The organism is Idiomarina abyssalis (assembly GCF_900116625.1).
GTDB classification, from domain to species: domain Bacteria; phylum Pseudomonadota; class Gammaproteobacteria; order Enterobacterales; family Alteromonadaceae; genus Idiomarina; species Idiomarina abyssalis.
Genome location: NZ_FPBE01000003.1, coordinates 115,343 through 281,318, shown reverse-complemented (window position 1 = coordinate 281,318; position 165,976 = coordinate 115,343). Strand labels below are relative to the sequence as shown.

158 protein-coding genes, 1 tRNA gene, 1 pseudogene and 1 riboswitch (1 of these 161 only partly in view) are annotated in these 165,976 nt (G+C 47.3%); of the genes and pseudogenes, 63 read left to right on the top strand and 97 right to left on the bottom strand.

Translation table 11 applies throughout. The annotated features are described in order from the left end of the window. Window positions 1-64: 64 nt before the first annotated feature. Both BM359_RS08430 and BM359_RS08425 read left to right on the top strand, forming a co-directional pair. A protein-coding gene (locus BM359_RS08430; protein WP_143441137.1) for an IS3 family transposase occupies window positions 65-1,212 on the top strand; the annotation gives its coding sequence in 2 pieces (ribosomal slippage) (window positions 65-302 and window positions 302-1,212; 1,149 coding nt in all). A gap of 6 nt (window positions 1,213-1,218) precedes the next feature. Continuing rightward, entirely contained in the window at window positions 1,219-2,178 is a 960-nt protein-coding gene (locus BM359_RS08425; RefSeq protein WP_082332148.1) for a S8 family peptidase, read from the top strand. Window positions 2,179-2,598: 420 nt separating this feature from the next. On the opposite strand, the gene BM359_RS08420 is transcribed toward BM359_RS08425, so the two are convergent. The 4 genes from BM359_RS08420 to BM359_RS08400 all read right to left on the bottom strand — a co-directional run bounded on the left by BM359_RS08420 (window position 2,599) and on the right by BM359_RS08400 (window position 6,659). Further along, on the bottom strand, window positions 2,599-3,615 hold the full coding sequence (locus BM359_RS08420; protein WP_054488566.1) for a competence protein CoiA family protein: 1,017 nt from the start codon (window positions 3,613-3,615) through the stop codon (window positions 2,599-2,601). 71 nt (window positions 3,616-3,686) lie between these two features. Further along, on the bottom strand, window positions 3,687-4,097 hold the full coding sequence (locus BM359_RS08415) for a hypothetical protein (RefSeq protein ID WP_054488568.1): 411 nt from the start codon (window positions 4,095-4,097) through the stop codon (window positions 3,687-3,689). A gap of 1,017 nt (window positions 4,098-5,114) precedes the next feature. Continuing rightward, window positions 5,115-5,492, bottom strand: coding sequence for a hypothetical protein (locus BM359_RS08405; protein ID WP_054488572.1), 378 nt, complete (start codon window positions 5,490-5,492; stop codon window positions 5,115-5,117). 756 nt (window positions 5,493-6,248) lie between these two features. Further along, complete coding sequence (locus BM359_RS08400; RefSeq protein ID WP_054488574.1) at window positions 6,249-6,659, bottom strand: hypothetical protein; 411 nt, start codon at window positions 6,657-6,659, stop codon at window positions 6,249-6,251. A gap of 337 nt (window positions 6,660-6,996) precedes the next feature. Between BM359_RS08400 and BM359_RS08395 the strand changes: the two genes are divergently transcribed. Continuing rightward, window positions 6,997-7,812, top strand: a complete 816-nt coding sequence (locus BM359_RS08395; protein ID WP_200795877.1) for an abortive infection family protein — start codon at window positions 6,997-6,999, stop codon at window positions 7,810-7,812. A gap of 425 nt (window positions 7,813-8,237) precedes the next feature. Then, entirely contained in the window at window positions 8,238-9,230 is a 993-nt protein-coding gene (locus tag BM359_RS08390; protein WP_234972481.1) for a hypothetical protein, read from the top strand. Between the two features lie 341 nt (window positions 9,231-9,571). Here BM359_RS08390 and BM359_RS08385 read toward each other — a convergent pair whose 3' ends face one another. Beyond that, window positions 9,572-10,453 (bottom strand): YifB family Mg chelatase-like AAA ATPase, encoded by an 882-nt coding sequence (locus BM359_RS08385; protein ID WP_074930825.1) that lies wholly within the window; start codon window positions 10,451-10,453, stop codon window positions 9,572-9,574. Window positions 10,454-10,633: 180 nt separating this feature from the next. Between BM359_RS08385 and BM359_RS08380 the strand changes: the two genes are divergently transcribed. The 6 genes from BM359_RS08380 to BM359_RS08355 all read left to right on the top strand — a co-directional run bounded on the left by BM359_RS08380 (window position 10,634) and on the right by BM359_RS08355 (window position 15,079). Continuing rightward, window positions 10,634-11,014, top strand: coding sequence for a hypothetical protein (locus BM359_RS08380; protein WP_054488578.1), 381 nt, complete (start codon window positions 10,634-10,636; stop codon window positions 11,012-11,014). 49 nt (window positions 11,015-11,063) lie between these two features. After that, window positions 11,064-13,148, top strand: a complete 2,085-nt coding sequence (locus BM359_RS08375; RefSeq protein WP_054488580.1) for a protein-disulfide reductase DsbD family protein — start codon at window positions 11,064-11,066, stop codon at window positions 13,146-13,148. Next, the gene (locus BM359_RS08370; protein WP_054488582.1) at window positions 13,138-13,662 is read left to right on the top strand and encodes a protein disulfide oxidoreductase; all 525 of its coding nucleotides are present in this window, start codon (window positions 13,138-13,140) and stop codon (window positions 13,660-13,662) included. Before BM359_RS08375 ends, BM359_RS08370 begins: the two co-directional genes overlap by 11 nt. Window positions 13,663-13,676: 14 nt before the next feature. Then, window positions 13,677-14,408 carry a DsbA family protein gene (locus BM359_RS08365; RefSeq protein ID WP_054488584.1) on the top strand — a complete coding sequence of 244 codons (732 nt, stop codon included), beginning with the start codon at window positions 13,677-13,679 and terminating at the stop codon, window positions 14,406-14,408. Window positions 14,409-14,518: 110 nt separating this feature from the next. Continuing rightward, window positions 14,519-14,791 (top strand): type II toxin-antitoxin system RelB/DinJ family antitoxin, encoded by a 273-nt coding sequence (locus BM359_RS08360; protein WP_054488587.1) that lies wholly within the window; start codon window positions 14,519-14,521, stop codon window positions 14,789-14,791. 9 nt (window positions 14,792-14,800) lie between these two features. After that, window positions 14,801-15,079, top strand: coding sequence for a type II toxin-antitoxin system RelE/ParE family toxin (locus tag BM359_RS08355; protein ID WP_054488589.1), 279 nt, complete (start codon window positions 14,801-14,803; stop codon window positions 15,077-15,079). A gap of 5 nt (window positions 15,080-15,084) precedes the next feature. Here BM359_RS08355 and BM359_RS08350 read toward each other — a convergent pair whose 3' ends face one another. Further along, window positions 15,085-15,825 (bottom strand): ferredoxin--NADP reductase, encoded by a 741-nt coding sequence (locus BM359_RS08350; protein WP_054488590.1) that lies wholly within the window; start codon window positions 15,823-15,825, stop codon window positions 15,085-15,087. 9 nt (window positions 15,826-15,834) lie between these two features. Then, window positions 15,835-16,080 carry an accessory factor UbiK family protein gene (locus BM359_RS08345; RefSeq protein ID WP_011233471.1) on the bottom strand — a complete coding sequence of 82 codons (246 nt, stop codon included), beginning with the start codon at window positions 16,078-16,080 and terminating at the stop codon, window positions 15,835-15,837. 110 nt (window positions 16,081-16,190) lie between these two features. Here BM359_RS08345 and rep point away from each other — a divergent pair, with 110 nt between their 5' ends. Further along, a complete protein-coding gene (rep, locus tag BM359_RS08340; RefSeq protein ID WP_054488592.1) occupies window positions 16,191-18,197 on the top strand; it encodes a DNA helicase Rep in 2,007 nt (668 codons plus the stop codon). Window positions 18,198-18,212: 15 nt separating this feature from the next. On the opposite strand, the gene BM359_RS08335 is transcribed toward rep, so the two are convergent. Both BM359_RS08335 and BM359_RS08330 read right to left on the bottom strand, forming a co-directional pair. Next, a complete protein-coding gene (locus tag BM359_RS08335) occupies window positions 18,213-20,813 on the bottom strand; it encodes a sensor domain-containing phosphodiesterase (RefSeq protein ID WP_054488594.1) in 2,601 nt (866 codons plus the stop codon). 226 nt (window positions 20,814-21,039) lie between these two features. Continuing rightward, entirely contained in the window at window positions 21,040-21,465 is a 426-nt protein-coding gene (locus BM359_RS08330) for a c-type cytochrome (RefSeq protein WP_054488595.1), read from the bottom strand. 84 nt (window positions 21,466-21,549) lie between these two features. Between BM359_RS08330 and dinB the strand changes: the two genes are divergently transcribed. After that, on the top strand, window positions 21,550-22,620 hold the full coding sequence (gene dinB / locus BM359_RS08325) for a DNA polymerase IV (RefSeq protein WP_054488597.1): 1,071 nt from the start codon (window positions 21,550-21,552) through the stop codon (window positions 22,618-22,620). On the opposite strand, the gene BM359_RS08320 is transcribed toward dinB, so the two are convergent. The 5 genes from BM359_RS08320 to BM359_RS08300 all read right to left on the bottom strand — a co-directional run bounded on the left by BM359_RS08320 (window position 22,617) and on the right by BM359_RS08300 (window position 29,740). Continuing rightward, window positions 22,617-23,054 carry a DUF4399 domain-containing protein gene (locus BM359_RS08320; RefSeq protein ID WP_054488599.1) on the bottom strand — a complete coding sequence of 146 codons (438 nt, stop codon included), beginning with the start codon at window positions 23,052-23,054 and terminating at the stop codon, window positions 22,617-22,619. The two genes, dinB and BM359_RS08320, sit on opposite strands and share 4 nt — an antisense overlap. A 25-nt stretch (window positions 23,055-23,079) precedes the next feature. Beyond that, entirely contained in the window at window positions 23,080-24,972 is a 1,893-nt protein-coding gene (locus BM359_RS08315; RefSeq protein ID WP_054488601.1) for a methyl-accepting chemotaxis protein, read from the bottom strand. Window positions 24,973-25,037: 65 nt separating this feature from the next. After that, window positions 25,038-26,408, bottom strand: a complete 1,371-nt coding sequence (locus BM359_RS08310; RefSeq protein ID WP_054488603.1) for a TrkH family potassium uptake protein — start codon at window positions 26,406-26,408, stop codon at window positions 25,038-25,040. Then, window positions 26,405-27,067 (bottom strand): potassium channel family protein, encoded by a 663-nt coding sequence (locus tag BM359_RS08305; RefSeq protein WP_054488606.1) that lies wholly within the window; start codon window positions 27,065-27,067, stop codon window positions 26,405-26,407. The genes BM359_RS08310 and BM359_RS08305 overlap by 4 nt, the downstream gene beginning before the upstream one ends. 9 nt (window positions 27,068-27,076) lie before the next feature. Continuing rightward, window positions 27,077-29,740: a M14 family zinc carboxypeptidase gene (locus BM359_RS08300; RefSeq protein ID WP_054488608.1), complete on the bottom strand. Its 2,664-nt coding sequence runs from the start codon at window positions 29,738-29,740 to the stop codon at window positions 27,077-27,079. A gap of 87 nt (window positions 29,741-29,827) precedes the next feature. Between BM359_RS08300 and BM359_RS08295 the strand changes: the two genes are divergently transcribed. After that, on the top strand, window positions 29,828-31,039 hold the full coding sequence (locus BM359_RS08295) for a murein transglycosylase domain-containing protein (RefSeq protein WP_234972480.1): 1,212 nt from the start codon (window positions 29,828-29,830) through the stop codon (window positions 31,037-31,039). Here the strand turns inward: BM359_RS08295 and BM359_RS08290 are convergent. Continuing rightward, the gene (locus tag BM359_RS08290; RefSeq protein WP_054488612.1) at window positions 31,033-31,572 is read right to left on the bottom strand and encodes a hemerythrin domain-containing protein; all 540 of its coding nucleotides are present in this window, start codon (window positions 31,570-31,572) and stop codon (window positions 31,033-31,035) included. The genes BM359_RS08295 and BM359_RS08290 overlap by 7 nt on opposite strands. Before the next feature lie 187 nt (window positions 31,573-31,759). Here BM359_RS08290 and norR point away from each other — a divergent pair, with 187 nt between their 5' ends. From norR to BM359_RS08275, 3 genes are read left to right on the top strand one after another with little or no spacing between them, the layout of a single operon-like run. Continuing rightward, the gene (norR, locus tag BM359_RS08285) at window positions 31,760-33,304 is read left to right on the top strand and encodes a nitric oxide reductase transcriptional regulator NorR (protein ID WP_054488614.1); all 1,545 of its coding nucleotides are present in this window, start codon (window positions 31,760-31,762) and stop codon (window positions 33,302-33,304) included. Beyond that, on the top strand, window positions 33,301-33,705 hold the full coding sequence (locus BM359_RS08280) for a YbaN family protein (protein WP_054488616.1): 405 nt from the start codon (window positions 33,301-33,303) through the stop codon (window positions 33,703-33,705). Before norR ends, BM359_RS08280 begins: the two co-directional genes overlap by 4 nt. After that, window positions 33,702-34,457 (top strand): HesA/MoeB/ThiF family protein, encoded by a 756-nt coding sequence (locus BM359_RS08275; RefSeq protein WP_054488618.1) that lies wholly within the window; start codon window positions 33,702-33,704, stop codon window positions 34,455-34,457. Before BM359_RS08280 ends, BM359_RS08275 begins: the two co-directional genes overlap by 4 nt. On the opposite strand, the gene BM359_RS08270 is transcribed toward BM359_RS08275, so the two are convergent. After that, on the bottom strand, window positions 34,454-35,656 hold the full coding sequence (locus tag BM359_RS08270; RefSeq protein WP_054489063.1) for an NnrS family protein: 1,203 nt from the start codon (window positions 35,654-35,656) through the stop codon (window positions 34,454-34,456). The genes BM359_RS08275 and BM359_RS08270 overlap by 4 nt on opposite strands. Window positions 35,657-35,967: 311 nt before the next feature. Between BM359_RS08270 and BM359_RS08265 the strand changes: the two genes are divergently transcribed. Both BM359_RS08265 and BM359_RS08260 read left to right on the top strand, forming a co-directional pair. Further along, on the top strand, window positions 35,968-38,637 hold the full coding sequence (locus BM359_RS08265) for a nitrate/nitrite transporter (RefSeq protein ID WP_054488619.1): 2,670 nt from the start codon (window positions 35,968-35,970) through the stop codon (window positions 38,635-38,637). A 35-nt stretch (window positions 38,638-38,672) separates the two neighbouring features. Next, window positions 38,673-38,855 carry an SLAC1 family transporter gene (locus BM359_RS08260; protein ID WP_159430341.1) on the top strand — a complete coding sequence of 61 codons (183 nt, stop codon included), beginning with the start codon at window positions 38,673-38,675 and terminating at the stop codon, window positions 38,853-38,855. Here BM359_RS08260 and mog read toward each other — a convergent pair whose 3' ends face one another. From mog to ubiU, 3 genes are read right to left on the bottom strand one after another with little or no spacing between them, the layout of a single operon-like run. After that, window positions 38,856-39,395: a molybdopterin adenylyltransferase gene (gene mog, locus BM359_RS08255; protein ID WP_054488623.1), complete on the bottom strand. Its 540-nt coding sequence runs from the start codon at window positions 39,393-39,395 to the stop codon at window positions 38,856-38,858. 33 nt (window positions 39,396-39,428) lie between these two features. Beyond that, window positions 39,429-40,301 (bottom strand): U32 family peptidase, encoded by an 873-nt coding sequence (locus BM359_RS08250; RefSeq protein ID WP_054489065.1) that lies wholly within the window; start codon window positions 40,299-40,301, stop codon window positions 39,429-39,431. A gap of 5 nt (window positions 40,302-40,306) precedes the next feature. After that, window positions 40,307-41,299, bottom strand: coding sequence for a ubiquinone anaerobic biosynthesis protein UbiU (ubiU, locus tag BM359_RS08245; RefSeq protein ID WP_054488625.1), 993 nt, complete (start codon window positions 41,297-41,299; stop codon window positions 40,307-40,309). 94 nt (window positions 41,300-41,393) lie between these two features. On the opposite strand from ubiU, the gene ubiT reads away from it, so the two are divergent. After that, a complete protein-coding gene (ubiT, locus tag BM359_RS08240; RefSeq protein WP_054488627.1) occupies window positions 41,394-41,891 on the top strand; it encodes a ubiquinone anaerobic biosynthesis accessory factor UbiT in 498 nt (165 codons plus the stop codon). A gap of 34 nt (window positions 41,892-41,925) precedes the next feature. Further along, a complete protein-coding gene (gene hemN / locus BM359_RS08235; protein ID WP_054488629.1) occupies window positions 41,926-43,287 on the top strand; it encodes an oxygen-independent coproporphyrinogen III oxidase in 1,362 nt (453 codons plus the stop codon). Between the two features lie 187 nt (window positions 43,288-43,474). On the opposite strand, the gene nhaD is transcribed toward hemN, so the two are convergent. The 4 genes from nhaD to nrdG form a co-directional block, all read right to left on the bottom strand. After that, window positions 43,475-44,908, bottom strand: a complete 1,434-nt coding sequence (gene nhaD / locus BM359_RS08230; protein ID WP_054488631.1) for a sodium:proton antiporter NhaD — start codon at window positions 44,906-44,908, stop codon at window positions 43,475-43,477. A gap of 24 nt (window positions 44,909-44,932) precedes the next feature. Continuing rightward, the gene (locus tag BM359_RS08225; protein WP_054488633.1) at window positions 44,933-45,337 is read right to left on the bottom strand and encodes a hypothetical protein; all 405 of its coding nucleotides are present in this window, start codon (window positions 45,335-45,337) and stop codon (window positions 44,933-44,935) included. Between the two features lie 110 nt (window positions 45,338-45,447). Further along, window positions 45,448-47,286 carry an anaerobic ribonucleoside-triphosphate reductase gene (gene nrdD, locus BM359_RS08220; RefSeq protein WP_054488636.1) on the bottom strand — a complete coding sequence of 613 codons (1,839 nt, stop codon included), beginning with the start codon at window positions 47,284-47,286 and terminating at the stop codon, window positions 45,448-45,450. A 2-nt stretch (window positions 47,287-47,288) separates the two neighbouring features. Then, window positions 47,289-47,762 carry an anaerobic ribonucleoside-triphosphate reductase activating protein gene (gene nrdG / locus BM359_RS08215; RefSeq protein WP_054488638.1) on the bottom strand — a complete coding sequence of 158 codons (474 nt, stop codon included), beginning with the start codon at window positions 47,760-47,762 and terminating at the stop codon, window positions 47,289-47,291. Between the two features lie 374 nt (window positions 47,763-48,136). Here nrdG and BM359_RS08210 point away from each other — a divergent pair, with 374 nt between their 5' ends. Both BM359_RS08210 and BM359_RS08205 read left to right on the top strand, forming a co-directional pair. Further along, entirely contained in the window at window positions 48,137-50,377 is a 2,241-nt protein-coding gene (locus BM359_RS08210) for a nitric-oxide reductase large subunit (RefSeq protein WP_054488640.1), read from the top strand. 74 nt (window positions 50,378-50,451) lie between these two features. Beyond that, the gene (locus BM359_RS08205) at window positions 50,452-50,727 is read left to right on the top strand and encodes a hypothetical protein (RefSeq protein WP_054488643.1); all 276 of its coding nucleotides are present in this window, start codon (window positions 50,452-50,454) and stop codon (window positions 50,725-50,727) included. Here the strand turns inward: BM359_RS08205 and tmpT are convergent. From tmpT to BM359_RS08175, 6 genes are all read right to left on the bottom strand, one after another. Next, window positions 50,724-51,362 carry a thiopurine S-methyltransferase gene (gene tmpT, locus BM359_RS08200; RefSeq protein ID WP_054488644.1) on the bottom strand — a complete coding sequence of 213 codons (639 nt, stop codon included), beginning with the start codon at window positions 51,360-51,362 and terminating at the stop codon, window positions 50,724-50,726. The two genes, BM359_RS08205 and tmpT, sit on opposite strands and share 4 nt — an antisense overlap. Window positions 51,363-51,425: 63 nt before the next feature. Beyond that, on the bottom strand, window positions 51,426-52,193 hold the full coding sequence (locus BM359_RS08195) for a peptidylprolyl isomerase (protein WP_054488647.1): 768 nt from the start codon (window positions 52,191-52,193) through the stop codon (window positions 51,426-51,428). A gap of 44 nt (window positions 52,194-52,237) precedes the next feature. After that, window positions 52,238-52,954, bottom strand: a complete 717-nt coding sequence (gene narI, locus BM359_RS08190; RefSeq protein ID WP_054488650.1) for a respiratory nitrate reductase subunit gamma — start codon at window positions 52,952-52,954, stop codon at window positions 52,238-52,240. 10 nt (window positions 52,955-52,964) lie between these two features. Beyond that, window positions 52,965-53,693: a nitrate reductase molybdenum cofactor assembly chaperone gene (narJ, locus tag BM359_RS08185; protein ID WP_054488652.1), complete on the bottom strand. Its 729-nt coding sequence runs from the start codon at window positions 53,691-53,693 to the stop codon at window positions 52,965-52,967. Window positions 53,694-53,698: 5 nt separating this feature from the next. Beyond that, window positions 53,699-55,234, bottom strand: coding sequence for a nitrate reductase subunit beta (gene narH / locus BM359_RS08180; protein WP_054488654.1), 1,536 nt, complete (start codon window positions 55,232-55,234; stop codon window positions 53,699-53,701). Window positions 55,235-55,254: 20 nt separating this feature from the next. Next, window positions 55,255-58,974 carry a nitrate reductase subunit alpha gene (locus BM359_RS08175; protein WP_054488656.1) on the bottom strand — a complete coding sequence of 1,240 codons (3,720 nt, stop codon included), beginning with the start codon at window positions 58,972-58,974 and terminating at the stop codon, window positions 55,255-55,257. A gap of 313 nt (window positions 58,975-59,287) precedes the next feature. Here BM359_RS08175 and BM359_RS08170 point away from each other — a divergent pair, with 313 nt between their 5' ends. Next, window positions 59,288-61,084, top strand: coding sequence for an ATP-binding protein (locus tag BM359_RS08170; RefSeq protein ID WP_054488658.1), 1,797 nt, complete (start codon window positions 59,288-59,290; stop codon window positions 61,082-61,084). Between the two features lie 9 nt (window positions 61,085-61,093). Here BM359_RS08170 and BM359_RS08165 read toward each other — a convergent pair whose 3' ends face one another. Then, window positions 61,094-62,425 (bottom strand): MFS transporter, encoded by a 1,332-nt coding sequence (locus tag BM359_RS08165; RefSeq protein WP_054488660.1) that lies wholly within the window; start codon window positions 62,423-62,425, stop codon window positions 61,094-61,096. A 222-nt stretch (window positions 62,426-62,647) separates the two neighbouring features. Here BM359_RS08165 and narL point away from each other — a divergent pair, with 222 nt between their 5' ends. The 3 genes from narL (at window position 62,648) to BM359_RS08150 (ending at window position 66,191) form a co-directional block, all read left to right on the top strand. Continuing rightward, window positions 62,648-63,295: a two-component system response regulator NarL gene (gene narL, locus BM359_RS08160; RefSeq protein WP_054488662.1), complete on the top strand. Its 648-nt coding sequence runs from the start codon at window positions 62,648-62,650 to the stop codon at window positions 63,293-63,295. A 2-nt stretch (window positions 63,296-63,297) separates the two neighbouring features. After that, window positions 63,298-64,527 carry a molybdopterin molybdotransferase MoeA gene (moeA, locus tag BM359_RS08155; RefSeq protein ID WP_054488664.1) on the top strand — a complete coding sequence of 410 codons (1,230 nt, stop codon included), beginning with the start codon at window positions 63,298-63,300 and terminating at the stop codon, window positions 64,525-64,527. A gap of 65 nt (window positions 64,528-64,592) precedes the next feature. Continuing rightward, window positions 64,593-66,191, top strand: coding sequence for a thiamine pyrophosphate-dependent enzyme (locus tag BM359_RS08150; RefSeq protein WP_054488666.1), 1,599 nt, complete (start codon window positions 64,593-64,595; stop codon window positions 66,189-66,191). On the opposite strand, the gene modC is transcribed toward BM359_RS08150, so the two are convergent. The 9 genes from modC to moaA all read right to left on the bottom strand — a co-directional run bounded on the left by modC (window position 66,181) and on the right by moaA (window position 71,973). Continuing rightward, window positions 66,181-67,281 (bottom strand): molybdenum ABC transporter ATP-binding protein, encoded by a 1,101-nt coding sequence (modC, locus tag BM359_RS08145; RefSeq protein WP_054488668.1) that lies wholly within the window; start codon window positions 67,279-67,281, stop codon window positions 66,181-66,183. The two genes, BM359_RS08150 and modC, sit on opposite strands and share 11 nt — an antisense overlap. After that, entirely contained in the window at window positions 67,275-67,958 is a 684-nt protein-coding gene (modB, locus tag BM359_RS08140; protein ID WP_054488670.1) for a molybdate ABC transporter permease subunit, read from the bottom strand. Before modB ends, modC begins: the two co-directional genes overlap by 7 nt. Beyond that, window positions 67,951-68,709 carry a molybdate ABC transporter substrate-binding protein gene (gene modA / locus BM359_RS08135; protein ID WP_159430340.1) on the bottom strand — a complete coding sequence of 253 codons (759 nt, stop codon included), beginning with the start codon at window positions 68,707-68,709 and terminating at the stop codon, window positions 67,951-67,953. Before modA ends, modB begins: the two co-directional genes overlap by 8 nt. Continuing rightward, a complete protein-coding gene (moaE, locus tag BM359_RS08130) occupies window positions 68,706-69,164 on the bottom strand; it encodes a molybdopterin synthase catalytic subunit MoaE (protein WP_054488674.1) in 459 nt (152 codons plus the stop codon). The genes modA and moaE overlap by 4 nt, the downstream gene beginning before the upstream one ends. Before the next feature lie 9 nt (window positions 69,165-69,173). Then, window positions 69,174-69,419, bottom strand: coding sequence for a molybdopterin converting factor subunit 1 (gene moaD / locus BM359_RS08125; protein ID WP_054488676.1), 246 nt, complete (start codon window positions 69,417-69,419; stop codon window positions 69,174-69,176). Beyond that, a complete protein-coding gene (gene moaC, locus BM359_RS08120) occupies window positions 69,416-69,904 on the bottom strand; it encodes a cyclic pyranopterin monophosphate synthase MoaC (protein WP_054488678.1) in 489 nt (162 codons plus the stop codon). Before moaC ends, moaD begins: the two co-directional genes overlap by 4 nt. 9 nt (window positions 69,905-69,913) lie before the next feature. Beyond that, entirely contained in the window at window positions 69,914-70,420 is a 507-nt protein-coding gene (locus tag BM359_RS08115; protein WP_054488680.1) for a molybdenum cofactor synthesis domain-containing protein, read from the bottom strand. Beyond that, window positions 70,410-70,994 (bottom strand): molybdenum cofactor guanylyltransferase, encoded by a 585-nt coding sequence (gene mobA / locus BM359_RS08110; protein ID WP_054488682.1) that lies wholly within the window; start codon window positions 70,992-70,994, stop codon window positions 70,410-70,412. Before mobA ends, BM359_RS08115 begins: the two co-directional genes overlap by 11 nt. Window position 70,995: 1 nt before the next feature. Beyond that, the gene (moaA, locus tag BM359_RS08105) at window positions 70,996-71,973 is read right to left on the bottom strand and encodes a GTP 3',8-cyclase MoaA (protein ID WP_054488684.1); all 978 of its coding nucleotides are present in this window, start codon (window positions 71,971-71,973) and stop codon (window positions 70,996-70,998) included. After that, a riboswitch (molybdenum cofactor riboswitch) is annotated at window positions 71,962-72,101 on the bottom strand. It overlaps the preceding gene by 12 nt. 156 nt (window positions 72,102-72,257) lie before the next feature. Between moaA and BM359_RS08100 the strand changes: the two genes are divergently transcribed. From BM359_RS08100 to BM359_RS08075, 6 genes are all read left to right on the top strand, one after another. Next, a complete protein-coding gene (locus BM359_RS08100; protein WP_054488685.1) occupies window positions 72,258-73,556 on the top strand; it encodes a peptidase U32 family protein in 1,299 nt (432 codons plus the stop codon). Then, entirely contained in the window at window positions 73,553-73,750 is a 198-nt protein-coding gene (locus BM359_RS08095; RefSeq protein WP_054488687.1) for a 4Fe-4S binding protein, read from the top strand. Before BM359_RS08100 ends, BM359_RS08095 begins: the two co-directional genes overlap by 4 nt. Window positions 73,751-73,870: 120 nt before the next feature. Then, on the top strand, window positions 73,871-74,527 hold the full coding sequence (locus tag BM359_RS08090) for a helix-turn-helix domain-containing protein (protein ID WP_234972479.1): 657 nt from the start codon (window positions 73,871-73,873) through the stop codon (window positions 74,525-74,527). Between the two features lie 19 nt (window positions 74,528-74,546). Beyond that, window positions 74,547-75,719 carry an acyl-CoA dehydrogenase gene (locus BM359_RS08085; protein WP_054488692.1) on the top strand — a complete coding sequence of 391 codons (1,173 nt, stop codon included), beginning with the start codon at window positions 74,547-74,549 and terminating at the stop codon, window positions 75,717-75,719. A 14-nt stretch (window positions 75,720-75,733) separates the two neighbouring features. Then, complete coding sequence (locus BM359_RS08080) at window positions 75,734-77,920, top strand: thiamine pyrophosphate-dependent enzyme (RefSeq protein ID WP_054488694.1); 2,187 nt, start codon at window positions 75,734-75,736, stop codon at window positions 77,918-77,920. Beyond that, entirely contained in the window at window positions 77,917-78,918 is a 1,002-nt protein-coding gene (locus BM359_RS08075; RefSeq protein ID WP_054488695.1) for a malonyl CoA-ACP transacylase, read from the top strand. Before BM359_RS08080 ends, BM359_RS08075 begins: the two co-directional genes overlap by 4 nt. Window positions 78,919-78,921: 3 nt before the next feature. On the opposite strand, the gene BM359_RS08070 is transcribed toward BM359_RS08075, so the two are convergent. Together BM359_RS08070 and deoD are read right to left on the bottom strand one after the other, a co-directional pair. Further along, window positions 78,922-81,348 carry a bacteriohemerythrin gene (locus BM359_RS08070; RefSeq protein WP_234972478.1) on the bottom strand — a complete coding sequence of 809 codons (2,427 nt, stop codon included), beginning with the start codon at window positions 81,346-81,348 and terminating at the stop codon, window positions 78,922-78,924. A gap of 118 nt (window positions 81,349-81,466) precedes the next feature. After that, the gene (gene deoD / locus BM359_RS08065) at window positions 81,467-82,177 is read right to left on the bottom strand and encodes a purine-nucleoside phosphorylase (protein ID WP_054488698.1); all 711 of its coding nucleotides are present in this window, start codon (window positions 82,175-82,177) and stop codon (window positions 81,467-81,469) included. Window positions 82,178-82,274: 97 nt separating this feature from the next. On the opposite strand from deoD, the gene BM359_RS08060 reads away from it, so the two are divergent. The 5 genes from BM359_RS08060 to BM359_RS08040 are packed head-to-tail and all read left to right on the top strand — an operon-like array spanning window position 82,275 to window position 87,356. Next, entirely contained in the window at window positions 82,275-84,791 is a 2,517-nt protein-coding gene (locus tag BM359_RS08060) for an efflux RND transporter permease subunit (RefSeq protein WP_054488700.1), read from the top strand. Next, window positions 84,788-85,588, top strand: a complete 801-nt coding sequence (locus tag BM359_RS08055; protein WP_054488703.1) for an outer membrane lipoprotein-sorting protein — start codon at window positions 84,788-84,790, stop codon at window positions 85,586-85,588. The genes BM359_RS08060 and BM359_RS08055 overlap by 4 nt, the downstream gene beginning before the upstream one ends. 2 nt (window positions 85,589-85,590) lie before the next feature. Beyond that, window positions 85,591-86,796 (top strand): hypothetical protein, encoded by a 1,206-nt coding sequence (locus BM359_RS08050; protein ID WP_054488705.1) that lies wholly within the window; start codon window positions 85,591-85,593, stop codon window positions 86,794-86,796. Window positions 86,797-86,818: 22 nt separating this feature from the next. Beyond that, window positions 86,819-87,037, top strand: coding sequence for a YgaP family membrane protein (locus BM359_RS08045; protein ID WP_054488707.1), 219 nt, complete (start codon window positions 86,819-86,821; stop codon window positions 87,035-87,037). Between the two features lie 7 nt (window positions 87,038-87,044). After that, a complete protein-coding gene (locus tag BM359_RS08040; protein WP_054488709.1) occupies window positions 87,045-87,356 on the top strand; it encodes an ArsR/SmtB family transcription factor in 312 nt (103 codons plus the stop codon). A gap of 37 nt (window positions 87,357-87,393) precedes the next feature. Here the strand turns inward: BM359_RS08040 and BM359_RS08035 are convergent, their stop codons facing one another. After that, complete coding sequence (locus tag BM359_RS08035) at window positions 87,394-88,092, bottom strand: OmpW/AlkL family protein (protein WP_054488711.1); 699 nt, start codon at window positions 88,090-88,092, stop codon at window positions 87,394-87,396. A gap of 73 nt (window positions 88,093-88,165) precedes the next feature. Beyond that, window positions 88,166-88,882, bottom strand: a complete 717-nt coding sequence (locus tag BM359_RS08030; protein WP_054488713.1) for a YebC/PmpR family DNA-binding transcriptional regulator — start codon at window positions 88,880-88,882, stop codon at window positions 88,166-88,168. Between the two features lie 202 nt (window positions 88,883-89,084). On the opposite strand from BM359_RS08030, the gene BM359_RS08025 reads away from it, so the two are divergent. Beyond that, window positions 89,085-90,095: an isopenicillin N synthase family dioxygenase gene (locus BM359_RS08025; protein WP_054488714.1), complete on the top strand. Its 1,011-nt coding sequence runs from the start codon at window positions 89,085-89,087 to the stop codon at window positions 90,093-90,095. Between the two features lie 23 nt (window positions 90,096-90,118). Here BM359_RS08025 and BM359_RS13180 read toward each other — a convergent pair whose 3' ends face one another. Both BM359_RS13180 and BM359_RS08015 read right to left on the bottom strand, forming a co-directional pair. After that, the gene (locus tag BM359_RS13180; protein ID WP_054488717.1) at window positions 90,119-90,592 is read right to left on the bottom strand and encodes a prepilin-type N-terminal cleavage/methylation domain-containing protein; all 474 of its coding nucleotides are present in this window, start codon (window positions 90,590-90,592) and stop codon (window positions 90,119-90,121) included. Window positions 90,593-90,668: 76 nt separating this feature from the next. Continuing rightward, window positions 90,669-93,200, bottom strand: coding sequence for a S8 family serine peptidase (locus BM359_RS08015; RefSeq protein WP_054488719.1), 2,532 nt, complete (start codon window positions 93,198-93,200; stop codon window positions 90,669-90,671). Window positions 93,201-93,511: 311 nt separating this feature from the next. Here BM359_RS08015 and BM359_RS08010 point away from each other — a divergent pair, with 311 nt between their 5' ends. The 5 genes from BM359_RS08010 to BM359_RS07990 are packed head-to-tail and all read left to right on the top strand — an operon-like array spanning window position 93,512 to window position 97,045. Next, window positions 93,512-93,922: a curlin subunit CsgB gene (locus tag BM359_RS08010; RefSeq protein WP_054488721.1), complete on the top strand. Its 411-nt coding sequence runs from the start codon at window positions 93,512-93,514 to the stop codon at window positions 93,920-93,922. A gap of 23 nt (window positions 93,923-93,945) precedes the next feature. Then, entirely contained in the window at window positions 93,946-95,433 is a 1,488-nt protein-coding gene (locus BM359_RS08005; protein WP_054488723.1) for a hypothetical protein, read from the top strand. A 59-nt stretch (window positions 95,434-95,492) separates the two neighbouring features. Continuing rightward, entirely contained in the window at window positions 95,493-95,870 is a 378-nt protein-coding gene (locus tag BM359_RS08000; protein WP_054488725.1) for a curli production assembly/transport protein CsgE, read from the top strand. 13 nt (window positions 95,871-95,883) lie between these two features. Continuing rightward, window positions 95,884-96,273, top strand: coding sequence for a curli assembly protein CsgF (locus BM359_RS07995; RefSeq protein WP_054488727.1), 390 nt, complete (start codon window positions 95,884-95,886; stop codon window positions 96,271-96,273). 10 nt (window positions 96,274-96,283) lie between these two features. Continuing rightward, window positions 96,284-97,045, top strand: a complete 762-nt coding sequence (locus BM359_RS07990; RefSeq protein WP_054488729.1) for a CsgG/HfaB family protein — start codon at window positions 96,284-96,286, stop codon at window positions 97,043-97,045. 20 nt (window positions 97,046-97,065) lie between these two features. On the opposite strand, the gene BM359_RS07985 is transcribed toward BM359_RS07990, so the two are convergent. Further along, window positions 97,066-97,713 carry a response regulator transcription factor gene (locus tag BM359_RS07985; protein ID WP_054488731.1) on the bottom strand — a complete coding sequence of 216 codons (648 nt, stop codon included), beginning with the start codon at window positions 97,711-97,713 and terminating at the stop codon, window positions 97,066-97,068. A gap of 350 nt (window positions 97,714-98,063) precedes the next feature. Here BM359_RS07985 and sufB point away from each other — a divergent pair, with 350 nt between their 5' ends. The 7 genes from sufB to BM359_RS07945 are packed head-to-tail and all read left to right on the top strand — an operon-like array spanning window position 98,064 to window position 104,108. Then, complete coding sequence (gene sufB / locus BM359_RS07975) at window positions 98,064-99,500, top strand: Fe-S cluster assembly protein SufB (protein WP_054488734.1); 1,437 nt, start codon at window positions 98,064-98,066, stop codon at window positions 99,498-99,500. Between the two features lie 3 nt (window positions 99,501-99,503). Next, window positions 99,504-100,268: a Fe-S cluster assembly ATPase SufC gene (gene sufC / locus BM359_RS07970; protein ID WP_054488736.1), complete on the top strand. Its 765-nt coding sequence runs from the start codon at window positions 99,504-99,506 to the stop codon at window positions 100,266-100,268. Next, window positions 100,265-101,515 carry a Fe-S cluster assembly protein SufD gene (gene sufD, locus BM359_RS07965; protein ID WP_054488737.1) on the top strand — a complete coding sequence of 417 codons (1,251 nt, stop codon included), beginning with the start codon at window positions 100,265-100,267 and terminating at the stop codon, window positions 101,513-101,515. Before sufC ends, sufD begins: the two co-directional genes overlap by 4 nt. Next, a complete protein-coding gene (locus tag BM359_RS07960) occupies window positions 101,512-102,729 on the top strand; it encodes an aminotransferase class V-fold PLP-dependent enzyme (RefSeq protein ID WP_054488739.1) in 1,218 nt (405 codons plus the stop codon). The genes sufD and BM359_RS07960 overlap by 4 nt, the downstream gene beginning before the upstream one ends. 16 nt (window positions 102,730-102,745) lie before the next feature. Then, window positions 102,746-103,102, top strand: coding sequence for a HesB/IscA family protein (locus BM359_RS07955; RefSeq protein WP_054488741.1), 357 nt, complete (start codon window positions 102,746-102,748; stop codon window positions 103,100-103,102). A 14-nt stretch (window positions 103,103-103,116) separates the two neighbouring features. Further along, window positions 103,117-103,650: a putative Fe-S cluster assembly protein SufT gene (sufT, locus tag BM359_RS07950; RefSeq protein ID WP_054488743.1), complete on the top strand. Its 534-nt coding sequence runs from the start codon at window positions 103,117-103,119 to the stop codon at window positions 103,648-103,650. Between the two features lie 44 nt (window positions 103,651-103,694). Next, window positions 103,695-104,108, top strand: a complete 414-nt coding sequence (locus BM359_RS07945) for a SufE family protein (protein ID WP_054488745.1) — start codon at window positions 103,695-103,697, stop codon at window positions 104,106-104,108. Here BM359_RS07945 and BM359_RS07940 read toward each other — a convergent pair. The 23 genes from BM359_RS07940 to BM359_RS07830 all read right to left on the bottom strand — a co-directional run bounded on the left by BM359_RS07940 (window position 104,105) and on the right by BM359_RS07830 (window position 124,989). Then, window positions 104,105-105,307, bottom strand: coding sequence for an EAL and HDOD domain-containing protein (locus BM359_RS07940; protein WP_054488747.1), 1,203 nt, complete (start codon window positions 105,305-105,307; stop codon window positions 104,105-104,107). The two genes, BM359_RS07945 and BM359_RS07940, sit on opposite strands and share 4 nt — an antisense overlap. After that, window positions 105,300-106,214, bottom strand: a complete 915-nt coding sequence (locus BM359_RS07935; RefSeq protein ID WP_054488749.1) for an SPFH domain-containing protein — start codon at window positions 106,212-106,214, stop codon at window positions 105,300-105,302. The genes BM359_RS07940 and BM359_RS07935 overlap by 8 nt, the downstream gene beginning before the upstream one ends. A 118-nt stretch (window positions 106,215-106,332) precedes the next feature. Continuing rightward, window positions 106,333-108,471, bottom strand: a complete 2,139-nt coding sequence (locus tag BM359_RS07930) for a prolyl oligopeptidase family serine peptidase (protein ID WP_054488752.1) — start codon at window positions 108,469-108,471, stop codon at window positions 106,333-106,335. A gap of 11 nt (window positions 108,472-108,482) precedes the next feature. Further along, entirely contained in the window at window positions 108,483-108,920 is a 438-nt protein-coding gene (locus tag BM359_RS07925; RefSeq protein ID WP_054488754.1) for a hypothetical protein, read from the bottom strand. Between the two features lie 16 nt (window positions 108,921-108,936). Next, window positions 108,937-110,175, bottom strand: a complete 1,239-nt coding sequence (locus tag BM359_RS07920; RefSeq protein ID WP_054488756.1) for a beta-ketoacyl-ACP synthase — start codon at window positions 110,173-110,175, stop codon at window positions 108,937-108,939. After that, on the bottom strand, window positions 110,175-110,903 hold the full coding sequence (fabG, locus tag BM359_RS07915) for a 3-oxoacyl-ACP reductase FabG (RefSeq protein ID WP_054489067.1): 729 nt from the start codon (window positions 110,901-110,903) through the stop codon (window positions 110,175-110,177). The genes BM359_RS07920 and fabG overlap by 1 nt, the downstream gene beginning before the upstream one ends. Before the next feature lie 4 nt (window positions 110,904-110,907). Continuing rightward, the gene (locus BM359_RS07910) at window positions 110,908-111,363 is read right to left on the bottom strand and encodes a hotdog family protein (RefSeq protein ID WP_054488757.1); all 456 of its coding nucleotides are present in this window, start codon (window positions 111,361-111,363) and stop codon (window positions 110,908-110,910) included. Further along, window positions 111,353-112,558 carry a beta-ketoacyl-[acyl-carrier-protein] synthase family protein gene (locus BM359_RS07905; RefSeq protein WP_054488759.1) on the bottom strand — a complete coding sequence of 402 codons (1,206 nt, stop codon included), beginning with the start codon at window positions 112,556-112,558 and terminating at the stop codon, window positions 111,353-111,355. Before BM359_RS07905 ends, BM359_RS07910 begins: the two co-directional genes overlap by 11 nt. Then, entirely contained in the window at window positions 112,539-113,132 is a 594-nt protein-coding gene (locus BM359_RS07900; RefSeq protein ID WP_234972477.1) for a DUF3261 domain-containing protein, read from the bottom strand. The genes BM359_RS07905 and BM359_RS07900 overlap by 20 nt, the downstream gene beginning before the upstream one ends. After that, window positions 113,123-114,358 (bottom strand): NAD(P)/FAD-dependent oxidoreductase, encoded by a 1,236-nt coding sequence (locus BM359_RS07895; RefSeq protein WP_054488761.1) that lies wholly within the window; start codon window positions 114,356-114,358, stop codon window positions 113,123-113,125. Before BM359_RS07895 ends, BM359_RS07900 begins: the two co-directional genes overlap by 10 nt. Before the next feature lie 10 nt (window positions 114,359-114,368). Continuing rightward, window positions 114,369-116,597 carry an MMPL family transporter gene (locus BM359_RS07890; RefSeq protein ID WP_054488763.1) on the bottom strand — a complete coding sequence of 743 codons (2,229 nt, stop codon included), beginning with the start codon at window positions 116,595-116,597 and terminating at the stop codon, window positions 114,369-114,371. A 6-nt stretch (window positions 116,598-116,603) separates the two neighbouring features. Beyond that, on the bottom strand, window positions 116,604-117,134 hold the full coding sequence (locus BM359_RS07885; RefSeq protein WP_054488765.1) for a LolA family protein: 531 nt from the start codon (window positions 117,132-117,134) through the stop codon (window positions 116,604-116,606). Further along, window positions 117,131-117,541: an acyl-CoA thioesterase gene (locus tag BM359_RS07880; RefSeq protein WP_054488767.1), complete on the bottom strand. Its 411-nt coding sequence runs from the start codon at window positions 117,539-117,541 to the stop codon at window positions 117,131-117,133. Before BM359_RS07880 ends, BM359_RS07885 begins: the two co-directional genes overlap by 4 nt. After that, a complete protein-coding gene (locus BM359_RS07875; protein WP_054488769.1) occupies window positions 117,538-119,085 on the bottom strand; it encodes an HAL/PAL/TAL family ammonia-lyase in 1,548 nt (515 codons plus the stop codon). Before BM359_RS07875 ends, BM359_RS07880 begins: the two co-directional genes overlap by 4 nt. A 1-nt stretch (window position 119,086) precedes the next feature. Next, on the bottom strand, window positions 119,087-120,031 hold the full coding sequence (locus BM359_RS07870; RefSeq protein ID WP_054488771.1) for an LpxL/LpxP family acyltransferase: 945 nt from the start codon (window positions 120,029-120,031) through the stop codon (window positions 119,087-119,089). A gap of 2 nt (window positions 120,032-120,033) precedes the next feature. Beyond that, complete coding sequence (locus BM359_RS07865) at window positions 120,034-120,774, bottom strand: glycosyltransferase family 2 protein (RefSeq protein ID WP_054488773.1); 741 nt, start codon at window positions 120,772-120,774, stop codon at window positions 120,034-120,036. A 1-nt stretch (window position 120,775) separates the two neighbouring features. Next, the gene (locus BM359_RS07860) at window positions 120,776-121,132 is read right to left on the bottom strand and encodes an ApeI family dehydratase (RefSeq protein WP_054488775.1); all 357 of its coding nucleotides are present in this window, start codon (window positions 121,130-121,132) and stop codon (window positions 120,776-120,778) included. 7 nt (window positions 121,133-121,139) lie between these two features. Continuing rightward, window positions 121,140-122,492, bottom strand: a complete 1,353-nt coding sequence (locus BM359_RS07855; protein ID WP_054488776.1) for an AMP-binding protein — start codon at window positions 122,490-122,492, stop codon at window positions 121,140-121,142. Then, window positions 122,470-123,018 carry a COG4648 family protein gene (locus tag BM359_RS07850; RefSeq protein WP_054488778.1) on the bottom strand — a complete coding sequence of 183 codons (549 nt, stop codon included), beginning with the start codon at window positions 123,016-123,018 and terminating at the stop codon, window positions 122,470-122,472. The genes BM359_RS07855 and BM359_RS07850 overlap by 23 nt, the downstream gene beginning before the upstream one ends. Further along, window positions 123,018-123,269, bottom strand: coding sequence for an acyl carrier protein (locus tag BM359_RS07845; RefSeq protein WP_054488780.1), 252 nt, complete (start codon window positions 123,267-123,269; stop codon window positions 123,018-123,020). Before BM359_RS07845 ends, BM359_RS07850 begins: the two co-directional genes overlap by 1 nt. Before the next feature lie 11 nt (window positions 123,270-123,280). Beyond that, window positions 123,281-123,553 (bottom strand): phosphopantetheine-binding protein, encoded by a 273-nt coding sequence (locus BM359_RS07840; protein WP_054488782.1) that lies wholly within the window; start codon window positions 123,551-123,553, stop codon window positions 123,281-123,283. Beyond that, complete coding sequence (locus BM359_RS07835; protein ID WP_054488785.1) at window positions 123,495-124,331, bottom strand: lysophospholipid acyltransferase family protein; 837 nt, start codon at window positions 124,329-124,331, stop codon at window positions 123,495-123,497. Before BM359_RS07835 ends, BM359_RS07840 begins: the two co-directional genes overlap by 59 nt. Beyond that, a complete protein-coding gene (locus tag BM359_RS07830) occupies window positions 124,321-124,989 on the bottom strand; it encodes a beta-ketoacyl synthase chain length factor (RefSeq protein ID WP_054488787.1) in 669 nt (222 codons plus the stop codon). Before BM359_RS07830 ends, BM359_RS07835 begins: the two co-directional genes overlap by 11 nt. 78 nt (window positions 124,990-125,067) lie before the next feature. Here BM359_RS07830 and BM359_RS07825 point away from each other — a divergent pair, with 78 nt between their 5' ends. Continuing rightward, entirely contained in the window at window positions 125,068-125,625 is a 558-nt protein-coding gene (locus BM359_RS07825) for a 4'-phosphopantetheinyl transferase family protein (protein ID WP_054488789.1), read from the top strand. On the opposite strand, the gene galE is transcribed toward BM359_RS07825, so the two are convergent. Then, window positions 125,595-126,602, bottom strand: a complete 1,008-nt coding sequence (gene galE / locus BM359_RS07820) for a UDP-glucose 4-epimerase GalE (protein WP_054488791.1) — start codon at window positions 126,600-126,602, stop codon at window positions 125,595-125,597. The two genes, BM359_RS07825 and galE, sit on opposite strands and share 31 nt — an antisense overlap. 239 nt (window positions 126,603-126,841) lie before the next feature. On the opposite strand from galE, the gene BM359_RS07815 reads away from it, so the two are divergent. After that, entirely contained in the window at window positions 126,842-127,297 is a 456-nt protein-coding gene (locus BM359_RS07815; RefSeq protein WP_054488792.1) for a DUF3429 domain-containing protein, read from the top strand. Window positions 127,298-127,299: 2 nt separating this feature from the next. Here the strand turns inward: BM359_RS07815 and BM359_RS07810 are convergent, their stop codons facing one another. The 5 genes from BM359_RS07810 to BM359_RS07790 form a co-directional block, all read right to left on the bottom strand. After that, on the bottom strand, window positions 127,300-129,519 hold the full coding sequence (locus BM359_RS07810) for a glycosyltransferase (protein WP_054488794.1): 2,220 nt from the start codon (window positions 129,517-129,519) through the stop codon (window positions 127,300-127,302). Next, a complete protein-coding gene (locus BM359_RS07805) occupies window positions 129,516-130,580 on the bottom strand; it encodes a lysylphosphatidylglycerol synthase transmembrane domain-containing protein (protein WP_054488796.1) in 1,065 nt (354 codons plus the stop codon). Before BM359_RS07805 ends, BM359_RS07810 begins: the two co-directional genes overlap by 4 nt. A 225-nt stretch (window positions 130,581-130,805) precedes the next feature. Further along, window positions 130,806-131,480: an SDR family oxidoreductase gene (locus BM359_RS07800; protein WP_054488798.1), complete on the bottom strand. Its 675-nt coding sequence runs from the start codon at window positions 131,478-131,480 to the stop codon at window positions 130,806-130,808. Window positions 131,481-131,489: 9 nt separating this feature from the next. Next, the gene (gene katG / locus BM359_RS07795) at window positions 131,490-133,670 is read right to left on the bottom strand and encodes a catalase/peroxidase HPI (protein WP_054488800.1); all 2,181 of its coding nucleotides are present in this window, start codon (window positions 133,668-133,670) and stop codon (window positions 131,490-131,492) included. A gap of 181 nt (window positions 133,671-133,851) precedes the next feature. Beyond that, window positions 133,852-135,093, bottom strand: a complete 1,242-nt coding sequence (locus BM359_RS07790) for a DUF418 domain-containing protein (RefSeq protein WP_054488802.1) — start codon at window positions 135,091-135,093, stop codon at window positions 133,852-133,854. A 125-nt stretch (window positions 135,094-135,218) separates the two neighbouring features. Here BM359_RS07790 and BM359_RS07785 point away from each other — a divergent pair, with 125 nt between their 5' ends. After that, a complete protein-coding gene (locus BM359_RS07785) occupies window positions 135,219-135,770 on the top strand; it encodes a class I SAM-dependent methyltransferase (RefSeq protein ID WP_234972476.1) in 552 nt (183 codons plus the stop codon). 15 nt (window positions 135,771-135,785) lie between these two features. Beyond that, a complete protein-coding gene (locus BM359_RS07780; protein ID WP_054488806.1) occupies window positions 135,786-136,289 on the top strand; it encodes a macro domain-containing protein in 504 nt (167 codons plus the stop codon). Between the two features lie 144 nt (window positions 136,290-136,433). Here BM359_RS07780 and BM359_RS07775 read toward each other — a convergent pair whose 3' ends face one another. After that, the gene (locus BM359_RS07775) at window positions 136,434-136,682 is read right to left on the bottom strand and encodes a hypothetical protein (protein ID WP_074930821.1); all 249 of its coding nucleotides are present in this window, start codon (window positions 136,680-136,682) and stop codon (window positions 136,434-136,436) included. A gap of 153 nt (window positions 136,683-136,835) precedes the next feature. Between BM359_RS07775 and BM359_RS07770 the strand changes: the two genes are divergently transcribed. After that, a complete protein-coding gene (locus BM359_RS07770; protein ID WP_054488810.1) occupies window positions 136,836-137,363 on the top strand; it encodes an RNA polymerase sigma factor in 528 nt (175 codons plus the stop codon). Next, the gene (locus tag BM359_RS07765) at window positions 137,360-137,731 is read left to right on the top strand and encodes a DUF6768 family protein (protein WP_054488812.1); all 372 of its coding nucleotides are present in this window, start codon (window positions 137,360-137,362) and stop codon (window positions 137,729-137,731) included. Before BM359_RS07770 ends, BM359_RS07765 begins: the two co-directional genes overlap by 4 nt. A gap of 41 nt (window positions 137,732-137,772) precedes the next feature. Here the strand turns inward: BM359_RS07765 and BM359_RS07760 are convergent, their stop codons facing one another. From BM359_RS07760 to BM359_RS13095, 6 genes and pseudogenes are all read right to left on the bottom strand, one after another. Further along, window positions 137,773-138,063, bottom strand: coding sequence for a sll1863 family stress response protein (locus tag BM359_RS07760; protein ID WP_054488814.1), 291 nt, complete (start codon window positions 138,061-138,063; stop codon window positions 137,773-137,775). 129 nt (window positions 138,064-138,192) lie between these two features. After that, complete coding sequence (locus BM359_RS07755; RefSeq protein ID WP_054488816.1) at window positions 138,193-138,549, bottom strand: zinc ribbon domain-containing protein; 357 nt, start codon at window positions 138,547-138,549, stop codon at window positions 138,193-138,195. A gap of 31 nt (window positions 138,550-138,580) precedes the next feature. Beyond that, window positions 138,581-139,387 carry a PhzF family phenazine biosynthesis protein gene (locus BM359_RS07750; protein WP_054488818.1) on the bottom strand — a complete coding sequence of 269 codons (807 nt, stop codon included), beginning with the start codon at window positions 139,385-139,387 and terminating at the stop codon, window positions 138,581-138,583. Between the two features lie 12 nt (window positions 139,388-139,399). Continuing rightward, a complete protein-coding gene (egtD, locus tag BM359_RS07745; protein WP_054488821.1) occupies window positions 139,400-140,344 on the bottom strand; it encodes an L-histidine N(alpha)-methyltransferase in 945 nt (314 codons plus the stop codon). Between the two features lie 21 nt (window positions 140,345-140,365). Continuing rightward, window positions 140,366-140,995, bottom strand: a pseudogene (locus BM359_RS13100) (SUMF1/EgtB/PvdO family nonheme iron enzyme); the annotation flags it as partial. Between the two features lie 15 nt (window positions 140,996-141,010). Next, window positions 141,011-141,646, bottom strand: coding sequence for a DinB family protein (locus tag BM359_RS13095; protein WP_200795868.1), 636 nt, complete (start codon window positions 141,644-141,646; stop codon window positions 141,011-141,013). 250 nt (window positions 141,647-141,896) lie between these two features. On the opposite strand from BM359_RS13095, the gene BM359_RS07735 reads away from it, so the two are divergent. Beyond that, complete coding sequence (locus tag BM359_RS07735) at window positions 141,897-142,994, top strand: DUF2891 domain-containing protein (protein ID WP_054488825.1); 1,098 nt, start codon at window positions 141,897-141,899, stop codon at window positions 142,992-142,994. A 73-nt stretch (window positions 142,995-143,067) separates the two neighbouring features. Here the strand turns inward: BM359_RS07735 and BM359_RS07730 are convergent, their stop codons facing one another. Further along, window positions 143,068-144,009 carry an HAAS signaling domain-containing protein gene (locus tag BM359_RS07730; protein ID WP_054488827.1) on the bottom strand — a complete coding sequence of 314 codons (942 nt, stop codon included), beginning with the start codon at window positions 144,007-144,009 and terminating at the stop codon, window positions 143,068-143,070. Continuing rightward, window positions 144,009-144,359: a PadR family transcriptional regulator gene (locus BM359_RS07725; RefSeq protein WP_054488828.1), complete on the bottom strand. Its 351-nt coding sequence runs from the start codon at window positions 144,357-144,359 to the stop codon at window positions 144,009-144,011. The genes BM359_RS07730 and BM359_RS07725 overlap by 1 nt, the downstream gene beginning before the upstream one ends. 237 nt (window positions 144,360-144,596) lie before the next feature. On the opposite strand from BM359_RS07725, the gene BM359_RS07720 reads away from it, so the two are divergent. After that, on the top strand, window positions 144,597-145,439 hold the full coding sequence (locus BM359_RS07720; protein WP_054488829.1) for a bifunctional transcriptional activator/DNA repair enzyme AdaA: 843 nt from the start codon (window positions 144,597-144,599) through the stop codon (window positions 145,437-145,439). 77 nt (window positions 145,440-145,516) lie between these two features. On the opposite strand, the gene BM359_RS13170 is transcribed toward BM359_RS07720, so the two are convergent. Next, entirely contained in the window at window positions 145,517-145,639 is a 123-nt protein-coding gene (locus BM359_RS13170) for a hypothetical protein (protein WP_268766555.1), read from the bottom strand. A 125-nt stretch (window positions 145,640-145,764) separates the two neighbouring features. Here BM359_RS13170 and BM359_RS07715 point away from each other — a divergent pair, with 125 nt between their 5' ends. Together BM359_RS07715 and BM359_RS07710 are read left to right on the top strand one after the other, a co-directional pair. Continuing rightward, entirely contained in the window at window positions 145,765-146,181 is a 417-nt protein-coding gene (locus BM359_RS07715) for a YqaA family protein (protein ID WP_054488831.1), read from the top strand. A 111-nt stretch (window positions 146,182-146,292) separates the two neighbouring features. After that, window positions 146,293-147,120, top strand: coding sequence for a MipA/OmpV family protein (locus BM359_RS07710; protein ID WP_054489072.1), 828 nt, complete (start codon window positions 146,293-146,295; stop codon window positions 147,118-147,120). Window positions 147,121-147,180: 60 nt separating this feature from the next. On the opposite strand, the gene BM359_RS07705 is transcribed toward BM359_RS07710, so the two are convergent. From BM359_RS07705 to BM359_RS07695, 3 genes are all read right to left on the bottom strand, one after another. After that, window positions 147,181-147,918 carry an endonuclease/exonuclease/phosphatase family protein gene (locus tag BM359_RS07705; RefSeq protein ID WP_054488832.1) on the bottom strand — a complete coding sequence of 246 codons (738 nt, stop codon included), beginning with the start codon at window positions 147,916-147,918 and terminating at the stop codon, window positions 147,181-147,183. A gap of 126 nt (window positions 147,919-148,044) precedes the next feature. Beyond that, a complete protein-coding gene (locus BM359_RS07700; RefSeq protein WP_143441141.1) occupies window positions 148,045-148,539 on the bottom strand; it encodes a nucleotidyl transferase AbiEii/AbiGii toxin family protein in 495 nt (164 codons plus the stop codon). An 80-nt stretch (window positions 148,540-148,619) separates the two neighbouring features. Further along, complete coding sequence (locus BM359_RS07695) at window positions 148,620-149,393, bottom strand: type IV toxin-antitoxin system AbiEi family antitoxin domain-containing protein (RefSeq protein WP_054488836.1); 774 nt, start codon at window positions 149,391-149,393, stop codon at window positions 148,620-148,622. A 186-nt stretch (window positions 149,394-149,579) separates the two neighbouring features. On the opposite strand from BM359_RS07695, the gene BM359_RS07690 reads away from it, so the two are divergent. After that, window positions 149,580-150,179, top strand: a complete 600-nt coding sequence (locus BM359_RS07690; RefSeq protein ID WP_054488838.1) for an HD domain-containing protein — start codon at window positions 149,580-149,582, stop codon at window positions 150,177-150,179. A 253-nt stretch (window positions 150,180-150,432) separates the two neighbouring features. On the opposite strand, the gene BM359_RS07685 is transcribed toward BM359_RS07690, so the two are convergent. The 4 genes from BM359_RS07685 to BM359_RS07665 all read right to left on the bottom strand — a co-directional run bounded on the left by BM359_RS07685 (window position 150,433) and on the right by BM359_RS07665 (window position 155,180). Continuing rightward, complete coding sequence (locus BM359_RS07685) at window positions 150,433-152,325, bottom strand: S8 family peptidase (RefSeq protein WP_054488840.1); 1,893 nt, start codon at window positions 152,323-152,325, stop codon at window positions 150,433-150,435. A 38-nt stretch (window positions 152,326-152,363) separates the two neighbouring features. After that, window positions 152,364-153,407: a hypothetical protein gene (locus BM359_RS07680; protein WP_054488842.1), complete on the bottom strand. Its 1,044-nt coding sequence runs from the start codon at window positions 153,405-153,407 to the stop codon at window positions 152,364-152,366. Window positions 153,408-154,191: 784 nt separating this feature from the next. After that, window positions 154,192-154,878: a hypothetical protein gene (locus BM359_RS07670; protein WP_054488848.1), complete on the bottom strand. Its 687-nt coding sequence runs from the start codon at window positions 154,876-154,878 to the stop codon at window positions 154,192-154,194. A gap of 50 nt (window positions 154,879-154,928) precedes the next feature. Then, window positions 154,929-155,180, bottom strand: a complete 252-nt coding sequence (locus BM359_RS07665; RefSeq protein ID WP_143441140.1) for a hypothetical protein — start codon at window positions 155,178-155,180, stop codon at window positions 154,929-154,931. Window positions 155,181-155,314: 134 nt separating this feature from the next. Between BM359_RS07665 and BM359_RS07660 the strand changes: the two genes are divergently transcribed. Next, window positions 155,315-156,547 (top strand): helix-turn-helix domain-containing protein, encoded by a 1,233-nt coding sequence (locus tag BM359_RS07660; protein WP_054488852.1) that lies wholly within the window; start codon window positions 155,315-155,317, stop codon window positions 156,545-156,547. Between the two features lie 83 nt (window positions 156,548-156,630). On the opposite strand, the gene BM359_RS07655 is transcribed toward BM359_RS07660, so the two are convergent. Together BM359_RS07655 and BM359_RS07650 are read right to left on the bottom strand one after the other, a co-directional pair. Further along, on the bottom strand, window positions 156,631-160,257 hold the full coding sequence (locus BM359_RS07655; RefSeq protein WP_159430339.1) for an AAA family ATPase: 3,627 nt from the start codon (window positions 160,255-160,257) through the stop codon (window positions 156,631-156,633). 648 nt (window positions 160,258-160,905) lie between these two features. Further along, window positions 160,906-162,066 carry a DNA adenine methylase gene (locus BM359_RS07650; protein WP_054488856.1) on the bottom strand — a complete coding sequence of 387 codons (1,161 nt, stop codon included), beginning with the start codon at window positions 162,064-162,066 and terminating at the stop codon, window positions 160,906-160,908. Between the two features lie 94 nt (window positions 162,067-162,160). Here BM359_RS07650 and BM359_RS07645 point away from each other — a divergent pair, with 94 nt between their 5' ends. Then, window positions 162,161-164,125, top strand: a complete 1,965-nt coding sequence (locus tag BM359_RS07645; protein ID WP_054488858.1) for an AlwI family type II restriction endonuclease — start codon at window positions 162,161-162,163, stop codon at window positions 164,123-164,125. Here the strand turns inward: BM359_RS07645 and BM359_RS07640 are convergent. The 3 genes from BM359_RS07640 to BM359_RS07630 all read right to left on the bottom strand — a co-directional run. Then, window positions 164,119-165,015 carry a DNA adenine methylase gene (locus BM359_RS07640; protein ID WP_054488860.1) on the bottom strand — a complete coding sequence of 299 codons (897 nt, stop codon included), beginning with the start codon at window positions 165,013-165,015 and terminating at the stop codon, window positions 164,119-164,121. The two genes, BM359_RS07645 and BM359_RS07640, sit on opposite strands and share 7 nt — an antisense overlap. 720 nt (window positions 165,016-165,735) lie before the next feature. Then, window positions 165,736-165,812, bottom strand: a tRNA-Arg gene (locus BM359_RS07635). Window positions 165,813-165,875: 63 nt separating this feature from the next. Then, on the bottom strand, window positions 165,876-165,976 hold the final stretch of the coding sequence (locus BM359_RS07630) for a serine hydrolase (protein WP_054488862.1). 1,462 nt of this gene lie beyond the right edge of the window; the window shows 101 of its 1,563 coding nt (coding positions 1,463-1,563); the start codon falls outside the window, past its right edge; its stop codon occupies window positions 165,876-165,878.

The following is a 165,976-nucleotide window of genomic DNA, read 5'->3' as shown; positions in this document are numbered from 1 at the left end:
TGGACTTCCCAGACTTTGCTAGACACTTTTAACAGTTACAATGTAACTTAAACTAGAGGTGTTTATGAGCAAAGGCAAACGGTATACCGAAGAATTCAAGATTGAAGCCGTCAAGCAGGTCACCGAGCGCGGTCACTCTGTTTATGACGTCGCTGATCGTCTGGGCATTTCCGTCAAGTCACTTTACGACTGGCGTGCTAAATACGGTCAGGACAATAAAATCAATAAATCCTCCGATGAACAACTGCGCATAGCAAAGCTTGAGGCCGAGCTAAAACGCGTTAAGGAGGAACGGGATATATTAAAAAAGGCCGCAAAGTACTTTGCAGGCGAGTCCGAGTAAAGTACGCCTTTATCCGTGATCATCAAAATCAGTTCTCTGTTTCAGCCATGTGCCGGGTGTTGAAACTGAACCGCAGTGGTTTCTATGCCTGGCTAAAGAAGCCTTTAAGCAATCGAGCCATAGAAGACGCGAGACTTTTAAAACGCATCAAAGCGTTCTTCATTGCCAGTGGCGGCACTTACGGCAGCCCCTGGATCCACAAAGACTTACGTGAAGCTGGTGAAAAATGCAGTGTCCATCGTGTTGCTAAGATCATGCGTCTCAATAAACTCAGAGCTCAAATCGGCTATAAGCGCCGGCATATCAAAGGCGGTAAGCCTGGCCGGGTGGCAGACAATGTCTTAGAACGGCAGTTTAACCCGAAAGCGCCGAATACTTCGTGGGTAAGCGACATTACCTACGTGCGCACTTACGAGGGCTTCCTTTACGTGGCAACGGTTATCGACTTGTTCTCCAGACGCGTTGTCGGCTGGTCAATGGACAAAAATATGGATAAACACCTGGTTATCAAAGCATTACTGATGGCGGTTTATCAGCGACGCCCGAAAGAGAAAGTTCTGGTACACAGCGATCAGGGCAGCCAATATGGCAGCTCTGATTACCTGACATTCATGAAAGAGCACAACCTAATACCATCGATGAGCCGACGTGGGAACTGCCACGACAACGCTGTTGCTGAAAGCTTTTTTGCCACATTTAAAAAGCGGGTCATCCGGAAGAAGATTTACCCGAGCAGGAACGAAGCGAAGACTGAGATATTTAATTTTATCGAGATGTTTTACAATCCCAAAAAGCGTCATTCTCATACAGGCGGGGTATCACCTGCTAACTTTGAAAAGGCGTACTTTGAGAATCTACAGACTGTCTAGTAAAAGCTGGGAAGTCCAGTAAACTATTCAGGAGATGCTAGCGCCTGTAGTGACCATGGAACGCATGTAGCTGGAACTTTGGGAGGCTCTAGTTACGGAGTTGCTCCTAACGTAACTCTACATGATATTCAAACTTTAGGCTGTGACGGAGGATTAAAATCTGATTCAATAGCTGGTCTTGACTGGATTAAAGCTAACCACGTGAAGCCGGCTGTTGTTAATATGTCACTTGGAGGAGATTTTAGCTCTGCACAAAACGCTGCCATTCAGGATGTAGTAAATTCTGGTATTACAGTTGTCGTTAGTGCGGGGAACGACAACACTGATGCTTGTAATCAAAGTCCGGCTAGTGCACCAGATGCGCTCACAGTGGGCGCTACCGAAAAGGATGACGACAGAGCTTCCTATAGTAACTACGGCACCTGCTTAGATTTATTTGCTCCGGGCAGTAATATCCTTTCAGCCACCAATTCAAGCAACACTGCGTCTGCGAGAAAATACGGCACCTCTATGGCAGCCCCTCATGTTGCTGGTGCTGTGGCAAACTATTTAGAAAAAAACCCAACCGCTACGCCAGCTGACGTCCGTAAGGGAATAGTCGATAACGCTAGCCTTAATAAAGTAAATGGTCCTGGCTCAGGTTCCCCAAATCGCTTATTGTACTCTAGAGTGCATAATGCAAATGCGCCTTCAGTACCTCAAAACTTTAATTTACAAGATATGTACTGTTATGGGAAAAAGAATGCATCTTGGTCGGCGTCTTCAGGTAACGTTAGTCACTATGAAATATGGGCTTCGCCTGATAGCGATTGGAACTACCCATCAAAACGTTATGAAACCACAGGTATAAGCCGCCTTGTGAATTTCAACCAGGATAGGTATGTTAGAGTTAGAGCATGTAACGGCGAGGAATGTAGTATGTTGACTCCAGCTGAATACTCTAAATACCATTCTGCATGCTATTAGTTTCTAGCTTAGTCGTAGTAATTAGCCAAATATTTTGGCCGCAGTAAAAGATTGTTTGATAAAAGACCCGATAAATTTCGGGTCTTTTATTTAGTTGCTCTACTAAGGCTTTGAAAACTGAGTACTTCACTATCAAAGCAAGGACCAGGATACTTAAAGTATAAGAACACGGTTCAGATCACTGGAACACCTCTGCATCATCGACACTTGGCTGCAGACTAATACCTCCAGATTTTCTTGAGAATCAGTGGGCTTCCCATACTTTTCTAGATCATTAAAGGGCAGGAAGGCTAATATACATGTAATTTATTACAGTCTGTAATCGTCACTGATCTGCCAGGCAAAAGCTTCAAACTTTCTGACTATCTGGTGAAAGCTTAAAAGTCCAGAGAACTAAAATATCTGATGGATACCGATTAGTCACCAATCGTAAGCTTGATATTCACGGCTTTCGTACCTTAATTTTTTTACCCACTTCATTGTGTTCTTAAACTGAATCAAATAATAGTTGTCTCGCCAAGCCCTCTGTTCATCCACTATTGCGTAAACCCCTTTAACACCTGACTCATTAAATAGACTTTTTTGTTTACAGTAAAAGAAACGGTATTCGCAGGTCGAGCCGCCCTTCTCGTTTCTGATAGAAACAGCCCCCTCCCAACCGAACTGAGTAGTTTTTAGCTTTTTTAAACTCGTCACATTTGGCTCGAATGACATTTTCATGTTAGGAAACCTGGCCGAAAAAGTTTCTATCGGCAAGACAGCTACTTGGTACGGTTTTTCCTCAAACAACCTTTCAAAATCCGGTAATATATCTTTTTTACTAAAGAGCTCCTGTCGCTCTTGCTTCTTATTAGTCTCGTGGGTGGAGGGCTTTCCAATAACAGTGCCAACACTTTCAGAGAAATTAATTCTTCTATTTAGCCAGTATCGCTTTGCATTAGACAGAACCCAATCTCTTAAAGCAGACATTGAAACTGGCAACTGATCCGTCGATAAATCTAATTCCATTACCGAAATGTTATGCTGTTTAAACTTTCTTATATCGTCTTCTGATTTTTTATTACGTACCTTTATCTCGACTGCTACCCTTTCTTTTTCTGTTTCAAGAACGACATCAGAAATTATGCTGGGACATGGTGATGATTCTAACTCAGCTTTCACTATTCTATGGTGTACGCTTGAGTTTGGCATAACGATACCTTGAGCATTGTAAATAATGTTTTTTGCCAGCTGGTGAAGCATAGACTCAAAAGAGCAGCCCGAACCTCCCTTATGAGAAAAGTGATGGCCACGAATAGGCCCTTTTCTGACTATAAGATTTTCACTGCAAGTTATGCAGAAATACTTACCTGCTCTTTCTGCTTCAGAAATCCCAATAAACTTTCCATCCTCATCTACCGCGAACGTAAGCTTTATGGTGGAGGGGGAGGTTTGCACGTTGTTCTCCTTAACACTAAATGAATAAAATCACAGGCATCAGTACTCAACATGCTGTATTTGTTTTTCCTCTAAATACATGATTTTAGAAAAATCCTAAGCGATTCGATGCTTTTCACCTGTCCACTTGCTATTAGAGCTTTGGGAGGCTCGCCATCAAGATGCTTGCGTGGCGTGTTCAGCCATTCGAGATGATGCAGATCCTGTAGAATTAACTTACGCAGATCCGCGTAGATACCAAGTACAAGCGATGTAACGAAAACAAATTCGTCAGAAAACTCATATTCGGAATCCTGCTCATACTTAAACAGCTCAGCTTCGAAAAGGGAGTATATGGGACTGCCCTTAAGCTCCCAGAACTCAAGAATATTTGTTGCTACTTTAGATGCCTTAGCTGTTTTGTCACGAGTTAACTGCAAACTCTCGCGGTTCAATTCGAAAGTCTGGTAAAGCTCGCTTGTGCTATTTAAGTCAGTACTCATTACTCTCCCCTATAAGAAGGTATCTAGCCAACCACTATACAGATCAAAATAGTATGAGTTGAATAGACTCTTCATAAATTCCATCGATGTAATGCTTGTAACTAAGTAATTTAGTATCGCCAAACTGTATCAACTTCACCAGAGTAAGGAGTTTCAGTTAGCAAATAAAATCCGCTAGTTTTTATCTGCGCTCATAAAGGGGTTCCTAACGTCGTTTATTGGAGGGTCATCGTGACAAACGTCACTGGTATTCAATCGATGACGACGATAGTATGCCAAGTGCCATTTATGAGGATGGATTTGGTGACGAGTATATCCGTGACTAGAAAGTTGAACTGGAAGGCTAGGACGACACTCCACCTCACTGAGGACGGTGACTCATTCCATTTTGACTTGTGTGAAAGGTGCTTCAAAGAGTTAGTAAATAAGGTAAAGAGCATGCAAGCACCTAACGCTCAAGGCGCTTAAGACACTTTTAATAAATCCACTCGGTGCGAGGAACGCCCAGGAACAGTCTATGGCTCTCTGTACACTTACAAAAGGTTGCGCAGCCGATGGCTTTCGTTACTGAGGTAATAGACTTGTGAATTTACGTCAGATGCAAAAACCGACATTGTGTTGGCTTTACGCGAAACTGATAGAGCATTATTTCAATGAGGCACGAGTTTTTGTGCGGATTCTGCCTTCTTGCTTAGCTTTAACAATAGCGGTGTGAAGCATGTGCAAACCAGCAGCTTTCCTTTCAGAGATTTTACGAGTTTGGTTTGAATACATAAACACCTCCAGAATTACCATCGTAGGAGTTACCTACTAACCAGCAAGTCAATCTTACTTCAGCACTCATACAGCTTGCAAGCCCCTTATAAATAGCATCCAATTTGAGGTATTGAGCTTCGCGACACACATTGAAGACTTCATTTCACTACAAGCATCGTGATCGATGAAATATAAGGTTCAGATAAACTTAGCGAGAAGCAAGCATAAACCAAGCTCTTTTATCCAGCCTCAAGCGCCTAGTCAACTAATCTTTTTAGCCGTAATAATTAAACTACTAGTATAACTGTACCCATACCCATATCCGTATCCATACGAACTTTCACCCACACCTCCTGCATGAAAATCCCAATCATAATTTCCACAAGTTACAGGGGTAACACTTACAACCTCAAATCCATCTTGGTTTAGTTTTTCAACTGCGATACTCAGATCGTCACTTAGTCTTTCACTATCAACGACGCAATTGGAGAAGCCAGTTTGAACCCATTGCTTTTCTTTTCTGACTACATCTTTTTCTCCTCCCCAAAAGCCCACCGTTTTTTCTCCAGTAGGAATTCTTACGGTTTTTTCTTTACCTGTTGGAACAAAAAACGCGGGGACAAGTATTACTTTATTCACTATCAAATTCCTTAAGCCGAAAGCTCCAAATTTTACTAAATACTAGAAGACTTAGATGAAGTAACCTTTTCTTTTAAGTTGTTATTGCGTGACTCAGCCATTTTAAGCTTCCCAACTTTGCTAGACGCTTTTAACAGCTGCAATATACCAAAAACGATTTCAGACAGACAATAAATGGTCATCCGAAGATACTGAGAGAACAGAAGAACAGTGCGCGTAAGTCATAGCATTCAGACATTGAGTGAGTTGCGCGATGACGCATTTGACCAAGCAAATACACTATCTAGTAAAACCGATGAACTTAATGAGTTGGATGACTGATTTTTTGAAAGCGAATGGGGTCTAGCGTTCAGTACCCATTCCTTATTCACTCACTGCTGTCTCAATCCGTTCCAAATAGCTAAGCTTTAGGCAGCTTCTTAATAAGCACAAGTTCGCTTTAGATGCTAAGTTCATCATCATTTGCCAAATATCAGTAGCAACTATTTTGCGAATTATAAATTTATTATTCGAATTGGCACAAATTTTCAGAGTTACCATCGTAGAGGTTACTTACTAGCCGTCAAATTAGCCTTACTTCAACACCCTTATGGCTTGCTTACAGGCCTCTTATAGATACCACCCTATTTGGGATATTTGGCCTCCGCCAAGCACATTGAAAACTTCATGCCACTACAAGCAGGCGTGAGGTCAAATGCTAAACACCTCTAACAGTCTATGCGGGTGAGAGACTCCATATCTAAATAAGGCCTTAGCTCACAAGGAGGACCTTATAAAATTTCTAACTTTTTCGATATGTTTCACGTTTCCGCTAGCTATTAGTTTACTTGGTTGGTCATCTTCAAGATGCTTATGTGCCGAATTCATCCACTCAAGATGATGCGTATTCTGCAAGAATAACTTACGCAAGTCAGCATAGATACCAAGTATAAGCGATGCGGCAAAAACAAATTCATCGGAAAATTCATATTCGGAATTCAGCTCATATTTAGACAACTCTCCTTTGAAAAGAGAGTACACAGGACTGTTTTTCAGCTCCCAGAACTCAAGGATATTTATTACTATTTTTGCAGCTTTAGCCGTCTTTTCCTGAGTTAATTGAAGACGCCCACGGTTCAATTCAAAAGCACTATACAGTTCGCTTGCTTGATTTATGTCAGTATCCATACAAAGCCCTCTAAATCTGAGGAAAATACTTTTCAACTAATTGCTTGCCACCTAAAAGTAGCATGGGCAGAAGAAATATTTGCTTTTTATACGCTACCTTTAATTTATACCCTTGGTAAGGTCTATCATTAGTAGCCCCCATTTTCGGCCAAAAAATGTGTGTCCGCGTTTCGTATATCACTGTCAGTCCGCTGCGAGCGAGAACCGGACATTCAGCTTAACGCTGTAGCAACCTACACTATTAATAATGCTAATCAGGAACAGTACTCTAATCCGTACAATGTTGTGCGCTTTATTATTGTGCTATGTATTTAAGTTGTTTAATGTTAGTTAAATATTGCAAGAAAAATCCACTGGTCGAAAAGCCAAGATTTTTATTTTCATAGGAATTTTGAAATTGCAGGGACTTGAACATCTTGACAGTCAATTCGAAAGAGCCGAGTACTTCCAAAGCCTATTGATAGCCAGGGCTACAGGCGGTGAAGCTGACGACGGACATTATCAACTTATTCGTCACGAGTTGCTTAATTCAACTGTAATATCAGAAATGCTACCAAGATGGATAAAAACAAAAAGAAATCTTGATCAGTTCTGGCAATTTATAAAGTCCAAATTTTCTACTTATGAAGAGCGTAGACGCTTCATTTGGACTGAGACTAACCCTATTTTAGAGTTTTTAGAAAGTGGACTATCACATCCTGCCCAGAAAACTATCGATGAAGTGTTAAGTGATTTCGATTCAGATAGTATCCATTTTGCTTGGTCTAAAGCACTTGAGCGAAAGCTTTCAGATCCGGAAGGTGCAATAACAATATCAAGGACAATCCTTGAAAGTGTATGTAAACACATACTTGATGATAAAGGCACTCAGTACAATTTCAACAATATTGAATTATCAGAACTTTATAAACTAACCGCAAAAGAGCTCAACCTTTCACCAGACCAACATAATGAGCAGATTTTTAAACAAATTCTTGGTGGCTGCTCAGGTATTGTAAACGGGTTGGGAACTTTGAGAAATAAACTAGGAGATGCGCATGGGAAAGGAAAGCTACCTGTTAAACCTCAGGCCAGACATGCGGAGCTAGCTGTTAACCTTGCAGGCTCAATGGCACTTTTCCTAATCTCAACTCATGCCAATACCAAAGTATGAGAAACAAAAGGTTCTCCCCCGTTATTCAGGGAAAGGTCAAGGGTCTTTGAATCGCCACCGATAACGTTCACAAGTCTGCCAGACTTGCACGGGACAGTAGACGTTATGAAATTTAGGAGTGTGTAATAATGAATACCTGTATGGCGATTAAATGCGAGACTTGTGAACAGGAAATTGACTGTCGCATCGGGTACTCGAACAGGCGTATACAGCCTTTGATTCTTTCGTGCCCGCATTGCGATTCTCAGCTTGGAATTACTCTCGATATCTCACATGCGCCACGTTCCGAATTTCAATTTGATGGTTGTAGGCCCTCCGAGACCCAACCCTCTGGGCCGTTCGAGAGAGTTAATCCGTTTTTGGACTTACATCTCGATTTTCCAGTACGTTCAGGCAAGTACGAGATGGGGAAAACGCCGTTTTTCATGGCAATGGATGACTTGAAAGTAGCTACAGGTGGAGATCAAGAAAAAGCACATGAAATGCTGCAATTTCATAGTTTTCACCTCAATGCGCTCAACGAAATGACTGAGAAAGCAGGTGAAATAAAAAGGTTAATCAATCTTTACCATGGAAAGAATAAGCAGCTGTTTCAAAAACGAGCGGCCGCCTTTCTAGAAAGGCCAGTAGAAAAATCCCTGCTTCCTCAAGACGTCAATGCAACGCTCTATTGTGTTATTGCAAAGGCATTTTTCCCATTTACTGTATTTGCTCACAACGAAGAGATATCAGAGGGGATGCCAAAGCTGATACAGGCCATTAATCGAGAAAAATTGAGAGAATTCATAAACGATCTCGACTCATCAAAATTTCTGAGCGCGCTCCAGCGTGACTGTCTAAAAATTTACCCTAGGATTTTTGACGCTGAACTGCCAATAAGGCCCGCACTATTTCTTGACCTTATTGGCAACACCGAAGCTGAAAAGGCAGCAACCCGTGTATCTGCGCAGGACTTTTTGAGTATTAAAGACTTGTACAAAGATGTGGTTGAAATACTAAGCCGACAACTTTTGCTTGTAGCCGGCATAAACAATCTCCTGCATAGAGGCGATGCAAATAGCTTTAAAGCAATTGATGGAGGCACGCTACGCGGACTGAAGAAATACTCCGAAAAGGCTCTATCAGAAAAGTTTAAGTATCTTGACGACTGCTGGTTTAAAATAGATATGGACGCCTACAACCTAGATATGCGAAATGCGATTGCCCACAATAACGTGAACTACAGCGGAGTGGATCAGGTTATCACCTATACCCCAGGCGGCGGACGCCTTGAGCTAGGCACGGATAAAGCCATGACATTCCTCGAGTTCATGCGCCTGCTGCTTGTCGCTTTTCGTGAGATGCATGGTCTCCATCATGTGATAAAAAGTCTCTTTTATTACAAATACTTGATACATGATAGAGAAGCAGCAAAATAATATCTGCCAAATCGCTGCAGATTAACAGGTTGCTGAGCTGATAATTCACTGGTAGTCAAGCTGTTAACGTCTGCAATTGGCACACTCCGGAAGTCAAAATCTGGCCTCCAAGAGGCCATTTAGTAAGAACTTTATTAATCAACAGAAAAACGCAGGCCCGCAACCAAGCTTCTTCAAACAAATACAAAATTTTCTAGTAAATAGCTCTGATGCCCCGCCAAACGTTAAGATCGGAATAGAAGATAAGCTAACAGCTCTTTTTAAACAACCTATAGCGCCATAACGCTAGGCTCTCAGTTAGTCGTCGTTCGTAAATTATCAGTAGCGCCTATTGTGCGAATTTAGAATTTATTATGCGAATTGACAGTTCCCCCACCGACCAATGCCGCCGAAGTGCAGGTATGGTGTGGGCTCCGCAGCTCTCGTCGGGTCAAAGATTCCGCATGATGATAGTCAAAAGACACTGACTTAACCGCTGCAATTTCCATAGCTTCCTGCTCGGTCAGTGGCGGTAATATGCCATTAAGCCTCTGCGCCAACATAGTTTTGCCCGTTCCCGGTGGCCCGACGAACAACAAGTGATGTTTACCCGCCGCTGACAACAGCAAAGCTCGTTTTGCCTGCTCCTGCCCCACGACGTCAGCTAAGTCACCTTCATCAATCGCACTCTGCTGAGTCCAGTCTATTGGTTTGGATTCTCTGAGCGGTTCATGCTCATGTAGGTGCTCATACACACTGACCAAGTCCGCCGCTAACCAGCTTTTTTGTTCGCGTACTAACCCCGCCTCCTGCTCGTTAGCTATAGGCACAAAGGCCTGTCGTTTTTTCTTACGGCAAGCTAACAGTGCGGGAATGAGTCCATTCACAGCTCGCAGTTCCCCCGTCAAGGCTAACTCCCCGTAAAACTCCGCCTGCTCCAGAAGAGTATCCGGTATTTGTCCTGACGCAGCCAATATACCCACGGCTATAGCTAAGTCATACCGGGCACCGGTTTTGGGGATATCGGCCGGAGCCAAATTCACCGTAATACGTGTGGCCGGAGGGTACTCAAACCCTGCGTTCATTAAGGCGGTTTTGACCCGGTCGCGAGCCTCCTTAACCGTAGTTGCCGGCATGCCGACCATAGTGAATCCTGGCATTCCCCTCGCCAGATCCACTTCAACCCGAATTTCCGGCGCATGAATACCTATCAGTGCCCGGGTGTACACTCGCGCTAACGCCATCTGTCTCTCCATGACTGAACAACGACCTAACTATAAGCAGCGGGTAAGTCCTTGTCTGTAAGCTAAACACTTCAAGCAATGACCGATATCATTCCTTCTCTCACTTGCTTTTATACCCACTTCTGTCATCATCTTGCCCTAATTAAGAACAAACCGAATAACCAAAGGTCAGTAAAAAGCATGTTCCACCAACTGAACCAACAGTGTCGAAAAGGTCGGTATATAGCACCATTGCTATTACTGGTTTTTATGCTGTGTTGGGGGCAAAACTTTGGTTGGCTGGAAGGCTGTCCTAAGCATCAGGGCGCGCCAGCGGCTGAGCAGCTCGCAGGAAGCCATGCGGACCTGGGAGCAAAACACGAAAGCGCCAAAGCCGACTGCGACAAAACGGCGCATTTATTACAACAATTTCAGTCCGACATAACCTACGCGGCGCTGTCTTTCTTTATTCTTTTAACTTTGGCGTTGAAAGCTACAGCTCAAGAGCACGTAGCCCCAACACTTTTTCTTTTTTCCTGTAAAAGGCGACCCCACGCCGTATTTTGTTGCTTTCTGGAGTAGCGCTTCCAACGGATTCTCATCGTTGGAATACTAACTTCAGGAGTAATGTATGAATAAAATTTTACCGTTATGGCTCGTATCGCTTATTGCTACGCTGCTGCTTTATAGCGCACAAAGCTTAGCGGAAACACCGTCTACTGGCTGGCTCAGTCATGAAGACCACCCGCCGGTGTCGGTAAAGCTGGAACTTACCGGTCATTATGAGGCTGAGCGGAATCTACTACCTGCTCTGTTGCATGTTGAGCTGGATGAAGGCTGGAAAACCTACTGGCGTTCACCCGGCGAAGGCGGCATACCGCCAACCTTTGACTGGTCCGAGTCATCCAATATTAACGATATTGAATGGCACTGGCCCGTCCCCTCACGCTACAGCATTCAGGGCATTGATACCGTGGGGTATCAGGGGTCGTTGACCTTTCCGTTAATGATACAGCTAAGCCCAAATGCCCGGCAGGCACGCATTAGCGGTACGCTGACTATGTCGTCCTGTACCACCGTTTGTGTGTTAACAGAGTACCCAATTAACTTGCACGTTGACCTGGACACCCTGACCGTCGACAGTGATCGTGCCTTTGCCTTTAATCAGGCCATGGGCAAGGTGCCTCGTGAATACGACAGCAATAACGTGAAGCAGGCTATTTGGTCCGACGCCAACCAGCGCGTTCAACTGACCATAGAGCGTGACAACGGCTGGCAAGATCCTCAACTGTTTATACACAGCAACGACGAAGCTCTGGCCGATTCAGAGTTTTCATCACCGAATATTCAGGTGGAAGGAAATACGCTCACGGCGAATATTGAGGTTAGCCACTGGCTGGAGCTGCCGGACCTTAGTGGCGCTGAACTCATCACTACGGTCAGTGATGAAAAGTTTGCCGCTGAATATAAGACCGAGCTAACCGCAGGCACTATTGCTAATAACACACCTCCGCTCTGGGCCATTTTATTGATGGCGTTAGCTGGCGGGCTTATTTTGAACATTATGCCCTGCGTGTTGCCGGTATTAGGCCTGAAAGTTCAAAGCCTTATGTTGTCTGGTGCACAACAGCCGAAGGTGGTGCGTAAGCAGTTTTTTGCGTCATCACTGGGTATTATCAGCTCGTTTCTGATCATTGCCCTGGGGCTGATGGTTCTTCGCTGGTCAGGCGGTTCTGTCGGCTGGGGAATTCAGTTTCAAAACCCTTATTTCATTGCCGTACTGGTTGCTATTACCTGGCTATTCGCATTGAACTTAATGGGCGCCTTTGAGTTTAAATTGCCGTCTTCTTTGAGTACCAGTGCCGCAACCGCCGGCGATGACAGCTACAAAGGGCACTTCCTGCAAGGCATGCTGGCCACGGTTTTGGCAACACCTTGTACTGCACCCTTTTTAGGTACTGCGGTAGCCTTTGCATTAGCTGCTGAATCATCGGTTATTCTGCTGATTTTTGCCGCGCTTGGCGTTGGCATGGCGCTGCCCTGGTTACTCATAGCCGTGTTTCCGAAAGCTGCCAAGTTACTGCCAAAACCCGGCCGCTGGACGCAATGGGTGAAACCCGTTTTCGCCATTATGATGCTGGCAACCTCTGTCTGGCTGACAACCTTGCTGAAAAACTTTATCAGCAACGAGTTATTCCTGGCGCTAACGGTCGGTTTGTCGATTCTGACATTCATTATTATCGGTAAAGTGCATGGCCGCAAGACGCTGTCTTTATCTATTGGCGGCTTTTTAGTATTCGCTGCCGTTGTCGGTACAACGTTAATTCTTACCGCTGACCGTTGGGTCAACAAACTGCCGCAGGACCACCAGTGGCAACCGTTAACACAAGAGCGTATTGATGAAGCCGTGGCCAATGGCCAAACCGTGTTTGTGGATGTGACCGCAGACTGGTGTATCACCTGCCAGGCCAACAAAGTAGGCGTGTTACTGCAAGACCCGGTATTTGCAGCCTTAGGTAAGGAGCACGTCACCCGCCTGCGTGGCGACTGGACCAAAGCCAACGAGAGCATTACCCAATACCTGAAAGCCAACAACACCTTTGGTGTGCCCTTTAACAAAGTTTATGGGCCCGGCGCTCCGGACGGCATAACCCTGCCCGTAGTGCTCAGTAAAGACAAAGTCATGGCCGCGCTGGAGGATGCTCGTGAGCAATAGCAAAGCAAAAACGTCCTGGGCAAAACGGCTACGAACCGCAGCGCTTTATATTGTGCTGTTCTCGGTAGTGGCGTTCGTGGTCGACGCCTTTCGTAATAGTGACGTGCCGGAGTCTGTGCCGGCCGAGCTGTCGTCATTAACAGACATAAACGGCGAGCAATATAACTTACGCGAAATGAGCAAGGACAGCCCCGTTGTACTGTATTTTTGGGCAACCTGGTGTCCTGTTTGCCCGGCGGTCTCGCCTACGGTTGATTACGTTGGTAGCCACTACCCGACCATTAGCGTGGCATTGCGCTCTGGCGACAACGACAAACTGACGCGCTACGCGCAGGCGAAAGGGTATGAGTTTCCTATTGTTAACGACAACCTCAACCGCGTATCAAACGGCTGGCAGGTATCTGCCACGCCAACCATCATCATTATTGAAAACGGTGACATTGTTTCAGCGACAACGGGGGTCACAACGCCTCCGGGTTTGTTTATTCGCCTTTGGTTTCACCAGTTTTTTTGAAGTAGGAAAGTAGTATGAATTTTATCTATAAAACGTTTTTCATCGTTGCTTTTATCTTTAGTAGCAACGTATTTGCGCAAGATTTAAACCCGCAACAAGAAGAAGACTTGGAAAAAGTCGAACAGCTATTGCGTGAAAACCCGCAGCTAATTTCAAACATTCACCGAGGCTTGCAACGCTTTTTAGAACAGCAAAGTGAGCAAAAAAACGCCTTCGCTAACCATCAGGGGTGGCTGTATCAGTCGGCGGCACATCCAATTTTAGGTGACAAAGATGCGCCGCATAAAATCGTTGTATTTACCGACTACAACTGCCCGTTTTGCAAGAAGTTAGAGCCTGGCCTTCATAAACTGATTGAGGAATACCCGTCTATTCAGGTCGTGAACATTTTCGTGCCTTTACGCCAACAGCAGGTTGATGGGCTCAAAACCAATTCCGCACTTTATGGACTGAACCTGTGGCGCAATGACCCTAAGGCGTTCTTTGAATCTCATAACCTAATGATGAAAAAGTCGGGCATGCATACCGCTGACTCACTGCAAAGCGTTGCGCAAGTCACGGGTACCGAGGCCTTTTTGTCACCGTCCAGCGAAAGCGAAGCGGTTATTCGCAAAAATATGTCAGCATTTCGCGAACTAGGCTTTCGCGGCACACCGACCATCATCATTGGTCAGCAGGTAACGCCTGGTTATATTCCTTATGACAAGCTGGAAACCATAGCTACCGAGCAGTTTGAACTAGATTAACTGAGAAATAGATAGGGAGCTTGCTACAAGCTCCCTTCTTTAAAGGATTACTTGATAAAGGCTTCGGCTCGTACTAACATTTGTGAGTACACATTTAAAAGAGAACCATCATGGAAACAAGAATTCAGTTTCGTATCGATGAACAAACAAAACACTTAGCGCAGCAGCAGGCTGAGAGTGAAGGTCGGACTTTGAGTGACGCGTGTCGGCAACTTGCCGAGCAGCTAGCATCGGAGCGTCGAAAACAGCTATCGCAGGACAGCTGGCTTACAGAACAAGTGAACCAGGCATTCCAGAAGTTGGAGTCTGGCCAGTCTGAGTTCATGGATAACGAACAAGCAAAAAACCGCATGGAAAAATTTAAGGCTCAAATTCGTAAATAAGGCGTGCAAATGATTTATTGGGAAGAGGATGCCCTGAAAGACAGAGAAAGGATTTTCGAGTTTCTTTACAATTTTAACCCCATAGTGGCCGAACAAACCGATTCACTGATACAAAACAAAGTCGAAACATTGCTTGAGCAGCCCTATATTGGCGTTAAACGCGAGAATATAAAGGGAAGGCTTTTAATCCTCCCCGATGTTTCAATGCTTGTCCCTTACTATATTGACGGAACCAACATACGAGTTTTGCGCGTACTGCATGAGAAGCAGCAGTTTCCATTTACGTAGGCGTCTTACCAATAGTTCTCAGAAGTTACATTACCGGGCTTACGGCGGGTGTTTTTAGCAAGCCCTAACTCAGCCAGCGCGGCGCGTGACTCTTTTATCATGTCGGGGTTACCACAGAGCATGACTTGTGCGCGGCTATCTAGCGGTGTGCCGAGTGCATCGCTTAATTGACCTGAACCAATCAGTTCAGGAATGCGAGCAGAAAAAGCCCCCGGAATGTTTTCACGGGTTATAACAGGTTGATAACCCAACTGCCCGGGATACTCTTGTTGCCACTGCTCTATTTGCCCCTGATAAACCAGGTCTTCTGCCACACGAACACCATGCACCAGGTTAATGCGTTTGAATCTTTCCCACGGCTTTTCGGTTCTTAGCATAGAAATGAACGGGCCAATGCCGGTTCCGGTAGAAAGCATCCACAAGCTATCGCCGTCCGGCACTTCGTCCAGTGTAAAAAAGCCACCGGCGGGCTGGGTGATGTCGACACTGTCGCCAGGCTGCAACTTAGCGAGCTTAGTACTAACCTCGCCGTCTTCCACTTCGGCTATGACAAAATCCAGTATGGCTTCGCCCGGCGCACTGGCCAGCGAGTAGGCACGCAATAGCTGCTCGCCACCCACATTCAGGCCTAAACGGACAAACTGCCCTGCCTTAAAATCAAACGGCTCGGCCACAACTCTTAAACTGAAAACGCCAGAACTCCAACGGTAATTCTCGACAACTTTCCCACTAATCCATTGGATCATACGTCTGACTTAGTCCTTGTTTTGGTTCTTGGTCGCTTCCAGTTCTTTTTCTAACAGCTCAACTCGCTCGCGCAGGCGCAGTAACATTTGCTGCTGTACGTCCAGCTCTTCGCGGGTCACTAAGTCGAGTTTAGACAGCTGTGACTGCAGCGTTTGTTTAACACGCTGCTCCATATTGCCCGCCAGCTCTTTTACGCCGGCTGGCATGCTGTCGTTAATTTGGCGAGCAATATTCTCTATTGTTTTGTTGTCCATAAGTCTCTCTTTGTGTAAATCGTTGCTTATTCATTTAGCTTAGCAGGAGATTCAGGTAAAATCCGAGCTTCTTATCGGCTTTTTCACGAATCAGGAACTCCGCGGCGCCCATGCTGAACGATCGCCAGAACCAGGCTGTACATTATATTCAGGGTCCTTTATTGGTGCTGGCCGGTGCCGGTAGCGGTAAAACGCGGGTTATTACCGAGAAAATTGCCTACCTTATTCGTCAGCAAATTTACACGGCACGCCAAATTGGCGCGGTGACTTTCACCAACAAAGCCGCCAAAGAGATGAAAGAGCGTATTGCGCAAACCTTGCCGAAAGCGCAGCTGCGCGGTTTAACCGTGTGTACCTTTCATACTCTGGGGCTGAATATTATCCGGCGCGAACTCAGCACTCTGGGGTTTAAGCCCGGTTTTTCATTGTTTGACGACCAGGACACCTACGCCCTTCTAAACGCTCTTACTGAAGATGTATTTGAGGGCGATAAAGCGCTGATTCAAGCCTGTCAGCACCAGATAGGCCACTGGAAGAACGCCATGCTTTCCCCTGAGCAAGCCTTAGAAAAAGCCGGAAACGATCAGGAAAATGCTTTCGCGCAGGTTTATCAGCAGTACCAAAATAACCTGAGTGCCTGCAATGCGGTTGACTTTGACGACCTGATTCGTCTGCCAACCTTACTGCTGGCAACCAATGAAAACGCCCGCGCGCGCTGGCAAAAGAAGTTTCAATACCTATTGGTGGACGAGTATCAGGACACCAACACCAGTCAGTACCAGTTGGTTAAATTACTGGTGGGCGAGCGTGCCCGTTTTACCGTGGTGGGCGACGATGACCAGTCCATTTACTCCTGGCGCGGTGCGCAACCGAAGAACCTCGCACTGTTAAAGCAGGACTTCCCGCAACTGGAAGTGGTGAAACTGGAGCAGAATTACCGGTCGCACGGCCGTATTCTGAAAGCGGCGAACATACTCATTGAAAATAATCCGCACGTCTTTGAGAAAAAGTTGTTTTCTGAGATGGAATACGGCGAGCCGCTGAGTGTTATCTTTGGCCGGAATGAAGAACATGAAGCCGAAAGGGTCATAGCTGAAATTGTGAAGCAGCGGTTCCTGCGTAAAACGCCGTATCACCATTTTGCCATTTTATACCGGGGTAACCATCAGTCGCGCTTGTTTGAGAAGGCGCTAATGAACAACCGTATTCCGTACAAAATTACCGGTGGTCAGTCATTCTTTGCCCGTGCGGAAGTCAAAGACATTATGGCTTACCTGCGGTTATTGGTGAACCCAACCGACGACACCGCCTTTCTGCGTATTATTAACACGCCGCGCCGTGGCATTGGTCCGCAAACCGTGGAGCGCATTGGTCGTTTGTCGCAGGAGTTAGGCTGCAGCTTATTTGAAGCCTGCCAGTCACCCCACTTAAAAACGCAGCTCAGCACCGGTGTTTTTCAGCATGTGGACGTGTTCCGTAATATGATAGATACCCTCGCTCGTCAGGCTGATCATCAGGAAGATGCCAGCGATGCGGTGCGACAGTTGCTCAGCGAAATTGGTTACGAGGACTGGTTGTTTGAACAAAGCCCCAGTGCAAAAGCGGCCGAAATGCGGATTAAAAACGTGTACGAGCTGCATCGCTGGGTGTCCGATATGCTAAAAGGCGATGCCGAGCATGAGCCTATGGAACTGAATCAGGTCGTCAGCCGTTTATCTCTGCGCGATATGATGTCCCGCAACGAAGATGACGAGCAGTTTGAGCAGGTGCAGTTAATGACTCTGCATGCGTCCAAAGGTCTGGAATTTCCTTACGTGTTTTTGGTGGGAATGGAAGAAGGCTTACTGCCGCACCAAAGCAGTATTGATGAAAACAACATTGAAGAAGAGCGTCGGCTGGCTTATGTGGGCATAACCCGGGCACAGCATAAGTTAGTCTTCACTATGGCGAAAGAGCGCCGCCAGTTTGGGGAAAAGCTTGAGCCGCAGCCCAGTCGTTTCCTGCTAGAGCTCCCTCAGGATGACTTAGAATGGGAACACCGCAAGCAGAAATCAGATGAAGAGCGGGAAGAACAAAGAAGTCAGGGGCTGGAAATGTTGAAGAATGCGCTTAAATAGCGCCGGTGATAACGATTACGCGCACACGAAGCTGGAGTCGTCGTCTTTAACGATACGGCTTTCATAGTTTTGGTCAATAAAACTCCCCTGACCAATAGTGACGCCCTGTTTTTCAACGTCGTCCTTTTGTGTTTCAGTCTCTAAACCGTCTGCATAAACCTCAATATTCAGTTCATGACACAGCGTAACTATGTGCTTAAGCATGGCCTGAGCACGGTTATTGCTGCTTAGCCGGGCAATATAATGATGATCCAGCTTTAATACCGTAAACGGGAAGTTATACAAGAACTGCAACGGCCCGGAGCCACTACCAAAATTATCGATAACCAGTGTAAAGCCGAATTCCGACAGCCGCCTGAGACTTGCGAGCACCCGTCGGCCATCTTTCACCAAATCAGTTTCATCAAACTCTAACGCAATATTTTCCGGCTTGGCGCCGCTGTCCATAACGATATTAACCAGCTCATTCAGGTGGCTGGTTTTTAGCAGGTGCCTAACCGATAAATTAAGATGCAACGACGTTTCATTGCTGACCTTATTTTCAACCAGCCAGCGACTGGCGGTACGTAAAACAAACCTGTCGAGCTTAACAATAAGCCCCGTCCGCTCAGCAAGAGGCAGAAACTCCTCGCTGTCGAAACTGTAACGGGGATCATCCCACACTAACTTTGCTTCTACCGCTTTCACATCGCCTGTTTTTAAATCAACGATTGGTTGATAGCTAACAGCAAAGTCCTTGTCGACTTTCGCGTGTCTCAACGCCGTTTCTTTGCGTACACTGTCGACAAGCGTTTCATGCATACTGTCGTCGAATAATACGTAACGGCCCCGCCCCATGCCTTTAGCCTGATACATAGCAGCGTCTGCGTCACGCAGGAGACGTTCCGCCGAGTCCGTCTCTTCAAGACACTCGGCAATACCAATACTGGCACCGGAGTAATGTTCCTGCCCATTCAGCTGAAACGGCTCACTCATTTGTTGGATCATTCGCTTGGCAACGTCTTTCGCGTCATCAATGCTGGTAATGGTATCCAGTAAGATAACGAACTCATCACCGCCCAAACGCGCAACCATGTCGTTGTCACGCACACAGTCGCCAATACGCTTACTCACTTCCAGCAAAAATTCGTCACCAGCAGAGTGACCAAGGGTATCGTTAATGTTTTTAAAACGGTCAAGGTCGACAAACAATACCGCAAAATGATGTTCAGGATGGCGGCGCTTATGCGCTACAGCCTGCTGCAGGCGCTCATTAAACAAAATCCGGTTGGGTAACCCGGTCAGGTTATCGTGATGTGCAGCGTGGAATAAGTTGGACTCTGTTTTCTTTCGACGCTCAATTTCTGATACAAGCTCTTCGGTGCGCTCTGCCACTTTCTTCTCAAGAAACTGGTTCACTCGTTGAATTTCTTCAGCGGAACGCTTTCTGTCGATAGCAACAGCAACGTGCTGCGAAACAAAGTTCAGCAGCTCCAGGTCATCATTTTGATAAAGGAAGTCACCGTCATAAGTCTGCACCGCAATAACACCAAACACCTGACCGTTCATCATTAGCGGACTGCCCAGCCACTGCTTCGCCAGCTTCATGCCGCCATAACCTAATTCAATTTCATTCTTTTTCAGTAACTTCTGCCTGACAGCCGCATTCACAAAAGCCGGCTCCTGCTTTTTAATGACGTACTCAGTCAAACCTTTACCTACGCGACGACGTTCTGCTTTTGCGCCCGTCTCGTCTACGTGATAAGGAAAATGCAGAAACTTTTTATCATCCGACAGCAACGCCACATAAAAGTTATCGGCATGAATGAGTTTGCCAATTTGCCGGTGCAATTGTCGGTAAAACGCATTCATGTCATCAGAGGTATTGGTCAACTCTGAAATTGCGAACAGCACCGAAGTCTGCTGCTCAGCCCTTTCCCGAATGGTGATTTCGCTCATCAGGCTTTCATTGGCATGTCGAAGTTCGGCAGTCTGGTGCTCTATTTCGCTTTGCATTAAATCGCGTTGTTTTAAGCGTTCAAGTGCATTCACTACGTGTTGCGAAACAAAGGTCAACAGGTCTTCGTCAGAGGTATCGTAGCGGACATCGGCACTGTAGCTCTGCACAACCATAACGCCAATAGTAATATCACCACGTTTAAGAGGGACACCCAGCCAGTCCTGGTGTTCGGCTCCCAAACCTTCAATTTCATTGTTATCAATAAGCCGTTGGTAGACTTCAGGTGGGCATAAAAGCGACTGGCCCTTTCTTAAAACGTAGCCAGTTAAACCTTTACTGAGTTGCTCAATTGGAATGCGTTCGAATATCGTGTCTTGATCAATTTCATCAACAAAGTAGACAAAATCGACAAGCTCTTCCTGAGGTTCATAAAGGCAGATGTAAAAGTTGCGGGCATACATCAGTTCGCCGATGATTTCATGCAGTGACTGGTAAAAGTTATCCATTTCGCGTGCAGAAGCCGCCAGCTCCGAAATTCGAAACAGCGCCTTTTGTACGACTTCAGCCGATCGGTATTTTTGAGTCAACCCTTTTAAACGGGTAATGACCTTTTGCAAGCGTTCATTTTCAGTTTGTAACTCCTGAAGCTGCTCCTTGCTTACCTTACGGTCTGTCATCCAGGTTCACCTTTAAACACTGACACTCCTTGCCGCAAATACACTTTTTTAACACTTGTTAGGTTTAATAACAGTCGTACAGTATAGACCTCTGTCAAAAAATAAAAAAGATTTGTAAAGAAATAATTGGAACGAGGAAATTTCGGGGAAGAAGTTAACGTCAATTGACACGAAAAAAGGCTGCCAATCTGGCAGCCTTTTCAGAACATCTTAAAACTCATGTGTTTTAGATATCTTCAATCATATAGTCGATAGCGGCCTGAATTTCGTCTTCAGAACAGTCGCTACACGTTCCCATGGGCGGCATAGCGTTGTAGCCTTCAACCGCGTGTTTTAATACAGTTTCCATACCTTGGTCTAAACGTGCTTCCCAGTCAGATGCATTGTTCATTTTAGGCGCACCCATAACACCGCTGGTGTGGCAGGCTGTGCAAAACTTATCGTAAACTTGCTGGCCTGACCGTGGACCGCTGCTTTCTTCAGCAGCACTGCTCTCACCAGCCACATAGTGCTTACCTGCTGGCTTAATACGCTCTGCTATCGCTTCGCGTGACATATCATCCTGTACAGATGACGCACTGATGCTTAGCGCAAACAGCATAGAAATAGTGCCCAAAACGCTCTTAACGAAAAATGAATTCATAACTTTCACTGGTTTCTCCTACAAATGGCTGGTGTTCTTGCACGCCCAGTTAGTGGATGCGATTATAACCACAAATGCGCAAAGGATAAACACTTGGCTGAAATTGCTCGCAAAATAGCTTTGCTGGATCTGGATGCTTTCTTTGCTTCGGCCGAAGAATTGCGTGATCCCAGCCTGAAAACGCGTCCATTTGCTGTTGGCGGCGGCGGTGAGCGAGGCGTGGTGGCAACTTCAAATTACCTGGCTCGTCAGTACGGCGTAAAAAGCGCCATGCCGGGCAGCCATGCGCGACGTCTGTGCCCACAATTAACGTTTATACGGCCTGATGGAAATTATTATCGGGAACTCTCCAACAAGGTTCTGGATGTTCTGCAGGAACTGACGCCACGTATTGAACCTGCTTCTATCGATGAGTTCTATTTAGACTTAACCCACCTTGAAGGCTTTAAAGGCAGTGCCACCCTGGCTATGAACCATGTTCGCGAGCGGATAAAAACGCTTGGAATAACAGGCTCTGCCGGCATTTCCAATCAAAAAATGGTTGCGAAAATAGCCAGCGAAGAGCGTAAGCCCGACGGCCAGTTTGTTGTTCATCCTTCCGAGGTACTGGATTACATATCGGCTTTAAATCTGAAGCAGATCCCCGGCGTAGGCCCGAAAAGCCAGCAGGTACTGACAAATCATGGTTTGACCACGGGTAAAGACATACAACAAATTGAGCTAAAACAACTGCAGGCTATTCTTGGGGAAAAGGCCGGGTATGTTTTATTTGAGCGTTGTCATGGTCGTGACCGCCGGGAGGTGGTGACTGAACGTATTCGAAAAAGCGTGGGCGTTGAGCAAACGTTAACAACCGATATGCGGCTGGAGTCGACGGCACAGGCTTATGTTCAGGACAACTTATTACCCAAGCTGCGGCAACGGATGAAGATATCACATTGGCGGGAACAGCCCATTCGCAGTCAAACCCTTAAACTGAAGTTCTCAGACTTTACTCAAACAACGGTCTCGCGCAGTTCTCAGTTTATTTCGCCCAGCTTGTTTTATCAGCTCTTAGATGAAGCCTGGCAGCGCGGTAAAGGGAAAGGTGTGAGGCTGTTGGGGATCAGCGCAACACTGCCTGACCCCAACGAGCAATTACAACTCGAACTTGAGCTGGATTAATCGTCTTTGACGATAACGGTGATTTTTTCTGAAACAACAGCAGGGTTATGCGGCACGTGGTTTTTATCACCCAGAATGAGCTGCAACGTATGTTCACCCGGCTCTAAAGTCACCGTGGTTTCCGTCTGACCACCACCAAAGTGAATAACATCGCCACCCATTGGCTTATCCATAGCCGGCAATTCATTTTTATCTATTAGCAAGTGGTGATGCCCGGTATGTTTTACGTCAACACCCGCTGGTGCCACACCCATACCGCTTAAACCAAACTTAACTTTAAAGGTTTTACCCACGGTCTCACCGTTTTGCGGAGAGATAATGTAAGCCTGGGCTTCTTGCGATGCTTCCGTACGTTCTGTTTCTGCTGCCTGTGCGGTTGCAAGTACAGGGCCGCCTAACATGGCTAAAGCGCCAATCATCCATGCTTTATTCATAAGTTTCTCCAGTTATTGATATCAATCAATTCAGTTTAAACTGTGTCACCAATTGTTCCAAGCGTTCAAATGCCGTATTCAGTTCACGACATGCCTGCTTGGTATTATTTAGATTGCTGACACTCTGATCGTTCATACTACTAATATCCATAATGTCACGATCCAGTGTTTGGATCACTGAAGTCTGTTGTTCCGTTGCTGAAGCCACCGAATGATTCACATCATCGATATTGACGATAATGCCGTTAATCTCTGACATGTGTTCAGCAGATTCCTCTGCGCTTAGCACACAGGCACTGCTTATTTCCTGACTTTCTTTGATAACTTCAACGACACTGCGCGTACCAGCCCTGACCCGTTCAATCATTGACTCGACTTCGGTAGCCGATGACGATGTCCGCTGCGCCAGGTTACGCACTTCGTCGGCAACGACCGCAAAACCACGACCAGCTTCACCAGCCCTTGCCGCTTCAATCGCCGCGTTAAGTGCCAGCAAGTTGGTTTGCTCGGTAATGCCTTTAATCACTTCAATAATATTTCCAATATTCTGCGTATCTTCATCCAGGGTATGAATGGCCTGGCTGGAGGCATCCATGCGCTCGGACAAGTGCTGAATTTGCTGTCGGTTGTGTTGCAGCGAATCTCTTGCCGATGATGCTTTTGCAGTACCTGAACTGGCCTGCTCAGAGGCTTTTGCAGCATTTTCCGCAATCTCGTGCGCACTGGCGCCAAGCTCATTAATTGCGGTTGCGACAGAGCTGGCTTTACCCGCCTGCTCGCTACCAATATCCATAGAGTCATCATTCGCTTTGACCATACTGCGAATGTTACTTTCCACCTGTTGGGCCGCCGCATTCACCTCAAGTAAGGCTTGCTGAATTTTTTCAATAAATTCATTCATGCGCCGTGAAACCAAACCAAACTCGTCATCTGATTCAACCGGCAGCCGCTGAGTTAGGTCACCCTCACCACGAGCCATGTCAGTAACAGCTTCATTGAGTCTGCGCAGCGGCTTCAGCAGTAAACGCAGTAGCCAGGTGAGTGATACAACAACCGCGACAATACCAATAATCAGGTAGATCACTGCGGTCCAGGCAAAGGTCGACACGTTACTGTAAGCCTGGTCGCGATCAATAACGACACCCAGGTACCAGTCGACGCCCTGAATACCTTTTATTTTATGAAAAGAAACCAGCTGTTCGGTGTCATTAATGCGGTATTCAGAAAAGTCCGGGCTCAATGACACCGGCTGCCCGGCGTAGTCATTCACAGATTTTTCAATCCAGTTTTCATCCGGGTGAACCAGAATATTACGGTCACTACTTACCAGAAAAGCAAAACCCAGGCCCATAAAGTCGATGTCGTTTACAATGTTCGAGATTTCATCCAGCATCATGTCGCCGCCGGCAACACCGACCAGCTGGTTATTCCGACGCATAGGAACGACTGCGGTAATGGTCAATTCGTTGGTTGTAACGTCGATATACGGCGCGGTATAGGTTGGTTGCCCTTCATCAACCGCTAATTGATACCAGGGGCGGCTGCGGGCATCGTAATCATCGGGCAAATCAATGCTCGGATCATCCAGCAGGAAGGTCCCGTCAATTAAGCCATAGTAAACATTTTTAAACTTCCCGGCCGCTTTTGACTGTTGCACGCGTTCTAATGAACGGGCGGTGGAATCATCAACGTCATAGGCGTCAGCCGTTGCCTGAACAATGCTCATACGGTCATTGAACCACTGCGAGATATTGCTTGATACAGAGTCCGATAACGCCTGCATCTGATGCTGCAAGTTACTACGGGTTTGAGTCGACATCTGCAAAAAGTTAGTGAGCGTAAAGACACCCAACACTAACACCAGTATTAGCGATGCAACAGCCGTCACTTTTTGTGTAAACTTCAATTTTTTCAGCATCTTAAAAGCATCTCTTATTATCGTTCTATTATGAGCATTCTTAGGCGGTCAGTCGTTTTATCGGGCTATCCCACTTGAATGTCCGTTTCCGGGAAGCGGATGTGTCGTTTCCTTGGCGTTGCCAGAAAATAAGCCAATGTTAATGGCCCGACACGTCCGGCAAACATCAGGAACACCAACACCAATTGGCTTGCCGTCGTTACTTCTGCGGTAACTCCCCTGGACAACCCAACAGTTGCCGAAGCCGATAAAACTTCAAAGGTTATATCTATAAACGGCAGCGGATTCAAAATCATTAGGATAAATATACCCAGAAACATCAAAGTTAAGGTAACTAGAGTGACCGCAAGTGCTTTCATCACCACTTCCTGAGGAACGGTACGGTTCAATAAAGTGACGTGTTCACGGCGGCGAAGAAAAGCATAAGTAGCGACCAGCAAAACAATAAAAGTCCCTAACTTTATGCCACCAGCAGTACTCATTGAACCGCCACCAATAAGCATTAACAACATGGTATACACGGCACTGGCGTCCGTCATTGCTCCGGTATCAACCGTATTGAAACCTGCCGAGCGAGGGGTGGTTGCCTGAAACCAGGCAGCCATAGCCTGGTCCCCAAAACTTAAGTTAGCGAATGTTGCCGGGTTATTCATTTCCAGCAGCCAAATAATAGCTACCGACAATACATTAATAATTAAGGTCGCCCATAAAATGGCCCGGGTATACACCGAAAATTTATACCAACGGCGTTTTTCGTAGATATTGGTAATCACCGAAAAGCCCAAACCACCAATAACAAACAAAATGCTGATAATAAGGTTCACGGGTACACTACTGGCATAATCCACAATACCGTTAGGAGACAAAACAAACCCGGCGCTGTTAAAGGCAGAAATAGCGTAAAAAATGCTTTCAGCAAAGGCATCAATAAAGCCCTTTTCCTGCCACCAGGTGAGCGTCAGGCCTATTATTGCAATGGCTTCAACGATTAAAGCCAAAGAGACCACCGCTTTTGCCGTGCGCCCAATACTGGCGAGACTGGTTTGCTGCATAGCCTCTTTTGCCAGCACCTGATGTTGCATACCGACGTGTCCGCCGATTGAAATGGCGGCCAGAACAGCAAAGGTCATGAAACCTAAGCCACCCGCCTGAATGAGCAAAGCCAGAATCCCCATTCCAAATGGGGTGTAAGTCGCCCCGGTGTCCACGACAACGAGTCCGGTTACGGTCACAGCGGAAGTAGCCGTGAATAGACTTTCTAACCAGGTTATCGGTTGTTCGGTCGCAAAAGGCAACTTCAACAATAAGGTGCCCAATAGAATTAAGCAGGCAAAACCTCCCGACAGAATAACCGGCGGACTGGCACTAAAAGCTTTTCGCCTTTTCCTGCCAGGGCGTCGGTAAAGCCAGGCTGTTGAAGGGATCCACTGCTTCATGAAGACTCTTTTAACTTAGGTGCAATGGCTTTCAGAGCCTTTAAGCTGCCAGCCATCACCAAAGTTTCATTGCCTTCCAGAGTCATCGACATAGAAGGATCCACTGTCACCTCATCACGCCGTTTAATTAATAAAACATGAAAATACTCACTGTCATCGGGCATGATGTCTTCCAGGGTCTTACCCTTAAGGTACTCGCCAACACTAATTTCGACACAATACCAATTATGGCCAAGCGACATATATTCGTTGACCATTGGGTAGTTCAGTGACTGCGCAACTCGTATTCCCATCTCTTCTTCAGGGTGAATAATGCGGGTGACACCCAGCTTAGACAGAATTTGGTGATGAGACTTAGACGTTGCTTTGGCCCAGATTTCTTCTACACCAATACTTTTTAAGTGCAGAACACACAGTAAGCTTGCCTGGAGATCCTCTCCAATAGCAACAAGCACCACTTCACAGTTGGTTAAATCCAGCTCGCGCAGCGCTTTCTCATCGGTCACATCAGCAATGGCTGAATGCGTTAACACATCAGCCATCGCCTCTACCGCTTTCTCGTCCGAATCAACACCGATTACCCGGTGCCCAAGGTCAAGCAGTTCCTTCGAGGTTCGGGCACCAAAGCGCCCTAAACCAATGACGCCAAATTCTGCCATGTCAGACTCCTATTGTGCTTTTGCCGGCGCCAGGAACAGCGCATTCATCAGCAAGGTGTTTAAACCGTCCATGTAAGCGCGGTAAGTGGGTTCCTGAGTAAAGCTGATAACCATACCATTACCCGTTGGCTGCCACATTAATAGCGGTTTGTAAGGCAGTTGCTGTGCAATGTCATCCCACAAAAAGCCGCTAGCCAGCATATCGTCCGCACCCGCAAACCAGGCAATATTTCTACCCTGGTTGATATCAATAGGTGTAAACACATCGTTGCCGTTATAAATACTGATAACCTGTGGCTTTACACCGGCACTTAACCAGTGGTCGGTATCCACCTCAGCATTTAGCAGCGCACCGGGCACCCAGTCCGGGTCAGCGCCGTGCGGCTTTATTTCCGTTAAGAACTGCTCGCGGCTTTCAATGACTTTACCGTCCACTTTAGCTTCGTCTTCCGGCTTAGTAACGCCTTCTTCGGGGACTTTGCGCTCAAGTTTAGTGTTTAACACGCCGGCTTCAACGGCCCAGGCAGAGGCGCTGCCTAAGGTTAATAAAACACCGCCGTCTGACACCCACTGCTTAATTTTTTCAACCGCTTTGTCATTTAAGACGTCTGCGTAGCGCCCCTCCGGCAGGATCAGAACATCAAGACCGTCCAAATCAGAACGAAGCAACTGCATAGTACGAATAGCTGTTACCGGATAGCCCATCTGACGCTCAATAACAAAGCGTGTATGGCCCGCATTATAGGCACTGACGGGTTCGTCCCAGGCAATAGCAATGTTTGGCGCTTCGAGCTTACTCACATTATGTGAACCGAAGTTCGGACCAGCGGTCATCCAGCTTGAATCGACGCCTTCAACGGTTGCGCCCGAGGCTTTAGCCAGTTCCTGCAGTTTTGCCTGTAAGCCACCCTGGTTGTCTGCGCGGGTTAAAATGAGCGAACCACTTGGAAAGTCGCCGGCGCTTTCATGGGTAAAGGCTAATTCGCTTTGGCGAACTTCCAGGCCTTCCCGCAAGGCGGCAGTAAGGAAGCGACCCGCATTCATGTCACCCCAACGAACCAAAAAGGCCACCTTGGCGTCCGGGTTAATGACCTTACCGGGTTCAATGCGCCCTTCTTCAACCGATGCCGTGGCAACATCCGGCAGGTCATCACACTGATGACTGTCAACGTTAAACATTAATGGCAGTGACCAGCCGGTTACATCATAAATTTGGTCCGGCAGGTTGTTGTTTCGGCGTTGTTCCTGCTCCGCCAAAAAGTCATCCGCCATGTCCACTTGCTTATCCATTAAGGTACGTATCATGCGGTGTGCAGGTTGTGCCATATCAATGATGTAAGCGCCGACTTCATAGTCAGTTCCGCACACATCAAAGGCTTCCTCCGCCTGGTTCACATCAGCACCCTGCTCAACCAGCAAGGACGCCAGCTTGCGCGCAGCAGCCGGATCATCTTTAGCGGGCAGAATAATAGAACGGACATCGCCGTCTTCACCGGCTTCAACCGCTGATTTACGGTATTCCCAGAACTTCTGCAACAAGGCTTCTCGACGCTCGGAAACCGTCTGTATTGTCGAAATAGACGCAATAAAATGCTGTTGAACACCATCGGCGTAGGTCAGCACGTCGCCGTCTTCGCGCTCAAACAAATGTCCACGCGCCGAAGCCATTTCATAAGTCATAGCAACTGAGCCCTGATAAAGCGGCCAACTGGCGCCATACCCCGGGTAAAAGGCATCAAAAATTTCACGGGTAAAGTAATCAAAGCCTTTTTCATCAAACCACTGACCATTATTCTTACCAATCCAGTTCAGCGTTTCCCGCTGCGCTTCGGTTATCAGTGGGTTATAAGGCCGCGCCTCGGGGGTGAAATAGTATGTGGAATCACCGCTCATTTCGTGCAGGTCAACAAACACCAGCGGATAATATTTTAGTAAGGCGTCAATTTGTCCGCTTATTTCAGGCTGCGTCAACGCAATCCAGTCGCGGTTCATATCAAACAGGTAATGGTTAGTGCGCCCGTTCGGCCAGGGTTCGTTATGCTCTGCACTGCGACGATCGCCTGAGTGCTCAAGCCCAACACTCATGTAGTAACGATCCACAAAACGAGCCCGCCCATCGGGGTTTTGCAATGGATCAATAAACACCATGGTGTTGTCCAGCCACTGCTGAGTCTGCTCACGCTGGTCATGCAGTAAATGATAAGCCGTCATCATAGCCGCTTCGGGCGAGGAAATTTCATTGCCGTGAACGCCGTAGGACAGCCAGATGCTGCCGGGCAATTGGTCAATTAACTGCTCAGCGTCATCGCTGTCGGTTTTACGCGGGTCTGCTAAGGACTGCATTCCCTGCATGAAGCCGTCAAAGTCGGCCATGTTCTTTTCACTGGAAATAACCGCATAATAAAGCGTGCGTCCTTCCCAGCTTTTGCCGTACTCAAGCAGTTTTACCTGTTTCGGATAGGCCTGCTTCAGTGCTTCAAAATAGCGGCTCATATCCGCCGGACTGGTAATTTTGGTACCCATGGGGTAACCCAGAACTTGCTCGACGGTCACTTCGGAGTCGCTGTACCTGGCTTCAGGGAGTATGGAGCTTTCGCCGGACAGCTGCTGTGCATGGGTGGGTATCACGAACCACGAGGCGGCTACCAGCGCCGCTAATTTGAGACTGCGCATCTTCATTCCTGTTGTTTTACACACTGCCGAAACAATGCTTAGGGTTTATTTTTATGTCTCCCTAATGTAAAAGCTTGAACAAGGTAAGTGAAGCTCAATTTAGGCGCTATGAATAAAAAGACTCAAATAATCACACTAATGGTGGCTTTAACTACCACAATAATTCTGGCCGGCTGTGAAGTGACACCGAATAACGTCAGGCGAGTAGTTACTTCTGGCATCCTAAGCGGAAATGACCCCACAGCGGTTGTTGAATCGTTAGCTCGTGAGCGTCTCAATAGCTACCGCAGTAACCCCCGTCAGCTTATTAGCGATATTGAAGATCTGCGCAAAGCACTGCGCGACCTTCGTACCGTTGCCGAAGCCATTTGGGGTGAAGAAAAAGACACGGTTCCCAGCGAGAAAAAGTACGTTAAATACAGCGATAACTTTCATGCCAAAGCCGTGGTTGATTTTGAGCAAGGCCTGCTGACCGTAGCCACTTTACATGACAGCGGCGATCCCGCCGAAACCCGGCAAAAATTGCAGGCGGCAATTGTACGCACGCTGCTGACACCCGCCGATCTCACCGCCGTTGATATATTTACCGATAAAGAGCCAGAAGGTTCAGGAAAGCCCTTTTTGCGAGGCCAGGTTGTTGACCAGGACAATGTCGTGGTCGAATACCAGTGGCGAGCCAACCGTTTTGCCAAGTATTTAGTTAACAACGAGCTTCGCACTCGCCGTGCCAAAGACAACGACGTTTATGAAGTACAAATTGCGCTGGTGGACGACCATAAAGCGCTACGCAAACATCAATATTCCGATTACGTGATTGCCGCCGCGAAGCGCTACGACATTGAACCTGAGCTTATTTACGCCATTATTGAAACCGAAAGCAGCTTCAACCCTTATGCGGTAAGCCATGCCAATGCTTATGGCTTAATGCAGGTGGTGGCAGCTACCGCCGGGCGAGATGTCTTTGAGCGGGTACGCGAAGTTCCCGGCCAGCCAACCTCTGAGCAGTTATTTGACCCCGCCCAGAACATTGATATAGGCAGTGCCTACTTATACATTCTCAATACCCAGTATTTAAAAGGCGTGCAAAACCCAAGCAGCCGTGAGTACGCTATAGTATCCGCATATAACGGCGGTGCGGGTAATGTACTGAAAACCTTTTCATCCAACCGCAACCGGGCCATTCAAATAATGAACCGAAGTCAGCCCGGTGTCATTTACCGGGACTTAACTTCAAAACATCCTTTGGCTGAAAGCCGCCGGTACCTGGAAAAGGTGATGTACTTTAAGCAAAATTACTGACAAGACCCACAGCAAAAATCTTTACCGTGTACCGGTGCTGCCGCTTTCTTCTCGACAAAAAGTACGTTGTTTTCCAGGTAAATATGCTCGCGTAAGTCGTCCTGCAACTCTTTCAGGCCGTTATAAAGCGCAGTCCAGGTGCCACAGGCGCCTTCAGGCAAAGTCAGGTTGTTGGTCAGTTCATTAATTTTATTGATTTCGTCTTCGTGCTGCACGTGTTCTTCTTCCATGACTGAAATTGGGCCGCTTGGATAGACTCCACGCGACAACATTGGGAACAGGATTTGTTCTTCTTTCATCATGTGGCTTTCCAGCTCCTGCAACATATTGTCTAAGTGCTCAGCCAGACCATTAGGCGCTTCGGCATGATCACCGTGAACCTCTTCCACGCGCATAGCTAACTGCTTTAGTTCTGGCAGCTGGTCACGATGACACTGGTGAAAGCGCAAATAGATGTGCTCGATTAATTCCTGAGGGCTCGCGTCCTGCCATTTCTGTTCAGCAGCTTGTAAACGTTCATTTAAAGTATTCATGGGGTAACTCCTGTTTGCTAAATTAAAATTTTCAGCCGTTACTTAACGGTCTAAACTTTCGCTATGGCTGTTGATTGCAACAAACAGGCCAGCTTCTACCCCATTGTGATTATTGACTCTCCGGGGTGCCAAGGTACTATCAACCCAACCAATAAGGGTCTTTTTAACCTGAGCAGTCAATTTAACCATGTTACAAGAAAGTCTATTAGCAGACCTGCTGACCGAGCAGCCTGCCGCCGTTCGTTTACAAAATTTGGTCAATACCTTACGCCGTCATTTCAACTGTGGGGCGGTGGTGTTACTGAAACTGGATAACGAGGTACTTCAGCCCGTCGCTATTCAGGGCCTGGTGCGCGAAGCTCTGGGTCGTCGCTTCGTGGTTGCGCAACACCCACGGCTGGCGGCACTGCTGGCTTCCCGCAGCCCGGTAAGGTTTGAGCATGACTCATCGTTACCAGACCCTTACGACGGTTTATTAGCCGAGCAGCCGGGTAATGCACTGCCCGTACACGACTGCATGGGAATCAGCTTGTACCTGGAAAACAAATGCTGGGGGGTGCTGACATTAGATGCCCTGCAGCCAGGCACCTTTACCGATGATTCCATACTCGAGCTGCAAAAGTTCAGTTTATTCGTTGAAACAGCGGTGCGTATTGGCCAGCTTGAGCAAAACGTCAGAGCCTTGCGTCAGGGGCAACAACGCGCCATGCCGCAAGCCGGAGCGACAGAAACCAACGACTCTGAAATTATTGGTCAGAGCAAAGCCATTGAAGGTGTTCTGAAAGAGCTTAGAGTTGTCGCCGGTGCTGACTTACCGGTACTGCTTTTAGGGGAAACCGGCGTCGGTAAAGAGCTCTTCGCACGCGAACTTCACTTATTGTCGCAGCGCAGCGATATGCCGCTTATTTATGTTAACTGTGCTGCGCTGCCAGAATCCTTAGCTGAAAGTGAGCTCTTTGGTCATGTTAAAGGCGCTTTCTCCGGTGCTACCAGCGACCGTTCCGGGCGCTTTGAGGCGGCTCATGGCGGCACCTTATTTCTGGATGAAGTGGGCGAACTGCCACTGTCGATACAGGCCAAGCTGCTACGGGTTCTGCAAAACGGTGAAATACAGCGACTGGGTTCGGACAAATACCGTAAAGTGGACGTACGCCTGATAGCAGCCACCAACCGTAACCTGCGCCAGCAAGTCAGTAATGAAACCTTCCGTGCGGATTTGTACCACCGCCTGTCGGTTTACCCGTTACCCATACCTCCTTTGCGTGAGCGCGATGACGATGTGTCGATTCTGGCCGGTCACTTTCTTGAGTTAAACCGCGCGCGCCTGGGGCTTCGTGCTTTGCGGCTGTCGCCGGAAGCGGAACTGGCCATACAGCAGTATCAGTGGCCGGGTAATGTGCGCGAACTGGAGCACGTAATAAGCCGCGCGGCCATTAAGCTGCTGAGCCATGGCGTTGAGAAAACCGATATTGCGACCATTGAGCCGGACATGTTGGATCTCGATGTTCAGTTACCCATGTCAGCCTCTCTGGATTCCGATAAAAACAGCGGAGGAGCCGAGTTGCCGGTGCATAACGTTTCCATGAAGGAGGCGGTTAGCTACACCCAAAGAAAAATGATTGAAGCGGCTTTGAGTCGGCATAACAACAGCTGGAGTCAAGCTGCTAAAGACCTGCAACTGGACGCCAGTAACCTGCACAAAATGGCAGGCCGGTTGGGAATGAAGTCATGACCCGGGAGTTGTTGATTCGGTTGCTCTGGCGCGCTCTGGCTCTATTTTTTGTGCTACTGGGGCTGATTGGTATTGCCCTGCCGGTAATGCCGACTGTTCCGTTTCTTATTGCCGCGCTCTGGGCTGCCAGCAAGGGTTGGCCTCGTTTGGAGGCCTGGCTGATTAACCACCCAAAATACGGTCCGGATATTAGAGCCTGGCGCGATAATCGCGTCATAAAACGCCGTTCCAAAGTCATAGCCCTGATTATGATGGCAACAGGTTATTTGGTGTTATGGTTATTGGTTCCACAGGTTCCCGTGTGGTTAAAAGGGCTGGTGGGTGTGGTCTTACTCACCGTGGGTTACTGGCTGGCCACTCGCCCTGAATTTGTACCTGAAAATAATGGAAACTCGTTATGAGTAAAACCCTTTCTCATCAGCAGATGCTGAAGTACAACCGGCACATTGCCCTACCGGCTATGGACTTAGAAGGCCAGGAAAGGTTACTAAACGCCCATCTGGTCATCATTGGCCTGGGCGGATTAGGCTGCGCCGTTGCGCCTTATTTAACCGCCGCTGGCGTTGGAAAGATCACCTTAGTCGATGACGATGTAATTGACCGTCATAACCTGCAACGCCAAATTCTGTTCACCGAAAGCAGCGTAGGGAATAACAAAGCAGAGCAAGCTCGCCAGCACCTGATGCAGCTGAATAGCGAAACTGACATTAGAGTACTGCCGGTACGGGCAGACGACGCTTTGCTGATGAACTTAGCAGAAGATGCCACGCTCATTGTCGATTGCTGCGACAACCTGGCGACACGTAACAGCGTTAATAAAGCGTGCCTCAAAAGTAAAACGCCGTTGGTTTCCGGCTCTGCCATTCGTTTTGAAGGTCAGATTGCCAGCTTTTCTATGCAAAACAGTTCGCCCTGCTACGCCTGTTACAGCCAGTTTTTTGGTGAGCAGCAACTCAGTTGTACAGAAGCCGGTGTTTTGTCTCCTTTGGTGGGGGTGGTAGGTACCATGCAGGCTGTCGAAGCAATAAAAATAGCGGCTGGTATTGGCCAGCCGCTGTATTCATCGGTATTATTGTTTGATGCGCTGCACAGTGACTGGCAGCGGCTCAATATTCAGAAGCACCCGCAGTGCCCACACTGTGCAGACCTTTAACCCGGGTTTCCATCAGCACGCGGCGTAGTCAGCACTTTAAAGTAAACCACAACATAAATACCGTAAGCCAAAGCCCAGGCTAAAGTGCTGAACATGAGCCACTGGCTGGTTAACTCTGGCGCCAGCCACATTAAAAAGACCCGGGTCAGTGCAGCAATTAGCACCAATAAGAATGCGCCGGTCATAATCAGTTTGGGCTGCAATGGACGGCCACTGTGCCCCAGGGATACCCGCGCTATCATGCTCAAAATCATATTACCCATAGCACCAGCGGTCAGTGCGTGCATAGCCAGGCTCTGAGTCAGCTCAAAACCGGCATAGCGCAGTGCAAATAGCGCCAACCCAACCGGAATAAACCAATAGGCCAAATGCAGCGACCACAGTAACGGCACCCGCCAGGTCATCCAGATTTTCCAGCGCGCTACCCGTATCGCTGTAGCAATAGCTGAAACGGTAAATAGGAAGACCATCACCTGACTGGGTAATATGGTGTGCAGATTCAAAAAGTGAACCGCAAAAATAAGCCACAAACTACCCAGCGCAATACGATCAAGCCAGACAATCGGCTGTACTTTCGGTGTCATAGTGCCATTGGCGGTAAACATGGGCAGTACCCGGCCGCCAATAATTGCCATAAGCAAGGCCACCAGGAACACCGCATTGTAGGCACCAAGAATTTGAATATGGTACTGACCAAAGTGCAAGCCATAATGCATAAGCAAATTACAAACAGTCAGCAACAACAGAATGGGGACAAAAAATAAGTTTCGGGTCTGATTCACCTTGAGTACCATGCGCCCGAACAAAAATGCAGCAACAGGTAAAAGACTGATATCGACTGCCGCAACCAGCCACCAGGGCAACTCACTCCCAAACAAAAGACCCAGCCGCGCTGCTGCCCATAATACCGTCAGAATGAGCAAGGTGTTGCCGTGAGGTGCTCTAAGCCCCGTCCAGTTCTGCACCGCGGTTAATAGGAAACCAAGCACAATAGCGATAACAAAGCCGAACATCATTTCATGGGAGTGCCAGAACATGATGTTGCCATATACGGGCAAATCGACCTTTCCACCAAGTGCCAGCCCCCACAACAGCATAGCGATGGCACTAAACCCTGCTCCCAGCAGGAACAGCGGTCGAAATGCCTGGCGCAGAATTGGAATTAACTGCTCTTCTTTTTGTTTGTCTGTGATCTGCATCATTGTCACCGCTTAATTTTTAAAGGTACATTTGTAATATATCTTTTATTTATCGGAAAATCGACTGCTTACTCGCGAAAATAAGTTAGTACCCCTTAGTTGATTTCGTTTCTTTATGGCAAGTAAAAATTACCCATTAAGGGGTAGCCTCCTCGCTTTTAACAGGCTTTCCCAAGACACTTGAAACTACCCTTAAAGTAGCATTACCAGAACCTTCCGCTTCGTCCTAGTCTTTTGATACTAAAGCATTTTATTGCGCTTAACAGTAAAGTTTAGCCATCTGACTTAATGGATCTAACTGGAGGTCTTTCATGAACCAACCCCTGTCAGTCACAGGTGGTCAACGCAACAGAGCGCTCGCTATTTCAACGCTGGCGTTCACGCTTTGTTTTGCGGTCTGGACCATCTTTTCAATCATCGGCATTCAGATAAAAGCCGACTTCAACTTAACTGACACTCAGTTGGGCTTACTGATGGCAACCCCGGTATTAACGGGTTCTATCAGCCGTATGTTCCTGGGTATTTGGACCGACCAGTACGGTGGTCGCAAAGTCTTCAGTATTCTCATGTTACTGACCGCAGCCTGTGTCTATTTGCTCACCTTTGCTAACAGCTACATTATGTTGTTGATTGCCGCATTAGGTGTTGGCCTGGCCGGTGGTTCATTCATTGTTGGTGTAACTTATACGGCGGCCTGGTTTAACGATGTAAAAGAAAAGCAAGGCACCGCACTAGGCATTTTCGGAGCCGGTAACGTTGGCTCGGCGGTAACTAACTTTGGTGCTCCGTTTCTGCTAATAGCCCTTGGTTGGCAGGGTACTGCGCAAATTTATGCAACGGTACTGGCTATTGCCGGTGTTGTTTTTCTTTTCCTGGCAAAAGACGATCCGCTAAAAGAAACTCGTCAGGAACTTCAGCAAAAAGGTTTTTGGGAGCAGCTGTCGCCCCTTGGTGATCTTCGTGTCTGGCGCTTCTCACTTTACTACTTCTTTGTTTTTGGTGCTTTTGTCGCGTTAGCCTTATGGTTGCCGCACTACCTTATCGGTGTTTACGAGCTGGATATAAAAACGGCCGGTATGATAGCGGCACTTTACACTGTCCCTGCTTCGTTGTTTCGTATTCTGGGCGGTTGGATGTCTGACAAATACGGGGCTCGTCGAGTCATGTACTGGACATTCATTGCATCGGTAATTTGTACTTTCTTACTGAGTTATCCCAGCACCGAGTACGCGGTTAAAGGGGTAAACCAGACTTATAACTTCCACTTCGAAATCACTTTACTTGGCTTTGTTTTCCTTACTTTTGCACTCGGCTTCTTTATGTCGCTGGGTAAAGCCGCTGTATTCAAGCATATTCCGGTTTATTACCCGAAAAGCGTTGGTGCTGTTGGTGGTGTGGTCGGAATGATTGGTGGTTTGGGTGGCTTCTTGCTGCCATTAACCTTCGGCATGCTGAACGATGTGATTGGTGTATGGCAGAGCAGCTTTATGCTGTTATTCGTTATTGCTGCAGCCGCACTCGCGTGGATGCATTTTGCTATTCTTCGCGCAGAGCGTGTTGAGTATCGCGAAGACCGCGAAGAACGCGACCTGCCCGAGCTGTCCACTCCGAACTCTATGGTGCTGGATGACTGGCGTCCGGAAGATAAAACCTTCTGGGAAGAAAAAGGTAAGCGCATTGCCACCCGTAACCTGTGGATTTCCATACCCAACCTGTTTTTGGCGTTCGCAGTCTGGACTATCTGGAGTATTCTGGTGGTCAAAATGCCGGCTCTCGGCTTCCCTTACAGCCAAAACGAACTGTTCTGGTTAGCGGCACTGCCAGCATTGTCGGGTGCGACCTTACGGATCTTCTATAGCTTCATGGTGCCGATATTTGGTGGCCGTCGCTGGACAGCAATATCCACAGCGTCCTTACTACTGCCGTGTATTTGGATTGGCTTTGCCGTTCAAAATACCGATACGCCATACATGATCATGCTGATTCTTGCATTGTTGTGCGGCTTTGGTGGCGGTAACTTCTCGTCCAGTATGTCCAACATCAGCTTTTTCTATCCACAGAAGGAAAAAGGCGGTGCCTTGGGCATGAATGCTGGTCTGGGTAACCTGGGCGTATCGGGTATGCAGTTACTGGCGCCTCTGGTTATTGCTGCCAGTGTGTTTGGCGGTATGGGAGGTGACCCACTGGTGATCCAGGAAGGTGCGAATGCGGGTCAGGAAGTCTGGCTGCAAAACGCTGCGTTCTTGTGGGTTCCGTTAATTGTTATTGGCTCTGTCGCAGCCTGGTTTGGTATGAACGACATTTCCTCAGCGAAAGCTTCGTTCAGTGATCAAGCCGTTATCTTCAAACGCAGTCATAATTGGATCATGTGTATCCTTTATTTGGGAACGTTCGGAAGCTTTATCGGCTTCGCTGCTGGCTTCCCTCTGTTATCCGGTATGCTGTTCCCTGAAGTTGACCCAACCGCTTACGCTTTCCTTGGTCCGTTAGTTGGTGCTTTGGCTCGTCCCGTCGGTGGTATTGTCGCTGACAAGCTAGGCGGTGCAAGGGTAACCTTCTGGAACTTCCTGCTGATGATTGCCGGCGTAGCAGGTGTCATGTACTTCCTGCCAATAGCCGGTACTGAAGGCAACTTCTGGGGCTTCTTCGCTGCCTTTATGGTGTTGTTTATTGCAACGGGTATTGGTAACGGCTCCACTTTCCGTATGGTTCCGGTCATTTTCCTGAACCAGCGCAAACGCGAACTGGGCGATACCAACGAAGCCATTAAGCAGGGCAATAAAGAATCGGCTGCGGTTATTGGTTTTATCTCGGCATTCGCAGCCTACGGCGGCTTCTTTATCCCGAAAGCTTATGGTTCATCCATTAGTCTGACAGGAAGCGTATCCGCTGCCTTAGTGAGCTTTATTGTCTTCTACGCTATATGCAGCGTGATAACCTGGTGGTTCTACTCTCGTAAAAACGCACCAGACCCCTGCTAAACCGTCTGGGCTCAGGTATGAAAACTATGAGTCTAATGAGTAAAGCAAAAGAACTGTCACCAGCCTACTTTGGGTTGGTGATGGCAACAGGAATCATCGCCATTGCTGCCCACCAGCAGCAATGGCCTTCAGCCTTCTTTTACATTGCACTGCTGGCTTGGGGAGTCACTTTTATTGGGTTATGCCGAAGCCTGTTGCGGCTCCGGCAGCAGAAGTAACTACTTACTTTTGGGACGAAAGGGCTTAATGAGCGATTCATCGCACTCAAGGTAAGGCCCATCCATAAGATCAATGCAATACGGCACGGCCGGAAATACAGCGTCCAGACATTGCCGAATGGCCTTAGGTTTACCCGGTAAGTTAATAATCAATGACGAGCCTCTGAGCCCTGCTGTTTGCCGCGACAAAATGGCGGTAGGAACGTACTTTAAAGACTCCTGTCGCATTAATTCACCGAAACCCGGCATCATACGGTCGCAAACGGCCTCTGTCGCTTCAGGTGTGACATCGCGTTTGGCCGGCCCGGTTCCTCCGGTAGTTACGACCAGACAGCACCCTTCTTTATCCACTAACTCTTTAATGGTGGACTCGATAAGAAGCTGTTCATCGGCAATAACCCGGTACTCTGCCTGCCACGGTGACGTTAAATAGTCGCTTAGTGTGTCTTTTATCGCCTGCCCGGAAATGTCTTCATACACTCCGGCGCTGGCCCTGTCACTAACGGTTAGTACACCAATTCGAGCTATTTTCTCTGACATAGTTATCCTTTTCGCTATAAATGCTTTGTTCCGTTACGCCGTTGCCAAACCCGCAAGCTGTAACCAATAGCCGTTACTTTCTTTACTATTTAGTTTTACGGGTTGCTCACCATCGACATTGTTACGGAAACGCCCTAGCCAGTCAAAAGTCCCTTCCGGCTGCGGGCTTATGCGTACAATATCAACCAGATCTTTCATACTGGGTAATTGATTTATAAGATTATAGCGGGTACCCGATTGCGTCTGAATGCCATTAAGCACAAACACCTGCTGCCCTTCCTGGCTTTTAACTTCGCGGCCTTCCGGATACTTTATGCAACACAGTTCGCACTGATCCTTCGGGCGGTTTTCTGACCGCGCAGTAAAGCAGCGTCCAGACCAGGCCAGTGGCATATGACCGAAAGAAAACACCTCCACCTCAAAACAGTCTCTCACCGTATTAATCAGGTTTTGCTGTAAAATATCCTGCAGCCAGTCACGCGAGAGTTCAAAAGGCGCAACCCAACGCGTCATGCCCATATCAATTAAGCGGCGCAGGCTCTGATGATTATAAATATTAATAGCCGGCCCGGCGGTAAAGTTAAGCCCCTGTTCCTGCAATATACCAATGGCGCTGACATCATTAGCTTCAACATCAAATTCACCATTGTCACAATACTTACCCAGCTCTCTTAATTCAGCAGGTGCCTCTAGTAAGGTCATGGTCGACAGCGTCACTTTCTTACCCGCTTCTCTTAGCATGTGCGCTATTGTCAGGTAGTCATCCAGCTTCAACTCACGCCGCTTGCTACAGACAGTTTCACCAAGATACACATGTTCAACATCCGACTCGGCAGCCTGCTGGTAAAAATCAAAGACCTGTTGTTTTGGCCAAAAGTACAGGTTAGGTCCTAAAGAAAACTTCATGTTGGTTACTTCCATTTCCGGTGGTACGCGCCGAGCGTCGTTTGACTGCCCTCAGAAAGCGAGGACAGAACTGAGTTCCAGTTATCTGCCACTTCAAAGTTGTCGGGGTCGGCCATAACCGTGTCTATAGCCTGACGCCACACTCTGGTAATTTGTGATACATAAGCCGGACTGCGCTGTCGCCCTTCAATTTTTAAGGAGGCAATGCCTTCTTTATAAAGTTGCGGCAACAGGCTCAAGGTGTTCAGGCTGGTAGGCTCTTCCAGCACGTTGTAAATTTCGTCATCGACCGAAAAGCGTCCCTTACACAAAGTGGGGTAACCGGCTTTTTCGTTTTCATCAAAACGATCAATGAGCACACCGTTAAGCCGAGATTCCAGCTTGTTGTCCTGTTCGTCCCACTCCACAAAAGCGGCGGGCGAGCAGGCTCCTGCGGTATTAGGTGATTCACCGGTCAGGTAAGAACTTAAGTAGCAGCGCCCTTCCGCCATAATGCAGAGACTACCGAAGGCAAACACCTCCAGCTCAACGTCGGTTGTGCGCGCCAGCGCCCGTACCTGCTGCATAGACAGAACCCGGGGTAAAACGACCCTGGAAACACCAAACTGCTGGTAAAATCGAATGGCACCTGCGTTGGTTGCAGAAGCCTGCACCGATAAGTGCCTCTCAACTCTCGGGTACCTTTCCGCCGCATAAGCCAAAACCGCTAAGTCAGCAATAATCAGCACATCGGCACCGGCCAGTACGGCATCATCGACCGCTTGCCGCCATTTTTCCCAACTGTTGGCATGGGCAAAGGTGTTAATAGCAACATGCAGTTTACGGCCATGCTTATGCACGTAGTCCGCTGCTTCCGATAACTTCATCTGGTTTAAATTCAAACCTGCAAAATGACGCGCATTGGTTTCATCTTTTAGCCCCACATAAACCGCATCGGCACCATTTTCTATAGCCGCTTTTAATGCAGGGATACTTCCGGCTGGACATAACAATTCCATCTGAAACCTCTATTTAACTATTTTGTAGCGCCTTATTTGTTTATTTATTATAGTGCCCAAGTCTTTTATTTTGTTGTTGTCTATGGAGCAAAAAATGAATACCACCAATTGGGTATCTTCTATACCTAAAATAATTCAGCCAATAAATAAATTAATACCAGAGCGCATTATTAACTTTGGATCTGAACAATTATTAAACCGCTTATTTAAAGAAGAAATAATATCGGGTGATCTTGACTTTATTTCTGAAAGAGTTATTGAGATAAAAGTAAAAGATATTGATTTATCACTCTTTTTAACCTTAAAAGGGAACCAGCTAAAAGCCCTTAAGAGGCCTGTAAATGCCGACGTACAGCTTTCAGCAGATGGTGACGCGCTGCTTTTATTGATTTATGGCAAGGTTGATCCTGACACTTTATTTTTCAACCGAAAGTTAATGGTAAAAGGCAATACCGAATTAGGGTTACATTTAAAAAACTTCTTAGACACTATTGAGGTAAATCAAAAGCTTCCCAAGGCCTTATTTTTAATAGGCGACCGCTTTAGCGATTTTATTTATAAAGAAAAAGGTGAAACAATACAGATAAGTTAATTAAATAAGTTTTGACCGAGGTCAAGAGGTGGTTATGAGTACAGTTACCTGGGATAAAGAATTAATCGAAAAATACAACATTAATGGACCTCGTTATACGTCTTATCCCACGGCGTTGATGCTTTCCGAACAATTTTCAGAAAACCGCATTGAAGCCGCACTAAAAAATGCAGGTGACGGACTCTGTTTGTATTTGCACTTACCGTTTTGCCATAAGCTTTGCTACTACTGTGGTTGCAATAAGGTGATCACCCGCCATCAGCACAAAGCCGATAAATATCTGGATTACCTGGCCAAAGAAATGGCGATGTACCAGCCCATGGTAAAAGACAAGAAGATCCGCCAAATTCATTTAGGCGGCGGTACTCCAACCTTTTTGACTGAACAGCAGTTGACCCGGTTAATGGACTTGGTTCACGAGAACTTTACTTTTGCCAGTAATCCGGAAGTCAGTATTGAAATTGACCCACGCAGTTGCAGTGATGAAAAACTTCGCCATTTGCGCGAGTTAGGCTTTAACCGTGTCAGCTACGGCGTACAAGACTTTGACAAAAAAGTTCAGATTGCCATTAACCGCGTACAGGATGTCGATTTAATCGCTCATCAGCTGAAGCTGAGTAAAGAACTGGGCTTTGACTCTATTAACCTGGACTTAATTTACGGACTGCCCTACCAACGTCCGGAAACCTTTAGGAAGTCGATTGAGCAAGTGATTGAAATGGACCCTGACCGTATTTCGGTATTCAGCTATGCGCATTTGCCTGAACGCTTTGCCGGGCAGAAGAAAATACCAGAAGAGTCCATTCCACAACCTTCGGTTAAGTTAAGCCTGCTGGAACAAGCCATTACTCAGCTTAGCGAGGCCGGTTATCAGTTTATTGGCATGGACCACTTTGCGAAGAAAGACGACGGTCTGGCAATTGCTCAGCGCGAAGGTCGTTTGCAACGTAACTTCCAGGGCTATACGACCGACGGGCAGGATGCATTACTGGGCCTGGGCGTATCATCCATTAGCCAGGTAAACGGTGTGCTCTGGCAACACGAAAAAGAGCTACCGGCTTACTACAAAATGATAGATAACGGACAAAAGCCCATTATCAAAGGCATGGCATTAACGGACGAGGATAAAATTCGCGCCGCTCTAATTTCTCAGGTTATCTGCCACTTTGAGCTGGATATTGAGGCCTTTAAAGCCGAGTGGAATATCGATGACTTCTGGGCACATTTCGCCGAAGCCATACCGCTGTTAAAACCGTTTATTGAAGACGGCTTAGTTGATGTATCGGATAAAAAGCTGCGTGTCACAGAATTAGGTCGCCTGTGGGTTCGCAGCATCTGCGCATGCTTTGACGAATACCTGGACCACGGCCAGAACCGCTACTCCAAAGTGGTTTAGTAGAAAGAGGTAAGCCGGTCTTCATACGTTTGGGGCGATCAGGAAAGGACGTTCACGTGGTTAGAGCTTCCAACTCAGAGAGTGAGTAGCGCCAAGGATGGCGCCACTCAAGCCCCCATGGCTGGGTTTACGGCGTCTCTCTGAGAACAGAAGCCCTGCCCTGAGAGAGCTCTTCCCTTCCCACTAACTAAATATGAAACGTTGTTTCGTTAAGCCACAGGTGCAGTAATATGCTGGCTATGTAACCTAGTGCTATGACCGGGGTCCATTTCAGGTGGGAGGCAAAGGTGTAGTAGCCTCTGGCCTGCCCCATTAGAGCGACACCGGCTGCTGACCCAATGGAGAGTAAGCTACCACCGGTACCTGCGGTTAGGGTAATGAGCAACCACTGACCATGTGACATATCGGGTTCCATCGACAGTACAGCAAACATGACCGGAATGTTGTCAATGACCGCCGAAACGACACCCAGAATGGTATTCGCCATTGTCGCACTCATACCGCCGTAAAGCGTTTCAGAAAGCAGGCTCAGATACCCCATAAAGCCAAGACCGCCAACGCATAAAACGATTCCGTAGAAGAACAACAGAGTGTCCCACTCCGCTCGCGAAACCCGGCTGAATACATCAAAAGGCACCACACCACCTAATTGCTCCAGCCGTTTTTGGTCGCCTACGCGCTCTGCCATCGCTCGTTTACGAGCTAGAGAGCCTGGTAGTGTCATACGTAAGAAGTAACCGAAGAACTGTAGATAACCTAAGCCCATCATCATGCCCAGCACAGGCGGCAGGTGCAGTACAATATGACAAGTTACCGCTGTAGCTACCGTCAGTAAGAATAAGGCGGTAATTCGCAGCGCACCACGTTTTAGTTCCACCTCGGTGTGCAGTGTTGTCGGCTTTTTATTTTCAATGAAAAAGCTCATCACAATTGCCGGTACTAAATAGTTAGCAACCGATGGCAAGAACAAACGAAGAAACTCAGTAAAAGTGACCTGTCCTGCCTGCCATACCATTAACGTGGTGATATCACCAAAGGGGCTGAAGGCACCACCCGCGTTGGCCGCAACCACAATACTGACACAACATAAGGCGACAAATTTCTTATCGTCCTGGGCAACTTTCATGACCACGGCACACATCAATAAGGCAGTCGTTAAGTTATCCGCCACCGGAGAAATAAAGAAGGCCAGTAAGCCGGTTATCCAAAACAGCTGCTTATAACTAAAGCCTTTTTTCAGTAACCAGGCTCGCAGTGCATCGAACAAACGGCGCTCTTCCATGGCGTTTATATAGGTCATGGCCACCAACAGGAAAAGCATCAATTCCGCAAACTCAAGCAGGTTATGGCGAAAAGCAGATTCGGCCATAGCGGCCTGATCACCGGTATACACCCAGCCAATTAAAATCCAGATGAGGCCGGCGGCAACCAATACCGGTTTTGACTTACGCATATGGAGCTTTTCTTCGCCCATCACCAAAATGTAGGCGAGAACAAAGATGATAATGGCGGTGTAGCCAACAGTAGACTGGGTTAAATCAAAAGGAGAGATGGCGGGCTCTGCCGCCAGTGCCGATACCGAAAAAAACAGGGTAATAACGGTAATCAGAAATTTTGTCATGGCCACATAGGGCGCAGCGTACCTCTACAGTAACTGCACCAACTCTCCTTGTCGGTTAATGGTTAAAAAATGTTTGATCATGCCGGCCTGAATTTGTTGCACCATCATTTCCAGTGGCTGGCTGGCTTCGTCGCTTGAAATGGGATGACCGCCGCGGCCGTCCATTGCGCTGATAAACGCAATATCCCAGTCAATGTCGGTGCGTTTAGACTCTTCAACCAACGCAGAAAAGTCTTCGACTTCTTCGGGCAGTTTATCGACACAAAGTACCGGCTCTAATGTGCCGCCTTCCTGTGTTTCGAATTGCTGCTTCTGACTGTCTGTCGGTTGCTCGGGGAGTTGCGCTTTTGCCAACACAAACAGCAAACGCTGAGGTTCGTGTTGTTGTTTTGCTGCTTTTATAAAGTCTTGATAACTATTGATTTCCATGGCTTCACCTGAATTTCCGGAAGTGCGCGCGGAGAATACCATAAAAGCGCAATTTTAAGGCATGAAAAAAGAGGGAGGCGGGCTCCCTCTTTATGGGTAGTTTTCAAATTTTAGCTGGCTTTTCGCAGCCCAATATTGGCTTGCGCTGCGCCAACAGCAACCTCTGACGGCTGTTTACGGTGATAATGACGCAAATGATGCTCTTTGCGTCGACCTGCGCTAAATGCCGATACACGTTTCAGGTAGCCAATAACCCGTGTACCGTAGTCTATGTCTGCAGAGCCACAGCTGGAACATTCGCTTAAGGTGCGTTTATCAATCTGTTCGCAGGCATTACAAATGGTAATTTTGACGTTAATGCAGAAGTAGTTACAGCCGGTTTTTGCAGCAATATTCAGTAACGACAAATACCCTGAGGTATTGAGCTTTTCATCAAGGTTTAAGTGCAGAGCCGAACCGCCGTCCAGGTATTCAATCAACTCTTTTCCATGAAGAACAAGCTTATCCAATGCATTGGCGTCGTCGTCTTCTACCGCATAAAAATAGGAGTTGTAGCAGTCACGGCTCACTTTGTAGCCGTCAGCTCTGTCCCACTTAGCGTTTTTCACACCCAGGTTTTCTGCTGGCACGAACTCGGTATTGAACATATAGCCGTATTCTTTTTTCGCGGCTTTATTAGCGTCGTAAATCACTTTTAAATGGCTTTGCACAAAGTCTTTATAAGCCTGGTTGTTACCTGCGGTAATCCCCTGCGACTCAGCCGCTTCAACCATGCCGTTAATGCCTATAGTCAGGAACTGCTTGTCCAGAGTAATAAAGCCGGCATCATAAACGGTTAACAGACCCGCTTCTTTATATTCTTCCATCAACTTTCTGTAAGCCACCTGATATTTGTGAATTTTGCTGACTTCCTCCTCTAAATCTCTGCCATCCTGAACCAAGCGGTTCATGTTCATGGTTATGACATTAATAGAGCCTGTAGCGACACCACCGGCACCCAGGGTATAAGAAAAGGTATTGTCGCTAATTTCGCTGCGTAGTCGGCAACATGAAGCTAACGAGTCGGCATTGTCGGATAAGTAGACAAAGAAAGAATTACCATTAGCCATTTCTCCGGCGATTTTCTCTGCAAATAACTGATCTTTGCACTGACCGTCGTCGGTTAACATGGCAACCGTCACCACCGGGAAGGTTAGAATCGTTTTTTCGCGTTCCTTATTAAACCAGTCCAGGAAGAAGTCCTGCAGCGCGCTCACCGAACTCCATTCCGGCTTAGTGAAGTCCGCAGGGAAAACAAACTCACCAAACATACTGTCAAAGTAATGCTGGTCGTAAATAGAGATATTCCAGAACACACTTTGGTAGCCGCGAGCCGCCGCTGGCTGATTCAGTGCATACACCACGTGCTGCAAGTGGTTTTCAATTTGGTGACGATGGGTATTTAAGTAATCGTCGCCGTAGTCTTTACGGGCAAAGTAGTCGAAGTAGGTTAGGAACTCGACCGTAGCAACCGCTCCGGCAAACTGGGAACTTACAGCAAAAACAAAGTTGACGAACGTGCCGCAAAACGACTCTAGATGCTTAGGTGCCTGAGATTCGCCGCCCAGCTTCGTTAATCCGTCACGTAAAAACGGGTACATAGTGACTGAAACACAGTAAGGCTTCAGGCTGGTTTCGTCATGCACGTAAATTTCATGGTCCTCAATTTGACGAACGTACTCTTTTGCCAAATCGTTACCAAAAAGCTCACTTATTTTATTGCTGACCTGCTTGCGGTTAACCTGCACAAAAAAGTCTTTCATTAACTCGGCTTCAAGCGTTGCTATGTTCTTTTGTGTGACGTTGGCGTTTGCATCCATTTTTGAGCCATCGGCTGCATTTTGAGCATGTAAATACTCGTGGATGAAATCGACTTTGCCAGTGACTTGTTCTTCGTTTAAGCGCAACATAATTATTCTCCTGTTTGAAACTCGCAGTTCAATAACTGCTGTGTCCGTAAGTCATAGAATCGTTGGTTGGTCGTTGGACTTTCCAAGCCGCCCCGGGCAGCTATCCACGGTCCGGTTTTTAGATAAGTCAGTTGTTCACGAAGCGCTATTGAGACGTTTTCATAGCCGGTATACAGACAAGTCTCCAGCCCTTCATTTTTTACTTGCTTTAATAGTTTCAGTAGTGCCGTTGGCTGCCACTCGCCGCCCAAAAATAAAACGCAGCTAATTAATCCGCGATATTTTTGCAACTGCTGCTGAAGGTGCTCCTGCGTCAGTGGCTCGCCACTTCCGACCGGCCAGCTATCCACACTATGGCAGCCTTTGCACCCAACCGGGCAGCCGGTAATGGTGTAAGCTAACGCCACTTCTCCCGGAACTTCCTGCCAGACAATCTGTTCCGCGCTGTAATGCAGTCTTGTGGGGTAAACCGGCATAAAACACCATATATCGTTAGTTATTTTAAATTCAACACTACATATTGTGCTTCTAGCATAGGAGAGTCTGATGCGAATGCATTGATCCTGCTCAAGGTTTAAGCAGAAAGGAATAAAGCTGCCAACCCGCCTTAAGAGATACCTCTTTTAGGGTAGAAATGACCGTTAGGGTACTTTTAACCACGCCAGTTAAAACAACCTAATAAAACTCAGTCATAAAAACCCTATTTAAAATAAAAGATATAGTAATCAACACTTTAAAAAGTGGCCTCAATATTGCAATTAGGTGAACGCATAGTGAATTAATAAGAATTCTCTGCTCATAAACCTATGGAGTAACAACATGAAGCTGTTCAGCATCAAGGAGGTCAACAATGGCCGGGTATCGTAAGCTTTGGTGGACGCTAATTGCAGTTCTTGCAATTACCTTTGGCGTTTTAGGGTATTTTGGAACGGAAGTTTACCGGGAGGCTCCGCCTATTCCGGATAAGTTCATGAGTACCAATGGTAACGTCGTTGCAACCGAGGAATCGGTTTTAGACGGGCAGACAGCCTGGCAGTCGGTTGGCGGCATGCAGCTTGGCTCAATTTGGGGACATGGTGCTTACCAGGCTCCGGACTGGACAGCTGACTGGCTACACCGTGAGTTGCTGGCCTGGTTAGACATTCGTGCCCACGAAGTCTTCGATAAGCCGTATGAACAGCTTACCGGTGTACAGCAGAACCAACTTGAGTACGAACTTAAGGAAGAGTATCGCACCAATACTTACGACAAAGCCTCAGACACCGTTACTCTTAGTGAGCGACGCATTCAGGCTATTGAGCAAACTGGTGAGTACTACTCAAAACTGTTCAGCGATGACCCAGAGCTTCGCCCTACTCGCGTAAGCTATGCAATGAAGGAAAACACTCTGCCTTCAGCTGAGCGTCGCGCAGTAATGAACGACTTTTTCTTCTGGACCGCATGGGCAGCTGCTACTGAGCGTCCTGATGCCGACATCACCTATACCAACAACTGGCCACATGAAACATTGATAGATAACGTGCCTAGCGCAGAAAACATTATCTGGTCCATTGTCAGTGTTATCCTATTGATCGCCGGTATTGGTTTCTTAATTTGGGCGTGGGCATTCTTACGCGACAAAGAAGAAGAGGAACTGGTTGCGCCAGAGCATGATCCTATTGCTAAAGTCAAACTGACTCCATCGCAAAAAGCTTTGGGCAAATATTTGTTTATCGTTGTTGCTCTGTTCACTTTCCAGGTGTTAATGGGTGGTCTTACCGCGCACTACACAGTAGAAGGGCAAGAGTTCTACGGTATTAATATTTCAGAGTGGTTCCCCTACTCACTAACTCGTACCTGGCATATTCAGGCCGCCATGTTCTGGATAGCGACCGGATTCCTGGCTGCAGGTCTCTTCCTGGCACCGATTATTAATGGTGGTAAAGATCCTAAGTATCAGAAACTGGGTGTCGACATCCTGTTCTGGGCATTGGTTCTGGTTGTTGCGGGTACCTTTATCGGTAACTGGTTAGCCATCGCGCAAATCATGCCTGAACACCTGAACTTCTGGTTAGGTCACCAGGGCTATGAGTACGTCGATTTAGGTCGCTTATGGCAAATTGGTAAGTTCCTGGGTATCGTCTTCTGGTTAGTACTGATGATGCGCTGTGTTGTTGGTGCCTTCAAAGAGAAAGGCGACAAGAACTTACTGGCACTCTTCACCGCCTCAGTCGTTGCCATTGGCCTGTTCTACGGTGCCGGCTTCTTCTACGGCGAGCGTACTCACATTTCTATCATGGAATACTGGCGCTGGTGGATTGTTCACCTGTGGGTAGAAGGCTTCTTTGAAGTATTTGCCACTGCGTCACTGGCGTTCATTTTCCACAGCATGGGTTTGGTTTCCCGCCGTATGGCAACCGTTGCAGCACTGGCCTCAGCGTCATTGTTTATGCTCGGTGGTGTCCCGGGTACCTTCCACCACTTGTACTTCTCAGGCACAACCACACCGGTTATGGCCGTGGGCGCTACTTTCTCAGCGTTAGAAGTGGTACCGCTGATTGTACTGGGCTATGAAGCCTGGGAAAACTACAGCCTGCAAAAACGTGCTGACTGGATGCAACGCCTTAAATGGCCACTACTGTGCTTCGTTGCCGTTGCGTTCTGGAACATGTTAGGCGCCGGCGTATTAGGCTTCATGATCAACCCGCCTATCTCGCTGTACTATGTACAAGGTTTGAACACTACGCCTACTCACGCACACGCAGCACTATTCGGTGTGTACGGATTCCTGGCGCTTGGTTTCGTCCTGTTAATTCTGCGCTACATACGACCAACTCTGCAGTTTGATGAAAAACTGATGAAAATGGCCTTCTGGACAATGAACATTGGCTTAGCACTAATGCTCTTCACCAGCTTGCTACCAGTCGGTTTCATTCAGTTCTACGCCGCTGCGACTGAAGGTTTATGGTACGCACGTAGTGAAGCCTTCATGCAACAGCCTCTGCTTCAGAACCTACGTTGGTTCCGTACCGTCGGTGACATGGTCTTCATCGTGGGTGCACTAGGCATCACCTGGCAAGTCATAAAAGGCTTAAAGCATAAATCTGCTTAACCCTTAATAAACCAGGCTTCTACAACTTTGTCGAAGCCTGGTTTTTCTTTTTGGACGAGTTAATCGGAGGATGTATGAGCCGCAAACCCGATACCAAAACCGCGATGTATCAGTTGCTGGACGCTATTCGCGAACACATTCCTTTTGGCTTAAAAGAAGCGGATATGTGCCAGGGTATTTGCCGCGGCTGTTCTAAGAAAATGATGGAAATGCTGGATGCTGAGGTCAGCCAATGGCAGGCCGACCTGGATAATGAACTTGCTGACCCGACTCTGGCGGATCTGGTTTTTATGGAAAAACTGGCACGCCGTACCGAAAAGATTTTACGGCGCAATAAACTAATGAATTAATCCAGCTTATACACTTGCTCAGTAACCGGGTTATCGTCCGTTTGTTTCCCGTTAACTGTGGTTTCAGCTGACTCCAGTTGATCAATGCTAAAACGCTGACCATAACCCACTTCGACTTCCCCTTCCAATACCGAAAACGGCGGCCCTTCACGGTACCCATTCGGGTACTGCAACGTAATCAGTAAACCTTTTGCCTGCTCGGGTAATTGCTCGCATAGCTGTTGAACGTAGCGTTGACGCATTTCAGGTGGTAGCGCAATCATGGCGGCGCGATCGTACCAGGCATCAATATCGGCAAGGTCACTTTTAACTAACTTAAAGAAGTCCCCAACCCATATGACCAGCTCATCCAGAGCATATTCTTTGAAGTCACCACGCTGGGTTATTTTGGGTTTTAATTGGTTCTCTTCGAAAAACTGCCTAGCCGCCAGCTCACTCAGCTCTACCCCAAAAACACGGTAGCCTTTTTCCAGCAGCCACAACATGTCATTTGATTTACCACACAAAGGCACAAACACTTTTGCTCCGGGCCTTACCACACCAGAAAAATACTTCAGCAATAGTTCATGTGTGTGTGGCTGATGAAAACCAATTTGCTGATTTTCCCAACGCTCATGCCAGAAGGCAGATTCCATAATTTAACTCCAAAATAAAAAAGGCACCCCTTTGGGTGCCTATCCTAGCAGAAATAGAGCCGCTTACTGCAGTAACGGTGAACCGGTATCAACAAAATCGAACCCTTTGATATCAGCTTCATTCGCCAATGCCTGTATGTATTGAGAAACCGCTTTACGGTGCACTTTCTCTTCCAGGTATTCCGCAATTTTGTCTTTAACCGCCTCGTACGGTAACGGCTTACCATCAATTTTATGGTCAACAGACACCACATGAAACCCGTAACGAGTTTCTACCGGGTATTTCATTAACCCTTCTTCAGCGGTGAACAACTGGCGTTCAAACTCAGGAACGGTTTGCCCCTTGCTCAACTGCCCCAGGTTTCCGTCGGTCTCCTTCGACGGGCACGAGGAATACTGGCGTGCAAGCTGACTGAAGTCGTCGCCTTCCTGCAACTGCTGAATAAGCTGCTCCGACATACGCTTTGCATTCACCCGCTCAAGATCATCATCCGGCGCTGCCGCTAACAGAATATGGCGAGCCTCAACAATCGGCGACGTTTTAAAGCGCTCCGGGTTTTGCTCAAAGTACTGTTTGCAAGCTTGCTCGTCCGCTTTCGGGCGAGCTACTTCACGTTCAATCAGAATTTCAATGAAGTCATCTTCGCCGCCCTGCGCGGTGTCATCCAGTACCTCAATGCCTAAATCTTTTGCCCTTTGTTTGAACAGCTCACCGATTACCAGTGCTTCAGCTGCCATACTCATGGCTTCTTCCTGCGTGTCAGCGGGGTGATACTGCATTTCAGCCAGTATTTCCTTTTCCGCAATTTCCACTTGATTCACTTGTATCATAACAACCTTCCCTGAGAGGGTTGCCCCTCTCGATAACTCTACAACTAGCGAGCGAATTTTTTACGGACAACCTGGTGCTGACGAGTAAGATACTGAACAGGCGCGCTGAACATATGCACGAGTCGGGTAAACGGAAAGACTAAGAAAATAGTCATTCCGAGGAATACATGCAGTTTAAATACCCATTCAATTTGAGGGTTGCTGATAGCCGCTACTGCTTCTACCGGGTCAAGCGTCACAATGTTCTGTGCCCAGGTCATCAGCATCAGCATAACGCCCGCTTTCTCCCCTTCTGCGCCATGCACCACATGGTTTACAGAGTAATAAATTGAAATTAACCCTAAAACTAATTGTGCTAACAATAGCCACAGCAATAGTATGTCCATTCTGGTGCTGGTAGCACGCACACGAACGTTGTTCATGCGGCGGTTAATGAGAATAGCCAACCCATATAAACAAATTAAGCCGAAGATACCGCCGGCAATAATTGCCAGCCACTGTTTCGCCTCATTGCTAACACCCAGTATGTGCCAAACAGGCTTTGGCATTAGCAATCCCACCAGGTGACCAAAGAAGATCCCCAGAATACCAACGTGAAACGGCAAACTACCTTTTCGCAGTTGCTTACTTTCCAGCATTTGGCTGGATGCCGTTTTCCAGGTGTATGGCTCACGGTCATAACGGATCCAGGCTCCGATGAAAAAGACAGCCAAGGCAATAAAAGGGTATACGCCGAAGGCCAACATATTTAGATAGCTCATGGTAATCTCCTTAAATACCCGACACTTTACGCGGCTGTGATAAATCGTCGGTGTTCAATGGCACGTACTGATCCCGGCGCTGACCTTCCGAAGGCCGGTTCTGCGCCGTTGGACAACCCTGCATCTGATCATTGCCGGCAAAGGTCACCGCTTCTTCTTCCCACACTTTGTCCAGTTCTTTGCTGGTGTCATCGCGCTTCTCATTAGCAATTTGCTGACGCACATCGTCAAGGTCAATCTGTACACCAGAGATACTCAACAGTGTCTGGAATAAAAGTGAGTAGTTACTGCCGCGTTGTTCAAGCCTTGCTGTAAGCAGTGCCAGAATATGCGCAACTTCTTCTAAGCCCAGGCGGGCATTTTCATCGCCCTGGGTGGACAAGAATTCCAGATACAGCGGAATGTAATCCGGCAGTTCTTTCACACCTAAATCAAGACCAGCGGTTTTATATTGGTTCATTAAATCAACCATCGCCTGGCCACGGTCACGCGACTCTCCATGTACGTGCTCGAACAAAAGTAGTGACAGAGCGCGGCCACGCTCAAACAGTCCATCATACTCCGACTGCCAGTCCATCAATGACATACTGGTGCGGTGCTCAATAAAGGCCTCCAGCGCCGCTTTATCGTCAGTACTTAAAGGCGACTGCTGAATCATTTGCTCTAACTCCGCCCGAGCTTCTACAAGCTCGGGTTTGGGGTAATCCAGCAATAACGAAATAACTTGTAATACCTGCATGCTGATTACTCCTTCATGGTCACAGGAATGACTTGACGAACCGACTCTTTCTTAGCGCCGAACAGATTCACACCGTTGTTTCCGTCGCTACAGCCATTACCAAAGGTAAAGCCACAGCCGCCTTTAACGTCGTATGCGTTTTCAGCATAAGCGCGATGGCTGGTCGGAATAACGAAGCGGTCTTCATAATCGGCCAACGCCATGTAACGGTACATTTCTTCTACCTGGTTCTTGGTCAGGCCTACCTGCTCCAGAACCGCTAAGTCTTCAACGCCGTCAACATGCTCTGAACGCTTGTACGAGCGCATGGCTATCATTCGCTCCAGTGCGCGAACAATGGGTTTCTCGTCACCGGCAGTCAGTAGGTTAGCCAGATAACGCAGCGGAATACGCAGCGATTTAAGATCCGGAATTTCACCGTCCATACCCACGTGGCCTGCTTCGACCGCGCTTTGAATTGGCGACAGCGGTGGCACATACCAAACCATTGGCAGCGTACGGTACTCAGGGTGCAGCGGCAGTGCTACTTTCCACTGCATTGCCATCATGTAAACCGGTGAGCGCTGTGCAGCCGTGATCCAGTTTTCAGCAATGCCCTCTTTACGCGCCGCTTCCTGAACTTCAGGGTCATGCGGGTCAAGGAAGATACCTAACTGTTCTTCGTACAGATCCTGCTCGTTTGGTGTATTTGCCGCTTCTTCAATGCGGTCCGCATCATAAAGCAACACACCTAAGTAACGGATACGACCCACACAAGTTTCTGAACATGTGGTTGGCTGACCGGCTTCAATGCGCGGATAGCAGAACGTACATTTTTCAGATTTACCGGTCTTCCAGTTGTAGTAAATTTTCTTGTACGGGCAACCCGATACACACATACGCCAGCCGCGACATTTGTCCTGGTCAATCAGAACAATGCCGTCTTCTTCACGCTTATAAATTGCGCCGGAAGGGCAAGCCGCCACACAGGCCGGGTTCAGACAGTGTTCACACAAGCGTGGCAAATACATCATGAAGGTCTTTTCAAACTGACCGTACATGTCTTTTTGCACCACGTCGTCGAAGTTCTTGTCTTTCTTACGTTTTTCGAATTCCGTACCCAGAATTTCTTCCCAGTTCGGACCCCACTCAACTTTCTGCATCCGCTTACCGGTAATCAGTGAGCGTGGACGCGCAGTTGGTTGGTGCTTGCTCGGCTTCGCCGTATGCAAGTGCTGGTAATCAAAGTCGAACGGCTCGTAGTAGTCGTCAATTTCAGGTAAATCCGGGTTACCAAAAATATTGGCAAGCACGCGGCGCTTACTACCAATTTTTAGTTCCAGGTTGCCCTTTTTATTGCGCGACCAACCGCCGTTCCATTTGTCCTGGTTTTCCCATTCTTTCGGGAAACCAATGCCTGGCTTGGTTTCTACGTTGTTAAACCAGGCATATTCAACCCCTTCACGCGAGGTCCATACGTTTTTGCAGGTGATGGAGCAAGTATGACAGCCGATACACTTGTCCAAATTCAGCACCATGCCAATTTGAGCTCTTACTTTCATCGTGTTGTCCCCACTCCGAATTATTCAGTGTCCAGGAAGTCGACTTTGTCCATCTTGCGGACCACCACGAATTCATCGCGGTTACAGCCAACTGTCCCGTAATAGTTAAAGCCATAGGCTTGTTGTGCGTAGCCGCCGATCATATGAGTCGGCTTCATAACCACACGCGTTACTGAGTTGTGGATACCACCACGGGTACCGGTTAACTCAGAGCCCGGCATGTTCAAAATACGTTCCTGAGCGTGATACATCATGCTCATACCTTCCGGTACTCGCTGTGACACCACCGCACGAGCACAAATCGCACCGTTGACGTTGAAAATGTCCAGCCAGTCGTTGTCTTCAATGCCGGCCGCTTTTGCGTCAACTTCGCTAAGCCAAACAATAGGTCCGCCACGCGACAGGGTCTGCATTAACAGGTTGTCGGAGTAGGTACTGTGGATACCCCACTTCTGGTGCGGTGTGATCCAGTTCAGTACAATCTCTTTGTTACCGTTCTGACGTTTGTTCAGTACCGGCGCAACGGTCTTCAGGTTAATTGGCGGCTTATAGGCACATAAGGTTTCGCCAAAGTCACGCATCCATTCATGGTCCTGATAGAACTGCTGACGACCGGTAATGGTGCGCCATGGAATCAGCTCATGAACGTTGGTGTAACCTGCGTTGTAAGACACGTGCTCATCTTCCAGACCTGACCAGGTTGGCGAAGAAATGATCTTACGCGGTTGCGCAACGATATCGCGGAAGCGGATTTTCTCTTCCTCTTTCGGCTTCGCCAAATGGGTATGCTCGCGACCCGTCAGTTTACCCAGCGCAGCCCAGGCTTTAACGGCAACATGACCGTTAGTTTCCGGTGCCAGTGACAAAATAACTTCACAGGCATCTATGGCTGACTCAATCTTAGGACGTCCTTTGTTAATGCCTTCTTCAACGTGCTTGCGGTTTAACTTACCGAGGAATTCAACCTCTTCCTTGGTATCCCAGTTGATACCCTTACCGCCGTTACCCAGCTCATCCATTAATGGACCAAGCGAAGTGAAGCGGTTGTAGGTATTCGGGTAGTCACGCTCAACCACGGTAATGTTCGGCATAGTCTTGCCCGGAATAGCTTCACACTCGCCTTTCCACCAGGCTTTACCACCGTATGGCTGTGCCAGCTCTCCGGGGGAGTCGTGCTGCAGTGGTACGGTAACCACGTCTTGTTCAACACCCAGGTGCCCTTCACTTGCACGGGAGAACTCTTTCGCTATACCTTTGAAGATATCCCAGTCACTGCGCGCTTCCCAAACCGGGTCAACGGCTGCTGTTAACGGGTGAATAAACGGATGCATATCCGAAGTATTCATATCGTCTTTTTCATACCAGGTAGCGGTCGGCAAAACGATGTCTGAATACAGACAAGTCGTCGACATACGGAAATCCAGTGTGGTCAGCAGGTCAATCTTGCCTTCCGGCGCCTCATCAACCCATTCCACGTCTTCTGGTTTTTTACCGCCAAAGTCGCCCAGGTCCTTACCTAGCAGTCCATGCTTAGTACCCAACAGGTGCTTCAGCATGTATTCGTGACCTTTACCTGAGGAACCCAGCAGGTTCGAACGCCAGATGAACATATTGCGTGGGAAGTTTTTAGGGTCATCCGGCTGCTCACAGGCAAAGCGAATATCACCGCTTTTTAGCTGCTCAACCAAATACTCTTTAACATCCTTACCGGCAGCTTTAGCAGCTTCAACAACGCGCAATGGGTTCTGACCCAACTGCGGTGCGGACGGTAACCAGCCCATACGCTCAGCACGCGTGTTGTAATCCAAAATCGTGCTCTGCCATTTATCTTTGTTTGCCAATGGCGAGACAATTTCGCTCATATCCAGCTTTTCGTAGCGCCACTGGTCGGAATGGTTGTAGAAGAACGAAGTACCATTCATATGACGTGGCGGACGCTGCCAGTCCAGACCAAAGGCTAAAGGAGTCCAGCCAGTCTGCGGACGCAGTTTTTCCTGCCCAACGTAGTGGGCCCAGCCACCACCGGACTGACCAATACAGCCACACATCATCAGCATGTTGATCATGCCGCGATAACTCATGTCCATGTGGTACCAGTGGTTAACACCAGCGCCAACGATGATCATGGAACGACCTTTGGTCTTGTCGGCATTACGACCAAACTCAGTTGCAACACGAATCACATCCGCAGGTTTTACACCGGTAATGTGTTCCTGCCATGCAGGCGTGTAAGGCACATCGTCGTTGTAGTCTTTAGCACGGTTTTCATCGTTAACGCCGTTGTCGACGCCATACTGCGCCAGCATTAAGTCAAAAACGGTGGCCACATAAGCCGTTTCGCCGTTCGCTAATTCGACTTTCTTAGCCGGAACTTTGCGAATCTGAATTTCGTCGTGCTCAGTGTGCTGGAAGTACTCGTATTCGTGTGGAGCACTACCAAAGTAAGGGAAGCCTACTTCAACAATTTCGTCGTTGTTGTCTTTAAGCGACAGTTGCAGCTCGACATCGCCATCTTTATCTTTCTGTTCCAGGTTCCACTTGCCGGATTGTCCCCAGCGATAACCAATAGAGCCGTTCGGGCTGGTCAGGCTGTTATTTTTTTCATTAATTGCAATGGTTTTCCAGTCTGGATTATTCTCTTCACCCAGGTTGTCCACCAAATCGGCAGCGCGTAAGAAACGGCCCTGATTCAGTACTTTTTCACCCGGCTCCAGCATAACCAGCATTGGCATGTCGGTATAACGAGTGACATAGTCGTGGAAGTACTGGCTTTGTTTGTTGACGTAGAATTCTTTCAGAATAACGTGGCCAAATGCCATAGCCAGAGCCGAGTCAGTACCCTGACGTGGCGCTAACCAGGTATCACCAAACTTAGAGGCTTCGGAGTAATCCGGAGTAATAACGCAGGTTTTCGTCCCTTTGTAACGCACTTCGGTAAAGAAGTGAGCATCTGGAGTACGTGTTTGCGGTACGTTAGAACCCCAGGCAATGATGTAGTTGGAGTTATACCAGTCGGCTGACTCCGGTACGTCTGTTTGCTCGCCCCATACCTGTGGTGATGATGGAGGCAAGTCACAGTACCAGTCGTAGAAGCTCAGGCAGTTTGCGCCAATTAAGGACAGGTAACGGGCGCCAGCGGCGTATGACACCATCGACATCGCAGGAATGGGTGAAAAGCCACTAATACGGTCAGGGCCATATTCCTTCGCGGTGTAAACGTTGGAAGCGGCGATAATTTCGTTCACTTCTTTCCAGTCTGCACGGATAAAGCCGCCCATGCCGCGCGCTTCTTTATAGCTTTTCGCTTTTTTAGGATCAGTCACAATTGATTCCCAGGCTTTCACCGGGTCTTTATGCTGTTCCTTGGCTTCGCGCCACAGCGTCATTAACTGCTGGCGTACTTTAGGGTACTTCAGGCGGTTAGCGCTGTAGATATACCAGGAATAGCTGGCGCCCCTTGGGCAGCCACGCGGTTCATGGTTTGGTAAATCAGGACGTGTCCGAGGGTAATCAGTTTGCTGGGTTTCCCAGGTAACCAGTCCATCTTTAACGTAAATTTTCCAGCTGCAGGAACCGGTACAGTTCACACCGTGCGTTGAACGCACGACTTTATCGTGCTGCCAGCGCTGGCGATACCCTTTTTCCCACGTTCTGTCTTCATCGGTAGTAACACCATGTCCATCCGAAAATGGTTGCTTTTGCGTTTTAAAGAAACGCAGTTTTTCAAGCAGACGACTCATAATTAGACTCCCAGTCCACGTCTAACAGTAACTAAATAGATATGTGGGAGAAGTGTGCGTGATCCTGAGTCGACTTGCCAGTTCAAAAAATCAGATAACTCATTGATATACATTAAAAACTACCACTAAGGTGGTATATGAGTTTAGCTCGCATAGACTGATTTTTAAGAAGTTTTCTCGTTCTAATTGAGAGTGATTATTAATTAGCCCTAAAGGTGGTAAAAAAGAGGTAGCCCAAAGTTATCGGTTGTTGTCTCCCCCTTTGGAAATGCTATATCATGTAGCTGAATTTTTACTCTGAATGTGGTCCGGAATGATACGCAACGCATCTATTATTAATGTTTTTAGAATTTCGCTTGCGCTTATCGTGATCGTGGCCAGCGCCTCCTCTTTATCGGCATTTTGGCTTTTAGAGAAGTCCGAACAAGATGCTGAGCTTATCAACGTAGCCGGCTCGCACCGCATGAAAGCCTATAAGTTTGCGTTTCAGTTATCTAACGGTGAAACCCAGCAGGCAAATCAAACAGCTCAGGACATTGGAACCTTGTGGGAAAAACCTCTGCTTAATCGCCATTTCGTTAAGGCTGGTGGCAGCATTCAACAGTTGGCCGAGGAAGCCCGGACAGAGTGGGAGCGTGTTCAAACGGGTATTGCCGAACAGGGCTTTGTCAGTTTCTCTCAAGAGCAAAATGAAGCCATCGATAACTACGTTAACCAACTGGATACTCTGGTAGGTCAACTGCAGGAACATTCAGAGCACCGCATGGAGACGGTCCGCAGTGCTCTGGCCCTGGCGTCCTTCGTCATTGTTGCTATCTTTTTCTTTCTGCTGACAGTGCTAAAACGCAAAATTGATCAGCCGCTCATGCATTTATTGTCGGTCTCTAAGCGTTTAGGCCAAGGCGACTTCACCGCTAAATCTAAGCTCAATAACGAAGATGAAATTGGTCAGCTTTCACGCACCATGAATAAAATGTCAGAAACCGTCAGTTATTTTTACGGCGGTCTTGAGCGCCGGGTGGAGCAACAAACCCAGGAACTGTCGCGTAAGAACAAAGTTTTATCCTTTCTGTACGATACCGCCCGCTCTATCATTGTTCACAGCTACGACTACAACAACTATCAGCAAGTTGTAGAAAAGCTCTATGAAGTTGGCGAAGTGGAAGACATAGAACTTTGTCTTTTAACCGAGGAAGGCAGCCGCCCATTCCTACAGTTACAACCTCGTCCGAATTCACATGACCCTTGTGATTCCAACGATTGTGCTACCTGTATTAAGGCGGGACCAGGCGCATCAGTTATGCAGGACAAACTCGTTTATCGTTTTGTTTTAAAAAGAGAAGATCAAAATTACGGCGTACTCATTGTACGTTGCGAGCAAAACCAGCCGCTGGCTACCTGGCAGCAACAACTGATGAGTTCAACCGCCGATCAACTGGCCTTATCACAAAGCCTCAAGTCTGAAGAAGAGCAAGTACGCAGACTGGCTCTGATGCACGAGCGTACCGTTATTGCCCGTGAATTGCATGACTCTCTGGCACAAGCGCTGTCCTACCTCAAAATACAGGTGACACGTTTGCACAAAGGCATTGAAAAGAACGACCGCGCAACTATTGACGATGTCAGTAGCGAACTTCGTGAAGGTTTAAATTCAGCCTATCGTCAACTGCGTGAACTACTGACTACCTTCCGCCTGAAAGTAGACGGTTCCGGCCTTTATAACGCACTGCAAACTACGGTTAAGCAATTAACTGAGCAAAGCGACATGGCCATTAATCTGGACTACCGTCTGAATAACATACCGCTGGCTCCGCATGAAGAAATTCATTTGCTGCAGATTATTCGTGAAGCCAGCCAAAACGCGGTCAACCACAGCCAGGGAACTCAGGTTCACATCAGCCTTTCGCAACCCGGCGGGCAGGATGTGGAACTCAGAATTACTGATGACGGTGTCGGTTTACCGGAAAATGCAGAGAAGGTTAACCATTATGGACTGGCCATTATGCAGGAGCGCAGCCGTAACTTAGGTGGTGAAATTAATATGTCGCGGCTTGCTGCAGGAGGCACAGAAGTGCTCTTTTCCTTTACCCCGGACTACCTGTTGCAATAACCGGTCTGCCTAGGGGTTATAGAACTGGCCGTGCCGGCGCAAGTAGATAAAACCGTTCAGCAGTAAACCAATCACGTAGAACACAATAAAATCGATGTAAACGGTATCGGTGCTTTGCGATTTTAGCGCCCAGGCAAAGCGCAGTGGCAAATAGACCGCCCCCAACATTGCGATGGTACCCGCCCAAATTAATACTCTATGAGTGTAGGTTCGTGGAAACACCTTTCTCATAGTCACCACTACCGACCCGTTCCCTAAGGCACTGGTAAAAATCAGACCCAGCATACTGATAAAAAAGGGTTCAAAATAAATTTCTGTTGGACCGTGCTGAGCAAAATACATATAACGCCCGGCTACCGCACCAAAAACCATCATTAACAATAAACTGATTTGTGTTACCAGAGCACCACCAAAAATTCCGGCCAACCAACGGCCAAAAGGTCGGGCCAGTAAAGCGACAAAAGGTCCCATCCAGACCAGAATTAACGTGCTGTAACCAAATACAAACTCAAGCAACAATGGCAACGCCATGGCAAAACCAATAAAACTGCCAAAAGTCATGTTATAGAGAATACTGCAGTACCAGACATGACCGTTTTGGGTAAGAAGCTTTCGTATGGTTACCTTAGGCAACGACTGCTTTTTCGGGACAAATAATGCAGCACCAACACTCACAATAGCGGTAAAAGTGAATAAAACAGCCCAGACACAACTGAAACTGTTTAACAGAATAGGCTCACCGGCATCAACACGCGCGAAAAAGTTCCCGCTACTGCGTTGCAGTACTAAAGAAGATTCCATTCCGTCAGGCTGCCAGGTTGCCAGTAACGGCACCGCCAACTGCGCCAGAAATAAAGAGAATATGGTCATACCAATAACCACACTCATAGACAACGGTAAATTCAAAGAGCCTTTATATTGGCGGGTTAGATCAAATGCCGGCGCAAACATCGTGCAACCAATACCCGATAGCGCAGCTAATAATGCAAGCACCGGATAAGTAATGTTCGTATCTGAAAACTGCACAAAACTATCAATACTGACCAGCAACATAATGGTTGCAATAACAGCTGGCATCCAGCGCCCGAGCTGGTTAACAACCAAAGTACCTAGTAGTCGGGACAGAGCGCCACTGGCACCCGCTATAGCGACTAATGACATAAGCTGACTGGGCGTTAAGTTGGCATTGGATTTTGCCAACAGAACGACAATAACACTCCAGCTTGCCCAAAAGGTAACGCCAAGTAACAATACACTGAGCGTTAGCCAGCGCAAAACCGCGTGAGAACCGAGGTTTCCCTGCACGTCGCTGAGTGTATTTGTCGCCGAAGCTTTATCCATATCGTCGCAGTTATTCGTTTTATTTTATGATTAAAGACTTTGCTACTAAGGCCGGTTAGATACAACTCACATCAAGAGTTACTTTTAGGGTTATTATGGGGTAATGCTTTACCTAATTATGGGTAAAAACGTTATTCAAAAGTGTAAGTTCTGGCTATGTGCGGTGAATTTAACCACCAGCTATGTCAAACTAACTGAGTTAAGTACACAAGGGAGAAGACTATGACAACCGAAGCAGCCAGCATTATGTTAGTGGACGATCATCCACTACTGCGAAAAGGACTAAAACAGCTGATTGCCATGGAAGACGACATGACTGTTGTCGCCGAAGCCAGTAACGGCCCGGACGCACTGGAGTTAGCTGCTGAGCACGATCCCGACCTGATTGTTCTGGATCTCAACATGCATGGTATGGATGGCATAGAAACCCTGAAAAAGCTTCGGGATTCCGGGGTGACATCGCGCATTATCATGCTCACGGTTAGTGACGCCGACGACGACGTGGTGGCAGCTATTACTAATGGCGCTGACGGTTACTTGCTAAAAGATATGGAACCCGAGCTTCTGTTAGAACAAATTCACCGCGCAGTGACCGGAAAAATGGTGTTAAGCGAAGCCATCACCGAAATACTGGCTACAGCTTTGCGCCAGCCAACTCAGTCTGCTACTTCGCAATTGAGTACCTTAACCAACCGCGAGCATGAAATTCTAAGCTTAATTGCTAAAGGCATGAGTAACAAAGTCATTGCCCGCGAGCTGGACATATCCGATGGTACCGTTAAGGTGCATGTTAAACACTTACTGAAAAAGCTGGGCTTGCGCTCTCGTGTTGAGGCCGCAGTCTGGATGGTTAATCAACAAGGTGAATAAGTATGAGTAACCCGTCACTAATGCCTGTTGAGCAGGCACTAGAGAACATGCTCAATACCGTTTCAACCATAACTGACAAAGAGACGGTTGAATTATCGGAAGCGCTGGGGCGTATCCTCAACCGGCCGGTAAATTCAACGTTGGATGTTCCCGGTTATGATAATTCGGCCATGGACGGATACGCTGTCCGCAGCAGTGAAGCGAAGAAAGGTTCTCGCTTAAAAGTTGTCGGAGTTGCCGCTGCGGGACACCCTTATAACGATGCTATCCCTGAAAACGGGTGCGTTCGTATTATGACCGGTGCCCCCATACCTGATTCAGTAGACGCCGTTATCATTCAGGAAAATACTGAAGCTAATCAGGATAAAAGTGAAATTACCGTGCTACAGAATGTCGCTGAAAGCGATAATATTCGCCGCCGGGGCAGCGATATTGCTCTGGGTGAAGAAGTGATAGCAACGGGAACACGCTTAAGCCCGGTTGATATTGGCTTGCTGGCATCGCTGGGTATTGAGGAAGTGGCCGTTTACCGTAGACCGAAAATTGCGGTGTTCTCAACCGGTGATGAATTAGTAGCCCCCGGCGGAAAGCTGAAAAGCGGGCAAATTTTTGACAGCAACCGTTATCTGTTACTGGCTATGCTGGAGAAAATGGGCGTCGAGGTTGTTAACCTTGGCAGGCTGAATGATGACTTAGAAGCTATAAGCCAGGCATTACAAGACGCAACACAAAGTTGCGACGCAGTGATAACCAGTGGTGGTGTCTCCGTCGGTGACGCCGATTTTACCAAAACCGCTTTAGAACAATTGGGCTCGGTTTCATTCTGGAAGGTCGCTATGAAGCCGGGTAAACCTTTTGCCTTTGGCAAACTTAAAGACACCTGGTTCTTTGGTTTACCCGGCAACCCGGTTGCAGCAGCCGTAACCATGGATCAACTGACACAGCCGGTGTTGAAGCATCTCTCCGGTGAAAAACACATCAGTAGTGAATCTTATCAGGCAACGGCGGCGGAATATTTGAAAAAGCGTCCGGGCCGGGCCGACTATCAGCGTGGCTGGTTTGAGCAGGACAACAATGGTCAGCTTAAAGTCAGCAGTGCCGGTTCGCAAAGCTCCGCCGTGTTAAGCACACTGAAACGTGCCAACTGCTTTATCCGACTAGAGCAGGACCGCGACCCTGTGAGTGCGGGCGAAGAAGTCACCATTCTGCCTTTTTCTTCACTGTTGCGGTAAATGTTGACCAAAATCAATTCAGCCTGACGCAAAACATGGACACTGTTCCTTCCGGGAGGGTGTCCATGAAATTTACAGACGTACTATTAGAACAATTTGAAGAACTTGGCATAAACGAACTGTTCGGCATTCCGGGCGACTTTATTCTGCCGCTACTGGCAGACATTCAAAGTCGCCAGCGCATGCCTTTTCATTACCTGAGCCATGAGCCAGCTATTACCTTCTGCGCAGATGCTGCGGCCCGTATTTGTAACCGCCCATCGGCGGTGTTTCTCACCTATGGCGCTGGTGCACTCAATGCAGTGAATTCCGTTGCTCAAGCCTATGAAGAGCACGTTCCGCTCATTATCGTTGCAGGCTTTCCGGCGCAAAAAGAAATTGATCGTGGGTTAAGCATTCATCACCAGGCCAAGCAGGTTAACTCGCAGCGCCTTATTTATGCACAAGTCACCTGCTGTCAGGTACGAATAAATTCACCGCTAACGGCTACCGAACAACTGCAAAAAGCGCTAGCTGCCTGCCGTAAGTATTCTCGCCCGGTATTAATTGAAGTTGCGCGGGATGCTTACGATTACCCCGTTGAACCACCTCAGGCCTTAGCCGTACCGGAAATGCCAGATACAGAGCTGTCCAGCCTGACCTCACAGCTAAAAAAACGTCTGGAAAAAGCAAAAAACCCCGTAATTCTGGCAGGTATCGATGTGCGCCGCTTTAACGCCTCTGCTGAACTGGAGAACTTCAGTAAGAAAACCGGCATTCCAATTATCACCACCTTTCTCGGACGCGCTGTGGTTGATCACACACACCCTAACTTTGCCGGCGTATTTCTTGATGATGCTGATACCCGGGCCTACCAGTTACTGGAGCAGACCGACTTAATTCTGGCGGTGGGGGTTATCCGCACAGACAGCAACTTTGCAGCCCATAATCCGTTATTTAGTAATGAGAAGCTGGTGGATATTCAACAGAACCACTGTCAGATAGAAAAAAGTGCATACCACCATGTACAGCTGGATAAGCTATTCCGCAAGTTAGAGCAAAGTAACCTTCCGGATTACCACTACTTTAAAGCGGCGACCGGCAGTTGCTCTATACCTGACGATACCTTTAATGCCGACAGCGTGATGCGCACCATTCATCAGCAATTGGCACGCAGTGAACAGGTGGTCCCTTTTGTGACCGATGTCGGCGATTGTCTGTTTGCCTCGTTACAGGCCGAACCCAGTCTTTGTCTGGCTCCCGCCTACTATGCCTCGATGGGCTACGCCATACCTGCGGCCTATGGCATTCAGGCCGCTACGGGCATGCGGCCCATGGTGTTGGTAGGCGATGGCGCTTTCCTGATGACCGGACTGGAACTTGGACATTTTCAACGACATGATTATGCCCCAATTATTGTGCTCTTTAATAACCGTTGCTGGGACATGATTCAGGCCTTTGCACCTCAACTTGAATGCACCAATCTCAATGGCTGGGACTATCAGCAGTTAAGTCAGAGCATGAACTGTGACTATTATCGCGTCAGCCAAAGTGCACAACTTGAAGACGCCGTTCAGCAGGCGTTAATGCAGACAAAGAAAGTGTCTTTTATTGAAGTTGAGCTGGCAGCCAATACCCGAACTGAAAGGTTGAACCGCTTTGCTTATCGCTTTCTTAATGCATAGCGGCTGCTTTAAATGACGCATAAACCTGTTGTTGCAGCTGTAAGTTCAGACGTTTAACCGAGGCATTGGTTACCAATGCCCGGAGTATCTGGTCGCCAACGGTTAAAACAACAACAGTCTCAGCAACATGCTTCGCAGGTTCAAAGTCGATAATACGCGCGACTACCTGGTTCGTCAGTGAAGTATTAGGTAAATATTCTGTCGCAATACTGACGTCTCTCGCCCAGACAAGTAGCCGCCCCGCCGCGCGTGTTTTTGCCTCGCTCACACCTGTCACATCGACAGCGGCATTGACCGGTAGCCAGAGTCGCTGCTCCGCCAGTTGCCATGCAAGCAGTTCATCGGTGGCATTAACACGCCCGCCCGGTTGGCTCGGTGGCGTTACCGATAACACCGACAGCGGCCCTTCGCTGTGGCCGGCCAGAGAATCGACCTGGGTCTGCAAAGTGCCGCTGGAAACCAGCTTACCATTCGCCATGATTACTACGTCATCGGCCAGCTGCACCACTTCCTCAACATGATGCGACACCAGCAACATAGGTAATCGGAAGCGATTCTGTATTCGTCGTAAATCGGTAAGAATTTGCTTTTTCGCGGTTGCATCCAGGCCATTCATGGGCTCATCGAGTAATAATAACTGTGGCTGTGACAACAATGCCCTGCCAATGGCTACGCGCTGCTGTTGTCCTCCGGAAAGCTGGCCCGGCTTACGCTGCAGCAGCTCTCTAAGCGACAACATATCAACGACCTCAGCAAAGCCGATAGCCAATTCACTGTCACTGACGTTTTTCGGCATGCCGTATCTTAGATTACTTTCAACCGACATAGTGGTAAACAAGTGAGCCTGTTGGAATACCAGTGCCAGTCCACGTTGCTCCGTTTTCATGCGCGGTTTGCGCGAATGCCAGAGTGCATCCCGCCAACGGACACTGCCTTTCAGGCCCGGAGTTAATCCGGCGATAGCACGCAATAAAGTACTTTTACCGCAGCCCGACGGGCCGAAAATAGCGGTCACACGGTCATCGGCAAAACTGTGCGCCAACTGCAGACAGAAGTCTCCCTGCTGCTGTTCTATATTGACCGTTAACATAACCGCCCTCCACGCTGAGCGCGCTTCTGCCAGGCATAAACTGAGACCAGCACGGTAAAGGCAAATAACAACAGACCCAGCGACAATCGCTCAGCCGCGCCGTAGTTCATGGCTTCGGCATGATCGTAAATAAGTACCGACAAAACCTGGGTTTCTCCCGGTATACTGCCACCAAGCATTAAAATGACACCAAACTCGCCTAAGGTATGGGCAAAGCTCAGAGTTGCCGCAATTAGGAACCCGCCCTGACAAGAGGGCAATACAATGGTCCAGAAGCGACGCCACCAGCCGGCACCCAGAGTTGCTGCAACATCCAGTTGCTCTTTACCCAGTTGCCGAAAAGACTCCACCAGTGGCTGCACCGCAAAGGGTAAGGAATAGATAACCGAACCAATAAGAATGCCTTCGAAACTAAACGCCAGATGGTTCAGCCCCCAGGACTCCAGCGTAGATCCAATAAAACCCTTAGGACCTAGCCAAATGAGTAGATAAAAACCGAGTACTGTCGGCGGTAACACCAACGGCAAGGCCACAATGGCCTGAACCGGAGCCGCCAGCCAGCTGCGCTGATTCGCCAGCCACCAGGCAATAGGCGTCGCCAGCAGTAACAGAATAAGCGTACTGTAAGCGCCTAACTGCAATGTCAGAACTACCGCTTGCCAGTCTGTGCTACTCATTGCTGGCCCCCGCTCTGTTACCCGGCATTAACCCATGCTTGCGTTTAAGAGGGTTAAACTCCTCTCTCTGTGTAAACTGACTGAACTGTATTGCTAAGTTCAAATCATCAGCGCGCCTTAACACCGCATGTGACTGCTTCAATAAGCGCTCATCACTCAGAGGCAATACTAGCAACTGATTGTCGTCGCGAGCCTCAAATGGCAGAACGGAGACCGCAACAAAGGCCATATCGGCTGCACCTGACAAGGCCATTTGCGCTGCCTGAGCAACATTTTCTGCGTAAACCAACTGCCCCTCAACCGCATCAGCAAGCTGGTGGTTTTCTAAAACGCGCATAGCCGCCTTGCCAAAAGGAGCATGGCGCGGCTGGGCAATCGCCAAGGTAACGGATTTCATCTCGCTCAGCCGTTCAATCGACTCGGGCAGTAAGTCCGCCTTCGCGCTCCACAACACCAGTTGTCCATAGCCATCGGTGATGATTTCACCGCTTAAATAGCCTGATGTTTGCAAGTGCTGGATATAACTATCGTCGGCAGAGAAATAAAGATCGTACGGCGCCCCGTGCTGAATTTGTGTGGCCAGCTTGCCGGAGGAGCCGAAAACCAAGCGCACAGCAACCTTCTCGCGCTGCTCAAACTCGCCTGCCAGCTCGGTCAACAAAGGCCGGTAACTGGAGGCGGCCGCTATGGTTAAGTCCGCAGCCCATACCGACGAGGATAAAAAAAATAACCACAAAACCCAGAGCTTCACTGCTGCTGACTCCACTGTTCTGCCGCTTGCTGATCACTTTGCTTTGCTTCTACCCAGTGTTCGCCTTCTTCTGTATGTTCTTTCTTCCAGAAAGGCGCCTGTGTTTTTAAGTAATCCATAATAAAGCTGGCCGCAGAGAAAGCTGCCTGCCGATGGCCACTGGCAACGGCCACCATAACAATTTGTTCATTCAGCGACAGATAACCCACTCGGTGGATAACCGTCACACCACGCAGGTCCCAGCGTTTTTGAGCCTCTTCAACAATGTCGGTTAACGCCTTTTCGGTCATTCCCGGGTAATGCTCAAGCTCAAGACCTCGTAAACCACCCTCAACCGAGTCCCGCACCAAACCCGTAAAAGTCACCACCGCACCGCACTGCTTATTCTGTGCGAGGCGTTGATATTCTGTGGCTAAATCAAAGTCTTCTTGCTGAACCCGAACGCTGATACTCATGAGTAACTCCTAACCACCGGTAACCGGCGGGAACAGCGCCACTTCATCACCGTCTTTAACTTCCGTTGTTAGCGGCAATAAGTTTTGATTAACCGCACACAGCAACTGATAGCGATCCAGCTCTTTAGCGTAGCGCTCAGACTGTTGTTTTAATACCTGAACCAGCTCTTGTACTGTACTGACGTCAGCATCCACCTGCGTTTCTGCTAACCCTAACCGTTCTCGCAATACAGCGAAAAATTTTACGGTAATCACAACGGCGTACCTCCTCGTGTCCAGTGACCTCGTTTGCCACCTTCTTTCTCAAGCAGACAGGTGTCTGTTATGACCATGGCCGGATCAACCGCTTTGCACATGTCGTACACCGTCAAGGCAGCGACCGATGCCGCCGTCAAAGCTTCCATTTCCACGCCTGTACTACCGGTTACCTTGCAGAGACTCTGAATGAGAACTTCGCCTTTTTCATGGTCAAGTTCGAAGTCGATAGTGACTTTGGTTAAGGCTAACGGGTGGCAAAGTGGAATCAGCTCGCTGCATTTTTTAGCAGCCATAATGCCGGCAATGCGTGCTGTGGCCAGAACATCGCCCTTTTTAGCCGCGGCGGCTTCCAGCAGCTCAATCACGTCTGTGCGGCTACGTAGCCTGCTTTGTGCCACTGCTATGCGCGTAGTGGTGGCTTTATCAGCAACATCCACCATATGGGCTTCGCCGTGCTGATTCAGATGGGTTAATTCACTCATGTGTTTTCCTTATGACAGATGGCCGACGAAATTACAGGGGCCCTGACGTGAGTCCAGCTGTGGGCCCAGCAAGCTGTCCCAGGCCAGCTGTGCAGCGCCGCCGGAGCCTGGTACTGCTGCAACTAAGGTACGGTTTGCTAATCCGGCAAACGCCCGTGACTGGACGCTGGAGGTACCGATATCAGCAAAAGACAGCTGCCTGAATAACTCACCAAAGCCATCAATATGACTGTCCAGTAGCGGCATTAGTGCGTCCTGAGTGACGTTATCCAGCGCGAAACCGGTGCCGCCATTGGTCACCACAACTTGAATATCTTCACGCGCTATCCACTGACTGACCAATGCTCTAATCTGGTATTTGTCGTGACTGAGTACTTCGCGTTCCACGACCTTGTGGCCGTCGTTTTCCATGAGCTTCTGCAGCAGGTCGCCGGTGCTGTCGTCCGCCCGGGTGCGTTTATCTGAAAAAGTCACCACGGCAATGTTTAGTGGCTTAAAGGATTTATTAGCTTTCATGCATCCACTCCTGAGTCTGGCCGTGAATTTGACAGAGTTGCGACCATTGTTCCGGGGTATTGGTATTCACCAGTTGTGATTCGTTCTGGCAAGGCAAGGCTTGCGCGTTAAATCGTTGCAGCAGTGCAAAAACTGATCGCCGACCATTGGGGCCCGACAACTGCTGTTCAATATCCGCCTGAAGTTCCTTGCTATTGGTCAACACGCAAGGTAGTGCACAATCCTGATAGTAACTCGCTGAAGCCTGGTTATTGAGCAGTGGTAACAAAGTTTCAGCCGTTAGCGCCGGCATGTCTACCGGCACCACCAGCACTTTAGTAAACCGACAATGGGGTAAGCAGGCGTGTAAGCCTGACAAAGGTCCCTGGCCCGGTAGAGTATCCGTTACAAACCCAGTCTGATTACGGCTGACAGTAATATCAGTGCAGCCAAGCTCCGATAACTTTGCCTGCATATAATCCAGTAGGTTCCCAGAACCAAAACGCAGTAAAGCCTTATCCTTACCCATACGGGAAGAACGCCCGCCAGCCAGCAGTATGCTGCTGAAGGAAGCACTTAGGTTAGAGCCGACCATATTAACCACCAATCATCGCCAGATGGCGCGTTGCTCCGCTGTTACCCTCGTGCAAGCCGTGAGTCGCTTCTTTCAACATAATATTGTCACGCAGTGCGTTCATCAGCGGTTCCGGATCATCGCTTTGTAAGTACTTGCGAATATCCTGATGCTGTTCGGTAAACAGGCATAAGAACAGCTGGCCCAGGCTGGAAACCCGCAGCCGGTTACAGTCGTCACAGAAGTCTTTGCTGTAAGGCATAATAAGCCCCATTTTCCCTTTGTAGTCAGGGTGCGTAAACTCCTGCGCAGGGCCAGCGTTGTCCGCTCTTGAAGTAAGCGACCAGCCTTCGGACTGAAGCTGCTGTTTTATGCTTTCTCCACTGACATGGTGACGCTGATAGTATTCTGTATTATCCGTAGTACGCATTAGCTCAATGAATCGCAACGCCACATTGCGGTCTTTAATAAACTTGAGAAACTCAGGCAGCTCACCGCCATTGTATTGCTTTAGCAGCACGGTATTGACCTTGACCGTTGCAAAGTCCATATCAACCGCTTGGTCGATACCTTCAATAATTTCCGGAAGTTTATTTTGCCCGGTCACCAGATGAAAAGTACTGGGATCCAGGCTGTCGATACTGACATTAATTGCGTCCAGACCGGCGTCACGCCAGGCGGGTAAGTCGCGCTTCATGCGGTAGCCATTGGTAGTCATTGCCACTTTCTCAATGCCGGGAACCGACTTACAGGTAGCAATAATTTCCGTCAGGTCTTTACGCAGGCAAGGTTCACCACCGGTCAAGCGTATTTTGGTGGTGCCCAGTTTGGCAAAAGCCGTTACCAGACGGCGCACTTCAGGCAAAGTAATTTCATACTTACGGGAGCTGCAGTCAGGGCCATCGGGAAGGCAATAGTCACAGCGAAAGTTACAGCTTTCAGTCAATGACAGGCGCAAATAGGTAAAGCGGCGCGCGAAGCGATCTTGTAATTGTTGCATATCACACCTTTCCAAGTTCGGGAGGTACTTCCGTTTCCAAAAGCACCCTGGTGGCTGAATTGCCACGGCATACCGTTCATACCCTAATAAAAGAGCTTAGAGCCGGTAGCTCGGCGTAGTGTGCACAGCTTAGTAGAGCAAGCTATAGAGCGAAATTCCCTTGAAGGGAGGGGGGGGACTACCACTTAGGGGGTATTTGTACGCTATAAGCCTTGATGTGCATCAATTTTTGCCGGTGAAATTTCTGCTAATCTTTGCCGCCACTTTGGTCATACAGGTGTTCTATGTCAGCCGCTCATTTCCGCCCTGAATTGCTTTGCCCTGCCGGTAGCCCGGAAGCCATGCGTATGGCCTTTGCCTATGGTGCCGATGCGGTCTACGCTGGAGAGCCTCGCTACAGCCTGCGCGTACGCAATAACAGTTTCACTCTGGATAACTTGGGTGAGTGCATTGACGAAGCGCACCAACAGGGAAAGCGCTTTTATGTGGTAGTCAACATTGCCCCACATAATGCGAAATTGGCAAAGTTTGTTGAACACATTCGCGCTATTGTCGAAATGAAACCGGATGCCTTAATTGTTTCCGACCCCGGAGTGGTGATGCTACTGCAGGAAAACTTCCCTGAGCAACCCCTGCACTTATCGGTGCAGGCCAACACCATTAACTGGGCAGCGCTGAAGTTCTGGCAACAACAAGGCATTGAACGCGTTATTTTGTCGCGCGAGCTGGGCTTAAAAGAAATTGCGGAAATGCGCCAGCAGGTGCCGGACATTGAAATTGAAGTTTTTGTACATGGCGCCTTATGTATGGCCTACTCCGGGCGCTGTCTGCTGTCCGGTTATATGAACAAGCGCGACCCAAACCAGGGCGCCTGCACCAATGCCTGCCGCTGGGGCTACGAAGTTCACGAAGCCAAAGAGAACGCGGTAGGTCAGTACGAGCCGGTATTGCTTGGTGACCCCAAGCGTCCACAAGACTTAATGTTGCTCGATGAAGATCAGCACGGCTCCTACATTATGAACTCCAAAGACCTGCGCGCCGTGGAATATGTCAATGACTTAGTAGAAATGGGTGTGCACTCACTAAAAATTGAAGGCCGCACCAAATCAGACTACTACATTGCCCGCACAGCTCAGGTCTATCGTCGGGCAATTGATGACGCTGTTGCCGGCAAACCTTTTAATACCGAGCTTCTTAATGAGTTAAACGGTATGGCAAACCGCGGGTTTACCCCGGGCTTTCTGCAGCGTCACACCCCACAGGACTTACAAAACTACGAACGTTCACACAGTGAAGGCGAACATATTCTGGTAGGTCAGCTAACTGGGGCGGCAAACAGCAGCTCTGTCTATGAGGTCGCGGTAAAAAATGGCTTCTCTATTGGCGATGACTTGCTACTGATGACTCCGAAAGGTAACTATCCATTTCAGCTGGCACGTATGGAGTCACTTAAAGATGAAGCTATGATCCGCGCGCCGGGGTCTGGTTATCAGGTCAAAATTCAAACACCTGTCGCCATAGACAAACAGGACATTCCCTATTGTTTTCTCATAAAAGAAGCAGCAGTGAGGAAAGTAGCATGATTGTTATTAACGATGGTTGCATTAACTGCGATATTTGTGAACCCGAGTGTCCGACCGAAGCGATTTCGATGGGTGACAGCATTTACGAAGTAAATCAGGACAAGTGCGTCGAATGCGAGGGTTATTACGACACGCCTAACTGTTATGTCGTCTGCCCGGTTGAAGCGGTCGATATTCTACAAGCAAAGGGGTAAATACCCCCCCTCTCTTTAGAGGTAGATAAATCATTCGGAGGGTTTTGTATAGTGAACCAGATCAATAATTCGGTAGATGAGATGACTATGCGTACCCCAATTCAATGTAGCCAATGTAGCATGCAATCGATTTGCGTCCCCGCTGGCCTGGTTCCAAGCGACGTCGAGATTCTCGATAAAAGCAGCCGCGAGCCGCACCTTTATAATAAACGCAGCGTGGTTTTCAGCGAGGACCGCCCGTTAACTTCTGTGTTTGCAATAAAAAGCGGATCGGTTAAATGCTACACCATTGACAGCAATGGTAAGCAGCAAATTACCAGCTTCCACCTGGTAGGCGATATTGTCGGCCTTGAGGCATTAGCCAATGGTAAAGCCTCAACCTATTGTGAAACCTTAGAAACCTCCATGCTGTGCGAAATTAAGTTGAATAAACTGTTCGCGCAGGAGCTGCCCAAAGTTGAAAACAACCTTTTGCAGCTAATGAGCCGCCGTTTAGCCAATTGCAGCAAACACTACTTAAACATAGTGAATACCAGTGCTGAACAAAAAGTCATCGCTTTTTTGCTTTCAATCAGCACGCACATGCATCAACATGGTCTTTCACGCAACGAATATCGACTGCCAATGACGCGCACCGACATAGCCAACTATTTAGGCTTAGCCGTTGAGACCGTCAGCCGTATTTTTACATCGTTAAAGGAAGAGTCCCTTATCGATACCAAGCAGTCTATTCTGACCATAAACAATTTAAACGCCTTAGAGCGCCGCGTCGCATAACGCTACTTTAGGAGGTTACATGTCATCCGCTGGTTTTAATTGGTCCGATCCCCTCAACTGGCAAAACGCTTTGTCCGATGAAGAGAAAATGATTCAGGAAAGTGCTCATCAGTACGCTCAGGAAAAGCTGATGCCCCGCGTGCTGGATGCCAACCGCAATGAGAACTTTGATCGCCAGATTATGAACGAGCTGGGTGAGATGGGGCTACTGGGCGCCACCTTACCGGAAGAATACGGCGGCAGCGGTGTTAACCATGTCAGCTACGGCCTTATTGCCCGTGAAATTGAGCGTGTCGACAGCGGCTATCGCAGTGCCATGAGTGTACAGTCATCGTTGGTGATGCACCCTATTTACACCTTTGGTACCGAGGCGCAGCGCAAAAAATACTTACCTAAATTAGCCAGCGGTGAATGGGTGGGCTGCTTTGGCCTTACCGAGCCCGATTCCGGCTCAGATCCGGCCAGCATGCGTACCACAGCTAAGCGCACCGACAGCGGTTATGTGTTGTCCGGCTCTAAAATGTGGATAACAAACTCGCCTATCGCTGATGTTTTTGTGGTCTGGGCAAAACTTGACGGCGAAATTCGCGGTTTTGTACTGGAAAAAGGTATGAAAGGTCTGAGCGCCCCTAAAATTGACGGTAAGTTCTCGCTTCGTGCGTCTATCACCGGCGAAATTGTTATGGATGGCGTTGAAGTATCCGAAGACCATATTTTCCCTGAAGTTAAAGGTTTAAAAGGTCCGTTTAGCTGTCTCAATAAAGCGCGCTATGGCATTGCCTGGGGGTCTCTTGGTGCCGCTGAATTCTGCTGGCACGCAGCACGACAATATACACTGGAACGCAGTCAGTTTGGCCGCCCGTTAGCAGCAAACCAGCTTATACAGAAAAAACTGGCTGACATGCAGACCGAAATCAGCCTGGGTTTACTAGGCTGCCTGCAAGCCGGACGCGAGCTCGATAACGGCACGCTTAACCCCATAGCTATTTCGCTCATTAAACGTAACAGCTGTGGTAAGGCACTGGATATTGCCCGTCAGGCGCGCGACATGCACGGCGGCAACGGTATTGCCGATGAGTATCACGTTATTCGCCATGTGATGAATTTAGAAGCGGTGAATACTTACGAAGGTACACACGATATTCATGCGTTAATTCTGGGTCGCTCACAGACCGACATTCCTGCGTTTTAATAGCGAGGCTTATCATGCGTTGCGATATTGAGGGCTGGCAACAGGACTTTATTGAGCGACTGGCGCAGGAAGACTTGCCTGCGCCTCAATCGCAGCACTCGAACTTGAGCGATACGGACTTATTTGCGCTTTTTCACAGTCAGGTTCTGAGTCGCTTCACCGATATCGAATCACGACGCCTGCAGCGTCAGGGCAAAAGCTTTTACACTATTGGCAGCGCGGGACACGAAGGTAACGCCGCTATTGCCGCAGCGCTGCGAGTCACCGACCCGGCTTTTCTGCACTATCGCAGCGGCGCTTTTTTCTTGCAGCGTGCCAGGCAACTTGAGGGTTCGCACTCCTTGTACGATCTCATGTTGTCGTTTTGTGCCTCCAGTGACGACCCAATATCCGGCGGCCGCCACAAGGTACTGGGCAGCCTGGCGCTTAATATACCACCGCAAACTTCGACCATTGCTTCGCACTTGCCCAAAGCCATGGGTACCGCCTACGCCATTGGACTCAGTAAACGCTTAAAGCAAGCTGGCCAGTGGCCGGATGATGCCATTGTGCTTTGTAATTTTGGCGACGCTTCAGCAAACCACTCTACGGCCGTAGGGGCACTTAATGCCACCGGCTGGAGTGCTTATCAGGGCATACCGATGCCCATTCTCTATGTGTGTGAAGACAACGGCATTGGTATTTCTACCTCAACACCCCGAGGATGGACCGCTCAGCAGCTTCAGAATTATCCGGCAATTCGTTACTACTATGCAGACGGCGCTAATGTCAGTGAAACCTACGCTGTTGCCAGTCAGGCAGCCGACTATATAAGACGCACGCGAAAACCCGCGATTCTGCATTTGAAAACGCAGCGCTTCTTTGGACACGCCGGTGCCGATGCTGAAGTTGCCTACCGCAGCAGTGAATCAATTGCACAAGGCTTTGAAACCGATGTGTTGTTGCAAACCGCAGCACAAGTGGTCGAACGGGGCCTTTGCAGCGGCTCTCAACTTTCGGAAAAAGCGCAGTGCTGGTTGCAGCGTATTCAGAGGGTGGGAGCTGAAGCCTCCACCCGGCCCAGACTCGAGTGCGCTGAGTCAGTCATGGCTTCCATTGTGCCAAAAACGCTGGCCGACGATACTCAGCCACTAACCGGCACTCAGCAACAGGCGGTATTCGCGTTTGATAAGCGTAACTTTAAGAAGCCCCAGCCCTTAGGCAAAATGATTAACTGGGCGCTGCACGAGATACTGGCGCGGTACCAGAACACCGTTGTGTTTGGTGAAGATGTCGGCAAAAAAGGCGGGGTGTACCATGTGACTCACCACCTTTTTGATCATTTTGGTGCTAACCGTGTCGTAAATACCTTACTGGATGAGCAAAGCATTCTTGGCTTAGCTATGGGCATGGCACAACAAGGTTTTCTTCCCATACCGGAAATTCAGTTCCTGGCTTACGTACATAATGCCGAAGACCAAATTCGGGGCGAAGCGGCAACTCTGCCCTTTTTCTCCAACGGCCAATACCACAACGGTATGGTCATTCGTATTGCCGGCCTGGCCTACCAGAAAGGCTTTGGCGGCCATTTCCATAACGACAATTCCTTCGCCGTATTCCGCGATATTCCGGGAGTTATTGTCATGTGCCCGTCGAATGGGCACGACGCGGTACTCATGATGAGGCAGGCGGTTCAGCTTGCCCACTGCCAGAAGCGCTTAGTCATTTTTCTTGAGCCTATTGCGCTTTATATGACTCGCGACCTGCTCGAAGAAGGCGATCAAGGCTGGCTGCATGAGTTCCCTTCAGCTGACGCGCCACTGCCAGCTTTAGGCGAGCCTTCCCGTTATGGCGACGGCGACGAGCTGGTCATTATCACCTACGGCAATGGTTACTACTTAAGCCGGCAAGCCTGCAGCGAACTCGGTCTTGAGGAACGCATCCGCATTCTAGATTTACGCTACTTAGTACCGCTGGATATTGAAAAGGTCGTAGACGCCATTGGCCCTGCTAACCACATTCTGGTTGTCGATGAGTGTCGTAACCGCGGTTCGCTAAGTGAAGAGCTGATAACGGCTCTGTACGAACACAGCCGTGACTGGCAACGCGTTGACCGCATTACCGCCAAGGACAGCTTTATTCCTCTGGGTTCAGCCGCTTATAAGGTTTTGCCCGGAAAAGAAGACATTCGCCAGTATTTACAGGAGCATTTAGGCCAATGAAACAAACTGCCGTTATCGTCTGCCCCGGTCGTGGTGGTTACAACAAACCTGAATTAGGCTCTATCACTAAGCGCCATTTGCCAAAGCAAAGTGAACTCATTGGCCGGTTCGACAAAGTCCGCGAAAGCGAAGGTTTTACCGGCGTTTCGGAGCTCGATCAGAAAGGTAAGTTCGATCACCGACTACATTTAAAACCGGAAAACTCCGCAGCCTTAATTTTTGCCGCCGGTTACGCCGACTTCAAAGCGGTTGACCCGGAGCAGTATGACATAGTCGCCGTAACCGGAAACTCTATGGGCTGGTATACCGCCCTGGCTTGTGCCGGTGCATGGCAGCCGGAAAAAGCGATGTCTATTGTCACCGACATGGCAAAGCGAACTGCCACAGCCGAAGGTGCGCAGCTTATTTACCCCATTATGAACGAGCAGTGGCAACCGGACAAAGCTCGTGAAAAGGCCGTCAGCCAACTGTTAGAAAAACTCGCGGGAGAGCTGTTTTTATCCATTCGTTACGGCGGCTATGTTCTGCTGGCGGGTACACAGAATGCGATTAACGCTGCCAACAAAGCCCTGGCTCCTGTTGATAACCGCTTCCCTATGATTTTACCCGGCCATGCGGCATTTCATTCGCCGTTAATGAAAGAGGCGTCAGACCGGGCTCTTTCCGTGTGGGACAGCAGCCATTTCAGACAGCCTGAACTGCCACTGATAGACGGCCGTGGTGTTATTTGGGAGCCGCCCGGCTGCAATTTGGATGCCCTGCAACGCTATACTTTTGGGCATCAGGTAACCGAATATTACGACTACACCAAAGCCATTACAGTCGCCTTAAGAGAGTTTGCGCCGGATAAGCTATTGCTGTTGGGGCCGGGCAATAGCCTGGGTGGTGCCACCGGACAAAGTCTGGTCGCCGCTAACTGGCGGAACCTTTCCGGTAAAGATGACTTTACCCGGCGGCAGGAAGGCGAAGAAGCCCCGGTTATTAGCCTGGGGCTATAATACTTAGCGGATACCTTTACTGTTCAGGTGTCCTTTGTAAGCCATATCGCTTTTCATAATGTGATTCATTAACCAGGCTTTTACGAAGTCCAGTAGTTCATCAATCACGTCTTCGTGGTTATCAACCCGGTGTTTGAAGCGCATTACGTCCTGCACTAAGTCGCGATGCTTAAGCTTATGGTTTTCTAAGTCCGGATAGCCGTTGCGCTCCATTAGCAACTCTTCGTAGTTAAAGTGCGTTGCCGTGTAATTAATTAGCGAGTCCACTAAGCGCTGCAGTGCATGCTGGTCACCATCGCGAAGCTTAAGGCGGTAAAGCTCATTAGCAATGTAAATTAAGCGCTGGTGCTGACGGTTAATTTCTTCAATGCCTACATCCAGTTTCGACGACCATTCAATGAGTACGTCCTGCTCCGCAAGACGCTGCTCTATCACGTCTTTCTCAATGTAATACCGGTCGCCAAGAGATTTTATCTCGCCGCCTAGGGTGGTTAATTGCGCCGAGCTCTCTAATGCCTCCTGCGACCGCGCATGCACAATTCGGGCACTTTCTGACAGCGAATTAATATTCTCCTGAATGTTCATAGTAACCGCCGACTGCTCTTCGGCTGCGGACGCTATCTGAATATTCAGGTCATTAATAACACCGACGTTTTCAACAATGTCAGTCAGCGAGTTTGACGCTTTATTTGCCTGCTCGACATTCTCACCAGCCAGAGTCTTGTTGCGCTCCATAGAATGAACCGCGTTGCTGGTGTTGGTTTCAAGCCGGCCAATCACATTTTGTATTTCACCCGTTGATGCCTGCACGCGCTGCGCCAGTTGCCTGACTTCGTCCGCCACCACAGCGAAGCCGCGGCCCGACTCACCGGCCCGGGCGGCTTCAATTGCCGCATTCAGCGCCAGCAAATTGGTCTGATCGGCAATGTCATTAATGGTCAGTAGTATTTTCGAGATAGCCTGGCTGTCTTCCGACAGGGTTTTTATCACTTGTTGAGACTCAGATACTTCCTGCTCAAGCTTTTGAATAGCCACGACCATGGTATTAACAACCTGCTGACCGTTTTGCGCTGACACTAAGGTGTTGTCAGCTTCAGTAGCCGCTTTTTGCGTTGACTCAGATACCTCACTAATTGCGGCTGTCATTTGTTCCACCGCCGCGGCTGCACTCTGCATTTGAGCCGCCTGCTCTTTGGCTCGCTCAGCAAGCTCTTTTATGGCCTGATAGTTTCCGTCCCCCAGGCTGTCCATACCGTCGCTCGATTTTCGGATGGCATCGACTGAATAGCTGGTTTCTATGGCAACAGAGTTTAAGTAATGGGTTATTTTTGCCAGTTCATCTTTGCCCTCTGTTGTGCCTAAGCTGTTTAGATCGCCATTAGCTAACTGTTTTGCCATACGAATGTTGGCTGACACAGCGCGATAAATGCCTAAGTACAGGCTGGTGAAAAGCAGTAATTGTAAAAGCAGTACGCCCAGCATCAACGCGATATTGGTCCATACCACAGTATCCAGTTTTCCAGCACGCTGTTCTAATCTGGACTGATACGCTGGACTAACACTGTCATAAAAACCAAACAAGGCTCCAATTGCCGCAGTGCCTTCACGGAAAAAGTCCCCGGCTGACATTTGCCGATTCAACAACCTGCGTGATGCCGTCTCACTAAATAATATCAATTGTTGCTCGGCCGCTTCCGCCTGCTTCAGTAACCCTGGATCATTGGTTTCATCGGATAAATTCTTAACCGCCTCGACAAAGTTCGAAACCTGGTTTTCCAGTACGTAGGTTATTGTGGTGATATCTTGTTGCAGTTCTTTGCTTTCCTGGCCGTTTAACCACTGCGCTCCCAGACCTCTTAAGCGCCCGCTCTGCTCAACTAACTGCGGCAGTTCTTCAACCGCAAGACGTGCCAGCAGAAGGCTGGCCAGCTCGTTCTCCAACAGCTGTTGCGAGCCGGCACTGAGTTTTGCTAAAAGACTTTGGAGATTTTTCAATAGCTGAGTGTGCTGCTTAAACTGGCCGGTAGAACCGTTAAGACTTTGCCATTGACGGCGAAGTTGGGACAACGCCCGTGTGGAGAAAAACGCCTGCTGGCTTTGTAACGCCTCAAGCTCATCGAAGTGACTATTAATGGCTTGCACAGAGCGGTTTATTTCTCCGGAAAACTCACGCTTTTGCGCATCACTTCCGGTCATTCCCCGGTGTTTAGCAATATGCTCCAGTAACCCTCTGAACTCAGGCCAGTACTGGGCTGCCATTTGTTTGTCTGCCACTTGCTGACTCTTATTTAAGGAGTCAGTTACCATCAGTGAACTGAGTACAATAACCGGAATAAACAATAAAAAGCCGATTAAACTGAATTTTCGTCGAAAGCTTAATAAATTAAACAACTTCTGGACAGGGCGAGTTAACCAATCGAGCCACTTCATAACCACTCCACTACAGGCAAAATCTGCAACCACAAACGGGCTATTTTGCCTATTCATCGGCATTAGTCACATGAAATATAGGGTTATTACTTATTAGGTAGCTTTTACTTGATCAGGATCAATAAACCAGTAAGCTTTCCAGAGTCATCTCTGTCATTTCACTAAAAGCCGTCTGCCTTTCATTCGCCGATAAACCATTACCCGTTCTTATTTCATCGGAGACTGTCATAACGGCTAACGCCTGTTTCTTGTGTATAGCGGCAATGGCGTACAGTGCAGCAGCTTCCATATCTAACGCCAGCACATTCATAGCCTCCAGTCGGCATTCCAGCTTTTTATCAGGGTGATAAAAGCTATCGGTTGAAAACACATTCCCCACTGCCACCGGCTGATTCTTTTTCTGACAATAGCCGACAAATTCACTCAAAAGCTTATAGTCTGCAATGGGCGCAAAGTCGTAACCACCGAACAGCTGCCGGTTCATCGCCGAATCGGTGCAAGCTCCCTGGGCTACCACTAAGTCTCGTAAATTAAGGTCTGCCGATACCGCACCGCAACTGCCCACCCGAACCAGCCGCTCTACTCCGAAGTGCTGAAATAACTCCTGCGCGTAAAGCGTACAGGACGGCATACCCATGCCAGAGCCCATAACGGAAACCGGCGTGCCACGAAATTGACCGGTGAATGCGAGCATATTTCGAGTGTCACTTATCAGCTCAGCGTTATCTAAATGCGCTTCAGCAATATGTTTTGCCCGCAAAGGGTCACCTGGAAACAAGCAAAGCTCTGCAAAATCGCCGGCCTTAGCCGAAATGTGGGGAGTGGTCATAGGGTTCACCCTGTTATTTTTTAATCAAGATAGATGACAAATCAGAAATTATCGACTATATTTCGCATTTATCTAAATTAGCTAATTCGGAATTAATATGATCAATGCCATTATGAAATTGGCGACAGGGTACCGCAGAAGCGTCTTCTGGATGTTGACACTGATCACTATTGCTGTTGCTGCCTTCATTCCTTCTATCACCATTGATACCGATCCGGAGAACATGCTGCCGGACAACAATCCGCAGCGGGTTTTCCATAATGAGGTCAAAGAAACTTTTGCTATGCATGACATGATTGTCGTTGGCGTAGTGAATGAGAACAGTGTTTATAATCAACAGACATTAACCGACCTGCATACCATGTCGAATTATGCGGAGTCACTGAACGGAGTTATCAGTGACGATCTGATGTCGCTGGCTAATGTCGACAATATTACTCAAAAAGAGCCCGGCACCATTCGTTTTGAATGGATGATGAAGCAACCTCCGGAGAATAACGCTGAAGCTCACTACATTCAGCAGCAGGTTGAAGACCTGCCACTGCTTTATAACACCATTGTCTCGGGCGATAGCAAAGCCGCCGCTATTTATGTGCCTATTGAAAGTAAAGACGAGAGCTATGCGCTGGCGGAGCAACTGCGTGACAAAATCAATACCTTAGAGAGCAACGACGACTGGCATATTACCGGTTTGCCGGTGGCTGAAGACCAGTTTGGGTATGAAATGTTTGTGCAAATGGGGGTTTCCGCGCCGTTAGCAGCCGCTGTTATTTTCGCGTTGCTTTGGGTCTTTTTCCGCAATGTGCGTTTCATAAGCGCTGCCATGATAGTCGCGATGTCGACCGTACTCATTACCATGGGTGCGCTCATTGCGTTTGGCTTTACCGTGCACATTATGTCGTCGATGATAGCCATTTTCCTAATGCCGATTGCGGTGGTCGACTCGGTGCATATTATGTCTGAGTTCTCTGACCGATATCGTGAAAAAAGGAACGCAAAAGACACGATAAAAGATGTGTTGGGGCACTTATTTACCCCCATGCTGTTTACTTCAATAACATCCTCTATTGGCTTTTACTCGCTGATGCTCACGCCAATTCCTCCGGTGCAGGTTTTCGGCGCTTTCGTTGGTTCCGGCATTCTTTTGGCGTTCTTAATTACCGTTATTTTCGTGCCTGCCTATTTGTGTGCACTGAAACCATCAACGCTGGAAAGCTTTGCTCAAGTTACTCACGAGGCGCAAAAAGATGGTTGGTTACAAAGACTCGGCGCTGTTGCCGCTCGTCATGCGAAGCTGTGGATAGCCTTTTTCCTGGCCGTATTAGCCTTTGCCTGGTTCGGTATTCAGCAAATTAACATTAACGATAACCCGGTGCGTTGGTTTAAACCTGACCACGAGGTGCGTATTGCTGACGAAGTATTAAACGACCACTTTGCCGGGACGTACAACGCGTATGTGGTATTTGAAAATACCTTAGATGCGACCGAAAAAGCTCGCTCAGCGGTGCGTGACGCCCTGAATAACAACGCGCTGTCTGAAGAATCGCGCGATACTTTAAGCGCGCTGCTTGAGCAAGAGCAAGTGAACTTTAACCAGTGGATTATCGCTATTGATGACCTGCTCTTCAGCGTCGGTTATGACCAATTAGAGCCGTTAGAGCACCTAATGACTGAGCTCGAACAGCTGAATAGCGCCAGCAAAGCGTTCCAAAGCCCCGAGTTACTGGCTTACATGAGCGAGATGCAAGCTTACCTGCAAACGACAGGCTTGGTGGGCAAGTCAAACAGCCTGTCCGACGTGGTTAAGACGGTGAACCGCGAGTTACGCTCGGGCGAAGAGAAAGACTACGAGCTGCCGGACAATGCCAACGGTGTTGCGCAAACCCTGTTGCAGTACCAGTCATCGCACCGTCCGCAGGACCTCTGGCACTTTGTTACACCGGACTACAAACGCAGCTTAATGTGGCTGCAGCTGACCAGTGGTGACAACCAGCACGTAACCAAGGTCGTCAACGCTGTCGATAACTACATTCAGGACAATCCACTACCCGCCAACGTTGAAATAGACTGGGCCGGTAAAGCTTACCTTAACGTAGTGTGGCAGGAAGCCATGGTTGAAGGCATGCTCGACAGCCTAATCAGCGCCTTTGTGGTGGTGTTTATTATGATGGTGCTACTGTTCCGCTCGGTAGTCTTCGGGGTACTGGCGATGTTACCGCTCAGCCTGACCATTGCCTTTATTTACGGACTTATCGGCTGGGTCGGTAAAGACTACGACATGCCTATTGCGGTGTTGTCGTCGCTGACGCTTGGACTGTCGGTGGACTTTGCCATTCACTTTATTGAACGTACGCGCGCTACCTTCAAACAAACCGGTAACTGGAAAGACACTCTGGTAGTTATGTTTGACGAGCCCGCGCGTGCTATTTCACGCAATGCCATTGTCATTGCTATTGGCTTTACGCCACTGCTGTTCGCACCGTTAGTGCCCTACATTACCGTAGGCGTATTCTTAGCCAGCATTATGGCGATATCCGGCATAGTGACACTTATTATGCTCCCGGCGGTAATGACTGCCTTTAACCGTCTTATATTTCGTGGAGGTCAATCATGAAAACCCTATTGTTAACCGCTTTATCCGCCGCCGTTTTATTTATTAGCGGCCAGGCCATTGGTACTGAGAAAAGCGCGCGTGAAATTGTCGAGCAAGCTGAATTGAACGCCTATTATTCCGGCGATGATGGGCGCAGTGCCGCACGCATGATCATCACAGACAGTCAGGGGCGCGAACAAATGCGTCAGTTCACCATTTTGCGCAAAGATCAGGAAGATGGCGGTGTTCAGGACATGATGGTGTTTTTTTCACGCCCTGCTGACGTGCGCGACACGGTGTTCCGTGTGGTCAAACAAGTCAACGACGACGATGACCGCTGGTTGTATTTACCTGATCTCGATTTGGTGAAACGCATATCTGCCGGCGATAAACGCACCTCTTTTGTGGGTTCGCACTTTTTCTATGAAGACGTTTCCGGCCGTAATACTGAGCTGGATAGTTACGAGCTGGTTTCTGAAAACAAAGACAGTTACGTGTTAAAAGGCACAGCTAAGGACCCTGGCAACGTTGAGTTCAGCTACTACGAAGTGGTTATTGATAAAGAACACATGCTGCCGGTTGAAAGCACCTTCTATAACGACAGCGGCGAAGCCTACCGAAAAATGGAAGTACTGAAAATCGAAACGGTTCAGGGCTACCCAACCGTGACTCATTCACGCATTTCGGACCTAACCAATGGCGGACAAACAGAAATGCAGTTTCGCTTTATGACGTACAACATCGGTTTGCCGGACAGTATTTTCAGCGAACGTAGCCTGCGTAACCCGCCGGCAGAATGGTTACAACTGAGAGACTAGCTATGCCATACCGGAAAATTTTAACCTTTACCGTTCTTTTCACTTTGGCTCAAGCCGCATCGGCACAGGACTCCTGGGGTGATGACGAATGGGAAAGTGACTGGGGAACGGAACAAGACCAGGGTATTGATGTCTATGGTTATGTTGAGGCGGCAATAGGCGGACGGCTCGAACCCTCCCCCTATCACAAGCGTTTGTCTATTGCCGAGCCTCGACTACAGCTTGGTTTCGACGAACGCTGGCAGGACATCACCTGGACTGCGAAAGCCGACGGCTGGTACGACGGTTTCGATGAAACCTGGCATGGCCAAATTCGCGAACTGAATGCCCAGTTCACGGTTTTCGATAATACCGATATAAAAGTTGGCCGTCAGGTACTCACCTGGGGCACCGGCGACTATTTATTTCTTAACGACCTGTTCCCGAAAGACTGGCAGTCCTTCTTTGTTGGGCGTGACCAGGAATACTTAAAAGCGCCTTCTGACGCGCTTAGGGTGACCAGCTATTTTGATTGGTTTAACGTTGATTTTGTCTGGACGCCCGAGTTTGATCACGATAACTACGTTCGTGGTGAGCGAATTTCCTATTTTAACCCACTCACAGGGCAATTAACCGGTAACGACCCCTCTATTCAGTTTATAGAACCTACGCGCGACGAGCTCGCAATGCGTCTGTTTCGTAACTACGATGGTGTGGAATACGCTGTCTATGGTTACGACGGCTTCACCAAAAGCCCCGAAGCCGTTACTGAAAACTTTCAGCCCACCTTCGGTCGTTTAACTGTGGTTGGGGCGTCAGTGCGAATGACCTTTGGCCCTGGTCTGGTTAACACCGAGGTGGCCAATTACAACCGTCACGACGCAGCAGACCACTGGCGTGCACTGGTTGGCTATGAGCAAGAACTGTGGACGCGTTTTACCGGCGGTTTTCAGGCCTACATTGAGAAAGGCGACACCCAAACACGCACCGTATTCACCACCCGCTTAACCTGGCGCGACGAGCGTGATGATCTGAACCTGTCGCTGTTTGCTTTTGTGTCACCGAATCAAAACGACGGCTACTTACGCCCCACTTTTGACTACCGCATTGACGACAATTGGTCATTCAGCGGTGGTTTTAACCTGTTTTTCCGCGAACGTCCGAATACTTTTTTCGGACAGTTTACTGAAAACAACAATGCTTACCTTCGAGTCAGGTACGCGTTTTAATATCAAGTAAAGGAGTTTTATAATGAGCGTCGAAAGAGCTTTAACTGCATTTGCCGGCTTTATGATATTGTTATCCGTAGCCTTAACTTATTGGGTTCATCCCAATTGGGTATGGCTAACCGTATTTGTTGGCGCCAACCTATTTCAACAGTCTTTCACTGGCTTTTGTCCGGCAAGCATTTTTATGAAAAAAGCTTTAGGATTAAAAACTGAGCGAGAGTTAGAAAAAGCAGGAAAATAAAGACACCATGAGTGCAACTGAATCACAAGAGATGCTTCAGGAAGAAGCGCAGAACGCCGCAAACTTTCTGCGCTCTTTAGGCAACCCTCACCGCTTACAAATTTTATGCCGGTTGGCATTAGGAGAACAAAGTGTGGGTGAGTTGCACCAGCATTTTGATTTAAGTGCATCGGCTTTTTCACAGCACCTGGCGGTGCTTCGGGAGCAAAAGCTGGTCACCATTCGAAAAGAATCTCAAACCGTCTACTACTCGATAAAAGACCCGGACACCGAAGCTTTTATGAAGCTATTAAAAGACAAGTTTTGCCCTTCGCTTTAAAAAAGGCGCCGCCCTGTAGATGGGCGACGCAAAGGCTCTAGAAGGAATAACGAATACCGGCCATAGCAACATAAGGGTCAATATCAACGTCAACGCTTTGAATGGTTGTATCGTTAACTCGCACGTCACCCGTTGTATCAATGTCCATGCGACTGACCATAAAATGCAGGCCCCAGTCTTTAGTCAGTTCCACATTGACACCAGCCTGCAAGGCATAGCCCCAGCTGTTTTTAAGCGCCAGTGAAACGGAATCGTCAGCAGTCACAACGCCAAGATCACCTAAAGTTGAACGCAGCTGAGGGTCTATCTGCTCGTCGAAAAACGCCGTGTAGTTAACACCGACACCAATGAAAGGTTTGAACATGTCGTTGTTCAGGTCAAAGTGATACTGCGCCAGCAAGGTGGGCGGTAAATGTTTTGTTTTACCTACTTTCAGTCCGGCTAGTGCGCCTGTTGCAGTAATATCGTGGCTAAAAGGTGTTGCTGCAACCAACTCTACCGTCCAGTTGTTTGTTAATGCGTAATCAAAAGTTAAACCCAATTGCGTATTGGTGTTAACGCCGACACCGGTCGAGTTCTCTGGCAAACCCGCTACGGTTTCAACAACATTAAGGTTACTGCTACTGTCATCCGGCATGACGGAGATAGCACCAACATTAACTGAAAAATCATTTGCTAAAGCAGAAGTGCTTAACAACCCTAACAATACACCACAAGACAATGCTTTAAGCTTCATGGGTAACTCCTTGTTAATGAATACCCACAAAGCTTATAAGGTTTATCGCTTGACTGAATTGATCTGCATCAATTTATTGTTCTGCGTTATGGTAAATGTTTTGAACATCATCCAGGTCGTTGAGCATATCCATTAAACGCTCAAACATTGGCTGGTCATCTTCACTGATACTGGTGGTTACCTGTGGCAGGAACTGAATTTCATCAGCCTCAAAATCAACCTCTGGGAAAGCGCCGGTTAAAGCCTGACGAGCAGCAGCATATTCTGTATGAGGTGCAAATACTGTAACCAGCCCTTCCTCATACTCAACATCGGTAACGTCAACGTCAGCTTCCATTAAGGCTTCAAGTACTTCATCTTCACTGTCGTGCTTAAAAGCAAAAATCGCACAATGATCAAAGGAGTGAGCAACACTGCCCTGAGCACCGATTTTTGACTTACTTTTGGTAAAACAGTTACGCACATCGCCAAAGGTTCGGTTCGGGTTATCGGTCAGACAATCGACTATGACCATGCAGTTTCCCGGGCCATAACCTTCATAGCGTGCAGGAGAAAAATCTTCGCCAGCGCCGCCCTGAGCCTTATCAATAGCTTTTTCAATAACGTGCGCGGGCACCTGGTCTTTCTTTGCCCGGTCTATCAGACCTCGTAGTGCCAGATTACCATCCGGATCGGTACCACCTTGCTTCGCACAAACATAAATTTCACGACCATAGCGGCTGTAAACTTTGCTTTTTGCATTGGCGGTTTTAGCCATAGACTCTTTTCGGTTTTGATAGGCGCGACCCATTCTGAATATCTCACTGGTTAATTAAAGACCCAAAGATTTTACACAGGCAGCAGGTACTGGTCGAGCAATACCAGGAATAAGTAGCGGCATCCGTTCATATTGTTGATATAGCCAACCCGTCTACCATAGAACATTTTGATTCTTCAGTTACCACTATCGGCCAGCGTAAACTCAGGCGCAGAAATAACCAGTTGAGTCCGTTATGCAAAACCCAGTACCCGTTTTATCCATGCGAAAACTTTACTCTAGTGCCTCTAGTCGCCAGGAGTTTATTGCTGAGATCGGTAAGGCAGCTCGCGAGGTTGGCTTCTTCTACCTGGAAGATCACGGTATTTCACTGACAGAGCAAGTAAAGGTACTGGATATTGCTAAATCGTTTTTCGCGCTTAGTAATACCGCGAAGAAAGAGATTCAGATGATTCACTCACCCCATTTCCGCGGATATTCTGCAAACTATTCCGAGTTGACCGCTGGTCGTCGCGACCGCCGGGAGCAGTTCGATATTATGGATGAGCTGACGGCTTTTTCAGATGCAGACATTCATCATGAATGGCAGAAGCTGATTGGCCCTAACCAATGGCCAAAACAATTGCCGGAAATGAAACCCCAGCTTCTCAGCTGGCAGGACAAACTCACCGAAGTGTCGCTGCAATTGTTAGAAGCGCTCTGCGAAAGCCTGGAGCAACCTTCTGATGCCCTTTCAGAGACGGTTCGCAAAGGGCCCTATCGCCACACTAAGCTCATAAAGTACCCGGGAACTTCAGAAGGTTCCGAGCAAGGGGTGGGCGCACATAAAGACCCCGGCTACCTGACATTAGTCATGCAGGACGAAAACAGCGGGCTGGAAGTGGAATTTGAGCAACAGTGGTATAAAGTCGCACCCCGTCCCGGAGCTTTTGTCGTCAATATTGGTGAGCTACTGGAGCTGGCATCTAACGGCTATTTAAAAGCGACCAACCACCGTGTGACCAGTCCTAAAAAAGGAGTGACCCGATACTCTTCTGCTTTTTTCATGGCCGCACAGCTTGATGCGTCAGTGCCCGTGCTAAATCTGCCACCTCATTTAGCTAAACAAGCAAAAGGGCCAACCAGCGACCCGAATAATCCATTACTAAATAATGTGGGCGAGAATGTAATGAAAGGCAGAAAGCGTTCGCACCCTGATGTCTCGATGCGTTTTTACCCACAACCTTTAGAGTGCACTTCCTGCTAATCAGTTTTGTGAACCATTTTCACTTAACAATTATCGGCATAAACCCGAATTTGAGGTTCGCTGACAGAGGTGGCGGCTGAATAGGTCACATAACACTGCATGAGATCATCCTCAGTCGCTGCTATTCCGACAACATTACCTATCCCAACTTCGGAAACAGCCCAGTCACTCAATTCAACGACCTGGTTAAGAACACTTTCTTTCGCCGCAGGGTAACCATAGAAAATTAGTGTGCCTCCGTCCGGGCAACTGACGCTTGTCTCATCAAACTTACCGCCAAGACAGGCAGAGTCTGCACTTTCCAGACCTTGAACTGCGGCTTTGCTATAGGTGATATCGAGAGCAGCTTTCAACGAAGCCTCAAGCCCTTTAAGGCGACTTTTTTCAGCGTCACTAGAAAAGTTAATGAACTGTGGAAGTGCAGTAACGGCTAAAACGCCAAGCACAACAACAACAGTAATAAGTTCGACCAGCGTAAATCCTTTACTACGTCGCATGCAAAACATCCAAAAATAAAATAGGGGCCACAAGAGCCCCTATTGTAATACAGATTAAATTGTTAATTCAATGTTATTAAAAGCTAACTGTTACTGAATCACAAGCTTCTGTACCCGCTTCACACAGTTTGTAGACAACATCGCTACCATCCGAGTCAAAGCGGTCACGTACTCGGCCTGAGTTTGATAATGTTTCAACAAACTCACCGTTACGATACAAGTCGACGTCGCCCGCAGCGCCTGACCAACGCAGGTCAACCAAAGCGGTTCCGCTACGCAGTAAGCGTGAACGATAAACGTCTAACTCGATATCGGTAAGGCTAACCGTCACAGACTGAGTTACCGTATCCGACAGCTCAGTTGCATCAGTCACTGTTAAAGTAACATCGTAGGTTCCTTCTTGAGAGTACGCATACACAGGGTTTGCTTCTGTCGAAGTGCTACCGTCACCAAACTCCCAGAAATAACTCTCAATATCACCATCGCTGTCTGTTGATGTATTCGTAAAGCTTACCGTTAAGTCAGCCGCGTCTGCTTCAAAACCTGCAACAGGAGCATCTGGTAAGCCATCGTCTTCTTCAACAGCGGTTAGAGTTAAGGACCAATGGTTCAATACACCGGTATCTGCACCAGCGTTGTCTGATACATTCAGCGTCCAGTCACCGGTCATATCTTCACCGTTAAAGCTATCCAGCGACCAGCTCTGAACCAAATCATCTTCGCTGCCGCCAGTACGGTCATGCAGTACATGCTCTGTACCTTCAGGCGATGTTAAAGTAACGATTAAATCACCACGCCATGTATGAGTAATATCAACGCTGACATCAGCACCGAAGACCACGCCTGTATCAGGCACGTTGATCACTCGAGTAATACCGTTGCTGTCGTCATCCGGGATATCAACACCGGCAGCATCATCGTAATAAAACTCAGATAAGCCTTGTGGCAGCACATAAACGCTTGCGCTAACATCGCGGGTCATCTCACCAGTTTCTACATCGGTACCATTAACCGTTATGGCGTATTCGCCCCAAGCGGTGTCTTCAGTTGTTGCTACTTGCACATCAACCGATTCGCCATTTTGTGCCTGGTCTGAAGACAAAGAGACATCAAGCTGAGGTTCAGAAGAAACCGTTAAATCAACAGCCCCTGACCAGTCAGCAATACTGCCCACATCCAGAGTTAATGTAGCGTTATCGCCAGCAACAATTTCCTGAGATACCGGAGAAAGTGTTAAGCGATAAGCTGGATCAGGATCCGCAGCTTCGAGAGCACTCAATGCATTTAAACGGTTACCAGACACTGTTTTACCCGCTAAAGCTGGGTTGCTTTCCCCAGAGTCCATCAGAATTTGCTTAACTTCAGCAACCGTCAAATGCGGAGCAATAGACCACACTAAACCTGCAACACCAGCTACGTGAGGGCTTGCCATTGAGGTACCAGAGGCTGTTGCGTAACCACCATTTAGATAAGTTGACAGAATTTCAGTGCCTGGTGCACCTAAGTCAACAGACACAGCACCATAAGTTGAGGAGGCAGCCATTGAGTCAGTGCGCGTGGTATTTGCGACGTTAACAATACCGTCTAAGTCGTAACCACCCGGGTAACTTGCAGTAACGTCCGAATCGATACCATCGTTACCGGCCGCAGAAACAAACATAATGCCTTCATCAATACTGTCACTGATAGCCGTTCGTAGTGATTCAGAGTATGCGCCGCCACCCCAGGAGTTGTTCGTCGCAACTAAGTTGACGCCATGATTCACCTTCAGGTTAGTCATGTAGTCAATACATTCTATGGCCGCAGCTGTACTACCTGAACCTGATGCATCCAGGAACTGACAACCAACAATTTCAACGTCCCAGTTAACGCCTGTTACACCTTCGCCATTGTTTGAACTAGCGCCGATAGTACCGGCAACATGCGTACCATGACCGTTTTCATCCATTGGATCGCCGTTTGAATTAACTGCAGAGTAACCGTAGCAGTCATCAACAACGCCGTTACCGTCGTCGTCCTGACCGTTGTCACAAACTTCACCTGGGTTAACCCACATGTTTCCGGCTAAATCAGGATGCGTATAGTCAACACCGGAGTCGATAACACCAATGACGATGGTCGAGTCACCCGTTGTAATATCCCACGCTGGACGCGCATCGATATCAACACCCGGCGTACCGCCGCTTTGCCCGGTATTTTCCAAAGCCCACATGTCGCCAAAAGCTGGGTCGTCCGGCGTCGCCAGGATATTGAAGTCTGAGCTCTTCGTATCGTTAATTGAAATGATGTAGTTCGGTTCAGCTACATCAACTAAAGGGTGGTTTGAGAGCCGCTTAATTAATGCATCACGCTGCTTAGCATTACGTACGTTTACTTTTGCAATACGTCCATCAGCAATGTTCCTCATTGCCATGTCCCGACCGCGGTTATCAAGTGCACGCAAAGTACCACCTGCATTACTTATCAGGTCCAGGCGCTGCTCTTTCGTTGCCGAGGCTTTAAAAACCACCAACAGAGAGTCGTCGTCCGCTTGTTTACTATTGGCAGCAGCTGTTCCTGCAGCAAGTGCCATAGATACGCCAACGACCAATTTTTTCAAATTCGTCATGCTTCCTTCCTCATTATTGTTGTAGGAATATCATTTACCTGTGCGAACTGCTTTTTCAGCACTAAAAAAGAAGTAGCATATTTTTCACACTGATTTACGCCAAAAGTTAAATATTTAATGTTCTTTACGATAAATACGAAAAAGGGACTAGGACATTCAGGTTGCTCTCGAGGAAATTAATTCCTAACACTTTGTTAAATAATGATTTTACCGTTCAAATACCATCTAAAAAATACACCATTCATACGATTGTCGCGAACATTTGAACCTCTATTCTTGTTAGCGGAATTATTAACAAAAGGTGTTCCGCTTTGACTTTCATTAAACAACTTTTAGTAGCAACAGCTGTCATCCTCATCTCTTTTTCAGGAAAGGCTGACGAGTTATCTGTTGCATTAGCAGGGTTACTGGAGCGGCAGTCCCTTGCAAACCATGCCGAAATTGCTCAACTAGGCTCATATAACCTCACTTCAGTAGCGCAGGCAGGAGAGCAAAATTACGCATACCTCGTTCAGTTCGGGTTGGAAAACACTCTGACTATCGAGCAGCAAGGGTTCAATAATTCTGTCACTGCAGAGCAGTCTGGACGCAGTAATTCAGCGACCATTCTTCAAGTTGGGCAAAGCAATGTCATTCAGCTTCAGCAACTTGGTGATGGAAACTCTATAACCATTCAGCAGACAGGCGCTGCCGCTGAAATGTCCATCACGCAGTTCAAATAAGAACAATCAATGGAGAACAAAACATGTCTAATACAATTCTTAAAAAAAGTGCAGTAGCTTTAGCTTTAGGTCTGGCATTCTCAGGCTACGCAGCAGCACAATCACATATCGCGGTTGTTAACCAGGATTCATCAGAAGCTGTTGAATTCGGTAACAACATGTACATCGAGCAAAGCGGTTTCTTGAACTGGGCTTACGCTGATCAGTACGGAGAAGGTAACGACACGTCACTTCTTCAGTTTGACGACTGGCAGGAAGCTTATACTTATGTGACCGGCGACTTTAACTTTGTTGAGGGTGAGCAGTCCGGTTTCTGGAATATCTTCGACTCAGAAGCGACCGGTAATGACAACATGTTAACGAGTCTTCAAGAAGGCGACATGAACTCATCTGAAGTCTTCCTGACGGGCAATGGTAACTCTGCTTACGTAGAGCAAGCAGGTGCTGGAAACACTGCCTCTATCGATTTGACTGGAGACTACAACGCTGCCGATATTTCACAGTTCGGTGACTCTAACTGGGCTAGCTTCCAAATTGAAGGTAGTGACAACGAGTTTTCAGCCTATCAGTCAGGTTCACTTAATGAAGCCGGTTACTTTAATGCAACGGGTGATGCCAACGTATTTATTGCTGATCAAGAAGGCGATGGCAACGTAGGTGGTGTAGTCGGCGCTAATGGCGACATGAACGAGGTTTACGTTCAGCAGTTTGGTTCAGCGAACATCTTCATTGCAGAGAACCTGGCGGGTGACGAAAACCTGGTAGACGTATATCAGGACGGCGCTAGCAATGAATTCTTAATTCAGCCAATCCAAGGTGATTTAAACGAAATCGCTGTTCAGCAAGAAGGTAATACAAACGTAGTAGAAGCCGCAACTGGCATGGTAGGTAACTACAACACAGTTGATGCGCACCAAAACGGTGATAACAACTACGCAGTTTTCGCAACCGAAGGTGATGACCACATTATTTCAATGAGTCAACGTGGTGACGACAACATCGCTGTTGCGGAGTCTTATGGCGCATACAACGACATCCACATCCAAAGCCGTGGTGACAATAACTTCAACGGTGTTGCTTTAATTGGTGCAGACAACGAAGCATCTAGCCGCCAATACGGAGATGCTAACACTGCTGAAATCGTTATTGCAGGTGACGACAACGAAGTTGACTCACGCCAGGACGGAGACAGCAATACCTTGTTGGCATACTCATACGACGCAGGCACAACCTCTGGCAACGACCTTCAATCAGAGCAAACTGGCGACATTAACCTTATCGATACCATTATCGGTGGCAATGACAACCTTATCGCTTTCGTTCAGGAAGGTAACAACAACATTATTGCTGGCGACGAAGGGTCATTTATTGTCGGCGGTAATGGTGGCAGCGTTGACATTCAGCAGGTTGGTGACAACAACGTTGTGACTGGTGGTCAATTTAGCGATACCAACACCATGAGTGTTTATCAGCAAGGCGACTATAACGTAGCAACCGTAGTTCAATACTAATTCAGTATTAGCTCAATAATATAAAGCGGCTGCTTTTAGTAGCCGCTTTTTAGGCGCTTATGTTAAAGAAACTCATTTTTGCTCTCATTTTAATGACCCCTTTTAGCCAGGCGGATGAAATAGAGCTTGGAGGAATGGTCCTGGACAGAACGATATCTCGTTTTGGCAAAGACTTTTTCTTTTACTACACCAGCTACTGGCGAGATATACCATCGACTAATGGAATTACAGTCGTCGTTAACGAGCGAGTGTACCCACAAGCAGGAACTTACCTGTGGGTGGAAATGGAACAACAAAAAGTCTTCGAAACCTATTTTGGCCGTCGCCAAAATGACGTAAAGAAGCTGGCTGAACAGGCCATCCTTATAAGCATTAACGAGGTCGCCCGTATAAAAGCAGACTCAGTTTTTGATTCGCCAGAAAATAATCAATTCTAAAAAGGCGTTAACTATGAAAAAAAGACTATCAATTATCAGTTTAGCTTTGGCTTTATCATCCCCATTGGTTGCTGCGACAGAAATTGTCTATCAACCAATTAACCCCAGCTTTGGCGGAAACCCAATGAATGGCAGCTTTCTGTTACAAAAAGCTCAGAGCCAAAACGCGCATACAGCTCCTGATGAAGGACGCTCATTCGTCGATCGCTTCAGAGATGCTCTTGAAAGAAACATCATCAACTCGCTTACTCGCCGAATAGCGGACGGTGAGATCGTTGAAGGCCTTTATGACACTGGTGAGTACACAGTGGAAGTCATTGGCCAGCCTGACGGCAGCGTGCTCGTTTATATCACGCATAACGAAACCGGTGAGCAAACCGTTATAACAATGCCTTCGATTTAAGAGAGTTACCATGAATATTCGTACTATCATTTTATTGGTCTTGTCAGTCGCAATGTCCGGTTGCGCTATGATGCCCAAGCCGACAAGCCTGAATATCCAACCAGCTGAAATTGATGCGCCCAGCTCAATGATGCTGACCTTAAAAGAAAGCCCTTTACCTAAAAATCGCATTCCCGTCTCGGTTTATGCTTTTCGGGACCAAACCGGGCAATACAAACCACAAGCTAATGTCTCAAGTTTTTCCACTGCCGTGACTCAGGGTGCTACGTCGATACTGACTCAGATGTTACTTGAGTCTGGCTGGTTCTTACCCATGGAAAGAGAAAACTTACAGAACCTGCTTACTGAGCGCAAAATTCATAACTCAAGCAAGAGTTCTGACTTACCTCCGTTACGAGAGGCTCGATTACTGCTGGAAGGCGGCATTATTAGCTACGACACAAATGTTAGTACCGGTGGTATTGGCGCCGAATATTTTGGTATCGGAGCATCGGAGTTATACCGGGAAGATCAGGTATCCGTTTATATACGTGCTGTCGATGTCTACACAGGGCAGGTTCTTCTCTCTGTTTCGGCAAACAAAAAAGTCTTTTCACAAGAGCTAAGAGCTGGCCTATTTCGTTACGTTTCCTTAAACCGTCTGGCTGAATTTGAAGGTGGCTATTCGACGAACGAACCCGTTCAGCTTTCTGTTAAGCAAGCAATGGAAAAGGCATTATTTGAATTAATTGAAAAGGGACAAGAAAGAGGTTTTTGGCGAGCGGATAGCTAACCGATGATTCGCTATATTACTTAACCGGACGTTGCGTAATTCGACCACTTTAAAAGCTCAACCCGATTGCGCGCTCCGGTTTTTCTAAAAATTGAAGACAAGTGTGTTTTTACCGTGTGAGCACTTATATTTAACTGTTCTGCAATTTCTTTATTACGTGCGCCAGTTGCCACCAGCTCAATAATCTTCAATTCTTGAGGAGTCAGAGAATTGACTTGTGACGCAGTAGTAAAAGAGTCGTCATCGGCCTGGCGCCGCAACATCATTTCTTCAATTTTACCGGAAAGCAGTGAACGCGGGTAATACAACTCACCCTGACCTATCACTTTGATTGCAGTAAGCACGCGATCTAAATGGTCGTTTTCATAAATAATACCACGCGCACCCAGGTTTAGCGCCTGGTTCGGACGTACCTCATCTTTTCTGGCGTTAACTAAAAACAAGGGGTAGGTTCTGGTTAGAGCGGCAATTTCATTGGTGGTATGAGACCGCGAAAGCTGCTCTGAACCTAACGAGTAAGCTACCATCGTATTTTCCAGCGGCGAACTTTCAACCAGTTCAGAGAAAGTACGATGGACAACCGATATTTCTAAAGATTCAGCAAGCAACCCCAAGTTCTGTGTACGCTTTTGATGTTCAATTAAAGCTAACTGAGTAAAACGCGCCATAACATCCCTTAAAGTTAAAACACATATTCGTTACTTCGCTTATAATTTTAATTACATTTTTCTAACGAACTATGTGACCCTTTATAATATACGATTATTTTCTATGCTGAAAGTTTCTGCACCTTAGAACATGTTACAAAATGTAACAAGCGCTCTATTTCCGATAGAAGAGAATCACGGACATCAAGCTAAGATAACCTCACTCACGGTAGGCGAAATAAGCGACAAAAGGGCTGCAATCCCGTATAATGTGGGTCAACAGATAAAGTTGAGTGTTTTAGTCAGGTATTTTATACTATTGGCCAGTAACGGGCGAAATTCCCATCCGCAGCTTTTAGAGTGGGTAAATCATGAGTGAACAGATTGATCAGGCGCTTGCACGTAAATACGATGCAGGCTTCGTTTCAGAAATAGAGTCAGAGACTTTTCCAATTGGTTTGGATGAAGACGTCATTGCGCGTCTATCCGCCATTAAAGGTGAACCTGAATGGATGCTGGAATGGCGTCTGAAGGCTTATCGCACTTGGTTAAAAATGGAAGAGCCGGACTGGGCACACGTCGATTATCCCAAAGTGGATTACCAGTCTATTTCATATTATTCCGCGCCGAAAAGCATGAAAGATAAACCTAAGTCGTTAGACGAGGTTGATCCTGAATTGCTGCGCACCTATGAAAAACTGGGTATTCCTCTGCATGAGCAGGAGATGCTGGCCGGTGTAGCCGTCGATGCCGTCTTCGACTCGGTTTCCGTCGTCACTACTTTCCGGGAGAAACTGGAAGAAGCTGGCGTGATCTTCTGCCCTATCTCTGAAGCTCTTCACAAGTACCCTGACTTAGTTAAAAAGTATTTAGGTACCGTAGTTCCCCGTGGCGACAATTTCTTCGCTGCGCTTAACAGTGCCGTATTCACCGATGGCTCGTTTGTTTATATTCCAAAAGGCGTTCGCTGCCCTATGGAGCTATCAACTTACTTCCGTATAAACGAACAGAATACCGGTCAGTTTGAACGTACCTTAATAGTTGCCGAAGAAGGCAGCCATGTCAGTTATCTGGAAGGTTGTACCGCACCGCAGCGCGATGAAAACCAATTACACGCAGCCGTGGTTGAGCTGGTCGCACTGGATGATGCCGAGATCAAATACTCAACGGTTCAAAACTGGTACCCAGGCGATGAAAACGGCAAAGGCGGTATCTATAACTTTGTCACTAAACGCGGCCTGTGCGAGAAAAACGCAAAAATCTCCTGGACTCAGGTAGAAACAGGCTCAGCCGTTACCTGGAAGTACCCAAGCTGTATTCTCAAAGGTGACAACAGCGTTGGTGAATTCTATTCAGTAGCGTTAACCCGCGGCAGACAACAAGCCGATACCGGCACCAAAATGATTCACTTAGGTAAAAACACCAAGTCGACCATCATTTCTAAAGGCATTTCCGCCGGTCGCAGTAATAACGCTTACCGCGGTCTGGTGCGTATGGGCCCGGGTGCCGAGGGCGCGCGTAACTTTACCGAATGTGATTCGCTGCTTATTGGCGACCAGTGCGGCGCACACACATTCCCGTATATTGAAAGCAGCAATCCAACCGCGATTGTTGAACACGAAGCCACCACCTCTAAGGTGAGTGACGATCAATTATTCTTATGTCGGCAACGAGGCCTGGACCCTGAAAAAGCAGTCTCAATGATTGTAAATGGCTTCTGTAAAGAAGTATTCCGCGAGCTACCAATGGAGTTCGCAGTTGAAGCCGGTAAGTTGCTTGAAATCAGTCTTGAAGGTTCAGTGGGGTAAAACATGCTATCTATTAAAGATCTGCACGCACGTGTAGAAGAAACAACAATTTTGAAAGGCCTGAATCTGGAAATAAAACCCGGCGAAGTACACGCTATTATGGGTCCTAACGGTGCCGGGAAAAGTACTTTAGGCTACGTTTTATCCGGCCGCGACGGCTACGAAGTGGAAAGCGGCAGCGTTGAGATGGACGGCAAAGACTTGCTGGACATGGAAGTTGAAGAACGCGCTCAAGCCGGATTATTCCTGGCATTCCAGTACCCGGTTGAAATACCCGGCGTGAGCAACATGGAATTCATGAAAGAATCGGTTAACGCCCTACGCGAAGCGCGTGGCGAGAAAGCGTTAAGCTCTGCAGAATTTTTGAAAAAAGCCAAAGAAGCCTGCAAACAGGTTGAGTTACCGCTCGATTTCTTAAAACGCGGTGTGAATGAAGGTTTCTCAGGCGGCGAGAAAAAACGTAACGAGATTATGCAGCTGATTATGCTGGAACCTAAAATCGCTATTCTTGATGAATCCGATTCCGGCCTGGACGTTGACGCTCTGCAAGTTGTTGCAAAAGGCGTCAACAGCCAGCGCGACGGCAAACGCAGCTTTATTGTTGTCACGCATTATCAGCGCCTGCTGGATTACATTCAGCCGGACTACGTCCACATTCTGTCTAAAGGCAAAATTGTGAAAAGTGGCGGTCCTGAACTGGCTAAAGAAGTTGAAGCTTCAGGCTACGCTTGGTTAGCAGAAGCTGAAGCAGAAGGAGCAGATGCATGAGTCAATGGTTAAACCACGTTCTAGAGCGTGCCTCGACCGTTGACGATTGGCTATCTCCGGTCCGGGCACAAGCCTTGGACACTTTAAAGCAGCAGCAATGGCCAACACGCCGTACTGAAGCCTGGCGTTATACCTCGCTGCACCCGGTTGCTGATTTGCAGTTGCAGACAGGCACAAGCAATAACACCGCCGAAGCACCTTTCATCGAGGGGCTGAACAGCCTTGATCTGGTTTTTGTTGATGGCCAACTGAGTACTGACATCAGCAAGCTTCAGCTGCCGGAAGGCGTTACTATTAGTGAGCTTTCCGCGCCAAGCGAGCCAGCAGAAGCGCTTTTTGCGCAAGTAAAACCCAGCCATCATTTGTTTGGTCTGGTTAATGATGTATTGGCGCAGCAAGGTGTTGTTATTGATATTGCCGCCGGTGCTAAAGTAAAGCAGCCCATTCGTATCGTTAACTTTGCTTCAGCCGGTATCGAATCTCACCAGCGTACTCTGGTACGTGTTGGTGCAAATGCTCAGGCAACGATCATTGAGCATGGCAGCGGTTCAGGTAATAGCTTGAATACAGCGTTTGCAGAGTACGATATTGCCGAAAAAGCGAGTTTAGAGCACTACCGTTTTGCCCTGCACGAAGGTGAGTCTATTCATATTGGCGGCAGTCATTTTAAACTGCACGACCATGCCAAAATGAACAGCACCTTAATTGGCTACGGCAGTCAGCTGACACGCCTGGACGTGGATATTGAACACGCTGGCGAGCACGCTTTTGCTAAGTTTAATAACGTGTATTTACTGGCTCCGCGTGAACATTTCGACTTACACAGCACCATTGAGCATGCATCACCCAACGGGACTACCGAAGAAAATGCCCGGGGCATTATTGGTGATAGGGCAAAAGCGGTATTTAACGGACGCATTCATATTCACCGCCATGCACAGAAAACCCTGGCAGAATTGAATAACCGTAACCTGTTGCTGACGCGCGGTGCTCAAATAAATACCAAGCCGGAACTGGAAATCTACGCAGACGACGTACAGTGCGCACACGGTGCGACAGTGGCTGAGATTGATGAAGAAGCGTTGTACTACATGCTGACGCGCGGCATCGACAAGCAGCAGGCTTTAGTGATGCTGAATTTTGGTTTCGTGCAGGAAATGGTTTTCCAGATGCCGAATAAAGCGTTAGCTGACTGGTTACAGCCCATATTGAAAACACGATTTGAAAGTATGATGGAGCAGCAATGAGCCTGAACGTTGCGCAAATTCGTGAGCAGTTCCCGATACTGCACCGCCAGGTTCATGGTAAACCTTTAGTTTATCTGGACAACGCTGCAACCACCCAGAAGCCGCAGGCGGTCATCAACGCGCTGACAGATTACTACACTCAGTGCAATGCCAACGTTCATCGTGGTGCTCACTACCTGTCCGATGAAGCGACCCGGCGTTATGAAGCAGCGCGTAAAACCGTTGCTGAGTATATAAATGCCAGCCGCCAGGAAGAGGTTATCTGGACCAGCGGTACCACCGAAGGCATTAACTTAGTCGCTAATGGCGTTGCCCAACGACTAAAAACCGGTGATGAAGTGCTGGTTACCGAGATGGAACACCATGCGAATTTGGTGACCTGGCAGCAAGCCTGTAAACGCTCGGGCGCAACATTGAAAGTAGTACCCATTAACGAAGACGGCTCGCTGAATACCGAGCAGTTTCATGCTCTGTTGAGCGAGAACACGGCTTTCGTTTCAATGCCGCACATTTCAAATGCACTTGGCACCATTAACCCAATTAAAGAGCTCACTGCAGCCGCCAAAGCGAAAGACGCACTGGTAATGATTGATGGCGCTCAGGGCGTTGCACATGGCGCTATTGACGTGCAGGACATTGGCTGTGACTTTTACGCATTTTCCGGACACAAAGTATTTGGTCCAACGGGTATTGGCGTACTTTGGGGTTGCTACGAAGTTTTAAAAGACTGGCCCATATGGTTAGTCGGTGGCGAAATGATAGCGACAGTCAGTTACCAGGATGCCACCTGGGGCGAATTACCTAACCGCCTGGAAGCCGGCACGCCGAATATTGCCGGTGCTATTGGTCTGGCGGCAGCAATTAACTGGCTCCGGCAATATGATGCAGCCGACATTCTGGCTCACGAAACCGCTTTACTGGCACGAGCAACACAATTAGCCGAGCAAACCGATGGCTTAACCATTGTTGGGCATGCCGCAAAGAAAATTGGCGTGCTAAGCTTTATTCTAGACGGTGCGCATCCGGCCGATATTGGCTTTTTGCTCGACAAACAGGGGATTGCCATTCGTACGGGTGATCACTGCGCTCAGCCGTTGATGAAGCGCCTGAACGTGCCGGGCACTGCGCGCGCATCGTTTTCCATTTACAATACGCTAGACGAGGTTGAAATGCTGTTTGAAGGCATCAAAAAAGCTCGTCTAATGCTAGCCTGATGGCAGGAGGAGACTCATGTCTGTAGAAACATTTGTACCATCATCGTCCTTAATTTCGATGACAGAAAGCGCCGTACGTTATTTCGAGTCGCGCTTAAAAGACGAGCCAGGTAAGTTCATTCGGCTGTCCACCAAACAGAGTGGCTGCACAGGTTATGCCTATGTACTCAGTTCGGCCGATGCACTGGAGGACGGCGATGAAGTTGTCGATATTAACGATAACCTGAAGGTCGCGATAGCCTCTAATGCACTCGAACTGGTGCGTAATACCGAAATTGATTACGTAAAAGAAGGCATTAACGGCGTGGTTAAATTCAACAACCCGAATGTGGTCAACGAATGTGGTTGTGGCGAAAGCTTCAACGTGCAGTAACGGAAGTTTAAATTATGCAGCAGAAAATGGTGTCCACCACCCGTGAAGTTAAGGCACGTCGCGTGCCAACGGGTGAACCGAAAGTAATTCCTAAGGGTGAATTTGTTAACATTACTCAGGATTTAGGCGGTAATTATACTGTCACCTTTCAGGGCAATATGCTGCGCATAGACGGTACTGACGCGGATGCTATTGGGCGCAAACCCGAAAAGCTCGATTTTCCGGTAGCAGACGACGGCAAAATATCGGAGCAACAAGTGTGGGATGCTCTGGAAACCATTTATGACCCTGAAATTCCAATTAATCTGGTTTCTCTGGGCCTTATTTATAAGGTCGACATTGATCAGGACACCCATACCATCACCATTGATATGACTTTAACTGCGCCGGGCTGCGGCATGGGGCCTGTACTTGTGGGTGATGTGGAATACCGCGTTTCTTTGGTACCGCACGTTAAAAATGTGAAAGTTGATTTGGTCTTTGACCCACCCTGGTCACGCGACATGATGAGCGAAGAAGCTCAGCTTGAAGCCGGCGTCTTCTTTTAACATTAGTTACTCTTTTAACTTATAAGTGAAGGTTATTGGTCAGCATGAATTTACCCAGCACAGATGAAATCATTGATGACTTAGAGTTTTTAGATGACTGGGAGCAACGCTACCAGTACATCATTGATTTAGGTAAAGCTCTGCCCGGTTTACCGGAAAGTCAGCATAAAGAAGAGTATCTGGTGCGTGGCTGCCAAAGTAATGTCTGGCTTATCAGCGAAGAAAAAGACGGCAAGCTGTTGCTGCACGTAGATAGTGACGCGGTCATTGTGCAAGGCCTGCTGACCTTAGTCATGGCGGCTTACCACAATAAAACCCCTGAGCAAATTCTGGCATTTGATATCGACCATTACTTTGCGCAACTGGATTTAGAAAACCACATTACACCAACCCGTGGTAACGGTTTACGTGCAATTGTCGGAAAAATTCAGCAATTAGCGAAACAAAGCCAGGCTTAAATTGTATTAAACAGCTCCTGAACTTTTGCCGACACCGTTCTGTAACTGGTTAATAAGCGGATATCGACTTTATGGAGCTGTTGTTTCATCTGAACCAGCTGCTCTAGCTTAAGTGCAATACGCAAGCAATGCCCCATTGGTCCGGCACAATCATCAACCGCCATTTTTGTTTGTTCAGACAGCGGTAACTTTTCAAAGAAACACGCCTTATCGACCCCAAGCATAATATCGATACCCGATAATAACCCGACGAAATAGCATTGATCCGGGTCGATATCCGGCGAATTTTGCCGTTTAGCCAGCTCATAACACATCTGCGCCCGAACTAAGACCATGCGGGAGGCCTCGGGGCTACTTGCGGTTACCGAGCCAATGAGGGCTATCCAGCGCCTTAGTTTCTCAATACCCAGGCGCATAATAACGTCTTTAACCCGGGTAATAGGGCTCGCTGTTGGGTATAAAGGGCTGTTAACGATTTTAAGCAGACTCACTGACAACTTAGGATCTTCTGAAATGACCTGAGAAAGTTCGGTTAAATCGGGTTCTTTTTCAAAGCAAAGCGATAGTATCTTCGCCAGTTGCAAAGAGGAAGGCTCTAACCGAGTTCCGTAAACCACGGTTGGTTTCGCAAAATAATAGCCCTGAAACAGCTCAAAACCCAGGGCTTCATAAGCTTGCTTGGTCGCTTCGTCTTCCACCCGCTCAGCCAGCCACTTTCCTTTGAATCCGGAAAGCTTTTGTTTAAAAGCTTTAGCCTGTGCCAGCGTTAGAGTCGAAACGTCCACTTTGATGTAAGACGCATACTTCAGCAGAGGCTCCCAGGCAGGGTCGAATTCGAAGTCATCCAACGCGAAGCGAAAACCTTTTTCGTACCAACGCGCCACTGCATTAACGACGGCTCTGGTCGGTTTGATTCGCTCCACCAGCTCAATAACCACTTTGTCCGGCTCAATGGGAAGAAAGCTTTGGGAGACTAAAAACTCACTGGAAACGTTGATAAATGCTGTAGCATCGTACTGCTCAGTTTGGGTGGTTATGCCCGCACAAAGGTTAAAGACAACCTCGCTGGTAGCCGCTGTATCGCCGACCGTCTCGGTGGTTAAATTCAGCGCACTACGATAAAGCAGCTCTACCGCATAAAAGCGGTTTTTATTGTCATAAATGGGTTGAGCTGCCAGTAACGGAAAAGTTTCAGCCATCTTTTTTACTGTCTTTAGCCGCTTCCATTGCGCTTAAAATATCCGACGATAAAGAGTCCAGCTGGCCTGTCGGCTGCGGCAACATTATCACTTTACTGGCGGCTGTATCGAAAGAGCCCAGTACATCCACGTAGTTAGTAAATTTGAGCAAATCAATAACGTCTTTAGAAGTAATATCATTTGCCTGATCGGTGACCATCGCAATAGAATCACGTAAGCCTTCGGCTATGGCTAAACGCTGACCGGCGATGCCCTGCCCCTGCAATATTTTGGACTCTTTATCCGCTTCGGCCTGCTTCACCAGCATAATTTTTTCAGCTTCCGCTTTATGCTCCGCTGCACGACGCTCTCGTTCTGCGGCGTTAATTTGGTTCATTGAGTCTTTAACGGACTGGTCCGGGTCAATATCGGTCACCAGCGACGCAATAATTTCAAACCCGTACTCTTCCATGGTATCGCGCAACTGCTCTTTTACATCTTTAGAAATAGAGTCTTTATTATCGAACACCGCATCCAGGTTCTGCTTAGGAATTTGCGCGCGCACCGTATCAAAAACATACGACTGCATTTGCCACTCAGGGTTTTCCAGTTGATAAAACGCATTATAAACTGAGGTTTCATTACTCACGCGATACTGTACGGACACCCGGACAATAACAAATACGTTGTCATTGGTTTTAGTTTCAACATCAACGTCCAACTGACGTGTTCTCATTGACTGTTTATGAGCAACTTGCTCAATCAACGGAATGATAAAGTTAAGACCGGGCGTCAGCATACGGCGGTAACGACCGAACAATTCGACCAGGTAAACGCTTTGCTGCGGAACAATGCGCACTGAAGCAATGAGCAACAGTACGACAATCAGTGCGCCAACTACCCACATAATATTAAAATCGCTCGTCATTATTGAATCCTCATTATACGAGAATGATAAGGGAAGAGATTAACGGAAAGTGTGAAAAATAGCGAAAGAATGACGCAAAGGTTCCGTCAATTACAACGAAACCTTTGCGAGTCAGTGGTTATTCAGGAAGTTGTTCAAACCCCATGTGATACAGAGTAAAGCCGAATATGTCTGAATACTGTTCAATGGTTTTTGACACCGGTGTACCAGCACCATGCCCGGCATTGGTTTCAATACGGATAAGCTGAGGGTTTTCGCCGCCCGCTTTGTCCTGAAGCTCTGCAGCAAACTTAAATGAATGCGCAGGAACCACGCGGTCATCATGGTCACCCGTAGTGATCAGCGTTGCCGGATAAGCCACGCCTTCTTCCACGTTGTGAACCGGCGAGTAACCCAGCAAGTACTCAAACATCTCTTTGTTGTCGTCAGCAGTACCGTAGTCATACGCCCAGCCAGCGCCGGCAGTAAAGGTGTGATAGCGAAGCATGTCCAGAACACCTACTGCAGGCAATGCAACGGCAAAAAGTTCCGGCCGCTGAGTCATAACCGCGCCGACTAGCAAGCCACCATTAGAGCCGCCACGAACCGCCAATTGCTCAGACGATGTGTATTTCTCATCAATCAAGTACTCAGCTGCTGCAATAAAGTCGTCAAAAACGTTTTGCTTTTGCAGCTTAGTACCCGCTTTATGCCAGTCTTTACCGTATTCACCACCGCCACGCAGGTTAGCGACAGCGTAAACACCGCCCATTTCTAACCAGGCTGCGTTAGCAATACTGAATGAAGGTGTCAGGCTAATATTAAAACCACCATAACCGTACAAAATTGTTGGGTTAGAGCCATCCAGCTCTGTTCCCTTTTTGTAGGTGATGATCATAGGTACTTCGGTACCATCTTTGGAAGTATAAAAGACCTGCTTTGATTCGTAGTTGGCAGAATCAAAATCAGCACCGGATTCAGCATAAACTTCAGAGCCGCCCTGATCAGGGTCGAATTTATAAATCGTTGACGGTGTGCTGTAGTTGGTAAAAGTGTAGTACAACTCATCCGCTTCTTTTTTACCTGAGAAGCCACCAATACTGCCCACACCCGGAAGCTGCACTTCGCGAACCATATCGCCGTTATAGGCATATTGCTTAACCTGGGCCACGGCATCGACCATGTACTCGGCAAAGATATAGCCCGCACCGGTTGATACGCTCAACACGTTTTCAGTTTCTGGAATAAAGTTTTCCCAGTTTTCAGGCGTTGGATTACTGGCATCAACGGTCACAACGCGCTGGTTTGGCGCATCGAGGTTCGTCACCAGGTAAAGCTTTGAACCGTCGTTATCTAATACACGAGTATCAGAGTTGGTATGATCAAGAACGGTAACCAGTTCACTGTCTTCATCGGTCAGGTCTTTTAAAAACAGTTTGTTACCCGACGTTGAGTTAGCCGCTGAAATGAGTAAATAACGATCATCATCGGTTACTGAGCCACCAACATAGCGGTGTTTCTCAGCATCCGTTCCACCAAACACCAACTCGTCGTCAGATTGATCCGTGCCCAGCTCATGGTAATAAAGTTTATGCTGATCGGTTTTTGCCGAAAGCTCACTGCCTTCTGGCTTGTCATAACTGGAGTAGTAGAAACCTTCATTGCCTACCCAGGAAATACCGCTGAATTTAATATCCACTAAAGGATCTTCCAGCTGCTCCTTGGTTTCGGCATCAATGACGATAATTTTACGCCAGTCGCTACCACCTTCAGAAATTGAGTAAGCCGCTAGCGAACCGTCGTCAGAGAAGGTTAATTGCGCCAGCGAAGTCGTGCCATCTTCACTGAAAGTATTCGGGTCCAGAAACACTTCCGGCTCTTCATCACCTTTTTGGCGATACACCACATACTGGTTTTGCAGGCCGTCGTTTTTGTAAAAGTAAGTGTAATCACCTTCTTCAAACGGTGCGCTGATTTTCTCGTAGTTCCACAATTCGGTCAGACGCTTTTCTATCGTTTCGCGATATGGGATGGACTCCAGGTGTGCGAAGGTCACTTCATTCTGAGCTTTAACCCAGTTTTCTGTCTCTTCGCTACGGTCATCTTCTAACCAACGATACGGGTCTGCTACTTCGGTTCCAAAGTAGGTATCAACCACATCGCCTTTACGCGTCTCCGGATACGACATAGATTGCGTATTCGCCTCTTGTTCTGTTTCAACATTTTGTGAGCAGGCTGTCAGCAAACTGACTGCCACTGCTCCCATTAGGTATTTCATTGTTATTATCCTTATTTGAATTTAACCACTTCACCTTTTAAGGCTACACCAGCCATTAAAAAGCCAGCGCCGCACTGAAACTCTTCGGCACTGCTGAACTCATTATGCTCATAATTTGATTTAATGTTAATGACTGCATCGTAACCGTTATCACGCGCGTTGTCTTGCAACACTTTCAATGCCGACAACAAAACCCATTCACAAGCTTCACGGTCAGATTTATTAAGCGCATTCGTCTTACGGCTGGTTGTGACAACACCCATTGACTGAGCCACTTCCGGGTGCGACTGGCCAGCAAAGTAGACCGGAACATCAAGCAAAGCCTCTTTCGCTTTATTGCTTTCCATTACGGGCTTAAGCTCCAGTGTTACTAAGTCATTGCGAGCCTCCGCCTGCAATGACAACAATGAGCTCAATACCACAACAGCAGCTACAAACAGCTTTTTCATTTTCTATTTCCTTATATTATTTTGAGTTATTCCAACGTTTAAAAATTAATGAGGTATTAATACCGCCAAAGGCAAAATTATTGGTCATGACATAGTCTGTCTCGATCTCTCGGGCTTGTCCGGTAATGTAATCCAGGTCACCACATTCCGAATCAATATCGGTCAGGTTCACTGTTGGTGCGAACCAGTTCTCCCGCATCATATGAATGCTGGCCCAGGCTTCGATGGTGCCACAAGCTCCCAAAGTGTGGCCTAAGTAGCTCTTCAGCGAACTGATAGGCACCGGGCGTTTAAATACCTTTGCGGTAGCATTAGATTCAGCAACATCGCCGCGATCGGTGGCTGTACCGTGCGCGTTCACATAACCGACCTGCTCCGGTTCTAAGCTTGCTTGCTGTAACGCAAGTTGCATTGCCACCGCCATGGTCTCCGCCGTAGGCTGAGTAACATGGGCGCCATCCGAGTTAGTTCCAAAGCCAACCAGCTCAGCGTAAATAGTCGCTCCACGCTCCAGAGCATGGTCCAGCTCTTCAAGAATAAAGGTTCCCGCACCTTCACCAATAACCAGTCCATCACGATTTTTGTCAAAAGGTCGGGGCGTCTGCTCTGGTGCTTCATTGCGGGTGCTGGTCGCGTATAAGGTGTCAAACACCACAGCTTCAGAAGGACACAAGGCTTCCGCACCACCGGCTATCATGACTTTCTGGTGACCGTAAAGAATGGCTTCATAGGCATAACCCAGACCTTGAGAAGCGGATGTACAGGCTGAACTTGTGGTATGTACCCGCCCTTTGACGCCGTAAAATACGCCCAGATTAACCGCCGTGGTATGAGCCATGCTCTTGATATAAGTGGTTGCATTCAGACCGGTCATATCACCGTTTTCCAGCATATTACCGAAGATTTTCATCTGCTCGGTATCGCCGGTCGAAGAGCCATAAGCAACACCGCAGCTTCCGTCACTAATACAAGGGTGCTCCAGTAGCCCGGCATCGGTTAATGCTAACTCGGTTGCCCGGGTGGCCATTAAGCTAACGCCGCTCATGGAACGCACCGCTTTACGGGAGTAATGCGAAGGCTTTTTGAACGCTGGCTGAATCGGTGCTGCCAGGCGTGTATTCAACCCTTCAAAACGTTCCCACTCGGGCATATTAACTACGGCATTTTTACCGCTTTCCAGACGACTCCGAAAGCTTGACCAGTTGTCACCAAAAGCTGTCAGACAGCCCATACCGGTTACGACCACACGTTTCATTAAACTAACCCACCATTAACCGAGAAAACCTGGCGCGTAATGTAAGCCGCTGACGGTTGGAACAAATAGCCAACCAAACCCGCAACTTCTTCCGGCTTACCTGCACGGCGCATGGGTATCATGGATAAAATGTCTTTCTCATGCTCGAGCTCACCGGTCATATCCGTTTCAATCAGTCCCGGCGCTACACAATTAACGGTGATTTTGCGCTTGGCTAACTCCAGCGACAGTGCCTTAGTAGCAGCAATAACCCCGCCCTTAGAGGCGCTGTAGTTGACCTGCCCGCGATTACCGGCAATACCTGAAACTGAAGCAATAGTGACCACTCGGCCGCCCCGGCGCTGCTGGATCATGGGCATAATTAACGGGTGCAACACATTATAAAAACCGCCCAGGTTAGTTTGCAGCACGCTGTCCCAGTCATCTTCCGTTAGTGAAGGGAAAGCGCCGTCGCGGGTGATGCCGGCATTACACACCGCACCATAATAAGCGCCATTATCTGCAATATCCTGTTCTATCGCCTGTCGGGCAGCTTCGCGGTCACTAACATCAAACACCAGTAAAGACGCCTGTTGACCCAGTGCTTTAACTTCTTCTACAACCTGTTCCGCCGATGTTTTGTCTGAGCGACAATGAATGGCCAGATCAAAGCCATCTTTAGCCAGTTGCAGCGCAATTGCCCGACCAATTCCTTTACCGGAACCCGTGACAAGCACTCGTTCAGCCATACCTTCAACCATAATTTTCCTCTATAAATGCGTTTTCATCCGGTGGCTGATAAACATTCAGCCGGGCTTGTGCAATCACCTTATCGCCATGGCGAATGTCACACGCAAAAACACTCAGCCCTGACGACTCAACATGCAGTTCTTCAACGAACACATCGTATCGTTCGCCCAGTTTGAAACTGGCAATATCGCACTGATATTTTCGGCTTCCCAGTAGAAAGCCCAGCTTAATTTCACCACCGGCTTCTTTATGCTGGTATCCCGCAACAGCGGCGATGCTTTGCGCCATAAGTTCAATGCCCACATGTGCTGGCAAGCCCTGAAGAGATTCGCTGTAAAACAAATTATCGCTACTGACCGTTAGCCGACACTGTCCCTTGCCGGGTTCAGCCCAGCACAGCTCATCAATCAGCCGCATGGGGGGTTGGTGCTTAATCAGCTCGTCTAAATTATGCGCCATGTTGCTTTCCTCTGCTAAACACGAGAGACACATTGTTTCCGCCAAAGGCAAAGGAGTTACTCAGACAATGCTCAAAAGGGGTCTGCCATGAATCGCCCTGATATAAGTTGATATCCGTTATATCCGAATCTTTGACACCATCCCAGGCATGCTTTGGCAGCCCGTTTTGCCTGGTCAGCGCCAGCCAGCAGAACACCGCTTCAATAGCACCGGCGGCACCTAAGGTATGCCCGGTCAGCGCCTTTGTAGAACTGGCCGGAACCTGCGCAGCCCCCAGTTCATTTACTGCAAAAGCTTCCATTTTGTCGTTCAGTGGTGTCGCCGTGCCATGCAGGTTGATGTAGCTAAGCTGCTCGGCACTCAGTTCAGCATCTGACAACGCCCCCTGCATAGCCGCTAGAGCGCCACGCCCTTCAGGGTGTGGTGCGGACATATGATGAGCATCGGACGTAGCGCAGGCACCAGTTAAAGTTACCAAGGACGGTTGTAAATTGTCTTCTGTACGAGTTGCTATAAATAACCCGGCAGCTTCACCAATAGTAATACCATCGCGATTCGCGCTAAAGGGGTTACAGCGCCCCGTCGACGTCGACTCCAGCGCTTTAAAACCATTTAAAGTCAGCTGACAAAGAGAATCAATACCGCCAACAACCACTGCATCGACCATACCTGAGCGCAATAAAGAGCGGCCACTCATAAAAGCACGTGCACTGGACGAACAGGCCGTAGAAAGGCTGTAAACCGGACCGGTAATACCCATTAATTCAGCAACACATTCTGCCGGTGCGAGCATTTCCTGCATTGCGTAATAAAACGAGTCAGGCAGGCCACCTTTTGTTTCGTCATGTGCTAACGCTTCTTCACCCGAAGCTATGCCCGATGTACTGGTGCCCAGAATCACGCCTACTCGATCAGAGCCCAGCTTATTTATCAGCGCCTGCAGTGGCTCTTTAATTTGCTGTAAGGCCGCCGCAACCAACTGATTATTCCGGGTTCGCATTGCCGGCGGCAGGCTGTCTATATTTGGCAGTTTGTCATCCGCTACCTGCCCGGCAAATAGCGAGGTGCCATCGTTGGTAACGAAAGCAGACGCCCTCAAGCCGGCCTGCTCGCCCGTTAGCGCAGCCTGCCAAATGGTCTCGCAATTGTGGCCCGACGCACAAATAGCGCCCGGTTCACTCAGTGTTACTGTCATCAGTTTCTAATAGCTCATACTCTAGGGTTGTTATCACCAATTGATAACCCATGGATTTATTCTGAATAACCCGTTGCAGACTGGCATCGTCATTAGCTGCTGACCATAGCAACTGGCCGTTATGCCAAAGTTCACGTTTTGTCTGGGTGGTCTGTAAGCTCATACCGTCTAAATTTGAATTAACAAAATCGAGCGGCCACAGCGCCATTTGCAAATCTGCCCATACCTGCAGAGCCAGGCGCGCATCGTCAAAAGCTTCACTGCCCTTAAAGCTCAGTCCGTTCGCTTGAGTAATCTCGCTGCGAAATAATTCATGTCCAAGTGGAGACAACGCAACCAACAACAGTCGCTCATTACCAAAAACAGCCGAAACCATAAAAGTGCGTTGCTGCTGCCCTTTTTGCCACTCTACTTTCTGCCATAGCTGCACAGGCTTTTCCGGCCAGCTGTGCTGCAGTTGGTAACTCCCGTCGGCAACAGGCACCTGAACGGAATGCCCACCCAACGACTGACAACCGGCAAGGATGGTCATTACCAGTAGTAAGAAAACGCCTTTAAAAGATACTAGCTGCATAGCTCCGCCAATACGTTCAAGCGCCGCTCGCTATCGCGAACATAAGGGTTGTTGGTATCCCATGCGTAGCCAGCCAGAATTGAGCAAATCATCGCTTTCACCTGTTGCTGCTGGTCAGGATAAAAAATGACATCCTGAAAGCGGGTATCATACCAACCCTTTACAAAAGTGCGAAAGGTTGTGATACCCACACGCAAAGGGTCACTGTATTGCTTCTGCCAGTCCTGGGGTTCGTTATTCAGCTCTTTTAACACCAACGGCACCGCCAGCGATGAAGACTGCATTGCAATGGTCACCCCCGAAGAAAAAACCGGGTCTAAAAATTCACCGGCGTTACCGAGCAACGCAAACCGGTCGCCATATAGACGATCCACATTGGCTGAATAGCCAGTAATACGCTGTTCAGCACGAACTACCTTGTATTCGCCTAACACTTCAAGCAGGTAAGGCTCGTCTGCCACCAATTTCCACAGCGCTTCTTTTTCGCTGTCATTTTCTGCAAAGTACTCACTGGCACCAACAACACCAATACTGGCGGTACCATCTGCAAAAGGAATGAGCCAGTACCAAACTTCAGGGTTCCGTGGGTGCACCGTGATGAGGATTTTAGTTCGGTCGAAGTGTCCACCGGTAAGTTCAGATTTCACATGACAGAAAACGGCCTGGCGCACGGGAAAGTCCGACGGCGACTCTAACGACAATAAGCGCGGCAGTACTCGACCAAAGCCACTGGCATCCAGCACAAAACGAGCTTTTGCTTCTGTCTTCCCGGTGGTGCTGGATAAACTCAATTTAACCGCATCCGGGTCACTAAAATCAATGGCTTCCAGCGCAATACAGTGTCGGACTTCAGCACCTTTCTCTGCGGCGCCCTGCGCCAGTAACTGATCAAAATGCTCACGTTTCACCTGATAAGTGGTGCCCGGTCCTTTACTGGATTTTTTGCGGAAGTCAAAGTCCACTTTATTGCCGTTATAATAAAAAGCGGCACCTTCCTTGTACTGGAACCCCAGCCGCTCTGCGTTTTCCAGCACCGTGTCCAGCAACCCGGCTTCTTCAATAAAGGTCATGCACTGGGGCAGCAGGCTTTCGCCAATAGAAAATCGCGGAAACTCCTGCTTCTCAACCACCAACACACGCTTTCCAGCCTTTGCCAACATGGCGGCAGCAGTTGCCCCTGCGGGCCCTGCACCAATAATTACCACATCATAAACCGATTCCTGCATGATTCTTTCCTTAGCTATCAGGCGACTCTATTATCAACGGACTGAACAGGGCACTCATAAAGACCCCAATTAAAACAATAATACCGAAAGCAGCAATGGCTGGCGTTGAGCTGAAACTTAATGCACCAAAAGCCACCATGGTAGTGAAAGCTGACAGATAAATGGCCTGCAGCGCATGCTGTCGCTTTAAACGGCCGGCGCAGAAAACGCCGTAGTCGATACTGAGCACCAATACAAACATAGCGCCAATACAATGAAACAAGTTCAGAGGTTGTATTAGCTGAGCCAGCAGCAACGCTGTTGCGACCGACAGCGTCATAACACAGGTAACCTGCCATGCCGCCTGAACACGCTGCTTATGACTCTGTTGTGAGCGTAAAAATAGCGCCAGTATGGGTAAAGAAACGATCAGTAAAGCAATGAGCCATAGCTGCATGGAATGCCGATACTCGGTCAATGCGTCTGATGCATGCTCAATGGGGTTAAAATGCTCCAGTCTGCCTGGTATCTCTTTAATATCCCCCGAACTAAATGGCTGTTTTAGCCGGACAACGCTCATCCAGCCTGCTTCGGCTGGGTATAAGAACTGGTTTTCTAAAGGGTGTTTCTGGGGGGCGCCGTTGAATGCAGGCGCGTCGATACCCAACCATTGCAGATAGCCTTCGCCGGCCTGGCTTTTAAAAAGGCTTTGCTGACCTTCCACCACTTGTTGCTGTTCTGACACCGGCAACACGTAATCGTAAAGACTGACGCTGCCGTTCAAGTTGGCTAAGTCACCGGTACGCTCTAGCGCTTGCTGCTTCGTTTCGCCAGCCACCAACAGTACATCGGGCTGAAAATAAAAGTCGGTGGTTTCCCGCAAATGGTTTTCCTGCTGCAGCAACGACTCCGGTGAACTGGCCAGTAACCGGACGTTGTCATTAGCGGTAAATGACCACACCAGCAGGCCCAGTGTGGTTAGAGCCATAGCACTTAACCAATGTGTTGTGGTTCTGTTACGCATCTGCCGGTAAAGCTTGGTCATATTGAGGCAGAACTGCTGCCAGCGTGGGGCAGGCTCTTTTGGCTCCGGCAACCATGGCAACGTCGTCACCACCAGAGTCATAGCAGTGATTAAAGCCACTGCCATAAAAATGCCTAATTGCTGCAATAAAGGTAAAGGCAGCAGCAGAAGTAAGACATAACCTAAAACAGTGGTTAAACCGCTGAGCCATAAAGCCGGCTTCAGTGCTGACCAGGCCGTTTTCCCATGACTGCGGGCAATAAAGCCATGAATAACGTAGTCAATGCACAGGCCGATAAAGCTGGTCGCAAACACCAGCATCAGCACATGCGGCCGGGAGCTTAGTAACAAAGTGACCAATAGACCCGTCGCTGCCGACACACCCAGCAACAGCAGCGTATAGAACAACTGCTGCCCCGAACGGAAAACCCAGAGTAACAGAGCCAGTACCACCAGAAGAGACAGCCCACCAAACCAGGTCATTTCTTTTTTGGCCTGTTTTGCTGCCGCATCGGAATGAAAAAGCAATCCACTTTTATAGAGCTGAATACCGGGCAACTGCTCAATAACTTTACTGGTAAAGTCATTTATTGCCTTAACGGACTGCCCGGACTGGTTCACGCTTAGTGCATCGCCTGCAATACGCAGCGGCACCAATACCTGCCGGGTTGATTCTGACGAACGAGTATAAAGCCCGCCGTGGCTCTCATACCCCGGCATTAAGTCTGGTAATTGCTGTATAAAGCGCTGTGTCAGTAATAGCGGGTCGCTTTGTAGCGGCGTTAAAACCGGAGCGGGACTTTGTAAGTTTTTTTGGGCGCGAGCAATCAACGCTTCATAGTCACCACTTGCAAGCATTTGCCTGTCACGAAACGTTGCTAGTCGTCCTGCCTGCTGTTGATAAAATGACAATACCGCTTTTGGGTTTGTCATTTCAGCCAGCTGTAGGGCGGGTTCTACGTGGAACAGCTGACGTAACTGCTCCTGCACAACCTTGAGAATCTCACTTTCGGAATGCTGCTGCGATTCAAACCCCAGCAACAATTGCTGCGAGTTAGGTTGCTGGCTTTTTAAATAGCTGCGCTGCAGATCAGAGACTTCATTAGGCAGAGCATCTGCCAGACTGCTGCTCCATTGCGTATTCGGCAACTGCATAACAAGCCCCGATACCACAATAGCAATGAAAGCAAACAGCAGCAGTAATCGAGGCGCCCTAGCGGCGCGTGCGCCTTTCATTCCATGTTACCTTTGGCTCAGTTCAATACGGGTGGTGTTACCGTTTTGCTCAAACAACTCCACAAGTTCAACGCGATCATCTCCACAGCTGTGGATTTTTTCAATCACACTGGCCAGCGTGTCTGCTTTTGGCACCATCACCACGCACTCTTGCTCTACCGACAGGTTGAATTGCTGCTTAAGCACCGCTTCATCCTGTTGCAAAATAGCCAATAACAACTGCGCAATGGTGTCACTGCCACTTATCGACTCCGCACCACCCTGCTCAAAAATGCCCTGACGGTTTATGGTCAACTTCTGCTGCTGGGGTTGCTCGGTTGTCCAGATAATTTCATCCGTACTAATATCCAGCTGCCCCGAGCTCACCAAAGGCCTAGGCAGCCCTGACAACTGTTTTTTCTGCTGGAAGTCCAGCGACAGCGGCAACGGCTCTGATTGCTTCTCTAGTGCCGACAGCGCCTTCAACGTGTTATCGTCCTCGGCAGAAGTAACTGCTGAGACCATAAAGAACACCGTTGCCACCAATAAACGCATCATGAGCGCTCAACCCCCAGCTTTTCAAACACAATATCAGGGGATTCAAACAGCATTTCGCGCGTTTTTCTACAAACGGCTACCTGCACACTGGTGGCTTTAGTTAATAGCTCGTTACTCTCAACACAGCGAATTTCATAATTCATTTTCAGTCGGTGTTCCCACTCAGCCAGAGTGGCAGTTACCCGAATGTGCTGCCCGTAAGTAGCCGACGCAACGTACTTTAAGCGTAAGTCGACAATTGGCCACAAATGACCATTGGCTTCCATATCCGGATAGTCATAATTGAAGGTACGCAACAACTCGCTGCGCGCCATTTCAATGTATTTTATGTAATGCCCATGCCAGACAACGTGCATGGCGTCGACATCGAAAAAGGGAACATCAATAATCAAACTGGCTTGTTTCATGCTGGCTCCTGATACAAGTTCCAGACTTTTAATCGTAACTGGGTCAGCCAATAGCGTAACTCCGGCTCTAACTGACGGTCTTCCGTCAGCAGCTCAAACTGGCTGGCCAGGCTTTCAAGCATTTCAACAACACCAGACGATGGGCTCACAGGCTTCTCTGCTATGCGCTTGCGCAACTCAACGCCTTGATAAGCTGCCAGCAAGGTTGCGATAACCACCTGTTCGGTCAGCTCCAGAATACGAATACAGTCACGGGCAGCAATAGTACCCATGCTCACTTTGTCCTGGTTATGACACTCAGTTGAACGCGAAAAGACACTGGCGGGCATGGTTAATTTCAATGCCTCGGCGGTCCAGGCTGAGCAGCCAATTTGCACCGCTTTAAAGCCATGGTTAATGGATGTTCTCTCGCCTTCTGCCGCGGACAAATTAGAGGGCAAGCCGTGGTTCATTTTCGTGTCCATCAGCAGCGCCATTTGCCGATCATGCAGGTCCGCCAGGTTCGCCACAGCCGTTTTCATCGAGTCCATTACCATAGCAATATGACCGCCATAGAAATGCCCACCATGCAGAACGTGCTCTCCCAGACCATCAATAATGGGGTTGTCATTGGCGCTGTTTAACTCATTTTCTATGGTTTCTTGAAACCAGGGTAAACTGTCCTTCAATACGCCGATAACATGAGGCGCGCAGCGAATGGAATAACGGTCCTGCAGGCGCGATGAATTTCTCGGGTGCTCCACATGGTTCAGGTCTTGCTGGATCCAGCTGGCGACCTGTTGCTGCCCTTTATGAGGTTTTACAGCAAACAGCAGGTCATCAAAATGGTTACTGTTTCCTTCCAGGGCTATGCTCGCCAAAGAAGTAATACGGCTGGATAACCGGGTTAGATACTCCGCTCTGTCCCAGGCCAGGCAAGCCAATGCAGTCATTACAGCAGTACCGTTCATAATGGCCAGGCCTTCTTTAGGCCGCAGTTTGTGAACCGACATGCCAAGCTCTTTAAAAGCTTCTGCACTGTTCATCACTTTGTCGCGAAAACGCACGTCTCGCTCACCAATAAGCGCACCGGCAATGTACGACAAAGGCGTTAGATCGCCGCTGGCACCTACGCTACCTTCTTTTGGAATAAGCGGTAGCATGTTTTCGTTCAGCATCACCACCAGGCGCTCCAACAACTCCCAGCTGACACCGGAATAACCTTGAGCCAGCGAACTTAAGCGCGTTGCCAGAATGGCACGGGTTTCCTGCTCATCGAAGGTATCTCCCAGGCCACAACCATGAAAACGCGTAAGGTGAATGGGCAATTCATTAACTAAGTTCTCCGGTACCGTTACGGTGCAGCTGTCGCCATACCCCGTTGTTACGCCGTAAATAACACCGTCCTGCTCAAGTAATTCATCCAGAAAACGGACACCGGCATCGACTTTTTCGACAAACTCCGGCGCATCGCTTAATGCGGCCTGCGCTTTGCCATTGGCTATTTCTACCACGTCTTTAATGGTCAACGGGCGGCCACCAAAGGCTATAATCGATGTCGTCATACTACTGACTGTCCTTCTTCCAGAAATCAAAAAAATTAAACCACTGATAAGGGTAGCGTATTGCTAATTTCTCCAGTGTTTCACTGTAAGCTTTCAGAACTGGCTGCAAAGCCTCCCGCCTGCTTTTTCTCGGTAGCTTCAGTTGGTCACACGCATGGTTGAGATATAAATCGTAATGTCCGTCATCGGGGTTCTTTAAGCAGAATAAAAAGTATACGGGGCATTCTAACACACTGGCCAATATCCAGGGCCCTAAGGCAAATGCAGCCGGCTTACCTAAAAACTCCTGATCTATGGTCTGCCCGGGCTGAGTCACCGAGGTTCTGTCCCCTACAATGACCACAAACTCACCTTGTTCAATGCGCTCTTTCAGTAATATGGTCAGTCCCATATCAATGTCGGTCACCTGAATAAGGTCAATATCAACTTTCGGGTTAACGTTTTTTAATGCGCGGTTAAACGACTGCGCATGTTGGGTAAACACCAGTACATTCATGCGCCGGGTATATTTTTTTGAAGCCAGCGCTCGCGCAACCTCCAGGTTACCCAGGTGACTACCGATAAGAATGCCGCCCTTAGGTTGTTTTTCTAAATCGTCAAAGTGGGTGTCACCACAGTTACGAACCTGGTTTTTAGAAACCTTACCGACCCAGGCATCAATTTTTGCCAGAGCGTGCAGGCCAAACTGCCAAAAATGGTACCAACTTTGGCGCCATCCCGGCTCGGCAACAAAAGGAGACTGTTCACCAGCAAATGAATGCACACGACGAAGGAAGTCCAGAGACGCCCTGCGAGGAGCGCCTCCGGTCAAAAAGAAGTAAGTGATCACTGGCGCTAAAATCAGCCGCATTAACCAGTGGCCGCCGTACTGATAGGCTCGAAGAACAATAACGATGCCCCAGTAGCTGCCGCGCTCTTTCTTTTTCGCCCAATGCTTCTCCACCATAATTAACGTTTAAACCTACGCAGTAATAAAAGCGGAATGCGTGGCAACATGCCAAAAAACAAGCGTGTATGCAGCCAGGAAATTTTCAGGTTATCCTGAAGTGCTCTGAAGTGTGACTGTCCGCCTTGTGGGTAAATCACCTTGGTTGGAATAAACAAAACTGGTGTTCCGGCCCAGTATAGGCGCACCATAATTTCAATATCGAAGTCCATGCGTGTGCCAATATCGCGACGCTTTATTAAGCCCACTGTCTGGTACAAGGGATATACCCGAAAACCACACATAGTATCCTTTATCTGCATCGATAAAGTTTCGATGTGCACCCAAAAGTGAGTGATCTTGCGCCCAATGCGTCGGCTGGTCGGCATGCTGTCATCATACTGCGGAAACCCGCTTATCAGCGCGCCGGGGTTCTGTTTCGACAAAGCTAAAAACTCAGGAATATCATTACTGTCATGTTGGCCATCAGCGTCTATTTGCAACGCGTGAGTAAAACCTTCTTCAGCCGCCAAATGGAAGCCGGCCATAACCGCCCCGCCTTTTCCACTATTTTCGGGAAGCGTGTGCAGTAGTACAAGTGACTTATGCTCTTCCGCTAAAGTTGCCAGAACTTCTTTGGTATGAACATTTGAGCCGTCATCAACAATAATAATTGGCAACTCGTAAGGCAGCAGTCGCTCAACCGTTGCCGTAATGGTTTTATCGTGATTATAAATAGGAATAAGAAAGCAATACTGAGACATATTAATTAAACACCAGGCGTCCGGAAGACAGCGCTTTATCACCGTCAGAATATTTAAAGGTAACGCAGTCTTCGCGTTTTCTCTCAATGAACAAGTCAACCGTCGCCCCGGGTAAAATCATGTCGTTAAACTTGAGGACTTCAATGCGTTGAATTGAGGTGGGTGTTGACCAATGCTCAGCGGCAAGCTGCACCACCCAGTCAAGTTGTGCGACCCCGGGTAAAATGGGCGCTGAAGGAAAATGTCCCTGCAAATAAATACAATCTGCTTCTAATTGAAACTGTCCATTAAGTGCCGGCTTTTCATTCTCGCCGGCGCTTTCGGAGAAGCGAATAAACTTAGGTAGTTGAGTCTGCATAATCTCTCTACTTTTCCTCTTCGAACAACGCCTGTAGGTCAGCCTGAGTGACTTTGCCGGCGCCGTTATAAGGTAGCTGCGCCACATAGCGAAAACGTTTAGGTACAACGACTTTTTCAAAACGCTGCTGTAAATGATGCCGCAACTCCTGACGCACTTTAAACCGCCCCTGGGCATTAAGTTCTGCATTTCCGGCGGAGTTCAGCACTAACACCAAACCCAACTCAACACGAGGGCTATGTAACACACAAGCTTTGGCTGACTCGACCCATTCGTGCTGCTGAATAAACTGCTCGACTTCATTCAGCGATACTCGCTTTTCAGCAATTTTAGTGACTCTGTCCTGGCGTCCGAGTAACAGAAAACACCCCTGCCCCTGAAGCTGAACTTTATCTTCTGTAGTATACGGCCTTTGTGGCTCTTTAAGATACGGTGACTGAATAACCAGTATATCGTTGTTGTCGCAGCTCACCTCTATGCCGGCCAGAGGCTTGAAACTATCTGAAGCACCCGGATTACGCTGCCGCCAGGCTATACCTCCGGTTTCCGTACTGCCGTACACTTCAATGGGGGCCTGCAGTTCATTGTCAGCGAAGTTGTTAGGAACTGAGCCCGGCAACGGCCCACCTGACGAAAAGACCATGGTCAAAGCGTTTTTATGCTGCGACAGCTGTGGCAAGTTATCCAAACGCTGTAAGTGTGCAGGACTGCTTACCAAAGCGTAACGCCGACCGTCAGCTTTCGCCAATAGTTGCTGCAATTGCTCAGGGTAATCGACTAAAGGTAATGTTACCGAACGCCCGGCTGCAAGCGGCCATAGAACTGTAAACAAAAGCCCGTAAATATGCTGATGAGTCACCGTGGCCAGAATATCCGTCTGGCCGAGTTTATCTGCAAAGGTCCGCTCCAGCGTCTCTACTTCCAGCCATAACTGTCTGAGCGTTTTTTCTACTGCTTTAGGTTTGCCACTGCTACCGGAGGTGAAAAAGGTCAGAGGGGAGTCTAAATCACCTTTTAAGATCAAAGAAGGCGCATCAGAACGCCCTTTGGAAGGTAATTCTTCCGGTACTCTGAATGCATACTGAGATGATAGCTCTGACAGGGTCGCAGGTTTATCATTAGCTGGCAGAATAATTCGCTTTTTACTCTCTAGCAGCGCAAAGAACCAAACACTAAAACGATACCAGTCACGCTGATAAAGTAGCGCATCGCCTTTCTGCTCATTAAGCCAATAGGTAGCGGCAGCCACATCCTGAAGCCAGATTGATGCACTAATGGGTTCGCCTTTAATTGAGGCTAGTTTTGCATCCGGGCGCCGCCATTGCAGCTCCCATTGCTCAGTGCTTGTTTTTAACAACACGCCGCACACTCCACTCAACCACAAAAAGTAACCCAATTAGCACGTAGGATATAAAACCGTTGTATAGCGTCCAAAGCTCAATGTCACCATGAACTGCAGTCGCCAGCGCAATAGCACCATTCATAAGGAAAAATACGGCCCAGACCATGGTCACTTTTTCAGTGTAAGCAACGGCCTTCTCAGACAATGAGCCTTCCATCAGCGTCGCTAAGCGGGTTATTACCGACGGTTTGCGCCATAAGGACGCAACAAAAACCAGAAGCAATGCCGCATTCATCCAGACCGGATAGAACAACACACCTGTCAGCTGGTCAGCAAAAATAGCCGTTACTGAAACGACCAATAACACGGCCATTGAAAGCCAGCTTCTGGGATGACCAATACCCTGGGCAACAATGCTTAAACTCAGCAAGGTAATCAGTGCCAGTAGCAGCCAGTTTGTCAGGCCGTTCTGCGCAAACCACCAAACCATCAGAGGGTAGGCAATCAGTAAGCCACTGATTAATAAACGCAGAGCGGTTTTCATTAATTGCTGTGAACGAGTTTATAAACTTCTTCGACAACATCCTCGACAGTACGCACCGCTTTAAACGCATCCGGGCTGATTTTTTTACCAGTGATTTCGCGTAATTTAACCACTAAATCTACCGCATCAATCGAATCAAGATCCAAGTCCTGATACAGGTTTGCGTCTAAAGAAATATCATCAGATTCTATCTCGAAGTCTTCTTCAAGAATTTGAACTAATCGCGCATACACTTCGTCTTTCGTTTTCATCGTTCCCTCGTTTATTCGCCGCGATTATTAGCGACAAAGTCCGCTAACGTATCAACACTGTAAAAGTGCTTTTTTGTTTCCGCTGAGTTTGCATCCAGCTTTACGTCGTACTTCTTCTTTATTGCCAAACCCAGTTCCAATGCGTCAATGGAATCGAGGTTCAGGCCATCGTCATCGTCTCCGAATAACGCGGCTGAATCATTGATATCTGATACCTCAACATCCTCAAGATCCAGCGACTCGATAATCAAGGCTTTGATCTCTTGCTTCAGGTTTTCCGTCATCTTCTAACACCTTTTCATAGTAATTCTGTAAGTCGCGAGTCAATTGACGCGCGGCAATGCTGAGCTTTTCAGCATTGCAGTATACGGCTGAATCTATTTCGCCTAAATAATGCACCGACAAGGTCGGCTTTTGTTGCGGTGCACAGTACCAGGCCTCATTTTTAATCAAAGTTACAGGTACGCAATCCACGCGTAGTGCCGTAATTTTAGCCCGTGTACGCAACGCCAAATGCGCTGCGCCACGTTGGAATTTGACCACTTCTCCTGGTGTCGTGCGCGTACCTTCAGGGAATATAATGAGGTTATTCCCCTGCGCCAGCGAGCGCTCACAGTCGTTGACCAAATCTTCCGGATCGTCATTGCTTAAATAACCCGTTGAACGGATAACGCCCCGCATAAAAGGGTTCTTCCACAGGTGTGACTTAACCACACAGTCTGGATTCGGCACAAAAGAAATCAATGCCACGACATCAATTAAGCAAGGGTGATTCGCAATAATGACATGACCCCGAACGCTTCGTAGCTTCTCAATTGCCTTAAAGTCAAAGTTGAACACGCCGGTCCACTTCATTACGCCGATAAACCACTTAAACGTCAGTTGCACTAAACGCCGGGCCTGGGCCTGGCGCTGCTGTTCATTTCCGTTAGATAGTAAGGCGAGCAAAGGCAACGCAGTCACCGACAGCAACAGGCCACCTAAGCCAAAAATGGCAAAGCAAAGCCCTGTGGCGAAACGTCGCCAGGTGCGATTAATGACCTGCCAGAGACTAAGCAACATGCCAGCTCCACCTTACCCCGTTATAGTCTTTAACCACCTTATCGCCGCCGGCATCCAATATTTTCTGCACGCTGTTAGCAACTGACCAGACGTCTTCCTGTAATTGACTTTCTTTTCCAACCCGACGATCCAAAATCAATTCTTGTCCGTTTTTTCTATGGAGTAAAACCGCATGAGAAAAACCGGTTACCGGCGATTTAACCTGCCCGGAGTACACCGCAGGAGGCACTTCATCAGCATACAACAGCAATACCTGCTCAGCTTCGCTTTGTAGCTGGCTTAACGCCTCTAACCACCCTAAAGGGTAGGTTTGCTCACCCGCCGACAAGGTTGTCATAGACTGCCTGTTGTCAGCGGCCATGCTGTACTGCCCCAATACGGCATTATTCACCGAAAGCGCAAACTGGGTTGGCGACAAAATTTCCCCCCGCACCAGTTCCCGCAGTAACTTCTCGGTGCGGTGTAAGTCGCCATGCCGCGTTGCCAATACCACCGGCGTCTCTTGCAACTGAGGGTGTCTTTCACTCAATTCCAGCATGGCAGTTATCAGCACTTTCGCATACGAGCTCAGCCGCCGTCGGGTCGAAGCCGGAATTTGCTTCAGCCGTTCACGACATTCGGTCTGGACTAATGTACTATCAGCTACAAAGGCTCGCATAGGGTTTGGACAGATACTCAAAAAAGAAGCGGAATAGTACAGAATCTCACTCTACATTTCAAAAATATAACAGCGCATATGGTTATCGGATATAGGCTCTACAACGACACCGCATCACCCCGGCAAGTGTCGGAAGCAACACGGGACTTACTGATACAGCTTGTCAGAAAGTACTGGCCGGTTTCCGGGCCGGTTCACGTCACTATAGACAAAACGCCTTCCGGTGCCCCACTACTGAGCGTAAACGATCAGCCCGTTTATTGCTCACTTTCTCATAAATCGGGATTCATCGCCGCCGCCTACTCAACAAACTGTAGTATCGGCATAGACGTTGAGAACTTGCGTACCAGCAAAAACTACCAACGCATTCGTGACTATTATAAAGATGGATTTCTAACAGGTAGCTCTTTGACTAAGCAAGCATTTTTCCGACAGTGGACCTTAGCCGAAGCGGTAGCCAAAGCCTCAGGTGACCCCTTGCTTAAGGTTCTGGAGCAGCCACTTGAAAAGCAGCAACACGCGGCAAAATACTTCCGGCTAAACTCTTTTTTGCTGTGTGGTTACCAGGCAGTGACAGCGGATAAAGTCAGTGATATCTCACTGTATCAGCTCGACAGCGATAACCAGTGGCAGTAGTCCCGGGCTATAACACTCAAATCCGACTCTGCTCGCCAGTTTAGCTCTCTATGGGCTTTGTCTACCTCGGCGTAGCAACTCTCTACGTCGCCCTGCCGCCTGCCTGAAAACTGAACCGGGATGGTGCGCCCGCTCGCCTTTTCAAAGGCACGTATAACCTCAAGCACCGACTCGCCTTTGCCCGTTCCCAGATTAAAAACCTGATGCCCGGTTTGTGCAAACCCCACTTCCAGTGCAGCAACATGGCCTTTTGCAATATCACAGACATGAATGTAATCGCGTATCGCTGTGCCGTCATCGGTCAAATAGTCATGGCCGTAAACATGAACTGAATCGGCTTTGCCAGTAATGACATCACCAATAGCCGGAACCAGGTTTGCCGCTGGCTTAAGCGGTTGTTCGCCGAGGCCCCCAGAAGGATGGGCTCCCGCCGGGTTAAAATAACGCAAACTGACCGCAGAAAAATTGGCATTGCTGTTACAGTAATGACTTAAATCGCATTCAGACTGAAATTTAGTCTCGCCATACGGGTTAGTGACGTCTCCCGCTGGGGCCGATTCAGGAATTGGTACTGTTGACGGGTTTCCATATACGACAGCAGAAGACGAAAACACTAGCCGGGTAACAGAAAATGCTTTCATTACCGATAGCAGTTTACGCGTACCGTCCACATTAGTCGTAAAATACTGGTCTCTTAACTGATAACTTTCCTGGGGATTCTTTAGCGCCGCAAAATGGATAACGCCATCAATAGAGTACTGCCGAAAGACACCGGTTAATGCGTCGATGTCGCAAATATCGACTTGATGAAAGTCCGGCCGCTTGCCTGTAACCTTCTGTATTTTACCAATGACCGACGCGCTGCTGTTGCTCAGGTTATCAACAACAACCACTTGGTAACCGTTGAGTATTAACTCAACCACGGTATGCGAGCCAATAAAACCGCAGCCTCCGGTAACCAGTATCCGTTTATTCATAGATCTTGCGCCCAGCAACGTTAGCGTCACTAAAAGTCAAAGGGCCGAAATAGTATCGGCTGACTTTTACTAAAGCAACTGAAACTCGTAAACAACAGGCCTGTAGGGGAAAGTCGACGAGAGAAAAAAGACATTGTTGTTATCGTTTATTACGCAAGTTATTTAAAGTTAGACTAAACGTAAAGAGAACAATTACCGTAAAAACAACTATAACTCACATCTGGTGGACTGATTTGCTTATGAATAAAGGCAAAAACTGGCTTATACACACACTGGGCTTTCTCGGGCTAATCCCCTTTTTAGCATCGTCTCTTGCTGCATTAATGGGGACGGGCGCATTTTGGGGCATACAACCGCTGGACTTCTTAATCACCTACGGCGCTATTATATTAACCTTTTTAGGTGGCACCTTATGGGGGCGGGCTTTACATCGTGCTGAAAGCGAAAAAACCGCAGGCTTACTACTACTGAGCAATGTTTTTGCTCTTTTAGCCTGGTTCACAATACTCATTAACCTACCCGCCTGGTCTCTGGGTCTGCAAATGCTCGGTTTTGTTTTAGTCCTTTTCTTTGAACAAAAGCTCGCCCGTAGCTCTGCCATGACTTCTTATATGGGCTACTATCGTATTCGCGTTTTATTAACAACAGCCGTTGTTGTCTGTCAGTTGCTGGTATTCGGCAACCATATTTTGTAACGCTACTTGGTCTGGTGGTAACGAGCCAGAGTCTCGGCGTAAATAAGGCGCACGTCCTTACTGAACTTTTCAACAGAATAGTCACGGGCAAACGCCAGAGCATTGTCTGAAAGGCTCTGGCGCAAATCCGTATCATCCAGAATTTGTTTAACCCGCTCACACCATAACGACTGCTTAGCCGGTGTTTTGTAACCGTTATACCCATCTTCAACGACATCATCAATACCGCTTGAGCGCACCGCAACCACCGGCAGACCGGCAGCCATCGCTTCCAGAATAACCATACCCTGAGTCTCCGACTGAGACGCAAATAAAAACGCGTCACCGAGTCGGTACCAGGCGGCCATCTGCTCAGGAGGAACAGCACCGACCAGGGTAATGTGCTGCTGCAGGTTCATGTCGTCAATGCGCCCCTGTAATCTGCGACGCTGATGGCCGTCACCCACTATCAACAACCGGAATGCTTTATCCGTCTGCTCCTTCAATTGCGCCATGGCGTCTATCATGAAGTCGATATTCTTTTCATTAGAGAGCCGGGAAACGCTGACAAAAACGGTTTCGTCGCCAATATTCTGCTGTTTACGCAAGTCCTCGACCTGTTTCGCGTCAACCTGCTGAAAGCGATCAAACTCAATGCCGGTTGGCTGTACAAAGGTCGGACGTTTTACGCCTATCATGCGTAAGTACTCTTCAGTCGACTGCGTAGGCACAATCACACCATCGCATTTGTTCGCAAAACGACGCACCAAAAAGTGCGCAATAATGTTACGAAACAGCGAACCGGGCAAAAACACAAAGTGAGCATAGTGCTCTAGCCGGGTGTGATACGTATAAACCACAGGAACTTTAAGTCTGCGAGCCACAAAAACCCCGAGCGACCCTATCCAGAACGGGTGGTGTACATGAATAATATCCGGCTTAAACGCTTTGACCTTTTTACGTACGGCGCCTGAAAAAATATTGGCAAATCGAAACTCGCTTTTTTCACCAAAAGAGAATAACGAAGGCATACGCACCACATTCTCTTCTTTTTCTGCTGCACGTTGATAACGCGGTGCAACAACCAGAACTTTGTCCTTAAGCTGCACCAGTCCGCTTCGTAAGCGTTCGATAGAAATAGGTACGCCACCAATAAAGGGCAAGTAATTGTTGGTAAACATAGCCACCCGCATGGTTTTCTTAAGCCAGGGCTCTGGGTCAATATCGTAGTCCGGATAGTACTCTTTTCCGACAAACACAGCGTTATAGAGCTTGGTGCTAATAACCAGGAACAAACTGACTAAGAGAATAAAGTTGAGGTAACCCACATAAAACAGGGAGTGAATAAAGAACCACAGACTTTCCAGTTGCTTCAAAATGGGGTGCTGACCAACTTCCAGCTCTTCAACCGAATGCTCGACGGAACCATCGGCGCTCACGGTCACTTTCACATAGTGATAAAAGCTTTCATCCTGGTTCAGTACCAGACCACCTGCACCACCGGTTGTTATATAGGGTATGCCGTTATGTTCTTGTTCGGAATAAATTGAAATGTTTGATGAAAACACCCGGTCGACACCAAAGTTTTCCAGCGTCTGCAGCAACGCGCTTCTGAATTCAGCAGGCTGTAAAAAGTCGTCATCCTCAGCCAGGAAAAACGCTTCTTCCGGCTCCAGAGGTGGGTGGCCAATAAAAACAAACCGATGCGTCGATTCATCCGCCTTAAGAGTGTCGGTTAACCACCGTAACTGCCACTGCCAGGGGGTTTTTTCAGTGCTGTCGAGGAAGATAAAACGGCTGTCACCGGCGGTAAAGCTGAAAAAATGAGGCCCATAGTGATCATAAAAACGAAAGCTGCCAAACTCTTCGTATTCGTTGTTACCAAAGGTCAATAAATAAGGCATATCCAAACGGGACAGAGTACCCCGTATTGCCCGGTATTTGTCCTCTCCGCCGCTGCTAACAGCATTTCCTGCGGACACGAGAAAATCGACATTGGCATCGTTCAGCATTGGAATAATGCGGCGTTCAAAAATGCCTACCGAATTATTGATGTTACCAACCACCGCAAAACTGTAACTGTCTTGTCCTTCCAGTCTGGCGCTGATAGCTGCAAGCTGATCTGTATGCTCTGCCTCGAATTCAGAAGTCACCAGGTTCAAATAAACTTTATAGCCAATAAGGCTGACAACTATGGCTATATTTAAGTAGAACAGGGCTTTTAATAATTTCTTTTTATTCATTGTATGCCCTGTGTTTTGGCGGAGTTAACTAAGTATCGTTGTAAAATAAACAGCCCCAACAGCATGCCCAAATAGATGGTTAAAAAGCGCCAGCTGAAGGTAACCAACAGCAAATGATTTTTAGCTAAGATGTCACTGAAAAAGCTACCGAAAACGCCTTCAGAAATACCGGATGCCCCCGGGGTTGGCGCAAAATACATTATAAAAGTTGTGACAACCAACAGTCCCAGGCTTATCAAATAATTTACATCGTATCCCAGCCCCCACATCAATAATGCCGGAAAACTGAACAGACTGAGCAGGAAAATAAAGGTAAATAACACGGACAGTAAAATAGCGACTTTCGAGCCACGACAATATTCGGAAAAACTATGAGAAAAGCGCAACATCTCGCGTCGAGTTTTATACTGCCAACGCAGATGACGCTCCGGGCTAATCAGTTGCAATTTATGTATGCCCTTACAAAGGAAACTTAAGGGTCCAATAAGCCAATGCGCTCTGAGTAAAACGACGGCGAAAAAAAGCAGGTACAGTACAATAAATACCGCTAGTGCAGTACCAATATCGCTAATAATCGCTTTGTCCTGCAAAGGTTCCAGCGTTAACAAAAATACCGGCGTCAGTGAGAAAATAAAGAAAATAGCCAGTACCGTGCGAATCGTCGTGGCCGCTGTTGCCTTACCAATAGGCACGCCGTGTTCGTGCAGAAACCAAACTTGAGCAAAGCCGCCGCCGGTCGCCATAGGCGTAATATTGGAAAAGAAAATATTGATAAAAACCAGTTTTGCCATGGCTTTCTTAGGTATCCGGTAACCCAGAGCCCGCAGTGTGTAGTATAGACGCAAGCCATCGGCGGAAAAATAAATAAGCAAAAGCAAGACAGTAACGCTGAGTACTTCCGGGGCGAACAGACGAAAATCAAAGGTTAAACTACGACCGGAGAAATGATCATAAATGGCATAAAAGCCAGCAACCGTAAGCAAAACAAACAGCACACTAAACAGCGCTAAACGTTTCCAGGAGGCTTTGTATTGCTTTTCTTCTTCCACTGAAGCGGTCATTTTCTGCTGTCTACTCCCTACAAAGCCTAATGCTTAAGGATTATGGAGTTGTCCCGGTGGGATGTCAAAACCGTTGAGTCCATAAAAAAGCCCCCAAAGCGGGGGCTGAAAACTTAACCAGGGAGTTACAACCAATCATTTGTTAAGTTGTGCTGTAGCTTACTTACCCAATATGACAGTTTTTAGATTTCCCTGTTTTATTTCGATGACAGCTACTTTTTCCTCTTAATAAGCTGGCATTAAGAACACTTCACGCACGCAGTTACGCGGGTTAGCGTTTATTGCGTAAAGTACTGCATCGGCAACATCATCGGGGTCCAGCTTATCCGGCTTTGGCTCATCAAAGAACGGCGTATTGACCATACCAGGTGCTATTGTTGTGCAGCGACCATTCCACTCTTTCATTTCTTCAGCTAAGTTCTGAGCGAAACCGTGCACAAACCATTTGGTGGCACCATAAACAGAACCTTTAAGCGTAATGCGCCCGGCAGCTGATCCTGTCATTAGAAAATGACCGGTAGTTTTGCGCAAGTGCGGTAAGGTCAGTTTCGCGGTATACAGAAGCCCGTTGATATTCACATCAACCATTTGCTTCCATTCTTCCGCGTCGCCTTCTTCAGTACCTGGTGTTGAAACACCGGTTCCTGCATTTGCGAACACAGCGTCCAACTGACCAAACTTATCAACGCCCTGCTTTACGGCCTGCTCAAGCTCGTCAAAGTTACCCGCATCGGCGGCAACACCAATGGCGTTATCAGAGCCAAACTCTTCAACCAGCGCATCCAACTTGTCTTTCCGTCGCGCCGTTAATATTAGCTTTAACCCTTCTTTTGCCGCTTTGCGCGCCGTGGCTTCACCGATGCCGCTTGAGGCACCGGTAATTAATAGTACTTTCGACATGCTTCCTCCTTAAGCTAAATCAAAGCGGTCAGCATTCATAACCTTAGTCCAGGCTTTCACGAAGTCTTTTACAAACTTCTCCTGGTTGTCATCCTGAGCATACAGCTCTGAATACGAACGCAGGATTGAGTTTGAGCCAAAGACTAAGTCAATGCGGCTTGCTGTCCACTTCAGTTCGTCGGTTTTGCGGTCACGAACTTCGTAGTGATCATCCGCTTTTTTCCAGACATTGTTCATGTCAGTCAAATTAACGAAAAAGTCGTTAGTTAACGTACCAGCCCGGTCAGTAAATACGCCGTGCTTAGACTCACCGTAGTTCGCACCTAAAGCACGCATGCCACCCACAAGAACCGTCATTTCTGGTGCCGTTAAGCCCATCAAATGGGTACGATCCAACATCAGTTCTTCGGCCGGTACCGCGTAGTCCTTCTTCAGGTAGTTACGGTAACCGTCATGCAATGGCTCTAACGGCTCAAAGCTTTCCACATCGGTTTGCTCGTCGGTTGCATCGCCACGACCCGGCGCAAACGGAACCGTTAGGTTATAACCGGCATCTTTTACCGCTTTTTCAACCGCTGCCGTACCGCCAAGTACAATCAAGTCGGCCAGGCTGACTTTCTTATCCAGGGTAGACTGCAACTCTTCCAGTACGCGAAGGACTTTATGCAGTTTTTCCGGCTCGTTACCATGCCAGTCTTTTTGCGGTGCTAAGCGAATGCGTGCGCCATTTGCGCCACCGCGGAAGTCCGAACAACGGAAGTTACGTGCACTGTCCCATGCGGTAGAAATCAGCTCGTAAGACGTTAACTCTGTGTTCAGTAACTTCTCTTTTAAGTCAGCAACTTCTTGTTCGCTTAAGGTGTAGTCCACTTTCGGGATCGGGTCCTGCCAAATCAGGTCTTCTTCCGGTACATCTGCGCCTAAATAACGGTCTTTAGGACCTAAATCACGGTGCGTCAGTTTAAACCAGGCACGAGCGAATACGTCGGCGAAGTACTCAGGATCTTTGTAGAACTTCTCAGCAATTTTGCGATAGTCCGGATCCATTTTCATGGCCATATCGGCATCGGTCATAATCGGGTTATGGCGAATAGACGGATCTTCCACATCGACCGGTTTATCTTCCTCTTTAATGTCGACAGGTTCCCACTGCCAGGCTCCAGCAGGGCTTTTCTTCAGTTCCCACTCGTAGTTAAACAACAGGTAGAAGTAGCCGTTGTCCCACTTAGTCGGTTCAGTAGTCCAGGCGCCTTCAATACCACTGGTCACAGTATCGCGACCAACGCCTTTACCACCGCTGTTGCGCCAGCCCATGCCCTGCTCTTCAACATCTGCCGCTTCTGGCTCAGGACCTAAATTCTCTTCTTTGCCATTACCGTGACATTTACCAACCGTGTGACCACCCGCAGTTAGCGCACAGGTTTCTTCGTCATTCATTGCCATGCGCTTAAAGGTTTCGCGTACGTCTTTTGCGGTACGAAGCGGGTCAGGATTACCGTCAACGCCTTCCGGGTTCACATAAATCAAACCCATTTGCACTGCAGCCAGTGGGTTTTCAAGCGACTCACGCTCGTCATCTGAACTGTAGCGGTTTTTAGTTTCCGCCAGCCATTCTTTCTCGCTACCCCAGTAAGTGTCTTCTTCAGGATGCCAGATGTCCTCGCGGCCACCGGCAAAACCAAAGGTTTTAAGACCCATCGACTCGTAAGCCATATTACCGGCCAGAATAAAGAGATCGGCCCAGGACAGTTTGTTGCCGTACTTTTTCTTAATTGGCCACAATAAACGACGCGCTTTGTCTAAGCTTACGTTATCCGGCCAGCTGTTTAACGGCGCAAAGCGTTGGTTACCTGTACCGCCGCCACCGCGACCATCGGCTAAACGATAAGAGCCCGCAGAGTGCCAGGCCATACGAATCATTAAGCCACCATAGTGACCCCAGTCAGCCGGCCACCAGTCCTGGCTGTCGGTCATGAGATCTTTCAGGTCCTGCTTTAACTCTTCTAAATTGATTTTTTTGAATTCTTCCGCGTAATTAAAGTCATCATCCATTGGATTCGCTTTGGTGTCGTGCTGGCGCAGAATTTCCAGCTTTAAGGAGTTTGGCCACCAGTGCGTGTTCGTTTTTTTCTCAGATGTCATGCTACCGTGCATGATTGGGCATTTACCGCCACCGCTTGAACTACTCATTATGCCTTCCTTATCTTTTTGCTTAAATTTGAATAACTGTTATCTATAGTTATAGCAACGCTCAGCCATTTACTCCAAGGCAAGATACCGTTTGCTTTGATAGGTTTTATAGATACAGAAAAAATGGCGGGAAAGATCGGAATGCGGTTAACATTCAACTTGTCACTTTTTTGAATGCTTGCTAACGGCCATAGGTAGCCAAACGCCATAGCCACTCACAAGGGCCGTAATTAAAGTGCTGCAGCCACCACTGGCTTAATTTTAACTGACACAGCCAAAAAGCGAGAGCTAGCAATATCATTTCAAGCCTCCCAAGCTCGCCATATAAGCCAAATCCGTAGCCATAGAATAAAGTGGTGAAACACAGGGATTGCAGCAAGTAATTTGTCAAAGCCATGCGCCCAGCCGGAGCCATGTTCTCTAAAATACTTTTCTGGTTTTTGCTACGACCAAGCATTAAAGCAATAAAAGCCATATAAGCAATGCACAACCCTAAAGCCGAAATTTGCATTAGTGAATAAAGCAAAGCAGCATTGATTGTCGGAAAAACCATTTCAGTAGCCGGTAAAGCACTTGCGTATAGTGCAGCGAAAATCCCCGGTATTCCTCCCCAAATGAGGAGCTTCTTATAAACTTTAATTTGAGTCTCGGGGCTTGTGAAAATACCATTTCGACTAAAAGCAGCACCCAGAAGAAATATGCCTAAGAAGGTGGATATGGTGAAGAGAATCTCCCCACTCCAAAGTAAGCCAAACTCGTCAATACGAGCTTCAGTGACAGCTCTATAAGAACCGGAGGAGTATGCTTCATCGGCGAAATTTGCCACCTCAGACAGCGTATTCTTCATTTCGTTAGTGTCTGTCTGGTATTGCTGTGCTCTCTCCGATGATTGATCCGAAGCATTAACTGAAACGGTTGAAAGCCATAAAAGCGCAACCGGGAGACTCATAAAAAATAATCCCCATTTCCAAAGCCTGCTTGCTGACGTTCTGACAAAAAACAACAAAAATAATCCCGAAACAGCGTAAATAAACAGGATATCGCCAGCCCAGACAAAGACAGCATGAGCTACACCAATAATACCAAGTACTATTAACCGACGCAGAAACAGCCACTTCGGTGTATCGATTTTTTGCTTAGCTCTGTCATAAAAAATGACAAAACCAATACCGAATAATAAGGAAAACATGGTGTAGAATTTACCTTCGGCAAAAACAAAAAGGCTCCAGGCTATCGCGTAATCAATACCACTTTCGTTACCTTCAACGCCTAATGAAGTCGTTGTTAGAGGGCTTTGAAAAAACGCCATGTTCATCAGCAAGATGCCCAGCAAAGAGAAGCCTCTGAGAATGTCGAGTAGTTCAATGCGCTGACTGGAATTTATAGAACACGCTGTCATATTTCTCTGGTCGGTTACCGTCATCAAAACTAGCTTACTCGAAATTCCTGAGGTAGCATACCCTCATGCTATGTACCTTATGCTCCTCGGCCTCAGAACCCTTCTGTGAAGATAAAAAACGCCAGTACTTCCGGTGCACTGTCTGCGACATGATTTTTGCAGACCCGCAGGCTCACTTGCCGCAGGACGAAGAAAAAGCCATTTACGACTTTCATCAAAATGACTCTCACGACACCCGCTACCGGGAGTTCTTAAGCCAACTTTCAATTCCTTTATTAGAAAAGCTATCAACTGGCATGACTGGTCTTGATTTTGGCTCCGGGCCGGGGCCTACACTTAGTTTGATGCTTGAGGAGCACGGCATGAAGATGTCTATTTACGACATCTTCTACGCGCCGGACAGCGGACAGTTGAGCCGTCAGTATGACTTTGTCACCTGCAGCGAAGTTGTTGAGCACTTTAATGAACCGGGCAAGACATGGCCACAGTTAATAAGCTTAGTAAAACCTCAAGGGTACATAGGCGTGATGACGTGGATGTTTATAAAGGAAACTGCAGAGCAATTTAACCAGTGGAGTTACAAAGGTGACCCGACCCATGTCAGCTTTTACACGCCTGAAACCATGCAGTGGATAGCACAACATTTTCAACTGAAACTTGAAATTATCAGCGAACAGGCCATTTTATTTAGAAAGGACTAACAACGGAGGGCGACTATGAACTACGAATGCGTACACGCGGACATTAGCCAGCAAACCGATATTGATGCCGTAGTTAACGCCGCTAATGCAGAGCTCAAACCCGGTGGTGGCGTTGCCGGTGCGATTCACCGGGCAGCAGGTTCTGAACTGGAAAAAGCAACTCGCTCACTGGCTCCCATTGAACCCGGTGAAGCCGTTATCACCGACGCCTTTAATCTTCCTAATCGCTTTATTATCCATTGCCTGGGGCCCGTTTATGGCGTCGACACACCCTCAGATAAGCTGCTGGCAAATTGCTATCGTAATGCACTGGATTTAGCCGATAAGCATCAAATAGAGTCTATTGCTTTCCCGGCGCTGTCAGCCGGAGCCTTCGGTTACCCTTTTGAGGCAGCAACTAAAGTGGCTCTGGACACAATTAGGCAGCACGTTGAAAAGCTGAGCCATCTGAAGCTTGTGCGCTTTGTGCTATTCAGTGACGAAGAGTTTGCCCATTATCAACGTGCGCTGAGAAAGTAGTCATTATTTAAAAATCACACCGGCATCTTTGAGCTCTTGCCGCTCAGTATCTGTCATAGCTTCCCTCTATTTGGTGCCTTTGTCATAGAGTCTAGACAAGATAAACGGGTTTATGTAGTTACTAATCAGGATTGTCTAAGCGGGCTACTTCGGCGTACCAAACATAATTTTGTCGGCGTTGTTAGCTAAAGCAATGATCATAGTCACAGCCCAGGTTCCCAATATCCACCAAAAGGTCGGCCAGGACATCCAGGTAAGATCAAGAAACAGTAAGTCGAAAACCCAGACAATAAATGCCGCAAATAAGATAGAAGGTAAAAATACGACGAAAAGAACACAAAGGGCTAAAGGTATGGTGCCCAGGGTTTTCATCCAGTTTAATAAAGAGGACATAATGGCTTTTGTTTAATGAGAGTGGATTGAAAACTACATTGAGTTGGGGGAGATATCAACTCATCACGCATTTTTTCTGAACCAATCTATACTTCGCTTCGTCTCTCTACTGAGTTACAGGCAATAAAACAATGACTAATAAGGCATCAACTCATGAAGATAGAGCAAGTAGAGGTACTCGTTCTAGCAGCACAAGAAGGTAAACGCGATGCTCTGGAATTGCTTTATCATCATTTTTTTACGCCGATGAAGCGCTACGCATTGATACGGGTTCACCAAACAACAACGGCGGAAGACCTTGTACAAAACGTCTGGCTCAAGGTCGGTAGACGATTGCAATTTATGCAGGATGTTCGGGTTTTTCGGAGCTGGCTTTATAAAGCGTTGCGGTGGGAAATTATCGACTGGGCACGTCAGCAGCGTAATGCGAACTTCGAAGAGCTTAATGAATCGAGTTTATTCACAGAAGATTTACGGCCAGAGGTTTTGGATGTAGCTCCTCTTTTGGCGGGCCTGAAACCCAACGAACGTGAAGTTATTGAACTGTTCTACCTGAGTGAATTGTCGGTTAACGAAACAGCGTTAGTACTCTCTATAGCGCCTGGCACAGTCAAATCAAGATTGCATAGCGCACGAGAAGAATTGCGTCATAGATACTTAAACGAGGGTAATAAGCCATGAGCACAAACAAAGAAGTTAACGAACAAATAGAAAAAGATCTGTCCGCGCAAGCACAAGAACTGGATAAGTTAATGGGCACCGGCGAAGGCCTTACCGGCTACTTAAAGCAAGGATTTAAGTACGACATAGGCTGGGTTGTGAAGGTTGCTTATGGGCTAGGTGCTATATTTACGGTATTACTATTGTTTTGCGGGTATCAGTTTTTTACAGCAACACCGGACAACGAATTGTTCTGGGGCGTGCTTCTCATATTAAGTTTTAACGCTCAGGTTGCTACAAAGCTATGGATTTACATGCAAACAAACCGCAACCATACCGCACGTGAAATACGCTTACTTGAGTTACGTTTGAAATCTTCAAGTAAGTAACGGGCAATAAGCGGGGTGGCTAACCACCACCCCATAATAGGTTACTTTTTAAAGTCCTGACTGGCGGCTTTTATTGCCGTTGCCAGCGACTGAGTTGCTGATTCAAGGCCGGTACTAATGTCAGACCATGCGTCCTCGCTGGACTTTTTCAAACCTTCCAACTTATCTTCGGCCTTGTCTTTCAGCGCTTCAAGCTCGTTAATCTTCTCTTCATACTTGATTTGAGAGTCAGCCTCCGACTGTTTCGCTTTAGCCTTCAGACGATCAATCTCAGCTTTCATCTCTTCAATTTTTGCTTCGTGTTTCTTTTCAAATGCTTCTTTATTGTCCATTTCCACCTCCAGGTCTTCCTTTTTACTCACTTGCTTATAATGGGTATGGTTTTAAAAGCCAAAACGATCAAAGTCCTCTGTGTTCTAGAGCAATGTATGAACGATATTGCTTACATTCCTAACGGCCGCCTATTTCTTCCGGGAATGCTCGCGCCAGATCCGAAAGCGCGTCACTATGTACCAGACAAGACCACCAATAAACATGATAAGAGGAACAATATTAACTTCCTTGCTCTGCTGGTAATCGTCAGAAGTTAGGAAAAACCAGAGCACGCCAATAATCAGAATAACGATTGCCAGTACCCCTTGTACCTGCAGGCTTTTCGATGTGTTTTCAGTGGTAATTTTGCTTTCTCCAGGCTGATCGTTTTCACCTGGTTGCTCTTTTTGTTCTGAATTTTCGGGCTTCACGTAGCCACAAGCCGGGCAGCTGTATTTATTATCCAGAACCTCATCTTCACACTTTGGACATTTCTCAAATGCCATTGAAGCACCTCTCTGTTTTATTGCGGAATGTTCACTCTTCAGTGTAGTCAAAAGACGAGCAAACAGCGGTACTATCTCGCATCGCTGTTCGCCCCCTGACCAAAACCTGTTGCTGATAATTTTTCAGATAAAGACACCCTCCTGCGGGCGAGCATTGTTTAATTTCAATCGGCTTATGTGCGTAACTCTTTGGGTATTGATTTCTGAGGTAAGCGGAAGCCTGCACACAGGCCGAGCCCTTAGCTGCATCTTCAGCCTCTCCGTACTGCGGCGCAAAGTAACGCAGTTGTACCGCACCTGACAGCAACCGGTAAATGACAATTAGAGCTCGCTGGCTAAACTGGCATAATACACCGCTATTTACACTCAATTGTGTCAACGGCTGGCTAAGTTCCAGCAAAACATAATCATTACGACCACCACAGTAGCAGCCATTAATAACTGGCTGACTTATAAGTCGTCGCCAAAACCTAAAGTTACGCAACGGTCTCTGCGTTAAAGGTTTATCAAAGTAATAAGCCGATTCATGGTCAAACCCTAGCTGTATTTCACCTGAGGGCGTCAATAAAAGATCGTTGGTGGGTTTCGTCTTTAGTTTCCCGTTTATGTACGCAGCAACCGCGAGGTTACCCGACCCACAGCGACGCACCTGTCTGTCATAATTTAAAAACTGAGCCTGAAACGCTCCTGAGCCGCCACTCATCAGAATTAGATTTGGAACTCTTTGATATTGCGAAGGCGTTTCGGACCAAGCGGGGGCCGGGCGATAAGCTATATGATGCTGATTGCCCAACGCCTGCGAACCATAAAAGACATCGACAGTAAAAAGTTTTGGCATAGCAGACACCGATTAGTCTCGAACTTTGTCAGCATTGTGTAATAGCATAATCGCGAAGATTCCGTCAGGCGCCAGCCATATCTTTTCGCGCTTCCAGCCTGCCGAGCTTGCTAACCGATCAAACTCTTCGGGGTAATATTTATAGGAGTTTTCGGTGTGAATGGTTTCACCCTCCTTAAACTGAAAACTTTCACCGGCAACTTCAACCTCCTGCCGGATACAACTGCGCAAATGCATTTCTATACGGCCCAGCTTCTGATTGTAAATGGCCAGGTGCTCAAACTGATCGGGATGAAAATTAGCATCGAGTTCTCGGTTCATTCGGGTCAGAATATTCTTATTAAAACGTGCGGTAATGTCTTTGCTGTCGTTGTATGCACGCTCAAGCATTTGCTCGTCTTTTTTGGTGTCTACCCCCATCAGCATATAGCTTTCTTTACCAAGGGTTGTGCGAGCGCTACGCAGAAACTCGCAGGCCTCTTCAGGCTCAAAGTTGCCTATGGTAGAGCCTGGAAAAAAACCCATTGAAGTCGCCTGAGAAAGCGCCAGTTCTATTGGTTGGGTAAAATCCCCTTGAGCAACTTTAATCTGTAATTTGGGGAAGGACTCGGCAAGGTCGGCTGAGGCTTTTTTGAGATGTTCACCCGAAATATCAATCGCGACAAACTCCGTTATCACAGGTAACTTTTTTAGCAATGGTTTTACTTTATGCAGCGACCCCGCACCAAACTCAACCAGTTGAATGTTATCGAGAGATTTTCCCGAAAAGTACTGTTTTAATTCCCCGGCGACATCGGGCAACATTCCAAGCTCAGTGCGGTAGGGGTAGTACTCATCCAGCTGACAAATTTGGTCAAAGTACTCTGACCCCTTTGCGTCATAAAAATATTTGGGTGGTAGCGTTTTTTGAGGCAAGCGTAGCCCCGCCAGAACATCCTGCAAAAACCCATGGTTCATAAAACATCCCGATTTTTGATTTTATTTGGCCAGACGCAGACTGCTAAATTGCCAACGCTGATGCGCGTAAAAGAAGTTCCGGTAGGTTAAGCGTATTTGTTGCTCGGCAGTAGCGCATGAACCGCCACGCAGAACCCACTGGTTAGCCATGAACTTCCCGTTGTACTCAGCCAACGCCCCTTCCGGCGTTTTGAATCCCGGATAAGGAATAAACGGACTTTGCGTCCACTCCCAGGCGTCACCAAACATTTGCTTGAGGCCTTTATTATCCGCGACTACCGGCTGCGGCAGTAACTGGTTTTGCTCCAGAAAGTTACCGCAACACTCAACCGACTGAGCGGCATGCTCCCATTCAAACTCTGTTGGCAAACGGCAACCGCGCCAGCGCGCAAAAGCGTCTGCCTCGTAATAGCTAATATGGCAAACCGGAGCATTTAGATCTAAAGGCACACGGTTACGGCCCGTCACAGTAAACCACTGCTCACCTTCACGATGCCAGTATAAAGGCGCTCGCCAACCTTCCTGTTGCGCTGTTGCCCAGCCGTCCGAAAGCCAGAGTTTTGGCCGCTTATAGCCGTCGTCAGCCATAAACTCTAACCATTCTGCGTTAGTCACCAAGCGCTCACACAGACTAAACTCCGGCACAAATACCTGATGCCGGGGTTGTTAGCAGTCATAGGCAAAGGATGACTCCGCATCGGTACCGATAAAAGATAAGCCACCTTCAAAATGGACAAATTCAGGGTTTCCTGTGCTACCGGAATCAGGGGAAGATTCTGCCGCATTGGTATCCGGCCCCAGCGCATACGGATTAAGTGACAACGCATGTTTAATATCGGTTTGTATCAGTTCCTGATGCTGCATCTCGTGATGCAAGCCAATGGTAACAGCCGCCTTAATTTCAGCAGAGTATGACTCCAGCAATGCCTTCATGGCGTTATCAACATGCTTCCGATAATTCACCACTTCTTCTAACGGCGGCCGTGACAACAAGCCTCGTTGCGGTCGCGGATGGCGCTCGCCTACCGTTTCATAATAAGAATTGAATAAGTATTGATAGGCATTGTTGTACGTTCGATAACCCGCTAAATGAGGTTGCAGTAAAAAAGTTTCAAAAAACCAGGTGGTATGCGCGAGATGCCATTTCGCCGGGCTGGCATCGGGCATCGACTGTAGCATCATATCTTCTGCACTTAAGGCTTCCGTCAACCTCATTGTTTGCGCACGCACCCGCTCATACTCCGCTATTAACTTGTCTTTCGGCAAGCTCTCATTGTCGAAAGACTGCGCAATACTCGGCATTAGCTTGGCCTCCTGTACTTCAAATGAACTCGATAGGTGTCGACCTCTGTGCTATGAATTTCAGTATGGCACTTTTGATTTCGGTTGCCAGTACGGATAACACAAACCTGCCTAAGGCGCTATAGCAATACTCAGCTGCCGCCTATCGTTGGGGAGAGGAGCTATAAGCTGACGCTCTCGGACATAGCTAAAAATTTATAAGGTTGCTACTATCATTCGAGCTAAAAACAATCATCAATGTGAGCCTCATATGCTAAAAGCCCTTTCATTTTGTACTGCCCTGTTAAGTATGGTGTTATTGCAGGCCTGTTCTCCGGCAACTCAGGACACCGAACGCATGGCTTCACACCATTTAACACTGTCCGAAGCAAATAAACTGGTGGAGCTACCACTACATTGTGTCGAAACACCTTACCCATACAAAACTGGAGCGGTACTGGGCAGCGCTGCCGATTTAAAGGAGCCTTCTGTTCTGCATCCGGTTTTTTACGGCTGTTTTGACTGGCACAGCGCCGTGCATGGCTACTGGTCTATGGTCACTCTATTACAGCAGTACCCCGAACTGGAACAGGCTGACAAGGTAAGAGCCGTTCTTAAACGCAACTTAACTGCAGAAAACGTGGCGCGTGAAGTGGACTTTTTCAGCAAGGACATAAATGACTCGTTTGAGCGCACTTATGGTTGGGCCTGGTTGTTAAAACTGTCTGACGAGCTTCGCTCATGGGAAGACCCTATGGCCAAAGAGCTGGCAGCAAACTTACAACCATTGGCCGATTTAATCGTTGAACGCTATATCAACTTCTTACCCCGGCTGGTTTACCCGGTGCGTGTGGGAGAGCATACCAACACGGCCTTTGGCTTAAGTTTCGCCTATGACTATGCTGTTAATCGTGAACACACTGAATTGCAGCAATTGATCGCTCAGCGCGCTAAAGATTATTTTTCAGAAGATAAAAACTGCCCGATAAGCTGGGAGCCAAGTGGCTACGACTTTCTGTCACCCTGTCTGGAAGAAATAGGCTTAATGCAACGCGTCCTGCCAAAACAGCAGTTTTTAACCTGGTTAGATGATTTTATGCCACAACTCGCTGATCCGGGCTACAGCCTGGCAGTCGGTAAAGTCAGCGACAGAACCGACGGCAAACTGGTGCATCTGGACGGTTTAAACTTCAGCCGCGCCTGGAACCTGTATGCGCTGGCTAACCAATACCCACAGTATGAGCATTTACGCGAAGTTGCCGATAAACATATGGCGCACTCCTACCCTAATCTAGTTGGCGATAGCTACGAAGGTGGTCACTGGCTGGGCAGCTTTGCTATTCAGGCGTTGAATCAGGCGCAGCAGTAGTTGTCAGAAAAATCCTTGGCTGCAACCAACCTAGCCGCGCAATAAAGCGCGGCTGCTTGTCTGTCTCACCCCATCAACTGCGGATCAACCGGCGTGCATCGCGGACAATTTCATAGGTTGCGATTAATGCAGCTGCCACCAGAACTGTCTGAGCACTTCGTTCGATAATGGCTATGCCCAGTTCTTCCCTCAAAACTTCGACATTAATTTGTAACACAGGCGATAACATCAGCAACCCTACCGAAACCAGTAAGAACGCAGCACTAACGGCAATGTTAAGCATCAACATATTGCGGGTCCATAGCCTTGTCCGTAACTGCCACAAACTATGTGCCATAGCAATTGCAATAACCGGCGTAAACCAGCGTAAAATAGTCAGCGCTTGCTCAGTAAAAATACTCTGCGTACCACTGTCGGGTTGCCATAACGGATACCAAATCAACATCACTAAAAATAGTAATGTGGCAAGATCGGAAAATATATTCTGTAAACTAATATGCTGCCAACTTTTACCTGCGGCCGGGAGCTTCTCAGGGCTCCATTTGCAGGTGCCTGCAACCTCTGCAGTTTCCTTTTTCCGAGAGCGGCTCATAACTGCAAAACCGATGGTAATTGTCGTAAAAGCAAAGTAACCACTGGCCAGAAAATCGCTTGCTATGCCCTTCATGAATAGCAGCAAGCTCATTTCAGCACCACCAAGCCAGCGGCCCGTAATTTCAACGGTTGAAATCACAAACAACACGCCGAGCACCATATACAGCGTGTGCAAATACAAAGGCATAAGCTGCGCGGTTACTAGTGGCGTGGGTGGACAAAACTGAAGCGCCACCTTGCGCGGATGCCCCATCACTTTTAACAGTTCAGCCACCTCGGCGTCAGACACACTCCCTTGCTGCGATTCTAATGCGTCTATCTGATCAAGAATATTCGCCTTTAACTCGCGGCTAATATCATCGCGTTTCTTTTCTGGCAGCTCTCGCTGAACAGCGGCAATATAACGTTCTACCATATCCATTAGTGTTGCTCCTCATTGGTGTTCCGCAACAGTAGGGGGCCAATCGCGCTGTTGAGCGAGGTCCACTCCTGGGTTAATTGTTCTAATAGCTCTACACCCAGCGTTGATAACTGGTAATAACGTCGTTCACGCCCTTCTCCCTGCTTCCATTCACTATCGAGCAACCCTTGATCGGCCAGTCTTCTAATAAGTGGGTATAACGTACCTTCATCAATATCGACGCCGGCACCTTGCAGTTGCTTACGTAACGAATAGCCATAATGAGGCTCGCGCAGAGATGCGAGTACCGCTAAAACCAAAACGCCACGGCGCAGTTCTAGCTTGAGTTTATCGAGTGGTGCAGTAGCCATAGTGAGTCCTTATTTATGCTGTATTACGCACACTGTGTGAAACACAGTAAAATGAATACTAGGTGACATACAGTAACAATGCAAATAATAATGACACTCGGGATATAGTCAGTGCTTGATACAAGCATTCGTATCTAGCAGCGTGATTAAAAAAAAGAGCAAGCTTCGGGTCGTTGTCGGATAAACTGTTTTTTATGATGGTGGTATCTCAATTAATCGCGTGTAAGGGTGATGGTTATGTCCGACTATATCCGTATTGAAAAAGCCATGACCTATATGTCAGAGCATGTATCGAGCCAGCCGACCCTGGAAGACGTTGCTGCCCATGTTCATCTCAGCCCGTTTCATTTTCATCGGGTGTTTTGTAAATGGGCAGGCACCACACCGAAACGTTTCCTGCAGGCTTTAACGCTGGAACGAAGCAAGCGAATGCTGAAAGAAGAAGGCTCTCTTATGGATGTTTCCCTCCGCATGGGTTTAAGCGGAGGTTCCCGACTGTATGACCACTTTGTAAAACTAGAAGCCGTAACGCCAGGTGAATACAAGAACGGAGGCCAGGGGGTTACTATCCAATACGGAGTTAATGAAACCCCTTTTGGTAAGATATTTGTCGCAATGACCCCTCGAGGCGTATGCCGCATCGAGTTTTTGGGCTCCAGATCTGCTGATGAGATACTTGTAGATATAGGTAAAGACTGGCCTAAAGGCTCGCTCGTGCAAAATGACAACGCGACGAACTATGTTGCTAACGTACTGTTTAGTCGGTTAAAAGACGGGCAGTCTAACCCCTTGTCATTGCACGTAATGGGTACCAATTTTCAAGTCGCTGTGTGGCGAGCTTTGTTGAGGATACCATCGGGACAACTGGCCAGTTACTCCCAAATTGCCAATGCATTGGGTTACCCTAAAGCGTCTCGGGCGGTTGGCAATGCTGTTGGCTCTAACCCTGTTGCTATGCTAATTCCGTGTCACCGTGTTATTCAAAAAAGCGGGGCTATAGGGGGCTATCGCTGGGGCTCGACGAAGAAAGAAATGATTCAGGCATGGGAACTCCTGCGCGGAGATCCGCTAGAATTATAATTGAAAAAGAGAGGCTTGATTAGACCCCACAAAAAAGCCCAACATAAATAGCGCTGGGCTCGGGGTTGCGTAATTAATTACGCTTTTTTGCCAGGTGCCTGCTGAGGTTGCTTTTGGTCTTTTTGCTGACCAGGGTTAGCCTGCTTTTGTTTGCCTGGTTTGTTCGGCGTTTGTGAACCTTGATTTTTTTGCGTATCCATTATCAACTCCTTAAAGAGTCTATTAGCATCACTCAATTATGACGCTATTTCGAAGTATAGATTGCTCTCAAAAGGGCGTCTGTTCGTTACCGCACATATAAGCGATTCAGTGTAACTATGGTCCAATGTACTTAAGTATATTTCTGACAGCATTTCTGGCCGCCACAATACTACCCGCTCAGTCGGAGTTTGTGGTCGTCGGCGCTCAGCAGATGGGTTATGACGTCTGGGCAATATGGTGGCTAGCATCAATTGGTAATACGCTGGGGTCTGTGGTGAATTACGTTCTGGGCCGCTTTCTGGTGCAATACCAGGATCGACGCTGGTTTCCGTTCAAACCAAAATCTCTCGCCCGTGGTCATCGCTGGTTTGAACGCTTCGGTAAGTGGTCGCTGTTGATGGCCTGGGCGCCATTCATTGGCGACCCTCTCACCTTTATCGCCGGTATGCTGCGGTTAACCTTCTGGCAGTTTTTAATTCTGGTTTTTATAAGTAAGTCTGGTCGCTACGCTATTTTGCTGGGCATTACGCAACTGTTTTAACCCTTAGCGAACCATAAGTTGATAGTGTGTGATCTAATTGCACAACCTTTACGTTTTGAGGTTTTGAAACCAGAATTAATATTTACCAACACCTACTTAAGTGAGTTCTATATGAAAAAGTTTACTGGCTTACTGTTGGCTTTGTGCATCAATGGGTTAACCCTTCAAACTGCATTAGCCCAAGACGAAAAAACAGCGATGGTACCTTTGCCATCACTCGATGACTTTTCCAAAGGCGAAGATGGCTGGAGTTTCGGTCTGGGTTTGGGTGTTGAGTATGAAACCGCCTACGAAGGTTCGGACGAATTTGGATTGGAAATTCAGCCTGCCGGCGCCGTGCAATGGCGTAGCGGTGACAATATATTCTATTTTGCCGGTGAAGCCCTCGGCTGGCGTGGCGTTCGCTCTGAAAACTGGCTATTGGAAGCCACCATTGGTTTCGATGAAGGTCGCGAAGAGAGCGATTCAGACGACGGCCATCTGGACGGACTTGGTGATCAAGACGAAGGCGCAGAGTTCATCTTCCAGGCCCGTCGTGCCCTCGATGCCGATTGGCGCTACTGGCTGGTCAGTCGTATCGTAGCAAGTGATGAAGGCAACCTGGGTCTATTTGGTGTAGGCCGCCGCTTTGGTGACCAGCTCGACGGTACCGGCTCTGAAATTAATGTCGTTGCGACCTTTCACGACAGCGAATACGCCAACAAAGGCTTCGGTATTGACGCAGGCCAAGCTGCTGCATCCGGCTTACCGCAAACGTCAATGAGTGGCGGCTTGCGTTCAGTTGGTATTGACTACAATTATCGCCACTACATCAATGATAACTGGCAGCTCTACGGCGAAGCCTTGTTTGAATATTACAGCAGTGAAGTTCGCGAAAGCCCCATTGCTCGTAGTAATTACGAAGCTGAAATAGGCGTCGGATTTATCTACATATTCTAAGGAAAGAGAGCTCTATAACAGGGGCTCACTTTTTTGTGGCAAAACGCTAGTTCTGAGTCGCTATAGTCTAAATCGCGCATAAAGCGGATTGTGATCAGACACTTTACTGGTATCGATCGCTATTGTTTCCTGCAGTGTGAGATCCCTATAAAAGATGAAGTCGAGCGGATGCTGTCGGTAGGCCTTAACATGATGTGGGTCGACCATAATTGCTTGCCGAAGACCCACACTGCGACAGAACCGCAGCAAGCTTAGCCGGCGCTGGCGACTCCACACGTTAAAATCACCGGCCACAATAAGCGGTCCTTTATGTTCTAGTATTTCTTCTTTGATAAGCTCTATTTCTTGTGAAAACTGACGCGCACGAACAAAGTTAATCGCGTGGACATTGACGACCAGCAGTGAGCCGCCCTCTGCCAGCGAATGATGAGAGAGCATGTAACTTTTATGGGTTGCGAACATGCCTTCCCGCTTGCTGCTCAGTCGAGCCTGAGCTTCTTTAAACGCATAACCGCTTGCGGTGAGAACACCATACACAGAGCGCCGGGTTTGCATATTCGGCGCTACCGCATAAGACCAGCTCGGCAGCAGCCAATTATTTTTTGCACTCAGCTTCACCTCCTGAAGTAACAAAAACAAACTCGGATAGTCTGTTAAAACGCTTGCTAAGGTATGTTGAAAATCTGGCTTCTCGGTCAGTTTTTGCGTATTCCAACACAGCACGCCAAACTCTTCCCCATGATGAATAGGGTGTTTGTGAATAAACTGCTGAGGAAACAAAACTTTGGGTTTAAGCACACGCTCGCCTCGTTAATAACCAACCTTTATTACGTTATCTTGGCATCGATGGTTCTATACTGACATCCCTAAACTATTATGGGGTTAAAGCTCACCCTTTTTGCGACTGGGCTGCTAACGCCTTTCTTAATCAAACTTACAGGCAGTCGAATCCAAATTTAGTGGCCGAGTGAGAGCTTCCTTAAGTTTGTTATAAGCTATCCGGTGCCTTTCCTCACTCATTTTTTCAAGGTTATTCAGTTTCCAACGAACAGCTGGCAGCTGATCAACATTCGCAATTCCGAGTAATGACCAATCCGGTTTGCCTGACTTAAACGTCAAAAGAAACGACCTTTCCTCGTCAGTAAATGTCGCATGCATACGTTTTACAACTTCCTCAAGCGCAGCCATAAGCTCCACTAGCGGGACATCAATGTCCGCCATCGACTTAAATTCCCCCTCATAAAGGGCAGCAATATCTTTGAAATTGGGTTGTAGTAATTCAGAAATAGGACGCGGGTGGCTGATCATATAAACAATTAACGCTTTACGAATATCATCAGTAAGTCCTTCATTATCCAAGAGTAGTTTGACATCAAACAAGTCCCTAGGGTGTTGCAGATCGAGCGCGGCGCAAAACAGTCATGAGCCGCAACAAATGGTAGCACCTGCATAAGCAACTGAACCTGGCGATAATAAATACTATTTCTATCCATGATAATTTACATCTCCTTGGGAACCGTAATTTGCCATTTGCTTTCCAGGCGACCATTTACCGCGATAGCTCTTTTACCTGAGCCTAGATCGTAGTCTGTTGGCACTAAACGTTTAAACCAGGGCTGTTGATTGCGCTCCGCTAGCCAAAAAAATAACCGTTTTACTTTTACATTAAGGCAGTTCTTTAGCAGCGTATCTAACTTCCGGGGTGATAAGTTATGCAACCCCTGAAGCAGAGCATCAGCATGCTCAAAACTGATATGTTTAGGCACCTCGTTGAGTACTTCCAGATAGGCTTTTTCAACACACGAATACGTTACTTCCGGCAGACCTTTTGACCATTCATAAGGACGGAGAACGCGCTGGTCGCGCATGAGTGATTCAGGCCACAATCGCTTCGTTCCATGCCATTCAAAACTAGCATCCACATCTACTTTGTTGATCCATGCTGGAAGCTTGTCGGGAGAGTATAAGTCAACTATAGGCTTACCACTTCTATTTACGTAATGGCTTACACCATGCAACGCTAGCGCACTTAGCCCTCCCATATGGACAGGGGACCTGACCATTCGCTGCAGTGAAGCCACAACACCCAGCCAAGTCGGAGGAGTTTCCTCTCGGTAATAAACTCCAGGAGCGGCTACAGCTAAGGCTCCTCGTCGGACGGAGTTGTCGATGTAGTGCAAACTCAACCCCTGCTCTTGTAGCCAACGTTTCGTTGCTACCATACTGAGAGGAAGTTTTTGCTTTAGCGTTCTAGCTGCTTCATGATTTAACATGTGATGCTCTTTGAAGTTTACAATACTATTAAAACACGTTGATTATTGACGTGTATAAAACATTAGTCAAACCACTAAGTTTGCAAAAACACCTTAATACGTTAATTATTGACGTATTATTATATTTTTATAAACCTTTTCTTGGGCTTTACTAGACACCTTTAGCGATTTAAGTGGAGTGGCCAAATGAAGCAAATAGAAGAAATCCTCAATTTCATAGTTGAGATAGAAAAATTAAAAGGAGTACAGCGCAAAACGAAACCCGTGGGATTTGAACGCTACGAAAACTCAGCGGAACATAGCTGGCACGTTTGCCTTTCCGCTTTAATGCTAAAAGATTTTGCCAATGAACCGGTAAATATCGAGCGCGTGATCAAAATGCTTCTAATTCACGATCTTGGTGAAATAGACGCTGGTGACACCATTATTTATGCCAGCGAAACGAATGAGCTAAAAGGTGAAGAAGCAGACGGCATTAAACGAATTCTCAACATTTTGCCCGATGGCATGGAAGATGAGCTCATGGAGCTATGGTATGAATTCGAAGCCGGTGAAACCGCAGATTCGAAATTCGCTAAGTCCGTAGATAGGGTGCCACCCCTGCTTCATAATATTCATGGTGACGGACACAGCTGGAAGGCACATGGAATTACGAAAGATAAGGTGTTTTCGGTAAACCAACGAATTGAGAACGGCAGCGAAGCGCTATGGTCTGTCATGCGCAATAAACTTGAGACAGCTGTTGAACCTCTGCCTCCGGAGGGCGATCCCGCCATTCGGGGTTAATCGTTTTGAGCTTGTTTTCATGTAGTTATGAGTATTTCAAAGGCTTTTTAATGTGCTTTTTTAGGTTATTTTGTGACGATTAGTGCCATTTTCTGACACATAGAAACGTTAATAATATGACCTTTACTCGTTATAAGGTTTTCTCTCGACTCTTAAAAACCTGAGTTTTCATGTCGAAATTTTTCGACATGAAAACCAGCAATTCAAAGAAACTTTACTTCAATCTTGCTAATGCCGCACGAGGTTATGAATACTAACCCGTGCAAACTGCAGGTCTGCTACCTGCCGACGCACCCTGAGTATTGAACTCGTAAAACTCACCATCACAACCACCATCTTCAGTGCAGACCTGGAATGCGTAATCGCTGCTTTCAGGGTCAATATCGGATAAGACAACACTACCTGATGTGTATTGACCCACTTCAGTGAACGCTCCGGTTTCAAAGTCAGTACCTTTAGCAGCAGAAACCACCTTGTAGGTATCGCCTAGTTTGCTGTGGCCGTTAAAGAAGTCCACTTGGAAAGACTCACACGCCATACCTTGTGCATCAAAGTTGTCAACGTACCACTGTTGCTCAGCTTCACTTACACCTGAAAGCGCATGGCTGACGGTGTTTAGGCGGCCGTTACTCCAGGCTTCTACTGCCAGGAAGAACGCTTCACCATCAATTCGGCCTGCGCCACACTTACCATCCTCACATTTTGGAGAGTTGTTCAGCATTGGGTCAAAAGCTGTTTGCTTTAACAGCAGCTCCGCCATTTTGAAGTTTAACTCAGGGAAGTGGCGCTTGGTTTCGGCAATCAGACCAGAAACAATTGGCGCGGCAAATGAGGTACCGTTGACAACGCGCATCTCGACATCCTCAGGCATGCCGTAAGGCGTGCCATCGGCATAAACCTGAACACCCGGAGCAAAAACGTCAACAGCGTGACCGTAGTTGCTAAAGCCCGCCAATTGACCGTTTTGATCCATTGCTCCAACAGTAATCACATCTCTACATGTCGCCGGAGATATAAGCTTGGCTTCTTTGCTGTCATTCCCAGCCGCGACTACGGGGATGAATCCAGCCCCTTGCATATTATCGATCGAAAGCTGTCCCGAATAACCACACGGAAACTCTTCCTCTAGCGATGGATCAAGAGTAACACTGCCACCATAGCTCATATTAACCACACCGGGCTCACCCTCATAAACATCATCGTGATACTGAACTGGGATACCTGAAAGCCAGTCGTTTGCATCATAGGTGTCATAAGGAGCGCCATCACCGCAGTTTAGAGCTCGAAGCGCCATGACATCGGCGTTTCCTGCTACACCCGCCACGCCCTGTTCATTATCTCGAGTTGCCCCCATAACTCCAGCTGCTGATAAGCCATGACCTGTGCATGATTCAACATCTCCACGCGGGGTAATGTTGTCGGGCTCAAACTCACGGCTTGTATCGCCCCATGAAACCATGTTCACACCGCGGCTATATGGCACGTCTTCTGAATCAGAAAAGCCGCCATCAATCACAAACATCTTTGCTTTAGGCAAACTACTGCCTTGACCACGAGCCATCACGCTGGCAATCCCTGAGCTCATCATAGAATCACCCACGCGATACATGCTTAAGCGCTGAGCCTTGTAGTACTCATCGTCAAACAGGTTGTAGTCTGGACCATCATGGATTATGCCTCCAGTGAGAAAAGGAATATCTGCTGATTGCGACTGCATCTTGAAATTCTTCATGTTGTAATGAACTTCAACCGACTCAAACAACCCAGTCGCCATCAAAGCTTCAATCATCTCCTGATCAGACAGCCCATGACGCTCAAGTTTTACAGAGCTGATTGGACGGATACTGCGCTCCAAAGAAGGCGCGGCATGACCATTTTGAACCGTCATCTCACCCAACACGCGGATGCTGGTGTCACGAACCGGCACACACCACTCACCGCCAGTGTTGCCTGCAGGCACACACCGGGTTTCGGTATCACGTTCAACCAATCTATTTACAGAATGTGCCACATTGGCTTTACTGACTGAAACCACTTCGGTATTCGTTGCTTTATGAATCAATGACACATTGATATGGTCATTTTCATCGGCGTGAGCGGATGCGAAAACTACTGATAATGCACTTGCGATAATTAGCTTTTTCATATTAATTCCCTCGTTAGTTTCGGTTTCGTGGCGTCTGGTTATTCGTCAGCTGAGAACTTGCCGGCGGCTTCATGCCCCGCCACAATAATGTCGGCCAGGTACTCATACTCAGGTTTGAACGTCCAATTGCCTTGCGCATCGAAGTCCCCGTTATCAGGGGCTGTGTAGAAGATTGAGAAGGTTCCGGTACCAGCATCAAAACCGACGTCTCCGTAAGCTGGCTCCTGAATGACACCACCACTGCGCTCAAACACGTAGTCAAACATTGGCTTAACGCGCATAAGATGCTCTGTTAGGCACCGTGGCGACTCACAGGTATCAGATGACACGTTTTCAAGAAAACTACTAAATGCCTCTGACTCTTTAAGGGAGTTGTCTTGATAGCCAGTTAAACGATCATCATTTACATACACGCTAAATAGAGCGTTGTTGTCCACTCCATCCCCGCTCGTTGCCGTTATGTATAGCGGTTTGATGTCTTTAATATCGATGTCACCACCAGATAAATTTACACCTTTAACTAAGCGCTCCAGCATCAACCACTCAGCAATAAATTGACGCTGTGCGGGCAACACTTCCTGGACTGAGTTTGCATAATCAAAGGCGTTGTTTCCTGATGTATTATTAACTGCAACCTCAAGCTCTTCGGACTTAGTCTCGTCGCCTTTGGTTGCTTCTATGGTGATGATGTATTCATCCTGTTTATAGGAAGCCTCGCCGAAGTGAAAAACAAAGCCGGTGTCGGTCGGCTCGAATGTAACGTCGGTTTCATTACCTCCGTCACCCTCATTTGATGTGCTGCCAAAGGCTCCGGTTTCGTCTTCAGGCTCATTTTCTATCGGTTTAACAGAAGCACTTAGTGACTCACTACCCTCACCCCCTGAGGTCACGACTTCAACATTCAGTGACCCATTCTCTTCAACAGATCCAGCTGCGTTGACAGTCATTGAGTACGGAGGTGGAGGGGGCGGTGGGGTAACAGACGTATTCCCGTCGTCTCCTCCACCGTCACTTCCCCCACCACAGGCAGACAGGCTGAGCACTGAGACCGTAAGAAATATTCCTTTATTTAATTTATTCATATTGTTCTCCGTTGGTTGTTTAGTAGATTTCTATTTCCGATTAAAATCAGAATCTGCCATTTCACACACGCGCACGGTTTCAAGCATGCTCTTTGAGCTGCAAGTAAAGTGCTTATGATTATCGAAGTGAAACTGTTATTCGCGCAGTGTTAATGCGCCGGGGTAGTTAGTCTTTTCATACACGCCCTTTGGCTTCGTATTCTTCAAGTTTGATAGATAGGGACCTGTGTAAAGACGCCAAGCTAAATCACCATAGTTGAAAAAAAACAAAGGCTACTAAGCATGATAATTTTCATTGTCCCAACACTCTCTTTCCAAAAGCCGTACAAAACCATCACGGAGAATGAAGCAACAAAAATCAGGCCAATAAGAAGTGGACTCAGCGCTAAAAGCATAAGAAGATATGAGGATCGGAGGAGCGCCAAATGCACTATCGCATAAAAAACTAATGTCGAAATTAGGATTAAATAAAAACTTACAAAGCAAAGAAACCCACCAAGCATATAGTCGTCATAAACCTGAGAGGATTTGTTTACAATCCTGCTCTTCAAAAAAATAATAATGGGCGCGAAAAGCAAACTGAAGAACGCCAATTTAATATAGAGACCAGAGGCATCTAAAAAACCCAAAGATAGGTATTCAAGCATCAGCCGATCGATAACATTGAAAACCATCAATACATAATAAATTACCGAAAAAATCAGCGCCCCAACAATAATAAGAGGGAAGCATCTAATAAAAACAAGGGCAAATATCTGCATGTCGCACGTCCAATTCAGGTTAATTAAGAGGCAAGTCGTACTGCAAGTTCTCTCGATTTCGATTCCCAAGCCGGTCTAAGTTCTAATTGTCCAGCTTTAATGATTTTTGAAGTCTCGACCTGATAACGACGGCCCGCCATCATTCCTTTTATAAACAGTTTTCCGTCCAACTCTGAAAGTGAGACATTGCTCAGTTCAAACGCGCCCAAATCGGTTTCAAAACTCAGCTCTCTGTTTGAGCATAAAGCCGATTTCACCGCACTTAATACATCCAATTGAATATTGTTAAGTGCTAAGTGCTTTTTTAAATCAATTCCGTTGGTCCCACGCTCAAACTTAACGACATTACTTTGATGATTGGCGTTTCGCTTTTTTTGATAAGTAGCCTGGGCAGCCCCAAATACTTCCTCAATAGACTGATAAACTTCGTCTGGCAAAATCGCCTTTATCGTTTCATTTACAGCTTGAAGAGCGAACGCTAACTCTAATGACATCTTCAGGTTGTTGTCAGAGTTCACCGCAAACCACAACTGAGGCTTGCCATTTGGGTTAGCGCAATAAGAAATACCCAGCAGCTCGAGCTCTCTCAGGTCACTTTTCACTGTGTTTTCAGACACCTCGAACTTTATTGCCAGCTCTCTTATGGTTTTAGGCGTTCTTACCGACAACTCTTCATTCGCGATGGCGTATAAGCGTTCTGTATTTTTCATGCCGTTACTCACTCTGTGAAAGGACGAATTAGACGAATTTTCCAACTCAACTACGCGGCCAATCCATATTCTTCGCAATCGTAAGAAAACTGCTCGGCACAATGATCGTCCCAGAAATCAATAATGCGCTGAGCTGAACAGGTGGACTTTTTAAGCCCAAACTCATACGCATTGTCGAGCAAAGTGCGAACGACATCTTGGCATACGCCATATCTTGCGCTTATAACTCGCACCGCTTTGTTCTGCTCTACGGAGTTGAATTGCGATTTAGACTCGGCATTAATCACTTTAAATGTGTGCATTTGCGACCTCTGAAATGTTGCATTTCGTTTCGATGCGTCAACATTACAAAAGAAATGGGGTGCGCATAAGTGCATAGTTTTTATATTCACCTTTTGATACTCTCGTGTCGGGAGTTGATATTTGGACGTAAAATATGGAACTAATGGACAATCATGTTGTTGCGTGGGACAAGTTTCGGAAACGCAAAGACGGATGGAAGATAAACGAAAGTGTATGGGATTGGCTTTTAAGAAAAACAGACATTAATCCCACCAAAGCAAATATCAAGCGTTTGGCTGATGAAATGTTTATTGGAGAAGCCACGTTGCATCGGCTGAAAAAAACCGGGCAGCATTCAATAAATAGAGAAAACCTCAGGATCCAACTCTCAAAATATCGGATAAAAATACCAGGAGTAGATGATTACTCATTGGGGTATTACGGGTACCCACCAGGGACAAAGTATGTCGACCAGCACAGCTCAAAGCTTAGCAAAGAGCAGCGCAAGGTTAATAAAAGAATAGAAAGTGATTTACAAGAAATTTTTGATATAGCAGATGACGCAAAAAGTATATGCTACTTCTGCCAACTCGCTAACAAGCAACCCTTGAGAACCGATTGTGTATCAATATTCCTAAGCACTCACAGAGATAAACAGTATGGCCCCGCTTCAATCAGTAAAGGAAAAGGCTTCGAATTAGGTTTGACGCTTTGCGAAGAGTGTATGAACTTTTCCCGCGAAATGTTGCTAGCTCCGGTTTCTTGTTTAATTCCAAAAATTTTGAAGAAATACAAACTCAAGCAACCACAACTAGCTGCAGAGTTAGGTGTCAATCAAGCTGTCATATCGCGGCTCATTCATGCCAAAGAAGTATTTATAAAGCCAGAGTTATTGAAAAAACTATACCGTTTATATCGCATTGGCCCGGACACTTATCACAGACATAAGCATTGGAAACTACTTCTAATCATCGCAGATTTTATAGCGGGAAAGTTCGACGAGGAAGAAATGATTGACAGAATGGGTGGTTTCTGCTCCCCAGGTTACCTACCATGGGAAGAAGAGCACCCCTCTTTTCTGGAAGATTGCGATCTTATTGAGTATGACCCAAACAATGACCCTAACGATTTTGATAACAAACCGTTTAATTACTCTGAAGATATAACCTTAACCATCCTAGATACTGAGTCAGACGAAATTTATTTTGACTCTAATGAAATATTCTATCGGTTTAAAGTAAAATATGAGTATCATAAGGAATGTATTAGCGGTTATCCGTACTTCGAAAGTGCTAATAGTTTTTATGAGAGCGTAATCATTTTTGACTATGTTTTGGTTAATGTGAAAAAGCGTTTGACGGACGAATTCATTTCATACGAACCTTAGTTATAGAGCATCTAAAGTTGGGTGTTAATCTTAAACTTTAACAATTTCCGAAGGGAGCAATGCTCCCTATACTTACGTGATAATCAAACGACTTGAGATAATTCAGTGAAGCTACCTGAATATTCAAAAAGTCCCTCAATATCATTCTTATCTAACTGCTCTTTTTCTACGAGTTCAGCACTAATAGTATCAAGCAATGCTTTATTCTCGGACAAAAGCGCAGAGACACCGTCAAAAGCACCCTTGAGCCAACTATTCACTTCACGGTTCACTGTCGCATCATCGACAGATAGCTCCGAAGGGATAGCAAAGCCAAAAATATCAGACATTCCCCAATTCAAAATGGCATTTTTTGCCAGCTGAGTCGCCTTTTTTCGGTCATCGGCTCCACCGATAGTTTGGGCATCGCCAGTTAGCCCCAGCATATGCTCTGCCGCAATCCCCGCCAGGAGAATCTGCAGGTAAGCTTTAACTCTCTGCTTCGATAGCACGGGCTCACTGTCAGATATTCCCGGAACGACCATTCCAAGAGCCGCACCTCGGGGCTGTATAGATGCAAGCTCCACCGGTACATCGGGCAATAGAAGTTTGTGCGCAAGCAGGTGACCGGACTCATGATAGGCAGTATTCTCAATTTGCTGCCGACTTTGCACCATTGCATGACTCACAGCGCCTAATTTAACTGAACGAATTTCTTCAATCAGCATTGATGGGTACCACTCCTTCTCCTCGGTCATTGAGGTCAAAACAGAGTTATCAAAAATCTCCCTGATCCGACCGATAGTGGCGCCTTCAAGCATAATTACCAACTCATTCCGTAGCTCATCGTCCAAGATATAATCATTATTATCGAACCAATCCCGGATACACTTTTCACGTGCCTTTTTACAAGGAGCATCGAAGAAAATAGTGCGGTCGAAACGCCCAGCCCTGGTTAACGCAGGATCCAATTGCTGAAGGTTATTGGTTGCAGCCATCACAAACACTTTACCGTCTTTTTGTTTAAAGCCGTCAAGCGCTGTGAGTAGTGAATTCACTACAACCGCACCAGCTTGTGTCGAATTTTTTCGGTCCATAGCGATGGAGTCAATTTCGTCAATGAAAATCATAGAAGGCGCATAGCGTGCTGCCACATCAAACAGCTTGTTTACATTGTCCACGGCGTTGCCTATCAACAAATCGGAAGCGTTAACATTAAAGAAAAACATATCACTCTCAGCGGCGAGACTCCTCGCCATATGGGTTTTTCCTGCTCCCGGAGAGCCAGCAAAGAGATACCCTTTGGGTATTGATATATTTCGAGAGCCCCCACAGCTAGACCCATTCAGCGCCTCTACTATCAGCTTTAGCCGCTTCTTGATACTTTCCTGCCCAATAACGTCGGAAAGCGCCCCTTTGGGTTTACCGGCAAAACTGATAAACGGCAGCTCGGCATCCTCAGCTTTTACCGTTTGTTTTCGGCCTAATAAATCAAGAGTGACTTTAATGCCACCTTCCGTCACTTTGGAACGAAAAGCATAATCCACCTTTTCATTGCGCTTAATGGCTGTTGCTGTCTGCTTAACAAGAGCGGCTAGGCGCTGCGCGCTCGTCACTATTTCTTTAAGCTTGCTATCAGCGATTTTTTCAGACATTACGTAATGGCCAAATATGAGAGACCCTGAGCAGTGCGTCTTGAGCTTTGCCCTACCTGTTTCAGTACTTAACGTGAAAATCACTTTATCTCGATACGCTTTTAGTAGCTTAGCAACATCGGGGATCGGCGCTTTAAGAGTGCTTTCATCGATAATAATGACATCAGTATCGCTTTCCAGTTGTTGCCGAACTGAGTGCAGACTTGTATCTTTCCAAACCTCAAGACTCTTACCCTGAAGCGCACTAAACGCATTACTTTTAGTTATCACACTGACCTTCGTTGGTTCTGCTTCGATTATATGAGGGGCTGAGAGTTGGATATTATTGAGCAAACTCACCTGGCGCTCATCGAGCTCATCCAGTTGTTCACTAATGAATTCGCCTTCCAGCTTTTGCAATTGGTTTTTTATCGCTCTAGGCGTTGCCGCTCCGCCCAGTGTCGCAAGGATAATTTCTTCGGCATTACCAGGCCAACTAACCTTACTCACCTGGCTGACTCTTTTTGCTGAGGCTTTCGCCAACTTGACCAAATTCCCCGCTGTCAGAGGTCTGAATAGTGCTACATTACCAGCGGCGAGACGGTTGGCCATCTCAGGGGAAAGCACTCTGTCTGAACTGGATTTTTTTCGGGTAAGCAACTCCATCACATCCATTTCATTTTGCGATGAAAACTTACTGATATCAGAGCTGCCTATGTTAGTAGTAAACACAAAATAGCAAAGTGAGAAGTCAACTTTTCGACCGGTCGTTCTGTCTTCAGCAATACCTTTATCAATAAGCGTTAATAAAGACTGAATCACCTCTTTATGGGCCTTCTCAATCTCATCGAAAACGATAATAGTACGGACCTTTTTCATTATCGGTAGTGTGATGCCTCCTAACGCCGCATCGACATACTGAGAGCCAGAGCCAAAAAGCTTTAAAACGTCTCGTTCTTCTGAATATTGTTCCATATTTAAAACAAGCAACTGGTAATCTAATGACAATTCATCTGTAAAGACATTAGCAAAGCATTCCGCAAGACGAGTTTTCCCCGCCCCACTAGCTCCCAAGAAGGTTGATACTCCGAGATGTCGGTTTCCACCACTTACAACTAATGACGACAAGGCTGAAGACACACTCTCAACCGCCTGCGTCTGCCCTATTACCTTCTTATACATTGTATTTTTGGCGATTTTAGCCTGCTGCAAAGTTGCAGTTGCATTTTGCGAATGGTTGCTTTCGATAAACCTTATAAGCAAACGTTTTGGCTCAGGAAAGGCGAACCGCATTCGAGCTTCGGTACAGGACTGCAGGAGCTTTTTAACATTTCCGACACAGAAGCCAATTGTACCATCACTGTTCTTGCTTACGATGCTTCTTAAGAAATGGTCAACTTCCCAGTTGAAGCTAAGTATTGCTTTATACTCACCCTCAGCAATTGCAAACCAATGCTTACTCGCACCGCGAACTGAGCCGGAAGTAGTTTCTGTTGTTCTCTCATCGACCGCCCCAAGAAGCTGCTCCCTAAGCTTCGTTGACTCTTTTGGAAACGCAACTAAAAATGATTGCTTGTTAAAACAAGCGGCCAACTCTTTTATAAGTCCAACGCTGCCTGACGCAGCGGCCAGAAAGTGTTCAACATCGATTGTCGGGACTTTCTTATCGGGTGTATCCCCATCTATTTGCTGTTGGGCACGAGTCATCCAGCACAGGTTGTTTAAAAGCTCCTGCACAGCATAATCGCCCGCATTAATAAGCTCAGACACACTAACGGAGCTCAATCTATTAACAGACTCAACTGATACGGAAGGCTCTTCAGGAAAGTTAGCTAACGCTTCAGTCAGTTCAGAAGTCATGTCTTGTTCATACCCACTACTCAGCAATATGTCATCGTCGAACTCATTCTCAGGATTGATCTGTTGCTGCACATTTCGCTCAACAAAATAGTCAGCCAAATTAGTTAACTGACGGCTGTCTCTTTCGTTAGTCTTTTTGTAGACGCTTTTAATATCGGCGATATAGTCTGAAAAATCGTAGCCTTCATACTTTTTTGCCGCTCTGGGTCCTAAAGACTGAAGCTCAGAAATAGCCATTTCCATATCAGCTATTTCTATATTTCTGAGGTTAAAGCCGAATAAAGCACTTTCTGACTCAAAGATATCGAACCGAACTAAATCCCCGGTAATAAAGTCCTGACCACACTCACACTGCAAATGTAATAGGCATGCCGCAAGATGCTCATTGTTTTTAGCGCCTGATAGCATCGCCTGGCGAATAAGCCCATTGAAGTTGTTGTAGTACGCAGTCAGAAGGGCATTCTTATCTGATGTGGTTAAGGGCATGCGACGTCTCCGTTGTGATAATTCGACTGAACACCACACATAATAATGACGTATCCGCAGCCACACTGCGGATGCAAAAGTTTTTTGCGCACATTCAAAAAGAAAAGCTATTTTAAAAAGTGTGATACCTGAAGCGCCGCTAGCTTATTGGTGAATCGCCAAATCGTCCAAATCTAGTTTTCCACTAAAGGACCTTAAAGTGGCACCTGAGTTAGTGCAGAGAAAGTTCACTCAAAGCAAGGCAAACCAAAAGAGGGTTACTGACGTGACTGAGTTCAAGGTGAACTTCCCAGACTTTGCTAGACGCTTTTGACAGATAAATTCATGGCTTTATTAGCCCTGAATTTATCTTTTGTGGTAACGACACATATTAAAGTGTGGAGAAAAATTAGCAATTAGCTATGCCCTGTCTAGGATAAACAATCTCTCCTCATGAGAGTTTATCTTTGACTTTCCTGTCGTAAAAGCCTTATGGTTTGTTGTTTCAACCTTTAACTTCCCATACCGTTTCATAAGCGCCACAATTTCGGAGTCAGACATTTTAGCATTAGATCGGGGATTTCCTTTTGTTCCCATGTTGCTGTAGGAAAGTACCACATACCTAGCGTCACAGGTTTCAATTAGTTCTTCAAAGGCAGCTATGGCCTCTTTAGTGCTGTATCTAGAGCTCAAAAGCTTTCGGTCTTTAGGCTTCCTTGCTTTACCTTCCAAATCTGGCTTTTTCCAAGATGCTAGGTTCTCTAAAACATGGTAGGCAGAACCATACTGTCGACTATTGTATGGCGGATCAGCATATAACACGCTTTGTCTGCAAAACTTATGATTTTTAACTAATGTGTTAGCGTCTTGATGGAAACATTCGTTTCCTCGATTTAAGTCATTTGAGAGTGACAAATGCTTTAGTTTTAACTCTGGCTGCTCTTCGACGCCGGAGCGGTAGGCATCATAGTGACCACAGGTATGTGCGATTTTATCAGCAGAGTATATTAAAGATGTAATCAAATATGCACGTTCTCGTTCTTTAAGTGACTTTAAGTTAGTAATGTATTCACGTATAGCTCCAATCTTCCTAGAGTTTTTCGTATTAAAATACTTACCCGCAAACTCAGAAGAGAAGTAGTTATCTTCGCAATCCGGTAACGAGTTTAACTCCGCTAGGATATTATTCAACTTTCTTAAATCTAAGGGGGAATCCCCTAAAAACGCGAAGTTGGATAAGTAATTCGAATACAAGATATCATTTGTAACGACTTTATAATTACTGTTGAACCTTGAAGCGACAGCTCCAGTCCCCGAAAAGATATCAACAAAACTCTCGAAGTCCCCACAGCTTCTCGAAACACAGCTATAAATAAAGTCTAGCAAACCAAATTTCGAACCAAGGTAGCGTCGATTGCTAACCGAAAAGCTACTTTTTGATTCCCTTAAATACTGCTCGTAGAGGAGTGATACCGCAGAGTTAAGCGATTTGTCTAAATCCCCTCCATAGCGTTGAAACGCCACTTTGTTTAGCTTTTCAAAGCTATCTTCGGATAATAAGCTAGCTAGCTCTGCTTGCATTGTATGCCTCAGATTGTGAAACTAACGTAAAGGTCAGTAGGATAAATTAAGGCATCTAAACAATCAACTTTTAGATGCATAAGGTGAAAAAAGAGTGAAATACGATTATTTCGGGAACACCACTTTGCGGGTCAACGGCTTATTGAAAAACATAGAACTTCAGCTTCTTATCTTTAAAAAGTTAATAGATGAATTTGGACAACGCTTGAAGTGGGAGGATGGAAAAGGGCAGCTTCAAGAGCTGTATGGCAAAGAATTAATAAATACAGGCCTCGTTTCCCCCAAAGCCGCACCCAACGTAGCTACAATATGTAAACTTGCTCGACAAAAATCTGCACCCATTGAAAATTTTGGATTGATCACCAGATCTAAACTCTCTATTACAAATGTAGGACATGAATTTCTTGCTATTCTCGCGGAACAGGAGAAGAGTGGAACCGCGGCTCAAAATCTCAACGAAGTTCTTCAGATTGAATATTCATCAATGCTGATGCTCAAGCTTTTTACTAATTACAGAAAGTCGGATGGAACCGAAGGCTTGTTAAAAAGCTACTTAAAAGTATTCAAACACTTCAACGGCTCTTTAAATGAATACCAGTTTAGCTTATTACCATTGATTAGAACCTGTGATATCGGCGTTTTCTGCGAGAAGTTAAACAATGTTGCGTCTTTAAAGAGCAGTAGAGAATTTATAAAAAAACTATTAGTAACCGATTACACATATACAAGTAAGCTTCAGCAGATGAAGCAAGACTGGAAATTGGGAATGCTCGGTAGGAACCATGATTACTTCAAATCTAGCAAAGGCGACCACTACGTTCAAGAGCTAGTACAGGTTTGTAATTACTTTTATGACTCGTATTGCTCACGCGCAACTTATCGTGATTTTGAAAATCTTATAATCAATAACAGAAAGTTTAAAAATCTTTTCGTAAGAAATATATCAAAAAACAAAATTACAAAAAATAATTACACTTTAATAAAAAAGGAACTAGATAACTATATAAACGATACATATGGCAGAGATTTCACAACTTCATTTTATCAAGAGTTTACCGCTTTGGGAATAGAGCAAAACCTTAATGATTACAAGGATTTAAACAAAAGGTATTTAAAAACAACCGATTGCTTTGAATTTAATGGTTTTCAATGCAAAATTAGCGTTTTATTTGAAACACTAATAAAGGCGCTTAGCATAGATGAGGTTTTATACTCAATATCAACAACCAAGGTAGATAAAAATTCATTAATAGATCTTACAAAATCAAGTAACTATAAGAAAATAATTAAAGCTTCCGGTTGTAACTCTTTTAAAGACTTAAAAGAAAGCGAAATAAAAAGAAAACGAGAAAAAATAGAAAGCTTATTAAAAACTAAGTTTACTACTCAAAAATTAGCTTCTGAAATTCTTCCATTATTCAATGATCGCTCTAAACACATACATAGCACTGATGAGAAACTATCTAAATTAATATCACCTGAAGCTACTGGCCCAACATGCTTTGAATACGTTCTCGCATTGATATTTTGTCATCTAAACAACGGTGACCCCGAAATACTTTTAAATGCAGGCCTATCGCTTGATTCGCAGATGCTCCCTAAATCTCATGCAGTCGGGGGTAGTGGGGATATTGAGATTAAATATGATGACCATACTGTACTAGTTGAAGCAACCCTTACAGAGAGCCAAAACCAGAGACGTGCGGAAATGGAGCCCGTGACTCGTCATCTTGGGAATATTCTAATAAATATTGATGACCCAAAGATCCGTGATGAATCGTACGGTATTTTTATAGCACCTCATCTAGATAATAATGTCTTAAACGATTTTCGAGCACGCCGAAAAATGTATTGGGAAAGTGGCGATTCTGTCATAGATGGAATGAATATCGCCTCTCTCTCAGTAAATGACTTATTAGAAGTAATCAATTCTGACAGAAAATATTCATGGTTCAGATCAAAACTAAAAATGTCATTTGAAGCAGAACAGGATCTAAGAGGTTCAGTTTGGTATTATGAAGTATTAAGAAAAAACTTAAACCTATCTTCTGATCAATAATTCGTAATCAAAACTTCCACAGTTTTCTCTTTTTTTTCTGACCGAGACTTTCGGTAACTACTGTTGGAGTAACTGGATTTTATATATCTAATGTTGTATTTTTTAGCCCATTCGATTAATAAATAATTTTCTCTTCCATTATGCTGAATGAAATTAGAGAGAGCAAAGTGGGCTCCTTCTTGACTCGCTTTATCAAGATACTTTAATAGGCGCGATTCGTCTGACTCATTCCAGTTATTATTTTCATTGTAGGTTGCGGTACTGATTAGATAAGGGGGGTCTGCATATATAAAACTATCATTACATATTTCCACATCTTCAAAGTCTCTTGATAAAAACTCAATATTTCTTTCTCTCATACTATTAAGGAAGTTTATTAGCCTTCTTTTTAAAGTGCTATTAAAGTCTCTTTTATTTGCAGGAAGGTTGAAATAGCCTTTTTTATTATACCTTATTTGATTATTGAAAGAGTAAATAATCAGTATATAAAAATCTATCGGATCATAATTTTCAAAAATATTAAAAGAGGATTTCAACTTATCTAACGAAGCTTTGTTTATGTGAGCCAATCCTTTCTTAGCATTTGATTTATAGTTTTCGTAGCTTGATTGACATGTAAGAGTCAACCCTAATTCCGCAATCCTGGCTTCTAATTTTTTAATAAAGTCCACAGGCTCTGACTCATACATGGTCTCGTAAAGCTGAATAAGGCAAAATAATTTTTCGTTAATAATTATTTTTTCGGCATTCACATTTACGGCTACATTGAGACCGCCGGCGAACAAGTCGACAAAAGTCCTACCCTCTGGGTTCAGTATAGGCACTATTTGCTCAAGAAGCTTAAATTTTCCACCTGTAAAGTTTAACGGAGACTTAACAAAATCGCTCATCGGTACTCTTTTTCAAAATATTTATTTAGGTTAAGTCCTGAACTCTGAGAGCTGTGGCTTCAATCTCCCTTGTCTTTGAGAGACTATGTTCGATGTATTAAGACCAATCGATTGTACACTGTTTACCAGCATAGCGCGATACTATGACTATCAGTTACTAGCTCCAATATCATGCTTGTTACACTGGATTAACCATGTGCCAAGTCTAAGTAACACAGTTTGTAACATAGGAAACTCATTTCGTTTAAATTTAGCGATAAATCAAGCTATTATGGCGCCAATCAGATTCCGCTTCCGACTGCTTTCATATTGAATCGCCACTGGTACCCTATAATTACCTATATGAGCTAACGCAATAACTTTCTTCCACACACTCACAAATCGGCAAGTTTGCACATACCCCCTAATTTTAAGAATCAGTTATTCTTTACCGGACGTTTGCGTATACCTGTGCGGCCAAAAAGCCAGGTATAATTGAAAGAGCATGGAGCAAATTCAACTAAGGATAGATTTAGATATTACTTCTATTGAGGCAACGATCAAAATTTAGGTCATTCAATTTTCAACCAACAACCACGGCCACAATCTGGACACAGAATGGGCATAGCCCTGATCCGCAGCAAAACCAGCCACAACAGCTAGCGCTCAAACCGAAAAAACATCAAAGAGAAAAATTTAGAATGGATATGAAAGGAAGAACATCATTGCAGGCCAAGGGAATGGCGCACCCGATAGGAGTCGAACCTATGACCTCTGCCTCCGGAGGGCAGCGCTCTATCCAGCTGAGCTACGGGTGCACATGCTTTGGAAAGCGAGGGCATTATAGGGATTAGCCCCCGCTATGTCCAGAGTTTGCGCCGCTATTGCTTGTCCAGTTTCAGGTTATGAAAGTCAAAGCTAAAGTCGGTAAAGTCAGCTACGGCTTCCATGGTTGCCGCTTCTACCTGATTACTCCGACTCA

Coding starts and splice junctions, on each gene's coding strand:
- BM359_RS08415 (WP_054488568.1), bottom strand. CDS start 4,097: ATGAGTACTGACTTAAATAGCACAAGCGAGCTTTACCAGACTTTCGAA.
- BM359_RS08400 (WP_054488574.1), bottom strand. CDS start 6,659: ATGGATACTGACATAAATCAAGCAAGCGAACTGTATAGTGCTTTTGAA.
- BM359_RS08390 (WP_234972481.1), top strand. CDS start 8,238: ATGGCAATGGATGACTTGAAAGTAGCTACAGGTGGAGATCAAGAAAAA.
- BM359_RS08385 (WP_074930825.1), bottom strand. CDS start 10,453: ATGGCGTTAGCGCGAGTGTACACCCGGGCACTGATAGGTATTCATGCG.
- BM359_RS08380 (WP_054488578.1), top strand. CDS start 10,634: ATGTTCCACCAACTGAACCAACAGTGTCGAAAAGGTCGGTATATAGCA.
- BM359_RS08375 (WP_054488580.1), top strand. CDS start 11,064: ATGAATAAAATTTTACCGTTATGGCTCGTATCGCTTATTGCTACGCTG.
- BM359_RS08365 (WP_054488584.1), top strand. CDS start 13,677: ATGAATTTTATCTATAAAACGTTTTTCATCGTTGCTTTTATCTTTAGT.
- BM359_RS08360 (WP_054488587.1), top strand. CDS start 14,519: ATGGAAACAAGAATTCAGTTTCGTATCGATGAACAAACAAAACACTTA.
- BM359_RS08355 (WP_054488589.1), top strand. CDS start 14,801: ATGATTTATTGGGAAGAGGATGCCCTGAAAGACAGAGAAAGGATTTTC.
- BM359_RS08350 (WP_054488590.1), bottom strand. CDS start 15,825: ATGATCCAATGGATTAGTGGGAAAGTTGTCGAGAATTACCGTTGGAGT.
- BM359_RS08345 (WP_011233471.1), bottom strand. CDS start 16,080: ATGGACAACAAAACAATAGAGAATATTGCTCGCCAAATTAACGACAGC.
- rep (WP_054488592.1), top strand. CDS start 16,191: ATGCTGAACGATCGCCAGAACCAGGCTGTACATTATATTCAGGGTCCT.
- BM359_RS08335 (WP_054488594.1), bottom strand. CDS start 20,813: ATGACAGACCGTAAGGTAAGCAAGGAGCAGCTTCAGGAGTTACAAACT.
- BM359_RS08320 (WP_054488599.1), bottom strand. CDS start 23,054: ATGAATAAAGCATGGATGATTGGCGCTTTAGCCATGTTAGGCGGCCCT.
- BM359_RS08315 (WP_054488601.1), bottom strand. CDS start 24,972: ATGCTGAAAAAATTGAAGTTTACACAAAAAGTGACGGCTGTTGCATCG.
- BM359_RS08310 (WP_054488603.1), bottom strand. CDS start 26,408: ATGAAGCAGTGGATCCCTTCAACAGCCTGGCTTTACCGACGCCCTGGC.
- BM359_RS08305 (WP_054488606.1), bottom strand. CDS start 27,067: ATGGCAGAATTTGGCGTCATTGGTTTAGGGCGCTTTGGTGCCCGAACC.
- BM359_RS08300 (WP_054488608.1), bottom strand. CDS start 29,740: ATGCGCAGTCTCAAATTAGCGGCGCTGGTAGCCGCCTCGTGGTTCGTG.
- BM359_RS08290 (WP_054488612.1), bottom strand. CDS start 31,572: ATGAATACTTTAAATGAACGTTTACAAGCTGCTGAACAGAAATGGCAG.
- norR (WP_054488614.1), top strand. CDS start 31,760: ATGTTACAAGAAAGTCTATTAGCAGACCTGCTGACCGAGCAGCCTGCC.
- BM359_RS08280 (WP_054488616.1), top strand. CDS start 33,301: ATGACCCGGGAGTTGTTGATTCGGTTGCTCTGGCGCGCTCTGGCTCTA.
- BM359_RS08275 (WP_054488618.1), top strand. CDS start 33,702: ATGAGTAAAACCCTTTCTCATCAGCAGATGCTGAAGTACAACCGGCAC.
- BM359_RS08270 (WP_054489063.1), bottom strand. CDS start 35,656: ATGCAGATCACAGACAAACAAAAAGAAGAGCAGTTAATTCCAATTCTG.
- BM359_RS08265 (WP_054488619.1), top strand. CDS start 35,968: ATGAACCAACCCCTGTCAGTCACAGGTGGTCAACGCAACAGAGCGCTC.
- BM359_RS08260 (WP_159430341.1), top strand. CDS start 38,673: ATGAGTAAAGCAAAAGAACTGTCACCAGCCTACTTTGGGTTGGTGATG.
- mog (WP_054488623.1), bottom strand. CDS start 39,395: ATGTCAGAGAAAATAGCTCGAATTGGTGTACTAACCGTTAGTGACAGG.
- BM359_RS08250 (WP_054489065.1), bottom strand. CDS start 40,301: ATGAAGTTTTCTTTAGGACCTAACCTGTACTTTTGGCCAAAACAACAG.
- ubiU (WP_054488625.1), bottom strand. CDS start 41,299: ATGGAATTGTTATGTCCAGCCGGAAGTATCCCTGCATTAAAAGCGGCT.
- ubiT (WP_054488627.1), top strand. CDS start 41,394: ATGAATACCACCAATTGGGTATCTTCTATACCTAAAATAATTCAGCCA.
- hemN (WP_054488629.1), top strand. CDS start 41,926: ATGAGTACAGTTACCTGGGATAAAGAATTAATCGAAAAATACAACATT.
- nhaD (WP_054488631.1), bottom strand. CDS start 44,908: ATGACAAAATTTCTGATTACCGTTATTACCCTGTTTTTTTCGGTATCG.
- BM359_RS08225 (WP_054488633.1), bottom strand. CDS start 45,337: ATGGAAATCAATAGTTATCAAGACTTTATAAAAGCAGCAAAACAACAA.
- nrdD (WP_054488636.1), bottom strand. CDS start 47,286: ATGTTGCGCTTAAACGAAGAACAAGTCACTGGCAAAGTCGATTTCATC.
- nrdG (WP_054488638.1), bottom strand. CDS start 47,762: ATGCCGGTTTACCCCACAAGACTGCATTACAGCGCGGAACAGATTGTC.
- BM359_RS08210 (WP_054488640.1), top strand. CDS start 48,137: ATGGCCGGGTATCGTAAGCTTTGGTGGACGCTAATTGCAGTTCTTGCA.
- BM359_RS08205 (WP_054488643.1), top strand. CDS start 50,452: ATGAGCCGCAAACCCGATACCAAAACCGCGATGTATCAGTTGCTGGAC.
- tmpT (WP_054488644.1), bottom strand. CDS start 51,362: ATGGAATCTGCCTTCTGGCATGAGCGTTGGGAAAATCAGCAAATTGGT.
- BM359_RS08195 (WP_054488647.1), bottom strand. CDS start 52,193: ATGATACAAGTGAATCAAGTGGAAATTGCGGAAAAGGAAATACTGGCT.
- narI (WP_054488650.1), bottom strand. CDS start 52,954: ATGAGCTATCTAAATATGTTGGCCTTCGGCGTATACCCTTTTATTGCC.
- narJ (WP_054488652.1), bottom strand. CDS start 53,693: ATGCAGGTATTACAAGTTATTTCGTTATTGCTGGATTACCCCAAACCC.
- narH (WP_054488654.1), bottom strand. CDS start 55,234: ATGAAAGTAAGAGCTCAAATTGGCATGGTGCTGAATTTGGACAAGTGT.
- BM359_RS08175 (WP_054488656.1), bottom strand. CDS start 58,974: ATGAGTCGTCTGCTTGAAAAACTGCGTTTCTTTAAAACGCAAAAGCAA.
- BM359_RS08170 (WP_054488658.1), top strand. CDS start 59,288: ATGATACGCAACGCATCTATTATTAATGTTTTTAGAATTTCGCTTGCG.
- BM359_RS08165 (WP_054488660.1), bottom strand. CDS start 62,425: ATGGATAAAGCTTCGGCGACAAATACACTCAGCGACGTGCAGGGAAAC.
- narL (WP_054488662.1), top strand. CDS start 62,648: ATGACAACCGAAGCAGCCAGCATTATGTTAGTGGACGATCATCCACTA.
- moeA (WP_054488664.1), top strand. CDS start 63,298: ATGAGTAACCCGTCACTAATGCCTGTTGAGCAGGCACTAGAGAACATG.
- BM359_RS08150 (WP_054488666.1), top strand. CDS start 64,593: ATGAAATTTACAGACGTACTATTAGAACAATTTGAAGAACTTGGCATA.
- modC (WP_054488668.1), bottom strand. CDS start 67,281: ATGTTAACGGTCAATATAGAACAGCAGCAGGGAGACTTCTGTCTGCAG.
- modB (WP_054488670.1), bottom strand. CDS start 67,958: ATGAGTAGCACAGACTGGCAAGCGGTAGTTCTGACATTGCAGTTAGGC.
- moaE (WP_054488674.1), bottom strand. CDS start 69,164: ATGAGTATCAGCGTTCGGGTTCAGCAAGAAGACTTTGATTTAGCCACA.
- moaC (WP_054488678.1), bottom strand. CDS start 69,904: ATGAGTGAATTAACCCATCTGAATCAGCACGGCGAAGCCCATATGGTG.
- BM359_RS08115 (WP_054488680.1), bottom strand. CDS start 70,420: ATGAAAGCTAATAAATCCTTTAAGCCACTAAACATTGCCGTGGTGACT.
- mobA (WP_054488682.1), bottom strand. CDS start 70,994: ATGGTCGGCTCTAACCTAAGTGCTTCCTTCAGCAGCATACTGCTGGCT.
- moaA (WP_054488684.1), bottom strand. CDS start 71,973: ATGCAACAATTACAAGATCGCTTCGCGCGCCGCTTTACCTATTTGCGC.
- BM359_RS08100 (WP_054488685.1), top strand. CDS start 72,258: ATGTCAGCCGCTCATTTCCGCCCTGAATTGCTTTGCCCTGCCGGTAGC.
- BM359_RS08095 (WP_054488687.1), top strand. CDS start 73,553: ATGATTGTTATTAACGATGGTTGCATTAACTGCGATATTTGTGAACCC.
- BM359_RS08090 (WP_234972479.1), top strand. CDS start 73,871: ATGCAATCGATTTGCGTCCCCGCTGGCCTGGTTCCAAGCGACGTCGAG.
- BM359_RS08085 (WP_054488692.1), top strand. CDS start 74,547: ATGTCATCCGCTGGTTTTAATTGGTCCGATCCCCTCAACTGGCAAAAC.
- BM359_RS08080 (WP_054488694.1), top strand. CDS start 75,734: ATGCGTTGCGATATTGAGGGCTGGCAACAGGACTTTATTGAGCGACTG.
- BM359_RS08075 (WP_054488695.1), top strand. CDS start 77,917: ATGAAACAAACTGCCGTTATCGTCTGCCCCGGTCGTGGTGGTTACAAC.
- BM359_RS08070 (WP_234972478.1), bottom strand. CDS start 81,348: ATGAAGTGGCTCGATTGGTTAACTCGCCCTGTCCAGAAGTTGTTTAAT.
- deoD (WP_054488698.1), bottom strand. CDS start 82,177: ATGACCACTCCCCACATTTCGGCTAAGGCCGGCGATTTTGCAGAGCTT.
- BM359_RS08060 (WP_054488700.1), top strand. CDS start 82,275: ATGATCAATGCCATTATGAAATTGGCGACAGGGTACCGCAGAAGCGTC.
- BM359_RS08055 (WP_054488703.1), top strand. CDS start 84,788: ATGAAAACCCTATTGTTAACCGCTTTATCCGCCGCCGTTTTATTTATT.
- BM359_RS08050 (WP_054488705.1), top strand. CDS start 85,591: ATGCCATACCGGAAAATTTTAACCTTTACCGTTCTTTTCACTTTGGCT.
- BM359_RS08045 (WP_054488707.1), top strand. CDS start 86,819: ATGAGCGTCGAAAGAGCTTTAACTGCATTTGCCGGCTTTATGATATTG.
- BM359_RS08040 (WP_054488709.1), top strand. CDS start 87,045: ATGAGTGCAACTGAATCACAAGAGATGCTTCAGGAAGAAGCGCAGAAC.
- BM359_RS08035 (WP_054488711.1), bottom strand. CDS start 88,092: ATGAAGCTTAAAGCATTGTCTTGTGGTGTATTGTTAGGGTTGTTAAGC.
- BM359_RS08030 (WP_054488713.1), bottom strand. CDS start 88,882: ATGGGTCGCGCCTATCAAAACCGAAAAGAGTCTATGGCTAAAACCGCC.
- BM359_RS08025 (WP_054488714.1), top strand. CDS start 89,085: ATGCAAAACCCAGTACCCGTTTTATCCATGCGAAAACTTTACTCTAGT.
- BM359_RS13180 (WP_054488717.1), bottom strand. CDS start 90,592: ATGCGACGTAGTAAAGGATTTACGCTGGTCGAACTTATTACTGTTGTT.
- BM359_RS08015 (WP_054488719.1), bottom strand. CDS start 93,200: ATGACGAATTTGAAAAAATTGGTCGTTGGCGTATCTATGGCACTTGCT.
- BM359_RS08005 (WP_054488723.1), top strand. CDS start 93,946: ATGTCTAATACAATTCTTAAAAAAAGTGCAGTAGCTTTAGCTTTAGGT.
- BM359_RS08000 (WP_054488725.1), top strand. CDS start 95,493: ATGTTAAAGAAACTCATTTTTGCTCTCATTTTAATGACCCCTTTTAGC.
- BM359_RS07995 (WP_054488727.1), top strand. CDS start 95,884: ATGAAAAAAAGACTATCAATTATCAGTTTAGCTTTGGCTTTATCATCC.
- BM359_RS07990 (WP_054488729.1), top strand. CDS start 96,284: ATGAATATTCGTACTATCATTTTATTGGTCTTGTCAGTCGCAATGTCC.
- BM359_RS07985 (WP_054488731.1), bottom strand. CDS start 97,713: ATGGCGCGTTTTACTCAGTTAGCTTTAATTGAACATCAAAAGCGTACA.
- sufB (WP_054488734.1), top strand. CDS start 98,064: ATGAGTGAACAGATTGATCAGGCGCTTGCACGTAAATACGATGCAGGC.
- sufC (WP_054488736.1), top strand. CDS start 99,504: ATGCTATCTATTAAAGATCTGCACGCACGTGTAGAAGAAACAACAATT.
- sufD (WP_054488737.1), top strand. CDS start 100,265: ATGAGTCAATGGTTAAACCACGTTCTAGAGCGTGCCTCGACCGTTGAC.
- BM359_RS07960 (WP_054488739.1), top strand. CDS start 101,512: ATGAGCCTGAACGTTGCGCAAATTCGTGAGCAGTTCCCGATACTGCAC.
- BM359_RS07955 (WP_054488741.1), top strand. CDS start 102,746: ATGTCTGTAGAAACATTTGTACCATCATCGTCCTTAATTTCGATGACA.
- sufT (WP_054488743.1), top strand. CDS start 103,117: ATGCAGCAGAAAATGGTGTCCACCACCCGTGAAGTTAAGGCACGTCGC.
- BM359_RS07945 (WP_054488745.1), top strand. CDS start 103,695: ATGAATTTACCCAGCACAGATGAAATCATTGATGACTTAGAGTTTTTA.
- BM359_RS07940 (WP_054488747.1), bottom strand. CDS start 105,307: ATGGCTGAAACTTTTCCGTTACTGGCAGCTCAACCCATTTATGACAAT.
- BM359_RS07935 (WP_054488749.1), bottom strand. CDS start 106,214: ATGACGAGCGATTTTAATATTATGTGGGTAGTTGGCGCACTGATTGTC.
- BM359_RS07930 (WP_054488752.1), bottom strand. CDS start 108,471: ATGAAATACCTAATGGGAGCAGTGGCAGTCAGTTTGCTGACAGCCTGC.
- BM359_RS07925 (WP_054488754.1), bottom strand. CDS start 108,920: ATGAAAAAGCTGTTTGTAGCTGCTGTTGTGGTATTGAGCTCATTGTTG.
- BM359_RS07920 (WP_054488756.1), bottom strand. CDS start 110,175: ATGAAACGTGTGGTCGTAACCGGTATGGGCTGTCTGACAGCTTTTGGT.
- fabG (WP_054489067.1), bottom strand. CDS start 110,903: ATGGCTGAACGAGTGCTTGTCACGGGTTCCGGTAAAGGAATTGGTCGG.
- BM359_RS07910 (WP_054488757.1), bottom strand. CDS start 111,363: ATGGCGCATAATTTAGACGAGCTGATTAAGCACCAACCCCCCATGCGG.
- BM359_RS07905 (WP_054488759.1), bottom strand. CDS start 112,558: ATGACAGTAACACTGAGTGAACCGGGCGCTATTTGTGCGTCGGGCCAC.
- BM359_RS07900 (WP_234972477.1), bottom strand. CDS start 113,132: ATGCAGCTAGTATCTTTTAAAGGCGTTTTCTTACTACTGGTAATGACC.
- BM359_RS07895 (WP_054488761.1), bottom strand. CDS start 114,358: ATGCAGGAATCGGTTTATGATGTGGTAATTATTGGTGCAGGGCCCGCA.
- BM359_RS07890 (WP_054488763.1), bottom strand. CDS start 116,597: ATGAAAGGCGCACGCGCCGCTAGGGCGCCTCGATTACTGCTGCTGTTT.
- BM359_RS07885 (WP_054488765.1), bottom strand. CDS start 117,134: ATGATGCGTTTATTGGTGGCAACGGTGTTCTTTATGGTCTCAGCAGTT.
- BM359_RS07880 (WP_054488767.1), bottom strand. CDS start 117,541: ATGAAACAAGCCAGTTTGATTATTGATGTTCCCTTTTTCGATGTCGAC.
- BM359_RS07875 (WP_054488769.1), bottom strand. CDS start 119,085: ATGACGACATCGATTATAGCCTTTGGTGGCCGCCCGTTGACCATTAAA.
- BM359_RS07870 (WP_054488771.1), bottom strand. CDS start 120,031: ATGGTGGAGAAGCATTGGGCGAAAAAGAAAGAGCGCGGCAGCTACTGG.
- BM359_RS07865 (WP_054488773.1), bottom strand. CDS start 120,774: ATGTCTCAGTATTGCTTTCTTATTCCTATTTATAATCACGATAAAACC.
- BM359_RS07860 (WP_054488775.1), bottom strand. CDS start 121,132: ATGCAGACTCAACTACCTAAGTTTATTCGCTTCTCCGAAAGCGCCGGC.
- BM359_RS07850 (WP_054488778.1), bottom strand. CDS start 123,018: ATGAAAACCGCTCTGCGTTTATTAATCAGTGGCTTACTGATTGCCTAC.
- BM359_RS07845 (WP_054488780.1), bottom strand. CDS start 123,269: ATGAAAACGAAAGACGAAGTGTATGCGCGATTAGTTCAAATTCTTGAA.
- BM359_RS07840 (WP_054488782.1), bottom strand. CDS start 123,553: ATGACGGAAAACCTGAAGCAAGAGATCAAAGCCTTGATTATCGAGTCG.
- BM359_RS07835 (WP_054488785.1), bottom strand. CDS start 124,331: ATGTTGCTTAGTCTCTGGCAGGTCATTAATCGCACCTGGCGACGTTTC.
- BM359_RS07830 (WP_054488787.1), bottom strand. CDS start 124,989: ATGCGAGCCTTTGTAGCTGATAGTACATTAGTCCAGACCGAATGTCGT.
- BM359_RS07825 (WP_054488789.1), top strand. CDS start 125,068: ATGGTTATCGGATATAGGCTCTACAACGACACCGCATCACCCCGGCAA.
- galE (WP_054488791.1), bottom strand. CDS start 126,602: ATGAATAAACGGATACTGGTTACCGGAGGCTGCGGTTTTATTGGCTCG.
- BM359_RS07815 (WP_054488792.1), top strand. CDS start 126,842: ATGAATAAAGGCAAAAACTGGCTTATACACACACTGGGCTTTCTCGGG.
- BM359_RS07810 (WP_054488794.1), bottom strand. CDS start 129,519: ATGAATAAAAAGAAATTATTAAAAGCCCTGTTCTACTTAAATATAGCC.
- BM359_RS07805 (WP_054488796.1), bottom strand. CDS start 130,580: ATGACCGCTTCAGTGGAAGAAGAAAAGCAATACAAAGCCTCCTGGAAA.
- BM359_RS07800 (WP_054488798.1), bottom strand. CDS start 131,480: ATGTCGAAAGTACTATTAATTACCGGTGCCTCAAGCGGCATCGGTGAA.
- katG (WP_054488800.1), bottom strand. CDS start 133,670: ATGAGTAGTTCAAGCGGTGGCGGTAAATGCCCAATCATGCACGGTAGC.
- BM359_RS07790 (WP_054488802.1), bottom strand. CDS start 135,093: ATGACGGTAACCGACCAGAGAAATATGACAGCGTGTTCTATAAATTCC.
- BM359_RS07785 (WP_234972476.1), top strand. CDS start 135,219: ATGATTTTTGCAGACCCGCAGGCTCACTTGCCGCAGGACGAAGAAAAA.
- BM359_RS07780 (WP_054488806.1), top strand. CDS start 135,786: ATGAACTACGAATGCGTACACGCGGACATTAGCCAGCAAACCGATATT.
- BM359_RS07775 (WP_074930821.1), bottom strand. CDS start 136,682: ATGTCCTCTTTATTAAACTGGATGAAAACCCTGGGCACCATACCTTTA.
- BM359_RS07770 (WP_054488810.1), top strand. CDS start 136,836: ATGAAGATAGAGCAAGTAGAGGTACTCGTTCTAGCAGCACAAGAAGGT.
- BM359_RS07765 (WP_054488812.1), top strand. CDS start 137,360: ATGAGCACAAACAAAGAAGTTAACGAACAAATAGAAAAAGATCTGTCC.
- BM359_RS07760 (WP_054488814.1), bottom strand. CDS start 138,063: ATGGACAATAAAGAAGCATTTGAAAAGAAACACGAAGCAAAAATTGAA.
- BM359_RS07755 (WP_054488816.1), bottom strand. CDS start 138,549: ATGGCATTTGAGAAATGTCCAAAGTGTGAAGATGAGGTTCTGGATAAT.
- BM359_RS07750 (WP_054488818.1), bottom strand. CDS start 139,387: ATGCCAAAACTTTTTACTGTCGATGTCTTTTATGGTTCGCAGGCGTTG.
- egtD (WP_054488821.1), bottom strand. CDS start 140,344: ATGAACCATGGGTTTTTGCAGGATGTTCTGGCGGGGCTACGCTTGCCT.
- BM359_RS13095 (WP_200795868.1), bottom strand. CDS start 141,646: ATGCCGAGTATTGCGCAGTCTTTCGACAATGAGAGCTTGCCGAAAGAC.
- BM359_RS07735 (WP_054488825.1), top strand. CDS start 141,897: ATGCTAAAAGCCCTTTCATTTTGTACTGCCCTGTTAAGTATGGTGTTA.
- BM359_RS07730 (WP_054488827.1), bottom strand. CDS start 144,009: ATGGATATGGTAGAACGTTATATTGCCGCTGTTCAGCGAGAGCTGCCA.
- BM359_RS07725 (WP_054488828.1), bottom strand. CDS start 144,359: ATGGCTACTGCACCACTCGATAAACTCAAGCTAGAACTGCGCCGTGGC.
- BM359_RS07720 (WP_054488829.1), top strand. CDS start 144,597: ATGTCCGACTATATCCGTATTGAAAAAGCCATGACCTATATGTCAGAG.
- BM359_RS13170 (WP_268766555.1), bottom strand. CDS start 145,639: ATGGATACGCAAAAAAATCAAGGTTCACAAACGCCGAACAAACCAGGC.
- BM359_RS07715 (WP_054488831.1), top strand. CDS start 145,765: ATGTACTTAAGTATATTTCTGACAGCATTTCTGGCCGCCACAATACTA.
- BM359_RS07710 (WP_054489072.1), top strand. CDS start 146,293: ATGAAAAAGTTTACTGGCTTACTGTTGGCTTTGTGCATCAATGGGTTA.
- BM359_RS07695 (WP_054488836.1), bottom strand. CDS start 149,393: ATGTTAAATCATGAAGCAGCTAGAACGCTAAAGCAAAAACTTCCTCTC.
- BM359_RS07690 (WP_054488838.1), top strand. CDS start 149,580: ATGAAGCAAATAGAAGAAATCCTCAATTTCATAGTTGAGATAGAAAAA.
- BM359_RS07685 (WP_054488840.1), bottom strand. CDS start 152,325: ATGAAAAAGCTAATTATCGCAAGTGCATTATCAGTAGTTTTCGCATCC.
- BM359_RS07680 (WP_054488842.1), bottom strand. CDS start 153,407: ATGAATAAATTAAATAAAGGAATATTTCTTACGGTCTCAGTGCTCAGC.
- BM359_RS07670 (WP_054488848.1), bottom strand. CDS start 154,878: ATGAAAAATACAGAACGCTTATACGCCATCGCGAATGAAGAGTTGTCG.
- BM359_RS07665 (WP_143441140.1), bottom strand. CDS start 155,180: ATGCACACATTTAAAGTGATTAATGCCGAGTCTAAATCGCAATTCAAC.
- BM359_RS07660 (WP_054488852.1), top strand. CDS start 155,315: ATGGAACTAATGGACAATCATGTTGTTGCGTGGGACAAGTTTCGGAAA.
- BM359_RS07655 (WP_159430339.1), bottom strand. CDS start 160,257: ATGGCTATTTCTGAGCTTCAGTCTTTAGGACCCAGAGCGGCAAAAAAG.
- BM359_RS07650 (WP_054488856.1), bottom strand. CDS start 162,066: ATGCAAGCAGAGCTAGCTAGCTTATTATCCGAAGATAGCTTTGAAAAG.
- BM359_RS07640 (WP_054488860.1), bottom strand. CDS start 165,015: ATGAGCGATTTTGTTAAGTCTCCGTTAAACTTTACAGGTGGAAAATTT.